The sequence below is a fragment of the Paenarthrobacter sp. NPDC092416 genome, assembly GCF_044755025.1.
GTDB lineage: Bacteria > Actinomycetota > Actinomycetes > Actinomycetales > Micrococcaceae > Arthrobacter.
In genome coordinates, this window is sequence record NZ_JBIVQG010000007.1 from 1 (window position 1) to 230,686 (window position 230,686).

Genomic DNA, 230,686 nt, shown 5'->3' on the forward strand with positions numbered 1-230,686 from the left:
CACTCCGCGGTCTCTTCCGGATCACGATCAGGCAGCTGGGCAGTCAACCCGCTGAGGATGTGTGAGGTCTCTTCTCCTGCAGCCACGTCCAACCTTCCTTTAGGCGCATTCATCGGCGCCTCAGGTCCGGCAGGGTAACTGCCCGTCATGAACGCGTCGTGTGCGACATCTCGGTTTCAACAGCCCGGTCGGATGCGCCGGGCAGGTCTTGTGAGCGCATGGCTGCCCAGTAAAATTCTTCGGGGCGATCGCCCTGCAGCCAAAGCGCTCATGGCCACTCTAGCTTTGACGACGCTGCGATGCGTAGCCGCGAGGCCCATGGGGCGTTGTATGTCACACCCAAGCGCTGTACGTGACGGATGCCACGGGATTGTCACACGTTCGAAATGCCGTGGGTAGTGCGGAATATGGCCGATCGCAGGGACAATGGCTTGAAGCACACGCCCAAAGGGTGTTGGCTGTTAGTAATGGAAGTCACTTCAAGAGGAGGAAACGTGAGCGAGGCCGACGCCGCCACATCGGTAAATGTGGCGGAAAGATTGGGTTTCAAAGATGGGGATCTGATTCAGGAACGCGGCTACGACGAGGACGTCGATTTCGACTTGCGCGACGACATTGAAGATGTCACGGGCTCCGAGTTGCTGGATGAAGACGATCACGACGTCGTGGATGCAGTAATTTTCTGGTGGCGTGACGGCGATGGAGACCTGGTTGATGCCTTGATGGACTCGCTCACCACGCTGACCGAGGGCGGAGTTGTATGGGTCCTGACTCCGAAGTCGGGCCGCGACAACTACGTGTCGCCTGCCGACATCCAAGAGGCCGCGCCCCCGGCTGGTCTGCACCTCACGACATCCGCAGGTGTCTCAAAGGATTGGAGCGCCACACGTTTGGTGGCGCGAAAGAAGAACAAGTGATCGAAGTCCAGCAGGCTGTTGCGCCTGCCCCCGCCACTGTCCCTGCAGTGGGGCAGGCAGCGCCGGATTTCGAACTGCTGAACCAACATGGCGAGCCCGTCCGGTTGTCTGATTTCAGGGGCCGGAACGTCGTCGTCGTGTTTTATCCCTTCGCTTTCTCTGGCATCTGCACGGGTGAACTGTGTGAGATTCGCGACAATCTCGCAGTCTTCGAAGACGCCAACGCCACGGTGTTGGCAATCTCGGTGGACAGTAAGTTCACCCTGCGCGCCTATGCGGAGCAAGAAGGATATGAATTCGACCTCTTGGCCGATTTCTGGCCGCATGGAGCTGTTGCGCAGGAATATGGCGTGTTCGATGCCCGGAGCGGAATGGCACTGAGGGGAACGTTCATTATTGACGCCGCAGGAACCGTCCGATATGTGGTGGTCAACCCACGCGGACAAGCACGGGAGCTCGCCGAGTACCGCCGGGCACTCGCGGCGTTGGCTGGGTAGCTGCTGGTGAGCCAGGTGCGGCCGGGGGTTGGCACGACGGGCTTCGCCAGCATGGAGCCGGCCGCCCCTGTCGCGCTGGCTCCGGACGAAGTTAATTCCCTCGAGCAAGCCGTGGATATCCTTGGCGGCAAGAAGCTTGCGGTACTCACAGGGGCCGGTCTCAGCACAGACTCAGGAATTCCCGATTACAGGGGGCCGGGCTCGGCACCGAGAAAGCCCATGACGTATCAGGAATTCACTGGAAGCCTGGCAAACCGCAGGCGGTACTGGGCCCGGAACCACATTGGGTGGTCCCACCTGAGGCACGCCGACCCGAATTCCGGCCATGTCGCCGTCGCACGCATGGAGAGCCGGGGCCTCCTGACTGGTCTCATCACCCAAAATGTCGACCGGCTGCACGAGGATGCCGGAAGCCTCAACGTGGTGGATCTGCATGGCAGGTATGACCGTGTTATCTGCCTGGAGCACGGACACGTTTTTTCCAGGCACCTCCTTGCGGCCATTCTCGAGGAGATCAACCCCGGCTTCCTTTCGGCCGCCCTGCAGGCCGCTGAAGTAGAGATGGCTCCTGATGCTGATGCGACGGTCGAAGACCCTGAACTCATCAGGTCATTCGTCATGGCGGTGTGTCCAGTCTGCGGCGGAACGCTGAAGCCGGATTTTGTCTACTTCGGCGAGAACGTGCCCAAGGACCGCGTCGAACGTGCCTACGCCATGGTGGATGATGCGGCTGCGCTTCTTGTGGCAGGGTCCTCGTTGACCGTCATGAGTGGCCTGAGGTTCGTTCGCCATGCCGCCAAGGTGGGTAAACCCGTAGTGATCATCAACAGGGGACTTACGCGTGGCGATGCCTTTGCAGCCCTGAAACTTGAGTTGGGAGTCAGCGGCGCGCTGGACTTTCTTTCCCGGGAATTGCCTGATCTTCCGGCCGCCTGATCGCCGATTGGTGTTTCACCCGAATCATCATGTAGAGTCATTGTTCGTTGGTTGAAGCGCTGAGGCACTGAAACAACGATTTGGGTCTTTAGCTCAGCTGGTAGAGCGCCACGTTTACACCGTGGATGTCATCGGTTCGATCCCGGTAGGACCCACTCGGAAACCCCGTCATTCCAAGCCTGTCCGGCAAGGAACGGCGGGGCTTTTTCGTTTCCAGCTGCCGTGCTCCCCGACGGCCTCTGAATGTCAGAGGTGGTGTCTAGGGTTTCAATCCATGGAGCACGTATATGTTCGGCTGACGCCGGGTGGGATCCCCATCGCCGTGGTGCGCGGCCAAACGGAGTGGCAGATTGCGGTGGATCCCGTCCGCTGGTTTGAGCGGGTGAGCTGGTGGGAGGGATCGAGCCGCATGCCCAGAGGTGGGGGTCGCGTGGACGTTGAGGTGTGGCAGGTCCAAGTGCGCTTGGGTGCCAATCCCCGCTCAGCTTTGGCGACCTGGGAATTGGTGCGGGATGGAACCGGAGGAGGCTGGCGTCTGCGCTCTGCGGAGATCGCTGCGGCGTAGTTCGTCAGCGTAGCTCGCCGGGGAAATGGATGAGCTCTCCACCACGACTATTGGGGGATGCCGCGGTGGAGAGCTCGAAAATGAATATACAGCGAACTCTTGGGTTTTGGAAAGCAAGGACGCCCTGTGCGTCTTGTGTGTCGCTAATGTCGATGGGTTTCCCTCCGGATGTCCGCCCACTGACACTATGATGGTTACTGTTCAGCAGAATGAACAGCCGGTTTGTCTTGACGAAGGAGAATCATGGCCGATTCCCGCACCACCCGCTCTGAGGGGTTGGGCGCCTCATCGCCGGCCCCTGCCGTGACCCGCGCCGCCGCGGTTCTTGAAGCCTTGGCGGAGTCGCCGTCGGGACGATTGACGCTGAGTGACTTGTCCAGGGAGCTTGGAATCCCCAAGTCATCCACGTCCAATCTCCTGCTGGCCCTTGAAGAAGCGCGGCTGATTACGCGGCAGGGTGCGGACTTTGCTTTGGGGCGCAAGCTGGTGGAACTTGGCGCTGCGTATTTGAGCCGCCTGGATGAGGTGCAGGAGTTCTACAAGTACTGCGAGCAAGCGCCAACGCTCTCCGGCGAGACGGTCCGCATTGCAATGCTGGATGGTGACCACGTCATCTACCTGGCGCGTTACGAGGGGCATCCGGCCGTCAGGTTGACGTCCAATATCGGCGACAAGATGCCCGTCTCGCTCTGCAGTGTCGGCAAGGCGCTCTTGGCGCAATTGCATGATCATGACATCGAAGCCATGTTCCCGGACGGAATGGAACTTCCTGTCATGACCCCCAACTCGCTGCGCACCGCGGAGGAACTGAAAGCCCAAATCTCCACCATTCGAAAGCAGGGCTTTGCCTTCGAGGACGAAGAGTCGACCGTCGGCGTCGTCTGCCTCGCCGTCCCCGTGCCAACACACGGCGCGCACGGTCCCAGCCTGGGCCTGTCCGTAACGGCACTGAAGGCCACGTATTCAGAGGAGCAGGGCGCCCTCATGGTCAAGGAACTTAAGGAGCTTGCCAGGTCGCTGGGCAACCCCATGGGTTAGTCGGTCAGTGCCGCGCGTCACAATCTCTCCAAGTTGAATAAATCTGATTACTACCTTGGCAGTGAGTTCAACTAGCTGTACGCTGTTCATCATAGTGATCTTGGCGGTGATGCCATCGCTATCTCGCCAGGCCAACGGGGGCCTTGGGGTGATTTTGAGGGAGTGCTTGTGACAACTCGTACTAATGCAAAGCTCGCAGTTGAGGCTGACGATGCTGTTGTTGAGCCGGAACAGCTTCGACGGGCGACGCTGGCCAGCTCAGTAGGCTCCGCTCTGGAGTACTACGACTTCTACATCTACGGCCTGGCCTCGGCCTTGATCTTCGGGCCGTTGTTTTTCAAGCCGTTGGGCGAGAGTGGCGCGTTGATTGCGTCGTTCGCCACCTATGGTGTCGGCTTCGCTGCGCGGCCGTTCGGTGGCATCTTCTTCGGATTCATTGGAGATCGATTCGGCCGGAAGATGGTCCTTCTCCTGACTATCGGAATGATGGGGTTGGCGAGCTTCGCCATCGGCTTGCTCCCAACGTTCGAGCAGGCGGGAATGTTGGGGGCAGTCCTGTTGGTCGTCCTGCGCATCATTCAAGGCCTTGGTGCCGGTGCCGAGCAGGCCGGAGCAACGACGCTGATCTCCGAAGTAGCTCCGCGCCGTCGACGCGGTTTCTTTGCGTCGTTGCCGTTTGTGGGTATTCAGCTCGGAACATTGCTGGGCGCCGGTACCTTTGCCCTGCTGCAGTTGTCGAATGACGGTGCGTTTGAGGCCTGGCTGTGGCGCGTACCATTCCTCGCCAGCTTCGTGCTCATCATCGTGGCAGTCTTCATCCGTCTCCGACTCAAGGAAACTCCAGTCTTCCAGGAGTTGGAAAAGCACAAGAACGTGGCCAAAAACCCGGTTGGTGAGCTTTGGAGGCACTCCAAGAAGAATGTCCTCGTAGGAATCGGTCTGCGGATGGGTGAGAACGGCAACTCGTCGATCTACTCCGCACTCCTCATCTCCTTCTTGTCCGTCAAGGGTGGTGTGTTCCCCGGTGATAAATTCATTGGGCCGGTTGGGCTGCTGATCGCCGCAGGCTTTGCCGCTGTTATGGTGGTGACCTTCGGAGCTCTGTCTGACCGCTTTGGTCGAGTGCGCGTTTACCGTTACGGGGCTCTGTTCCAGGCGGTGTTCGCAATTCCGGCCTTCTACCTTGTCACGCTGGGCAACGTGACGCTTGTTTGGGCTGTCATGGTGGTTGGTATTGCATTGGGCGTTCAGTCCATGCTGGGCCCGCAGTGTCCGCTCCTGCCCGAGCTGTTTGGCTCGCAGTACAGGTTCACCGGAGTTGCCATGAGCCGGGAGATCTCCGCCGTTCTCGCTGGGGGCCTGGTGCCCCTGCTTGGTGCTGTTCTCTTGGCCGCCACGGCCAACTCGTGGGTGGTTCTGGCGGTCTACTCTCTGGTCCTTGCACTCATTTCCTTTGTGACGACGTTCTTCACGCCGGAAACGGCTGGCCGCGACCTCCGTGCGCTCGAGGACGCAAAGTAGCGACTTCGCTTGTCCCAAGCCTCAACGGCGGCTCCTTCCAGGAAGGAGCCGCCGTTTGGCGTTGGCGGAGAGCCCAAGGCCGACAGGCCAGTGCTCACAGCCCAAAGCCCCCAGGCCAATGCTCAGAGACCAGTACACATGCCCGGTCCCCGGAACGCAGCCAAGCCTGAGCCCGCCATCCCTCATCCGCCGTCACGTGGTCGCTGGCCAATGTCCCCAGGAACACAAAAGGCTCCGACCCGTGAGGATCGGAGCCTTTTGTGGCAAAGCCTGCCGAGGCTTAGTAGAAGTGGATGGGGTCCACCAGGTGCGGGAGCTCGCCGCCATCGATGAACGTCCGCAGGTTGCTGCAGAACCGTTCGGCAATGAGTCGGTTTTCTGCCGAGCTGAGGGCCGAGGTGTGCGGGGAAACCAGTACTTGCGGGTGGTTCCACAGGGGGCTTTCCTGCGGGAGTGGTTCAACGGCGAAGACGTCGAGGCAGGCGTAGGAGACCTGGCCGTTGTCGAGGGCCTCCAGGAGGGCTTCCTCGTCCACCACTGTTCCGCGGCCGACGTTGACGAAAACCGTTCCGGGCTTCATGGCCGAGAAAACGTCCCTGTTGAAGAGCTTCTCTGTGTACGGCGTGCCAGGGAGTGTGTTGACCACGGCGTCGGCATCAGCGAGCAGGCCGGCCAGGCCATTGTTGTCCGTCACTTGGTCGATGCCTTCGATCGCCTCGACGTTTCGTTTGGTGCCGCTGACTTTCATTCCGAGGGCGCGGGCGATGCGTGCCGTTTCCATGCCGATTTCGCCGAGGCCTGTGATCACCAGCTTCGAGCCGTTGACCAGCTTGGTGGGCGTCCTCAGTTCCGGCCAGACCTTCGCTGCCTGGTCGCGTGCCATTTCGGCGCTGCGCTTGAAGCCGTTGAGGATGCCGAAAGCGGAGAACTCTGCCAAAGGGAGGGCGTGGACGCCGGCCGAGGTAGTGACGTGGAACTTCTGGAGCGTCTCAGTGTCCAGCCCGGATGCCTTGACGGCTCCGCCGGCGCCCGCTGCCATGGCGTGGATCCACTGAAGGTGCGGGTTGCTCCGGGCGATCCTTGCAAGTCCGGCCGGGCTTTCATTCGGCAGGCCATAGAGGATCTGCGCGCGGTTGAGCATCGCCCAATAGCGTTCTTCCTGCTCGGGAGTGCGCTTGAAATCCGGATCGCCGGCGTGGTCGGCAGGGAATCGCTCGGGTGGCAACAGCTCGGGTTCGTAGAGAACTGTTACGGAGGGATCTACGGCGCGGATACGCTCCACATGCTCAGCTTCGAGCGGCACAGCGATCGCGATGGTAAGTTCATCAGTCGTCATAGTGTTCATCATACTGAATGGCGGCTAGGATATTGAACAGATTTCTTCCAGATGACCACAACGAAGTGAGGTGTTACCCATCATGACCAACGAACGTGTGGGTTTCGTGGGATTGGGCTTCATGGGAGCCCCCATGGCTGCCAACATCGCCGGAGCAGGGTGGGAGGTGACCGCATGGAATCGATCCGACGCCGCGTTTGCCGGACTTCCGGGAGTCCACCGGGCCGAAAATGTCGCCCAGTTACGGGACGAGTCAGCGATCATCTTCATGCTGCCGGATCTGTCGTTCATCGAAGACGCCGCCGCGGGACTGCTCAAGGCGTGGCGGGCCGAACCGCCCAAGCCGGGTACCGCCGTCGTCGTGATGAGCAGTGTCTCTCCGACTGCAGTCCGGCTTTTCGGCAAAACTGTCCACGAGGCGAGTGGAGGCAATGCCGTGGTGGTTGATGCGCCGGTCAGCGGCGGCACCACCGGCGCGCAGAACGGCACGCTTGCCATCATGGTGGGAGCGACGGAGTCTGACTTTGACAGGCTGCGCCCCCTTTTCGAAACCATGGGAACCACCGTCCGCCGCATGGGATTGCTGGGCTCCGGCTCCCTCGCCAAGGCCTGCAACCAACTCATCGTTGGGACAACGACGGCGGCACTCGCCGAGGCCGCGGAACTGGCCGAACGCTCGGGCATGGATGTGGCGGCCCTCTATGAGGTCCTCGCCGGCGGTTTGGCCGGCAGCCGGGTCCTCGAGTTGGCTGGCCCCCGCCTCGCCGCGAAGGACTACACGCCTACCGGACCCGCAAAGTTCATGCACAAGGACCTTGCGTTCGTTGTCCAAAGCGCCGAAGCCGTTGGCTCCGCGGTGCCCATGGCCCATGCGGCCATTGAGCTCTACGCCGAACTCAAACGCCAAGGACTTGGAGACCAGGACCTCACCGTGGTTCGGCAGGCGATTGCCAACCTGAACCAGACAGCAACCGCCAACTAAGCCCCAGCACCAACCAAGAAGGAAAGACATCACATCATGAGTGGACTATTCGATCTGACCGGGCGCATCGCTCTGGTCACTGGATCCAGCCGGGGGATCGGCAATGCTTTGGCCAGGGGTTTGGCTGATGCGGGTGCCACGGTGGTACTTAACGGCATCAACCCTGAACGGCTGGAATCGGCCCACACGGCCATGGCTGCCGACTACCCCGACGGCCGTGTCCTCAGCCGGGCGTTCGATGTGACGGATGCCGCATCAGCTGCCGAGGGCGTGGCCTGGATCGAGGGCAACGTTGGCCCCCTGGACATCCTGGTCAATAACGCCGGGATCCAGCACCGCGTTCCCATGCTTGACCTGGACGTCAAGGATTGGGACAGGGTGATCACCACGGATCTCACCAGTGCGTTCCTGGTGGGCCGCGAAGCCGCCCGGCACATGATTCCCCGAGGCCGGGGCAAGATCATCAACATCTGCTCCGTACAGACCGACCTCGCCCGCCCCACCATTGCTCCTTACGTTGCCGCCAAGGGCGGACTCCGTAACCTGACGCGGGCCATGACTGCAGAATGGGCAGCTTCCGGGCTGCAGATCAATGGCATCGCCCCGGGCTACATCCACACCGAAATGACGCAGAACCTGGTGGATGACGAGGCGTTCAACTCCTGGATTCTCGGACGGACTCCGGCCAACCGCTGGGGAACGGTTGCCGACCTTGCAGGTCCCACCGTTTGGCTTGCGTCGCAGGCGTCCAACTTCGTCAACGGCCAGACGATCTTCGTCGACGGCGGAATGACGGTGGTGGTCTGATGGGCATCAACCTCCCCGCATCCGGTCCTGCAGTCGTCGCCCATGCAAAAGGTGACCTGCGGATCGAAGACATTCCGCTGACCACACCGGCTGCGGACGAGTCGATCGTCGAAATCGCATACGGCGGTATCTGCGGCTCGGATCTCCATTACTGGTTGCACGGCGCGGCCGGCGAGTCCATCCTGAAGGCGCCCATGGTCCTGGGCCATGAGATTGTGGGCGTGGTTGTCCAGCAAGCAGCCGACGGTTCCGGCCCTGGCGTGGGAACCCCTGTAGCTGTCCACCCGGCAACCCCGGCGCCCGGCGACGTCCGCTACCCGGAGGACCGGCCCAACCTTTCCCCAGGCTGCACGTATCTGGGTAGCGCGGCACGGTATCCGCACACGGATGGCGCCTTTAGCCGCTACGCAAACCTGCCATCAAGGATGCTGCGTGTTCTCCCGGAGGCCCTGGATCTGCGCACCGCTGCCTTGGTTGAGCCCGCCAGCGTTGCATGGCACGCGGTGGCCCGCGCTGGGGATGTCGCCGGAAAGACCGCCCTCGTGATCGGCAGTGGCCCCATCGGTGCACTGACTGTCGCCGTCCTGAAGCGTGCCGGCGCGGCCCGGATTGTCGCCGTCGACATGCATGACAAGCCGTTGGAGATTGCGCGCGCCGTGGGCGCCGATGCTGTCCTGAAGGGCGACGAAGCAGAGGCCATTGCGGCAGTGGATGCCGACGTCGTCATTGAATCCTCGGGGAGCCACTACGGCCTCGCCTCGGCCATCAAGGGCGCCACGCGGGGTGGCAAGGTGGTCATGGTGGGACTTCTTCCGTCCGGACCGCAGCCGGTGTTCATTTCGCTCGCAATCACCCGCGAACTGGAACTGGTGGGATCCTTCCGATTCAACGACGAAATAGACGACGTCATCGCAGCGCTGGCGGACGGCTCGCTGTATGTGGACCCCGTAGTGACGCATGAATTCGACCTCGCCCACGGACTGGAGGCTTTTGAAGTGGCCAAGAACTCTGCCGAATCCGGCAAGGTCCTGCTGAACTTCCAGGCCGACAACGCCGAGGGCAACTAGCTCTTAGCCACCGGCACGAAGACGCGGGGCTGGTCGCTCCAGCTGGGCGCCAGCTCCGCGATCGTCTGACGCATGATCTTGGCTGATGCTTCCCTGGCCTGTTGGCCGTCGCCGGCATCGATGGCGTGGGCTACATCCATGTGCCATTGCAGGGCCTGCGCCTGCGGGTGCTCCGGCATGAGGCCATGCACGGTGCGACCGGTCAAGGTTTCCGTGACCTGGCCGATCAGGTTGGCGAACATCTCGTTGCCCGAGCCGGACAACACCAAAGCATGGAACCGGATGTCGAGGCCGAGGAACCGGGGCATGTCGCCGGCGTCGCCGGCTTCCTTCATCGCCAGTGAAATGTCCACCAGTTCCTGGCGGAGGCTTTCGGGAGCGTTTCCTGCCGCAAGTTCGGCAGCAACGGGCTCGACGGCGGAGCGCAGTTCCGCGAGTGACCGCAACTGGGCGCCGCGACCCTCGCCTGCCAAGCGCCAACGGATAACGAGAGGGTCGAACGGATTCCACCGGTGGGCAGGAAGAACGCGGATGCCCACACGCTTGATGGTCTCAACAAGTCCAAGCGACTGCAGTACACGGACTGCTTCGCGAACCACTGAACGCGAAACATTGAGTTCATCTTCCAGATGCTCTGCCAGCATGACGTGGCCGGTAGGGAGGGATCCGCCCACGATGCGGGTCCCCAGGTGCTCAACGGCGCGGTGGTGGAGGCTGGTCGACATAGTGGTAAGCATAGTGGCGCGCGGAGCTCCTGCGTGCCCGGTGGCGACGATGCACACCGTCGCCGCCAGCCTCTTGAACGCGCGCGTCATCATAGACTGTTTGTGACGTGGCGCCGTTCCAAAACGTGGGCGCCGCTTTCCCGCTCACGGCTTAAATACGTATGGTTTATTACAGCCCCTGGTTTTGAATTCGCGTCCTGCATGTCCGCAGGACTGTTTGCACACGATCGAATTGGAGTTTTGATGTCAGCACACATCGGTGTCACCGGCCTTGCGGTGATGGGCGCCAACCTGGCCCGCAACCTTGCACGCAACGGCTTCACCGTGGCACTCCACAACCGCTCCGTGGAAAAGACTGACGCTCTGCTGGAAAAGCATGGCACGGACGGCGATTTCATCCGCACGGAAACGCTGCAGGAACTCGTCGACTCCCTCGAAAAGCCCCGCCGCGTCCTCATCATGGTCAAGGCAGGCGCTCCCGTTGACAACGTCATCGAGCAGCTCGAACCCCTGCTGGAGGCTGGCGACATCATCATCGACGCCGGCAACTCGCACTACGAGGACACCCGTCGTCGGGAAGCTGCTCTCGCCAAGAAGGACCTCCACTTTGTGGGTGTTGGTGTTTCCGGTGGTGAAGAAGGCGCGCTGAACGGCCCGTCCATCATGCCCGGTGGTTCCAAGGAGTCCTACGACGCCCTCGGCCCGCTGCTGGAGAAGATTTCCGCCAAGGTCGACGGCGAGCCCTGCTGCGCATGGGTTGGCACCGACGGTGCCGGTCACTTCGTCAAGATGGTCCACAACGGCATTGAATACGCCGACATGCAGGTCATCGGTGAAGCATTCGACCTCCTCCGTTCCGGTGCCGGCATCGAGCCCGCAGAGCAGGCCAAGATCTTCACCGAGTGGAACAAGGGCGACCTGTCTTCCTTCCTGATCGAAATCTCCGCAGAGGTCCTGGGCCACGTTGACGCCAAGACCGGCAAGCCGTTCGTTGACGTTGTGGTTGACGCCGCAGGCCAGAAGGGCACCGGACGCTGGACGGTCATTTCCGCACTGGAGCTCGGCTCCCCGGTCTCCGGCATCGCCGAGTCCGTATTCGCCCGTGCACTGTCCTCCCAGGCTGAGCAGCGCAAACTCGGCCAGGAACTGCTCGCCGGCGCGGAAGCTTCCGTGGAAATCCCCGAAACCTTCGTCGAGGACGTCCGCCAGGCCCTGTATGCCTCCAAGCTGGTCTCCTACGCCCAGGGCATGGACATGCTGACCTCCTCTGCCAAGGAATACGGCTGGGACCTCAAGCTGGACGAGATCGCTTCCCTGTGGCGTGCGGGCTGCATCATCCGTGCAGAGCTGCTCAAGGACATCACCAAGGCCTACGCCGCTGAAGAGAAGCCGGCCAACCTCCTGTTCGCACCGGCCTTCACCCAGGCGATCGCCGAGGCCCTTCCGGCGTGGCGCCGCGTGGTGGCCACGGCTGTCCAGCTGGGCATCCCGGTACCGGTGTTCTCCTCCTCGCTGGCCTACTACGACGGCCTTCGCCGCAAGCGCGTTGCCGCTGCCCTGATCCAGGGCCAGCGTGACCTCTTCGGTGCACACACGTACGGTCGCGTTGACGCCGAGGGCACGTTCCACACCCTGTGGGGCGAAGACAAGTCCGAAATCTCGGCAGTCGACACCCACTAATACGGCTACCCCAAAGGCCGGTTCCTCCCCGATACGCTGGGAGGAACCGGCCTTTGCCGTGTCGGAAGCCGGCGCGGTCGCAACCAGCCAAGGACAACACCATGACCCAACGCATCGCCCTTGTCACCGGAGCATCCACGGGTATCGGCTTCGAATCGGCCATCGCCCTCAGCGCTGCAGGGTTCACGGTTTATGCCGGTGCTCGCCGGGTCGGGAAAATGGAGCCCTTGAAAGCCCTGGGGGTCACCGTCCTTGGCCTGGACGTCACGGACGAGGAATCCAGGGCGTCCGCCGTGAGCTTGGTGGAGGCTGCCCACGGGCGTGTTGACGTCTTGGTGAACAACGCAGGGTACGGCTCGTACGGTTCATTGGAAGAGGTTCCGCTGGACGAAGGCAGGCGCCAGTTCGAGGTCAATGTCTTGGGCCTGGCGAGGATGACGCAACTGGTGATACCCGGGATGCGGAGCGCCGGCTCCGGCCGTATCATCAATGTCTCCTCAATTGGCGGCAAGATCTATGAGCCGTTGGGCGCCTGGTATCACGGCACGAAATTCGCCGTCGAGGGAATGAGCGATTCCCTGCGCCTGGAGCTGAAACCGCACGGCATCGACGTCGTCGTTATTGAACCTTCCGGAACCGACACCGAATGGGGAACCATTGCGGGCGAGGGACTGTTGGTCACCTCGGGTGGGGGACCGTATTCGGCGCAGGCCCGCATAGTTGCAGCGGCTCTGGCATCAACGTCGGGGCAAGCGCTGGCTACGCCGCCGCGCGTGGTGGCGAAGGCGATCGTCCGGGCGGCCACAGCACGACGCCCCAGGACCCGCTACCCGGTGGGCAGGGGTGCCTGGAGCGTCTTGGCGATGCGAAGAGTTCTTCCGGACCGCGCCTTTGACGCAGCCTTCTGGAGCCTCTACAAGAGGATCGCCGGCTAGATCCGATATTCGATGTAGTACTCAGCCGGGTCGACTGCCGGTTTGGTTTCCGACCGCGCGTCGCGGTGACGCCACGTGGCGGGAATGCCCGTAATGATGGATTCCGGTGGTGCATCCTTCACGACGACGGCGTTTGCGCCGATAGCGCTGTCCGCGCCGATCGTGATGGGACCCAGAACCTTGGCACCGGCGCCGATGGTCACGCGGTCGCCGATGGTCGGGTGCCGCTTCACCTTGGCCAGTGAGCGTCCGCCCAGGGTAACCCCGTGGTAGATCATCACATCCTCACCGATTTCCGACGTCTCGCCAATAACGACGCCCATGCCGTGGTCGATGAAGAAGCGGCGACCAATCGTCGCTCCCGGATGGATCTCAATGCCGGTCAGGAACCGTGCCAGCTGCGAAATCAGGCGCGCCGGAAAGCGCAGCGCCGGATTCTGCCACAGCTTATGCGTGAGGCGGTGCGCCCAGATGGCGTGCAGCCCGGAGTATGCGAAAAAGTTCTCAAAAGAACCTCGAGCCGCCGGGTCGTGTGACCGGGCGGCGTCGAGGTCTTCCTTAAGTCTTGCGAAGAAGCTCACAAAGACCTTTCTACAGGAAATGAATGCGTGCAGGCGTTGTGTTAGCCGCGGATGTCATCGAACAGCACGGTGGAGATGTAGCGCTCACCGAAGTCAGGAACGATCACCACAATGAGCTTGCCCTTGTTTTCCGGACGCTTTGCGAGTTCCAGGGCACCCCAGACTGCTGCGCCGCCGGAGATACCAGCGAGGACACCCTCCTTGGAACCCAGAGCGCGGGCGGTTGCCACGGAGTCTTCAAGGGTGGCGTCAAGGACTTCGTCGTAGACGTTGGTGTCCAGGACTTCAGGGACGAAGTTGGCGCCCAGACCCTGGATCTTGTGCGGGCCGGGGGTGCCGCCGTTCAGGATCGGGGAGTCCTTGGGTTCGACCGCAACGATCTGAACTTCCGGCTTGCGTTCCTTCAGAACCTGCCCGACGCCGGTGACGGTACCGCCGGTGCCGACGCCGCCAACGAAGATGTCCACTTTGCCGTCGGTGTCCGCCCAGATTTCCTCAGCCGTGGTGCTGCGGTGGATCTCGGGGTTGGCCGGGTTGGCGAACTGCTGCGCCCAGATCGAGTTCTCGGTGTTGGCAACAATTTCCTGGGCCTTCTCAACGGCACCGCGCATGCCCTCGGAACCCGGGGTCAGCACAATTTCTGCACCGTAGGCGCGGAGCATGACACGACGTTCCGTGGACATGGTTTCCGGCATGGTCAGGATGACTTTGTAACCGCGCGCGGCGCCAACCAGGGCGAGGGCGATTCCGGTGTTGCCGGACGTGCCTTCGACGATGGTTCCGCCCGGCTTCAGGGCACCGGACTTTTCTGCGGCGTCAACAATGGCCACGCCAATGCGGTCCTTCACGCTGTTGGCCGGGTTGTAGAACTCGAGCTTGACCGCAACGGTCGCTTCAAGTCCTTCAGTCAGCCGGTTCAAGCGGACCAGCGGAGTGCGGCCGACCAGCTGGGTGACGTCGTCGTAGATCCTTGCCATGAAATTATTGCCTATCTCTCAAGAGGGAATGCTGAGGTCAGCCTAACCAGCAGGATCGAAACCCTGCTAAGCAGTTAGCCATGCAGAGTAATATTTCCGTGCCTTCGCGAGCTTGGGATTAATAATCACCTGGCAATACCCCTGATACGGGAACTTGGCGTAGTAGTCCTGGTGGATTTCCTCGGCCTCGTAGAACTCGGGAAGGCGCACCACTTCAGTCACAATCGGGTGGGACCAGAGGGCCTGTGCCCGTTCGATTGCTTCCTCGAACAGGATCTTTTCTTCGGTGGTCGTATAGAACATGGACGAACGGTATTGGGTACCGACGTCGTAGCCCTGACGATTCAGGGTGGTGGGATCGTGGAGTGCGAAGAACATGTCCAGAATGACTTCTTCAGGGACGACCGATTCGTCGAAGGTCACGGCAACCACTTCCGCGTGGCCTGTGGTCCCCGAACAGACCTCGTAGTAGTCAGGGTTGCGGACATGGCCCCCCGTATAGCCGGAGACGACGGAACTGACGCCGCGGGTCTTCTGGTAAACAGCATCGAGGCACCAGAAGCAGCCACCGCCAAGCACAAAAGTTTTCATGTTCTCTTCAATGGATCGGAGGGTCCGATGATTCCCGCAATACCTTACGGGAACATGACGGCATCGGGGAGGTGCCGGGAAGACCTGTTCGGACCGAGCCGGATGGAATAGGTAAGAATAAGAGTATGGAAGCTGTAGACACCGCAATCCCGGACGCGGATTCCGGCGATGATGCCGGTGGCGTTGAAGCAATCGAAGACCCCACCCTGGGCCAGGTTTTGCTGGCCGTAGAGGAGCTGTGGCCTGAGTCGCTTGCCGAGGACTGGGATGAGGTCGGCCTGGTGGTTGGACGCCCCAATGCACCGGTCACCAAGGTCCTCTTCGCCGTGGATCCCACGTTGGCGGTCATCGATGAGGCCATCGAGTGGGGTGCCGAATTGCTGATCACCCACCACCCCTTACTCCTTAAAGGCGTGAACTCGGTGGCAGCAACCACTGCGAAGGGTCTCGCCGTTCACCGTTTGATCGAGGCGGGAACGGGGTTGCTGACAGTCCACACGAACGGCGATTCAGCGGTCGGAGGCGTTTCTGACGTTCTGGCCGACGCCTTTGGCCTGGAAAACGTCACGCCCCTGACCAGCGCCGCCAACGGGTTGCCGGAGGAGGGGATCGGCAGGGTTGGTGATCTTCCCGAACTTATGACGTTGGGCGATTTTGCCGCCAGGGTCTTTGGGATGCTCCCGGCGGTGGCCGGCGGTGTCCGGGTGGCAGGAGACAAGGACGGGTTGTTGCGGCGGGTAGCCGTCTGCGGTGGCGCCGGAGACAGCCTGTTTGATGCTGTCCGGGCGAGCCAAGCGGACGTCTACGTTACGGCGGACATGCGCCATCATCCGGCGTCGGAGGCGCGTGAAGGTGCCGTCAACGGCCGTCCCTACTTGATTGACGTTTCGCATTTTGCCAGTGAATGGCTGTGGCTGCCCGCAGCCGCCGAAGCCCTTGGCAACGTGCTCGCGGACCAAGGCTACGACGTCGAAATCCGCGTGAGCAGCACCAACAGCGATCCTTGGGACTTCATACTCACTCCCGGCGGGGACTAGAGTCTAGAAAGATACGGACAGTCTCAACACATTCAAGCTGTCCGGCCGGAACTGAATCCCCAGGCCCGGCGGCAACAAGCGGAGGTTAAGCGTGGCGAAAGCAGCACCGGCAGAACAGTTGAAATTGCTTGAACTGCAGGGACTGGACGCCAAGCTCAAATCCTTGGCCGGCCGCCGAAGGGTGCTGGAGACGGATCCGCGGATCACGGACCTGCGCGATGCGCTCAACGTTGCCAATGGTGAACTGGGCACGGCGAAGGTTGCCGTCCACGACGCCGAGGCAGAGCTGCGGCGTTCGGAGGCCGACGTCGAACAAGTGGCCTCACGCATCGAACGTGACGAAGCCAGGCTCAACAGCGGAACAGGTTTGTCGAAGGACCTCGTCGCTTTGCAGAGCGACATTGCATCACTGAACAAGCGCCGTTCGGACTTGGAAGATGTTGAGCTGGAAATCCTGGAGCGCCTGGATACGCTCCGCGAACGCCAAGCGGCGCAGCAGGCAATCGTCGACGATATCCAGGGATCCTTCGGCAGCATCCGCGCCGAACTCGATGCAGCCATCGCTGAGATCGTTGCCGAGGAAACCACGGTTCGCGGCCAACGGGCCGCATTCGCGGAGTCGCTTGACGCCGGAATGTTGGCTGTTTATGAGAAGACGATCGCCAAGCGTGGCGTAGGGGCCGCCCGGCTGTTCCACGGCAAGTCCGAAGGGTCGGGCATGATGCTGAGCCCCGGAGACCTCGCCGAAGTGAAAGCCGCTTCCGAGGATGAGATTGTCTTCTGCCCCGATTCCGGCGTGATCCTGGTCCGTTCGGCGGAGTGGAACTAAAAATTTGTTGGTGGTCTAGCTCGACAGGATGATGTTGAGCGCGTGCGGCTTGCGCGCCGTTCCCGCCACAAGTTCCGCAGTCCACATCTCACTGGCAGCCTTCAGCAGTTGTTCAGGACTCGCCGGCGCCTTGCCGCGCCGGGTGAGAAGGTGGCGGGCAAGTTCACCGCGGGTGTGCTTGGCGAAGTGGCTGACCACGGTGCGTTTGCCGTTTGCCTCGTTGAACACATTGATGGTGACGGTCTGCGCAGCCGGGGGAGCCCACGCCGCCGCGTAAGTACTGGAGCGGCAGTCCACGTGAAGTTCCCCTTCGGAGCGCCTGGCGAGGGCAGCGTTCAACTGAGGCTTCCAATAAGTGGCGAGGCGTCCGACGTCGGGCAAAGCAGTTCCCATGGAAAGCCGGTAGGCCGGGACGTGGTCGCCAAAGCCGATTGCGCCCCACAGAGCGGAAACCACCAGAACAGATTCGGTGGCCTTACGGCGTTGCGCAGGCGTCATTGAGTTATAGCCAAGAGCGTCGTACAGGACACCGGAGTAGACCTGGTGGGCGGGTGCAGCGGGTTCGGCGTGCAGTCGCGTATTACGTTCGACGTCGTCCTTCAGCGATGCGCCAACGCCCAGCAGGGCGAGGGCGTCCTCGTGCGCGCTGACCGTGCCCAACGATTCCAGCACCTTTGCACGGTACGGGTTCAGCTCGGGAAAGCTCAGGGATTCCCAATCAACGGCGGGACCATGGATGGCGGGGGTCTTGCCTTCAGAGGGCGGCAGCAGAATCAGCACCAGTCGATATTACCGGGGACAGGAGCAGGCTTCGACGCCGGTAGACTGGACGGCGGATGGGTTGACCAGGCGGCCGCGCGTCACGCAAGTGGCTCGAGGAACGTCCGGGCTCCGCAGAGCAGGGTGGTGGGTAACGCCCACTCGGGGTAACCCGCAGGACAGTGCCACAGAAAACAGACCGCCTGCGCTGCGTGATGTTTGCATCACGTGGCAGCAGGTAAGGGTGAAACGGTGGTGTAAGAGACCACCAGCTCCCCGGGTGACCGGGGAGGCTAGGTAAACCCCACCCGGAGCAAGGCCAGACAGGGCACGTTTGAGGGCTGCTCGCCCGAGTGTCCGGGTAGGCTGCTTGAGGGCGTCGGCAACGGCGTTCGTAGATGGATGGCCGCTACTCCCTTGCCGGCAACGGCAGGGGATGACAGAACCCGGCGTATCGGTCAACCCATCCACCACAAGGGGTCGGCAGGCAATAGTCAGAACCGTATGTCGATGCGGACGCAATCGGGCTTTGCCAAGCTTGGTGCTGCGCCATCCCACCCGTTTGTGACCGTGTGGATCACTGCTGTGTGAGTGATTTCACGCCTCCGGGCCGCCTGTAGCCCTTTCTTCCGCCCTAGAATGGTTATTGAACGTAGATGTTCTGCCGCCGGGACTGCGTTCGCAGCCGGCGGATTTTCTTTGCTCTCGTTCAAGGCGCTGTGGGTGGACCGAAGCCCGCTGGCGCATGTGCCGCAGGATTACTCCGGGCGGCCGCTGCCATCTGCATACGAGGACGTATGTGGTTGACCCAAGGAAGGTAGTTCTGTGAGCCAGACGTCAGATTCTTGTCTTGATAAGTGGATGGGCCGGGAGGCTCTCGCCGAGGCCATGATTCCGGTAATCGGCCGGTTGTACCGGGAAAACAACGTGGTCACCAGCATCCACGGCCGGAGCCTGATCAACAAGTCGACCATGAACATCCTGAAGGCACACCGCTTTGCGCGCCGGATGAGCAACACCGAGCTCCTGCTCGAAGAGACCGCACCCCTGTTGAACGCCTTGGCGGAACTTGAGCTCGGCGCTGCAGCCATTGACATCGCCCGCCTGACGGAGAAGTTCCGGGCCGAGGCAGCCGGCGCGTCGCTGGATGAGTTCCTTCGCGCCGAACTCGCTGAAATCGTAGGCAAACGCGGCGCTGACGACCGCACCAGCACCGACGTCGTGCTCTATGGCTTCGGGCGCATCGGTCGCCTCCTGGCCCGCATCCTCATCGAAAAGGCCGGCGGTGGCCACGGCCTGCGCCTGCGTGCCATCGTTGTCCGCAAGGGCGCCGAGAACGACCTCGTGAAGCGCGCCAGCTTGCTGCGCCGTGACTCCGTGCATGGTTCCTTCGAGGGCACCATCCGCGTGGATGAAGAAGCCAACACGATCACCGCCAACGGCGTGCAGGTCCAGGTCATCTACTCGGACAACCCCGCAACCGTGGACTACACCGCTTATGGCATCAAGGATGCCCTGGTGGTGGACAACACCGGCCGCTGGCGCGACGCCGAGGGACTTTCCCAGCACCTGCAGAGCAAGGGCGTTGCCCGCGTCCTGCTGACTGCTCCGGGCAAGGGCGACCTCAAGAACATCGTGCACGGCATCAACCAGCGCGATATCTCCGACGACGACAAGATCGTCACCGCTGCATCGTGCACCACGAATGCCATCACCCCGGTGCTGAAGGCGATCAACGACAAGTTCGGCATCATCCATGGCCACGTGGAGACGGTCCACTCGTTTACGAACGACCAAAACCTGATCGACAACTTCCACAAGGGCGATCGCCGCGGCCGTTCCGCAGCGCTGAACATGGTCATTACGGAAACTGGTGCCGCCAAGGCCGTTGCCAAGGCGCTGCCGGAACTCCAGGGCAAGCTGACAGGTAACGCCATCCGCGTTCCCACCCCGGACGTTTCCATGGCGATCCTCAACTTGAACCTTGAGAACGGAACCACCCGCGACGAAGTCAACGACTACCTGCGTGAAATGTCGCTGCACTCTGAACTGCGCAAGCAGATCGACTACATCGACTCGCCGGATGTCGTTTCCACCGACTTCGTCGGTTCCCGCCGTGCAGGCATCGTGGACGGTCTCGCGACCATCTCCAACGACAAGAACCTTGTCCTCTACGTTTGGTACGACAACGAGTTCGGCTACTCGTGCCAGGTGGTCCGGGTCATGGAGGAAATGGCCGGCGTCAACCCGCCGTCGTTCCCGGCCCGCGACGTAGTTGCACCGATTGCTGCCCTTCAGGCAGCCAACGCCTAACTCAGAAGTAATCCCGGGTTTCCCGGCTGAGTTACTGGTATCAGCCGGGAAACCTGACCAAAATGGGTTCATGGAAAATGAATCGACGCTGCAGCACGACACCACCCTTGAGCACGCACTTGACGTAGCACGCGCCAACCACAAAGAAGCCCAACGGCTCTTGGATCAGGCAGTGGCAGGCCATGCCACAGGCGATGTCACACCCGAGCGTGTTGAACAGTTGCGTGGGCTTCTTGCGGTAGCCGCGGAAGACCTGCAACGCGTCATGCGTGAGCAATAAACAGGGTTCTGAACACCTGCACAGTGTGACTTCTCCTACACACTGTGGAAACCGGCTCTGACTGTCGGGGCGTTGTCCTACGCTCGAAGGACAACATCCACCCCGATTGGACGGAGCCCCTTGAGTATCACCTGGACTGCCTACAAACGCGCCCGCCGCCGGGCCAGGCAAGCATGGGCCATTGTTGCCCTGATCGCTGTCTCAGTGGTGGGTGGGCTCTCTTGGTTCTTCACTACCGGCCAGTTCGAAGCGTCGCAGCCGTCCGTGGCCGGCCCAAGCCAGGCACCCGTTTTCGATCCCGTCTGGATGAAGTCCGTTGCCGAACCCGTCCCCGTTCCTGCAGGCAGCGCGGCTGACGCTTTGGAGCACCTTGAAGTCAAAGGGAGGGCGCCGAAGGACAACTACGAACGGACCGCCTTCGGCCAAGCGTGGCAGGACGTTGACCGCAACGGGTGCGATACGCGCAATGACATCCTGCGTCGTGATCTGTCCTCCGTGGAATTCACCGCCGGTTCCAAATGCAAGGTTGCGGCGGGGGAGTTTCACGAGCCGTACACCGGGGTCCGAATGTCATTCCACAGGGGACAGGACACCAGCGCGGCCGTACAAATCGACCATGTGGTAGCCCTTGCAGACGCGTGGCAAAAGGGAGCCCAGCGATTGTCATCAACGCAGCGTCAGAGCTTCGCGAATGATCCCTTGAACCTCATCGCCGCCGACGGTCCCGCCAACGTGAAGAAGGGCGCCGGAGATGCTGCTACCTGGTTGCCGGCGAACAAGAATTTCCGCTGCCACTACGTTGCACGCCAAATCTCCGTCAAAGCGGCCTATAAATTGTGGGTCACGGACGCCGAGAAGGAAGCCATGAAGCGGGTTCTTTCTTCCTGCCCCGGTCAACAAACCATTCGCGCGTCCTGAGCGATCGTTCAAAGGAGTATGGCGGCGCTGACCGGCGTCTACAGGGCGAGGTGACCGTGACCCAGTTGCCAGGTGCCGCCGTCGTCAATTCTTTCCAAGACCACGCGTTGGAGGGACGTCTCCCGGGGGAGGCTGTCCAGGTTCTCGAGTCCGCGGTGGCGGAACGTGAAGTACACGGCGTCTGTGGGCGCATCGGTGCAGCGGTCCACCGTGAAGCGGCGGGCGAAGCCCGCGATGTTGCTCTCGGGCAGCTTGGCGAGAAGGTAGGGATCCAGCATCCACGAATCGCAGGTGGCTGTTGCCACTGGTTTGTCAGGGAAGCAGCGGGCAAAGAAGGACCTCGCTTCCTCGAAGCTGGCATCAACCAAGGCGCGCGAGAGCCCGCCGTCTTCCGGGATGTGCACTCCGAGCACCCACTGCGACTTTGCGCTTGATTGATTTGCCTCGGCACGGACCAAATGGAACTGCAGCCTGCCGAGCCGGAAGAGATTGCCAGCCATGTGCAATGTGAGCCAACCCCAGGTGTCCAGCCCAAACTGCCCGTGGACGCGCCTGTTAATGCGCAGCTGAAGTCCCATGTCTGCCAACGTTGCTGCAGAGGTATCCGCGTCCACCCCTTGGGCGAGATGGTACTCGTGAACGGCGGGCGCGAAGCGCAGCAACGCCTCTACCCACTCGACTTCGCTAATGTCGGAAGAGGTAATGCTCGCCGTTGGAAACGTACCGAGCCGCTCCTCAAGAGCCGCGAGAGCGCGCTGGACCGATGCGTTGGGCGGCGAAGCGAGGATTCGGCGACACTCACCGGCGTCGGCGCCGGTGATGTCAAGGAGCGAGAAGAGCTCAGCACGTCCGGTTCCGGTCATGGCGGGTCAGTGTCCGAAGGGATCAGGATCGACGCCGGGCATCCACGTCAGGCCCGGAACGCCCCAACCGTTTCGTTTGGCCTGCTTAAGCGCCTTTTTCGCGTAGCGGTCAACGAGGCGGTTCACGTAGAGCTTCCCGTCGAGATGGTCGAACTCGTGCTGCATGACGCGTGCGAACCAGCCGGTGGCCTCGAAGTCCACCGGGTTGCCATCGCCGTCAAAACCCTGGACCCGAGCCCATTCAGCGCGCTGCAGTGGATAGTGCTCACCGGGGAATGACAGGCACCCTTCAATGTCCTCCTCCGGATCAGGGAGGGCGCCCGAGACTTTGGACAGGGTCAGCACGGGATTCACCAGGACGCCCTGTTCCGGAACATCGTCATCATTGGCGTACTTGTAGACGAAGATGCGCTTGCCGACGCCAACCTGGGGAGCCGCGAGGCCAACTCCGTTTGCGGCGTCGTTGGTCTCGAACATGTCTGCGATCAGCGTCCTGAGTTCGTCGTCGAACACCTCGACTTCGCTCGCCCGGCGGTGCAGAACGGGTTCGCCCCAAATGGTCACTGGCAGGACGGTCATGTCAGTTCTTCCTTAGTGGATCTCGTTGGTCCGGCGTCGGACTGTTCGGTCCGCATACGGGTCTAAACAAAACAAAGGCCGCACCGGATAACCGGTGCGGCCTTCGTGGAAACCGGCTCTACAGCCAATCTCGGTGGGGTGAGCGACGGGGGTTGAACCCGCGACCTCCTGGACCACAACCAGGCGCTCTGCCAACTGAGCTACGCCCACCATGTGCCTTTATCGGCTAGTCCGTATGACCGGCTTTCCGTGAAGGCAACGACAAATAGCTTACCTGCTGTTTGGAGGTGAAAATGCCACTTTTGCCGGTTTCGGCAAAAAAACCTTCAAAAATGGCGCAGATCACATCCCTTCCGTGGATCCCAGGGTCTCGGCTGTGGCGATGATGTCCTTGGAAATGCGCTGGGCAGTCGCTGTGTCCGGGCCCGGGGCGGGGACGAAAACGGCCTCCCTGTAGTAGCGCAGCTCGTCGATGGAATCCTTGATGTCGCCCAGGGCGCGGTGGCCGCCGTGCTTGGCCGGCGACTGGAAGTACGCCCGAGGGAACCAGCGGCGCGAGAGTTCCTTGATGGTGCTGACATCGATCACGCGGTAGTGGAGGTGTTCGACGATGTTGGGCATGTCCCGTGCAAGGAACATCCGGTCCGTTCCCACCGAGTTGCCTCCGAGGGGAGCCTTACGGGGATCCGGAACCCACTTCTCGATGTACTCAAGCACCTGCGCCTCGGCTTCAGCCATGGTCTTGCCTTGCGGAAGTTCATCCAACAGCTTCGAGCGGGTGTGCATGTCGCGCACGAAGTCGTTCATCTGTTCCAGCGCTGCGTCGTCCGGCTTGATGACGACGTCCACGCCATCACCCAGGATATTGAGCTCGGAGTCGGTCACCAAGGCTGCGACCTCGATCAAGGCGTCGTTCTTGAGGTCCAGACCGGTCATTTCGCAGTCGATCCAGACGATGCGTTCATTAGTAATAGGCACGCGCCTAGCCTATCCTTCAGCCGGTTCCAAGTGCTCCGATGGTACGATTTTTGAGCGTGGCAGTGTCGTTTCTTCCTGCCGCGAAAGCCCTCAGAGATGCAGACTTTTCCGTCCCGAACCACACCCGGGCAAACGATTGGACGAAGACCACATGACGGTGCCTCTACCCACCGCCCACAAGGCAGGGACTGACGCGCCGCCCGCCGAGGCGGCCCTCAGTGAAGTGGATAACGCCCGCTCGCCACTGATTGCCGGTTTTATTGGTTCGGTGTTCCTCGTGGCCGGTTCGCTGGGTGTTGGTTGGCTCGCGCCCATCTCGGAGTTGCGTCGCCTCCCACTGTTCATCTGGATGCGAACCGAAGGCGTCGGCGTCGGATTGTCCATCGTCCTGTTGGCCATTGGCGGCATGCTGCTCGTACGCGCGTGGTTGAGGTTGGGCCAGCGGGTCCGGGTCTGGGGTCTGGAAGCCCGCAAGGCGACACTTCAGGCTGTGGTTGCCTGGGGCTTGCCCATGATGTTCACGGTCCCGCTTTTCAGCAGGGACGTCTATGCCTACATCGGCCAAGGACGTCTCATGGTCGAGGGAATAAACCCCTACGAAAACGGGATCTCAGCTTTGCCCAACTACTTCCAGCTGGGCGCGGACAAGATGTGGACCGAGGCACCAGTACCCTATGGTCAGCTCTTCCTCTGGATTGAGCAGTTTGTGGTCTGGGTGACCAACGTCCAGCCAGAGGCAAGCATCATGCTGTTCCGGCTGGTCGCTGTGGTGGGAGTAATTCTCTGCATTATCTATGTGCCCAAACTCGCCGAACTCCACGGAGTGAATCCCCACCGCGCCCTGTGGCTGACTGCAGCGAATCCGCTCTTCCTGACCAACTTCATTGCCAGCGTCCACAACGACGCCCTCATGATCGGTCTGGCTCTTGCCGGACTCTATTACTGTGCAACCCGTCGGGTCATCCTCGGCATTGTCTTGGTCGCTTTGTCCATTTCCGTCAAGCCCATCACGATTGTCTTCCTTCCCTTTATCGGCCTCCTGTGGGCCGGCAAGGGTGCATCGTGGCCACGCAAGATCCTCTACTGGTTCTTGACTGCTGCCCTGACTTTCGGGCTTCTTTATGCGTTGAGCCTCGTGAACGGTTTTGGTTTTGGCTGGGTAAAGGGCCTGTCCGCACCGGGCAGTGTTTGGATCTGGTACGCGCCCATCGGCTTGATCGGCCTGGTGGTGGCCTCGATCTTCAACGTCTTCGGACTTGATGGTTGGGGCATGGCGAAGTGGGTCTACGACGCCGGCAAGCTGCTCATGGTGGCAGCGGTGGGCTGGCAGGTTTTCCGGGGTGAGCATGACCGGCTGATGCGCAGGCTCACCTTGGCGTTCGCGGCCATCGTGTTGTTGGCTCCGATGATCCAGTCCTGGTACGTCGTCTGGCTGATACCACTGTTCGCTGTCACTGGCATCCGCAATGATTGGCAAGTCAAGGCAGTCTACTTCGTGGTCTCGTTCTTCATGGTCTACGCAATCTCCGATCAGCTGGACGTGTTCCCGTACCTGCAGAGTGAAGATCTCGGACTTGCCCTGACCTTGGCCCGGAACGCCGCAGCGATCATTGCCCTGCTCTTCGCGGTCTATTTGATCTTTGTGGATCCCAAAACCAAGAGCCTGTTCCGCAAGCGTGACGAACCAGGACATCGCCCCATTATCTGAGGCCCACAGGACGTCACGTGCCCGGACATTGGACGTGCAGCGTCGGCGACACTGCGGGGCCAGGCGCCGGGCGGCGTCAGCCACCGCGGAGCGTCAGCGCGGTGGTAGGTTCCGAACGGCTTCCCTTGCAGACAATGGGCTGAGCGCCGGCCCATTCTCCGCGGCGAACGCCCTGACCCATGCCGGGTCTGTCTTGCTGTATTCCCGCAGCGCCCAACCGATGGCTTTGCGGATGAAAAATTCCTTGTCGGCCAGATTGGGTTTAATGACGGCCGCCAGCAGACCCGCATCGGTCACGGACTTGGCGGCCAACTGGGACGTAATTGACGCCCGTCGAATCCACATATCGTCGTCGGTGGACCACTCGAGCAGCAGCGGGGTCAGCGTCGCCCTGTGTGCGAGCAAGAGCGCACAGATCCGGCCGGACACACCGTCCACCAGGTCCCACCAGGCGCCAGTACGGATGATTTCCTCGTAAACGGGAAGCATGTCCAGGTCATGCCGGACCAAACGCAAGCCTGTCAGGTCAATCGCGGCGTAGCGCTCCTCACGGGCTTCAGCTTCGCGCCACATTCGAAGCACAGTTTCGCGCAAGACGGCGGGCGATGTGATGGGAAACTGTTTTACGGCAGCTTTGACGATACGGCGCACCTCGGGAACCCGGACACCCCAGGACGGCATGTCAGATTTCATGTAAGCCTGTGCGCCGCCTGCGCGTTCGGGATCGCCAGCAGCACGAAGCTTGGCACGGATTTCCTGAATGAGCGCCGTGTTATCCATGCCTCCACTGTAGAGCCCGGCCGGCCAATGACTGGAAAGCTCGCGTCCTGGCCTATTGCATCGCGTCCCTGCCCTGGGGAGGGTCTCGCAGGTGGTGTGAGCTGGACGTAGAGTGAAGATGTTCGTGCCCTTGTTTGCGGCTCCGGAGCCCGACGCCGTGCACTCACCATCCAGCACTCGCCGTGCGTCAAGTAGCGGAGGAACCCATGTCCATGCTGAAGTCACCCGATCAGATTGCGACGATGCGTGAGGCAGGGCGGGTGGTGGCCAATGCCCTGGCTGCGGTCAAGAAGCATGCGGCGGTTGGTGTATCACTGAAAGAGCTCGACGACGTAGCTGCCACCGTGATCGCGGATGCCGGGGCCAAGCCTGCCTTCCTTGATTACCATCCCCGGTGGGCTTCCGTACCTTTTCCCGGCGTCATTTGTGCCAGCGTGAATGATGCCGTGGTGCACGGGATTCCCAATGGCTACGTCTTGCAGGACGGTGACCTCCTTAGCGTTGACTGCGGAGCGTTTGTGGAGGGGTGGTGCGGGGACTCGGCCATCAGCTTCATCGTAGGAACCGCCAACCCTGCGGACCAGCAATTGATCGATGCAACAGAGGCCGCACTGGCTCGAGGCATTGAGGCGGCCCGCATCGGAAACAAGATGGGCGATCTTGCCTACGCAATTGGCGGCGAGGCCAAGCGCGCGGGATACGGCCTGCTCGCCGACCACGGCGGACACGGCATCGGCAGGACGATGCACGCCGAGCCGCCGGTTCCCAACATGGGCCGTCCGGGTCGAGGTATCAAGCTTGAAGAAGGTTTGGTTATTGCGATCGAGCCCATGCTGATCCTCGGCGGCAAGGACGACTACTACCACGACGAGGATGAATGGACCCTGCGTTCCGCGAATGGGAGGCGGGCCGCCCACAGCGAACACACAGTGGCTGTGACAGCTGAGGGGCCCGTCATCCTGACGCTGCCGTAGCGGCGTGACCCTCTCGGTTGTACCTGACCAGGGCCCGGCCCGGGATAGCCCTGGAGACAACCGAGAACCCTGCATTGGTGAAGAGCGAAACAGTGCCGTGGAAGAGCTCCGATGCCCCAGCCTTTGGCCTGAGTTCGGTGTCCACAGGGTAGGCCTCGATCATGTCTGCGCCGTTGCCCAATGCATGATCCACGGCAGCGTCAAGGAGCGCTGCTGCCACTCCGGTGCGACGATGTGCTGGAGCAACAACGAAACAGGTCACTGACCACAGCTGTTCGTCGTCCGGTGAGGACATGCCTGCGGAGCCAGCGAGCCGGGACCGTTCCAAACGCGGGTAGTTTGCCTTCGGTTCCACCGCACACCACCCGACGGGTACTCCCTCCCGGAATGCGAGAACTCCAGGTGCCGGCTCGTCGTCGAACGTTGCCTTGAAGAGTTTCTTGCGTTCGTCCTGCGACGTCGACTTCCACTCCTTGGCGGACAGGGCGAACCAGCGGCACCAGCACCGGGAAGGCTCGCCTCTGTCCCCAAAAAGTGATTCAACAGCGGTCCATGTTGCGGCATGAGTGGTCAGGGCGTCGTCGGCGTCAGCTTTGGCCATGGACCCAGAATAGGCACGGCGCCTGGCCCGGGTAGTGATTTCGGGATCCTGAGTTCACGCGAGGGCGTCGACCAACTCGCCGGTGACAGTGTTGACCGTGAGGTTGACGCCGTCGGCTTCTTCGATCTCCGCCGTGGTGCCTTCTTCCTCCTCCGGCGGCGCCTGCCCGTCGTCACCTTCCGCCCAGTCATTGGCAGAGGACGACTCTCCGCTGGCCGTGGTTCCTGCAGGAGCCGACGTTCCGTTCATCCGCGTGAAATTGGCCGAGCCCCACATGAGGTCATGGCCCACCGAGTCGGCATCGATCTCCGCGACGTGGTAGGTCCGACCTTCGTGCTCCCATTCGCGCAAGCGGAGCCGGCCGACCACGATGACACGCTGTCCCTTTTTCACGCTGCAACCGACGTGACCTGCCAGATACCGGAAACTTTGAACCGTGTACCAGTTGGTATTGCCGTCAATCCACGTACTGGTGGTGCGGTCGTATCGCCGCTCAGTGGTGCCCAGCCGGAACGAGGCAGTGGATGTTCCGTGCGTCGTGGTGGAGCTCTTGACCTCCGAGGCGACGAAGCCGCGGACGGTGATGGTGTCGTTCATGGATTGTCCTTTGAATGTGGTGAAGTGCCTGTCCGGCTCCTTCAGCTTCATTCATGAAAAACACTCCCGCGAGAGGCCAACGCGTGTATGTGCATAACCACCGTGATGGACAGCTTGTGGAGGAGGAGTCCTGTTTGACGTGATGCATGCTCAACGCACTGTAAACTCTTTGTGGCGCAACCGGCTTAGGCTGGAGTTGGCGCCAGTGCGCCCCAGTAGCTCAGGGGATAGAGCAGCGGCCTTCTAATCCGCCGGTCGGGGGTTCGATTCCCTCCTGGGGCACAAAAATCCCCTGGAACTCAGCGAAGTTCCAGGGGATTTTCTTTTAGTCTTTCCCCTCGAGGAACTCCTTGAGGTTTTGAAGAATCAGCCGCCATGTAGCTGACGATTCATCTGCTTCGGCGTCACTTTTGTTGTTTCCTTGCGTGATGGTGACCGTGGTTCCTGCTCCAGCCTCTTGCAGGCGGTACTCCACGGTGTGGTAGTTCTCTGGAACATCAGGCAGCCCTGTCAGCGGGCTGTAGTGGCTGATGCGCAGCAGTTCCAGCGGAGTGATGTCCAGAATGATGCCCTTGTCCTTGTAAGACTTGCCGTTCCACTCCCCGGAAAACGTGATCGGTTCACCCTCTTTCCATGATGACGACACATTGGTTCCGAGGAAGTACTGCTTCACGAGTGCAGGATCAGTCAGGGAGTCAGGGCCTTCCACACTTTTTCGCGCGACGCGGCGACAGTGGTTGACTCCTTCGCATCGCGTCCTTGTGCCTTCATTTTGCTCGCCTCCTTCTCCCAGCACGTGCTTCAAAACTGTCCTTTCCGAAACGCTACGCCCGTCCAAGGCTCAAGTGAATGGCACAATGGCTACGTGATGAGCAGGGGAACCACACCAGGACACAGCAGGCCGCACAGCGCTTTCCGATTGAAGGCCGGCGTTTCCGGGATCGCGGTGATCGTGGCGGCTTTGGCCTTGACGGCCTGCAGTGAACCTGCCGCGAAGCCCGCTGCCACGCCGGCTCCGGGCACAACGACAAGTACAACTACAGCCACAGCGCCATCGGACGTTGACCCTGCAGTGGCAGCCACAACGGCCACCATGGAAGCCACCCTGAAACAGTTCATCGCCGCGAACCCCAAGCCGGAGCGTGAGGCGTTGCGCGCGGCACTTGTGACGGCCGGTGTTCCTGCGGCGAACCTGGAAGTGTCGGTCAGCAGGACCCCCACGGGTCTGGACGTCGATGCAATGGAGGCCGCAGCATTGACCGGCGAGACATGCGTGGTCGGACAAATCCGTGATGGTGGCGTGGTTGTCTCTGTGCTTCCGGTCCTCGCCACGGGCAAATGCTTCGTCGGAGACGCCCGTTAGAGGGGTATCGTGGACCGAATGTGAGTTCTGCGCGCCTTGCCACTAGATTTAAGGGCATGGCGGAATTCATTTACACGATGACCAAGGCTCGCAAAGCCGTTGGCGACAAACTTATTCTGGACGATGTCAGCATGTCGTTCTTCCCCGGCGCCAAGATTGGCGTCGTGGGCCCGAACGGTGCTGGTAAGTCCACCATCCTGAAGATCATGGCCGGACTGGACACCCCCTCCAACGGCGAGGCCCGCCTCAGCCCCGGCTACACCGTGGGCATCCTCCTGCAGGAACCGCCGCTGAACGAGGAAAAGACTGTTCTGGGCAACGTCCAGGAAGGCGTTGGCGAGATCTACGGCAAGATCCAGCGTTTCAACGAGATCTCTGAAGAGATGGCCAACCCTGACGCTGATTACGACACTCTCCTGGATGAGATGGGTAAGCTCCAGGAAGCCATCGACGCAGCGGACGCCTGGGATATCGACTCCCAGCTCGAGCAGGCTATGGATGCCCTGCGGTGCCCGCCTGCCGATTCCGACGTCACCGTACTCTCCGGTGGTGAGCGCCGACGCGTAGCGCTCTGCAAGCTCCTCCTGCAGAAGCCGGACCTGCTGCTGCTCGACGAGCCCACCAACCACTTGGACGCCGAAAGCGTGCTCTGGCTTGAGCAGCACCTCTCCCAGTACCCCGGTGCTGTCCTCGCCGTGACCCACGACCGTTACTTCCTGGACCACGTTGCAGAGTGGATCGCTGAAGTCGACCGTGGCCACCTGTACCCCTACGAGGGCAACTACTCCACGTACTTGGAGAAGAAGAAGGCGCGCCTCGAAGTCCAAGGCAAGAAGGACGCAAAGCTGTCCAAGCGGCTCACCGAGGAACTTGAGTGGGTCCGCTCCAACGCCAAGGGCCGCCAGACCAAGTCCAAGGCCCGTCTGGCCCGCTACGAGGAAATGGCAGCTGAGGCTGAGCGCACTCGCAAGCTCGATTTCGAAGAGATCCAGATCCCGCCGGGACCGCGCCTCGGTAGCTTGGTCATTGAGGCCAAGGACCTGAAGAAGGGCTTCGACGATCGCGTTCTGATCGAAGACCTGTCCTTCTCCTTGCCCCGTAACGGCATCGTTGGCGTCATCGGCCCCAACGGTGTTGGTAAGTCCACGCTTTTCAAGACGATCGTTGGCATGGAGCCGCTGGATGCCGGTGAACTGAAGATCGGCGATTCGGTCAAGATTTCCTACGTGGATCAGTCCCGTGGCGGAATCGACCCCAACAAGACGCTGTGGGAGGTCGTTTCCGACGGCCTGGACCACATCCAGGTTGGTCAGGTCGAAATGCCGTCGCGTGCCTACGTATCGGCTTTCGGGTTCAAGGGTCCGGACCAGCAGAAGAAGGCAGGTGTCCTCTCCGGTGGTGAGCGCAACCGCCTGAACCTCGCGTTGACCCTCAAGCAGGGTGGAAACCTTCTGCTCCTCGACGAACCGACCAACGACCTCGACGTCGAAACGCTGAGCAGCCTCGAAAACGCACTCCTCGAATTCCCGGGTTGCGCAGTTGTGGTCTCGCACGATCGCTGGTTCCTGGACCGAGTGGCCACCCACATCCTGGCCTACGAAGGTGACGACGAGAACCCGTCCAAGTGGTACTGGTTCGAGGGCAACTTCGATTCGTATGAACTGAACAAGGTGGAGCGCCTCGGCCCCGATGCCGCGAAGCCGCACCGCGTCACGCACCGCCGCCTTACCCGCGACTGATTCCGGGTAGCCGACGGGCGAAAATGCAGCGATGGCCGGTCCCTATGGGACCGGCCATCGCTGCATTTTAGGGAAAGAACGGACTACGGAACCCTGACCATGCCTTCCTGGGCTACGGTGGCGACGTGCAGGCCTTCGCGGTTGAAAATCCGACCGGTCGCGAGGCCGCGTGCTCCTTGCGCGCTGGGGGACTCCTGAACGTACAGCATCCACTCATCCACCCGGGCCGGACGGTGCCACCACATGGCGTGGTCCAAGCTGGCGACGCTCATGCCGGGCGTCATCCATGCGAGGCCATGCTTGCGGAGGATGGACTCGAGGAGCGTGTAGTCACTGGCGTACGCCAAGGCAGCCCTGTGCAGATTGGGGTCATCGGGTAACGGCCCCATGGTCTTCATCCAAACGGCATTGGTGGCCACGTGCTCGGTGGGAGGGGAGACGTAGAGTGCGGGATCGACGTGGCGGACGTCGAACGGCCTCTCCGAGGACATGTGCCGTGCCAGGGGGTGATCGTATTGCGACAACAGTTCAGCGGTGCTCGGCAATGATTCCGGGTCCGGGATACCTTCCGGCATGGCTGCCTGATGGTCCAGGCCTTCGTCTTCAACTTGGAACGAGGCAATCATCGACAGGATAGGTACGCCGTCCTGGTAGGCATGTACTCGACGGGCCGAGAAGGACCGGCCATCACGCAGACGTTCCACGCCGAAGGTAATGGGCTTATTGGCGTCGCCGGGCCGCAGGAAATACCCGTGCATGGAATGGGCAACGCGATCAGCCTCGACGGTGCGCATTCCAGCCATCATGGATTGTGCCAGCACCTGGCCTCCGAAGACGCGGTGCCGGGGCTGTTTCTGGGATGGCCCCAGGAAGATGTCCTCGTTGGTCCGGGCGCCGTCGAAGTCGCCCAGATCCAGTAAGTCGATCAGCACTTCCATGGGATCCTCGGCGGGCGCCTCCACCTCGAGGTCAGCATTCGTGTCAGTCATGGTTCGACTCTAGACGGCACCCTGACCCCTCTCAACAGCGGACATGCCGGTAGAGTCGATGGTGTGACAGATGTCCTGACCCAGTCCTTCCGTTTCGCCGATCCCCGTGACCTTGTGGACCTGCGGACCTTCGTTACCCGCGCCAAGAGCATTGATGACGGAGCCATCCGATTGCAGGCTGCCGGTCAGGTATTGGCCGCTTATGTCTGCGTACTGCGGCCCCGGATCCTGGGGGAGTCAACCCCCACGATTCTTGGTCTACGGACCATGGCCCTGGCTGAGCCCGCACAGGCGGACGTCACAGTTACGCTGGCCTCGGTCATGGACCGTCTGGCCCGCTCAGGCGCCACGGACGTCGAACTCCCCATCCCGCCGTCGACCGTTTCTGAGTCGTGGGCCGGCGTGGGTGCGCCGCGGAGCGGCTGGGAGGCAGTAGGTACCGTGACCGACGCCGATCTCAAGTCGGCCGCGGAGGCGGGAATTGCAGAAGTGGCAGGCGTAGTGCCGGCACTGGCCGGCGCGGCGGTGGTGAACACCGCACGCGCTGCCGTGTGGGGCCGGGACCTGCCGGACCTGAACAATGTCCCGGCAGGCGCGGCTTTCGCCGCTTTCGCCCTCGGGTTCCTGGGTGATGGTGAGCAGCAGGTGTTCCGCAACGGCCGTTGGTTCCGCCTGAGCGGTCCGCGCGGTCACGTGCTGGTCCGCACGGGCGCCGGCCTGGGCCTCGGTTTCTAAAACCAGCCTTCCCAAGATCCGCGTTTCCAAGACCTCGCCTTCACGACCTGCTTAGACCGCCGACGGGCTGTTGACCATGGTCAAAGCCGCGCGCTCCATGTAGTCCCAGAGCGTGCCCTCGTGCAGGGGCGAAAGTTCCAATGAGTCGACGGCTGCCCGCATGTGGAACAACCAGCGGTCCTTGGCCTCCGGCGTGACCCGGAACGGCATGTGCCGCATGCGCAAGCGGGGGTGGCCACGTTCGTCGCTGTAGGTGGTGGGACCGCCCCAGTACTGCTCCAGGAACATGAGGAAGCGCCGCTTGGCGGGCCCAAGGTCCTCTTCGGGATACATGGGCCGCAACAGTGGGTCCCCGGCGACGCCGTCGTAAAAGACGTCGATGAGCTTCACGAACGTCTCATGCCCGCCAATGGCTGCGTAGAAACTGTCCGTGTAGGCGGGCTGGCTAAAGGGGTCGTTCTGCATCAGCTGGCGACGTGGCCCGGCCTCTGCCACTGGTAGCTGTGCGGGCACACCCTGCTCACCGGTCATGTCACTCACTTGCTTTCTCCTCGTGATCCTTGGTGGGGCGCACGGCGCCCGGCGCCGTGGCTGCGACTGCCGCCGGAGCGGTGCCGCGTCCGTCGTCGTCCGAAGCGGGTGTCTCGAGCGGCACATAGTCGCCCTGCGAGCGGTTGCCCACACGCAGGATTTCGCCATTGCGCAGGTACCAGATGGCGCCGTCCTCAGCGCGGACACGCGTAATGCGAAGCCCCACGGATTCAACCGTACCAATCACTTCGCTGGTGACGATCACGTCGCCAATCCCGTATTGGTCTTCGATGGTGATGAAGATTCCGGCCAGGAAGTCGCGAATGAGTTGCTGTGCCCCGAAACCGATGGCGACACCCAGGATTCCGACGCTGGTCAGCAGCGGGGCGACGTCCACGTTCATGTACTTGAGAACGTAGATGATGACGATTACCACCACCACGACGCTCACGAGGCTGGTCAGCAGCGAACCGATGGTCTCGGCGCGCTGCGAACGACGTTCGTGGTCGAGCGCTCGGATGGCGGGTTGCACCCATTTGAAGTGCGGCTTCTTGAAGAAGGTGCTGCCCGCGGATACACGCCTGGTGATGCGCAGGATGATGAAGCGTGCCACGATCCACACGAGCAAACCAATGCCCACGGTGATGAGGATCGACACGAGATCGATGTTTTCCGGTTCGATGGTGATGGTTTCTGCCAGGGGGATGGAGGTCAAGGTTGGATTTCTCCTTGTCGTCGGCCCGTGTTCGCCGGGCGCGGAACACTCTGTCCACCTCCAACCCTAGCGCCGTAGCGTGTCCCCATGCGCATCCTGATCCTCGGCGGTACGGCCTTCCTATCAGCAGAAACAGCACGACACGCGGTTGCTTTGGGGCACGACGTCACGTGCCTTGCCCGTGGAACGTCCGCAGAAGCGCCCGACGGCGTCACGTGGATCCGCGCGGACCGTTCCTTGGGTGCGGCGGCCTTTGCGGACGCTGCAGGGGACTGGGATGCCGTGGTGGATGTCTCGCGTGATCCTGTGCAGGCGAAGGCAGCACTGGAGTCGCTTGGCAGCAGGGCGAAACACTGGACGTTCGTTTCCAGTTGTTCGGTGTATGCCGATCATTCAGTGCCGGGCGAGGACGAAAGTGCGGAACGGCTTGAGCCGTTGCCGGCTGGCCAAGCGGGCACGCCCGGGACGTACGGAGAATCGAAGTCGGCCATCGAACAGATGACGCTGGCCATGGTGGGGGACCGCGCCCACATCGTGCGGGCCGGGCTCATCGGCGGACCAGGCGACGGAACGGACCGCTACGGTTACTGGCCCGCGCGCTTTGCCGCCAATTCCGGGCCAGTGCTGGTGCCGGATATCCCTGGCGCTGCCACGCAGATCATCGATGTCAGGGATCTTGCGGCCTGGATCCTTTGGGCAGCCGAGACCGGTTTGACCGGCACGTACAACGCGCTGGGCGCCGTCGTCCCGTTCGGTGACTACATCTCCGAGTCCCGCCGGCTGGCTGCTGAAGCCGCGGCCGGCGGTGAGCCGATCTGGGCTGCGGAGGACTGGCTTGTGGAGCAGGGCGTCGACTACTGGGCTGGACCGGACTCGGTCCCGCTGTGGTTGCCGCCAGGACACGAAGGCTTCCAAGCCCGCACCAACCGGGCAGCGCGGGAACAGGGGATGACCCTAAGGCCTTGGCAGGAGACGCTGAGGGACACTTTGGAGGATGAAGTCACCCGTGGACTGGAACGGGATCGAAAGGCCGGCTTGAGCCGGGCCACCGAAAGCCGGCTTGTTGCTGAGCTCTCATCGCAGCGGGCTGAACAGCGCTAGGCTGCTGCCGCCGTCGTGACTGGCTCGTGAAGTACTGGGAAGTTGACGCTGCGGGCGATAAAGCACACCTGGTTGGCTTCGTGGTGCAACTGCGGGACCAATGAAGTGTGTGCCGGATCGGCAATGGTGACGTGCGGTTTGAGAGTGACGTTTTCGAACTGTCCACTGCCGTCCCGGTTCATTTTCATGAGGCCTTCGGCGTCGTCCTGATAGTCCGTCACCACCACGCCGTGCTTCACAGCAACATGGAGGAAGGACAGCATATGGCACTGTGACAACGCCGCGAGCAATAGCTGCTCCGGGTTGTAGCGGGTCCGGTCGCCGTGGAACGTGGGATCGGACGAGCCCTTCAAAGTGGGCAAACCGGCGATCTCGACGTCGTGATCGCGAGAGTATCCACGGTAGCTTGACGTGCCCTCTCCGAGGTTTCCAGTCCAGCGGACAGTCAGTGCGTAGTGGTGTTCGTTGAGGCCCATGCGGACAGTCTAGCCATCCAGGAACTGTCCGCATGGGCGTCTCAACCGTTCCTTTTAGACGTCAGCTGCCCGTGCTCGCAGGGCCCGGGCTACGCCGTCGCGGTTTTCGAGCATCATGCGCCGTAGGGCTGCGCTTTCTTCCGGCAGGCTGGCGAGGAATTCGTCGGTGCGGTCGACAGTTGCCTGGGTGGTCAGCTGGGCCGGGTAGAGCCCCACAACGATCTGCTGGGCGAGGGCGTGGGTGCGCTCCTTGACGATGCCGGGGACTGCTTCGAAGTATTTCCCGGCGTACGGCTCCAGCAGGGAAGTGTCCGCCACGCGCATGAACCCTGCGACCGCCGAACCTTGGAGCGCGTTGGAGAGATCTCCCTTGACCACGATCGAATCCCAGGCTGCGGCCTTTGCCTCGGCCGTGGGGATCGCGGCTGTGGCTTGGGCTGCCGCGTTCTGGCCGTTCGAGGTGTTGTCGCGGACGAGTTCTTCGTCGATGCGCTCCTGGCCGTGGCGCCCACCGGCCACGAGCGCGGTCAGCAGCTCCCAGCGCATGTCCTGGTCGATCGTCAGCCCTTCAAGAGTGGCGCTTCCGTCCAGCAGGGACTCGATGCGGTCCAGTTGGCCTTCGCTGCGCGAGAGCTGGGCGTAGGACTTGGCGAACTGGAGTTGCGCGTCGGATCCTGCCTCGACCGAAGAAGCAAGGTCCCAAAGTTTGTCCGCTGCCGCGATGGTGGTGTCAGCTTTGTGTTCGGCGGCGACATAGTACGTCAGGGTGGTGGCGAGTTGGCGCAACTGGACCAGGATGACCGACGAATCAGTCTCGTGGGCGATGTTGGCCAGGATGAGCTCAACGTACCCACGGGCCGGGGTTTCGCCGTCCCGTGCTGCATCCCATGCCGAACCCCACACGAGCGTCCGTGGCAGGCTGGCGGCGAAGTCTTTCAAGTGTGCCGTGGCAGTGGCCAGGGAGTGCAGGTCGAGGCGGACCTTAGCGTAGGCGAGGTCGTCGTCGTTGAGCAGGATCAGGTCCGGGCGGGCGAGTCCTGCCAGGTCCGGTACGTCGGTTCGTGGGCCGTCGACGTCGAGTTCTTCACGGTGGGTGCGTTCGAGCTTGCCCTCGCCGGAGAGCGTGTAGAAGCCGACGGCCAGGCGGTGCGGACGCAGGGTGGGCTGTTCGTCGATGGCGCTCTGCAGGATGGCGAAGCTCTTGAGCGTGCCATCATCAGCGACCTCCAGCTCGGGGGCCAAGGTGTTCACTCCGGCGGTTTCCAGCCAGAGTTTGCCCCATGCGTCCAGGTCACGGCCGGATGCTGCCTCCAGTTCGACCATCAGGTCTGCGAGCTCGGTGTTCTTCCACGCGTGCTTGGCGAAGTATGTGCGGACACCGGCCATGAACTGTTCCGGACCCACCCAAGCAACCAGCTGGCGAAGAACGGAGGCGCCCTTGGCGTAGGTGATGCCGTCGAAGTTCACCTCGACGTCCTCAAGGTTGTTGATCTCGGCGAAGATCGGGTGGGTGGTGGGCAGCTGGTCCTGCTTGTAGGCCCACGACTTCTCCACGGAAGCGAACGTGGTCCAGGCGCGATCAAACTCAGTGTTTTCGACGGCGGCCAGGTGGGACATGTATTCGGCGAAGGACTCGTTCAGCCAGAGATCATTCCACCACCGCATGGTCACCAGGTCCCCGAACCACATGTGTGCGAGCTCGTGCAGGACCGTGATGGCGCGGCGTTCGATCTGCGCGCCGGTGACCTTGCCACGGAACACATAGCCTTCCAGGATGGTCACCGCGCCGGCGTTCTCCATGGCACCGGCGTTGAACTCGGGCACGAAGAGCTGGTCGTACTTTTCGAACGGGTAGGGGCACCCGAACTGGGCCTCGAAGAACTCAAAGCCCTGCCGGGTCAGTTCGAAGACATTGTCCGCATCCAAGTACTGCATCAGTGACTTGCGCGCGAATACGCCAAGCGGGACCACCCGGCCGTCCGAGCTGGTGACCTCGGAACGAACGGCCTGGTAGGGGCCGGCGATCAGCGCGGTGACGTAGGAGGACAGCCGCGGGGTGGGGGCGAATTCCCAGACGGAACGGGCGCCGCCGTCGCCGCCGGGCGTGGTTTCTACCGGGGCCGGCGTGGGGGAATTGGAGATGACATCCCAGTGTGAGGGAGCCGTCACCTTGAACGTAAAGGATGCTTTCAGGTCAGGCTGCTCGAACACGGCGAACATGCGCCGCGAGTCCGGAACCTCGAACTGTGTGTAGAGGTAGACCTCGCCATCGACCGGATCCACAAACCGGTGCAACCCCTCGCCGGTGTTCATATATGGTGCGTCGGCCACGATGGTCAGTTCGTTCTCGGCAGCAAGGTTCGGAAGCTGGATCCTGACACCGTCGGAAACGTCCGCAGGATCAAGGGCCGTTCCGTTGAGGGTCACGCTGTGCACAGTGTCGGTGATGGCATCGATGAACGTCGAGGAGCCGGGTGTGGCGGAGAACCGCACCACCGTGCTGGAGCCAAAGACCACGGCACCCTTGGTCAGATCGAGGGTGACGTTGTACGACTCGACATTGAGTAGTTCAGCGCGCTCTGCCGCTTCTTCGCGCGTGAGGTTAAGGCCTGGCAAGTGGTGCCTCCAGAAGATTGGGGTGGCTGGCCGGAGAGGGCTCCCGCCGATGGTGTGAAGCCATTCTTTCACTACATCGGTCTTTGGCAAGGAGGAGGCACCACAGTGTCGCCGGTGCGGAGTAGCGTTGGATTATGGGAACGTTCCGTGACTCGCTCGACCTCCGCGCACTCCGCTTTGCGCTGGCCTTTCCTCTGCTCCTTGCCATCGGTTTCGTCGTGTGCGCCCAGATGTTGCGGCGTGACCTTCCGGACCCCGTGGCCGTTATGTGGAACGCCGACGGCGGATCTGCCTTTGCCCCGTTCGGCGCCTATGTGGCGGGCGGTGCTGCCCTGATTACCTTCTTTGGTTGGGTTGCCTTCCTTCAGGCAGTCCCGCTGTCCAGGCCCGTGATCATGCGTCGGGTCATGATGGGAATCGGCCTCATGGTGAGCCTCTTCATCACCTCGGTGCTGGCCGCTGGCTTGGTGGGACAGTCCACAGTGGGGGACGCGCGGTTTTCCCATGTGGATCCGATCGTGCTGGCCATGGGCAGCGGCGCTGCAGTGTCGCTGGGAGTCGTCATGATGTTCGCGTTCAAGCCGGACCCGCGATGGACCAATGAGGACGACGAAGCCCTTCACACGGAGTTGCTCCTTGCCGAAGATCCGGATCTCGCCCGTGATTCCTTGCGCATGTGGGTCCACGCAAGGAGTTCGGTCTTCGTCATGATCATTGTTTCCACCCTTTTCCCCGCGGCCTTGATTGCCGTTGCCCTCCCGTGGCTCGGCGCGTTGGTGGCTGTAGTTGCCCTGATCGGCGCCGGGTTCCTGTTTGCGCGCGTGCGGGCCGACAGGGCGGGGCTGCAGGTCTTCGCCGGTGGAATCGTGAAAGTACTTGCCGTGCCCGCCGTCGAAATCGCAGTTGCGGCCCCTGCGGAAGTGAAAGCTGCCGACTTTGGCGGATGGGGTTGGCGGCACCACGACGACGCCACCGCCATGCTGGTCAGCAGCGGACCCGCCGTCGTCGTCAGAAAACTTAACGGACGCAGGGTGGCTCTCAGCGCCGGAACGAGCGCCAGCGCTGACAAACTCGCGGGAATTCTTAACCGGGCAGCTGAGCGCGCCCACCCCGGCGGGCAGCCCCGGCAACCCGGGTAAAGGTAACCTAGGTAGCGCATCCCTCACCGCGCGCCCCGGCCAGATGCCATCCCGGCGCGCCAGAAAGAAATGGACTTCCCGTGACTACACCCCGCGTCCACATCGCCACGGACCACGCCGGCATGGAGCTGAGCGCCCACTTGGTCGGCCACCTCACTGCCAAGGGCTACGAAGTGGTGGATCACGGCCCCAAGGAATACGATGCGCTGGACGACTACCCGTCGTTCTGCATCAAAGCCGGAATTGCCGTTGTGGCTGACCAGGAAGCAGGCGTCCACGCGCTTGGCATCGTCCTTGGTGGCTCAGGCAATGGCGAGCAGATCGCGGCCAACAAGGTGAAGGGCGTCCGCGCGGCACTGGCATGGAACTTGTCCACGGCCAAGCTCGCCCGTGAGCACAATGACGCCAACGTCATTGCCGTCGGTGGCCGCCAACACACGGTGGAGGAAGCCACCGAGCTCATCGAAGCATTCCTGCAGGAGCCGTTCAGTGAGGACGAGCGCCACGTACGCCGTATCGGCAAGATTGCGGTCTACGAAACCACCGGCGAGATCGTCGAGTAGTGCCTGAAGGACATTCGGTCCACCGGCTGGCCCGGCAGTTCCAGGATGTCTTCGGCGGCCGGCGGTTGGAGGTATCCAGCCCGCAGGGGCGGTTCACCGCCGGCGCCGCGCTGCTGAACGGGCACACCATGGTGGAAGCCATGGCGCACGGCAAACAGATGTTCCTGCGCTTTGACCACGACACCTTCCTGCACGTACACCTCGGCCTGTACGGTGCGTGGAATTTCGGTGGTGACAGCTCTTTCAGCGGAGCTTCCAGCATCGGTGCCCCGCGTCGGATAGGTGAGCGTGAGTCGGCGTCGATTCCTGGCGAAGACGAGTACGCCGGGCCGCCTGCTCCCGTAGGTGCCGTCCGCGTCCGGCTCGTGTCAGAGCACGGGTGGGCAGATCTCCGTGGTGCAACCACGTGCGCGGCCATTACCTCCGCCGAAGCGGCTGCGGTGTTTGGCCGGCTGGGACCGGATCCCTTGCGTAACTTACCGGGGGACAGGGATGAATTTGTGCGGCGTCTGCGCCGTCGTAAGACCGCCGTGGCGCTCTTGTTGATGGACCAATCAGTAATGGCGGGGGTCGGCAACATCTACCGGGCAGAGGTGCTCTTCCGGAAACGCGTCGACCCGTGGACTCCCGGCAACGCAATTGATGCCGGCACTGCCGGGCTCCTGTGGGATGACGCCGTGGCAGCAATGTCGGACGGCGTCCGGGATGGTCGGATTGTTACTACGCCTCCGTCGATGTGGACGGAAGGCGCAACAACCGCGCCCGACGCCGATGCCCACTTTGTCTATAAGCGGGACGGTCTGCCCTGCCGCGCTTGCGGGACGGTGGTGGGACTGACGGAGATCGGGGCACGCAAGCTGTACTGGTGCCCTGGCTGCCAACTCTAGGTCCGTGGCTGGAGTCGGACCGGATCCACCGACAGTCGGGATGCCGCCTGAAAGATGACGCTGGGTAACGAAAGAAGCCCCCAACCGAGGTTGGGGGCTTCTTCGTCTTGGTGGAGGGGACGACGGGAATCGAACCCGCGTAATCAGTTTGGAAGACTGAGGCTTTACCATTAAGCTACGTCCCCGGATGGATCTCCTGCTTGAGGACATCTTCCCGGTGGCTGTTGAAGCCGGGTACAACTAAACCTAATTCCGGCCGCAGTGTCAAATGTGCATTCATGGCTCGCTTACCCGTAGACTGTCCTGTGCATTCGGGGTGTAGCTCAGCTTGGCTAGAGCGCCTGCTTTGGGAGCAGGAAGTCGCAGGTTCAAATCCTGTCACCCCGACTCTGTGTGCGTGTCTGCTTCAGGGACACGGCAGAACCCCATACCCACAAAATCAGGAGTACTTAGACTGTGAAGAGCGCTGTCGAGAACCTCACCGCCACGCGGGTCAAGCTCAACGTTGAGGTTCCCTTTGAGGAACTGAAGCCGAGCATCGATGCCGCGTACAAGACCGTTGCTTCGCAGATCCAGGTTCCCGGATTCCGCAAGGGCAAGGTTCCCACCAAGCTCATCGACCAGCGCGTTGGCCGTGGCTACGTTCTGGAAACTGCCATCAACGATGGCCTCAACGGCTGGTACCAGGCTGCCGTTCAGGAAACGGGCGTTCGCCCCCTGAGCCGTCCCGAGGTTGAGATCACCGAGGTTCCGGACCCGTCCGCAACCGACGGCGAGCTCAAGTTCCAGGTCGAGATTGACATCCGTCCCGAGATCGAGCTGCCCGACTACGCCGGCATCAAGGTTGAGGTTGCTGCGGCAGAGTCCTCCGATGAGGACGTTGACAAGGCACTGGACGAACTCCGTGGCCGCTTCGGCACACTGAAGTCCGTTGAGCGTCCTGCCAAGAACGATGACTTCCTGACCATCGACATCACCGCCACGATCGATGGCGCTGACATCGACTCCGCTTCCGGCCTCTCGTACCAGGTTGGCGCCGGCACCATGCTGGAAGGCCTCGACGAGGCCGTAACCGGTCTGTCTGCCGACGAAGACGCGATCTTCGAAACCACGCTCGTTGGTGGCGACCACGCCGGCGAAGCTGCCCAGGTCAAAGTTGTTGTCAAGGCCGTCAAGGAGCGCGAGCTTCCTGAGGCCAACGACGACTTCGCCCAGCTGGCTTCCGAGTTCGACACCCTGACCGAGCTCCGCGAGGACCTCGCCAAGCAGGCTGCTGACTCCAAGGTTGTTGGCCAGGGCGTCGAGGCACGTGACAAGGTCCTGGACAAGCTCGTTGAGCTCGTCGAGGTTCCTGTTCCGGCTTCCGTTGTTGAAGAGCAGATCGAAGCTCACTTCAACCCGGAGAACGCCCACGGCGAAGGCGACCACGACACCGAGGAACACCGCGCCGAGGTCAAGGCCAACACGGAGCGCGCCTTCCAGAACGAGGTCATCCTTGACGCCATTGCGGACAAGGAAGAGGTCGGTGTAAGCCAGAACGAGCTGATCGACTACATCGTGACCACCGCCAGCCAGTACGGCATGGACCCGAACCAGTTCGCGCAGATCATTGATCAGAGCGGCCAGGTCCCCATGATGGTTTCCGAGGTGCGGCGCCGCAAGGCTCTCGCAGTTGTTCTCGGCCAGGCCGAGGTTGTCGACTCTGAGGGCAACAAGGTTGACCTGACGGACTTCGTCCGCCCCGCCGGCGAAGCTGAAGAGGCTGCCGGTATCGAAGAAGCCGAAGAAGCTGAGGCAGTCGCCAACGACGACCCCGCAGCAGTGAAGTTCTAAGAATTAACTGGCAACCGACCCCGGATCGACTGATCCGGGGTCGGTTTGCTTTTAAGCCCTGAACGGACAGGTGCGGGCGCTGCCCGGCAACGCCTGTCCCAATCGTGCGCCGTCAGCGAACAGCGCGATTCCGGCGAACAAATCGCCTGTGAAAACGGTTAGTGTCCAAGTAGTGAAGTTCAGTGAGGTCACTGGCACCAGCGAGAGGTAAGTACTTATGTCACAGCAATCAGCGGCTCCCCGGATGGCAACTGTCGATCCCGCAGCCCAGGACAACTACATCTACAACCGCCTCCTGAAAGAGCGCATCATTTGGCTCGGATCCGAGGTCCGTGACGAGAACGCCAATGCCATCTGCTCGCAGCTTCTCCTCCTCTCAGCCGAAGACCCCGAGAAGGACATCTACCTCTACATCAACTCACCCGGGGGCTCCGTCACCGCCGGCATGGCCATCTACGACACCATGCAGTTCATCCCGAACGACGTCGTGACCGTAGCCACCGGCCTGGCTGCCTCCATGGGCCAGTTCCTTCTTTCCTCGGGTACGAAGGGCAAGCGCTACGCAACGCCCAACGCCCGCATCCTGATGCACCAGCCCTCGGGCGGCATCGGTGGCACGGCCTCGGACATCAAGATCCAGGCAGAACTGATCCTGCACATGAAGAAAGTCATGGCGGAGCTCACTGCAGAGCAGACGGGCCAGACCGTTGAGACCATCCTCAAGGACAACGACCGCGACAAATGGTTCACGGCCACCGAGGCTTTGGAATACGGCTTCTTCGACAAGATCTCGGCTCACGCCGGTTCCGTGGCCGGTGGCGGCGGAACGGCCAACCAGTCGAACTCCGACAAGTAACCGGCAACAAGAACCACTGAAAACCAGGAGTAAAGAACATGAACTACAACTTCGGATGGTCTGCCGGTAACCTCCCGTCCAGCCGCTACGTCCTGCCCCAGTTCGAAGAGCGTACGCCGTACGGCTTCAAGCGCCAGGACCCGTACACCAAGCTGTTCGAGGACCGCATCATCTTCCTCGGGGTCCAGGTGGACGACGCTTCCGCCGATGACATCATGGCCCAGCTGTTGGTGCTTGAGTCTACGGACCCGGACCGCGACATCACCCTCTACATCAACTCGCCAGGCGGTTCCTTTACGGCCATGACGGCGATCTACGACACCATGCAGTACATCCGTCCCGAGATCCAGACGGTGTGCCTTGGCCAAGCCGCCAGCGCCGCCGCGGTGCTGCTTGCGGCCGGTACGCCGGGCAAGCGTCTGGCACTGCCGAACGCACGCGTTCTGATCCACCAGCCCGCCCTGTCCGGTGGCCAGGGTGGCCAGGCTTCCGACCTTGAGATCCAGGCGGCCGAGGTCATGCGCATGCGTACTTGGCTCGAGGACACGCTCGCGCACCACTCGGGCCGCACCTCGGAGCAGGTCAACAACGACATCGAGCGTGACAAGATCCTGACCGCTGCCGAGGCCATGGATTACGGTCTGATCGACCAGGTTCTGGACTCCAGGAAGATCAAGCCCCAGGCAATCGCCAGGTAGCACGCGGAAAATAACGCCGGTGCGGTTCGCGAAATATGGACCGCACCGGCGTTCTGTTTCCACCCAACCAGCCCATTGTGACCTAGAGTGGAAGTTGTCACGGTGGTGCCAACCGCGGACAGGCCGCACACTGAGTACGGCTGCGGAGCCGCCCCACCCGCATGTAACGAAGGGATTCCCACATGGCTCGGATTGGCGAGAGCACGGATCTGCTGAAGTGTTCTTTCTGCGGAAAGAGCCAGAAGCAGGTGCGGAAGCTGATAGCCGGGCCCGGCGTCTACATTTGCGATGAGTGCATCGAACTCTGCAACGAGATCATCGAAGAGGAACTTGCGGAGGTCTCTGACCTGGGCAGTTTCGAACTGCCCAAGCCGCGGGAGATCTTCGACTTCCTGCAGGAATACGTCATCGGTCAAGAACCGGCCAAGCGCTCCCTGGCCGTTGCCGTCTACAACCATTACAAGCGCATCCAGGCCGGGCATGCTCCCAAGACCGGGAGCCTGGGCGAGGGCACACACCACGAGGATGTGGAGATTGCCAAGTCCAACATCCTGCTGATTGGCCCCACGGGTTGCGGCAAGACGTATCTTGCCCAGACACTGGCCCGGCGGCTCAATGTTCCCTTCGCGGTTGCTGATGCCACCGCCTTGACTGAAGCGGGTTACGTCGGTGAGGACGTCGAGAACATCCTGCTGAAGCTCATCCAGGCTGCCGACTATGACGTCAAAAAGGCCGAGCAGGGCATCATCTACATCGACGAAATCGACAAAATTTCCCGCAAAAGCGAGAACCCGTCCATCACCAGGGACGTCTCCGGTGAGGGCGTGCAGCAAGCTTTGTTGAAGATCCTCGAGGGAACGGTGGCATCTGTGCCTCCACAGGGTGGTCGTAAGCACCCCCACCAGGAATTCATCCAGATCGACACCACCAATGTTCTCTTCATCGTGGCCGGGGCATTTGCCGGCCTGGAGGAAATCATTGGTTCGCGGTCCGGGCGCAAGGGCATCGGTTTCGGGGCTCCCTTGAACGAAGCCCGTGACAACGTTGATACGTACGGCGAGGTCATGCCGGAGGACCTGCTCAAGTTTGGACTGATTCCGGAATTCATTGGCCGGCTCCCTGTAATTACCACCGTCTCCAACTTGGACCGGCCAGCGCTCATCCAGATTCTTTCCACGCCCAAGAACGCCCTGGTCAAGCAGTACCAGAAGATGTTCCAGTTGGATGGCGTGGAATTGCAGTTCGAGGACGACGCCTTGGATTCGATTGCGGATCAGGCGCTTGAGCGTGGCACGGGTGCACGTGGACTCCGGGCCATCATGGAAGAAGTTCTCCTGCCTGTGATGTTCGATCTCCCCAGCAGGGATGACATCGCCACCGTGGTGATCACCGGCGATGTTGTTACCAAGAAGGCCCAGCCCACCATGATCGCCCACGACGTCGTGGCGAAGCGCCGGAATAAGTCGGCCTGACGCTCCGTTGGCATAGGCAGTGGCTGCTCGATTGAGCCCACGCCCCTGCCCCGCTTCCACTCTTCCGAGGAGTTCCCTGTGCCTGAACAGACCGTCAACAAGGCCGATTTCTGGTTCGACCCCGCTTGCCCGTTTGCATGGATCACCTCACGGTGGATCGGCGAAGTCGAGGAAGTCCGCGGAATTGAGACGGAATGGCACGTCATGAGCCTCTCGGTCCTCAACGAGGGTCGGGAGCTTCCGGCCGATTACCGCGCGAAAATGGACGCCAATTGGGGTCCGGTCCGTGTCATCATCGCAGCCCAGGAACTCCACGGCAGCGGCTATGTGAAGCCTCTGTATGACGCCATGGGGGAGCAGATCCACCACGAAGGAAACAAGGACCTTGACTCCGTTATCGAGAAGGCCCTCGCGGAGGCCGGACTTCCTGCGGAGCTTGCACGCTTCGCAGATTCCGACGAATACGATCAGCAGCTACGGGCAAGCCACGAATCCGGCATTTCCCTGGTTGGCCAAGATGTAGGAACGCCCGTGGTGGCAGTTAACGGAACGGCATTCTTTGGACCGGTGCTGACCAGGATCCCTCGTGGCGAACAGGCTGGCGAAATCTGGGATGCTGCTGTGACGCTGGCTGGCTACCCGCATTTCTTCGAACTGAAGCGCAGCCGTACCGAACGCCCTGAATTCAACTAGCTACTTCAGGAATCGGGAGGTTCTCCGGTCGGCGAGAACTTTGCCGCCGGTTTGGCAGGTGGCGCAATACTGGAGTGAGGTGTCCGCGAAGGACACCTCACGGACGGTATCACCACAGACTGGGCACGGCAGTCCCGTGCGTGCGTGAACCCTGAAGTTGCTGCGTTTGGTGTCCTTCAGCTCGCTGGAGGGCTTCCCGGCCGCCGCCGCGACTGCTTCCCTCAGGACCGTTTGAAGAGAGTCATAGAGGTGGGTCACGCTGTCTTGGTCCAGCGACTTCGCAATGGCGAACGGTGAGATCTTTGCTGCGTGCAGGATTTCATCGCTGTAGGCATTGCCGATTCCGGCTATGACGCTTTGGCTACGGAGGAGGCCCTTGATCTGTTGCGAACTCCCTGAAGTAATTGCTGCCAGTGCACTGGCGTCAAACCCGATGCTGAGGGGATCGGGTCCCAGCGTTGCGATACCTGGAACGTCGAGAGGATCACGGACCACATAGATGGCCAAGCTCTTCTTGGTCCCCGCCTCAGTCAGGTCCAATCCGAGATGGGCGTCGTCGGTCGGCCTGTGAAGAAGGAGCCTCGCGGCGATGTTGCTCTTGCCCATCCGGAGTTCAGCCGAGGACGGATGTTCCGTGTACCTGACCCAGCCCGCACGGGCCAGGTGGAAGACGAAGAACAGCCCGTCGGCGTCGAGAGCGACGAATTTTCCATACCGCGTGGCTCCGCGTATCGTCCGGCCTTCCAGCATCGTGTAGGGCGGATCGGCGGTCTTGAGGGCTGAGAAGGAATTGATCCGCACGTTGGTGAGCACGGCTCCCTCAAGTCGGGAATCCAAGTACGTGCACAGGCCGTGCACTTCGGGAAGTTCCGGCATGGTCCCTACTTTGCCACATGGCACCGCGGCTCGACCCGAAAACCAGCGGACAAAAGCCAAACAATAACGGGACGAAGGACGCTGCAAAATTACAGGAATGTAGTTTTGCGAAGGGGCTTGTGCGTTGCTCGCAGCGGGACAACAATAGAACTTACCCACTTCGAAAGAAGAGGGACACGGAAACCAAAGATTCAGTGATATGCAACCGACGCAGCCTTTGGCAAAGTTGGAAGCAAGCTACCTGTGACGAGGTAGGAAGACCTGAAATTCCGAGGATTCCGCCAGACTGTCAAGTCGTCAACAGACAGCCGAAAAGTCGAAGCCCCACCAACGGCAAAACGCTGATGGGGCTTCCCCTTTGCCCGAAAACTTTTCCCGGGATGCAAACCTGCGTAAATCGGCGGGTGCCCGTGAATTCAGGCCCCGCCGATTTAGTGAGAACTGCTAAGACGCTGGCGTTTCCTCCGCAGGCGCCAGGACAACATCGCTGACGGTCAATTCGCCTTCGCCCGATTGGAGGGTGATCTCCTGTGCGTTCGCGGCAGCCTTCAGGTCTCCCAGGCCGGCTTTCAACTGGGATACGAGTACCTCGGTGGCAGTGATCGTTGCAGACACGACTTCAGTGCGCTGCTTGACCTTGGCCTCGGATTTGGCCTTGCGGATGCCACTGAGTGCGACGCCCACAGTGCCCAGCATGGTGGTGTCGCCGTCGGTGATTTCCAAGGCGGCAGGCCACTCGGCACGGTGCACCGAAGCGTTGCGCCACCAGCTCCAGACCTCTTCGGTGGCGAAGGGCAAGAACGGGGCGAACAAGCGAAGCAGGGCATCAAGGGTGGTGGCCAGTGCGGCCAGCACAGAAGCCTGCTCGGTTTCGCCGGCAGCACCATACGCGCGGTCCTTGATCAGCTCAACATAGTCGTCGGTGAACTGCCAGAAGAACGACTCGGTGATCTGCAGCGCCCGTGCGTAGTCGTAGTTCTCGAACGCCTTGGTCGCCTGGGCTACGACGTCCGACAACTGCGCCAGAAGCGCGCGGTCCAACGGGTTTGTCAGCACGGAGAGATCAGCGGAAACCACAGAGTTTTCGGTGGCACCGAGGTTCAGGACGAACTTCGACGCGTTCAGCAGCTTGATGGCCAGGCGGCGGCCGATCTTCATTTGTGCGATCTCGTAGGCTGTGTCCGCGCCGAGCTTGGCCGAGGCGGCCCAGTAGCGGACAGCGTCAGAGCCGAACTCGTTCAGGACATCGGTGGGCACAACGACGTTGCCCTTCGATTTGGACATCTTCTTGCGGTCCGGGTCCAGAATCCAGCCGGAGATGGCAGCGTGCTTCCACGGTGCGCTCTTCTGCAGTGCATCGGCGCGGACTGCAGAGGAGAACAGCCATGTACGAATGATGTCGTGCCCCTGAGGGCGGAGATCGAAGGGGTAGACCTTGCTGAACAGTTCCTCGTCGCGGCTCCAGCCACCTACGATCTGCGGGGTCAGGGATGACGTGGCCCACGTGTCCAGGACGTCGGCGTCGCCCGTGAAGCCGTTGGGCTGATCGCGCTGCGACTCGTCGAATCCGGGCGCTGCGTCCGCGGCCGGATCCACTGGGAGCATTGCATCTGAGGGCAGGACAGGGTTGTCGTAGTCGGGGTTGCCCTGCGCGTCCAAGGGGTACCACACGGGGATGGGCACGCCGAAGAAGCGCTGGCGGGATACAAGCCAGTCACCGTTCAGGCCGGCGATCCAGTTCTCGTAGCGGGACCGCATGAACGCGGGGTGGAAGTTGATTTCCTGGCCGCGGCCGATCAGGCGTTCACGGCGTTCTTCGTCGCGCCCGCCGTTGCGGATGTACCACTGACGGGAGGTCACAACTTCGAGGGGCTTGTCGCCCTTTTCGAAGAAGTTCACCGGGTGGGTGATCTTCTTGGGCTCGCCGTCCAGGAGGTCGGCGGCCACGAGCAGTTCCACCACGGCTTCCTTGGCCGAGAACGCGGTCTTACCGGCGATCGCGGCGTAGGCTTCCTTGCCGGCGTCGGTGGTGATCCAGTCCGGGGTCTCGGCAATGATGCGGCCGTCGCGGCCCATGATGGCGCGTGTGGGCAGCTGCAATTCGCGCCACCAGGTGACGTCGGTCAGGTCGCCGAACGTACAGACCATGGCGATGCCGGAGCCTTTGTCCGCCTTGGCCAGCGGGTGGGCCTTGACCTCAAGTTCAACCTCGAACAGTGGGGAGGTGACGGTCTTGCCGAACAGTGGCTGGTACCGCTCGTCGTCGGGATTGGCCACCAACGCCGCGCAGGCTGCGAGGAGCTCGGGACGCGTAGTCTCGATGAAGATCTTTTCGCCGTCTTCGGTGAAGAACGGGTAGCGGTAGTACGCACCTGCAACCTCGCGGTCCTCAAGCTCAGCCTGCGCAACCGCGGTGCGGAACGTGACGTCCCAGAGAGTGGGGGCTTCGGCCATGTAGGCGTCGCCGGCGGCGAGGTTGGCCAGGAAGGCGCGCTGCGATACGGCACGGGAAGTGTCGTCAATCGTGCGGTACGTCAGGTCCCAGTCGACGGAGAGGCCGAGGGTCTGGAACAGGTTTTCGAAGACTTTCTCGTCCTCAACGGCGAGTTCCTCGCACAGTTCGATGAAGTTCTGCCGGGACACGACGTCGAAGTCGCGCTGGTTCTTGGCCGGCTGCGCGGGCGGGCGGTAGTCAGCGTTGTAAGGGATGGCGGGATCGCAGCGAACACCGTAGTAGTTCTGGACGCGCCGCTCGGTGGGCAGCCCATTGTCGTCCCAGCCCATGGGGTAGAAGACGTTCTTGCCGGTCATGCGCATGTAGCGCGCCTGGACGTCAGTCTGGGTGAACGAGAACATGTGGCCCACGTGGAGGGAACCCGAAGCCGTCGGTGGGGGAGTGTCGATCGAGTAGACCTGCTCCCGGGTGGTGTCAGGATTGAACTTGTAGGTTCCTTCTGACAGCCAGCGCTGCGTCAAAGCAGCTTCAAGGCCCTCAAGGGCCGGCTTGTCGGGAACGTTGATGGGGGCGGTGGCGGGCGTGTCTGTACCCTGCGTTGATTCAGCCATGGACCAATTGTTTCACGGCCTGGCGTTACAGCCCGCCGCACGACGACTCCGCACCCCCGATAGGGTAGTGCCATGACTTTGGCATCGCATCGGAATGTGGCAGCACAGAACAAGACGGCAGTAGTAACCGGCGCAAGCACGGGCATCGGCGAGGCCACAGTGCGGGCGCTTGCCGCCACAGGTTGGAAGGTCTTTGCAGTGGCACGCCGGGAAGACCGGCTCGGGGCCCTGGGTGCCGAGACGGGTGCCATTCCGTTCCCGGCCGACATCACCAGCGACGACGACGTTGCGCGCCTGCTGAGGGCCGTCGCCAAGGCCGGGGGCGCAGATACGCTCATCAACATTGCCGGCGGTGCACGTGGGGCAGACACTATCGCCAACGCCGACACGGACGATTGGGAATGGATGTACCAGGTCAATGTCCTGGGGACCATGAAAATTACCCGGGCGTTCCTGCCCATGTTGCGGGAGAACGGCGAGGGAACCGTCCTCAATCTCACATCGACCGCCGGACTGACGGCCTACGAAGGCGGCGCGGGATACAACGCCGCAAAGTTCGCCCAGCATGCCATGACCAACGCCCTTCGGTTGGAAGAGGTCGGCAACAACGTGCGGGTCATCGAGGTAGCCCCCGGGCTTGTCCACACCGAGGAATTCGCCCTGAACCGCTTGGGCGACAAGGACGCTGCTGCAAAGGTCTACGCCGGAGTGGAGAAGCCACTGACCGCGGAGGATGTGGCCGACGTCGTGAGGTACGCGGTCGCGCTGCCCCACCACGTCAACTTGGACCAGATCGTTGTCCGCCCCGTGGCACAGGCAGCCAACCACAAACTGATCCGCAAAGAAGCCTAGGGACGTTGCCGCGCCGCTAACGCGTTGCTGGCCAGCAACGCGTTAGCGGCCAAGGGACGTACTATCCAGCCGGGATGCTGAGCGTTGCCAGGATGGCTGCATGATCAGTGCCCGGAACCTGGCGGACCATATAGCCGCTGCTGCTGATGCGGGGCGTTGTCACCATGTGGTCGATGACGATCCCCGGCAGCGGCGGCCCCTCCCTGGGCCACGTCGGCGTGAGGCGACTGCCGGAAGCGACGCCAACGTCCACAAGTTTGGATCCATCCGGGCCCGAATCCAGCAAGTCCCGGAACTCGTGATGGTCATAGGTGGCGTTGAAGTCGCCCATCAGGAGTTGATTCCCTGGCCTTGAAGCCTGGCGGGCTACTGCCGCCAGGTCACTGCGCCACTGGGCGATCCGGGAATCCACGGGTGGAAGGGCATGAACGGTGGTGACGGTGAGGACGCTCTTGGCTCCGGCCGAGGCCACCGTGACACGCACCGTGGGCATCTGGAACGGCGTATCAGGCAGCATCCCTGCGGCCTCAAGGGGAAACTTCGAGTACAGGGCGCTCCCGGAAGCATCGTCCGTGGGGTCACTGAGGCGGTTCGGAAGGACCTCGCCCAGGCCCTCAGTCTGCAAACGGTCCTCCAGCCCTTGGGTATGCTCCTGGATGGCCAGAAGTTCGACGCCGTTCTCCCGGACCAAGCGGACGATCGCCGCCGCGTCGGCTTCCCCATATTCGGAGTTGACGCTCATGGCGCTCACAGTGACTGCCGCCGGCTGTCCTGACCCGGACGGCATCACCGGGCGACCGTAATCCAGCGGGAACAGCCAGAAGAGTTGCGCACCCAGCAGCGCCGCCGTCGTAATCATTGCCCAGACCCGGCGACCCAACAACGCCAGTACAAGGGCCAAGGCCGCAGGGAGTACAAGCCACGGTGTGAAGGACAATAGTTGTACCACTTGCAGGGGCCATTCCGTGGGGATGGCCCGGAACAGCGATAACCCGGCCACAGGCAATGCCACCAAGACAGCCAGCACTGACCAGGCCGGGGCTCCCAGGAGCTTGCGCGGGCGGACAGAAGGCGCAGCCAAGGATGGTTTCGTCATGACGTCGAGTCTATGCAGCGGGCCCTCTTCGAGCCTCCTCCCGTGGGATGAGCGCGCAAGTGGAGTGGAAAGCCATGCTGCCGCTAGACTTGAAGGACCAGCTTTGACCCGGCCATCACCGGTGAGCTTCCGGAAGAACAGTCCTGCGCGCCCTCACCAGCAAACAGAACACAGTAGAACCGGACGGGTAAGCCCGTCACAGCAGTAATGAGCGGCCGACACCGGAAGTTGCTTCCTCACCAGGAAGCGCCAGGGTTTCGGTAAGTGAGGTGGTACCGCGGTACCGGTGTTGACGCAGGTCAGCGCCGAAGCCGTCCTCGCATCCTGACAGTCCACCAGCTATCACCAGGATATGAGATGACTACCTACCCCAAGGCCTCAGCGGCGCCTTCCGGCACGCACGGCGTGTCCGCTTCCGTGAAGTTCCCGGAAATCGAAGAGCGCATCCTCAAATACTGGGATGAAGACGGCACCTTCCAGGCAAGCATCGACCAGCGCGAGGCAGGCACAGACGGCAGCAACGAGTTTGTCTTCTACGATGGCCCTCCCTTCGCCAACGGCCTCCCTCACTACGGCCACCTCTTGACGGGTTACGCCAAGGACCTGGTGGGTCGCTACCAAACGCAGCGGGGCAAGCGGGTCGAGCGCCGCTTCGGCTGGGACACCCATGGCCTTCCGGCCGAGCTCGAAGCCATGAAACAACTGGGCATGACCGACAAAACCCAGATTGAAGCCATGGGCATCGACAAGTTCAATGACGCCTGCCGCGCCTCGGTCATGAAGTACGCCAACGAATGGAAGGCCTACGTCACCCGCCAGGCCCGCTGGGTGGACTTCGACAACGACTACAAGACCCTCAACGTCGAGTACATGGAATCGGTCCTGTGGGCTTTCAAGCAGCTGCACGAAAAGGGCCTGACGTACAACGGGTACCGCGTCCTGCCGTACTGCTGGAAGGACGAGACCCCGCTCTCCAACCACGAGCTCCGCATGGACGACGACGTCTACAAGAACCGCCAGGACCAGACCGTCACGGTCACGTTCCCCATCAAGGCAGGGGAGTCGGAGCTTTCCACGGCACTCGAGGGCGTGCAGGCGCTCGCCTGGACCACCACGCCCTGGACGCTGCCCACCAACCTGGCGCTCGCCGTCGGGCCTGGGATCGCGTATGCCGTCCTGCCTGCTGGACCGAACGGCGTGAAGGCTGCCTCCGCAGAGGCCCCGGTTGCCGGCAGCTTCCTGCTGGCAGCTGACCTTGTGGGGTCTTACGCCAAGGACCTGGGGTACGACGACGCCGCTGCCGCGGCTGCCGCTGTGGTGTCCACCCACACGGGCGCCGAGCTGGCCGGGCTCGAGTACCAGCCGCTGTGGAACGACTTTGCCGATGCCGAGAAGTTCGGCACACAAAACGCCTGGCGCATCCTGGTGGCTGACTACGTCACTACCACCGACGGTACGGGCATTGTCCACCAGGCTCCGGCCTTCGGTGAAGATGACCAGAAGGTCTGTGAAGACGCCGGCATCCCGGTTGTTCTCTCCGTGGACGAGGGCGCCAAGTTCCTGCCCCTGTTTGCACACGGCGAACTGGCGTCCATCGTGGGCCTGCAGGTCTTCGATGCCAACAAGCCCATCACCCAGGTGCTCCGTGCAGATGGCCGGCTGGTCCGCCAGGCCAGCTATGAGCACAGCTACCCGCACTGCTGGCGCTGTCGGAACCCCCTGATCTACCGGGCCGTGTCTTCTTGGTATGTGGAAGTCACCAAGTTCAAGGACCGCATGTCCGAGCTGAACCAGGAGATCAACTGGATCCCGGGCAACGTTAAGGATGGCCAATTCGGCAAGTGGCTGGACAACGCCCGTGACTGGTCCATCAGCCGCAACCGCTACTGGGGCTCGCCGATCCCGGTGTGGCAGTCGGACGACCCGGAATACCCGCGTACGGACGTGTATGGCTCGTTGGCAGAGATGGAAGCGGACTTCGGCCGCCTGCCCGTCAACAACGAAGGACAGGTGGATTTGCACCGTCCCTTCATCGACGACCTGACCCGTCCCAACCCGGACGACCCCACAGGCAAATCCACCATGCGCCGCGTCGAGGACGTCCTGGACGTCTGGTTCGATTCCGGTTCCATGCCCTACGGCCAGGTGCACTATCCGTTCCAGAACCAGGACTGGTTCGACACCCACAACCCCGCGGACTTCATCGTGGAGTACATCGGCCAGACCCGTGGCTGGTTCTACATGCTCCACATCCTGTCCACGGCCTTGTTCGACCGCCCTGCGTTCCGCAACGTCATCAGCCACGGCATCGTGCTGGGCTCCGACGGCCAGAAGATGTCCAAGAGCCTGCGGAACTATCCGGACGTGTCCGAGGTCCTGGACCGCGACGGCTCGGACGCCATGCGGTGGTTCCTCATGTCCAGCCCCATCCTGCGCGGTGGCAACCTGATCGTCACCGAGCAGGGCATCCGCGACGGCGTGCGCCAGGTCATCCTGCCGCTCTGGAACGTCTACAGCTTCTTCACGCTGTACACGAACGCTGCCAACGGTGGCGCGGGATACGACGCGAAGCTGCGCTACGACGGCTACACAGACACGCTCGACCAGTACCTCATGGCAAACACCGGAGACCTGGTCCGCAACGTCACCGAAAGCCTGGATACCTACGACATCTCCGGTGCCTGTGATGAGCTGCGCAGTTACCTGGACATGCTCACCAATTGGTACGTCCGCCGTAGCCGGCAGCGGTTCTTTGACGAGAACGTTGATGCCTTCGATGCGCTGTACACGGCCCTCGAAGCCGTGTGCCGGGTGTCGGCGTCGCTGTTGCCGCTCGTCTCCGAGGAGATCTGGCGCGGACTCACCGGTGGCCGTTCGGTGCATTTGGCCGACTGGCCCGAGGCTTCGCTGTTCCCGGCCAACGCCGAACTGGTGGAGGCCATGGACCGCGTCCAGCAGATCTGCTCCACCGGTTCCAGCCTGCGCAAGGCTGCCAACCTTCGTGTGCGCCTGCCGCTGCAGGAACTGACCGTGGTGGCACCCGGGGCAGATGCGCTGGAAGGCTTTGCCGGCGTCGTCGCCGATGAATTGAACTTGCGCTCCGTCCGCTTGCTGGACGCTGCGACTGCCTCGCCGGAAGAATTCGGCATCGAGCAGAAGCTCGTGGTCAACGCCCGCGCCGCTGGCCCGCGCCTTGGCAAGAACGTCCAGCAGGCCATCAAGGGCTCCAAATCCGGTGACTGGTCTGTCAACGATTCAGGCGTCGTGGTGGCTGGTGGCCTTGAGCTTGAACCCCAGGAATACACGCTGGAGACTGTGGTGGCCGAAACGGCCGACGGCGGCTCTTCCGCCGTTGCTGTTCTGCCGGGTGGCGGCTTCGTGGTTTTGAACACCGAAGTCACGCCCGAGCTGGCTGCGGAAGGCCTGGCCCGTGACATGGTCCGGGCCATCCAGCAGGCCCGCAAGGACGCCGGGCTCAATGTGAGTGACCGCATCCGTACGTCCGTTGAGGCGGAGCAGGACGTTGTTGACGCCCTGAGCACCAACGCTGAACTCGTCAAGACCGAGACCCTGAGCCTTGAGCTGGAAGTCCTGCTGGCAAGCGTCAGCGAACCCCAGGTCACCGTCGAAAAAGTAGAGGCCTGATTCATGACTGACGAATTCTCTGTAGAAAGCGTCTACGCCGAGCTCTTGGGCCGTGCGCCCGAGAACAAGATGGAGCCGCGGCTTGCTCCGTTGTTCCGTGCCATGGATGTGCTGGGTGAGCCGAACAAGGCTTTCCCGATTATCCACATCACGGGCACCAACGGAAAGACGTCCACAGCGCGGATGATCGAGGCCGGGCTCCGTGCCCACGGACTCAGCACCGGCCGCTACACCAGCCCGCACCTGTCCAAGGTCACGGAGCGCATCAGTATTGATGGCGAGCCCGTGGCGGACGATACGTTCGTGCGTATCTGGGATGAGATCCGCCCGTACCTGGAAATCGTGGATAGCGAGCTCGTTGCCGATAACCAGCCGCGCCTCACGTACTTCGAATGCCTCACCATCCTTGGCTTCGCAGTCTTCGCCGACCAGCCAGTGGACGTCGCAGTATTCGAAGTCGGCCTCGGCGGCATCACCGATGCCACCAACGTCGGTGATGGCCAGGTGTCGGTCGTGACCCCGATTTCGCTGGACCACACGGATCTGCTGGGCGATACCACCGAGGATATTGCCTACGAGAAGGCCGGCATCATCAAGCCGGGTGGCTTCCTCGTCAGCGCTGCCCAGCCGGTGGATGCCGCGCAGGTGCTCTTGGAAAAGGCCCGCGAAGTGGACGTGCCCTTCCGCTTTGAAGGTGTCGAGTTCGGTGTGGAATCCCGTAGCGTCGCTGTCGGCGGCCAGGTCCTGACCATTCAAGGACTCGCCGGACGCTACGAAGACCTGCTGCTCCCTCTGCACGGCGCACACCAGGCAGAGAATGCTGCCGTTGCCGTGGCTGCCCTGGAAGCCTTCTTCGGCGGAGGAGAGAAGGAACTGGATGCGGACGTCCTCAAAGAAGCATTTGGCAATGTGACCTCGCCGGGCCGCTTGGAAGTACTGCGAACAGCCCCAACGGTCATCGTGGATGCCGCCCATAACCCGGAAGGAATCCGCGTATCGGCGGAGGCGATCCATGAGGCGTTCAACTTCAGCAAGCTTGTGGTGGTGGTGGGGGTCCTGCGGGAGAAGGACGCCGAGGAAATCCTGAAGACGCTCAAAGCGCAGTTGGGGGATCTCGTGGATGAATACTGCTTCACGCAATCCAATTCGCTCCGTGCTGTCCCCGCAGCGGAACTGGCCGAACTCGCCGTCGACCTCGGTTTTGGTGAGGACAACGTGCACATTGCGGAGAAGCTGGACGATGCCCTGGAATGGGCGATTGAGCGATCCGAGTCCAACGAAGACTTCGCTGGCGGCGTCCTGGTGACAGGGTCCATCACCTTGGTGGCTGAGGCACGCATCCTGCTCGGCAAGGCGGGTGCCTGACGGTGGCGAAACTGACCAAGGCGCAGCGTGAGTGGCGGCCGGGCATGCCCAAGAAGCGGCGTTCCACCAAGGTGATGTTCGCCTCCACGGTGCTGCTGCTTGAAGCGTTCGTGGCCTTCTTCGGCACACTGGTGGTCTTCGGCTTGAGGCGCGGCGAGGTGGCCCCCGGAATCATCCTTGGCGTGGGTATCACCTTGAGCGTTGTGCTGGTGCTGGCCTGCGCAGTCCTCAGCAAGCCCTGGGGCATGTACGTGGGCTGGGGCCTGCAGCTTCTCCTGATTCTGACGGGCTTCGCCGAGCCCACAATGTTCATTGTTGGTGTCCTCTTCGCGATCTGTTGGTGGTACGGCGTCCGCACCGGTATGAGGATTGACCGCGAGGTTGCCCAACGCGACCGCGAGCAAGCTGAATGGGACGCCTCGCACCGTGACGAGGCTGGCCCCGAAACCCCGTAAACTGGCTGGGAAACCCACCAACCACATTGGAGCAACTGTGAGCATTGAACGGACCCTTGTCCTGATCAAGCCCGACGGCGTGGCCCGCAACCTTAGCGGAAGCATCCTCGCCCGGATCGAAGCCAAGGGCTACACCCTGGCTGAGCTGAAGAAGGTCAACGCCACCCGCGAGCTGCTGGAGCAGCACTACGAGGAACACGTGGGCAAGCCGTTCTACGAGCCCCTGGTTGAGTTCATGCTCAGCGGTCCGGTTATTGCAGCCGTCTTCGAGGGCCACCGGGTGATCGAGGGCTTCCGCTCCTTGGCAGGCACCACGGACCCCACCACTGCTGCGCCGGGAACCATCCGTGGTGACTTCGGCCGCGACTGGGGCCTGGCCGTCCAGCAGAACCTCGTCCACGGCTCCGACTCCGTCGAGTCGGCAGAGCGCGAGATGAAGATCTGGTTCGCCAGCTAGGTACGCTTCACCGAGATGACAGTTAAGGCCAATGTTCGTGATGAACATTGGCCTTAACTGTCTTCTCGCGGCTTTGCGGACTGCTTAGTAGCCGGACGTGCCTGCGAAGACGTGGATGAATGCGAAGAAGATGGTGGCGATCACGGCCACGTACAGCAGCACAACGATGATCCAGCCGGAGTCGCCGAGCAGCTTGGCCAGTGCAGGCGGGGCCTTAATGACTCCATGGGAGACATTGCGGATGGTCACCCACACGAACATCGGGATCATAACGGCCCACACCACCATGCAGAACGGGCACAACACGTTGATGACATACAGGGCCTGCGACCACAGCCAAACAACGAAAGCGAAGCCAAGGGTCACGCCTGCCTGCAGGCCCAGCCAATAGCCGCGGGAGTACTTTGCCCCAGCCAACATCCCCATCGCGGTGGTAATGATCACGGCGAAGGCCACGATCCCGATAAACATGTTGGGGAAGCCGAACACGGAGCTCTGCGGGGTCTGCATCACGGCGCCGCAGGAAACCCAGGGATTCACGTCGCAAAGCGTGATGTGGTTGGGGTCCTTGAGAACTTCCAGTTTTTCAAGGACCAATGCGCCGGACGCCAACCAGCCCACGACCCCTGTGATCAGCAACAGCCAAGCAAACGGCTTGTCGCGGACTGATCCGGGAAGCCGCCATGTCTGGGTGTTCGTGTCTTCCACGGGGGTGGGCGCTTGGTTGGCCAGGTTCTCGCTGGCAGTGCTCGGCATCGCGGATGTGATCCTTTACAAAAGTGGCCCGGTCTTCCCGGGAACGGCTCTTGGGAGGATTCTAACGCCGCGGGCTGGGCGCAGCTCCCAGCTTCCGGAGCAGGTCACGGAGGGGGGTGCGACACAGCGCCCTACGCTCCGAATGCGTGGGGGTGTGAGAGAATGAACATGGCCGGAAGCCGATCCACATTCGGAATCCGGTCCGGTGACTTGTTCCCAAGACCGCCACCATGAGCAGGGGCATGCCCGGATCACGTGATCCTCGGTAGGCCCGCCATGGATATGGACGGCACCTGGTTGTGGCAGCAGAACAACGGGTTCCAGAACAGCGTCGCTGGCTTTCCAGGGCTGCCGCACCCCAATGATGGTGCGAACCGGAAGGAATACTACCGACTTCTGTCAATGCCTGAGGGTTTTGACAATATTTGCCCCTCTGGGCACCGGATGTGGCGGTGTCGCTGGGGCAGGAGTGTTGCCACATATGGATAATGATCAGGTTGTAGCCGTTAACGAAGAAGCAGCTCCCGCGGAGGCTGCGGAAGCGCCCAAGAAAGCTACCAGAACGAGAGCCCCTCGGACAACGCGCAAAGCTGCGCCAAAGGCGGCCGAAGCCGCTACGGCGGAGGTTGAGGCTACGTCGGCTGAAGCGGCAAGTACTACCGACGCCGTTGAGCCGCCTAAGGCGCCCGCTCGCCGCAGCCGCGCCACCAAGAAGACAGTAGCCGCGGAGCCCCTGCCCGGTTTCGACGAACAGCCCGCGACCACCGAAGCGGCAGCAGTGGAAACCCAGACCGAAGCAGTTGCCGAGCCAGCCCCGGAAAAGCCGGTTCGTCGTCGTCGGACCACCAAGCCCAAGGTTGAAGCTGCGGAATCCGCCACCATTGTGGAGACGGTCGAAGAAACCACGACGCCGGATGCCGGCACCCAGCCTCAGGCGGCCAGCGCGGACGCTCCTCAATCGGCCGCTGAGGCTCCTGCCGCTCCGGTGGCTACAGAGGAAGCGGCACCGGTCAACGGCGAAGCCGCGGACGAAGAAGCGACTTCCGAGGAATCCGCACCCGGTTCTTCCTCGTTGTTCCTGGAACCCGTCTCCATCACCTCCATGATCTTCCAGGCGCCGGACCTGAGCACCGTGGTGCGTCCCGCCGCCGAGGAGAAGGAAGAAGAAGAGGCGGAGGAAACAGCCGAAGCCGGCACCGAAACCGAGCTTGAGGATGCCGGCAGCCGCCGCCGTCGTCGTAGCCGGGGTCGCCGCGGACGCCGTGGAACCGACCGCGAAGAGAACGAAGCCGAAGACGGCAGTGAAGCAGAGGACGACGAGGCTCCAGTAGCCGAAACCCTGGAAGACGGAGTTACTTCCCGTCGTCGTCGGCGTCGCCGCCGTGGCGACCAAGACCTTGAATTGACCGGCGGTTCGGACGACGACCCGCCCAACACGGTCACCCGGGTCCGTGCCCCGCGCCCGATCACGGAAACTGCACCCTCCAACAGGGTGACCAGCGTCAAGGGATCCACGCGTCTGGAAGCCAAGAAGCAGCGCCGCCGCGAGTCCCGTGAGACCGGACGTCGCCGCCAGGTGATTACCGAGGCCGAGTTCCTTGCGCGTCGCGAGTCTGTTGACCGCCAGATGATTGTCCGCCAGCGCGACGACAGAATTCAGATCGGTGTCCTGGAAGACGGTGTGCTTGCGGAGCACTTCGTGTCCAAGACCCAGCAGGACTCTTTGATTGGCAACGTTTACCTGGGCAAGGTCCAGAACGTGCTCCCGTCCATGGAGGCGGCATTCGTTGACATCGGACGCGGCCGCAACGCTGTGCTCTACGCCGGTGAAGTGAACTGGGACGCCGTCAACCTGGAAGGTCAGCCGCGCCGGATCGAGAACGCGCTGAAGTCGGGGGATTCCGTTCTGGTGCAGGTGACCAAGGACCCCGTGGGCCACAAGGGTGCCCGCCTGACCAGCCAGATCTCGCTGCCGGGCCGCTACCTCGTGTACGTACCGGGCGGTTCCATGACCGGCATCTCGCGCAAGCTTCCCGACGTCGAGCGCAACCGTCTCAAGCGCATCCTGAAGGACCGTTTGCCGGAGAACGCGGGCGTTATTGTCCGCACGGCTGCCGAAGGTGCTTCCGAGGAAGAGCTGACGCACGACATCAACCGTCTTCGCGCCCAGTGGGAAGGCATCGAAGGGCAGGCGTCCTCCACCAAGGTCCTGGCACCGGAACTTCTCTACGGCGAACCGGACCTGACTATCAAGGTGGTCCGTGACGTCTTCAACGAGGACTTCTCCAAACTGATCGTCTCCGGCGATGACGCATGGGACACTATCGAGGCCTACGTCACGTATGTTGCCCCGGACCTGGTGGGTCGCCTGGAAAAGTGGACCAAGGACCAGGACATCTTCTCGGCTTGGCGGATCGACGAGCAGATCCACAAGGCACTGGACCGCAAGGTCTTCCTGCCCTCAGGTGGTTCGCTGGTCATAGACCGCACCGAAGCCATGACTGTGGTGGACGTCAACACGGGCAAGTTCACCGGCAGTGGTGGAAACCTTGAAGAAACCGTTACCAAGAACAACCTTGAAGCGGCCGAAGAGGTGGTTCGGCAGCTGCGCCTCCGCGACATCGGCGGCATCATTGTCATCGACTTCATCGACATGGTCCTTGAATCCAACCGGGACCTGGTCCTCCGGCGCCTGGTGGAATGCCTGGGCCGCGACCGCACCAAGCACCAGGTAGCCGAAGTGACGTCGCTGGGTCTCGTCCAGATGACGCGCAAGCGCATGGGTACCGGCCTTTTGGAAGTCTTCGGCGAGCAGTGCGAGCACTGTGCCGGCCGCGGCGTGGTCACCCACGACGAACCCGTCGAGCACCGCCGGGCCAACGTCGTAGCGGCGGAGCACCACCGCCCGCACACCGAAACCCAGCAGCCGCCCGCCCGCACCGAGCGCAAGCGCCGCCGTGGCAAGGGCGGGGGACAGGCTACTGCCGACGCTCCCGTGGCCGTTCACACCTCGGCGTCCGCTCCTGCCGCGCACGCACCGGCGCCGGAAACCACCGATCCGGTCCGCCAAGCAAAGGCAGAAGCCACCCGGGCGGCATTGGCCACCATTGCGGCGGCCGCACACGCAGCACACTTGCACGACGACGAACTGCATCGGGCGGCCGAGGAGCAGGCACATCTTGCGAGCCATGAAGAGCACTCCGGCGGCGCCGCTGCCGGTTCTCCTGCCGGTGGCGGCCAGGATGCGGCCTCACGTGAATCACGATCGACGCCGGTTCTGCGCTTCGGGGGCGAGGAAGTTGCCCTTCCGTTCGTAGAACATGCCGAGGAAGTGTCCTCCGGTAAACCGGCCATGAGCTTGGACCTCCTCGCCGAGGCCTTCTCGCATCTTGGGGCTGCGCCGGTTGCTGAAACCGAAAGTCCCGTTGCGTCCCAGCCGGCGCAACGGGAACCGAAGGCATCGTCCGAAGAACTGGATGGATACGCTGAGGAAGCCCACGAGGCCTCTTCCCGTTCACGCGGTCGCCGTGGTCGCCGCAACCGCAGTGCCAGCCGGGCGCAGGGCGCAGCCAACGAGACCAGCGTGGAGCACCACGAGGTAGCTGCCTCCAGTGGGGGCGGCACGGCGCATGAGGCCAAGGCGCCCACCGTAGCGCCGGCCAAGCCCGTGGCAGCCAACGAGCCCATCATTCTCGGAGTCGGCGTGCCCGCTTCCGAGCTGTAGGTTCCCGCCACTGCGCAGCTGTACATCGCCGGGCCCCGGCAGAATCCGTGACCAACGGACTCTGCCGGGGCCCGGCGTCGTTGTCGGCCCTTTTAGGCGAGCATCAGTCGCATCCCGTCGGCAACAGTCACATCCCGCCGATCAAGACGGCACGGTTCCGTTACCAGAGTCCATCCCCGCTAGGCTAGGAAGCTGACACGGGGTGCCGGGCGCAGGGCCAGGCTGAGATCCAGACCCGTTGAACCTGTCCGGTTAGCACCGGCGAAGGGATGTCTTCATGACTTCAGCGTCGTATTCTCCTGTCTACCCGGTAGCCGTTGCTGCGGGTCGGCCAACACCAAGGGTGCTCAGCATCGCCGGCTCGGACCCCTCCGGAGGTGCCGGAATCCAAGCAGACTTGAAGAGCATCGCTGCCCTCGGTGGATACGGAATGGCTGCCATCACGGCTCTCACTGCCCAGAACACCCAAGGTGTCACCGGTGTCCATGTACCCCCGGTGGAATTCCTGCGGCAGCAACTCGATGCCATCAGCAACGACATTTCCCTTGACGCCGTGAAGATTGGCATGCTCGGAGACACAGCGGTTATCGAAGAAGTCCGCAGCTGGCTCGAGAAGGTGCGTCCCGCCGTCGTGGTCCTTGATCCGGTGATGATCGCCACCAGCGGTGACCGCCTCCTGCGGGAGTCGGCCGAAACTGCGCTCCGTGGCCTGTTGCCTCTTGCCGACCTGATAACTCCGAATCTTCCTGAACTTGCCATGCTCCTTGGCGAGCCCGAGGCCCCGGACTGGGCTACTGCCCTGGAGCAGGGGAAGCGCCTCGCGGCCGAATGCGGCAATACCGTCCTGGTAAAGGGCGGCCACCTGGCCGGTACTGAATGTCCTGACGCGCTGGTCAATACCAGTGGATTGTTGCGGCAGGACGTACTGGAAGTCGCCGGACCCCGCGTGGTTACCAAGAACAGCCACGGGACTGGATGCTCCCTATCGTCCGCCCTTGCCACCGTGCAGGCCCGCACGGGGGATTGGGAAGCATCCTTGCGTGAGGTCAAACCTTGGCTGCTCACGGCCCTCACAGCGGCGGACACCCTCGAAGTGGGGCAGGGCAGCGGCCCCGTCCATCATTTCCACCACTTGGCCCAAGCCGCCCGGCCCGGCGACTTCGCAGCCAGGTTGTGGGCAGCTGCCACTGAAGAGCTTGATGCCATCTATGGCCTCAACTTCATTCAGGAACTGCAGTCCGGCGCGTTGTCCGAGTCCCAGTTCAGCTACTACCTGGCCCAGGACGCGATCTACCTTAACGGCTATTCGCGGGTCCTGGCGCGCGCCGGGGCATTGGCACCGAGTGAGGAAGAGCAACTGTTCTGGGCGCGCGGATCACAAATGTGCCTTGAAGTGGAATCGGAGCTGCACAGAAACTGGCTCAGCACTCGTCAGGCATCGACCGAAACAGGCCCGGTCACCAAGTCATACGTGGACCACCTGCTGGCCTCGTCTGCATCGGGAAGCTATGCGGTCCTGTTGGCGGCAATACTCCCGTGCTACTGGCTGTATGCCGAAGTGGGCCAGCAGTTGCACGGGGCATATGTGGAAGCCGGCGCGCCGGCAGGCCACCCCTACGCTGAATGGCTGCGGACGTACGCCGATGAAGAGTTTGCTGCGGCAACCCGGAAGGCGATTGATTACACAGCCACCGCGGCGGCGTCAGCATCCGCTCAGGAATGGGAGGCCATGCTTGAGGCCTTCGCCCACTCGTGCCGTTATGAAACAGCGTTCTTCGATGCTCCGAGGCTGTTCGCTTAGCAGGGGGTTTTGAGCGGTTTTCTGCCGAGACGGCGCGCGCCGTGGCGAAATCCCCGAAACAGGGCCTGCAGGCTGTATGCTCTTTAGGCACGGTGCCGGGCGAGTCCGTTCCAGCTGGTGATGATCATCACGTGGAGACCTCCGGACCCGGCCTCATTTGCAGCCGAAGGCCAAACTAGCGTAATCTTGATCTTCGGTGCTTACGCCAACACTTGGGTTATGCCCCTTGGAATTGTTCATGGGATGACTCGCGGACTTCGATCTGAAGTCCACGGCGTTGAGGCACAGCGCGAACCAGGCCTGATTCCGGCTCAAGGTTCCGCACGCAAATTTAGTAAGAAACGTCGAGAGAAGTGAGTACCCAAGTGGTGTACGCGATTGTCCGCGCAGGCGGCCGCCAAGAAAAAGTTTCCGTTGGAGACTACGTAACGCTGAACCGCGTCCCCGGTGGAGCCGGCAGCACGCTTGAGCTGCCCGCCTTGCTCCTGGTTGACGGTGACAAGGTCACGTCTGCAGCTGCTGACCTGGCCAAGGTCAAGGTTACGGCTGAGATCCTCGAGGACCTCCGTGGTCCGAAGATCGTCATCCAGAAGTTCAAGAACAAGACCGGCTACAAGAAGCGCCAGGGTCACCGTCAGGAACTGACCAAGATCAAGATCACGAGCATCAAGTAACCTCTGGTTACTCTGTTCAGGTTTTTCAGTTTCCCCAGAAATTTAGAGGCAGGCATTTCACATGGCACACAAAAAAGGCGCGAGTTCCACTCGCAACGGTCGTGACTCCAACGCTCAGCGTCTCGGCGTCAAGCGTTTCGGTGGTCAGGTAGTTTCCGCTGGCGAGATCATCGTCCGCCAGCGCGGCACCCACTTCCACCCGGGCGCCGGTGTCGGCCGCGGTGGCGACGACACCCTGTTCGCTCTCGAGGCAGGTGCGGTTGAGTTTGGTACTCGTCGCGGCCGTCGCGTAGTGAACATCGTTGCTGCTGCAGCTGCAGAGTAACAACAAGTTCTGAACCGGTGGAGCGGGCCAAACGGCCCGCTCCACCGTTCTTTTAACCGCATTACAATCAACTAGGGCGCTTCCGGGTGCGCTGGATATAGCAATTTCGCTGGCAACAGCAACAGAGGAGATTCACGTGGCGAGCTTTGTAGACCGGGTAGTCCTGCACGTATCCGGTGGAACCGGCGGCCACGGCTGTGTCTCTGTCAAGCGGGAGAAGTTCAAGCCGCTTGGTGGTCCGGACGGCGGCAACGGCGGAAATGGCGGCGACGTCATCCTGCGCGTTGATTCCCAGACCACCACCCTCCTTGACTACCACCACGCTCCCCACCGCCACGCCACCAATGGTGGCCCCGGCATGGGTGACTGGCGCGGTGGCAAGAACGGAGAAACCCTCATCCTTCCGGTGCCGGACGGCACAGTGGTCAAGACCAAGGACGGCGAAGTCCTTGCCGACCTCGTGGGTGAAGGCACGGAGTTCATTGCTGCTGCCGGCGGCCAGGGTGGCCTCGGCAACTCGTCGCTATCCTCGCAGAAACGCCGTGCCCCGGGCTTTGCGCTGCTCGGCATCGAAGGCGAGTCCAGCGACATCGTCCTGGAACTGAAGTCCATTGCAGACATCGCGCTGGTGGGCTTCCCCTCTGCCGGCAAGTCGAGCCTGATCGCTGCCATGTCCGCGGCGCGGCCAAAGATTGCCGACTACCCCTTCACAACCCTTATTCCCAACCTCGGCGTGGTCCAGGCCGGCGAAGTCCGGTTCACCATTGCTGACGTTCCCGGCCTGATCGAGGGTGCCAGCGAGGGCAAGGGCCTTGGCCATAACTTCCTGCGCCACGTTGAGCGCTGCGCCGCCTTGGTTCACGTCCTCGACTGTGGAACCCTCGAAGCAGATCGCGACCCCTTGTCGGACCTCGCCATCATCGAGGCCGAGCTGGACAAGTACGCCGTGGACATGAGCTATGCAGGTGTCGACGGCGAAGTGGTGCCGCTGAACGAGCGACCCCGGCTCGTGGTCCTCAACAAAGTGGACCTGCCCGACGGCAAGGACATGGCAGAGTTCGTTCGCCCGGACCTCGAAGCCCGCGGATACCGTGTCTTCGAAGTCTCGGCCACCAGCCATGAAGGCTTGCGCCAGCTAGGTTTCGCCATGGCAGAAATCGTCAAGGCTGCCCGCGATGCGGTTGAAACTGCGCCGCCAAAGGTTGCTCCACCCATCCTGCGTCCGCGTGCGGTCAATGAGTCCGGCTTCCGGATCCGCCGTGAGGAAAAGAACCTCGAGCCGCTGTTCCGCGTGCTCGGCGAGAAGCCTGTACGTTGGGTCAAGCAGACTGACTTCACCAACGAGGAAGCCATTGGCTACCTGGCTGACCGCCTTGCCAAGCTCGGCGTTGAGACCGAGCTCTTCAAGGTAGGCGCCAAACCTGGCGATACCGTTGTCATCGGTGAAGACGATGGCGTGGTCTTCGACTGGGAGCCCACCATGATGGCCGGCGCCGAGCTTCTGGCCACCCCTCGCGGCACCGACATCCGCGTTGCGGACATCGGCGACCGTCCCACACGTTCGCAGAAGCGTGATGAGCAGATCGAACGCCGCGAGGCCAAGGCAGCTGCACGCGCCGAACTTGAAGCCGAGCGCAAGGCGGGCATCTGGACCGAGTCCGTCAACCGCCGTCGTTCGCAGCCTATTAAGGAAAGCAACCTGGATACCGGTGATGACGACTAAAACAGTCGAAGCTCCCAACGCAGCAGAGGCAAGTGAGCGCCATGCGCTGGCTACCGCCAAGCGGATTGTGGTCAAGGTCGGTTCGTCGTCCCTGACCAGCATCAAGGGCGGCATCTCCGAGAAGTCGCTCACAGCGCTGGTGGATGCCCTTGCGGACAAGCGCAACGCGGGCACCGAGATCATTCTGGTGTCCTCGGGCGCAATCGCTGCCGGTCTTGCTCCGCTGGGTCTTGCCAAGCGGCCCAAGGACCTGGCGACGCAGCAGGCAGCGGCGAGTGTGGGGCAAGGGCTGTTGATGGCCCGGTACACCCAGGCTTTCAGCGCCCATGGCGTGACGGTCAGCCAGGTTTTGCTGACCGCTGATGACCTCATGCGCCGGACGCAGCACACCAACGCTTTCCGGGCCCTGGATCGACTGTTGAACCTTGGCGTCGTGCCTGTGGTGAACGAAAACGACACCGTTGCCACCCACGAAATCCGCTTCGGGGACAACGACCGTTTGGCTGCCTTGGTGGCCCACTTGGTGCGAGCCGACGCGTTGGTGCTCCTGTCCGACGTCGATGCCCTGTACGACGGCCCGCCGTCGCAAGGCGCCCAGCGTATTCCTTTGGTTCGCGGTCCTGAGGACCTCGAAGACGTCACCATCGGCAAGGCCGGCAAAGCGGGCGTTGGAACCGGCGGGATGATGACCAAGGTGGAGGCCGCGTCGATCGCCGCTGGCTCCGGCATCCATGCCCTCGTGACGTCCACGCCCAACGCCGCGGCGGCGTTGGCGGGGGAGGACGTGGGAACGTGGTTTGCCATCAACGGCAACCGCAAGCCCGTCCGCCTCCTGTGGCTGGCGCACTTGGCGACCGTCCAGGGCCGTTTGGTGCTCGACGACGGCGCCGTCAAAGCCGTGCGCGATCGGCACAGGTCACTCCTTCCCGCCGGCATTTCGGATGTCAGCGGTGAATTCGAGGCCGGCGATCCTGTGGAAATGGTGGCCGCTGATGGCACCGTGGTGGCGCGAGGCCTGGTGAACTACTCTTCGGAGGAACTGCCCCGCATGCTGGGACGCTCAACACAGGAACTCGGCAAGGCCATGGGCCGAGGCTATGACCGCGAAGTTGTTCATGTTGATGACTTGGTGCTCCTCTAGGTCCACCCCTCAACTAAACTTGGACCATGACTGAAGCGCTGACGCCCGACGCCCCTGTGATTTCCGACGTTTCCGGTACCACCGGCCGGACGCCGGAAAGCCCTGCGGCTGGTGGAGTCCCGCTGTCGCCGGAAGATGTCCAGGCTGCTGTGCACGCCATCGCGGACCGTTCGCGAAAGGCAGCCCGCCGTATGGGCCAGGCCAACCGTGCCTGGAAGGACCAAGCGCTCCGCGCGATCGGAGCGGCACTGCTGGACGGACAAAAGCATGTCCTGGCCGCCAATGCCAAGGACGTCGCCGCAGGGAAGGCCAACGGAACGTCGGCTGCCCTCCTTGACAGGTTGACACTGACCCCTGCCCGCATCGAAGGCCTGGTTGCTGCCTTGGAGAACCTTGCTGGCTTGCCCGATCCTGTGGGCAATGTGGTGCGTGGACAGACTCTCCCCAATGGGCTGCGCCTGCGCCAAGTCAACGTCCCCATGGGAGTTGTCGCGGCGATTTACGAGGCCCGCCCGAACGTCACGGTCGATATTGCCGGGCTCGCCCTGAAGAGCGGGAACGCCGTCATTCTCCGTGGTGGTTCCGCTGCTGCCCACACCAACGAGGCACTGGTCCGGATTCTCCGGGACGCCTTGGACTCAGTAGGCCTGCCGGCTGATGCTGTCCAGACTGTGGACCAGTACGGACGCGAGGGTGCCAACGTGCTCATGCGTGCCCGTGGCCGCGTGGACGTCCTGATTCCCCGTGGAGGCCGCGATCTCATCCAGACCGTGGTCAACAACTCCTCAGTGCCTGTCATCGAGACCGGCGAGGGCAACGTCCACATCTTTATCGATGAGTCTGCCAGCGAAGAAATGGCCGTAGAGATCCTCCTCAACGCCAAGACACAGCGGCCCAGCGTGTGCAACACCGTGGAAACGCTGCTGGTGCACTCGGGGTCCACTGTGCTCCCGGCAGTCGCTGCTGCCCTTCGCTCCGCCGGAGTGACGCTCCATGTGGATGAGCGGATTGCTGCTGCGCTGGGCAAGGACGTGGAAACCGTGCCTGCCGACGACGTCGATTGGGCCACGGAGTACATGGACCTGGACCTGGCTGTTGCCATGGTGGACAGCCTGGATGACGCGGTCCGGCACATTCGCCAATGGACTACCGGACACACCGAGGCAATTCTGACCAACAACCTTGCCAACGCTGAGAAGTTCATTGCGGACATCGACTCTGCCGCAGTGATCGTCAACGCGTCTACGCGATTTACCGACGGCGGCGAGCTGGGTCTCGGGGCCGAGGTGGGTATTTCGACGCAGAAGCTCCATGCGCGTGGTCCCATGGGCTTGACCGAGCTGACCACCACCAAGTGGATCGTGCAGGGCGAAGGCCAGATCCGCGGCTGACAACGCGGTAACATAGAACAGAAGTCCGGAACGGTGGGGAGCCCCGCCGTCAAAAATCCTTTGAGAGCCACTAGGGGAGAAAATGCTGTTTCAGCAGATCGCCACGTCCATTGCCGCCCAGACAGAGGGTGGCCACGAGGAACTCGCCCCGCTGTGGGCTGAGCCGTGGGTGTTCGGCATTGTGATGTTTGCTTTCCTGTTGGTTCTGATGTTCGTAACCCTCTCCTACACCAACCTTGGCAACCGCCACGAGGCAGTGGAAGAGCACTCCGATCCGCACCGCCAGCACCCGAACAAGCACACTCACGGCCAAGGCCACTAACATTATCGCCGCAACACCTCGCGGGGAGTCGGGGCGCAGGCTTCGGCTGGGCGTGATGGGTGGAACATTCGATCCTATCCATCACGGCCACCTTGTGGCTGCAAGTGAGGTTGCCGCCAAGTTCGATCTCGACGAAGTCGTATTCGTTCCTACCGGGCAACCTTGGCAGAAGTCCAGCAAGCAGGTCAGCAAGCCCGAGCACCGCTATCTGATGACGGTCATTGCCACGGCTTCCAACCCGAGATTCACTGTCAGCCGGGTGGACGTTGACCGTCCTGGACCCACGTACACCATTGACACTCTGCGCGATCTCCGGACTCAGCGCCCCGACGCTGACCTCTTCTTCATCACCGGTGCTGATGCCTTGGCCCAGATCCTGTCTTGGAAAGACGTGGATGAGCTCTGGTCGCTGGCCCACTTTGTCGGTGTGACCCGCCCTGGCCATGTCCTTGACGATATGGGCAGGGAAGACGTGAGCCTCCTCGAGGTGCCAGCCATGGCCATTTCGTCCACGGATTGCCGCATCCGTGTGGGTGCGGGAAATCCGGTGTGGTACCTCGTACCAGACGGTGTGGTGCAGTACATCGCCAAGTATGGACTGTACGCAGGGCAGCCCGGGGCAGGGGAGCTGGCACCTGCATTGTCCGGATCAGACGACCAAGCACGTACTGAATGAGTTTTGAATGAGCCAGGAACAGCGACCCATCCGCAGCAGGCGTGAGCTTCGTCGCGCCCGGGAACAGCAGGCTGACACGGCCGGGCAGGTAGCGGTTGCTACTGCCCCTCCCGAGCATGAAGCCAACGCCGAACCCGACGTCGAAGCTCACCGCGGGATGGGCCGGAATCGCCGGGCCGCCGACGTTCCAGTGGATGCCGTGGGGGCAACTGGACCGGAACGCTCATCGCAGATCCGCGCCCGCGACAGGGCAGCCCTGCGCACCATCAAGGAACTCGCTGACAAGGAAGAGCAACTCTCCGGCGGTGGCCCGCCCACTCGCCGTCAGCTTCGTTTGCAGCAGTTGCAGGCCGAGGTAGCGACGTCGGCCAATCCGATTGTCCCTCTTCCCGAAGCCAAGCCCGGCGATCCCGCCGAAGCCCGTCCGACGGAGGAAAAGCCGGCAGGACCTCTTAAAGGCCATGTCGGCGGCCCCTCCGAAGCGGACATGTCCGTGGAGCAGGCGTTGGCTGTTCGCGAGCTCATTGCCGCGCAGGTTCAGAACCAGACAGCCAAACTCGAGCACATAGCGGACCAGGATCCGCTGGCGGTTGATCCCGAGGTACTTGCCCAGCAGATTGCCCTTGCAGAGCGGGCAGCGGTCCTCAACAAGCGTGCCGCCGCCAAGCAGAAACTCGCGGAGCAAGCGGGAGGCCAGGCGGCTGCGCAATCCGTGGGTCAAGCGGCACCGGCACAGTCGGCAGGGCCCTCGACGGCGAACAACCTTGCGATGGTGACACCGCTCGAATTCGTGAAGGTCCCGGGTATAGAGCGTCCGGTCATGAAGCGTCCTTCCACGACCTTTGTGCCGCTCGTGACATCACCTGGCCCGTCGCTGGATAACTCAACTGCCAGCAAAGGCCGCCCATCGCGTGGGCGTTCGGGTGTCCTTGCCCGGGCCGAAGCTGTGGCCAAGTCTGCTCGGAAGGCTCCGGTGGCAACTCAGCTGCCGGACGAGGAATCCCAGCGGCCGCCCATTGCGGCCAGCACGGCATATGGGCTTGACCCTCTCGATGCCAATACAGCCGGCCTTGCCCGGGCTCAGCGCAACCGGCTCCTTCAGCTCGGAGTCCTGGCCCTCGGCATCGTTGCGCTGATTGCCGGCATCATCATGATCACCAGCGGTTAGTCCGCTATTAACGGCTTTCGCCATTTACAGGCCATTGGCCACAACAAGGAGTCCCGTGACTGCACATGAACAATCCATCGCCCTCGCTCGCCATGCCGCGTTTGCCGCATCAGAGAAGCTTGCCGAGGACATTGTCGCCCTGGACGTCAGCGAACGCCTGGCGCTGACTGACATCTTCCTGATCGCGTCTGCACCGACGGAACGCCAGGTCAACGCCATTGTTGACGGTATTGAGGAGGAGCTGTTGAAGCAGGACCTCCGCCCGGTACGCCGCGAAGGCCGTTCCGAGGGCCGTTGGGTCCTGCTTGATTACGCGGACATCGTAATCCATGTCCAGCACGCTGAGGACCGCGTCTTCTATGCACTGGAGCGGCTGTGGAAGGACTGCCCGGTGGTCGATCTCGAACTTGGGGACGACGCTTCTGCAAAGGTCGCCTCCGGGGAAGACTCGGAGTAACGCCAGCAGTCCGGCAGCCGAATATGCCCGATTTGGAATTTTCGGAAATGCTGGTCTAAGATATTTGAGTTGCTTCGGCGAGGATAGCTGAAAAAGTATTCGTGAAGCAGCAAGAATATGGGGCTGTGGCGCAGCTGGTAGCGCACCTGCATGGCATGCAGGGGGTCAGGGGTTCGAGTCCCCTCAGCTCCACCATCAACAAGAAAGCCACCCGGTCGGGTGGCTTTCTTGTTTTCTGCGGCCGGAGAAGCAAGGGACAACACAAAGCTCTAGTTCGCGAGCGGCGACAGAGCAGGCATCATGAACTCCCACATCTGATCGATGCGGCTGAGGACATCTTCGCGTCCGGTCAGAACGTTGGAGACCATCTGGACCCCGGTGAACGATGCGATGAGATATCGCGCGAACGCGGCCGGGTCCACGCCTGAACCAACGGACCCTTCCTCCTGCGCCGTTCTGAGGAGTGCCTCCGCGGTGGCGATCCAGTCCTTGTAGGGACCGGAAACGTCAGCGTCAAAAGCAGAGGCTTCGAAGGTCAGCCGGATGCCACCTTGAACGATCGGTTCATCCAACAACTGTTGGCCGAACATTTTGCAGAGGCCAATGAGCTTGTCCAGTGCGGGTATGTCGGCAGCTACAATCCCCGCGCCGGCGGCGAGGACCAGAGCATGCTGTTCAGCTATGACTGCCAGGGCCAGTTCTTCTTTGGATTTGAAATGGAAATAGAGGGCGCCCTTGGTGACACCTGCCCGCTGTGTGATGTCGCTGAGGCTGGAATTGCCGTAGCCGATTTCCGCAAAGACCCGGGCGGCGCCCTGGATTACTGACAGGCGTGTGTCTTTCGCACGTTGCTGCATGGTCGGCGGAGAACCCCTCGGGTAGTTCACGGTGCGGCGGAAGTCGGGACCGCCGTCGAGTCCCCAACAACGCTATCACCGGCGGCCGGGCGACCAACAGGCCGGAAACCGACTGAACGGTTTTGTTTAAGGCGCGGTCTGACTCTAGACTTCCTGTGGGGACGTATCGGGCTTCCGCCCGGTCCCCACGGCGGCCATTGGGGGGAGGTGCGGTGGACAATCCAGCGCACCCCGGCCGTTGCAAGGGCAGCATTCAAGGGGCAATGTAGCGGGTGATGCAGCTCACGCGTTTGCGATTTCGCTTCTCGAAAGAATGTGGTTAGTATTGACGAGTTGCTTCGGCGGGAAGGGAAATCTTCCTGAAGAATTCAACACATCCGGGGCTGTGGCGCAGCTGGTAGCGCACCTGCATGGCATGCAGGGGGTCAGGGGTTCGAGTCCCCTCAGCTCCACTTCGGATGAAGACCCCGCTCTGTTGAGCGGGGTCTTTCTGTTTGTCGGTCAGGTTCCCGAGTGGAACTGCCTACTCCGCCGGGCGCGCGAATTCTGCGGCGCTCAGGAATTCGATGCCTTGGAAGGGCTGGTCGCCAACAACGTGGGCGTTGTGGCCCGGAGGAATGGTGTACGAATCACCGGCGGAGATACTGATCTTGCCGCCATCGTTCGTTTCGACTTCCAAGGCTCCGGAGACGCAGAAGCCAACGTGGCTCAACTGGCAGGAGTCGGTGCCGACCACCGGCTTGATGCAGTCGGCCCAGGTCCAGCCGGGCTCGAAGGTCGAGCGGCCGATTGTGTAGTCTCCTACGGTGACAATGTCCACCACGGTTTTGTCCGGGCGGCGCGTTTCATCGGGAGAGTTGTGGGACTTTACTTCAAGGTTCGTGACAACATTGACGGTCATGGCCTACTCGCAGGTGAGAGGAGCCGGTTCGTTTGCAGTCCCGGCGCCTGGCTCAGCGGCCTCCGGGACCAGCGGTCGCCATCGTCAGGGTCGAAGGGCCGGCCAAGGCGATGACGAGTAATCATGCATCATGCAGAAACCACAATGCTCCGAACGCCCCGTGATGTCGAGACGCTGCAGCGAACGAAATTCTTACGAGGCCGGGGTGCCAACGGGTGTATAAGACGGAAAGCGGGAAACAGCAATCGTGAGCGCACTGGATCTTGAGGCGCTGTTCGGGTCACTGAGCAGGCTTCCTGACGTTGAGGCCGATAACCTGCAGGCGTACGACGCCACGGATCGGCTTCTGCTGGAGACGGCAGCCGGCATGGTGGAGCCCGGCGCCAGGATCGCCGTTGTTGGGGACCGGTACGGGGCCTTGACCCTGGGCGCGGCTGCCGGGCTCGGCGTTGAGCATGTGCGCGTCACCCAGGATCTGTTCACCGGCAGGCTCGCGTTGCAGCGTAATGCTGAAGCCGCCGGACTGTCGAATCGCTACAGCCACCATGAATTGGGTCCCGATCTTCTGGGAGCCGCCGAGTTGGTGCTGATGCAGTTGCCAAAGTCCCTTGCCGAGTTGGAGGAATACGCCGACGCCGTAGCCCGCTATGCAGCGCCGGATGCAGTCCTGCTGGCCGGTGGACGCGTGAAGCATATGTCTCTGGGCATGAACGCGGTGTTGGAACGCCTCTTCGAATCTGTCCAACCGCAACTGGCTCGGCAGAAGTCCCGGGTCCTCGTTGCTGCCCGCCCCAAGGCCGTGCCTGCAGAGCCGCCCTTCCCGCTGGCAGAAGTCATCTCTGAACTTGGAATCACAGTCTGCGCTCACGGAGCAGCGTTCTCGGGCGCACGCCTGGATATCGGTACGCGCTACTTGTTGAGCTTCCTGGACAGGATCCCGGCAGCACGCCAGATGGTCGATCTTGGATGTGGGACAGGCATACTGGCCACGATGTACGCGCGCCAACATTCGGATGCCCGGGTGATCGCCACAGACCAGTCTGCGGGTGCTGTGGCCTCGGCACGACTCACGGCATCGGCGAACGGCCTGCAGGACCGAATCGACGTCATCCACGACGACGCCATGTCAACGCTGGAGCCAGGAAGTGCCGATCTCATCCTGCTGAACCCACCCTTCCACCTGGGCGCGAGCGTCCATGCAGGTGCGGCCCTCAAGATGTTTGAGGCTGCGGCCCGGGTCCTCGCTCCTGGAGGCGAGCTGTGGACGGTTTACAACAGTCACCTGCAGTATCGTTCGGCCCTTGAGCGACTCATTGGCCCGACGTCGGCGGAGGGCAGGAATCCGAAGTTCACCGTAACGCGAAGTCGCCGGGCCGGATGAGGCGTCATCGCGCACGGCTTTCACATAGAATTCAGTGTCATCGTTACCAAGCCCTGACTCCGTCGCCAGCGTGTGCGCGTATGCGCGTGGACGGGGGTATCGTACGATTCAGACACACATGAAGTTCGACGAGTGTTTTGTGAACGAGGGGAATCAGTGACTGAGATCCGGCAGCCGACACCGAGGCGCGGAACGAATCTGCCTCGCATGGGGGACTTCAACCTGACCGTCATCCTGGAGGCCATCCGGCGGTCTACCGGGGGACTAAGCCGCGTCGAGCTTGCGCAGATCGTCGGTCTATCCCCGCAAACCATCTCCAACATCTCGCGCCGTCTCCTTGACCAGAAACTCATTGTTGAGGCTGGCAAGGAAGGCTCGGGTCCGGGCAAACCGCGGACCATCCTGCGTCTGAACCCATCAGGAATGTACGCCGTTGGCGTTCACTTGGATCCCGCGGTGATCACTTTCGTGGTCCTGGACCTCGTGGGCGATGTGGTGCGGCATTCGCGGATGGCAACCCCGGGAGGCGATCCCGCTGCGGTCATCACGAGCATCGCTGAACAGATCCACATCCTGATCGAGGAATCCGGCGTTGACGCGTCCAAGATCGCAGGACTTGGCGTCGCGGTTCCGGGTCCCATCGACCTCGACGAAGGCGCTGTGGTGGAGCCGCCACTGTTGACCCGGTGGAACCGGGTGCGCATTCGCGAAGCATTGTCCGAGGCCACGGGGCTGGAAACGCTCGTGGACAAGGACGTGACCAGCGCAGCTGTCGCCGAAACATGGGCTGGGGGAGCCAGCGGCGCAGGCAGCTTCGTCTTCATGTACATGGGAACCTGCATCGGCTGCGGCCTGGTGATGAACGACGAAGTGGTCCGTGGCACGTCTGGAAACGCCGGTGAAATCGGCCACATCATTGTTGACCCCAACGGTCCCCAGTGCGATTGCGGCCTGCGCGGTTGTGTGAAGTCGTCCTGTATCCCACAGGTTCTGGTGGCCGAGGCTGAAGCCGCTGGAGTGCTGGATGGGCACGGTGAGGGCGCGGATGGGCCGGAGGTCCAGGAACGGTACGCGCTGCTGTGCGACAAAGCGGACGCCGGGGACGAGAAGGCCATTGCCATCCTGGACAAGTCGGCAACGCTCGTGGCCCGGGCGGTTTCCGTCGTGACCAACACCTTGGACGTTGAAAGGGTCGTTTTCGGCGGTCCTTTCTGGGGCCGGATGTCCTCATACTTCCTGGAGCGCGTTCCGGGGCTGCTTGCTGAGAACAGCGCGGCCCGCATGATCCACGGCATAGAGGTTGTGGGCACCGGGGTAGGCGAGGATGTTGGCGCGATTGGAGCAGCCTGCCTGGTGCTCGAACACATGCTGGCGCCCCGGGCGCAACGGCTATTGCTCGAAGGCTAGGACGACGACGGCCTGCCCCGGCTACCGCGGGCAGGGACAACCGAATATCCGCCAGGCTCGGCCAAAGCATGTGTGGGGGCTGCAGCCACTTTGACCGAATGGAGAACCATGAACCGCCCAACGAGGTTCACCGCGATCTTTGCCGTCGTTGCAAGCCTCTTGGCATCAACGGCCTGCTCTTCGACGCCACCGCAGGCGGGGAATAAGACGCTCACGATCGCGTATCAAAAGACGGATTCATTTACGGCGCTGGATGCAGTGATGCAGGACGCCAAGAAGGAATTCGAAAGTGCCAACTCGTCCGTCACCGTCGATCTTCAGCCCATCCAGGCCAACGACGACGACTACGGGACCAAGCTGGCGTTGGCGCAGCGCTCCCCGGACACGGCCCCTGACGTTTTCTACGAGGACACCTTCAAGGTGCGTTCCGACGTTGACGCCGGCTACTTGCTGAAATTGGATCCCTACCTTGAGAAGTGGGCTGACTGGTCAAGCTTCGACGAAGCAGCGAAGGCTGCCGGTCGGGCGGACGATGGCAGCATCTATGCCGTTCCGCTGGGTACGGACACCCGTGCGATTTGGTACAACAAGACGGTGCTCCAAAAGGCCGGCATCGCTGTGCCGTGGCAGCCAAAGACCTGGGAAGACATTCTGACTGCGGCTCGTGCCATGAAGGCGGCCGATCCCACACTGATCCCGTTCAGCATGTATGCGGGCAAGGGGACCGGCGAAGGTACCGTCATGCAGAGCTTCTATGAGCTGCTCTACGGCACAGGCAGCACGCTCTACGACGAAAAGGAAAAGAAGTGGGTGGTGGGCTCCTTGGGCTTCACCGACTCCTTGGCGTTCCTGAAGACGCTCTACGACGAAAAGCTTGCTGTGACCCCGGCTGAAGCATTGGACGCCAATGTTTGGAAGAAAGTCTTCGGCGAGTGGTTCCCGCAAGGCAAACTGGGCGCAACCGTGGAAGGCTCCTACTCGCCGTCGTTCTGGCAAAAGGGCGGACCGTACGAGTGGGCCGGGTACGAGCAGGAGATGGCCGTGGCCATGTTCCCCACCCAGAAAGGACAGGAACCCGGCGGTGTGAGCATGTCAGGTGGCTGGACGTTGGCCGTTGGGGCCAAAAGCCAGGAACCCGAGCTCTCCTTCCAATTCCTCACCACGGTGCTGAACAAGAAGAACGCTCTGGCGTATGACATTAAGAACTCCCAAATAGCGGTCCGGACGGATGTGGCCTCCGAGTCCTCTTATCTTGCGGCGAATCCGTTCGTGAAAGACGTTTCCGACTTGGTGAAGGTCACGCACTACCGGCCCGCCACTGCCGACTACCCCAGGATTTCCACTGCCGTGCAGGTGGCGACGGAAGCTGTCATTACCGGCAAACAGAGTCCGGAAGACGCTGCCGCCGAGTACGACCAGACGGTCCGCAAGCTCGTGGGTGAGGACAAGGTCCTCGAGAAATGACGATCCGCCGCTACGTGCGGCTGCTGCCGGTAGTCCCTTCGGTGCTTCTGCTGTTGCTGTTCCTGCTTGCCCCTATCCTGTGGTCGTTCTATGCGTCCTTCACCGACGCAGCCCTTTCGGGCCGCGGAGCCCGGGATCCGCAATGGGTGGGCGTGGACAACTATGTGCGGATGCTGGGGGATACCTCTTTTCCGTTTTCCGCCTGGCTGACGGTGGTGTTCGTTGTCGCCTCCGCGGTCATTGGCCAGAACGTCCTGGGCTTGCTCATCGCTTTGCTGATGGTCCGCTCCCGCAGGATCGTTTCGGCGTGGGTGGGTACTGCGGTGGTGGCTGCATGGGTGCTGCCGGAAATCGTGGCTGCGTTCGCCGCTTACGCCTATTTCAACCGTGATGGAACGCTGAACCAGATCCTCGAATTCTTTGGCGGCCATGGTGCTGACTGGCTCTACTCCTTCCCCATGGTGGCGATTATTCTCGCTAATACGTGGCGCGGAACGGCTTTCTCAATGCTGGTCTACAGGGCCGCGCTGGCTGAAGTTCCGCGCGATATTTCCGAAGCCGCGCTGATGGATGGGGCGCGGGGCTGGCAGCGGCTCGCGTTCATCACCCTGCCGCTGATTCGGGGCAGCATCGCCACGAACCTGATGCTGATCACGCTTCAGACCTTGGCGGTCTTCACCCTTATTTGGGTCATGACCGCAGGCGGGCCAGCCAACGCCACCACCACGCTGCCCGTGCTGGCCTACCAGGAGGCCTTCAAATTCGGCGACATTGGGTACGGTACGGCTGTGGCGTGTGTCCTGATCGTCCTGGGCATGGTCTTTGGGACGATCTATGTGCGGCTGCTGCGGGTGCGGCGCCCATGATGTCCGATCGTTTGCGAACCCGGGAACGGCCTGAACTTTCGACGGCGGGTGGAGCCGAACGCCGCAAGGCCCGCTTCGCAGCCGACATCGCACTGGCCCTGATTGGTGTTTGCTTTGTCCTGCCCCTGTTGTGGCTGCTGTTCGCGGCTGTCGACCCGCAGGCCGGGCATCAAACCACCTGGCCGGCGGCGCCGTCGTTGGAGAACTTCCGGGCCGTTCTCACGCTTGACTTGTTGTTCCGGCCGTTGGCCAACAGCTTTGTCCTCTCTGCCGGCACGGCAGCGGTGAACGTCGTGGCCGCCGTGCTGGCCGCCTACCCGTTGTCCCGTTATCAATCGCGGTTCAACAAACCGTTCATGTATTCCGTCTTGTTCGGAACGTCGTTGCCGGTCACCGCCATCATGGTTCCGGTGTACGGCTTGTTCGTCCAACTGCACCTGCTGGACTCAATGGCAGCCACGATCTTCTTCATGGCCACCACTACTTTGCCCATGGCAATTTGGATGACCAAGAACTTCATGGATTCGGTGCCCTTGGAACTCGAGGAAGCCGCGTGGGTGGACGGGGCGTCCACCATGGCGGCCTTGCGAACCATCGTGATGCCACTCATGCGCCAAGGCCTGGGCGTGGTGTTCATCTTCGTGTTCATCCAGGCATGGGGGAACTTCTTTGTCCCCTTCATCCTGCTGCTGTCTACGGCCAAGCAACCGGCAGCAGTGTCAATATTCAGCTTCTTCGGCCAACACGGCGCCATCGCCTACGGTCAGCTGGCGGCGTTCTCCATCCTGTACTCCGTGCCGGTCCTGCTGCTTTACGCAGTGGTGTCCCGAAGCATGGGAAGCTCCTTCGCATTGTCCGGAGCCATGAAGGGTTAGTCGATGTCCTCGACTATTTCTCCGTAGGGTATGGATTCATCCACATGTGCCTGGTGGCCCGTTGGTCCGGGGTTGTAGGTAATCCGGACGCCGTGCCGTTGGTCCGCTGCGGACTGGAGCAGGACGGGCCGGATGGCCTGGCCAACGTGATCGGTCTGGGAGGCGAGGTATTCCTTGTAAGCGGCTGGGAGCTCGTTCATGGCAAAAGGATAGACCTGTGGAGCTCCCATGGGGAGGGCTCCCCATTGCGGGAATTCCGGGACGAGGCTTGGATGGAAAAGCCCAAGAGTCACCAGCGAGGGGAACCACGAGTGCTTCAGAACACCGCCACGGCCGGAATCGATGCACCGGACATGGCCCGCGCCCAACAGCTCGTAGGCCGTATCTCCCGCAGCTTCGAGCACAAAGTTGTAGGCCAAAGCCGCCTGGAGGAGACCTTGCTGATCGGGCTCCTGACCGGTGGGCACATCCTGCTGGAAAGCGTCCCCGGCCTGGCCAAGACCACGGCTGCCCAGACAATCGCTGAAACGGTGAGCGCTGAGTTCCGCCGCATTCAATGCACCCCCGACCTTCTCCCCAGCGACATCGCCGGCACCCAGATCTTCGACGCCGCCAAAGGAACTTTCGTCACGCAGTTAGGACCCGTCCACGCCAACATTGTGCTGCTCGACGAGATCAACCGGTCCAGTGCCAAGACGCAGAGCGCCATGTTGGAGGCCATGCAGGAACGGCAAACCTCCATCGGCGGCGAGTCCTACCCGCTGCCCGACCCCTTCCTGGTCCTGGCCACACAGAACCCGATCGAACAGGAAGGTACGTACCGCCTTCCTGAAGCGCAGATGGACCGCTTCATGATCAAGGACGTCCTGGACTATCCCACTCCGGCCGAGGAAGCAGAGATCATCCGGCGGATCGACGCGGGCGTGTTCAGCGCAGCTCAAAGGCCGCCTGCAGCGGCCTCCCTGGACGCCGTCCTCCAGATTCAGGAGCTCGTCCGCAGGGTCTACATTGATCCTGCCATTGTTCGCTACATCGTCGGCGTCGCCTACGTGACGCGTAACGCCGCCCAATACCTCGAACCACACCTCGCGGCCCTGGTTGAGTTCGGTGCCAGTCCCCGCGCGAGCATCGCGTTCAGCCAAGCAGCAAGGGCACTGGCCTTGATGAACGGACGGGACCACGTGATCCCCGAGGACGTCAAGAACCTGGCTCACCGCATCCTGCGCCACCGAATAGTCCTTGGCTTTGACGCCGTTGTGGAGGGCATCGGCGTGGAAACGATCATTGACGCTGTTCTGGCGTCGGTCCAGACCCCATAGCGGAGCAGTCCTGTGCCCAGCCTCCTACGACGCATCAAGTCGAAGATGTTCATCGCCGCCCACCGCAGGACCCTTGCACTCCTCGACGGCGAGTACGGTTCCGTCTTCAAAGGCCGCAGCCTGGACTTCGACGAACTCCGGGCTTATGTTCCCGGTGACGAAGTCCGGGACATCGACTGGAAAGCCACTGCACGGCACGGGTCCCCGCTGGTCAAGCGATACGTTGCTGTCCGCCGGCATGCTGTCCTGCTCTTGGTGGATACCGGGCGAAACATGGCTGCGCAGGGAGCGTCCGGAGAATCCAAGAAGGATATTGCCGTGCAGGCGGCGGGTGTCCTGGGATACCTCGCCTGCCGCCACGGCGACGACGTAGGCCTTCGCCATGGCACGGCCACAGCTTCCCGGTTCGTCCCGCCACGCAGTGGAGAGGAACACCTCGAACGGCTGCTGCGGGACATCGATTCAAGCACCGCCCTGGACGCGCCACCCAGCGGAATCGCCCACCAGATTGACTATGTCCTGAGATATCTCAAAGGGCGGTTGCTGATCGTTGCCGTCGCCGACGAGTTCATGCCGGATCCTACCGTGGAGGCACTCCTGCGCCGGCTCCGCGCCCGGCACGAAGTACTGTGGCTGACCATCCGTGACGCGGACCTCGCGCCGGCAGCCGGTTCCCGGTCCGGAGGCCAAAGGGACAGCGACCAGACGGACAGCACCGACGTCGTGAATGGTTCCCGCATCGCCGGAAAGCTGGCGGCGCAAGCGGCGGTGCAGGCGGCCTACGCTGCCGCCATGCGCGAGCGCGGGAGACGGCGCAGTGACGTCTTCCGGCGGCTCAGGATTGCCGAACAGCAAATCGGCGGCACGGCAGATGTGGTTGGGAAAGTATTCGCTCTTCTTGAGCAGCACCGTTCGCGCGCCCTCGGCGGACTTTACCTGGCGAAGGGTGGACGCCGTGCAGGATGAGGCAGGCTTCTACGCACCGCTTCAATACCAACCACTGTGGATGTGGCTGGGTTTGGCATTGCTGGTCCTCGTAGCTGGCTGGTACGCCTGGATCCTCCGGCCATCTCCCCGCCCCAGGCCACAAGCCTCATCTTTGCAGCAGCCGGACCTTTCGCGCTTGCGCTCGCAATGCCTCGCCGCGATCGACGCTGTGGTTTCGGATGCCGACGCCGGACGCTTGCCCGAGCGGGCCGCGCACCAGGAACTCAGCCGCCTGGTGCGGGAATTCGCTGGAACCGCCACGGGACTTCGGGTCACGTCCATGACCCTGGAAGAATTGCGGCACAACGGTCTGGAACCGGTTGCTGCGGGCATCGCCGGGATCTACCCCAACGAATTTGCGCCGGCACCCGTCCACAGTGTGCCGGACTCGGCCGACGCAGCAAGGCAGGCCGTCCGCACATGGAACTGATGTTCTGGTGGATCCTTCCCCTTGCCGCGCTGACTGCGGCACTCGCTGCCTGGCTGCATCGCCGCAGTCGTCCATCACCGGCAAGGGCCATTGCCCACGGTGAACGGCTGACAGGGCTGCCGGAGTACCAGCGGGCCGCCCGCCGGTACCGCACCAGTTTGATCGCCACCATTGCAGTGGGGTCCGTGTTCCTCATGGCGACTGCAACGGCCGCCGCCCGCCCCGTCCAGCGCACCACGTTGGAGCCCGAAAAGCGCAACCGGGACATCGTCCTGTGTTTGGACGTCTCCGGCTCAATGACCAGCACCGATGCCGCCCTTGCCGGGGTGTTCCACCAACTGGCCCGGGAATTCGACGGGGAACGCATCGGCATGGTCATCTTCGACAGCAGCAGCGTCCAGCTGTTCCCCCTGACGGACGACTACAACTACGTGGTGGAACAGCTCGCTTCTGCGAAGGAGTCACTCGACGACGGAGGGGGATCGTTCTTCGATGGCACATGGAACGGAGGCGGGTCCTCGCTCATCGGCGACGGCCTGGCGTCCTGCGTGCAAAGCTTCACCACTGAGGACGACACCAAGCGCTCGCGGTCCGTGGTGCTGGCGACGGACAACTTTGTTTCCGGTGAATCCATCTTCACGCTGGAACAGGCTGGAACCCTTGCGCAGGCCAAAGGAGTCAAGGTGCACGCGCTCAACCCCAGCGACTTCGATGACGGCACCCAATCGGACCAGCCAGGCACACGGCTCAGAGCGGTCGCCGAAGGCACCGGCGGCACGTACCACTCCTCCGGTGCGCCGGACGCCGTCCCGGGCATCGTCCAAAAAGTCCAGGAAAGCGAAGCCACAAGCTACCAGGCAGCTCCCAGCGCAATAGTCGCGGATGCGCCGGCTTGGCCGTTGTTCATCGCGCTGCTCGCGGGCGCCGGAATGCTGGTCCTGGGATGGCGGGTGGACCGATGACGTTCAGCCCCATCATCGCCTGGCCATTTCTCGTAACCGTGGCGGTAGCCGCTGTGGCCTTCACTGCGTGGATGGTCCTGCGGCCGGGTCAATCGACGCTGAGGCGGAAGGCCGCCGTGGTGAGGGCCGTCGTCGTTGCGCTTCTGCTCCTCGCCGCACTGCGACCCGGCGTGCCCGCCGGCGAAGAGCAGCTCGCGACGGCGGATGTGGACGTTTTCTTCGTCGTGGACACCAGCTCCAGCATGGCGGCCGAGGACCACCACGGAACCGACACGCGCTTGGCAGGGGTCAAGAAGGACGTGCTGGCCATCGCCAAAGAACTTGCAGGGGCGAAATTCGCCCTGATCACTTTCGACAGCAAGACCACTGTCCGCATGCCGTTGAGCCAGGACGCCACCGCGCTCCAGACGGCCATGACCACTCTCCAACCGCAAACCCCCCGCTTTGCCCACGGAACCAGCGTGACCGCGGCGGGCCAGCTCCTCAAGGAGAGGCTCGCGGCCGCCAAGGAGCAACATCCGGGCAGGCCAGCTCTCGTGTTCTACGCGGGGGATGGGGAGAACACGAGTGTTGAAGCGCCCCAGCGGGTGCCGGTTGATGCCTCGAGCGTGGCCGGCGGAGCAGTCCTGGGTTACGGCAGCACCGGGGGAGGACGCATGAAGGACCCATCAGACCCGGACGCCGGATACGTCCAGGACCGAAGCACAGGCGATTCCCGGGACGCAATCTCCAGGATCGACGAAGACCAGTTGGCAGCCATCGCCTTGCAGCTGAACATTCCCTACGTACACCGAACGGGCGCAGAGTCAACGTCGGACATGCTCGCCAAGTCCCGGCCCGGGGCGCTGACAACAACCGCGGGCGATGGACCGGGCCGCTTGGAGCTCTATTGGACCTTAGCTTTGGCGGCGTTTTTGCTTGCACTGCGTGAACCCCTGCGGCACGTCGCTGCTCTCCGGGAACTGGGGAAAGTGGCATGACCGGCGCTGGAGGAAGCGACGTTCGACGCCGACGCCGGCGGCTTGCGCTGTGGTCCGCGGTGCCGGCTGTGCTGGCGCTCGCCGTGGCAGTGAAACTCCTGAGTGTCGGTCCACTGAGTGCCACCGCCACGGACGGTTTCGCGGCGGGGCGGTCCTCAGAGGTACTCCAAGCCGCGTCCAGCCTTGGCGTGGCAAACGTGGTAGAGCCACACAAAGCGCTTTTCGCCTCGGGCGACGCGCATGTCCTGGCAAGCGACTTCGAAGCCGCACGGCGTGATTTCGAGGCGTCCTTGCAGCTAGGGGCGGGCGCCGACGAGTGCAAAGTGCGCGTCAACCTGGTCCTGAGCATTGAAAAGTTGGGCGACGCTGCGAAGACGGAGGAGGACGCGGCCTTGCTGTATACGGAAGGACTTGGCGTGCTCGCGGAGTCACCGGCTGGGTGCCGACGGCCCGGTGCGGCGAACACAGCCGGCGAAGGCCAAAGCCTTTCCGCGGCACAGGATCGACTCAATGCCAAGCTGGGCAGCAGCCGAGCCGCGGACGGCCGTCCACATGATGCCCAGGATCAGGCGGCGCGGGCCCCGGCGGAACAGGAACAACTGCACCAATTGGGGGAGAAGGCGCAACAGGCCCAGCGGGAGCGGGCCCAAGGCCAGGAAAGGGAGCAATACCTTCGGTCCCCGGACGGTCAGGGCGTGGATCGCCCATGGTAGGCAATTGGACGAACAATATTCACCAATGAGGCGTCGTGGAGCAGTGTCGCTCGGCTCTTCTTTGCGCCGGCAAGATTGCCGTCGGAGTTGCTGCCTACCCCACAAGGCAGCCCGCGTCGCCCAGTGTGGGCCACGACGTCGTTGCCTCAGTCTTTCGTCTTTGCGTGCCCTCAGGACTCCCAGAGGATTTCGTCATCCACCACGCCGTCTTCATCAGCGGCGACCACCAGGAGTTCGTCCGTGAAGTGGGACCCGAGTGTGAAGTCCAGCACGAAGTAGCGCTCGGGTTGCCCGGGGTAGATGCCTACATGACCCAGCTTGAGTGCGTTGAGGAAGACTTCATTGGTGAGCTGGGTTTTCTCGCGCACTCCGAAGACGGCCTCGAGTTGCTCTTCCTTGAGCTGCGTCGAATGGAAGTGCAGGAACTGTTGGGAGTTGGTGCCGTCCTGGTCCAGCTCCTCGGCGATCATGTCCCTGACTTGCTCCACCAGCTCGGGTAGGTAACGCAATCGGTAGTCCACCTTGTGCATGGCCGCCTCATCGAAGTGGTCGTGCGCCGTGACGTTGAGGTCAAGCTCCAGCTGATTTCCACCCAGCTCGTGCGAGGCAACATAACAATGTTCCCGCCCGTGGTTGAGCTCGATCTCCCCAAAGTGTTTGCTCGCTACCTTGCCCATGTGATCAATCTAACCCCAAGCACCGGAGTGTTCCAGCACTTGGGACTAATTCACACGCGGCGGCCAAGACCCTTGACAGGCGCGGATTTCAGGGGTTGTTGACTGCCCTTTCCGGAGATGCTGCGAAGCGTGTCTGCTAGGAGTTGCGTGAACAACTGCACTTGCGCAGTGCGCTTCTCGTTGATGAGCAGGGCAAAGACGTTGCGGGCCAGCCGGATGTCAGGAACGTCAAGGACCACGACGCCGGGCGGCCGGTGCCGCAGTGCAAGTTCCGGTACCAGCGAGGCGCCCAGGCCTGCAGCAGTCATCTCGAGGCTCGCGTGAAAGTCGTCGCTGTAGGCCACCACGCGGGGATGGAGGTTGCAACTGGCGAACAGGCGTTCGATGACCAGGGCATCGCTCGTGCCGGGATGGTGGACGATCCACGGCATGTCCGAAAGGTGGGCTGCCTCGATTTCGGCATCCTCGCGGAACTTCCAGGACGCAGGGAGCACAACCCGGAAATCGTCGTCGCCAATCCATTGCCTTTCCAACGAGTGCGGCCATGCCAATCCCGATTGGCCCACTTGGTAGACGAGCGCCACATCAAGTTCGCCTCCACTGCGCAGCCCCTGGATGGTTTGGGCGGGCTCGGCCACTGACACTCGCAGCTCGATCCCGAGCCCGTTCCAGCGCTCATTTCGCAGGATGTCCGGCAGCACGTACGTTGCGAGGCTCGGGAAGATGCCCAGCCGCAGTTCCTGGGCCGGTGAGTCATTGGTCCTTGATGCTGCCGCCAGCAGCGCTTCGACGTCGGTCAGCACCTTGGACGCGTGGCGGGTCATGGTTACCGCGGCGTCGGTGGGGACAACGCTCCGGGCGGAGCGGTGGAAGAGCTCGACGCCGGTATCGCGTTCCAGCGCGGCCATCTGTTGGGAGACTGCCGAGGCTGTGTAGCCCAGCTGGGTGGCTGCGGCGGCAAATGAGCCGAGCCGGGTCACTTCCATGAGGGTCCGGAGGTGGAGAAGGTTGACCATCAGCTGTCCTTTTGCTCAGTTCTTCCCGCGAACGCGGGGGAGTGGGGCCCTTTGAGGCGCCAGTGACACCGTACTCCGGGAATTTGCAACAGGAAAGCTTGCGGGTCGGCGTGACTGTGAGCCTGGTCTCCGCGTCCCTCTGGCGCTGTGGTCCAGGCCTCCTTTTGGTGCCGTTTGGCGTCGTTTTCAAAGTGTCACGACACGCCGTAGCTGAGCGACACGCGGGAGATTAAATGTGGCTAAGTAGTCCACAGGGTGTGGATTTCATCTCTCACTTTGGCGGAATTACGGACATTTTGAGCCACCTGACCTGTGGACGACCGGTGCATTAAATGACATACTTGTAATACATCATCTTGGGGTCCCGGCGAGGCGCTTGCACTACATGTAGTATCGGTTTACGGATTGAGCGGGAAACCAGCACAAGACCAAACAGAGCGTGTTGGCTGTCACGGCAGCCCGCGGGCCGGTATCGGATTCAGTAATAAGTTCCGGTTGAGCCCGCCAGATACGAAGAGCGACAGACTTCAACTAAGGGGACAGGGATCATGACCGTAACGGTTTACACGAAGCCGGCCTGTGTTCAGTGCAACGCAACCTACCGGGCACTCGACAAGAAGGGCATTGCCTACCAGAGTGTCGACATCTCCCAGGATGCCGAGGCCCTTGAGCGCCTCAAGGCGCTGGGCTACATGCAGGCTCCCGTTGTCGTGACCGAGCAGGACCACTGGTCCGGTTTCCGCCCCGACAAGATCGAGGAACTGGCCCAGGCCGTTTCCTCCGTGGCCTAAGTTCCGATTCGGACTTCGCCACCACAGCACGAGAAGAATTCCTATGTAGGCGAGGTGACTCCCATGACAGCGCTGGCAGCGGCAACCGTACGCAATGAGACGGAAGCTGTCACCACGAGGAGTCACCTCATCTACTTTTCCTCGACATCTGAGAACACCAAGCGCTTTGTCCAGAAACTGGGCAGGGATGCAGCGCGCATTCCTCTCCACGCGAAGGATGCGCCGCTTGAAGCACAGGAACCCTACGTCCTTGTACTGCCGACTTATGGCGGTACAAACGGTGAAGGCTCAGTGCCAAAGCAGGTCATCAGGTTTCTGAACAACCCGCGGAACAGGGAACTGATCCGCGGAGTGATCGGTGCGGGAAACACCAACTTCGCGGACAACTATTGCGCAGCGGGAGACATCATCTCCGTCAAATGCAAAGTGCCGCATCTCTACAGGTTTGAACTCATGGGGACGCCGGAAGACGTCGATCGGGTCGATCAAGGATTGGAAAAGTTTTGGACACAACTGTCGCAGAAACAGAAGTAACCGGGGGCGCTGTGGACACGGCCAAGAAGCCACTGCCGGAGGCCTATAAGGGTCTTGGCTACCACGAGCTCAATGCCATGCTGAACCTGTATGGCCCGAATGGCGAGATCCAGTTCGAAGCCGACCGTGAGGCCGCGCACCAGTACTTCCTGCAGCACGTGAACAACAACACCGTGTTCTTCCACGACCTGGAAGAGAAGCTGGATTACCTGGTGAAGAACCAGTACTACGAGCGCGAGACGCTCGACCAGTACACCATGAACTTCATCCGCGATCTCTTCAACCGCGCGTACAAGAAGAAGTTCCGCTTCGAGACCTTCCTGGGCGCCTTCAAGTTCTACACGTCCTACACGCTGAAGACTTTTGACGGCAAGCGGTTTCTTGAGCGCTACGAAGACCGCGTCTGCATGGTTGCCCTGCACCTTGCCCGTGGCAACGAAGAGCTGGCCAACCGCCTCGTTGACGAGATCATCGACGGCCGTTTCCAGCCGGCCACTCCGACCTTCCTCAACGCCGGCAAGGCACAGCGTGGCGAACTCGTCTCCTGCTTCCTGCTCCGTATTGAAGACAACATGGAGTCGATCGCACGCGCCATCAACTCGGCGCTGCAGCTCTCCAAGCGTGGCGGCGGTGTTGCGCTCTCGCTCACCAACATCCGCGAGCACGGCGCCCCGATCAAGCAGATCGAGAACCAGTCCTCAGGTGTCATCCCCGTGATGAAGCTCCTCGAAGACAGCTTCTCCTACGCCAACCAGCTCGGTGCCCGTCAGGGTGCAGGTGCCGTTTACCTGCACGCCCACCACCCGGACATCCACCGCTTCCTGGACACCAAGCGCGAGAACGCCGACGAGAAGATCCGCATCAAGACGCTCTCCTTGGGTGTCGTCGTCCCGGACATCACGTTCGAGCTCGCCAAGAAGAACGAGGACATGTACCTCTTCTCCCCGTACGACGTCGAGCGCGTCTACGGAGTCCCCTTCTCCGACATTTCCGTCACGGAGAAGTACTACGAGATGGTTGACGATTCCCGGATCAAGAAGACCAAGATCAGTGCCCGCGAGTTCTTCCAGACCCTCGCGGAGATCCAGTTCGAGTCCGGCTACCCGTACATCATGTTCGAGGACACCGTGAACCGGGCCAACCCGATCGATGGCAAGATCACCATGAGCAACCTGTGCTCCGAGATCCTGCAGGTTTCCTCGCCGTCCATCTACGCCGAGGACCTGAGCTACGAGACCGTGGGCAAGGACATTTCCTGCAACCTCGGTTCCATGAACATCGCCAAGACCATGGATTCGCCGGACTTTGGTCTGTCGATCGAAACCTCCATCCGGGCCCTCAGCGCTGTGTCTGACATGTCCTACATCAACTCCGTGCCGTCCATCGCGCAGGGCAACGCCCAGAGCCACGCGATTGGCCTGGGTCAGATGAACCTGCATGGCTACCTGGCCCGCGAGCACGTCCACTATGGTTCCGAAGAGGGCCTGGACTTCACCAACATCTACTTCTACACGGTGCTGTTCCACGCTCTGCGCGCCTCCAACAGGCTCGCCATTGAAACCGGCCAGCAGTTCGGCGGCTTCGAGAAGTCCACGTACGCAAGCGGCGAGTTCTTCGACAAGTACACCGAGCAGGAATGGGTTCCGGCAACGGAGCGCGTCCAGGAGCTCTTCGCCGGCCACCACATCCCCACGCAGGATGACTGGCGCGAGCTCAAGGCTTCCGTCATGGAGCACGGCATCTACAACCAGAACCTGCAGGCCGTGCCGCCTACCGGTTCCATCAGCTACATCAACAACTCGACGTCGTCGATCCACCCGGTGGCCGCCAAGATCGAAATCCGCAAGGAAGGCAAGATCGGCCGCGTCTACTACCCGGCTCCGTACCTGACCAACGACAACCTGGAGTACTACCAGGATGCCTACGAAATCGGCTACGAGAAGATCATCGACACCTACGCTGCTGCCACGCAGCACGTGGACCAGGGCCTGTCCCTGACGCTGTTCTTCAAGGACACCGCCACCACGCGTGACATCAACAAGGCGCAGATCTACGCATGGCGCAAGGGCATCAAGACGCTTTACTACATCCGTCTCCGCCAGCTCGCTCTGGAGGGCACGGAGGTGGAAGGCTGCGTTAGCTGCATGTTGTGATCAGCCGATTTCGGTTGATAAATTGCGGCAGCTGCCGCACTGAAAACTAAAGTTTACGACGGCGGGGACTCCCCGCCGTCGTACGCTTACCTTAAAGAACCCAAACGCTAAAAGGGGATGACATGACCGAAAAGGTCAAGCTGCTGAGCCACGTCGAGGCCATCAACTGGAACAAGATCCAGGACGACAAAGACGTGGAAGTCTGGAACCGACTGGTCAACAACTTCTGGCTCCCGGAAAAGGTTCCGCTGTCCAACGACGTCCAGTCGTGGCACACACTGACGCCGGAAGAGCAGCAGCTCACCATGCGCGTTTTCACTGGCCTCACTCTTTTGGACACCATCCAGGGCACCGTCGGCGCTGTTTCGCTGATTCCGGATGCGATCACCCCGCATGAAGAGGCCGTGTACACCAACATTGCCTTCATGGAATCGGTGCACGCCAAGTCTTACTCGTCCATCTTCTCCACCTTGTGCTCCACCAAGGAGATTGACGACGCTTTCCGCTGGTCGCTCGAAAACGAGAACCTGCAGAAGAAGGCGCAGATCGTCATGGACTACTACCAGGGCGACGACCCCCTGAAGCGCAAGGTAGCCTCCACGCTGCTGGAGAGCTTCCTGTTTTACTCGGGCTTCTACCTGCCCATGTACTGGTCCTCGCGAGCCAAGCTCACGAACACGGCCGACCTCATTCGCCTCATCATCCGCGACGAAGCTGTGCACGGTTACTACATCGGCTACAAGTTCCAGAAGGGCTTGGAGAAGGCTTCCGAGGCCCGCAAGCAGGAAATCAAGGACTACACTTTCGAACTGCTCTTCGAGCTGTACGAGAACGAAGTCCAGTACACGCACGACCTCTACGACGGTGTCGGCCTGGCCGAGGACGTCAAGAAGTTCCTGCACTACAACGCAAACAAGGCCCTCATGAACCTCGGCTACGAGGCCATGTTCCCGGCTTCCGTTACCGACGTGAACCCGGCCATTCTGTCGGCCCTGTCCCCGAACGCCGACGAGAACCACGACTTCTTCTCCGGCTCGGGCTCCTCCTACGTGATTGGCAAGGCTGTCAACACGGAAGATGAGGACTGGGAGTTCTAAGTCCCTTCTTCCCTGGTAATTAATGAACGACGGCCGGTTGGCGTCGCAGTGAGGCTCGGCACCTGAAGGGTGCTGGGCTTCACTTGTTTGGACTGATGGAATCGGGAGGGTTGCATTGCATGTCAGTGGAACCTGCGACTCGGTGCCTTTTTTGTGGCAGTACCGACGGCAAGCGCTCCAAGGAACACATACTTCGCCGATCGTTCGAGAAGGTATTCCCGAAGGCTGACGAGCTATGGTTTTCAGAACAATTCAACGAAAAAGTCACGCTGCGCAAGCGCCCGATAGGCCAGTTTGACCTGGTGCTGAAGGCAGTTTGCCGCGATTGCAACCATGGCTGGCTCGAATCTCTAGAAGATGAAGCGTCCGACATGATTAGCCAGTTGGTTTTTGCGTCTGGAGATGCTGCGTTTAGACCTCACTGCTTGGAGCGTCTTGGTCTATGGTTCTACGTGCGCGCACTCTTGCGGACTCATCTGAGTCCTGAGGGACGAGCACCTATTCGTTTGTTCGAAGAGGTTTTTGCGTCAAAGACAGTCCCCACTGCGTGTGATATGAAGGTCGGGCTCTGTGAATCGAGCATATTCGAAGCAGGCGCTCATCAATCCGTCCTCCTGGGACGCAGCAGGAGTTACGTTGCCCATGTTGGTATAGGGCTGGGGCCCTTGCTTTTTCTGGCAACCATTCACGACGGCCAGCCCGAAGGGGCGGAACTGGCACGTTGCGTAGCGGAGGCAGCAAGGACGTGGTTTCCGGGCAGGTTCTTAGGGCTGAACCCGGTCAACTATCCAGGCAGAGTAGAGGTCCTTACCGAATTGGAGGGAAAAACTGCGGCTGTTAGCCAAGCGATTCTTATGGGGATGCGGCCGCCACTGGATCAATTGGGAAATGCCATTGATTTTAAGAGGGCAATTCCCTCGAATTTTCATAGCTCGCTTCGTCGGTGAACTAAAGGATTACGTATTCTCGCTCGACTGAATTGACCCTGCAACTGAACGCCCTGCGATGGCACCTCACTTCAACACTGCAAGTGGAGATTGATTTCCCCTGCATCCAAAGGTGAGAACGCCGTGAGGAATGCATAAGGATCAGCGTGGAATGGACTGGGCTCGAAATACGGGTCTCGAATGGCGACCAGGGGCGCGAGCAAAGCGAAGGTACGTATCTGCGGCATGCCCTCTGCAAATTCCGCCATGCCCCAACCCAAAGAGGCCACCTGTTTACTCCGAAGGCGCGGCTTTGAGCGCATCAATAGCGGCGGGAATCACCGTCGCGGTCGGCGACTTGGCTTGTAATGCGTCGGCCCGCCTACCTTGTCCACGTTGTGCCTGATCGATGCGGAAGAGCATGACCGCGGAATCGGCGTGGGCCAACTCCGTGGGGACTTTCCCCCTCTGATGCCGTTCGGGGTGGCGGTGACTTGGTGCGTGGCCGCGGGCGACTACGTTCTGGAGGGTCGATGCCCTGGCAGGGGTGGGGCTTTGGAGTGGTAGGTGTGACCGGTGGGGGTACGGACTTCCAGGGTGTGCCGGTTCGCGGGCGTGGTTGTGGTGCTCCAGCCGGGGTTTTCTTTGGTGTGGTTGCAGGCTTCGCAGAGTCCGGAGCCGTTGGCCAGGGTGGTTGTTCCGCCGGAGCGCCAGGGGACGATGTGGTCGATGTGCCGGATGGGCGCGTCGCAGTAGGGGGTGCGGCAGGTGTCGTCGCGGGCTTCGATGAAGCGCCGCATCCGCGGAGGGAAGATCCGGGCCTTGGAGTCCATGGCCAGCAGCTCGCCGCTGTCCGGGGCGGTGTAGAGCCGTCTGACCCAGACCCCGAAGTCAGGCTGGGGCGGCGACGGTTCGTGGGTTGGCGAGGACCCCTGGTCTGGTGCGGACTTGTGGGTTGCCGCGGACCCCTGGCCTGGTGCGGACTTGTGGGTTGCCGCGGGTTCATACCCTGCTGCTGTTGCTGTGTCTTGGGCGCCGATGAGGGTTCTGGCCCATTGGGCCGGGACGGTGCCGTAGCCCTTGAGGCGGGCTGGTTCGCTGTCGCCTTGGAAGAGGGTCCGGTCGGTCATCACGAGTTGGACTTCGACCCCGGAGATCCCTGCGGCCGTGCCGGTGACGCGTTGGACCAGGGTATCGGCCATGACCTGTCCCCGGGCGCGGGGGTCCCCGGTGGAGCGGGCGGTATCGGCGGCACGGGTGAGCGCGGCGTACGCGGCGACGCCTTGGGCGACCGGGAGCAGGGCGGTCAGGAGGGTCATGGTGTCCGGTGCCGGACGGAGGCTCACCCGCCGCTCGCTCGCGGCGCGGCTGGCGCGCTGGGTGACCGAGCGTGGATCACGCCGGTACGCGGCGGCTTTGGCTGCGGCGATGATGGCCCGGTCCCCGGAGCCGGTGAAGGTCCCGGTGTCCGGGGCCAGTTCTTCATCCACCGCGGCCCGGTCCTCGGCGGAGAGGCAGGCTGTTTCCTTCACGAGCAAGGTGGCCCGCCATTCGTTGAGCTGGCCGGTGTCCAGGGCGGCCATGGTGCGCGGCATCTCGGTGACCAGGGCCTTGGCCAGCCCCAGGAGCCGGGAGCCCTTGGTGGGCGATTCCCGCCGGGCCAACGCCACTTCCGCGGCGGCCCCGTTGCCTCGTTCCGCGGCCGGGACACCCCGTTCGGCCTGTTCCTGGCGGCGGGCAAGATCGAACGCGACAGCGATTTTGGCTTGCAGCCCGGAAATGGCCGACTTCATGTCCTCCAACACCCGCAACTGATCGATCAGATCAGCACACACCGTGCCGGTGGAGACACTGGCCCCAGCTTCAGCGCCAAGCAAGACAGAATCCGCCCCGGCTTCAGCGCCAAGCAGGACAGAACCCGCGCTGGCTTCAGCGCCAAGCAAGGCAGAATCCGCCCCGGCAGGATCGTGCAAAGAGAGACCACGCCCAGGAGCCCCGGGAGTCTCAGGAGTCCTGGGAGCGTCGGGAGCAGCGACTTGCGCGCGGGAAGCCACAGACGCTGCCGCACCACCCGCTTGACTTTCCTGTTTCTGCTCCATTCCCACACTCTCCCAGCAGGCACCGACAAAATAACGTCGGGCCGCCTTGTGGTGACTCCTCAGGACATGGCCCTGAACCTTCCTGTCCTTGCCCACGTCTTCCCGGTAGGGGAGGATATTCGGCAGCTTCTGGAGGGCGGAACCATGACACAGCTGGGTAAGTTCGAAAAGTACCTGATCGAGGAGTTCTACGATGACTACAGGTCAGGTGATATGACGCACCGGACGTTCACCAGACGGGTGGCGTTCATCATGGGAAGCATGACTGCGGCCGCCGCGGCCATGACACTGGTGGGTTGCACGCCGGACGAGGTGCCCAAGGGCACGGACCCGATGCCAACCCAGACACCCGGTTCGTCCACAGCCGCACCTGGAAACATGACGGCCGTGCCCAATGCCAAGAGTCCGCTGTCCGTCCCTGAGGGCTCAGCCGGCCTGACCACGGCCATGGTGAGGTTCGATTCTGGCGGCACCGAGATCAGTGGCTACCTTGCCCGGCCGGAGGGCAGCCAGAGCCGACCCGCAGTCCTGATCTGCCACGAGAACCGTGGGCTCACACCGCATATCCAGGATGTCGCCCGCCGCTTCGGCAAAGAGGGCTACGCAGCATTGGCCCTCGACCTGCTGAGCAGGGAAGGCGGTACGGCTTCCATGGATGCGGACGCTGTCCCCGGTGCACTGACTCAGGCCGGCGCGCAACGGCACGTATCTGACTTCGCCGCAGCCTTCGAGTATCTGAATGGCCAGGACTACGTCGAGCAAGGACGCATCGCCATGATTGGTTTCTGCTTCGGTGGCGGCATCACGTGGCAAGCAGCTACTGAGATCTCCGGACTCAAGGCAACGAGCGCGTTCTACGGACCTGCCCCGGACCTTGCCAAGGTTCCCACCATCAAGCCGGCGGTCTTTGGCGTCTACGCCGAAAAGGATGCTCGGATTACCGGCGCCATGCCCCAGCTCCGGGATGCCCTGGCCGCCACAACAGTCAAACACCAGATCAAGGTGTACCCGGGAGTGGACCACGCCTTCCACAACGACACCGGCGAGCGGTACATCGAAGCCCAGGCCACGGTCGCCTGGAACGACACGCTGACGTGGTTCAAGGACAACGTCTGACGATGGACAAGCACTGACTCACGCCTGCAAGCGCGAAGTTTCGCTGGCCAACTCCGCCTCCAAGGTCTCAACGCTCGGCAGGCTGGAGAGGAATTCGTCGGGCAGGGATTCAGCGATGGATGTCCGCCATTCGGCAATGCCCACCGGTGCGTTGAACCCGCGCAACGCGTACTCGGCCACCACGCTGTTCTTCTCCTTGCACAGCAACAGCCCGATGGTCGGTTTGTCATCCGGATGTGCCATGAGATCGTCCACCGCTGCCATGTACATGCCAAGCTGGCCCAAGAATCCGGGCTCGAATTTCACGGCCTTCAACTCGATCACCATGTAGCAGCGCAGCTTGAGGTGGTAGAAGAGCAAGTCGGCGAAGAACTCGTCGCCGGCAATCTCCAGCCGCACTTGCTCACCAACAAAGGCGAATCCTTGGCCCAACTCCAACAAGAATTTCTCCACGTGCTGCACCAACTGAAGCTCCAATTCCCGTTCGCTGCGGCGGTCGGTCATAGCCAGGAAATCGAAGACGTAGGGATCCTTGGTGGCCTGCTGCGCCAGATCCGAGTCACCAGGAATCATGGTGGTCTTGAAGTTGGTGATCGCCTGCCCTGAGCGTTCGTGCAAGCGGGTTTCGATCTGGTGCGCCAGGACGTTCCGCGACCATCCGTGTTCGGCAGCCGCCGCTGCGTACCAAAGCCGCGTGGCGGCGTCGTCGAGCTTCTCAAGCAACGCGATCTGGTGGTACCAGGGCAATGTTGCAAGCGGCGCTTGCAACATTGGAAACTCCGGCCATGCCTGGGCGAAGCTCTTCATGTACCGAAGGTTCCGCGGGGAGAATCCCTTGGCCTCCGGGAATCGCGTCCGGATGTCCGCGGAGAGCCGGGTGACCACTTTGGAACCCCAGCCCTGTTCCGATTCGCGCTGTGCCAGTTCCCGGCCAATGCTCCAGTACGAGTTCAACAGCCCGCTGTTGGCTGCTGCGAGCGCCCTGGCCCGGCCGGTGCGGACTTCCTTGGCGATCGTGGTGAGCAGGGTGGGATACCAGTCGGGCATGGATGAGGCAGCCGGGACTCCGGGGAATGATGCAGCAGTGCTGGGGGCGAGCTCTTGGGGCGTCATGTGTCTCCTGTTGATTGCTGTTGGCCCCAAGCTAACGGCAGGCACTGACAGAATGGATCCGTGAGCGAAGCGTGCGAATTTGTGGATGACACACTCCAGCGCGAGTCCACTTGGGAACGGGCCATGGAGTTTCGGGAGCGCCTGGGCGACGGGTTCAAGGTCTACGGCGCCTCCGTAGGTGCGGTTCGCGGGACGATCCGCGACGCGCTCAAAAAGTACAAGGACCTCGGGCACGACGACATCACAGCGTTGAGTTCGGAGTTATGGGCGGATCCGGTTTTCGAGCGGCGGCTTGCCGCCATTGTCCTGTTGCAAACAAAGGTCGGCATCCTCATTCCAACTGACCTCACGCGTCTGGAGGGCTTCCTCAGGCAAGCGGGCTCGCACGAGCTGGCGGATCCGTTGGCCGTTGATGTGGTCAAACCTCTGGTGGCTGCCTTTGAAGGCCAGGCCCGGGAGCGCGCGTTGCGGGTTCTGGATCGTTGGGCGGCGGACCCGGATCCGTGGTTGCGTCGTGCAGCCGAGACGGCGGCCCCACCCCTTGATTAGCCCCACCCACCGGCCTACCGTTTGCCTCAAGACATGCCACATGCCAATTCCGTCAATTAAGAGGCAGGTTGTTGGATGAAATCGCTGTGGTTGGACCGGGAACCCCGCTTCACGTCCGACGCAATCCCGGACGAGAAGCACTTCGAGACCGTAGTGGTCGGTGCAGGAATCACTGGACTGGTTGCGGCCTTGATGCTGGCACGGGCCGGCCAGCGCGTGGTGGTGTTCGAGGCCAGGACCATCGGTGCGGCCACCACTGGCAACACCACCGGGAAACTGAGTCTGTTGCAGGGCGGTATGCTCTCGGCACTGCGCAGCCAGTACTCCCTGAAGCTGGTTCAAGCCTATGTGGAGGCAAACCGTACCGGGCAAGCCTGGTTGATGCAGTACATGGAGCAGCAAGGCGTCGCCTTTCAGCGCCGTACGGCTGTCACCTTCGCGACCACCGACGATGGCGGCCAACGCCTCCGCAGAGAGGCCGCAGTTTCGCGGGACGCCGGTTTGGATGTGCATTTCAGCCGTGACCATGGGCTGCCGCTCCCGGTGATCGAGGCGCTGGAACTTGAAGACCAGGCACAGATCCATCCCATGGAGGTACTGGAGACGCTCGCCGCAGACATCCGTGCGCACGGAGGGCTGGTAGTGGAAGGCGTCCAGGTTCAGAATGTCGGTTCGGAGCAGCCGATGGAAATCTCCACCCGCAAAGGCACCTTCACCGCAGACACCGTAGTGCTGGCCACCGGAACGCCGATTCTGAACCGCGGACTTTACTTCGCCAAACTGGTACCCAACCGTTCGTACGCGGCCGCCCTGCGTTTGCCCGGCGAAACCCCAGTGCCACAGAACATGTACCTTTCCATCGATCCTCCGACGCGTTCGCAACGGACGTATCCAACACCAGGGGGTGACCTGCTATTGGTGGGCGGCTACGGACACCAGGGAGGCCGCGCAACGTCCCCGCAAGCCCACTTGGATGACCTGCTTGGCTGGGCCAAGCAGCTTTACCCCGGCGGTGAAGTGACCCACACGTGGTCCGCCCAGGACTATCAGGCAACAAATCTCGTCCCCTTCTTTGGGAAGCTGCCTCGAGGCCGGGGACGGATTTTCTTCGCGACCGGGTACAACAAGTGGGGGATGAGTAACGGCGTCGCGGCCGCGTTGTCGGTGACGTCGGATATTCTGGGCGGCCAGTCGGACTGGGCCACCACCATCCACCACAGGGTCACCTCGCCCAAGGGCGTAGCGGGATCGGTCACCTTCAATGCAGGCCTCGCGCGCCGCATGATTGAGGACAGGGCGCGGGTCCGGAACAACCCCGAGATCACGGACCAAACCCGCCCGCCGGAAGGTACCGGCGTCGTAGGCCTCTACAAGGGTGACCCGGCAGCGGTCTCAACGGTGGACGGCACGGTCTGCATGGTGTCGGCAAGCTGCGCGCACTTGGGCGGCCTGCTGACGTGGAACGACGCCGAGAAGTCCTGGGATTGTCCGTTGCACGGTTCCCGGTTCACGCCTGAGGGTAAGTACCTGGAAGGTCCGGCAACCCACAACCTTCAGAAGTCGCCGGCCAAGAAGAAGCGCTAGCTCAGCCGTTCAACCCGTCGCCGTGCTTGGTCTGCGGCGCGTCGTTGCTGGGCGGCGGCCCGAACAGCCTGTTTCTTGTGCGATTCCGCGGACTCTGCGTCCCGGGTCAGCCCGATCATTTCCGCTTCCAGGGACGCCAACTGCTTTTTCGCATCCGCGATCTCAGCGTCGACGGCGGCGCGCCGCTCGGCCAGTTCCCTGACCGCGTCCCAGGCTTTGGAAGCGGCGGCGTCAGCCTCGCGTTCTTCCTTCTCTGCAGTTTCACGTTCGCTGAGCGCCTCGGCCAGCGCAGCGCGTCGCTTCCCGGCCCGGCGATCGGCCAGGGATATGGCGGTCTCCTCGGGATGCTTTTCCCTTGGCACCGGGGGCGTCGGCTCTTTCCTTGCAGGGGGAGCACTGCGCTCTGCAGCCGCCTGCCGGCCCGAGCCAGTACCTACGCCGACGCCAGAGTCGCCAACATCGCCGGCCGCAACGGCGCCGGTCAGGTCGACCGATTCAAACCCACTCCCAGTCAGCCCTCGCACCAGCCGGCCGGTGGCAACCGCGGAGGCAGCGCCAGAGTCCGCCATGGCCGCACGAAGTGTCTGCTCGACGTCGGTAGCCGCCGCCGCGCTCAGCGGCGCTCCCAGCTTTGTTGCCATTGCTTTGGCTGCTTGTACGGCTGCCGACAGCTGACCTTGCCTTTGCTGCCCAAGCTCACGAAAGGATTCAGCATCTGAATCCTCTTGCGCGGTGCGCAGGGAAGCGCCAAAGCGTACGACGCCGTCAATCACCTCGGGTTTGTGCAGCTCGAGCATGTTGATGGCCCAGGCAGCGGCGGCCGGCTTTGGCAGGCTGCCGATCTGTTGCGCCAACTCCTTGTCCCCGGCCTCTTTGGCCTGGCGTACCAAGGCTGTTCTCTGGGCCGTGAATTCGCGCGGCATCGCGGCGTACAGCTCCTGGGCAGCATCGCGGAGATCCATGCACTCATCCTAGGGTCAGGCAAGTGGCTGCGCGGGAGGCGGCTGCAGGAACTGAAAGGAACGACACCTGGTCGGCGGGCCTCCGGGGCTTAGGGTAGCCTAAGTCAGTGGACCAGATCATGAGCTTGCCCTTCGGCGTCGCGCTCGCGACGCTTTTTGCGATTGTCATGATCCGTGTCAACGTCACCTACTGGTTGGGCCGCGGAGCAGTTACCGGCCTCGCCCACACGCGCTTCGGCAGTTCCCTCGAAGGGCCCAAAGCAGCCCGTGCCCAAGCCCTGATCCGGCGCTGGGGACCGTACGCCGTGGTGCTTTCCTTTCTCACTATCGGATTGCAGACGGCCGTAAACCTGGCCGCCGGCGCTGCGCGCATGCCCCAGCGGCGCTACCTACCGGCCGCAATCGTTGGTTCCGTCATCTGGGCGCTGCTGTACGCGACCATTGGCCTCGCTGCCCTTGAGGCGTGGCTGGCGGTAGCGGCGGCGTCGCCCGTGGGAGCAGGGGTGGCGGTTGCAGCGGCAGTCGCAATCCTGGCGTGGGTGTTGGTGATCCGGCGTCGTCGGGCAGCAGCCAAATCAGCAGATACAGTGGTCTGAGTTCAACTGCTGCATCGGCGAAAGGCTCGGGTTGACCACTGCACTACCGGAATTGGCGGACGGCAACTACTACTACGAATCGTTGGGCGAAGGCCGCTACCGCTCCACGATCCATGCCCAAGGCGCCTGGAATCCGCACGAACAACACATGGCTCCCGCCTCGGGCATCATGGCCGATGCCCTCCTGCGGCATGAGCCCCGCGATGATGTCCGCATGGCGCGCATCAGCTACGAAATCCTTGGACTGATCCCCGGCGGAGAGTTCCAGGTCACCACCTCAACGTTGAGGCCTGGCAGGACCATCGAGTTGATCCAGGCTGAGCTTTCCTCGGGTGGCCGGGTGGCGATCCGCGCCACGGCATGGCGCATGATCACCAGCGACACCAGCGCGGTGGCTGCCGTGGAGGACCATGCCATGCCTGCCCCCGATGAATGCAAACCCTGGGACGGCGCCAGCGTCTGGCCAGGCGGCTACATCCGTTCCTTGGAAATGCGCATCGCAGAAGGCCACCGACCGGGATCGGGCAGGGTCTGGATCCGGACCATGCATCCGCTGACGGACAAACAAGACAGCAGCGACCTCGCACGGTTGATGGGCTTGGTGGACACGGCCAACGGCATCGCGGCCCGGGTGCCGCCAGGGGAGAACAGCTACATCTTCCCCAATGTGGACCTGCAGATTCACATGTACCGGGCGCCTTCCGGAGAATGGCTCGGCCTGGATAATGCAGTGTCATTCGGTGCTGATGGCATCGGACTGACATCCACGGTCCTGCATGATCTCAACGGGCCGTTTGGGCGCGCCGAGCAAATCCTGACCCTGAGGAAGAGCTGATGCACGCCGCCGATAAGGTCCTGACGGCGTACCGTCAGCGCGAATCGTTGGGCGCTGCTGAGGATCTCGATTTTGCTTTGGAACTCCTGAAACGGGTACGGAGCGGTGATTTGGGTCCCACGCTGCGGCTGTACCGCCCGCGCCCCACTGTCGCCTTCGGCCAGCGCGACGCGAACCTGCCGGGCTTCCCAGCGGCCGAGGACGCGTGCCGATCGCTCGGGTTCGAGCCGTTGGTCCGCAAAGCCGGTGGCCGGGCAGCGGCGTACCACGAAGGTACATTGGTGATCGATCATGTGGAACCACATCCAGATGCGATTGTTCGTGCCAAGGCCCGGTTCTCCGAGTTCGGTGAGCTCTTGGCCGGCGCGCTCCGCAGCGTCGGGGTCCATGCCTCGGTGGGGGAAATTCCGGGGGAGTACTGCCCGGGTGAGTTCAGTGTCCACGGCGAAGACCCCGAGTTCCCTGCCCATCGCGTTAAGTTGATAGGCACCGCCCAGCGTGTTGTGTCCGGTGGCTGGCTGTTCAGTTCCGTCATCGTGGTGGAGAACTCCGCCCCCATTCGTGAGGTCCTCACGGCGAGCTATGCTGCGCTTGGCTTGGACTGGGATCCCGCCACAGCCGGTGCCGCAAATGACCTCCTGCCGTACCTGGATGTGCAGACTGTCGAGGACGCCGTCATTGATGCCTACAGGGGCTACGGAGACATCATCGACGGCGACTTCCGCACACTGTTGCCTCACGCAACCGAGGTCTAGGCTAAAGAAAAGCGGGCTTGGTCTGCGACTCGGCCTGGGGTACATGCGAATCGTGGTGGAGCGATGGACCGGAAACAACACCCCGTTCAGGATTCAGACGCCGAGCTGACCGTCAGCGAGCCGAAACGCTCCGCGGCGGGGCTGCCCAGCCTCAGTGAGACACTGCCCCACGCCATGGCCTTCATGGGGCCAAGCAGGGCTTGGAAAACACTCACCGCCGTCAATCAAAAGGACGGCTTCGACTGCATGAGCTGCGCCTGGCCGGACCCGCCGGAACGCAAAGCCGCCGAGTTCTGCGAGAACGGCGCCAAGGCGATTGGATGGGAAGCGGAGCCGCTGAGAATTCCCACCGAATTCTGGTTCGACAACCCGCTCAGCTCGCTTGAATCGCGCTCCGAGTACTGGCTGGGCCAGCAAGGCCGGTTGGTGGAGCCTGTGTACAAAGCGGGCGGCGCAGACCATTACACACCCATCACTTGGGACGCCGCATTCGACATCATCGCCCGGGAGCTCAACGCACTGGCGGACCCCAATGAGGCGACGTTCTACACCAGTGGGCGCACCAGCAACGAGGCAGCCTTTGTCTACCAGCTCTTCGTGCGGGCGTTCGGCACCAACAACCTCCCGGACTGTTCCAACATGTGCCACGAGTCCACCGGGCTTGCCATGGGCGAAACCATCGGCGTCGGCAAATCGGCCATCACCTACACGGACTTCGCCAAGTCGGACCTGATCATCATCATGGGCCAGAATCCAGGCACCTGCCATCCGCGGATGCTCACGGCTCTGGAAGAAGCAAAACGCGCCGGGGCGTCGATCGTAGCCGTGAACCCGTTGCCCGAGGCCGGCTTGATCAACTTCCGAAATCCGCAGCGCGTGCGGGGACTGGTAGGCAAGGGCACGGATTTGGCTGATCAGTTCCTGCAGATCAGGCTCGCGGGCGACATGGCGTTGTTGCAGGCCCTTTCCAAGCGTGTCCTCGACGCCGAAAGCAAGGCCCCAGGCACAGTGCTGGACCGGTCTTTCATCGATGAGCACTGCCATGGCTTTGTAGGGTTTGCCGCTCACTTGGCTGCCCTGAAGGAACGCGATGTCCTGGCGGCCACCGGGCTGACGAGCGCACACATCGATGAACTGGCTGAACGGTACGTGAACGCGGACAAGGTCATTATTACCTGGGCCATGGGATTGACCCAACACAAGAAGGCAGTTCCGACCATCAAGGAGATCATCAATCTGCTCCTCTTGCGCGGGAATATCGGCAAACCCGGGGCGGGGCCCTCTCCGATTCGCGGGCACAGCAACGTGCAGGGCGACCGGACCATGGGAATTTGGGAAAAGATGCCGCCGTGGTTCCTTGACGCCTTGCGGGGTGAATTTGGGTTCGACCCTCCGCGGCAACCGGGCGTTGACTCCGTGGACAGTATCCGCGGCATGCGTGACGGGCGGATCAAAGTGCTGGTCGCGCTGGGCGGAAACCTGGTCCATGCGATGTCTGACACGGCTGTGGCGGAGGCCGCGGTCCGCCGGACCCGGCTCTCCGTGCAGATCTCCACCAAACTCAACCGCTCCCACGCAGTGGTGGGTGAACAGGCGCTGATCCTGCCAACCCTCGGTCGCACGGAAATCGACAGGCAGGGCGGAGTAGCGCAGTTTGTGACGGTGGAGGACACGGTGTGCGCCGTCCACCGCTCCGCCGGTCCGCTGGAACCGATTGCCGCTGATGTCCTGTCAGAGGTTGCCATCGTCAGCCGCATGGCCCAGGAGGTGTTGGGTGACAATGTGCCTGTTGATTGGGCTGGAATGCGGCGCAGCTATGACACCATCCGCGACCACATCTCCCATGTAGTGCCCGGGTTCGAGGATTTCAACGTCCGGATCCGGGAGCGGGATGGATTCGTCCTGCCGCACGGGCCACGTGACTCCCGGACGTTCCCCACGGCGACTGGCAAGGCCATGTTCACCGTCAATGAGTTGGAGACCATCGAGGTGCCGCAGGGTCGGCTGCTCCTGCAGACAGTGCGCTCCCACGACCAGTTCAACACCACCACGTACACCATGAATGACCGATACCGGGGCATCAAGAAGGGCCGGATGGTGCTGCTGGTCCACCCGGACGACATTGGTGCGCTGGGTTTCACCGATGGTAGCTATGTTGACGTGCACAGCGAGGCGGAGGACGGCGTGGACCGTGTGCTGCGCCAGTTGCGTTTGGTGGCGTACCCCAGCGCCCGTGGCTGCGCGACAGCCTATTACCCGGAGGCAAACGTCCTGGTTCCCTTGGATTCGACGGCGGAAGGCAGCAACACTCCCGCATCCAAGTCAGTGATTATTCGACTGGAGCCGGCCGCGGCCCCGATTTTCGAGGCTGCAGCCGGTCGCCGGCCGTAAGCGCGAACGGGTTTAGTGCCCGCGCGCGATCCATTCGTCGAGGTGGGGTGCCTCTGCGCCGATCGTCGTGGAGTCACCATGCCCCGTCAGCACCACTGTTTCTTCCGGAAGGGACAGGAGCCTGGTCCTGATGGAATCGATGATGGTGGGGAAGTCGCTGTAGGAGCGGCCCGTAGCTCCGGGGCCACCTTGGAAAAGGGTGTCGCCGCTGAAGAGCGTTCCGGCATCGGGCAGGTAGAACGAGACTGACCCGGGCGAGTGACCTGGCGTGTGGATGGCCTTGAGCTTTGAACCGGCAACAGTGAACTCGTCACCGTCCACGATCGACGCGTCCGGGTCAACCTCGGGGAACACCGTCCGCCACAGCATCCAGTCGTCCTGATGCAGGTGGATGGGTGCTTTGACCAGGTCCCAGAAGGCCCCGGCGGAGCTGATGTGGTCGTCGTGGCCGTGCGTGAGCAAGATGGCTTTGACGGTGCGTCCGTTCACGGCGTTCAGCACCGCGGCCGGGTTGTGGGCAGGATCGACGACGATGCATTCGGTGTCATCGCCAATGATCCATACGTTGTTATCGACATCCCAGGTTCCGCCATCGAGGGAGAACGTGCCGGACGTAATGACGCGGTCAATCCGGAGGTTGGAGGTTTCGGTCACAGTTCCACCACCGAACGAAGGACGGCGCCGTGGTGCATCTTGTCGAACGCTTCTTCGATCTGGTCGATGCTGATGCGTTCGGTGACAAAGGCGTCCAGGTCCAGCTTGCCCTGCTTGTAGAGGTCCACCAGCATGGGGAAGTCCCGGGAGGGAAGGCAGTCGCCGTACCAGGAGGACTTCAGGGAGCCGCCACGGCCGAAGACGTCCAGCAGCGGGAGTTCGAGGGTCATGTCCGGCGTCGGGACGCCGACAAGGACAACCGCTCCTGCGAGGTCGCGGGCGTAGAACGCCTGCTTGTAGGTTTCGGGCCGACCTACAGCGTCAATGACGACGTCGGCGCCGAAGCCGCCGGTGAGCGCGCGGATCTGTTCCACGGGGTCACCGGATGAGGAGTCCACGGTGTGGGTGGCGCCAAGTTCTTTGGCGCGCTCGAGCTTCTTGGCATCGATGTCCACCGCGATGATGGTGGTGGCGCCTGCGAGCGCAGCGCCTGCGATGGCGGCCACTCCAACACCGCCGCAGCCGATCACGGCAACCGAATCGCCGCGCTTGACCCCACCGGTGTTAATGGCCGCGCCAAGGCCGGCCATGACACCGCAGCCGAGCAGCCCGACGGCGGCAGCGTCGGCGTCGGGGTCTACTTTGGTGCATTGCCCGGCAGCCACGAGGGTCTTTTCGATGAACGCCCCGATACCGAGCGCGGGGGACAGCACCGTGCCGTCTTCGAGCGTCATTTTCTGGGTGGCGTTGTGCGTGTTGAAGCAGTACTGGGCTTCGCCACGGTTGCAGGCGCGGCAGTTGCCGCAGACCGCGCGCCAGTTGAGGACCACACGGTCACCGGGTTCGACGTCGGTGACGTCCGGTCCTACCGCGCTGACGACGCCGGTGGCTTCGTGGCCCAGGAGGAAGGGGAAGTCGTCGCTGATGCCGCCGAGCTTGTAGTGAAGGTCGGTGTGGCAGACGCCGCTGGTGAGGATATCGACGAGTGCTTCGCCGGGTCCCGGTTCGGGAACGAGGATTGTTTCGAGTGTGGCGGGAGCGCCTTTGGAGCGCACCACAACACCTTTGACTGCGTGAACCATGGAAATGCTTCCCTTCGAGGTCGCGGATAGTGCGGCCTGGGGTCCGCATAGGGTCCATTCTGTCTATCACACGTGGCAGGCGCTTTGCCGGGGTGGACCGAAGAATGGGCTATGCGGACGCCAAACCGGCGAACCAGGAAGCCGTATGACTAGGCGGCGAGGCGGTTTTCGACCTCGGAGGCTGACGGGTTGGTGGCTGCGGTGCCGTCCGGGAACAGGACGGTGGGGACGGTACGGTTGCCACCGTTGAGCTTCTCGACGAGTTCGGCGGTGCCATCGACTTCTTCGATGTTGATCTCCTGGTAGCCGATGCCCTTGGCGTCCAGCTGCTTCTTCAGGCGGGTGCAGTAGCCGCACCAGGTGGTGGAGAACATGGTGATGGTGCCGGATTCGGGGGTGAAGTTCACAGAGCTCTCCTGTGTAGTTGGACGGTGATTCGTTGGTATCAACGGTAACCCGGCGTTGAATAATTCCCGTGCCACCGCGAAGCAGGGTTACGGCCGGTGGTGGTGCTGGTGCCTCTTGCCCGGACAGGGCAGACTGTTCGCATGTGTGGACGTTATGTGATGGCCCGTGCGGTGGGGGACTTGCTCGCCGACTTTGACGCCGAACTCGAACACGAGCTTGAGCTCGAAAAATCGTGGAATGTGGCCCCGACTGATGCCGTTCCGATTGTCTTGGAACGGTTGGTTGATGACGGGCTGAAGCGGCAGTTGCATGTGGCCCGGTGGGGCCTGGTGCCGTCGTGGGCGAAGGATCCGTCAGGGGGCGCGCGCCTGATCAATGCCCGCAGTGAAACGCTGTTGGAGAAGCCGTCCTTCCGCAAAGCGGCGGTCGCCAGGCGTTGTGCTGTTCCGGCGGACGGCTATTACGAGTGGAAAAAGGGTGAAGGCAAGAGCAAGCAGCCCTATTACGTCCACCCAGACGACGGCGGTGGCTTGGTTTTTGCCGGGTTGTACGAGTGGTGGCGGGACCAGTCAAAGGGCAATGACGATCCTGGCCGGTGGTTGCTGTCGATGTCGATCCTCACTGCTGACACGCCCACAGCGCAGAGCAGCGACTCGGTGTTTGATGAATTGACGGCCCTTCATGACCGGGTTCCATTGCCCATGAGCACGGAGACGATGGAAGCCTGGTTGGATCCGCGTGAAGATGATGCGGCCGGGTTGGTGGACTTGGTGCGCGCGGGCGCACACGACGCTGCAGCAGGCTGGACGCTTGACGCGGTAGGTGCCGCGGTGGGTAACGTCCGCAACAATTCCCCGGAACTCATCCAGCCGGTCGAAGGCCTCTTCTAGCGGAGGCAGCCTGGCGGCTGGCGCAGCCGGCCTGGCGGCGCAAACCGCCAGGCCGTGGTGCTTGCGCTACAGAGCTTCGGCCACCGGCACGCCGGACTGGAACTCGCGGCCGTCTGCTTCGCTGAAGGCGGTCATGAGGTGTCCCTTGCCGAGGCCGTGGATGGCTGCCATGGGGAAATTGCCCGTAATGACGTTGCCGGAATGCTCAACGCCCTTGATGTCGTAGTTTTCTTCAGCGCTTTGGGAGTGGTTGAAGGAGTAGAACGAGATTGCTTCGCCGTTCATGAATTCAATGCCAAGCCTTCGCTGGGAGGAATGGTCTTCGCTCGCGGCCACAAGGCCCACAACATAGGCGCCGGAGCCCGGTATGTTGCCTTCGATCTCGAACCGTGCCACGAGGTTGTCGTCCGTGGCGGTGATGCTTACTTGCTTCAGGAGTGCGTCATGGGTGCTCATGCCACAATCCTGCTCTGTGGACCCGCTGCCGTCCACCCCCGAAATTCATCGTTCCAGGAGTCGCCGGACGCTGGCCGCCACCGTTGATCGGTCCACTGCCTGTCCGCGGCGGGCTGTCAGGAGATGCATTGCGAGCCCGTCGCCGTAGTCTGACACGGCTTCGGCCCGGGACCTGGCGTCGGGGATTCCCAGTGATTCGAGGATCTGTTCGAAAGCGGACAGCATTCTCTCGTGGCCGGCAGCTACAACTTCGGGTTGGTCCAGGGCGAAGGCAAAACGTGCCCGGGTCAGGTCTGCGTGGTCGCCTGCGAGCGCGAGCAGCGCCCCGGCGAGTTGCTCCGATAACTCTGCCACCGACGTCGGGATCCCCGCGCCTCCTTGCTGCTGAAGCAGGAGGGTGTCCCGTTCTTCAACGCGGTCGACGGCGGCCGCTACCAGGGCGGCACGGTTCCGGAAGTAGTTCGATGTAGTACCGATGGCGACGCCGGCCTGGGCGTCCACGGCCCGGTGGGTGAGGCCTTTGAGGCCCTTGGCGGCGACGACGGCGAGCGCGGCGTCGGCGAGTTCGGTTCGTCTGTCAGACATGGCGAAAGTCTAACTTCCATCTCGCAAACCACTACAAATGTAGTAGAATCGAAGCTATGAAAAATGTGGAGATCATCGGAGGCGGAATTGCGGGACTGGCGCTTGCCCTCCAACTCGATCCCGCGCGGTTCGACGTCACGGTGCATGAACAGCGTCCAGAGCTTCCAGCCGTGGGTACCACCCTGGCCATGTGGCCTGAGGCGCAAAAAGCGCTGGCCGGATTGGGGATCCTCGACGCCGTCCGTAACTCCAGTCCCGTCATCAAAGGCGGTGCGCTGCGCAACGCTGCCGGAAAACCATGGATGACTGTTGACGGGAAAAACCTGATCGGCGTTTCCCGGCACACCCTTCTTAGCCTCCTGGATGCCGCCGTCCCGGCCACAGTGCGGCGCGAGACCGGACGCGTGCCTGGCCTGCCAAGCGATGCCTTCCTGGTTGTAGGCGCCGATGGTGTGCACAGCATGGTCCGCCGCTCCGCGTGGGGCGAAAAGTCCGCTTCCCGGATCACGCCCTACCTGGCCGTGCGCGGTGTTCTTCCCGAACAGCCAGCGAAGGATGCGGTTGGCGAGTACTGGGGTCGGGGAGATCTCTTCGGCATCGGCCCGTCCAGCGGAGGCACCAATTGGTATGCATCCTTCCGCACTGGACTGGGGGTGGACGGGGTGGACGTTGATGAGGCACTCCACATCGCCCGGGGGCGTTTCGCCGACCACTCTGCCGCGATCCGCCATGTCCTGTCGCAGGCAACACCAGAGACTTCCCTGGCGCAACGCATCTGGACGGCTCCACCCTTGCGCAACTATGCCCGGGACAATGCGGTGCTCATAGGCGACGCAGCCCATGCCATGGCTCCCAACCTTGGCCGCGGCGCCTGTGAGTCGTTGGTGGACGCCGTCACCCTGGGAACCTTGCTCAACACCCTGCCCCTTGAAGATGCCCTGAACGCCTACGACCGCCAGCGGGTAAGGAGAACCCAGCGACTCCGCATCGGTTCGTCCCTCATGATGCGCGTCGCGCTCGCAGAAGGTGGGCGGCCGTTACGGGATGCCCTGCTTGACCTCTCGGCAAAGCTGCAGGCGAAGGGTAAGCGAAAGCCTCGAACCGCCGTCGACGTCTGATGGCCCATGACGCGCAGAACCCGCGGCAGAAATTCCGGGAATTGTCGGCGCCGCTGCAGGTAGCCTAGGACTGAAACCGGGAGGCCAGGACGGAGGCATGCGCATGACTGCACCGCTGCTGCGCCTTGTAGCCTTCTCCGCTTGCCGGCTGGGTGCGCTCGCAGTGGTGATGGCCCTGATCGCTGGGATCATGGGCATGCACACGATGACCGCGGGCCATTCCGGACACACAACGGCGGCAACTGCGGACGTCTCTGACCATTGTGCATCTGCCACCTGCTCAGGCGATTGCGCCGAGATGCCGGGCATGGGTGCTTCCTGCACGCCGCTGGCAAAGACCACATCACTGGTGGTCGCCGCGCCCCGAACATCGCCATTCGGCGTTGAGCGGGGACGCAACGAGGTGCTTGCATCCCCGCTCCCACTCATCTACGTACCCGACGGTCCATCCCCGGGTGAAATGTCAATCAGCCGCACGTAGGAAGAATCGCCGAACACCTGCGGGCATTCGGCCACTTATTAGCTGGCTCGCACTTCTGCGGGTCCGCCCTCTTCCCGAGGGGCAACCCTCTTTGCGGCGCACTGCCGTGCCCTGACTTTCGAAGGACCTTGCTGACATGAACAAGAACTTTTCAACCCTGCCTGCCGTCTTTGTTGCAACCGCAATCGCGCTCGCAGGATGTTCCGCCGGAGATGGATCCGGTTCCTCAACCAGCGCGCCGGGAATGGACAATGGCGGCCACGGCACCATGGCATCCAATGCCCCAACTGCAGGTGCGGAACACAACTCCGCCGACGTGATGTTTGCGCAAATGATGATCCCGCATCACGCCCAAGCCGTAGAGATGAGCGACATGATGCTGGCCAAAACCGGCCTGCCCGCCGCAATCACGGAGCTGGCCACCAAGATCAAAGACGCCCAGGCGCCCGAGATCCAGATGATGACGGTGTGGCTTCAAAGCTGGAACGAAACGGTCCCCACAACAACCGGGGGATCCATGACCGGCCATGCCATGGAAGGCATGATGAGCGCTGAAGACATGGACAAACTTGGCGCTGCACAAGGAAGCGACGCGGCCAAACTGTTCCTCACCCGGATGATCGCCCACCATGAAGGCGCCATCGTGATGGCAAAGACGGAAATGGACAACGGCAAGAACACTGAGGCGCTCGCGCTGAGCAAGGCAATCGTGGAGGCGCAGGAGGCTGAGATCAAAGAAATGCAGGCGCTGCTTGCAGGCCTGTAGCTCCTGAGTCCCACGGGATGGCAGTAGTGGTTTGCTTGGCCCATCAGGGCGGCCACTACTGCCGGCCATCCCGGCAAGGAGCCATGGCAGACCTGGAGGTAGGTTTTGTCTGGGCAGCGGCGTAAACTGGATTCATTCGAACATACATTCGAATGAATAGTGATCGCCTCCGCCGGGAAAATCCCTGACCGGACAGGCGCCTCGGCGAAGGAGTGTGGATATGGGGCTGTTCAGCGAGTCCGTGGAAGTCATCTGCACAGAAACAGGCCAGCCGCAGCGCGTCAAGTGGCAGGAGCGTGAATTCCTTGTCCTCAACGAGCCCGTTCGATGGTACGAACGGCGCCAATGGTGGGTCGAAGAGAATCGGGCTCCCTTGGGAACCGGGGCTGGATTAGTGGATCACGAGATCTGGCGTGTCCAACTCCAACAGGCAGATGGCGTCAACGGCGGGGAAACGATCACTTTGGACCTCGTTCGGCACGTAGGCAGCGGACGCTGGCGGCTCCTTCGCATCCACGACGCCGCGCCCGCCCGCACCGTCGAACCCGACGAAGCCGCCTGAACCTTGAGCTTCACACACCTGCACGTCTCCACAGCCTTCAGCGCCCACTACGGTGTCTCCTGGCCCGACGAACTGGCCCAAACCGCAGCAGCCGATGGCGCCACCGCGCTCGCCTGCACAGACCGTGACGGACTCTACGGCACAGTAAAGCACCTCAAAGCCTGCATGGACGCCGGTATCGACCCCATCGTCGGCGTCGACCTCGCAGTATTCGACGACGACGGCGACCACCGCACCCAAGTAGCGGGCCGCGTCGTCGTACTCGCCCACGGCAACAACAACGGCGCCGGGTACCGTGCGCTCTGCCGGCTCGTCTCCGACGCCCACGCCCGCACCTCAGGCAAAGCCGGGGGAGCAATCCCCGTCGCAGTCACCAGGAGCCAACTCGCATCACGCACCCTGGACCCCAAAACACTCAAACCCGTCCTGACCGTCTTGATCGGCCCGGACTCAGATGTTGGCCGTGCCATGGGAGGCCGCAAATACCTCAGGCCCAGGACACTCTTCAAACAATGGATCGACGCCATGCCGCAGGGAACCATCGTGGCCGAAACCGTGACCCACCTCAGCGCCCCAGGGGAACCCCTCAGCACCGCCCATGCCGTACGCATGATCAAACTCGCCCTCGAATACAACGTCCCCGCAATCCTCAGCAACGCTGTCCGCTACTGCGCCCAAGACGGCGCCGCCACTGCAGATGTCCTCGACTCAGCGAGAACCCTGAAGTCCCTCCCCGAACTCTCCGAAACCCCGCTCCTGCAAAGCGCTGGACTCCAGCCAACAGGGCAGAGCTGGCTGAAAAACGGCAACCACATGCTCCAACTCGCCAAAGAGATCATGGGCGCCGCAGGACAGGGAACAGCAGACCTCAAAAAGCTGCTGGCAAATACAGAGGCGCTCGCCGATAAATGCAGGATGGACCCCGTCCTGGACATGGGATGGAAGCAACCCGTCGTACCGGAAGCCTCCATTATTGGCATCGAACGTGATCCCTTGGTGGAACTCACCCAGCGATGCGAAGCAGGAATCACCCGACGATTCCCGGGCATCACCGGCGAGGCGGAAAACAGCATGCGCTCGCGGCTTGAACATGAGCTCAGGATCATCGGCAAGCTTGGTTTTGCTTCCTATTTCCTGACGGTGGCCGAAGTCTCGCGCATGATCATTGACATGGGTGTCAGGGCTGCAGCCAGGGGATCCGGGGCATCCAGCCTGGTCAACTACCTGATCGACATCAGCCAGGTCGACCCCATCCGGCATGACCTCATTTTTGAGCGGTTCCTCTCCGGCCGCCGCTCCACGCTGCCGGACATCGATATCGATGTCGAGAGTGCGGAGCGGCACAACGTGTACAGAAAGATCTTTGACCGTTTCGGCTCCGAACGGGTCACCCTCATGAGTATGCAGAACGGGTACAGGGCCCGCGGTGCAGTGCGTGATGCCGGTATGGCGTTGGGCATGGATGACGGTGAAATCGGTGAAATCGCCAAGCAACTGTGGCGGTTCTCTGCCCGCAAGTTCCGTGAGGCGTTAGTGGAGAAACCCGAGCTGCGCGAGTTTGCCGGCCGGGTAGAGCAGGGCGGCCATGAGGAGAACCAGCAGCTCGACCTCTTGGTAGACCTCACGGAACGTCTGGACCGATTGCCGCGGCACATCTCCATGCATCCGTGCGGAGTGATTCTGGGAGATGCAACACTGCTGGATCGAACCCCGGTCCAGCCCAGCGGCTTGGGGTTGCCCATGAGCCAGTTCGATAAACACGACATGGATCCCATGGGCATGCTCAAGCTCGATGTTCTGGGCGTGCGGATGCAAAGTGCCATGGCTTTCGCCGTGCGCGAAGTAATCCGTCTGCACCCGTCAAAGGCAGAAGTCGTAGCGGCAGGCAACCATCCAGTGGAGCCTGGCGGCACCGGTCCCGACTACATCGCAGCAGACGGCAGGATCGACCTCAACGCCGTTCCGTTCGACGACGAGCCCACCTATGAGCTGATCCGCAGCACGCACACTTTGGGTTGCTTTCAGATCGAATCGCCGGGTCAGCGGGAGCTCGTAGGCAAGATGGCCCCTCGCGAATTCAACGACCTCATCATCGACATCTCGTTGTTCAGGCCTGGCCCCATGAAATCGGACATGGTGCGCCCCTTCCTCGAACACCGCCACGGATTTGCCCCTGAGATCTACCCGCACCCGGACCTGAAACCCGTGTTGCAGGAAACGCACGGCGTCACAGTCTTCCATGAGCAGATCCTGAAGACCTTCGACGTCATGACTGGTTGCGGCCTGGACCGTGCCGATGAGTTCCGCCGGGCCTTGGGCGATGAGGTGCACGAGCCGGGTGTTGAACAGTACTTCCGCCGTGAGGCCATCAAGAACTACTCCCCGGACGTTGTGGACAAGGTCTGGGGAACGCTGAAGGCCTTTGGCAGCTTCGGCTTCTGCAAAGCGCACGGTGCTGCGTTTGCTGTCCCCACCTACCAATCGGCCTGGCTCAAAGCCCACCACCCGGAAGCGTTTCTTGCCGGCTTGTGGGAACACGACCCCGGGATGTATCCCAAGCGCCTTTTGGTAGCTGAAGCGAGACGCCTTGGCATCCCCATCCTCCCGCTGGACATCAACCGCAGCCACGCTGAATACAGGGTGGAAAGAATCCAGGAGGGACCTGAACAAGGCAAACTGGGCATCCGGTTGAGCCTGACAGGGATCTATGGGCTTTCCGGAGCTGAACTGAAGCGCATCGTTGCCGGGCAGCCCTACGATTCCTTGGCGGATCTCCGTACCCGGGCGCGGGTCAGCAAACCAAACATCAAACGGCTTGCCCAATTGGGCGCTTTCGACGCCCTGCACAGGGACTCCGGCGGAACCGCCAACCGTGCCGACCTCGTCCAGCACCTGCAGGCGCTCCAGAACAGTGCCTCGAAAAAACCTGCCGATGTTATCGACGGACAGCTTGCCTTCCCGCTGGGGGATGTAGAGCTGCGGAACCTTGTTCCTGAGCTTCCCGCACCCACCATGGTGGAAAATGTCCGGGCTGAGTTGGATCTCATGGCCGTGGATGTAAGCGAACATCTCATGGAGAGCCACAGGCCACTGCTGGACAAGTTGGGTGTCACAACGGCGGATAAGCTGCTGGGGCTGCGCAATGGAACTGAAGTGTTGGTGGCGGGTGTCCGGATCGCCACCCAAACTCCGCCGATGCGTGGCGGGCGGCGGGTGGTTTTCATCAGTATCGACGACGGCACGGGATGCGTTGACACCGTCTTCTTCCACGAGGCGCAGGAGCAGTCAGGTCCGCTGTTGTTTGGCACGCGCCTGCTGCTGATCCGGGGAACCACGCGCAGGACAGGCCCCAAAGGCATCAGCCTGAGCGCGAGCATGGCCTGGGACCTTGGCCGTCCTGAATCGTTGCCTTACCCCGAAATCCTTCCTGCCGGCGTCGGGCTCCCTGAGGAATACACCCACTCAGGACCGCTGGACGGCATCTCAAGGAACCTCGCAATCACTGGCCTTGGCAGCTGAATCGGGCGTCGGCGCGCTGCTTTGGCCGCCTTCACCGAAACAGATACGATTGACGGTGGCTGGCTGTGGTCCCCGTACGCCACAAGCTATGAAGCCTTCACTATGAATAGGAGACACCCGTGTCAGATGCCCAACAGATCACCCTCATCGTCGATGGCGAAGAGACCAAGGTGACGGAAGGGACTACCGGCGCGGAACTCTTCTTCGAGCGCCGCGACGTTGTTGTAGCCCGTGTGGACGGTGTCCTGAAAGACCTCGATCAGGTTCTGACCGAAGGCGCCGAGGTTGAGGGCGTCACCATCGAATCGCCCGATGGACTCAACGTACTCCGTCACTCCACTGCCCACGTCATGGCCCAGGCTGTGCAGCAGCTTCGCCCGGACGCCAAGCTCGGCATCGGCCCATACATTACCGACGGCTTCTACTTCGACTTTGACGTCGCCGAGCCGTTCACTCCGGAAGACCTGCGCCAGCTCGAAAAGATGATGCAGAAAATCATCAACCAGAACCAGAAGTTCGTTCGCCGCGTGGTCACCGAAGAAGAAGCCCGCGAAGCAATGGCCAATGAGCCGTACAAGCTGGAACTGCTGGGCAAGAAAAACGACGCCGCTGATGCCGCTGAAGGTGTCAACGTTGAGGTCGGCGCAGGCGATATCACCATCTACGACAATGTAGACCGCAAGAGCGGAGACAGTGTTTGGTGCGATCTTTGCCGTGGCCCCCACCTGCCGAACACCAAGATCATCTCCAACGCTTTCGCCCTGACGCGTTCATCCGCCGCGTACTGGCTGGGCAACCAGAACAACCAGCAGCTGCAGCGCATCTACGGTACTGCGTGGCCCACCAAGGAGGCCCTCAAGGCTTACCAGGAGCGCATCGCCGAGGCTGAGCGCCGCGACCACCGCAAGCTCGGTGTCGAGCTGGACCTGTTCTCGTTCCCGGACGAGCTGGGTTCCGGCCTTCCTGTGTTCCACCCCAAGGGCGGCATCATCCGCAAGGCGATGGAAGACTACTCCCGGCAGCGCCACGTCGACGCCGGCTACGAGTTTGTCTACACCCCGCACATCACCAAGGGTCACCTCTATGAGGTGTCGGGCCACCTTGACTGGTACAAAGACGGCATGTTCCCTGCGATGCATGTGGATGCTGAACTCAACGAGGACGGCACCGTTCGCAAGCCTGGCCAGGACTACTACCTGAAGCCGATGAACTGCCCCATGCACAACCTGATCTTCCGCTCACGCGGCCGGTCCTACCGTGAACTGCCGTTGCGTCTGTTCGAATTCGGTTCGGTCTACCGCTACGAGAAGTCCGGCGTTGTGCACGGCCTGACCCGTGTTCGTGGCATGACACAGGACGACGCCCACATCTACTGCACCCGCGAGCAGATGAAGGACGAGCTCACCACCACGCTGAACTTCGTTCTTGGCCTGCTCAAGGACTACGGCCTGGATGACTTCTACCTGGAGCTCTCCACCAAGAACGAGGAAAAGTTCGTCGGTGACGACGCCGCGTGGGACGAAGCAACACGTACCCTCTCCGAGGTAGCCGCTGCGTCCGGTTTGGAACTGGTGCCGGATCCGGGTGGAGCCGCTTTCTATGGCCCCAAGATCTCCGTCCAGGCAAAGGATGCCCTGGGCCGCACCTGGCAGATGTCCACCATCCAGCTGGACTTCAACCTCCCTGAGCGATTCGAGCTTGAATACCAGGCAGCGGATGGCTCGCGCCAGCGCCCCGTGATGATCCACCGTGCGCTGTTCGGCTCCGTGGAGCGCTTCATGGGCGTCCTGACCGAGCACTATGCCGGCGCTTTCCCGGCCTGGCTGGCTCCTGTGCAGGTAGTGGGCATTCCGGTGGCCGAGACGTTCAACGACTACATGTTCGATGTCGTGGACCAGCTCAAGGCTGCCGGTATCCGTGCCGAGGTGGACATTTCCTCTGACCGTTTCCCGAAGAAGATCCGCACTGCCAGCAAGGACAAGATTCCGTTCGTCCTCATTGCCGGCGGGGAAGATGCCGAGGCCGGTGCTGTGTCGTTCCGCTTCCGTGACGGCAGCCAGGACAACGGAGTACCGGTGGCCGAGGCTGTCCGCAGGATCGTGGACGCCGTCAAGAACCGCGAGAGCTGACGGAACGGACACAAGACGGTGCAGGAGAACACAGGCGCGGCGGCTGAATTTCCGGGCGATGCCGAAGTAACCGATGATTTCGGTCTGGCAGGCGTTCCGGACGCATTTCAGCGCCTGTGGACTCCGCACCGCATGGCCTACATCAAGGGCGGGCAGGACCAGTTCAAGAACAAGGACGACTGCCCGTTCTGTGTGGGACCAACCCGCAGCGACGAAGAAGCACTCATCGTCTACCGTGGCCGGACCTGTTATGTGGTGCTCAACCTTTTCCCCTACAACCCGGGCCATTTGTTGATCTGCCCGTACCGTCACGTACCCGACTACACGGACATCACCGTGGAGGAGACTGCTGAGTTTGCCGAGCTCACGCAGACGGCCATGCGCGTGCTGCGGAAGGTCTCCAACCCGAGCGGCTTCAACCTCGGCATGAACCAAGGGGTTACCGGGGGAGCTGGAATCGCTGCGCACCTGCACCAGCACGTGGTGCCCCGTTGGGGTGGGGACGGCAACTTCTTCCCCATCATCGCCCAGACCAAGGCCATCACGCAGACCCTCGACGAGGTCCGCAAATTGGTAGCCGAAGCCTGGCCGGGGGAGTCGAATGCTCAATAGGCATGCGCGCGGCTTCTTCACCTCTTTGTTCACCCCTCTTGCGCGTTGGCTCCTTAAGATCGGCATGTCACCGGACGCTGTGACCCTCGTGGGAACGGCCGGGGTAATCCTGGGCGGACTGGTGCTGTATCCGCTCGGTCAGCTGTGGTGGGGCTCCGTGGTGGTGGCGTTCTTCGCGTTCTCGGACGTCGTTGACGGCATTATGGCCAGATTGCAGGGACGCAGCGGTGGCTGGGGCAACTTCCTGGACTCCACTCTGGACCGCCTCGCTGATGGCGCGATCTTTGCAGGACTCACCATCTGGTTCTTCACGCAAGGCGACGACCCCGCGATCGGTACTGCCGCCGTCGTCTGCCTTGTTCTGGGCATGGTGGTTTCCTACGCCCGGGCCAAGGCCGAATCGCTCGGTTATCACGCCAGCGTAGGGATCGCTGAGCGGGCCGAGAGGCTTGCATCGGTCCTGCTGATTACGGGTCTGACAGGGCTGGGGCTTCCCCCCGTTGTGCTGCTGGCAACCCTGGTGTTGCTGGCGCTGGCCAGCGTCATCACGATTATCCAGAGGATGGCCACTGTGCGTAAGCAGGCCATGGCCGAGGCGGACGGAAAAGCCACGGCCTGACCGACAGGGACACTTGTGGCCCCCAAGGAAACGGTCATCTGACCAGACTCGGCCCTAGGCGGCTGTGCAGGTGTCCTACCACAGCCCGGTTCCAGAGCCATCTGGGCAGTAATGAATGTACTTCCACCCCGCAACGTGGGACTACTATTACTAGTACTTGGTCACCTTGACCTGAAAATCCGGTGTGCGCTGATTGTGGTCGTGTGGCTGCGCGTGCCGCCGGCAAGAAGGTCGTTTATCTACCCATAGGGGTTTTTGTGTCTACACCAGATGTAAGCAACGAAGCCGGTTCGTCCGCGAACAGCGTCACGGGCAGCAGCCGCGTTAAGCGGGGCATGGCGGAGATGCTCAAGGGCGGCGTCATCATGGACGTCGTTAACGTCGAGCAGGCCCGCATCGCCGAAGACGCCGGTGCCGTCGCCGTCATGGCGCTCGAGCGCGTCCCGGCCGATATCCGCGCCCAGGGCGGCGTGTCCCGGATGTCCGATCCCGACATGATCGATGCAATCATCGCCGCCGTGTCCATCCCGGTGATGGCCAAGGCCCGCATCGGCCACTTCGTTGAAGCCCAGGTCCTGCAGTCCCTCGGTGTTGACTACATCGACGAGTCCGAGGTCCTGACCCCGGCCGACTACATCAACCACATCGACAAGTGGAACTTCACCGTTCCCTTCGTCTGTGGCGCCACGAACCTGGGTGAGGCGCTGCGCCGTATCAATGAGGGCGCGGCGATGATCCGTTCCAAGGGCGAGGCCGGTACCGGTGATGTTTCCAACGCCACCGGGCACATGCGCCAGATCCGTGCCGAGATCGCCAAGCTCTCCGCCCTCCCGGAGGACGAGTTGTATGTTGCGGCCAAGGAACTGCAGGCCCCGTACGAGCTGGTCAAGGAAGTTGCCGCCACCGGCAAGCTCCCCGTGGTCCTGTTCACCGCCGGTGGCATCGCGACCCCGGCTGATGCTGCCATGATGATGCAGCTCGGCGCCGACGGCGTGTTCGTCGGTTCCGGGATCTTCAAGTCCGGCAACCCGGCAGAGCGCGCCGCCGCCGTCGTGAAGGCCACCACGTTCTACGACGACCCCGACGTCATCGCCAAGGTCTCCCGCGGCCTGGGCGAAGCCATGGTCGGCATCAACGTCGACGACATCCCCCAGCCCCACCGCCTCGCAGAGCGCGGCTGGTAACAGCACAAGCAGTACGACGCCGGACGGTCACCTTCTGAGGTGAGCGTCCGGCGTCGTTGTGTTTAACCAAGGCCTCGGCGCTTCAGGAGGGGTTCCAGTTCGGCGTCGCGGCCGCGGAAGGCGCGGAACGATTCCAGGGGGTCACGGCTGTTGCCCCGTGCGAGCAACTCAGAGCGGAAGTGATCGCCGTTGGTGCGTGTCAGGCCGCCATTCTCCTTGAACCATTCCACGGTGTCGGCATCGAGTACTTCGCTCCAAATGTACGAGTAGTAGCCGGCCGCGTACCCTGCCCCGGCGAAGATGTGCTGGAAGTAGCCTGTCCTGTAACGAGGTGGGATCAGTGCGTGGGCAACTCCGGCCTCAGCGAGTGCCTTTGCTTCGAAGGCCAGGACGTCAGTAGGCACGTTATCGGTTGAGAGCACGTGCCATGCCAGGTCCAGGAGTGCGGCGCCCAGGTACTCCGTGGTGGCGAATCCTTCGCCCCACAATTGCGATTCGTTGAGCTTGTCCACCACATCCTGCGGCAAAGCTTCGCCGGATGCGTAGTGGCGCGCGTAGTTGGCGAGCACCTCGGGCCACATGATCCACATTTCATTAACCTGCGATGGGTACTCCACGAAGTCGCGGGGAACCGCGGTGCCCGAGAATCGTGGGTACGTCACGTTGGAGAAGAGCCCGTGCAGGGCATGGCCGAACTCGTGGAAGACAGTCCGGACCTCGTCCATGGTCAGGAGCGTCGGTTCGTCCGGCGCGGGCTTGGAAATGTTGAGGTTGTTGATGACCACGGCCTGGGTGCCCAGAAGCACGGATTGGTCCACCAGGGAGTTCATCCACGCTCCGCCGCGTTTGGATTCGCGGGCGTAGTAGTCGCCAAGGAAGAGTCCCAGACCGCTCCCGTCTCCGTTTCGGACCTCCCACACGCGAACGTCGTGGTGGTACCCGTGAAGGTCTGGTCGCTCGTGGAAAGTAATGCCATACAATTCCGTGGCGGCATGGAAGACGCCATCGACCAGAACCTGCTCCAGGCTGAAGAACGGGCGAAGCGACTGTTCATCCACTTGGTACTTATCCCGGCGGACCCGCGCTGAGTAGTAGGCCCAATCCCAGGGCGCCAATGCATGGCCCGCAGATTCGGAAAGGGCCTTGGCCTCTGCTTCGGCGTTGCGGACAGCAGCGGGCGCCAACCGGCGGAGCATCTTCTGGACCGACTCGAAATCCGGCGCAGTCTGCTGGTCCACCACCAGTTCGGCAAAGTTGGTGAAGCCCAGCAAGGCTGACTTTTCGGCACGCAAGCGGGCCATGGCGGTGACCAATTCCCGGACATCGAGGTCTCCTCCATCCGTGCCTCGGGCAATCGAAGCCTCGTGGAGCCGACGCCGGACCTCCCGTTTTTCCAGCGAAGCGAGGGCTGGTTGGTTGCTGGGTTGGATCAACGCGAGGATGTATTTGCCATCATGGCCTGCTGCAGTGGCCGCTTCCGCGGCGCTGGTGACGTCCTCGGCTGACATACCTGCGAGATCCGCCGCGTCGTCGATGACCAAGGCCGTGGCCTTCATGGCTTCCTTGACGCGCTGCCCGAATTCCGTGCCGAGCCGCGATAGCTCGGAATTGACATCACGGAGGCGAGCCTGGCCGGCGTCGTCCAATTGGATACCGGACTGCCGGAACTCTTTCAAATATTCCTCCACCAAGCGAGCGGATTCGGAATCGAGGCCTGCGGTTTCGATGGCTGAGAATCTCTCAAAGAGGGCTCGATTCATGTACACAGCATCTTGGTGGGCCGAGAATTTCGGCGAGAGCTCCGTTTCCAGCGCCCTGATGGCATCAGTTGCATCGGCTGACACCAGAGTGTAAAAGGCCGAGCCGGCACGATGGAGCAAGCGCCCGGATTCCTCCATGGCCACCGCCGTGTTCTCGAAGGTCGCGGCATCCGGGTTGTCCGTGATGGCCTGAATCTCCTGGAGCTGTCCGGCCAGGCCGGCTTCGACAGCCTCTGCATAGTGTTCAGCTGTGATGTCGGCGAACGGGGGGAGTCCATACGGCAGGGCACTGGGGCGTAACAGAGGGTTGGTCATGAAGTGACTCTTTCATGTAAGAATCGCGTCCTCAACAGCGGCGCGCCTGCTTCCTGGGAAGCGTCCCCGTAGGATGGCGAATATGGGGATGATCACACCACCGGCCCGCTTCGTCCGACCCAAGCTCGCGGCCCTTTGGCTTTCGATTTCGTTGGCCATACCATTGGCGGCTTGCGGAGTTATTGCGGAAAACGACGCGGAGAACCGCAGTAACGCCGCCTCAGCGCCAGCCAGCGCGACGCCGACCCCCACACCGACCCCCACTCCAACGCCGGGGAAGGGGCCCGCCTGCCCCCAACTTCGCTGCACGTCGATCACTGTCACAGGTGACATGTTGGTCCATACGCAGTTGTGGCAGCAGGCCAGGGCGGATGCCGCGGCCGCAGGCCAACCCGGCTACACATTCGTCCCGCTTCTTGAGGGCCAGCGCCGCTATATCCGTAACAGCGACCTCGCCATCTGCCACCAGGAGACTCCTGTGGCGACGCCGGAAGGGCCGTTCTCCGCTTACCCGTCGTTCAATGTGCCACCGCAGATCGTCACTGCGTCCAAGGATGTCGGATACCAAGCGTGCACTACAGCGAGCAACCACACGATCGATCGCGGAACCGAGGGATTGCTCCGGACATTGGACGCACTGGACGCGGCGGGCCTGAAGCACACCGGCTCGTATCGCACGGAGGCCGCATCCAAAGAGATCCTGATGCTCAAAACCGAGGCGGCAACCGTAGCTGTCATCGTCGGGACCTATGGACACAACGGCCAGATTCCCGAGTACCCGTGGCTTGTCGACGAGCTGGATCCCGCGGCAATGATCGCAAAGGCTACCCAGGCGCGGAACCTGGGGGCAGACATCGTGCTGGGTGTGATGCACGCCGGTGATGAGTACGCCAGCGAGGCAAACGCCCAGCAGCAAGAAGTTGCCCACGCATTGGTGGACAGTGGCCAGTTCACCATGGTTTATGGCCACCACACGCACTCTGTGCTCCCGATCGAAAACTACAAGGGAACCTGGATCGTGTACGGGCTCGGAAACGGCATCACTGAACTGTCCCCGTGGTACGTGGTCAACAACGAGGGCCTGCTGGTCCGCGCCCAGTTCAGCCAGAACGCCGCCGGAGTCTGGACGGCCTCGGACCTTGCTTGGGCGCCCTCAGTGATTGTGCGCGACCCCTACCGCTGGTGCTCAGTGGCCAGTGACGCTCCGCAAGGAGTCTGCGCGTCCCCGGCCGCTGATGCCGGGACGTATCAGCGCACCAAGGCAGTGGTCGAGTCGATGGGCGCCGCGACAGCAGGCGCGCATGAACTGCTGATCACCAAAGAAAAATAGCTCGACGCAGTTCAGTTCCCTAGCGCGGGCGGCGGGCCGCGTGTTCGCGCGCGAGTCGGGCGAAATCGTCGTCGGGCGTTCCCGGAACGAAGGTGCCGTACTTGCGTTCGACTGCCGTGCGGATCAGGAAGTCAGCGATCGCCGGATTCTTGGGCAACAAGGACCCATGGAGGTAGCTCGCTACGACATTCTTGTAGCGGGCGCCCTCGTGGCCGTCTTTGCTGTTGTTTCCAGCACCCTTGGTGACGGTGCCCAGAGGCTCGACGCCGGGGCCCAAGGTGGTCTGTCCGCTGTGGTTCTCGTACCCCAGCACATCCCCGAACTCGGCGGACTTGAGGGTCACATTGCCAATCAACCGCTCGTTGGTGCCGTGGGTTTCGACGTCGAGGATCCCGATGCCCGGAATGACCGGTCCGGCGCTGGTTTTGAAGAACTTTCCGAAGAGCTGGTAGAGGCCACAGATGACCAGCATGGGGGCGCCGTCGTCCGCGAGCTCCCGCAAGTGGTCCGCACGCGCCTGGAGGTCGTCCTGGATCACCACCTGGCCGCTGTCCTGCCCGCCGCCGCCAACAATGATGTCGATGTCCTGGGGGAATTCATCGCCCACGTTGTACTCAAGGAGCTCAGGGGTGTACCCATGCCAGCGAAGACGCTGCTGCAGGACCAAGGCATTGCCCCAGTCGCCGTAGATGTTCATCTCGCGCGGATAGAGCTGGAGAACGCGGATGGTTCCCTTGGCAGGTTGTGCTTCCGAGGTCATGAGACCACCTCAACTATGGTGATTTTGGCCAGTTCGCGGCGGATGGCGAGCATGGATGTGTAGGTGCAGAAGATCCGTTTGGGCTTGCCCCGCGAACCGTCGATGAACGCATGAAGAGCCGCGGTGATGTCAGTCTCGACAGCGCCAAACCGCACGTCGTCATACTGTAGCCGTAGGGCCATGTCGTAGGCGCGAACGCCTGTCAGGACCTCGACTCCGTCTTCGCGCAGCGACTCGAATTCAACGTCCCACAGCCACGACATGTCCCTGCCGTCGGCATAGTTGTCGTTGATGGCGATCATCGTGGCGTAGCCGCCGGCCGGGAACGACTTGAGCCCCAGCCTGAAGCCGCTGGGGTTCTTGACGAGGACCAACTCAAGCGGCTGGCCATCGACCGTCAGGCTTTCGCCACGACCGAAAGCGGGGGCGACGTCGCCGAGGGCCTTCACCAGCTTGGGAGTGTCAACAGGACCGGCACCCAGCACGGCCCGGGCCAGTGAAAGCGCTGCCGCGGCGTTGAAGATGTTGTAGACGCCCCGAAGCTTCATCCCGGTGGTGACAGTCTCGCCGTCGAACTCAAAGTCCGCGTCCTGCGCGCCAACGCGGCGGAGTACGACGTCGGCAGCCGGGGCCGTGTCACCGTCGCCAGCGTTGCTGGTTGCTTTGGCGGACGGGGTCCCTGTGCGCATGTCGTCGTCGTTCGGGAACGTGCTGCGAAGCGATTCGTCAAGCCCGAAGTAGCGGATAGCCGGTCCGTCCACGGTGTTCGCGATGCGTGCCACGCGGGGATCTTCACGGTTCAGGACCACGGTGCCTGTGGTTTTGGCCGCAATGTGCTCAAGCAGGCTGGCCGTCTTGTCGATCTCACCGAAACGGTCCAACTGGTCGCGCAGCACATTGAGCAGGAGGCTGAAACGGGGTGGAACTTTGTTGACGAAGTGGACGGCGTGGGCCTCGTCGAGTTCCAGGATGGCGACGTCGGCGTCGAGGCGTCCGCGCCAGTCCACCTCGCCCAAGAGAGACGCTGCAACCCCGCGGGTGAAGTTGCTGCCGGTGCGGTTGGTGAATACCTTCAGGCCCTGGCTTTCGAGCAGCTCAACCACCATTTTGGTGGTGGTCGTCTTGCCATTCGTGCCGCTCACCACTGCCACGCCATGGGGGAGCGAAGCCAAGGTCCGCTGCATGAAGCCGGGGTCGATTTTTTCGACCACCAAGCCCGGAAAAGCCGACCCGCCACCTCGGAGCCTGGACAGTGTGCGGACCAGCTTGCCGAGGGGGACGGTGAAGGAAAACATGTTCTGTAATATATCCCAGTTGAGGCATGAAACCGGGGTCGGAGGTTGTTGCGGGCAACCCTCAGGAACGGGTTTTCCCATCAGGGCCACTATGATGGTCGAATGACCAACCCCCTTTCCGACGCTTCATCGCGCGTGGGTTCAGGACTCCGGATCGGCGTACTGGCTCTCCAAGGCGACTTCCGCGAGCACCTTCGTGCTGTGGAGGCAGCCGGCGCCACGGGTGTAGGTATCCGTCGTCCAGCAGAGCTGGACGACGTCGATGGCCTCATCATCCCCGGCGGCGAATCCACCACCATTGACAAGCTGGCCAGGATCTTTGAGCTGACGGACCCGCTGCGCAAACGGATCGCTGACGGGCTCCCCGTGTATGGATCATGTGCCGGCATGATCCTCCTCGCTGATGAAATCGCTGATCCCTCCACGGACCTCGACGGAAATCCCCAGCAAACTTTTGGCGGGCTCGACATCACCGTCAGGCGCAACGCTTTTGGCCGCCAGCGCGAATCCTTCGAAACGGACCTTGATTTCAAGGGACTCGAGTTCAGCGCCGGGGAGTCAGGCGTGGATCCGGTCCACGCCGTCTTCATTCGTGGTCCATGGGTGGAGCGGGTTGGTCCCGGCGTTGAAGTACTGGCACAGGTAGACCCTGACCATGCCAGCCACACGGCCACTTTGCACGGGTTGGCTAGAATTGTTGCAGTGCGTTCCGGCCACCTGCTGGCCACCTCCTTCCATCCGGAAGTGACGGGCGAGAAGCGCGTGCATGAACTCTTTATTCGAATGATCAGAGGAGAAGCGTAAAGCATGTCAGGCCACTCCAAATGGGCGACCACCAAGCACAAGAAAGCCGTCATTGACGCCAGGCGTGCAAAGTCGTTCGCAAAGCTGATCAAGAACATCGAAGTCGCTGCCCGCATGGGTGGCCCGGACCTCGCAGGCAACCCCGGCCTGGAACTCGCCGTCACCAAGGCCAAGAAGACTTCGGTGCCCAACGACAACATCGACCGCGCCATCAAGCGTGGGGCTGGCCTCACCGGTGAAGTGGTCGACTACACCGAGATCATGTATGAAGCCCGGGGTCCCCAGGGCTCGGCCCTGCTGATCGAATGTCTGACCGACAACAAGAACCGTGCGGCATCCGAGGTTCGCCTCGCAATCTCCCGCAACGGCGGCACCATCGCCGATCCGGGCTCGGTCAGCTACCTCTTTACGCGCAAGGGCGTCGTGGTGCTTCCGAAGAATGGCCTCAGCGAGGACGACATCCTGATGGCAGTTCTTGAAGCCGGAGCCGAAGAAGTCAAGGACAGCGGCGAGAACTGGGAAATCCACTCCGAGCCCACCGACCTTCAGGCCATCCGCGACGCTTTGAAGGAAGCGGGCATCGAATACGAAACGGATGAAGCCGAATTCGTTCCGTCCATGCAGGTTGACCTGGATGTGGACGGCGCCAAGAAGTTCATGAAGCTGGTGGACGCTTTGGAAGATCTGGACGATGTCCAGAACGTCTACAGCAACGCGGACCTCAGCGACGAAGTGCAGGCGGCGCTCGAAGCCGAGTAGTACCTCGATTGACGACCAACAGGGAGGCCCGGACTTGACTCTTCGCGTACTAGGAGTCGACCCGGGCCTCACCCGTTGCGGCATCGGCGTGGTTGACATTGAGCGTAACCGTCGCGCCACCATGGTGGCCGTCGGCGTGGTGGGAACCTCTGCAGAGTTGACCTTGGATAAGCGCCTGCTGGTCATTGCAGAGGCCATTGACGAGTGGCTCGATCGGCACAAGCCGGACGTCGTGGCAGTCGAGCGGGTTTTCTCCCAGATGAACGTGAGCACGGTGATGGGTGTCGCCCAGGCCTCCGGCGTGGTCATCGCCGCTGCGGCGCGGCGTGGAATTCCCGTCGCGTTGCACACCCCATCCGAAGTCAAAGCCGCAGTGACCGGCAGTGGATCCGCCAACAAAGACGCAGTTACCAAGCTTGTCACCAAGATTCTGCGCCTGGATGCGCCGCCCAAACCGGCGGACGCGGCGGATGCACTGGCACTGGCGCTGACGCATGCGTGGCGGGCGGGCAGCGGCATGGGTGCAGCGGCGGGCTCTTCAGGCAAGGATTCGCTGACGCCGGCGCAACGGGCGTGGGCCGAAGCCGAAGCAAAAGCGCGCCGCGCACGCTGAATGTCCGAAGCCCTTGCTAGGGTATTCGTAGATATGTTCGGATAGTCCCGTTTGGTCGCCGGTTTCATCGGCATCCAGCGGACAGTAATTCAGGAGCCGGGTCTTGATCAGTTTTCTCCGCGGAACCGTAGCCCATGTTGGCCTGTCGACGGCCGTCATTGACCTCAACGGTGCGGGAATGAGCGTCTACGCCACCCCGCAGACCTTGAGCCACCTCAAAATCGGAACTGAAGCCAAGCTCTTCACCTCCATGATCGTCCGCGAGGATTCCCTGACGCTGTTCGGTTTCGCCGACGCCGACGAACGCGAGGTCTTCGATGTTCTGCTGAGCGTCAGCGGGGTAGGGCCCCGCTTGGCGTTGGCAGTTCTCGCTGTTCACGAGCCCGAAGCGATCCGCGTCGCCGCACACACTGGCGATGGCAAGGCGTTCACAAAGGTACCTGGTATTGGCCCCAAAGTGGCCGGACGCATCGTTCTGGAACTGGCTGGCAAGCTCGTGCCGCACGGCACCGGGACGGGCACGGCACCCGTCGCCGCCGCGAACACCGAATGGAAGCCCCAAGTGGTGGCCGCCATGACCAGCCTTGGTTGGTCGGAGAAAGATGCAGCCGGCAGCATCGACAAAGCCATGGCCGATTCCCCTGAACTCGTGGACGCCGGAAACGTCGCCCAGATTCTCCGGGCAACGCTGCGCTGGCTCGGCCAGGATGGCGCACGAGCCGGAAACCGCGTAGGCAGCCGTGGCTGAGCAATCCCTGGTTGCCGGGGGAGAAGAACCGGAAGAGCGGGTCATTGAAGCCGCCCTCCGGCCAAAGAATCTGCACGATTTTGTGGGTCAGCACCGGGTGCGCAAGCAACTCGCCCTGGTTCTTGAAGCGTCCCGTATGCGTGGTCGCAGCGCGGACCACGTGCTCATGTCCGGTCCGCCAGGTCTCGGCAAAACCACCCTGGCCATGATCATCGCGGCAGAGATGAACGCTCCGCTGCGCATCAGTAGCGGTCCGGCCATCCAGCATGCCGGTGATCTTGCGGCGATCCTTTCCTCCCTCTCTGAAGGGGAAGTGCTCTTCCTCGACGAAATCCACCGCATGTCCCGGCCTGCTGAGGAAATGCTCTACATGGCCATGGAAGACTTTCGCGTCGACATCGTGGTGGGGAAAGGCGCCGGAGCTACCGCTATTCCCTTGGAGCTTCCGCCATTCACGTTGGTTGGCGCCACCACCAGGGCGGGGCTGCTGCCGGGACCGTTGCGCGACCGCTTTGGCTTCACCGGACACCTTGAGTTTTACTCCGTTGCCGAGCTGGAGCTCGTCCTGAGGCGCTCGGCAGGATTGCTGGACCTCAAGGTCAATTCGGCTGGTTTCACCGAGATCGCAGGACGGTCCCGTGGTACGCCCCGTATCGCCAACCGCCTGCTTCGCCGTGTCCGCGACTGGGCCCTCGTGCATGGAATCGACCAGATCGATGCGCGTTCGGCGTCGGCAGCCCTTGATATGTATGAAGTGGACCAGCGTGGATTGGACCGCCTCGACCGTTCAGTCCTGGAAGCCCTGATTACCAAGTTCAATGGCGGGCCTGTGGGCCTTTCCACCCTGGCGATCGCCGTCGGTGAAGAGCCCGAGACCGTAGAGACCGTCGCCGAGCCGTTCTTGGTCCGTGAAGGCCTGCTTGGGCGTACACCCCGCGGCCGGATTGCCATGGCCTCCGCATGGACCCACTTGGGCTACGCAGTCCCCGCCAGCGCATTTGGCCAGGAAACGCTGGCCCTCTTTGACGAGGATGAAAACCACGCCGAAAGCGTAGATACCATCGGTTAACACCCCGTGTTCAGCTTTTCCCACTAGACTGGTATGACGCTCGGCACGTTCGAGTCCTTGATCCATGCGCCCGCTTAGCGGTGACGTGCATTTGCTGTGTGGGGTTTACTTCCGCGGCTGCAGGATCTCCGGGGGACGTTGCCGTGAACCAAAACGTAAGTACAGAACGGAACTTCCCTGTGGATCCAATGACCATATTGCTGTTCGTCATGCTTGGACTCTTTGTCTTCATGATGTTCCGCCGCAACAAGAAGACCCAGCAGCAACAGGCGCAGATGCAGTCCAAGTTTGCCCCGGGCGTCGACGTCATGACCAGCTTTGGTCTCTTCGGACGTATCGTGTCCATCGACGAAGCTGAGAACAAGGTTGTTATTGAGCTGTCCCCAGGCAACCAGGCAACGGTTCACCGCCAGGCGGTCACGAAGGTCATTGAGCCGGCCGAAGAGGAAGCCCCGGTTGTCCCGGACGACGCTTCTTCCCTGACGCCTGCTGAAGCTGAAACGCCCGGTGCGGCTGAGACGCCGGAAGAAACCATCGCGCGCCTCAACAAAGAGGACAAGAAGGACAACTAGCATCGTCAGTCGCGGCAACACCGCGCATTAACTTCTACGGCAGCGGAGAGCCGCCGGCAATCGCTTACCTGCGACGGCCGGCGGCTGTCCGGCGATAACAGGAAGATTGAAAATGGCACGGACCGGCCCCAAAAACTCAGCCCGCAGGGTGCTGACTTGGCTTGGAGCAATATTCGTTGTACTGACAGCAGTCCTGGGTGGCGGAGTGATCTCCGGACATGCCAGCTGGGCCCCCAAGCTCGCCTTGGACCTCGAAGGCGGTACCCAGATGATCCTGGCGCCCAAGGTAGAGGGCGCCTCGGACATCAATGAGGAACAGCTGAACCAGGCAGTGGCAATCATCCGCCAGCGCGTGGATGGTTCGGGCGTGGCCGAAGCAGAAATCAGCACGCAGTCCGGCCGCAACGTCGTGGTGAGCCTGCCGGGTACTCCCTCCAAGGAAACCCGCGCGCTGATCCAGGCATCGGCAGACATGAACTTCCGCCCTGTCATCGCCGCAGGAGACCCCGCTGCCGTGCCGGAAGAGTCCCGAACTCCGGAAGATCAGTTGCCCAAGCCCACGGAGGCTCCGGCCAACGCGAGCGACGACAACTGGGTGACTGCTGACATCGTCAAGGCATTTGAGGCCCTGGATTGCGTCAACCCTTCCGACGAGAAGCAGGAACGCTCAGATCCCACCAAGCCCTTGGTGACCTGCGAGCCCGCCACTGCCACGACTCCTGCGATCAAGTACATCCTTGGTCCGGTTGAAGTCAAGGGCCAGGACATTAGCTCGTCCACTTTCGAGCAGGTCCAGGGCGCACAGGGTTCGGTCACCAACTCCTGGGGCGTGACCATCACCTTCAACTCCGATGCCACGGCCAAGTTCAAGGAAGTCACGGAGCGGCTGAACCAGTTCTACACAGCTTCGCTGGCCCAGGGCGGCAACGACCCCAAGGCGCAGTTCGCCATTGTCCTTGACGACAAAGTGATTTCCGCACCGCGGTCCCTTGCAGTCATCACCGACGGTAAGCCGCAGATCACAGGAAACTTCACCCAGGCATCGGCGAAGGCTCTTTCCGATCAGTTGCGCTACGGCGCCCTGCCCATCAGCTTCGAGATCCAGTCCCAGGAGCAGATTTCCGCGACCCTCGGTGGCGACCAGCTCCGCCTTGGCCTGTTGGCCGGTGTTATTGGCCTGTTGCTGGTAGTTGTCTATTCACTCTTCCAATACCGTGCACTTGGCCTTGTCACCATTGCGTCCCTTGTGGTGGCCGGCGTCCTGACCTATCTGGCGATTGCCATTCTTGGCTGGACCGAAAACTATCGCCTGTCACTCGCTGGTGTTGCTGGCTTGATCGTTGCCATCGGCCAGACAGCGGACTCGTTCATCGTTTACTTCGAACGTATTCGTGACGAGCTGCGTGAGGGGCGTGGCCTGGTCTCAGCCGTGGAGAACGGCTGGAAGCGCGCCAAGCGTACCGTGTTGGCCTCCAAGGCAGTCAACCTCTTGGCGGCCTTGGTCCTGTACTTCGTGGCTGTTGGTAACGTCCGAGGGTTTGCGTTCACGCTGGGCTTGACGGCCATTGCCGACCTCATTGTGGTGTTCATGTTCACGCACCCCACTTTGCAGGTGCTGGCCCGTACCAAGTTCTTTGGCGAAGGACACCGCTTCTCCGGATTGTCGCCCGACCGCCTCGGCGCCATACCGCTCTATCGCGGCGCCGGCCGCCTCCGGACACCGGACGATAAGCCGGCTACTGTCCGTGCCCGCAACTCGGGTGCTGTGGCCGAGGCAGAACGACGCATGACCATCGCCGAACGGCGCCTCGCCGAGAAGGGCCAGTTGACCGGCACTTCCAACGGCACCAAGGAGGAGAAGTAATGACAACGAGCTTCGCAACCTTCGGCCACGAGCTCTACACGGGCAAGCGTTCGTACAACTTTGTCGGCTCCAAGAAGATCTGGTTCACGATTGCTGCCGTAGCCGTGGCGCTCTCCATCTTGATCCCCGTCTTCAAGGGTGGGTTCAACCTTGGCATTGAATTCAGGGGTGGCTCTGAGTTCACTGTTTCCAACGTGGGCAGCACTGAGGCAAGCCTCGGCGAGAAGGCGGTCCACGATGTTGTGCCAGGCGCCATTCCGCGCGTCGCCAACGTCGCAGGCAATACCATGCGGATCCAGACCGACCAATTGACGGACGACGAGACGAACCGCATCAAGGACGGCCTCACCAGCGCTTATGGCGTTACCGAGAACGAAGTCACGTCAAACTTCGTTGGTCCCACCTGGGGTCAGGACGTCACACGTCAGGCCCTCATCGGCCTTGCGGTGTTCGTTGGCCTCGCAGCTGTCCTGATGGCTTTGTACTTCAGGACGTGGAAGATGTCCTTGTCCGCCCTGGTGGGCATGGCCGTCACGATGTTTACCACGGCGGGTGTCTACGCCCTCAGCGACTTCGAAGTCACGCCGTCGGCAATCATCGGCTTCCTCACCGTCCTCAGCTATTCGCTGTACGACACAGTGGTGGTGTTCGACAAGATCCGTGAGAACACTGCAGACATTTCGACGTCCAGTCGCCGCACCTTCGCAGAGGAGGTCAACCTGGCCGTCAACCAAACCCTGGTCCGTTCCATCAACACCATGATGGTGGCTGTCCTTCCGGTTGCGGCCATCCTCTTCATCGGAGCAGGGTTGCTTGGAGCAGGTACGCTACGCGACCTCTCGCTGGCTCTTTTTGTCGGCATCCTGATTGGTACGGCGGCCACGATCTTCATCGCCGCCCCGCTCTACGCCTGGCTCCGCCAAAGCGAGCCGGAGCTTGTTAAGCAGGCGAAGAAGGTGGCACACCGGCGCGCAGAGGCCACCGTTTAGGCGGTTTCCGCACACAGTATTTGCCCGAGAGCCGGTCCCCGCACTACAGCGGGGGCCGGCTCTTTGACTTGCTCGCAGCGCCGTCATGTGCAGCCCGGTTGCAGAAGCATTCGCTTGCGGGAATAGACTGGGAGAATTAAATCGGTCGTGAGGGGTACTTCTGTGGAAGAACGTGCGACGTCGGCACCACCGACGGGCGGGGAGGACGGTCACAACGGTGTGACGGTTCCGGCATCAAGCGTGGCTGGGCGTACTGTTGGCGGCGTTCCCGTCGACACTCCTGGCGTGCGTCCGACGTTCCCCGGACGACGAGAACGTACGCGTTCGCGCCTTGCACGCCTGACCGGGCGCGGGATTGCTCCGTACTCGCCGATCCTTGAACCTCTGTTGCGTACTGTTCGTGCGAACAACCCCAAGGAAGACTTCGACCTGATCCAGCGGGCTTTCGCCGTTGCGGAACGAAGCCACCAAGGACAGAAGCGCAAGAGTGGTGATCCGTACATCACCCACCCAGTGGCGGTGGCGACGATCCTTGCCGAGCTCGGCCTGACCGGTACTACGTTGGCGGCGGCGCTTCTGCACGACACCGTGGAAGATACTCCGTACACCTTGGCAGATCTGACCCGTGACTTCGGCCCCGAAGTAGCCATGCTCGTGGACGGCGTGACCAAGCTCGACAAAGTCAGCTTCGGTGAAGCAGCCCAATCGGAAACCGTCCGCAAGATGGTCGTGGCCATGGCCAAGGACATCCGGGTCCTCATGATCAAGTTGGCGGACCGCCTCCACAATGCCCGCACATGGCGATTCGTCTCGGCGGAATCGTCCTCGCGCAAGGCCCGGGAAACCCTGGAGATCTTCGCCCCGCTTGCGCACCGCCTTGGGATGAACACCATCAAGTGGGAGCTTGAGGACCTTTCCTTTGCGGCCCTGTATCCCAAGGTCTATGAGGAAATCGTCCGCATGGTGGGCGACCGCACGCCCGAGCGCGAGAAGAGCCTCAGTGTGATCCGCAACCAGATAGCGGACGATCTTCGAACAGCCCGGATCAAGGCCACCATTACGGGGCGGCCCAAGCATTACTACTCGATCTACCAAAAAATGATCGTCCGCGATAAGGACTTTGACGACATCAACGACCTCATGGGCGTCCGCGTCCTGGTTGATTCCGTGCGCGACTGTTACGCGGCGCTCGGTACCCTGCATTCGCGCTGGAACCCCTTGCCCGGGCGGTTCAAGGACTACATCGCGATGCCGAAGTTCAACATGTACCAGTCCCTGCACACCACGGTGATCGGTCCGGGCGGAAAGCCCGTGGAAATCCAGATCCGCACGCATGAGATGCACCGCCGGGCCGAATACGGCGTGGCCGCCCACTGGAAGTACAAGGACCAGCCCAACCGCACTGCGGTGGGTCCTGGCAGCCCGCGCGACGGCGACATGGGCTGGTTGAGGTCTCTGGTCGACTGGCAGCAGGAAACCTCGGATCCTGGCGAGTTCCTTGATTCGCTGCGCTACGAGATCAACGCCCGGGAAGTGTTCGTCTTCACTCCCAAGGGCGAGGTCATGGCCTTGCCGGCCGGCTCCACGCCGGTGGACTTTGCCTATGCTGTTCACACCGAAGTGGGCCACCGGACCATCGGTGCACGGGTCAATGGCAAGCTGGTTCCGCTCAACAGCGAGTTGAACCACGGCGATTGGGTGGAGATCTTCACCTCCAAGGCCGAGGGCGCAGGTCCCAGCCAGGACTGGCAGCACTTCGTCAAATCCGCCCGGGCGCGCAACAAGATCCGTCAGTGGTTCACGAAGGAACGTCGCGAAGAAGCCATTGACCGCGGCAAGGACATGCTGACGCGGGCCATGCGAAAGCAGAACCTGCCGCTGCAGCGCTTGATGACCCATGACGCTTTGTCCACGGTGGCGGAGGACTTCCACTACGTTGACATTTCGGGTCTCTACGCCGGAGTCGGCGACGGACACACGTCTGCCCAGTCGGTGATGGAGAAGCTCGTTGAGCACCTCGGTGGCCAGGAAACGCCCGATGAGGACCTCGACGAAGTCAGCATTCCCACGCAGGTGGCCAAGTCCAAGTTCTCCGACTCCGGCGTCATTGTGCGCGGCGTGGGGGATGTCTGGGTCAAGCTGGCCCGGTGTTGCACTCCCGTGCCCCCTGACCCGATCCTGGGGTTCGTCACGCGAGGTTCAGGAGTTTCCGTACACCGGACTGATTGCACCAACGTGTCTGGTTTGCGGGATCAGCCAGACAGGATAGTTGAAGTCGAGTGGGCTCCCACGCAGTCCAGTGTCTTCCTTGTGGAGATCCAGGTTGAGGCCCTGGACCGGAAATCCCTGCTGTCCGACGTCACGCGTGTCCTGTCTGAAAACCACGTGAACATTCTCGCTGCCTCCGTCCACACGTCCAGCGACCGGGTTGCGATTTCAAAGTTCGCTTTCGAGATGGGCGATCCAAAGTACCTGCACCACGTTCTCAGTGCCGTTCGTCGCATTGATGGGGTCTTTGACGTCTACCGCACCACGGGTAACCGGCGCCGCAGCTAGCCTGCTCAAGGGTTGGCCGGCCAAGGGGAGAGCTGGGCAAGTGTGGCCAAGGCTCTTCTCTTGTGGGGCACCCGCGGCGTGGCCTCTACGGCCAGTGTCAGCAGACGGAGTCGAACGCCGAGCTCTTCATCGTCCAGCAGTTGCCTCAGGGCCGGGAGCGCTTGCTCGGATTCGATATGAAGGGCGATATCAGCGGCTGTTCGCAGGGGGCTGCTGACGAGCATGCCACCCAGGCTCACTACATCCAGCTGGCCGAGGCTGACTTCGTGCAGGCTGCACCCTCTCGCCGGGCGCAGGCTGGAGATGCGGTGCTTGGCGTCCACCAGAAGTGACAATCGCTCCGGGGGTTGGGCGCAACCATAGATCCAGGCGGCAGTGAGGCGTCCTGCGACCACCTTGGTGCGGACTCTCGCGGGAATCGTGAGAGCTGCTGCCCGAGCACGCAACCGGGGTGTGACGGCCACGCCTGGTGCTGCGAAGCTCCTTCCATAAATGGGTAGCAGGATGCCATCGACAGCCATGCCTTGCAATTCCACCCACGTGAAAAGATGGCTGGGTGCGTAAAGCTCGGAGAGAACGGGCTCGAGCAATTGTGGAGACTTTGGAGCAGGGACCATTCACTGATCATTCCTTGCCGCGACGGAAACAGTACAGGCTCCGTCCCGGTTATGTGGATAACCGGGACGGAGCCTGTAAGAGTTCAGTCAATCGTGGACTGAAACAGCCTAGGCGAGGTCGCTCGCCGAGCGCTGGATCTGATCAAGCCACGCCTGGCGGGCTTCGAGGGCCTCACGGGCTACCTTGATGCGGCGCTGGTCACCGGCCTTCTCTGCCTTCGCCAAGTCGTCCTTCAGTCCCGCTATGGCAGCCTCAAGCTGCGACAATGCACTGTTGGTACGCGCCTTGGTCTCCGGGTTGCTCCGACGCCACTTTTCTTCTTCGGCGTCGCGGACCGCATCTTCGACCTTGCGAAGACCGGCTTCGATGCGCCCCATATCGGCGCGGGGAACCTTGCCGGCATCTTCCCAACGATCGCGGATGGACTGCAGGGCCTTCTTGGCAGCGTTAAGGTCGTTGATCGGCAGCAGGGCCTGGGCCTCAGCCACGAGCTGTTCCTTCACGGCAAGGTTTGCCGTGTACTCCTGGTCGATCTGGTCGTTGGCGGCCTGACGGTTGCTGAAGAAGACGTCCTGTGCTGCTCGGAAACGACCCCACAGGGCGTCGTCGTCCTTGCGGCTGGCACGCGGGGTCGCTTTCCACTGGTCCATGAGACGCCGGTATTCGCCCGCTGCATATCCCCAGTCAGTGGAGGCCGAGAGCGCCTCGGCCTCGGCGATCAGAGCCTCCTTGGCAGTCTTGGCGGCGGAGTTGTTGCTGTCCAGCTGTGAGAAGTAGGCGCGGCGGTGACGATCGAAGACAGTCCGAGCCGAGCGGAATCGCTTCCACAGTGCATCCTCGTTGCTGCGGCCAAGGCGAACACCGCTCTTCTGCGCGGCCTTCCACGTTTCGAACAGTTCGTTCATGCGGGCGCTGGAGGTCTTCCACTGAATCTGCGCAGGATCCTGTCCGGCGATGGTTTCAGCTTCAGCCACGATCGCTTCCCGGGCGGCGAGTTCACTGGCCCGAACGGCGTCGTGCGCTGCCTTCTCTGTCTTCTCCAACTCCACAATCTGGGTGGAGAGGGCATCCAAGCGGGCTTCGGCGGAGCGGATATCGCCCACCATGTTGCGCTCAGCAAGCTGTTCGCGCAGGTGGGTGACGGTTTTCTGCATGTCCGTGGCGGGAGCCTTGGACTCGACCCGGTGCTCGAGGAGCACAACCTGCGCAATGATGTCGTCGAACTTCCGCGCAAAGTAGCCCAGTGCTTCGTCAGGGCTGACGCCCGGGTACTGGCCAACCGGGATCTCTTCGCCGTCCAAGGTGAGGAAGACGTGTCCGTCACCTTCAGCCCGACCCCATTTGGCTGCTTCCGCGAGTGATGCGGCGGACACTGCCGGGGCAGCAGGAACCACGCTGGCGGGAGCCTTCGGACGGGCCGCAAAGGCCGCGGGGGAGGGCGCCGGAGACGGTGCTGGGCGAGGTGCGGCAGCATCGGCGTCGGGGGATGCCTCGACGGCGGCCGCAGGCTCAACTGCTTCGGCTGGAACCTCTGTGGGTTCCGCCTCTGCGGCTGGAACCTCAACTGCGGGCTCTGCCTCTGCGGCTTGTTCGGCCTGTGCTGCAGGGACCGTGTCCACGGAAACTGCGCCCTCAACCGCTTCGACCTCAACCGCAGGCTGTTCCGCCGCGTTCTCGGACTCGGCTGCCTCGACCGTTTCTTCGTTGGCCACTACTGCTGTTTCGTCGGATTTCTGACTGTCTGTCACCGCTAAAAGTCTTTCGCTTGGAGGGACTACTCAGGTAATGCACCCCGGGCCGGGGCCTGGGGCTGGTTACTTCAGAGAAAACGAGTCTATCGTGACAGGTGCCACAGGGGCGCCGTCAGTGGTGCTTTCGCCTGCCTTAAGGCCCGCGGCGGCGATCTTCGTGACTACATCCAAGCCACTGGTCACCTTGCCGACCACTGTGTAGCCGCCGGCACTGTCGGCGGGAATCGTGGTGTCCTTGTACACGATGAAGAACTGGCGACCATTCCCGTACGCGTCGTTTCCGGTGCGCGCCACAGCAATGGTTCCCGCGGGATAGACGTTGTCCGCGGGAGTGTTCTCCAGGGGACCCCAGCGGTAACTGGCGTCGTCAGCGCCGTCTTCCGACGTGGCTCCGCATTGCAGCAGGCCAAATGTCTCCGACGTTGTCAGGCGGTGGCAGAACGCGCCGTTGTAATAGCCGGCGTCGGTCAGTGACTTGTAGACGGCCGCGGCCTGCGGGGCTGCGGTGCCGTTGAGTTCAACACCGATCGCTCCGCTGTTGAGCTTCAGTTCGCCCGTGAACGTCTTTCCGGCTGCCGTTTCCGGTTTGGGAATATCGGCACTGTTGGATGCTGCAGGGGAAGCGGAGGGGGAACTGAGCCCAGCTTGGGCAGCGGCGAACTCCGCTTCGGTGGGGTTGGAACTGAAGACGGTCAATTGCAACACCACGGCGAGCACCAGCGTTCCAGCGGCGGCACTGACAGCTATGACGTTGTCGCGCTTGCGCCGTTTACCCTGAACCTGCCGCAGTGCACGCTTGGCTTCCATCTGCCGGATGCGGCGTCTTGCTTCGCGGTCATCCCGCGACCTTGTTGCCAAGAGTCCTCCTGATTGTGTCCACGTTCCATGACTGCCTGAAGGATCCGGGCACGGCGCATTAGATGTGCACGCTCGGAAAGCATAAACTGGCTGCCGCACATAGTTTATGCATGACCGGCTGGACGCCCGCCCCACAAACGCCGAAGACGCGTTTAAAGCTGCGGAGCTCATTCCGGCGACTGCTTTCTTCAAGGAGACATTTCCACCATGGCACGTACCGCCTCCCTGTCCGGATTCCCCGAGTGGCTTCCCCAGGAGCGGTTGGTGGAGTTGCATGTGCTGGACACTCTTCGCAAGACCTTTGAACTGCACGGCTTCTCGTCCATCGAGACCCGCGCCGTGGAGACGGTCGGGCAGTTGTTGCGCAAAGGCGAGATCGACAAAGAGGTCTACGGCCTGAGCAGGCTGCAGGATGACGAAGGCGAGGCCGCCGGTAAGTCCGACAAAGCCGATCCCCACGCTTTGGCGCTTCACTTCGACCTCACAGTGCCCTTTGCACGCTACGTGGTGGAAAACGCCGGCTATCTTGCGTTCCCGTTCCGCCGCTACCAGATCCAGAAAGTCTGGCGCGGGGAGCGTCCGCAGGAAGGCCGCGCCCGCGAGTTTACCCAGGCCGACATCGACGTGGTGGGCGACGGCGAATTGCCGTTCCGCTACGACGTCGAAATTGCCCTGGTTATTGCCGAGGCGCTGAGCGCCCTGCCCATCCCCGACTTCCGCCTCCGCATCAACAACCGCAAACTGGCTGAAGGCTTCTACCGCGGTATTGGCTTGACGGACACCGCCGGCGTTCTGCGCAGCATCGACAAGCTCGAAAAGATTGGCGCCGAAAAGGTTGCGGAACTCTTGAAGAGCGAACTGGGTGCCACTGACGAGCAGGCCGGGCTTGCATTGAAGCTCGCCACCATCCGTACCGAGGACACCTCCTTCGTTGAGCAGGTCCGTGCCCTTGGCGTGACGGGTGAACTCCTGGAGGAAGGCCTGAGCGAGCTGGAGCAGGTCATTGAAGCGGCTGTCCAGCGCGCTCCGGGCAAGGTTATTGCAGACCTCAGCATTGCCCGCGGCCTGGACTACTACACCGGAACAGTGGTCGAAACGGTCCTGGTGGGCCACGAACAGCTCGGTTCGATTTGCTCCGGGGGCCGCTATGACGCCCTGGCCAGCAAGGGCAACCGCAAATTCCCCGGCGTCGGGCTTTCCATTGGCGTGACACGCCTCGTGTCGCGGATCCTCAGCCAGGAGTTCGCCACGGCGTCGCGTTCCGTTCCGACCGCGGTGCTGGTTGCCTTGAACGACGACGCCAGCTGGTCGGCAGCCCAGGACGTCGCAGCCCAGCTGCGTGGCCGCGGGATCGCCACCGAGGTTGCCGCCAAGGCAGAGAAGTTCGGCAAGCAAATCAAGTTTGCGGATCGCCGCGGCATCCCCTTCGTGTGGTTCACCGACGACGACGGCAAGCACCAGGTCAAGGACATCCGTTCGGGCGATCAGGTGGACGCCGATCCGGCGAGCTGGTCGCCGTCGGAAGAAGACCTGCATGTTCGGGTCGTCACCTCCTGATCCACCTCCGTGGCAGGAGCCGCGGCCGGGGCGGGTAAACTCGGACGGGATCGTCTTTGCATTGATCCCTTGAAAATTCATGCTGAAAGGAATGCTGTGCTGCGCACACATGACCTCGGATCACTTCGTTCCGAGCACATTGGACAAACCGTTACCCTGGCCGGCTGGGTAGGCCGCCGCCGCGATCACGGTGGAGTGGCATTCGTTGACCTGCGTGACGCTTCCGGTGTCGCCCAGGTGGTTGTCCGTGAGGAAGAGGTCTTCCATGGCCTGCGGAACGAGTACGTCCTGCAGGTGACGGGTACCGTCAACAAGCGTCCTGAAGGCAACGAGAATCCTGCCCTCGCCACCGGCGAGATCGAGGTCATGGCCGAGAAGGTCGTCATCCTCAACACGTCGGAACCGCTGCCGTTCCAGATCGACGAACACGTCGAGGTCGGTGAGGAAGCCCGCCTCAAGCACCGGTACCTCGACTTGCGCCGCCCCGGCCCGGCCCGCAACCTTCGTTTGCGCTCCGAGGCGAACCGCGTCGCCCGCGAGCTGCTGCACCAGCGTGGTTACGTGGAAATTGAAACTCCGACGCTGACACGTTCGACGCCGGAAGGCGCCCGCGACTTCGTCGTCCCCGCACGCCTGGCGCCCGGTTCGTGGTACGCACTCCCGCAGTCGCCGCAGCTTTTCAAACAGCTGCTGCAGGTTGGTGGCTTCGAGAAGTACTACCAGATTGCACGCTGCTACCGTGACGAGGACTTCCGTGCGGATCGCCAGCCCGAGTTCACGCAGTTGGACATCGAAGCCAGCTTCGTAGACCAGGACGACGTCATTGAGCTCGGCGAGGCAATCGTCAAGGCACTCTGGCAGCTGATCGACGTCGAAATCCCGACGCCGATCCGCCGCATGACGTACCTCGACGCCATGGCCAAGTATGGCTCCGACAAACCGGATCTGCGGTTCGGCCTGGAGCTCACCGAGCTCACCGAGTTCTTCAAGGACACCAACTTCGGCGTCTTCAAGGCTCCCTACGTGGGTGCCGTAGTCATGCCCGGCGGCGCATCGCAGGCACGGCGTGCCTTGGATGCCTGGCAGGAATGGGCCAAGCAGCGCGGTGCGAAGGGCCTGGCCTATGTGCTCTTCAAGGAAGACGGCGAACTCGCCGGCCCTGTTGCCAAGAACCTCACCGACCAAGAGCGGGCAGGCCTTGCCGACGCCGTTGGCGCAAAGCCGGGCGACTGCATCTTCTTCGCTGCAGGTGAGAAGTCCGCGTCGCGTGCCCTCCTCGGCGCTGCACGTGTGGAAATCGGCCACCGCACCGGATTGATCGATCCCACGGACTGGGCTTTCGTCTGGATTGTTGATGCCCCGATGTTCGAACCTGCTGCTGCCGCTGTTGCTTCCGGTGACGTCGCGGTAGGTGGCGGTCAGTGGACTGCCGTGCACCACGCCTTCACCTCGCCCAAGCCGGAGTTCCTTGACACTTTCGATCAGGATCCGGAGTCGGCCTTGTCGTACGCGTACGACATCGTCTGCAACGGCAACGAGATCGGCGGCGGTTCCATCCGTATCCACGAGCGCGAAGTGCAGGAACGCGTCTTCCAACTCATGGGACTGGACAAGGAAGACGCTGAAACCAAGTTCGGATTCCTGCTGGAGGGCTTCAAGTATGGCGCCCCTCCGCATGGCGGCATGGCCCTCGGTTGGGACCGTGTGGTTGCCCTCTTGGCCGGCGTGGATTCCATCCGAGACGTCATCGCCTTCCCGAAGTCAGGCGGCGGATACGATCCCCTGACTGCGGCGCCAGCTCCCATTACGGCGCAGCAACGGAAGGAAGCCGGCGTCGACTTCAAGCCGGAAGCAAAGCCGGCAACCAAGCCGGAGAGCAAGTCCGAGTAACACGCTTTCAGAGGCTCCCCACCACGGTGGGGAGCCTCTGGCGTTCCCTGCCAACAGTCTCACTGCCCCCGTTTACCTCGTCATGAAAGGTGCCACAAGCCGTGCTGGATCAAGCTCTGATCGAAACCCTGATGGACCGTGCCTGGCCTGCCTCTGAGCGGGAAGACACGGGTGGGTGGGTTCTCCGCGCTTCCCACGGCGTGACGCAGCGGGCCAATTCGGTCTGGCCGAGGGTTCCCTCTTCCAGTGACGCTGACGGCGCGGCGATTGCGGGATCGATCCGTTCCGCGACGCAGTGGTATCAGCGACGGCGGCTGCCGTTGATTTTCCAGGTGTTCGACGATTCCAGAAGCTCAAACCTCAACGCGGCCCTGGACGAGCGCCGTTTCACGCGCCAGTCAGAAACGAAGATCATGGTCCGCGGCGCGGACGGCCTTGCTCTCACGGAGCCGGCAGGGGTGGAGCTTTCCGAAGAAGTCTCTGAAGAATGGCTTCAGCTCTGGTGGTCCGTGGATGGCCGCGGCGGTGAGCGGGAGCTCAACGTCGCGCGCGGGATACTGACGGCCTGCCCGTCGCTGTACGCGATGGTGAGGGACGACGACGGCGTCCCTGCCGCCGTCGGGCGTCTTGCCTTGGTGGACGGCTGGGGCGGTCTGTACAGCATGGCGACGTCGGCCACGCACCGTCGGCGCGGTTACGCAACTCAGGTGCTGGACGCCTTGATGGCCGCGGGTGCGGCGCGTGGTCTCCACGGCTTTTGGCTTTTGGTGACTGCAGCCAACCAGGGTGCGCAGTCCTTGTATTCGCGGTCGGGCTTTGAGGAACGCGGCAGTTATCTGTACCGGCAAGCTCCCCTGACGAGGGCGCCCGGAGGTTGTTAGCGCACAGCTATTTGGATGAGTCAGTGACGAGGATCCGGATGGAGCAGGCGTCGCCGGCGGCCTTGGCCAAGACCGCGGTTTTGGGATCCTGAACGTCCAGGAAGGCCAATTGTGTCCGGCCCGCCATTCCGCGCATGGACGGCCGGCCGAGGACTTGTTCCACCAAGGCTTTGTCGCCGCCCGGCACGATGTACTCGACGCGGTGGCCGCTGAAGATACGGGCCGCGTGTTCGGCGGCGGAATCCACCAATGAGTCTGCCTGGCTGGATCGTCGACGCGCGAACCGTTGCTGGGACTGGCCACCGGCTGACGTCCTGGACTGGACGTAACGGTTGCCGCTCTTGGACTCAAGGACCTTGGTTCCGCTGGCCACGGCTATGGCGAATCCTCCTCTGCGCACCAGGAGCAGGCCAAGCCCACGTTCCTGCGTGGCGAGTGAGGCGAGCCGCTCGATGTCTGTTGCACCGCGGCCGGGCCTGCCATCGACGGGCCACGGCGCCCTCAGCAGGGCAGTCGCGCCGTCGGCCGCGCGGAGGAGCATTGCGCCGTCGGCCGCGCGGAGGAGCATTGCGCCGTCGTCATCGTCTTCTTCAACAAGGGCGCCGTGGCTTGCGGTGAAGCGGTCCACCCAGCCGGACAGCCGCGCAGCGGGCACCAAAGCGGCGCGGCTGGGGGTACGTTGCTGTGGCGTTGATGACGGGCGGTCCACGTCGATGTCTCCTTTGCTGGATCTATGAGTAGCCTATCCATGTGGAAGATCTCTTTGGTGTGGGTGCGGGCAGCGACGACGAGTCGGAGGATACGCCCGCCGTCGGGGGAGTATCCGATGCAGCACGTATGGCTTCCCAACGCAGCCCGCTGGCAGTTCGGATGCGCCCCCGTACCCTGGACGACGTCGTGGGTCAGCAACACCTACTTGGCCACGGCTCACCGCTTCGGCAACTGGCCGCCGGTGCCGATGCAGCTGGACCGGCTGGCCCGAGCTCGGTGATCCTGTGGGGGCCTCCGGGAACGGGCAAGACCACCCTTGCCCACGTGATCGCGCGGGGCCCGGGCCGGAAGTTTGTGGAGCTCTCGGCCATCACTGCCGGCGTGAAGGACGTCAGGCGCGTCATGGACGAGGCCTTGACGGCTCGGGACTTGTACAAGAAAACTACTGTGTTGTTCCTGGACGAGATCCACCGCTTCAACAAGGCCCAGCAGGATGCCTTGCTTCCGGGAGTGGAGAACCGTTGGGTCGTCCTGGTGGCCGCTACTACGGAGAACCCCTCATTTTCGGTCGTTTCGCCGTTGTTGTCCCGGTCGCTTCTGCTGACGCTCAAGCCGCTGACGGACGACGACATCGCCGGGTTGTTGCAACGCGCGGTGCTGGATGGCCGTGGCCTGGCTGGCCGTGTGGAGCTGAGTCCGGAAGCACTGGAACATTTGGTCAGGCTTTCCGGTGGCGACGCCCGCCGGGCCCTGACGGCCTTGGAGGCCGCCTCCGGTGTGGCATTCGGTGACAGCACCGCCGGTGAGGGAACGGACAACGACGGCGAGCCTGGACTTGCGGGCGACGGTGCGCCTGACGCTCCGGTGCTGGTGGAACTGCGGCACACCGAACGCGCACTTGATTCGGCGGCGGTCCGCTACGATCGCGCCGGTGACCAGCACTATGACGTCGCGAGTGCCTTCATCAAGTCCATCCGGGGATCAGACGTGGACGCAGCATTGCACTATCTGGCGCGGATGTTGGAGGCGGGGGAGGACCCTCGCTTCGTGGCGCGGCGGATCGTGATCTCCGCAGCGGAGGACATTGGCATGGCAGATCCTACAGCGCTGCAAACGGCTGTCGCCGCGGCGCAGGCAGTACAACTGATTGGAATGCCTGAAGGCCGGATTGTCCTTGCTGAAGCGGTAGTGCATCTGGCGACCGCGCCCAAATCGAATGCGGCCTATATGGGGCTGAACAAGGCCGTGGCGGACGTTCGCGCGGGTTTCGGTGGCGGAATCCCCATGCATTTGCGCGACGCCCACTATCCCGGTGCCAAGCAGTTGGGCCACGGCAAGAGCTACAAGTACGCCCACGATGAACCCCATGGTGTGGCGACCCAGCAATACCCGCCTGACGACCTCGTGGGCAAGGACTACTACGAACCCACGTCCAACGGCGCCGAACGGGACATCTCGGCAAGGCTGGAGAGGCTTCGGAAAATCATCAGGGGCCAGTAGCTCTGCCAGAAGGGGTGCCCGCTGCCGCAGCGTGCAGGGCCGGTAACCGGCTAACTCCCGTGGTAGGATAGTTGCTTGTCTGGCATGTCCCCGACGCACAATCCCTTGAAGATTCTGTTCAATGGTGCTGCGCCGTGGGCCAGTAGCAAAAGGCAGCGGTTGGCCGATGCTCTCCCTGATGGAGGCCAGTAACACTGACACACCGCAGTAATTGGAAGGACACAAGTGGCTAACAACACTCGTGCTCGCCGTACCGCACGCCTTTCGCGTGCACTCGGCATTGCTCTGACCCCCAAGGCCGCCAAGTACATGGAGCGCCGCCCGTACGGCCCCGGTGAGCACGGCCGTGCCCGCAAGAAGCAGGACTCCGACTACGCCGTACGTCTGCGCGAAAAGCAGCGTCTGCGCGCACAGTACGGCATCCGCGAAGCCCAGATGACCCGTGCCTTCGAAGAAGCACGCCGCACCAAGGGCCTCACCGGTGAAAACCTGGTTGAGCTGCTCGAAATGCGTCTGGACGCCCTCGTGCTGCGTGCCGGCTTCGCCCGCACCATCGCACAGGCTCGCCAGCTGGTTGTGCACCGCCACATCCTGGTTGACGGCATCCGCGTGGACCGCCCGTCCTTCCGCGTTGGCGAAGGCCAGCTCATCCACGTTCACAGCCGCTCCGAGACCATGGCTCCGTTCCAGGTCGCAGCAGCTGGTGCCCACGTTCTGAACACGGTTCCGGCATACTTGGACGTCAAGATCGACGCCCTGCAGGCGCGTCTGGTTCGTCGCCCGAAGCGCTCCGAGGTCCCCGTGACCTGCGAAGAGCAGCTCGTCGTCGAATTCTACGCTCGCTAATCCAAGCAGCGCTTACAAAGAAGCCCGTGGCCAACGCCGCGGGCTTCTTTGTATGTAAGGTCCTGCTTCTTTCTATGTAAGGTACTTGGGGAGGCCTTGCACGATGCTGCCAACCAGCGGGTGCGGGCGGCGCAACGATCCTAGGAGATGAGATATATGTCTGGTGGCGATATTGCCGGCCTGATCGCGGCGGGAGTGTTCGCCCTGCTGGTGTTGCTGTTGGCTGTGCCCATCCTGAAACTTGGTGGGGTCTTCGACGAAGTACGTTCCACTATCCGTTCCATCAGCGATGGCGCGACGCCACTGATGGATGAAGTGACGGCCACCGTCTCCACCACCAACCAGCAGCTGAAGAAGGTTGATGGCATCGCGTCGAACGTCTCTGATGCGTCGGCCAACATCTCGGCACTGTCGTCCCTGGTTGCCGCTACAGTCGGCTCGCCCTTGATCAAGGTCGCCGCCTTCAGTTACGGCGTGCGTTCCGCTTTCGCCGCCCGGAAGGCCCCGTCGTCGGGCCGTCGCAGCCGCTGATCGGGTTGTACGTCTGAAAACATGCTGAACGTCAGGAAATCATGAAACGAATAGTCTGGATGGGCATCGGCGTTGCCATCGGAGTCATCGCCTTCCGCAAGATCACCGAGGCCCAGGCCAATATTGGCCCCGACGGTCTCAACCGTGCTGTGGGTCGACTTGCCGACGGCCTGTTCGATTTCGCCGACGCCGTGCGCGCCGGCATGCACGAACGCGAAGAGGATTTGCGGGCGGCATTGGGGATTGGCGACGCCGGAACAGGTCAACGCTAGCGGGCGCGGTTCGCCCCAGCGCCCACAACAGGGCAGAATGAGAAGCTGCGGAACGGCAACAGCCGGTACCGCGCACACCACGTGCAGTGAATTGAGAAGGGTAAGTAAACAGCTAATGAAGTCGCAGGAGATCACCAAACGCTGGGTGGACTTTTTTGTCAGTAAGGGCCACACCGCCGTTCCCTCCGCGTCGCTCGTTTCCAGCGACCCGTCACTTCTCTTCACTGTGGCCGGCATGGTGCCGTTCATTCCTTATTTGACTGCTCGCGAAGAGCCGCCGTACAAGCGTGCTACCAGTGTCCAGAAGTGCATCCGCACCGGCGACATCGAGGAAGTCGGCAAGACGGCCCGTCACGGTACGTTCTTTCAGATGTGCGGCAACTTCTCCTTCGGGGATTACTTCAAGGAAGATGCGATCAAGTTCGCTTTCGAGCTGCTCACCAAGAGCGTTGACGACGGCGGCTACGGCCTTCCCGCCGAGCGCATCTGGGTGACCGTTTACGAAGAGGACGACGAAGCCAAGGAACTGTGGCTCAAGAACACGGAAATCCCGGCTGAGCGCATCCAGCGCATGGGTAAGTCCGACAACTACTGGCACACCGGCCAGCCGGGCCCTGCCGGCCCCTGCTCGGAGATCTACTACGACCGCGGCCCGCAGTACGGAATCGAAGGCGGGCCCCTCGCCGACGAAACCCGCTACATCGAAATCTGGAACCTCGTGTTCATGCAGTACCAGATCGAGAACGTCCGTTCCAAGGTGGACTTCGACATCGTCGGTGAACTGCCGAACAAGAACATTGACACCGGCCTGGGCATGGAGCGTCTCGCGATGATCCTCCAGGGCGTTGAGAACATGTACGAGACCGACCAAGTCCGGCCGGTTATCGACAAGGCAGCGGAACTGTCGGGCAAGGAATACACATCCGCGGAGACTGACGAAGATCCGCACCACACCGATGACGTCCGCATGCGCGTCGTCGCGGACCACATCCGTTCCTCCCTCATGCTCATCGCTGATGGTGTGGCTCCGTCCAACGAAGGCCGGGGCTACGTCCTGCGTCGTCTCATCCGCCGCGCCGTGCGTGCGATGCGCCTGCTGGGCGTCGAGAAGGCTTGCTTGCCTGACCTCCTGCCGGTCTCGCGGGACGCCATGAAGGGTGTTTACCCCGTGGTCGACACGGACTTCGCACGCATCAGCCGAATCGCCTACGCCGAGGAGAAGGCGTTCCTGCGTACCATCGCATCCGGAACCGCACGGCTCGAAGACGCCGTGGCTGAATCCAAGGCTGCAGGGGTTCCGTTGTCGGGCGCTGACGCTTTCGCGCTCCACGACACCTACGGCTTCCCGATCGACCTTACGTTGGAGATGGCGGAGGAAGCCGGACTCAAGGTGGATGAAGCTGGCTTCCGTTCACTCATGCTGGAACAGCGTCAGCGCGCCCAGGCAGATGCAAAGGGCAAGAAGGGCGGCCATGCCGACCTCAGCGCGTACCAGGAGATGCTGGGCGAGGGCGAGACGGTCTTCATCGGCTATGACGAACTCGACGGCGAATCCAAGGTCCGCGGCATTGTCAGTGGCGGTCAGCGTGTTGCCCACGCATCCACCGGCGATGAAATCGAACTGGTCCTGAACGAAACCCCGTTCTACGCCGAGGCAGGCGGCCAGTCCGCCGATACCGGCCTCATCACCGGTGACGGCTTCGTCGTCGAGGTGCTGGACGTTCAGCGTCCGGTCAAGGGCCTCAGCGTGCACAAGGCGATCGTCCGCGAAGGCGAAATTGCCTCGGACGCGCTGGTGCGCGCCGCCGTCGACCGTGAACGTCGCCATGCCGCCGAGCAGGCACACACCGGCACGCACATTGTGCATGCCGCTTTGCACCAGATCCTGGGGCCGGAAGCCACTCAGCGCGGTTCGTTCAACAAGGCCGGCTACCTGCGCTTCGACTTTGCCTGGGGCGAGGGCCTGAGCACCGCCACGCGTTCGGAAATCGAAGAGGTTTCCAACATCGCCATCCGGAACAACTTCCGCGTTGACACCAAGGTCATGGGCCTGGCCGAGGCGAAGGCGCTGGGCGCCATGGCACTGTTTGGCGAGAACTACGGCAGCGAAGTCCGGGTTGTGGAGATCGACGGCGCCTGGTCCCGTGAACTTTGTGGTGGCACCCATGTGGCAAACACCTCACTGATTGGCAGCTTGTCCCTTTTGGGAGAGCAGTCCGTCGGTTCAGGTAACCGCCGCGTTGAGGCGTTCGTGGGCCTGGATGCGTTCCGCCACCTCGCCGCGGAGCGTGCTCTCGTGGCAGAGCTGACCGAAATGCTCAAGGTTCCGTCCGGCCAGCTGGCTGACCGCATCTCCACCACGTTGAACAAGCTCAAGGTTGCGGAGAAGGAACTCGACCGCCTGCGCAAGGAGCAGCTTGCAGCTGCGGCCGCGAATCTTGTGGGCACTGCCCGCGATGCTGCGGGTGTCCGTCTCATTGCGCACGATGCCGGTCAGGTGGGCGGTGCGGATGATATCCGCAACCTTGCCCTTGACCTCCGCAACCGCCTGGGTTCCGAGGCTTCAACCGTAGCCGTTGCCGGTGTCAGCAATGACCGGCCCATCATCCTGGTGGCTACCAACGAGGCCGCACGTGATGCCGGCGTTAAGGCTGGCGCCTTGGTGCGCCTCGCAGCCGGCATCCTCGGCGGTGGCGGAGGCGGCAAGGACGACGTCGCCCAAGGCGGCGGCACCGACGCTGCGAAGGTCTCCGAGGCCCTCGCCGCGGTAGCGGATGCGATAGCCAAGCGCTGACGGTGGATTCCACGACGAACAGCGACGTCTACCCCCGCGGCATCAAGCTGGGGGTAGACGTCGGTACCGTCCGGGTTGGGCTTGCCATTTGCGACCCCGACGGCATTTTGGCGACGCCCTTCAAGACCGTGGGTCGTGACGCCAAGAAAAACTCCGACATCCGTGTGGTGGTAAAGCAGGCCGTTGAGTTGTCAGCCGTGCAGATATTTGTCGGCCTGCCGCGCACCATGAAGGGCGAAGAGCGAGGCTCCGCGCAGATGGCAACGGAGTACGCCGAACTCCTGGCGGCCGAGCTGTCCAGAAGCGGTGCAGCCGTTCCAGTCAACCTCGTGGACGAGCGGCTCAGCACCGTTACGGCACACCGTAACCTGCACGAAGCTGGCATGAGCAGTAGAAACCACCGTAAAGTGGTTGATCAGGTTGCCGCTGCTGGAATACTTCAGCACGCGATCGACATGCAAAAAGCCAGAGGAACGGACGTTGGACGCCGCGTGCAGGCACCGGCGCAGTCCGATCAGCCCACCAGTGCCCCAACGCTGGGGGCTGCCTCCGGCCGAGATCCAGATTCTTCTACGAGGGGACTGCAACTGTGAGCCCGGTCAACAACGACCCCTCCAGCGGTGCCGCTGGCGGTGGGATGCCGCTGACCCGCAAGGAACTGCGGGCCCGCGAACGATTCCTCGCCACGCAAAACCAGAACGTCGTACCTGTACCCGAAGCGACACCGGAGGCGGCAACACCTCCGGTTGATGCTGAGCCAGCGTTGCCCAAGCCGGTTCCGGCCGTCCCAGCAGCTCCTGCGGTGCCGCCCGTCACTGCTGTACCACCGGTTCCTGTTGCCCCACCGGTTCCTGTCGCACCGCCGGTTCCCACGGAACCTCCCGCTGCGGCGGAGCCGGCCAAAGAAGCAGAGCCTGTCCAGGAACAGGAGTCGGCTCACGTACCGGAACCGAACCATGAACCGGAACCGGTACACGAAGCCCACCCAGTGAGCGTGGAGCTCCACCAGGACCACGTCGACGACGCTGTGCGGCCCCCGCACTATGCGGAGGTCCATGCCGGGGAAGTGCACCTTGATGAAACGCACATCCCGGCTGAAGAGCACGTTTACGCTGGCCACGAAGGCGACGAACACCCCTCGCACTATTTCCACCATGAAGGTGGAGAGCATCATGACGTCCACGGATTTGTTGAGCACGACGCCCACTACGGGTATGAGGACCACGAAGTCCACCCTGACGAGCACCATGCACTGATTCCTGCCATCGAGCCTGCTGCCAGCAAAGCCGCGACCAAGAAGGCGAGGCGTCGCCGTCGTGTCCTTGCCCTCCTGATCACGCTCGGCGTCTTCGTCGCTGCGATCGCCATCGGCGCGCAGTTCCTGAAGCCGTTGCTCGGTATGGACAAGGTCACTGACTACCCGGGGCCCGGTACCGGATCCGTGACCATTACGGTTCCTGAAGGCGCCGGTCCCAAGGCTGTTGCTACGGCCCTCGTGGACAACAAAGTGGTGGCAGATGCCGATTCGTTCGTGAAGGCGTTCCTGAGCGATGGCGGCGAACTGTCGCCGGGCGAATTTACGTTCCGCACCGAGATGAAGAACTCCGATGCCGTGGCAGTCCTGCTGAACAAGGACGCCTCGAAGGTCATCTATTTTGCCTTGAGCGCGGGCCTGCGCATCAACGAATCCCTTGACGCAATCTCCAAGGGCTCTGGAATACCGCTCCAGCAATTGACAGCGTTCAACCAGGCGCCAGCCCAGTTCGGCGTACCTTCCCAGGCCAAGAACCTCGAAGGATTCCTGGCTCCCGGCGAGTACCGTTTCCCGCTGGGAACCTCAGGCAAGGACATCGTCCAGAAGCTCGTGTCCACCACCTTGGATGAACTCAAGGCCCAAGGAATTACCGATCCCGCGAAGCAATACGACACCGTGACCATCGCCAGCATCGTCCAAGCCGAAGGCGGACAGGCTGATTACGGCAACGTGGCAGGGGCAATCTACAACCGGCTCAAACCCAACAACACGGAGACCAACGGGCTGATCCAGTCCGATGCAACAGTGACCTACGGTTTGGGCAAGAAGTCCTTCCACCTCACAGAGGAAGAGAAGGCTGACAAGTCCAATACGTACAACACGTACGCCAATGTTGGTCTCCCGGCTGGTCCCATTGGTTCCCCGGGCAAGACCGCAATCGACGCCGCAGCGAAGCCGACCCAGAATGACTACCTTTACTGGGTCACCATCAACCTGGATACCAAGGAGACAAAGTTCTCCAAGACGCTGGCTGAACACAGCACCTACGTGGAGCAATACAACGCGTGGTGCCAGGCCAACGCCGGGCGGTGTGTGTGAGTCGTCGCGCCGCGGTCCTCGGGCACCCGATTTCACATTCAAAGTCTCCCGCCATGCATACGGCTGCCTATGCCACCTTGGGCGTCGACATCGATTACTCGGCCATTGATGTCACGGTTGAACAGCTTCCGGATTTCATGGAGTCGGTTCGCGGCGACGAATCGTGGTGCGGGCTCTCCGTTACCATGCCGCTGAAGTCCGCCATGGTTCGCGAGATGGATGACGTCCGCGGAGCGGGGGCAGCTCTGGGTGTCATCAATACTGTCGCCTTCGAGCACGTTGGCGGCTCCATCCGACGCGTCGGATACAACACCGACGTCGCCGGCATTGTGGACGCCGTGCGTTACGCCGGCCTTACCTCCACGACGCGCGCTGCTGTCCTTGGTGGCGGTGGAACATCGGCTGCCGCTGTTGCCGCCCTGCGCGAACTCGGAGTGCGTCACGTTGACGTTTTCGTGCGTGACGCCGGACGTGCCGGTGACGCCCAAGCTGCGGCGGCCGCCGTCGGGATTTCGCTGACGATCCGCCCGCTGTCCGAGGCTGCCACGGCAGTTGCCGGGACAGAACTCGTGATCTCCACGTTCCCCCCGCGGGCCGCAGATGGCCTCGCGGACGAGTTGGCAGCTTTGCCGGCGACTGGCGCAGGCGTTCTGCTTGACGTTGCGTATGACCCGTGGCCGAGCCGCCTGGCCGAGGTCTGGCATGGACACGGGGGAGCAGTGGTTCCCGGACTGGAGATGCTGATGTACCAGGCGGCGGAGCAGATCCGGCTGTTCAGCGGCTGTGATGTCAATGCCGCCGTCATAGATGTGATGTGCGACTCAGTCGGGCTTCCCCGGCGAGTGTTCTAGAGGCCTTACATGGCAGGATTGGTTATATGTTGCGTTGGTTGACTGCCGGTGAATCCCACGGTCCGGCTCTGATCGGAATTATTGAAGGCGTGCCTGCCGGTGTTGAACTCACCAGCGGGCAAATCCGTGACGCCTTGGCGCGTCGCCGCCTGGGCTATGGGCGTGGCGCCCGCATGAAGTTTGAGCAGGACGAGGTGACGATCGTTGGCGGTGTCCGCCACGGCATCACCCAGGGTGGCCCCGTGGCCATTCAGGTCGGCAACACCGAATGGCCCAAATGGGAACAGATCATGTCTGCTGACCCTGTGGCCCCCGAACTGCTGGCGGACCAGGCACGCAACGCGCCTTTGACGCGTCCCCGTCCGGGTCACGCGGACTTCACCGGAATGCAGAAGTACGGCTTCGATGAAGCACGGCCCGTTCTTGAACGCGCCAGCGCCCGCGAAACAGCCACGCGCGTTGCCTTGGGTACCGTGGCCTCGCAGTTCTTGAAGCACCTTGGCGTTGAACTCGTCAGCCATACTGTATCGATTGCCAGCGTGACCGTGCCCGAGGGCAGGCCTCTGCCCGCGCCCGCAGATGTTCTGGCCCTCGACGCCGATCCTCTCCGTTGCTTCGACCGCGAGACCTCCGACGCGATGGTTGCCGAAGTTGATGCCGCACACAAGGAGGGCGAAACGCTCGGTGGCGTAGTTGAAGTCCTCGCCTACGGGCTCCCGCCGGGACTGGGCAGCTACGTGCACTGGGATCGTCGACTCGATTCACGCCTTGCCGCTGCCCTCATGGGTATCCAGGCCATCAAGGGCGTGGAAGTCGGTGATGGCTTCATGACGGCTGCGCGCCGCGGTTCTGCAGCGCACGATGAAATCGTCAAGGATGACAACGGCAAGATCGTCCGTCAGACCAACCGTGCCGGGGGCATTGAGGGTGGCATGAGCATTGGCGATGTCCTGCGCGTGCGTGCGGCCATGAAGCCGATTGCTACCGTGCCGCGCGCACTGCGCACCATCGATGTCAGCACCGGCGAGCCCGCAAAGGCCCACCACCAGCGTTCAGACGTTTGTGCTGTTCCGGCAGCTGGCGTGGTTGCCGAAGCCATGGTTGCCCTGGTCCTGGCAGAAGCCGTGGCCGAGAAGTTCGGCGGCGACTCAGTTGCCGAGACCGCGCGGAACCTGCAGAGCTACCTCGACAGCATTCCGGCAACCCTGGACTCGGTCGGCCGGTAGTGGTCCGCGCACTGCAGGACGGCTGTCCCGGCCGTCCCATTGTTCTCGTGGGTCCCATGGCGGTCGGAAAGTCGGCGATCGGCCAGCAGTTGGCCCTGCAGCTGGACGTTCCCTACGTGGACACGGACGCAATGGTTGTGGCTGCCCACGGCAGCATCGCAGACATTTTCGCCGGCCGCGGGGAACATGCTTTCCGTGAGCTGGAAGCCCGCGCCGTGGCCAAGGCGATCGACTCCGCCAAGGAACAGCTGAGCGTGATCTCCCTGGGCGGGGGCGCGGTACTGGACTCCGGAACCCAGCAACTGCTGAGCGAGTGCACGGTGGTCTACTTGGAGTGCGACGCAGCGACCGTTGCGGACCGCATCGCCCGTAATACCGGACGCCCTTTGCTGCAGGGCGACGCCATGACGCGGTGGGAAGCCTTGTTTGCCACCAGACGTCCCGTCTATGAACGCCTGGCTGACATTGTCCTTGATGTCCGATCGGGTTCCGTGGCGGAAATCGGCCTCCTGCTGGAGGAACGGCTGCGCCAGCATGCAGCCTTGAAAGAGGAAGTTGAAAAGTGAGCAACGAAGCAACTGTCATCAAGGTGACCGGCCAGTCAGCCAACGAGAACTACGACGTCGTAGTTGGCCGCGGCCTTCTGGGGTCCCTCCCTGCGAAGTTGGGCGAGCGCGTCCGCCGGGTCTTGGTGATCCACCCGCGGGCCTTGAGGCTGACCGGCGACACCGTCCGTGATGAACTCGAGGCTGCCGGTTTCACCGCCCTCACGGCAGAAATTCCCGACGCCGAGGAAGGCAAGCACATCCAGGTCGCTGCCTTCTGCTGGCAGGTGCTGGGACAGAACGATTTCACGCGCTCCGATGCGATCGTGGCGGTCGGTGGCGGCGCAGTGACAGACCTCGCCGGGTTTGTTGCGGCAACCTGGCTCCGGGGCGTCAAGGTCATCCACATGCCCACCAGCCTGCTCGGAATGGTGGACGCTTCCGTTGGCGGCAAAACCGGCATCAACACGGCCGAGGGCAAGAACCTGGTGGGCTCCTTCCACCCTCCCGCCGCGGTACTGGCAGATCTGGACACGCTTCAGACTCTGCCCAAGAACGAGCTGATTTCCGGTATGGCCGAGGTCATCAAGTGCGGCTTCATTGCTGACCCCGTGATTCTGGACCTCGTCGAGAAGAACACGGACGCCGTTACTGATCCGGGTTCCAGCGTTGTCCGGGAGCTGATCGAGCGGGCCATCACCGTGAAGGCCAATGTTGTTTCCCAGGACCTGAAGGAATCGGGCCTGCGTGAAATCCTCAACTATGGCCACACTTTGGGTCATGCGATCGAACTTGTGGAGCGCTACTCCTGGCGCCACGGCGCCGCCGTGTCAGTAGGAATGATGTTCGCGGCGGAACTTGCCCGCAGCGTCGGCCGGCTGTCGGATTCCGACGCCGATCGTCACCGAACCATTCTGGAAAGCCTCGGGCTGCCCATCACCTACCGGAAAGACCGGTGGCAGGGTTTGCTTGACGGCATGCGCCGTGACAAGAAGTCCCGTGGCGATCTGCTCCGCTTCGTGGTCCTGGACGGTGTGGCGAAGCCTGGCATCCTTGATGTCCCGGACACTTCGCTGCTGTTTGCCGCTTACCAGGAGATCGCATCGTGACGGCCACCCTGAGCGAAGGCATCAGCGACTGGCCAACTGCGGGCTTCCCGGGTGTCCGGATGAATCCCGACACGCTGCTTCCAGTGATCGTCAACGAAGACGTGATGGAAACGGCCTTGGCGGCGTCCGAGGATCCGGCCGACCGTATCATGGCGCTTCTGCTTGACGGCCAGCCGAAGGAAGCGGCCGAAGTCCTTGCTGAAGCGCGGTACAAGGATCCGGAGTCGTTTCGCCTGCGGATTTTCGAGGCGGAAGTCCACCGGGCAACCAACCGGTTTGACCGCGCTATCCAGTTGTTCCGCCAGCTGCTGACGGAAGTACAGGGAACCCCCCGCGAGCCGATTGTTCACCAGTATCTGGGCCGGGCGTACTTTGTAGGCGGCAACGCTTTGGCAGCTTCGGAATCCTTTGCGAAGGCCCTGGACCTCCGGGTTGCGCTGGCCGCGGATGCGGCACTGATTTACTCGTCCGCGGTAGCACTGCAGCGTGCCAGAAACGTCCTCGAACTCGCGTCCTGAAGCCATCCTTCTACCCCGGGCGCGGGGCATCTCGCATTTGCCGGTAGAATGGTTCTTGGATTTTTGATAAATACGCGCTGGTGGGCCGTTTGGCATGCCGGCTTGGCATACCCGGCTGGAAGCTAGAAACCGTAGCTGAACCAGTGAGAGAAACCAGAGGATACGAGTGGCAACCACAAACGACATCAAGAACGGGACCGTACTGAAGCTCGAGGGCCAGCTCTGGAACATCATTGAGTTCCAGCACGTCAAGCCGGGCAAGGGTGGCGCTTTTGTTCGCACCAAGATGCGCAACGTCATGTCGGGCAAGGTGGTTGACAAGACGTTCAACGCCGGCCTGAAGATCGAGACCGCGACGGTCGACCGCCGGGACTACCAGTACCTGTACCAGGACGGCGAAGACTTCGTCTTCATGGACACCCAGGACTACGACCAGATCCACGTATCCGGCGCAACCGTTGGCGATGCCACCAACTTCATGCTTGAGAACCAGATGGTCAACATTGCCATCCACGAGGGCACTCCGCTGTACATCGAACTGCCTCCGAGTGTTGTCCTTGAAATCACCTACACCGAGCCCGGACTTCAGGGCGACCGCTCCTCGGCAGGAACCAAGCCGGCCACTGTGGAAACGGGCTACGAAATCCAGGTTCCGCTGTTCGTTGAACAGGGCACCAAGGTCAAGGTTGACACCCGCGACGGCAGCTACCTGGGCCGGGTCAACGACTAGTGAGTGCACGCGGTAAGGCCCGTGGCAGGGCACTTGAAGTACTTTTCGAGGCGGAGCAGCGCTCTGTTTCGGCTTTCGACGCGCTGAAGGCCCGCCGGGAGATGACAGACCTGGTCATTAACCCGTACACGGTGGAAATCGTGGAGGGTGTTGTTTCCATGCAGCCCACCATCGATGAATTCCTCCAGACGTACGCCCAGGGCTGGACGCTGGAGCGGATGCCGTCTGTTGACCGCATCATCCTGCGTATCGGCGCTTGGGAACTTCTGTACAACGACGAAGTTCCGGACGGCGTTGCTGTCAGCGAAGCCGTGGCACTCGCCAAGACGATGTCCACGGACGAGTCACCGGCGTTCATCAACGGTTTGCTTGGCAGGCTCCAGAAGCTGAAGCCTTCCCTGCTCGCCTAGTCGCAAAGAGGACCCGCATCCAGAGGACCCGCATCCAGTGGATGCGGGTCCTCTTTGCGTTGAACGGGGTTTCGAACAGCTGATGACCTTTGGGCGCCTTCTTCTGTGCGCGTGCCGTACACAAACTCCTACGGGAGGACCGCGGCCCTCAGCACCGGGATCCCGCGAAGGTGCTCAAGCTCGTCCTGCTGATGTACGTGGACGTCCCGGCCGCTGAGAATTCGTTGGCGCGTGAAAGCCAGAGCGGTTGCACCCTTGATGAAGGATCGCATCTGGTGGGCGCGGCCACGGGAAGTGGCCCACCGAATGGCCTGCCGCCTGCCCTGCGACGTGGCGAGCATGTCTACCTCGGCCGGCGTGAACCAGCCGGCTCGGGCGTATTCCAACAGCCGTTGCCGGGTGAGCTTGCCCTCGGCAACCCGCAGGAAGATGATGCCCAGCGCCGCGGCCAGGAAGATGGGCACCTGGACCACGAAGTAGTCCACCAGGAAGTCCTGCCCCATGCTGTTCCAGCGGTTGTGGAGGAACATCGCTGGAAGCAGGCCAACGAAGAATGCGAGCACCGCATATCCCGTATGCCACCTCCTGGCGGCGAAACCCATGATGAGGCCGGTGGTGCCGGTGAAGAGCGCATGGGCAAACGGGGACATGACCCCACGCAAGATGAAGATCCGCACCAGGTCCGTCCCCGGATCAGTGGACGAGGCTATCTCTCGGCCAAAGTAGAGGATGTTCTCCGTGAAGGCGAAGCCCGCTGCGATCGTAAAGGCGAACACCACCCCGTCCACGGGCCCGTCGAAGTACTTCCGGGCAGCAACGATCAGTACCAGCAGGCCGAGGGACTTGGTGAATTCCTCCACGATCGGGGCTTGAACCGTCGCCATGAAGTAGGTGAAGGCTTCCTCACTGGTGGTGGGGGCCGCCAAAGCGAAGACCGGTTGGATCAGGAGCGTGCCGGCAATGGAGACCGCGGCGCCCCAGGTGAAGGCGAACCACAGCAGCCGTTTGGGTTCGGGTTCCCAGCGGTCGATGAGCCGGACCGTGAGCAGCACCACGGACAATGGGATGAGGGACGCAATAAAGCCAATCACAAAGCCCGTGACGCCGGTGTTGCCCAGCAGGAAGGGAACCACCAGAAGCAAACTTCCCAATGCCAGCACGCCGCCTGCGATCAGCAGGGGAAGAGTTCCCGGTGTCCGGCGTCCCCGCGGAACCTGGGAACCGGCCCACGTTTGTTGCGGGAGCTGGGAAGGATTCCCCGGGGCGGGCTGGTAGTTCCCGGGCTGGATCCGGCCGATCCACGTGGGGTTGGCTGAAGGCTCCAAGTACGGACGCGGATACGGTTGGTGGCCGCTGCCCGGTCCGGGGTGGTTCGACGTCATGGCAATGAGCCTATTCCACCGCGCCCGGGTGTGAGTTTAACCTCACGGGCCAACGCCACTGCACGTGAGGTGCGAAGTGTCCGCTGTGGTAGTTTTGAAAGGCAAATATTCCTTTTTTAATTCCGTCCCGTGAGGCGGGGAAAGGGGAGACGAGCGAATGACTGAAGTCACTTCAGCGCAGGTGCCGTCGCGGGTTGTCCTCAACCAGGCGGACATTGACCGTGCGCTCACTCGTATCGCCCACGAGATCCTTGAAGCCAACAAGGGATCCCAGGACTTGGTCTTGTTGGGCATTCCCAGCCGCGGCTACCCTTTGGCCGTGCGGCTCGCCAACAAGATCGCTGCGGCCGATCCCGCCGTCAATGCAGAAGCGATCGTTGGCCAACTCGATGTCACGATGTTCCGTGACGACCTCTCGCACCAACCCACGCGCCCGCCGCACCACACGCGGTTGCCGCTGTCAGGCATCGACAACAAGGTTGTTGTGCTGATCGATGATGTCCTGTACTCCGGCCGCACCATCCGTGCCGCCTTGGACGCTTTGGTGGATCTTGGTCGCCCCAGGATCGTCCGCCTCGCCGTGCTGGTGGACCGCGGCCACCGTGAGCTGCCCATCCGCGCGGACCACGTCGGCAAGAACCTGCCGACGTCGTCCTCCGAAAAAGTCCGTGTGCACCTTGAGGAGATTGACTCCGTTGACGGCCTGCCCGTCAACGAGGTAGTTATCGAGGCCGGCAAATGAAGCACCTGCTTTCCACCGAGAACCTCAGTGCGTTCGACGCCATCCGAGTGCTCGACACGGCGGAGGAAATGTCCGCAGTCGGTGACCGGGAAGTCAAGAAGCTCCCGGCCCTGCGCGGGCGTACCGTGGTGAACCTCTTCTTTGAGGATTCCACACGTACCCGGATCTCCTTTGAGGCTGCGGCCAAGCGCTTGTCCGCTGACGTCATCAACTTCGCAGCCAAGGGCTCCTCGGTCTCCAAGGGCGAGTCCCTGAAGGACACGGCCCAGACCCTTGCGGCCATGGGCGCGGACGCCGTCGTCATTCGCCACTGGGCTTCCGGTGCTCCGCACAGGCTCGCTGCCACGGACTGGATCGACGCCGCGGTGATCAACGCCGGTGACGGCACGCACGAGCACCCCACACAGGCCCTGTTGGACGCGTTCACCATGCGCCGTCACTGGGCACAACTCAACGGCACGGCATCCACAGGAGCTGACCTCAAGGGCATGCGCGTGGCAATCGCCGGCGACGTGCTGCACTCCCGTGTAGCCCGGTCCAACGTCTGGCTGCTGCGCACGCTCGGTGCGGAAGTCACCTTGGTGGCGCCGCCCACACTGCTGCCGATCGGCGTCGAACACTGGCCGTGCAAGGTGAGCTACAACCTTGACCGGACCCTGGAAGCAGGCGTCGACGCGATGATGATGCTGCGCGTCCAGGGTGAACGCATGAACGCCTCGTTCTTCCCCTCCACCCGTGAATACTCGCGCCGGTGGGGCTTCGATGATGCCCGGCTCCGGGCACTGGATGACCTCGGCATGAAGGACACCATCATCATGCACCCGGGTCCCATGAACCGGGGCTTGGAAATTTCCTCGGCCGCTGCGGATTCGCCGCGCTCCACAGTGCTTGCACAGGTGCGCAACGGCGTTTCCGTCCGCATGGCCGCCCTGTACCTGCTGCTCTCCGGGGATACCCGCGAAGCAGCTGCCGCAACGGCAGCGACCACCCACGCTGCAAACCAGCCCACCAAGGAGAGCAACTGATGGCCGAGAACACGTATCTGATCCGTGGGGCCGCCATTCTTGGCGGCGAAGCCGAAGACCTGTTGATCCGGGACGGCGTCATCGCCGCGCGCGGCAAGGGACTCTCCGACGAGGACACCACCGTCATTGACGGCCAAGGCCTCGTAGCACTTCCCGGCATGGTTGACGTCCACACGCACTTGCGCGAACCGGGCCGCGAAGACGCCGAAACGGTCGAAACCGGCACCCGCGCGGCAGCATTGGGCGGTTTCACCGCTGTCCACGCCATGGCCAACAGCAACCCTGTGGCAGACACCGCAGGCGTCGTCGAGCAGGTCCACAGCCTCGGCCGCGCGTCGGGCTGGGTGGATGTGCGCCCCGTCGGCGCAGTGACGGTGGGCCTGGCCGGCGGGCAGCTCGCCGAGCTGGGCGCCATGGCGGACTCGCGCGCCCAGGTGCGGATGTTCTCCGACGACGGCATCTGCGTGCACGATCCCGTCCTGATGCGCCGCGCACTTGAGTATGTCAAGGCGTTCGACGGCGTGGTGGCCCAGCACGCGCAGGAACCGCGCCTTACCGCCGGGGCACAGATGAACGAAGGCACCGTCTCCGCTGTCCTCGGACTTACAGGCTGGCCCGCAGTCGCCGAAGAAAGCATCATTGCCCGCGATGTCCTGCTGACCCAGCACGTCGGATCCCGTCTGCACGTATGCCATGTCTCGACGGCAGGTTCGGTGGAAATCGTTCGCTGGGCCAAGGCCCGCGGCATCAACGTGACCGCCGAGGTCACCCCGCACCACCTGCTCCTCACTGATGAGCTGGTCCGCAGCTACGACCCCGTGTACAAAGTCAACCCGCCGCTGCGCACTGACTCAGACGTCCAGGCACTCCGCGAAGGCCTCGCTGACGGCACCATCGATGTGGTGGGCACGGACCACGCGCCGCACCCCAGCGAGCACAAGGAATGCGAATGGGCGCAGGCGGCCATGGGCATGACGGGACTGGAGACGGCGTTGTCCGTGGTCCAGGAGACCATGATCGAAACCGGACTCATGACCTGGGCCGACTTCGCCAGGGTCACGTCGTTCACGCCCGCCGTCATCGGCCGGGTCGCGGACCAGGGCAGGCCGTTGGAAGTCGGCGAGCCGGCCAACGTCATCCTGGTGGACCCGGCTGCGCGTTGGACGGTCGATCCCCATAAAATGGCCACCATGGGCCGCAATTCACCATTCAAGGGCAAAGAGCTGCCCGGATCCGTGGTGGCCACCTTCTTCAAGGGCCACCCCACGGTGCTCAACGGCAAGCTCAACACCCCCTACCGCTACACGGACACCCCGGCCACCGGGGCAGTCAGCGGCAAATAATGGACAACCAGACACTCACCGTGCTCATCACGGTGCCCCTGATCGTCGTCGTCCTGGCGATGATCTGGCTGGGGTGGCGGAACCGACTCAGGCGACAGTCCGACGTCGAACGCCTCCCGCAGGTGCCGGAGCCGCTGACGCCGGCCACCGTCGTCGCGGAGGGCCAGTACGTTGCCACCACCACCGCAGGCGACTGGCTGGACCGGATCGCGGTGCAGGGACTGGGAATCCGGACCAACGCCGAACTGAGCATCCACGCTGAAGGCGTGCTGTTCGATCGTGCGGGTGCCGCTCCGGTGTTTATTCCGCGGCCGGCGCTGACAGGCAGCCGCCAGGACACGGGTATGGCAGGGAAGTTCGTTGAGAAGGACGGACTCCTGGTCATCAGCTGGAAGCTCGGCACCCGCGAACTGGACACCGGATTCCGCACCAGGCATGCAGCCGACAAGCACAGCCTCCTCGAAGCCCTTCAAGAATTGATCTCCGCAGCCCCTCAGGCAGATGCCGATAGTGGAAAGTAATAAAGTGACGGACAGTAAAGCAGCCACCACACCCACCCCCGCAGCAGCAGTACTGGTGCTCGAAGACGGCCGGATGTTCCGCGGCCGCAGCTACGGCGCCCAGGGAACCGCACTCGGCGAGGCAGTCTTCGCCACCGGAATGACCGGCTACCAGGAGACCATCACCGATCCCTCCTACGCGCGCCAACTCGTCGTGCAGACCGCACCTCACATTGGCAACACCGGCGTCAACAGTGAAGACGCTGAGTCACGCCGCATCTGGGTTGCCGGGTACGTCGTCCGCGATGCCGCCCGACGTCCCTCCAACTGGCGCTCTGAGCGTTCCCTCGACGACGAACTGGTGGAACAGGGAATCGTCGGCATCCAAGGCGTCGACACCCGGGCCATCACCCGCCACTTGCGCGAACACAAGACCATGCGTGCGGGCATCTTCTCCGGTGAAGCAGCCACCGCTTCGGACAAGGAACTGCTCGACGCAGTCCTCGCCAGTGCACCGATGGAAGGCGCCAGCCTCGCCGAAGAGGTCAGCGTCGACGAAGCCTACGTCGTTGAGCCCAAGGACCACGGTTGGGACGGCGAGCCGAAGTTCAGCATCGCCGCCATCGACCTCGGCATCAAGGCAATGACCCCCGTCCGCTTCGCCGAGCGCGGCGTGCGCGTGCATGTCCTGCCCGCCACGGCCACGCTGGAAGACGTCAACGCAGTCAACCCGGATGGCTTCTTCATGTCCAACGGACCCGGCGACCCCGCCACCGCAGACCGCCAGGTATCCCTGCTGCGCTCCGTGCTTGACGAGAAACTGCCCTACTTTGGCATTTGCTTCGGCAACCAGATCCTCGGCCGCGCCCTGGGCTTTGGAACGTACAAGCTCCGCTACGGCCACCGCGGCATCAACCAGCCGGTCATGGATCGCCGCACCGGCAAGGTCGAAATCACCTCGCAGAACCACGGTTTCGCCGTCGACGCTCCGATGAACGGCGCCACGGTTGCTCCGGAGGAGCGCTACGGCCGCGTGGAAGTCAGCCACGTCAGCCTGAACGACGACGTCGTTGAAGGACTCGCCTGCCTGGACATCCCTGCCTTCTCGGTCCAGTACCACCCCGAAGCCGCAGCCGGCCCGCACGATGCCGCCTACCTGTTCGACCGCTTCATCGACCTCATGGCTGAGACCAAATCGAACACAGCCGGCGCCGCCAACACCACCGACTCCAAGACTGAGGACAAGAAGTAATGCCCAAGCGTACAGATCTCAAGAGCGTCCTTGTCATCGGTTCCGGCCCCATCGTCATTGGCCAGGCAGCCGAATTCGACTACTCCGGCACGCAGGCCCTCCGGGTCCTCAAGGAGGAGGGCCTGCGGGTCATCCTCGTGAACTCCAACCCGGCCACCATCATGACGGACCCCGAGTTCGCCGATGCCACCTACGTGGAGCCCATAACCCCTGAGGTGGTCGAAAAGATCATCGCCAAGGAGCGCCCGGACGCCATCCTGCCCACGCTGGGTGGCCAGACCGCGTTGAACACGGCCATCGCCCTGGATAAGAACGGTGTGCTCGAGAAGTACAACGTGGAGCTCATCGGCGCGAACATTGCCGCGATTGAACTCGGCGAGGACCGCGAGAAGTTCAAGGGCGTCGTGGAGCGTTGTGGTGCAGAATCTGCCCGCAGCCACATCATCCACACCATGGAAGAGGCCTTCACCGCTGCGGAGGACCTCGGCTACCCGATGGTAGTCCGTCCGTCCTTCACCATGGGCGGCCTGGGCTCCGGGTTGGCCTACAACGAGGACGACCTTCGCCGCATCGTCGGCCAGGGCCTCCAGTACAGCCCCACCACCGAGGTCCTGCTCGAAGAGAGCATCCTCGGCTGGAAGGAATACGAGCTCGAGATGATGCGCGACAAGAACGACAACGTCGTTGTTGTCTGTTCCATCGAGAACTTCGATCCTGTGGGTGTCCACACCGGTGACTCCATCACGGTTGCTCCGGCGCTGACCCTCACCGACCGCGAGTACCAGAAGCTGCGCGACGTCTCCATTGCCGTCATCCGCGAGGTTGGCGTGGACACCGGTGGCTGCAACATCCAGTTCGCCATTGACCCCGCCACGGGCCGTGTAGTGGTCATCGAGATGAACCCGCGCGTGTCCCGGTCCTCGGCACTTGCGTCCAAGGCAACCGGCTTCGCCATCGCCAAGATCGCTACCAAGCTGTCCCTGGGTTACACCTTGGACGAGATCCCGAACGACATCACGCAGAAGACCCCGGCGTCCTTCGAGCCGACCCTCGACTACGTGGTGGTCAAGGTTCCACGTTTCGCGTTCGAGAAGTTCCCGGCAGCGGACAACACACTGACCACCACCATGAAGTCCGTTGGCGAAGCCATGGCCATGGGTCGCAACTTCACCGAAGCCTTGCAGAAGGCCCTGCGCTCCCTGGAGCAGAAGGGCTCGCAGCTGGATTTCAGCTCGGTTCCGGAATACGAAGTTGCCGAGCTCATCGAGAAGGCCAAGCGACCCACGACGGACCGCCTGTACCAGGTGCAGCGCGCGCTCCTGGGTGGCGCCACCGTGGAGGACCTCTATGAGGCCACCAAGATCGACCCTTGGTTCCTTGACCAGCTGCAGCTCCTCAACGAGACCGCGCAGGAGATCCGCAAGGCCGGCGTGCTCACCGAGGAAATGCTGCGCAACGCCAAGCGCCACGGCTTCTCCGACGAGCAGATCGGGGCCTTGACGCACAACAACGAGGCAGTGGTCCGCGGTGTCCGCCAGGCCCTGGGTATCCGTCCGGTCTACAAGACGGTGGACACCTGCGCCGCAGAGTTCGCCGCCTACACTCCGTACCACTACTCTGCCTACGACGAAGAAGATGAAGTAGGCCTGCACGCCAAGCCCTCGATCATCATCCTCGGCTCGGGTCCGAACCGCATCGGTCAGGGCATCGAGTTCGACTACTCCTGCGTCCACGCCTCCATGGCGCTGCGCAAGGCCGGCTACGAGACCGTCATGGTCAACTGCAACCCGGAGACGGTTTCCACGGACTACGACGTTTCCACCCGCCTGTACTTCGAACCGCTGACCCTTGAGGATGTCCTCGAGGTCATCGCCGCGGAAGAGCGCACCGGCGGCGTCATGGGGGTCTTCGTGCAGCTCGGTGGCCAGACCCCGCTGAAGCTCGCACAGCAGCTGGCTGACGCCGGTGTGCCGATCCTGGGAACGTCGCCGGAAGCGATCGACCTCGCCGAGCACCGCGGCGCCTTCGCACGCGTGCTCGATGAGGCCGGTCTGACGTCTCCGAAGAACGGCACCGCCGTTTCCTTCGAGGATGCCAAGAAGATCGCTGACGAGATCGGCTACCCGGTCCTGGTGCGTCCGTCCTATGTCCTCGGTGGTCGTGGCATGGAGATCGTCTACGACGAAGCCAACCTGTCCCGCTACATCGCGAACGCCACGGAAATCACGTCGGACCACCCTGTGCTGATTGACCGCTTCCTGGAAGACGCCGTCGAAATCGACGTCGATGCGCTGTTCGACGGCACGGACATGTACCTCGGCGGCATCATGGAGCACATTGAAGAGGCCGGTATTCACTCCGGTGACTCCGCCTGTGTCCTGCCTCCGATCACCCTGGGCAACAACGTGATCGAGCGCGTGCGCACGGCCACCCGCGCCATTGCCGAAGGCGTCGGCGTGCGCGGCCTCATCAACATCCAGTTCGCCCTGGCTTCGGACGTCCTGTATGTCCTTGAAGCAAACCCGCGTGCTTCGCGCACCGTGCCGTTCGTTTCCAAGGCAACGGGCGTCCAGATGGCGAAGGCTGCCGCGCTGATCGGCACTGGCGTCACCATCAACCAGCTGCGCACGGCTTACAAGATGCTGCCGGAGACCGGAGACGGCTCCACGCTGCCCTTGGACGCCCCGGTTGCCGTCAAGGAAGCCGTCCTGCCGTTCAGCCGCTTCCGGACCCCTGAGGGCAAGGTTGTGGATTCCCTGCTCGGCCCGGAAATGCGTTCCACCGGTGAAGTCATGGGTATCGACAAGCACTTCGACACCGCCTTCGCCAAGAGCCAGGCCGCTGCGAACAATGCACTGCCCACGGAAGGCAAGATCTTCGTTTCCGTTGCCAACCGCGACAAGCGTTCAGTGATCATGGGCGTCAAGCGGCTCTCCGACCTCGGCTTCGAGATTGTCTCGACTGGTGGCACGGCAGATGTCCTGCGCCGCAACGGCATCCAGGCCACACCGGTCCGCAAGGTTGCTGAAGGCAGCAGCGCCGAAGGCGAAGGCACCATCGCAGACCTCGTCATCGCCGGCGAGATCGACATGGTCTTCAACACGCCTTCAGGCGGCGAAGCCCGCAGCGATGGTTACGAGTTGCGTGCCGCGGCGACGTCCATCGGCATCCCCTGCATCACCACTGTGGCGGAGTTCAATGCCGCTGTGCAGGCCATCGAGGCGCTGCGCACCTACGAGTGGTCGGTGACCAGCTTGCAGGAGCACGCAGCCAACCTGAGCGCCGCCCAGGAAGCTGCCAATGCCTGATTCTGTTGACGCAACGGATGCACAGCGGCCGGCCCGGGAGACTTTCGGCTCCCGGCTGGCTGCGGCCATGGCCTCCCGGGGTCCGCTGTGCGTGGGGATCGACCCCCACCCCCAGCTGCTGGCTGATTGGGGATTGAACGACGACGTCGCGGGCCTGGAGCGCTTCTCGCTGACAGTCGTGGAGGCCGTGGGTTCCCTCGCTGCCGCGGTAAAGCCACAGGTGGCCCTCTACGAGCGCCACGGCTCGGCGGGCATGGCGGTTCTTGAGCGGACCCTCGCCGCGTCTACGGATGCGGGGGTGCTGAGCATTGCCGACGCCAAACGTGGAGACATCGGCTCCACGATGGCTGCTTATGCGGATGCCTGGCTGCGTGATGGTTCGTCACTGGCCGCAGACTCTGTGACCCTGAGCCCGTACCTGGGCTTTGAGTCCCTTCGGCCTGCATTGGACCTCGCGGCCCAGTACGGCAGGGGAGTGTTTGTCCTTGCGCTGACGTCAAATCCGGAAGGTAAGTCGGTCCAGCACGTCGGCGGAAGTGATTCCGTTGCCCGCAGGATCGTGGCAGCCGCCAGCGCTGAGAACCAGCGCTATGACGGCGCCATGGGCTCCGTGGGATTGGTGGTCGGTGCCACGATCGGTTCTGCGCTGCAGGACCTCGACGTCGATCTCAGTACAGTCCGGGGAGCAATCCTTGCGCCAGGCCTCGGTGCCCAAGGCGCAACTCCCGCGGATCTGCGTGCAACGTTCGGAGCGGCCTATCCGACCGTTCTGGCGACGTCCAGCCGGGGAATCCTTGCTGCCGGTCCGTCCGTTGCCGGGCTCCGTGCCGCCACGCAGGAGACTCTGGATGGCCTCTTGGCCTAGAAATTCCACAGCGGTGTCATTTGCGGTCCATGGGGGAGCACCTGATGGTCCGCAAGTGACACCGCTTTGTTGTTCGGTCGTTCTTTTCATTGCGCTACCCGGCCGCCTGCCGGTAGGTTCGGGAACAGTTCACGTGACCAGGGTCACAGTGCCGATCTGACGGGGGTTTTGTTGTGGGTCTGAAAGAGCTGACACCGCAGGAACGTTCGGATGCTTTGGAGAAGGCCGCCAAGGCCCGGTCCGCCAGGGCTGCGGCCAAGGAGAAGCTCAAGCGCGGCGAAGTCACCATCGCCGAACTTATCAACTCAGGATCCACTGATGAGGCGATTGCGCGCATGCGGGTAGTCGAGCTGCTTGAGGCCCTGCCGGGCATTGGTCCCGTCCGCGCGGCTGGCATCATGGCAGAGATTGGCATCGCCGGATCACGCCGCATCAGGGGGTTGGGCATTCATCAGGCGCGGGCGCTGGTAGATTTTATGGACACCCAGCAAAGCGTTTGACGCATCTCCCCGAAGGAATCCGTGAGCAAGAAACCTGGACTGACAGTCCTTGCAGGCCCCACTGCTGTTGGCAAGGGAACCGTATCCACGTACATCAGGGACAACTATCCAGAGGTCTGGCTGTCCGTTTCGGCCACCACACGCGCTGCGCGTCCCGGCGAGAAGGACGGCGTCCACTACTTCTTCAAATCGGCCGAGGAGTTCGACTCCCTGGTGGCCGGAGGAGAGCTTCTGGAGTGGGCCGTTGTGCACGGCCAGAACCGCTACGGGACCCTCCGCAGCACCGTCAACGCAGCTATCGCCGACGGCAAGTCGGTACTCCTGGAGATCGACCTCCAAGGCGCGCGCCAGGTCAAGGCCGCAGTTCCTGAGGCAAACTTTGTGTTCCTGGCCCCGCCCAGCTGGGACGAAATGGTCCGTCGCCTCGTGGGCCGCGGCACCGAAACGCCCGAGGAACAGCAGCGAAGGCTGGAAACCGCTAAACTGGAACTTGCTGCTGAACCGGAGTTTGACCACACCGTCATCAATGACGACGTTCGCCGGGCAGCAGACGAGCTTGTTTCACTCATGGGGCTTACCCCGCACGAGCGCTAAGCACCACAGCGCTTGCACTTGTCGGCCCGCTAGAATTTGGAGAATTCGTGTCCACGAACCTTGAAGGCATCATCAACCCGCCGATCGATTCGCTGCTTGAGGCTGCCGATTCCAAGTACGGCCTGGTCATCTTCGGCGCAAAGCGCGCCCGCCAGATCAACGCCTACTACGCCCAACTGCACGAGGGCCTCTTCGAGTATGTTGGTCCGCTGGTAGACACCAAGCTGAACGAGAAGTCCCTCTCGATCGCCCTTCGCGAGATCAACGAGGGCCTGCTGGTTTCCACGCCGATCGAGCCCGCAGAATAAAGCAGACTGCCTGTTGACGGAGGTCACGTGCGCATAGTCCTCGGAGTCGGGGGAGGGATCGCAGCCTACAAGGTTGCATCGCTCCTCCGGCTTTTTACTGAAGCCGGCCACAAGGTCACGGTCATCCCCACGGAGGCCGCCACCCGCTTTGTGGGGGTTGCCACGTGGGAAGCCCTTTCGGGCAACCCCGTCAGCAACAGCGTCTTTGACGACGTCGAGAAGGTCAACCATGTCCGTTTGGGACATGAGGCAGACCTGATCGTTGTTGCACCGGCGACTGCGGACCTCCTCGCCAAAGCCGCCACCGGCCAAGCCGGAGACTTACTCACCAACACCCTTCTCATGGCGCACGGGCCGGTCCTTTTTGCCCCGGCAATGCACACCGAAATGTGGCAGCATCCTGCCACCCAGGCCAACGTGGAAACGCTTCGGAGCCGTGGAGTGGCTGTCCTTGAACCGGCAATCGGGCGCCTGACCGGTGCCGATTCCGGTCCGGGACGCCTGCCTGAACCCGAAGCCATCTTCGCTGCCGCCATCGCCTTGGCCACCCTTGAAGGTAAAGTTCCGGAATCGGTTCCTTCCGTACCGCACGCATCGTTGGCCGGCCGGACAGTGACCATCTCCGCCGGTGGCACGCGTGAGGCCTTGGATCCGGTCCGCTTCCTGGGCAACCGCTCGTCCGGAAAACAAGGGGCTGCGCTGGCCGCGGCCGCCCTGGCCGCTGGAGCAACGGTTCGATTCCTGGCCGCGCACATGGACGTCGAGCCGCCCGCCGGCGTCGAGCTTGTTCGCGTTGAGTCAGCTTTGGAACTGCGCGAGGCTGCGCTGAAAGCAGCCGTTGACTCCGACGTCGTGATCATGGCGGCTGCCGTCGCGGATTTCCGTCCGGCAGAAGTCTCGGACACCAAGATCAAAAAGGTCGACGGCGAGGACGCGCCTCTGGTTCGCCTCGTACGGAATCCGGACATCCTGCACGAGCTGGTGGAGCGTCGCAACGCGGCCGCCGTGCAACAGCTGATCGTCGGCTTCGCTGCCGAAACCGGCGACGACCAAGGTGACGTCCTGGACCATGCCACGGCGAAGCTGAAACGCAAGGGATGCGACCTGTTGGTGGTCAACCACGTGGGAGTTGGCCGTGTCTTTGGACAGGACGACAATTCCGTGGTCATCCTGTCCGGCCATGGAGCGGAACCACAGTCCGCATCGGGCTCCAAATCCGACGTTGCGGCGGCAGTCATGGACCGGGTGGGCAATGAACTCGCCCGCGTTTTCCCCGCTCCGTAAACCTCGTGCGCCCCACGATTTCTTAGTACAGGGACACACGGCAAAGGCCGCCGTCCCGCAACCCAGTAAGGTAGTCGAGTGACTTTACCGCTGCACCATGAACACCATGGCACCCCATCCAAGCTCCGGCTCTTCACCTCCGAGTCGGTTACTGAAGGGCACCCGGACAAGATCTGCGACCAAATCAGCGACGCCATTCTTGACGCGCTGCTGGCTGCGGATCCTGAATCGCGCGTAGCCGTTGAGACCATGGCCACCACCGGGCTGGTCCACGTAGCCGGCGAAGTCACCACTGACGCTTACGTCGAGATCCCGCAGATTGTGCGTGAGACCATCCTTGGCATCGGCTATGACTCCTCCGCCAACGGCTTCGACGGCGCACGGTGTGGAGTGTCGGTCTCCATCGGCCAGCAGTCCAACGACATCGCCGGTGGCGTTTTCAATTCACTCGAGGCGCGCGAAGGCCGCCAAGAGGACGACTACGATCTCCAGGGCGCCGGCGACCAAGGCATCATGTTTGGCTACGCCAGCGATGAGACTGCCTCGTACATGCCCACGCCCATCTGGCTGGCGCACCGTCTGTCGGAGCGACTCACCGAAGTCCGCAAGAACGGCGAGCTCGCGTACTTGCGTCCCGATGGCAAGACCCAGGTCACGGTTGGGTACGACGGCGATCGCCCGGTTTCGGTCGAAACGGTGGTCATTTCGAGCCAGCACGCAGAAGGTACCAGCCTGGACCAGCTCCGCGCCGACCTCGCCAGCTACGTCATTGATCCCGTCCTTGCGGCCTCGAACCTGGATATCTCCCGTTCGGCCAACATCCTGAATCCGGCCGGCGCGTTTGTTATCGGCGGACCTGTGGGCGACGCCGGACTGACCGGGCGCAAGATCATCGTTGACACCTACGGCGGCTTCTCCCGCCACGGTGGTGGCGCGTTCTCCGGCAAGGATCCGTCCAAGGTTGACCGTTCGGCTGCCTACGCCATGCGGTGGGTCGCGAAGAACGTTGTAGCCGCTGGTTTGGCCAAGCGGGCCGAAATCCAGATCGCCTACGCGATCGGCCAGGCACGGCCCGTCGGCACCTACGTCGAGACGTTCGGTACTGAAACCGTGGACCCTGCCCGCATCAGCGAGGCCATCGAGGAGCTCTTCGACCTTCGTCCCCGCGCCATTATCGACGCCCTCGACCTGAAGCGACCCATTTACACCAAGACGGCTGCCCACGGTCACTTCGGCCGCGACGAGCCCGATTTCACCTGGGAGCGGCTTGACCGCGTGGCTGACCTCAAGGAATTCTTCAACGCCTGATTCTTTGTGCCACCTCAGCCACCTGGTTTCAGGTGGTACCGGTTGCTGATTTGTCGGTGGTCCGTGATTGGCTGGACCCAGAGAGATGCCCACAGCGGGTCAATCCCGCTGTGGGCATCCGGCGTTAGTGCATGAATATCGGGAGGTGCAGAGCATGGCAGGTTTGGAGTCCAGGCAGTCCACGCTGCAGCCGTCCCTGCTCCAAGGGTTCCCGGATCGCGCACCTGTCGACGGCCCGCCCCTGGCTGCCGTTGATCCTGTGGCCCGTGTGGTGCTGGAATCGTCCCTGCCCCATCTGGACAGGCCGTTCGACTACAGCGTTCCGGCTGATCTGGACGCAACAGCCGTTCCCGGCGTACGGGTCAAGGTGAAGTTCAACGGCCAAGACCTCAACGGGTACCTCGTGGAACGGCGGCAGGACTCCGACGCCGGTCATCCCCTGACTCCCTTGCATAAAGTGGTCTCGCCAGTACGGGTGCTGGCGCCCGCCGTCTTGGAACTGGCGGGGACCGTGGCAGCGCGCTACGCCGGCACCCTGAGCGACGTTCTGCGTACAGCAATTCCGCCTCGTATGGCGAAGGTGGAGAAGGAAATGTTGTCCGGTGACATCGCGGAAGCGTCGTCGCCCACACCAGCACCGGCGGGCTCTGCCCAGGCATGGAGCGCATACTCCAACGGAGCGTCCTACCTTCAGCACTTGGCCGGTGGGCGCTCTCCACGAGCAGTCCTAACAGCCATTCAAGGATTCGGCTCCGAAGGCTGGCATGCCCTCGTGGCTTCGGCCGTGGCCGCTGTTCGATCCTCGGGTCGCGGCGCAGTGGTGGTGGTGCCCGATTACCGCGACCTGGAGCAACTGGAAGCCGCCCTGACCCAAGTCCTGCCCGCGCAGGACATTGCCCGTCTGACCGCCGACGACGGCCAGACACCCCGGTACCGAAATTTCCTGAGGATCCTGAACGGTGAAGCCGGGGTGGCCATCGGAACCCGTTCCGCGGCGTACGCTCCCGTCAAGGATCTCGGCCTGGTGGTGTGCTGGGACGACGGCGACGACCTCCACATCGATCAGCGGGCACCCTATGCGCACACACGCGAAGTCCTTCTCCTGCGTGCCGAGCAGGAGAACGCGGCCTGTCTTATGGCCTCCCACAGCCGCAGCACGGAGCTGCAACGTCTGGTTGAAATGTCGTGGGCCGTCGCCATCGAAGCACCACGGACTGTGGTCCGCTCCATCGCGCCGCGGGTCCTCAACACAGCAGACAGTTTCGAACAGGAACGTGATCCGCTGGCGCGGGTCGCACGTTTGCCCGGCGCTGCATGGCGGGCCGCCAAGGAGGGTTTGGAACGTGGACCCGTCCTGGTGCAAGTGGCGCGGGCGGGCTATGCGCCGTCGCTCGTTTGCGAGACATGCCGGGAACCCGCCCGCTGCAACGCCTGCCAAGGACCGTTGGCAATCACGAGCACTTCCGCCATGCCCAGTTGCCGGTGGTGCTCCACTCCAGCGCCGCAGTGGCGCTGCAGCCATTGCAACGGCACCCGGCTGCGCAGGGGAGCCGCGGGGGTCATGCGTACTGCCGAGGAGCTCGGGAGAGCCTTCCCCGGCAAAGCAGTCATCACCTCGTCGGGTGAGCACGTCAAAGCAACCGTGCCGGATTCTCCTGCGTTGGTGGTCGCCACGGTGGGTGCCGAACCCGTGGCTCCCAACGGTTACGCTGCGGCGTTGCTGCTGGACGGCAATTCGCTGCTGCGCCGGGAAAACCTGCGTGCCGGTGAAGACACAGTTCGGCGCTGGTTCAACGCCGCCGCCCTCGTTCGGCCTGCGTCCCAAGGCGGCCTGGTGGTCATCACGGCGGACGACACCACAGCCACTGGAGCTGTGTTGCGCTGGGATGCGGCTGGCTATGCCTCCCGTGAGCTGGCGCTCCGAAGGGAACTCCAGCTGCCTCCCGTGGTTCGGGTGGCGTCCGTGACCGGCTCACGGGCCGACGTCGGGCATTTTTCCGAGGCGCTGTCAGCGGGTGCCGTTTCCGGGGCTGCTTCAAAGCTCCGAACTGCAGGGCCGGCACCAGTGCAGCTGTCCTCCCGGTTATCGGCGGGATCCTCGCCAGAGGATGAGGCCGACGTCCGGATCCTGTACTTCATTCCGTATACGGAAGCCACCGAAACCACCCGGCTGATGCGGGCCGTCAAGGCAGCGAACGCGGCCAAGCGAACCGCGGGACCCGTTCAGTTGCGGCTTGACGGCGTCGACGTCCTCTAGTGGCCTCCACGCTTCCGGAGAGCGACTGCTTCCTCAGCGGCGGCCAGCAATTGGCGGGCTGATTCGTCCCACTGGAAGTCGGCCGCCCGCTCCACTGATCTGCGTGAGCGCTGTTGCCATAGGTCCTCGTCGGCCAGTGTCATGACTGCCGCAGCAAATTCAGCGGGCGACTCGGGATCAACGTAGCTGACGGCGTCGGCCCCAACCTCGCGGAAGATCGGAATGTCGCTGGCGATCACGGGTGTCCCCAAAGACATGGCTTCCACCAGCGGCAGGCCATACCCCTCCGCCCGGGAGAGGCTGATCAGGGCAGTCGCCCGGGCCAGCAGCCCTTCGTACTCAGCATCGGTGACACCGTTATGGAACTGGACCTTGGCTCCGCTGGGCACTAACGCTTCCAACTCAGCCTTGCGCTCGGGCGTGATCCGGCTGAGGAGGTGAAGGGTGTAGTCGTTCAGCCCAGCCATGCCCCTAATCATGGTTTCCACGTTCTTATATGGCATGAACGAGCCCATGTAGAGCAATGACTTTTCGGCACCGCCGGACGGATCACGCGGCGTCTGGCCAGGCTGAGGGGCATTGCCCACAATCCTGACAGGCCGTCGGGTCAGCTTGTACTTGGCCATCAGGGCCTCGGTGGTTCGGCTGATGGTGGCAACCACGTCAGCTCGGTTAAGGAGCAGCCGTTGTGGCCAATATGCCTTGTGGTACAGCCTCCATAGCACGCGCACGGGCGCAGGCAGGAAGCCCGGGGGAGTCGGGTGTTCGTAGTAGATGAGGTCATGGAGGGTCAGGATCAGGCCATAGCGGCGCCCCACGGTGCCCATGGTCTGCATGGGGCATACCACCACGTCGGCTCCGAGCGGGTTCACCTTGCGGGCTACGAACAGCTCAAGCGGCGACAGCGGACTGTTGATGACCACGTACGGCACGTCCGGCAGCAGAGCCAGCTGGCGTTTGTCGTTGATGAGCATGGTGACATCGGCGATCTTGGATGTCGCGGCGATGAGGCTTGAACCGTAGCGACTGATGCCATCGTGGTGGTCCGTCCTGGTAAAGCGGGCGTCGATGACAATTTTCACGCGGGATGTTCCTCCAGGAAGGTGCGGATGGCTGCGGCCGCCGGCGTCGGCGTCTCGTAGTGGATCAAATGCCCGACGCCGGGAATGACTACCAGCGTTGCATCGGGTAGGCGTCCCATGAGTTTGTGCTGGTTCGGCAGTGTGGCGATCTCGTCCTTTTCGCCGGCGATGAGCAGGACCGGCAGGCGCAGTTTGTCGGCAACATCGGCAACATTGCCCGATACGGAGGCCCTGAACGATTCGAGCAGGCTCTTGCGGTCGGCGAAGGCGCTGAAGTAGGCGTCGTGTTGTCCATGGATGAAGCGCCTGAGGTGCTTGTCCTTCGTTTTGGCCATGGTGATGCTCATGACCCGGACTATCGCGCGGTTGCGCAGCACTGCGAGGCCCAAGCGCTTTGGGAGTTTGGCTGAGACCTGGTAATACAGCACTGCGAGCTTGGTCATGAGCCCTTTGGGACCTTCCAGTGCCGGGGCAGCAATCGGGTTGATCAGGATCAAAGGGTGGATGGCACCCGGATGCGCGGCGGCAAAGTGGCTGGCGATGATGGAACCGAAGGAATGGCCGAGGAGCACGGTGTTCGGCCCGAGCCCCAGCGCATCCATGAAGCCGGTAATGAACCGGCCGTAGCGCTCGACTGTGTGTTCGTCGTCGACGAAGGGCTCGGAGCTGCCGAAGGCGGGCAGGTCCGGCATGATGATCCGCATTTCCGGGAGCTGGTCAACGACGCGCAGCAGGCCGTGATGGTCGCCGCGGAAGCCATGGATCACCAGGATGGTGCGGGTTTTCGGCGTGACGTTCACTGGCTCGTACGTCCAGTACGCTACGTTGCTGCCGTGCACGTCCACATCGGAAGCAGACGTTCGTCCCGGGAGGGACTTGCTGAAGAATTCGACGGCTTGGGCCTGTGCACCTTGGGAGGAGTGCGCGGTGTCCACATTTTCCATTCGGTAGTTCCTAGTTCACGTTGTCCGGGTGGGACCCGGTGCGGTGGTGGCGTTCGAGTCCGGCGATGCCGTCCATGTCCGTGTCTTCCAGTTCGAAGTCGAAAACCTCGAAATTCTCTTTGATCCGCCCCGCGGAGCTGGCTTTCGGGATGACGAGGTTGCCGAGTTGGAGGTGCCACCGGAGCACAACCTGGGCGGGCGTCCGGCTGTACTTCTCTGCCAGGGCCACGATGGCCGGGTCCTCGAGTACTTGTCCGCGTCCCAGGGGACTCCAGGCCTCGGTGCGGATATTGAGTTGTTCGTGCAGGGTGCGCAGCCTGGTCTGCTGGAGCCAGGGGTGCAGTTCGATCTGGTTGACCGCAGGCACCACTTCTGCCTTCTGCATGAGTTCTTCGAGGTGTCCCGGCTGGAAGTTGGAGACGCCAATAGCGCGCACTTTGCCCTCGCGGTACAGCGTCTCCATGGCTTTGTAGGTCTCGACGAACAGGCCGCGGCCGGCGCAGGGCCAGTGGATGAGGTAGAGGTCCACATAGTCGAGGCCCAAGTTGGCCATGGAGGTATCGAAGGCGCGCAGGGTGGCGTCGTAGCCGTGGTCGTCGTTCCACACTTTGGTGGTCACGAAGATGTCCTCGCGAGCCAGGGAATGCACGGATTCCCCGGACCCGCCGGTGCTGAGGTTCGCCTCCATGGCGTCGCTGATGGCACCTCCCACCCCACGACCCACGCCGAGTTCGTTGCCGTACATCGCAGCGGTGTCAAAACGTCGGTAACCCTCGCCCAGTGCCGTTGTCACCAGGACCTCGGCGTCTTTGGGAGGAACCTTATAGAGTCCGAATCCCAGGCGTTCAATGTGTACGCCATTGTTTAGTGTCAGCCGGGGCATGGATCTCATACCAACGACTCTACCCAGTTCGTGCACGAATGCTTCAGGACTGGCCATTGAAACTTACCAAGCGGCGTGCCGAAGCTTCGTCCAGGATCAGGTCAGTGGCCAATCCTGCGGCCAGCGCACCTTGGAGGCCGTTGATCTTTGACGCCCCGGAAACAACGCAAATGCGGCGCCTGACCTGCCTCAGTTGCTCGTGGCTTGGGCCAGTGGACCTCGCATTCAAGGTGATGCCATCGGAAGATCCGTCGCTTCGGAAGAACACTGTTGCTACGTCGCCCACAACGTCGTCAGCAGCCAGCAGGCTGAGGTCTTGTTCATCGAGGTAGCCGCCGGCATACACATGGCTGGGGTAGTCCGAATCAACAGAGCCCACGCCAAAGATTGCGATGCTCATGCGGGCCTGCAGATCCAGGATGCGTTGAACGCTGCGCTCATTCCACATGGCCGTCTTGGTCGCTGCGTGGTCGAAAAACGCGGGCACGGGAAACTGCTCCACCCTGGCTCCGTAGGCGCTGCCAAAGCGCCGCATGATGTCGCTTGCGTACGTAATGCCCGTGGTTTGCATGTTCCCGGCGCCGTTGAGTTGCACCACAATGCTGTCGTGGGTGACCTTCCGGGTGAGGTGTCGGCTGACAGCGCTCAGGGTGGCGCCCCAGGCAACTCCGATGATGGCGTTTGAATCCACCAGCGGTCCGATGGTGCGCGCCGCCTGCATGGCAACACGGTCCAGTGTTTCTGCCTCGTTGAGTGTGTCCAGTACCGGAACAACGTGGACATCCACGCCGTATTGGTCCCGAATGAGGCCCTCAAGTTCGGGCGCAGTGTCAAACGGGCTGCGAATTTGCACCTGGACCAAGCCGGTTTCCCTGGCGGAGGACAACAGGCGTGAAACCGTTGAACGCGACGTTCGCAATTCGCGGGCAATGGCATCCATGGTCAGGTCCTGCAGGTAGTACATCTGTGCTGCCCGGAGCGCATCCGAGTGACGTGATCGTCCCATCTCATTTCCTTTCTGCACGTTTGTGCAAATAGCTTGACTCCATTTTCCACCTTTCGAAAGATTAGTTGTGAACGGTGCAGCGCGAGTGGCGCGGCGCACAAACCAAGCCCAAGGGAGCAGTGTTGGGACACAACAGGATTTCCGGTACTTCGTCTGACGCGCATCGGCGTGAATCGGCCGCCGCACTGCGCGAACGGCCGTCAGCGAAGGTACTGATCATCGGTGGCGGCATCAACGGCGTGGGAACTTTCCGCGATCTTGCCCTCCAAGGCGTCGACGTTGCACTCGTGGAACGCGGCGACTACTGCCAAGGAGCCAGTGGCGCATCATCCCACATGATCCACGGCGGCATCCGCTACCTGGAAAATGGTGAGTTCCGGCTGGTGCAGGAATCTGTGGTGGAGCGCAACAGGCTCCTGCGTATCGCACCGCACTACGTCAAGCCCCTGCAGACCACCATCCCCATCTTCAGCACGTTCTCCGGTATCCTGTCGGCGCCCATGCGCTTCCTCACCCACAAGCAGGGCAAGCCCAATGAACGTGGTGCATTCCTCATCAAGCTTGGCCTGAGCATGTACGACTTCTTCTCCCGAGATGGCGGCAGCGTCCCGCGGCACCAGTTCCGCGGCCGCGAGAAAGCCTTGGCTGAACTTCCCCAACTGCACCCCGGCATCAAGTACGCGGCAACCTACTTCGATGCATCGGTCCACAACCCCGAGCGCCTCACCCTCGATGTCCTGCAAGATGGAGAAAAGGCTGGCCGCGGGGGCGGACTGCCAGGCGGCACAGCCCGCGCCAGCAATTACGTGTCGCTGGTTTCCATGGGCACTGACGGCGTGCGGCTTCGCGACGAATTGACGGGCAAGGAATTCGACTTCCAGGCCGACGTCATCGTCAACACCACCGGCGCATGGGTTGATCTCACCAATCAGGCCATGGGCGCAGCGAGCACCTTCATGGGAGGGACCAAGGGTTCGCACATTGTGCTTGACCACCCGGAGCTGCTCGCCGCCTGCAACGGTCGAGAGATTTTCTTTGAGCACACCGACGGCCGCATCGTCCTGATTTACCCCATGGGCGACCGCGTCCTGGTGGGTACCACCGATGTTGACGCGGACATGTCCGAGGACGCCGTGTGCACTGAAGCGGAGGTGGACTACTTCTTTGACCTCGTCGGCCACGTCTTCCCGAGCATCACTGTTGACCGAAGCCAGATTGTCTACACCTTCTCCGGCGTCAGGCCGTTGCCCCGCCACGACGCCACCCAGCCCGGGTTCGTCTCCAGGGATTACCGGATCGAACGCAGCGTCCAGTCTGGCGAAGGTGCCGCGTCCACGCCCGGCGGCAAGGCCGCCGTCGTTCTCAGCCTGGTAGGCGGCAAGTGGACCACGTTCCGCGCTCTGGCCGAACACATGACGAACGATGTCCTGCGGGAACTCGGCATGGAGCGTAAGGTCTCGACGGCGAAACTGGCTATCGGAGGCGGCGCCGGGTTCCCTGCCACGCCGGAAGGCGAACAGGACTGGATCAAGAGGCACATGGGTCCAGGGTTGGACGCAGATCGCGTTGCAGGTTTGTTGACCCGATACGGCACCCGGGCTGAAGCGGTCATCGAATACCTGAAGGCCGGTCACGATACCCCTCTGCGCTCCACCCGCGAGTTGAGTGTTCGAGAGCTTGGCTTCATGGCTGAGCACGAACAAATCGGCCACCTCGTGGATGTGCTGATCCGCAGGACGTCGCTCGCCTTCCGGGGTTTGGTCACGGGCGAGTTGCTCAACGAAATTGCGGCGGCACTGTCCGGGCCACTGGGCTGGGATGCAGCGGCCAGGGAAGCGGAAATCAGCCATGCACAGGAAGTGCTTCGGCGATTCCACAAGGTGGATGTGCACAGTCTCGTAGCCTGACGCATATCGCATAAAAAGCTTGACCGTCCCGGCATGGCGGGGACGGAAAGGGGACGGTGGGCCCAGTTGGACCGACCGGACCGGGTTGGCATCGGAAACCGGTGCCAACCCAACAGCCTCTTCAACCCGCGAGGGGGCTGACAACAGAAAAATGAGGAGTCAAAGATGTCTCTTGGAATAGTTTTCCTTTCCGAAGTTTTCGGAACTGCGATGCTGACCCTGCTGGGTTGTGGCGTCGTGGCCAACGTTGCGCTCAAAGGCACGAAGGGCAACAACGGTGGATTCCTGATGGTGACGTGGGGCTGGGGAATTGCGGTCTTCGCGGGCGTTTTCGTGGCCGCAAAGTCCGGTGCACACCTGAACCCCGCCGTCACGCTGGGCCTCCTTGCAAAGGGCAGCAAGGAATACGCTCCCGATGTGGCGGTTGATTTCGCCTCGACGCTGACGTACTTCGGTGGTGAACTTCTCGGTGCCTTCCTTGGCGCGGTGATCTGCTGGGCCGCGTACAAGCAGCACTTCGACGCGGAGCCCGTTGCCGCCAACAAACTGGGTACGTTCTCCACCGGCCCCGCCATTCGCTCCACGCCGTGGAACCTGGTCACCGAAATCATCGGCACGTTCGTCCTGGTCTTCGTCATCCTGACCTTTGGCGGCACCCCCTCGGGACTTGGCCCGCTGGCCGTTGCGCTGCTCGTTGTCGGTATCGGTGCTTCGCTCGGTGGTCCTACGGGTTACGCCATCAACCCGGCGCGTGACCTCGGGCCGCGCATCGCACACGCCATCCTTCCCATCAAGGGCAAGGGCACCAGCGACTGGGCCTACTCGTGGATCCCCGTTGTGGGACCCCTGGTTGGCGGTACGTTGGCAGGCATCATGGCCAACCTGGTTCCCGGAATCATGCCGGCCGTTGCCGGCTAGCTCCGAATTCACCCTGAAGTGGTCCCATCGCTTCGCATAGCTCCACCAAAGATCCGACTCAACGATCCGCATCAACTCCAGACAAGGACGTCACCATGAATCAATACGTCATCGCCATCGACCAGGGCACCACCAGCTCCCGTGCCATCGTTTTCGACCACACCGGAAACATCGTTTCCACCGGTCAGATGGAGCACGAGCAGATCTTCCCCCAAGCAGGATGGGTGGAGCACAACCCGGCCGAGATTTGGAACAACACCCGCGAGGTCATTGCCTCTGCGTTGTCCAAGGCGAACCTGACCCGCCACGACATTGCTGCCGTCGGAATCACCAACCAGCGCGAGACCGCAGTGGTTTGGGACAAGAACACGGGCGAAGCTGTCTACAACGCCATCGTGTGGCAGGACACCCGTACGCAACCGATCGTCGATGAACTGGCCAAGGACGGTGGGGTGGAGCGGTTCAAGCAGAAAGTCGGCCTGCCGTTGGCCACCTATTTCTCGGGCACCAAGATCAAGTGGATCCTGGACAACGTGGAAGGCGCCCGTGAGCGTGCGGAAGCGGGCGACCTCCTGTTCGGCAACACAGATGCCTGGGTTCTTTGGAACCTGACCGGAGGTGTGGACGGCGGCGTGCACGTCACCGATGTCACCAACGCTTCACGCACCCTGTTCATGGACCTTGAGACGCTCCAGTGGGACCAGGAAATCCTTGACGTTTTCGGTGTACCGGCCTCCATGATGCCCAGCATCAAGTCCTCCTCCGAGGTCTACGGCCACGTCCACACGTCGCAGTTGCTGCGCGAGGTTCCTGTGGCCGGCATCCTGGGTGACCAGCAGGCCGCGACCTTCGGACAGGCGGCATTCCAAGCCGGTGAAGCGAAGAACACGTATGGAACGGGTTGCTTCCTGATCTTCAACACGGGTGAAGAGATTGTCCACTCCAAGAATGGGCTGCTCACCACCTTGGGCTACAAGCTGGGCGACAACCCCCCGCACTATGCCTTGGAAGGTTCCATCGCCGTTACGGGTTCGCTGATCCAGTGGCTCCGTGACAACCTCGGCATGATCAGCTCGGCTCCCGAGGTCGAGGAACTTGCCGCCGCGGTTGAGGATAACGGTGGCGTGTACATCGTCCCCGCCTTCTCCGGCCTGTTTGCGCCATACTGGCGTGCCGACGCTCGCGGCGCCATTGTGGGCCTGACGCGTTACGCCAACAAGGGCCACATTGCACGTGCCGCGCTGGAAGCCACGGCGTTCCAGACCCGCGAGGTACTCGACGCTGTCAACGCGGACTCGGGTGTTCCTCTCACCGAGTTGAAGGTCGACGGCGGCATGGTCGCCAACGAGGCACTCATGCAGTTCCAGGCAGACATCCTTGGTGTTCCTGTGGTGCGTCCGAAGGTTGTGGAAACCACTGCCCTCGGCGCTGCGTACGCCGCCGGTCTCGCCGTCGGATTCTGGAAGGACCTCGGTGAGTTGAGCGCCAACTGGGGCGAGGACAAGCGCTGGGAGCCGCAGCTGCCGGCAGAGGAGCAGGAGCGTCAGCTGCGTCTCTGGAAGAAGGCAGTGACCAAGTCCATGGATTGGGTCGACGAGGACGTTAAGTAAGCATCTCTCGACAGAGGTTCCGGGGACTCCCGCCCGCCCGCTTCGCGGTGCCCACCACACCATGGCGGGGAGTCCCCGGAACCTCTTTCGGCGTTTGGACGTCTTGCGCCCAGCCCATGGGTTTGGTGCGGTAAGGTGTTTGTATGCGTGCGATCCTTCTGCTTAGCTAGCCGCCCGGCAAACCAACAGCCGAGCGGCCGCCCCTCCATTGTCGAGGGGCTTTTGTGTGTCCGGGGTATCCCCGGATCACAGCAGGAGGCAAAACCGCCATCGAAGAACAGAAGAGGGCAGCAGTGAGCGTTCAGCCGGAGACCGAGACCGGAACAGCACAGACAGCCGCAGCCGAAGCGCCCGAAGAGGGCGTCTACAGCTTCGCTGCGATGGAAGCCAAGTGGCCGCAGGTCTGGGAAGACCTTAAAGTCTTCACGCCTGCCGACGACGGCTCGCGGGAACGCCGCTATGTCCTGGACATGTTCCCTTACCCGTCCGGTGACCTTCACATGGGCCATGCCGAGGCTTTCGCCATGGGCGATGTCGTGGCGCGGTACCTCCGCCAGAAGGGCTTCGACGTCCTGCATCCCATCGGCTGGGACTCTTTCGGCCTTCCTGCAGAGAACGCCGCCATCAAGCGCAACGCCCACCCGAGCGAGTGGACGTACGCCAACATCGACACACAGGCTGCATCCTTCAAGCGGTACGCGATCTCCGCTGACTGGTCCCGCCGCCTGCACACGTCGGACCCTGAGTACTACCGCTGGACGCAATGGCTCTTCAAGCGCTTCTACGAGCGTGGGCTGGCCTACCGCAAGGACTCGCCCGTCAACTGGTGCCCCAAGGACCTCACTGTGCTCGCCAACGAGCAAGTGGTCAATGGTGCCTGTGAACGCTGTGGAACGGCCGTCACCAAGAAGTCCCTGAACCAGTGGTACTTCAAGATCACGGACTACGCTGACCGCCTGCTGGAGGACATGTCGCAGCTGCAGGGTCACTGGCCCGAGCGCGTCCTGGCCATGCAGCGGAACTGGATCGGCCGCTCTGAGGGTGCCCACGTGCGCTTCGTCATCGAGGCCACGGAGGACCGCGCCGAGCGCGAAGTCACCGTGTTCACTACGCGTCCCGATACCTTGTACGGTGCTACGTTCTTCGTCGTCGCGGCAGATGCCCACTTGGCTTTGGACCTGGTGACTCCGGGCCAGCACGATGAGCTGATGGCGTACCGTGAAAAGGTCAAGGCGCTTTCCGAGATCGAGCGCCAGTCCACCGAGCGCGAGAAGACCGGTGTCTTCACCGGCCGCTACGCCATCAACCCGCTTAACGGGGAGAAGCTCCCTGTCTGGGCTGCCGATTATGTGCTGGCTGACTACGGCACGGGTGCCATCATGGCAGTGCCTGCCCACGACCAGCGCGACCTCGACTTTGCCAAGGCGTTCAACCTCCCGGTGCGGGCAGTGTTGGAGACCGGCGAGGAAGACCCTGCTGAAACAGGCGTTGCCACCGCTGGCGAAGGAACGCTGAAGAACTCCGGAGACCTGGACGGACTGTCCAAGTCCGAGGCCATCCCCGCGGCCATCGACATCCTCGAGAAGTTGGGCACGGGCGAGAAGTTCGTGAACTTCCGCCTCCGGGACTGGCTGCTGAGCCGCCAGCGCTTCTGGGGTACGCCGATTCCCATCATCCACTGCGCCGAATGTGGCGAAGTGCCGGTGCCGGATGACCAGCTGCCCGTGAGGTTGCCCGAGGACCTGCGAGGCGAGGCGTTGGCCCCGAAGGGAACTTCCCCGCTGGCCGCCGCCGTCGAATGGGTCAACGTCGAATGCCCCAACTGTGGACGTGCTGCTCAGCGCGATACGGACACCATGGACACGTTCGTGGACTCTTCCTGGTACTTCCTGCGGTTCGTCTCGCCGGACTACACGGAGGGGCCGTTCGATCCCGCAAAGATCAACGACTGGATGCCGGTGGGGCAGTACGTGGGTGGCGTGGAACACGCCATCCTGCACCTGCTCTACGCACGTTTCTTCACCAAGGTCATCAAGGACATTGGACTGATCGAGGCCAATGAGCCGTTCAGTGCGTTGCTCAACCAGGGCCAGGTCCTCAACGGTGGCAAGGCCATGAGCAAGTCCCTGGGCAACGGCGTTGACCTCGGCGAGCAGCTGGATAAATTCGGCGTCGACGCCGTGCGCCTGACCATGGTGTTTGCCTCCCCGCCGGAGGACGACGTCGACTGGGCCGACGTCTCGCCGTCGGGTTCGGCCAAGTTCCTTGCCCGGGCTTGGCGCCTGGGCCAGGACGTCACCAGCGAACCGGGTGTCGATCCCAGCACGGGGGACCGCGCACTGCGGACGGTAACCCACAAGACGATTGCTGACGCGGCCGAACTGCTCGACAACAACAAGTTCAACGTGGTGGTCGCGCGCCTCATGGAGCTGGTCAACGCAACGCGCAAGACCATCGACGCGGGCGCGGGTGGCGCAGATCCCGCTGTCCGAGAGGCCGTAGAGGCAGTAGCTGTCATCCTCAGCCTCTTCGCGCCCTACACGGCGGAGGACCTCTGGAACACCCTGGGGCACCCGGCTTCCGTAGCCAACGCAGGGTGGCCTGCGCACGATGAATCGCTGCTGGTCCAGGACACGGTGACAGCCGTGGTCCAGGTCCAAGGCAAAGTCCGTGACCGCCTGGAGGTTTCGCCGGAGATCGGCGAAGAAGAATTGCGTGAGTTGGCTCTGGCTTCGGAAAATGTTCAGCGTGCCCTCGACGGCCGTGGCATCCGCACCGTGATCGTGCGTGCACCTAAACTGGTCAACATCGTCCCTGCCTAGCAGGTACTTTCCGGCCGCCGGCGTACTGCTGGCGGCCGGTCACCGACAGTTTGGACGGTTGGGAGAGTTGAGTGCCTGAGCGAGAACCACCCGCATGGATGTGGCTTAAGGAAAGACTCTCCCGCCTCCGCCAGGCCTCGACGCCGGTTCCGGTCGCCGATGAGCCGCTCGCCGCCGTCGTCAGGACCGCGATCGTTACTGACTCGGCGGCGGCACTTCCCGCTGATTGGGTCACTGCTTTCGCCGCTGACGGCCGCTTGGCGGTTGTTCCCATGCCAGTCATGGTGGGTGACGAAATTTATGGCGAGGGCGAAGACGACATCATGGAAACCCTTGCTGTCGCCCTGGCCTCGGGTTCGTCGGTGAAAACGTCCCGGCCGTCACCCGGCCAATTCGAACAGGCTTATCTCGCTGCGCAACGCCGTGGCTTTGAGTCCGTTGTTTCCATCCATATCTCGGCCGAGCTCTCGGGAACCGCCGACGCCGCGCGGCTGGCCGCCAGCCGAGTCAGTATTCCCGTGGAAGTCATCGATTCCCGTACCGTCGGCATGGCGCAGGGGATGGGTGTCCAGAGTGCGCTGGTGGCGGCCGCCGATGGCCAGTCGGCTGCCGAGGTCCGTGGCTTTGCCGAGAGCCGCATGGAGCGGACAAAGGTCTACTTCTACGTGCCCAGCCTGGAGCAGCTACGCCGCGGGGGACGTATTGGCGCAGCGGCCTCCCTGCTCGGCACCGTTTTGGCCATCAAACCGATCCTGGCGGTCGACGGCGGCAAGATCGTACCGCTCGAAAAGGTCCGCTCGGCAGCGCGCGCCATAGCCCGGCTTGAGGAAATTGTGGCCGCGGATGTTGCGTCCCGGCCGGAAGGCCAGCAGCGTCTTGCAGTGCACCACTTCGGCAACGAAGCGGAAGCTGAAATGCTCGCCGCACGGCTTGCAGAGAAGTGCCCGGGCTGTCCGCCAGCGCAGATCAGTTCACTCCCTGCCGTCTTGGCTGCCCATGCGGGGTTGGGCGTCCTTGCAGTCATCGTGGGCGAAAGCAGCACACCCAACGGCTGATATCGCCGACTCATCCTCAACACCTGCGTGCAGTGCCTGCTTATCCACATATGGGATTTTGCCCCGGAGGTTCCAACGCTATCCGCCGTAGGCTCAAGCCATGCCACGCTGGAACAGGGACGCACCAGCTCACGCAGCGGCACAGGCAGCCCGGCAACGGTTTGCCTCGCGTATGGCACCCGACTCCGGCGTATCAGGACTTTTGCCGCTTCCAGCACCGCCGGAGGACGAGGATGAAGCTTTCGCCTCGCCGCTGGAACTGCCCGTGGACGCGCCATCGATCCCACGGCTTAGATGGCGCTCTCCCAGGCGGGTGGTTTTGGTCATCGCAGCGGCGGCGTGCCTCATGGTCGGCTGGCAGGTCTGGTCGTTTGCCGCAGGGACACCGACCATTGAACCGCTGTCGCCGTCAACCAGCGCCAGCAGTAGTAGCCCCGCAGAGCCGCCGGCTGGAACTCCCGGCAGAGGAGACCCGGAAACCTCGGAAGGACCCCGCGGCGAAGGCAAGCTGCTGGTCCACGTTGCCGGCGCTGTGCAGAAACCAGGCGTCGTGGAATTGCCTGCGGGCAGCCGGGTTTTCCAAGCCGTTGAAGCCGCTGGAGGTGCCACACCTGCAGCTGACCTGAACGGACTCAATCTGGCGGAGGTGGTTCAGGACGGAGCGAAGATCCATGTCCCTGTGCTCGGCGAACCGGTTGCGGGCGGCGCGGTTTCCGAGGGGCCTGTGGGATCCGGCAGTTCGGGGGCGACAGCTGGTACGGGCGTTGGCACTCCCAAGGTCAACATCAACACTGCGTCCCTTGAGGAGTTGGGCACGCTGCCCCGGGTGGGGCCGGTTACGGCTCAGCGAATCGTCGACTGGCGCAAGGAGCATGGACCCTTCGCGTCGATCGACGAGTTGGACGCCATCGATGGTATCGGTCCGAAGCTCATGGAATCCCTTCGCAACCTGGTGACGGTTTAGCAGCTTTAGGGAAGTTTCACAAACCCGTCGAGGCTCTCCCAGGCTTGGGTCTCATTGTTGAGAACTGTCGATTCGGCACCAGTTCCTTTCACTTCTCTCAGTCCATACTGGTACCCCCTGATGGAGTACTCGTAGAGGTGTCCGCTTTTGTCCGCTTGTGGTAACAGTGCCCTGTGGCGGTTAATCGTGGGTGGGTTCGCCGGAGATCTGGTGATCGGCGTGGTTAAGGGTCTCCTGGATCACGCGCAGCAGGTGGCCGTCGTGCAAGGAGTAGATCACGTGCCTTCCGTCTTTGCGGGTATCGACCAGTCCGCTGAGCCGGAGTTTGGCCAGATGCTGGCTGACCACCGTCCGGGGAACGAGTGCTTCGTCGACGAGTTCGGTGACGGACTTCGGGCCTTGGGCGAGTTGCCACAGCAGTTGCAGGCGGGTTGGTTCGGCCAGCATCCGCAAGGTACCGGCAGCGCTCTCCAGCAGTTCCGGGCCGGGGGTGACCGGGTGGAACAGCGAGGGCGTCTCGGGAGCGTCAGGGAACGCGCTGCTCGGCTGGCTGCTCAACGCTTGGCTCCTTCGTTACGGGTTCCCCGGCTCGTGTGAGATCTTGCCGAGGCCAGGACAAGAATGCACCTGCACTGCCTAGTATCGCAAGAATTGTCAGCGCGGCCGCTGCCCAGCCCAAACCTGCTGCGGCTCCAAGCCAGCCGGCCAAGGGGTAGGCGATGATGTAGCAGGCGTGGGAGAGGGAGAACTGGGCAGTGAACACATGCGGCCTGGTTGCCTCTGTAGAAGCATCCCGCAACAACCGCGAGGACGGGGTGAGGATCGTGGAATTGCTGGCGCCGAGCAGGAACCACAGCCCTAGCAGCCACCACCAGGCGGCTTCCGGTGATGCCAGGGCAGTTGTTGTCGTGGCCCCGGCCAGCGCCACCGGGATCAGGGCCGCGCCGGTGAGCATCACGGCCCGGTCCCCGAACCGCTCCAGAGCCCGCGGGGCAGCGACGGCCACGATCATGGACCCGACCCCGAAACACGCAAGGGCAAGTGCCAGATCGGTCTCAGGCCGGTGGAGAACGTCGCGGACGTAAACCACCGAGTTGACCAGCACCAGGGCCGTCGGCGCCGCAACCACCAGGTTCAAGGCGAGCAGTGACCGCAGCCTACGGTTCTTCCAGAAGATCCGGGCGCCGAGGGTGGTCCGGTGCCAGAGCGAACCCGCCGTGCCTGTCTCCGCGGCGATCTTCGGAAGTCCGCTGGCGGCGATCATCCCGGCCGAGAACAGGAACCCGAACATAGTGCCCAGGAACAGGTTGTTGTAGCTGACCACGCTCAGCAACAACGCAGCAGCCGCAGGGCTGACCAGGGCCTCCATGTCATACGCCAACCGGGACAAAGACAGGGCGTGGGTGTAGTCACGCTCCTTCTTGAGCACCATGGGGATCAAGGACTGGAACGCAGGAGTGAACGTCGCGGAGGCTGACTGCAGCAGGAAGATCACCACGTAAATCTGCCACGCCTCCGTGATGAACGGCAGGCACAAAGCCGTGGCAGCCCTGACCAGGTCCGCAACAATCAGGACCGGTTTCTTCGGCAACCGCGCCACCAAAGCGTTGATCACGGGGGAGGCCCCCACGTAAGCCAGCATTTTGATCGTCAGCGCTGTCCCCATCACCGCACCGGCATTGCTGCCAGCCAGATCAAACGCCAACAGCCCTAACGCCACCGTCAACAGTCCCGTCCCGATCAGGGCCATGACCTGTGCCGAAAACAGTCGCCGGTAGGTTCGGTCCCGCAACACTGACAACATCGAAACTCCACCTCACGCATCCAGTGCATATGTGCACGTATGTGCACCTAAAAGCCTACCGACTGGAGTGCATTCATAACAGGAGCCAAAGAGGCAGCTCTCAGAGCTTCAGGTGTAAGGGCGCGCTCAAAGGCCGGTGGATCGGAGCGCATACTGCGTGTTCGAGAGCAGACGGCTCACCAATTTCGCTGGATGGGCGTTCGCGTTCGTGCTCGCGCTCCTGTTCACTGGATTCCGCTCCCCACCTGAATTTCAATCCTTTTAAGGTGTTCAAAAGACCTACACGTTCAAAGGCGGCCTGGAAAGACTTGGAAAAATGACAAGGATCCCAGGCCCCTGGGTGCTGCTGACCCTGGATGATTCTCGTAGTGAGTTCCGGATGAGATTTCGTTGGCTTGCACGCTTTGCCGGGCAGTGGCGGGTCGAGCGCTCAGCCATCCGTGCGGTGTATGTGAGCCGCTTGAACGTCCCTGTCCCCGCCCAGGTGGAATTCCTCGCGGAGGAGAACATGCCCTGGACATTTCCTTCCCGATCGCCACAGCCCGTTCTTGAAGGCCGCCGAAAAGCTCGGTTGCCCGGTTCGATATGACGGCCGAATCCACTAAACAGGATCTCGCTGAACCACAGAGAGGTACCGACGCCAAGTTGCGGTGTGGCCTGTCCTTGAGGCCTCAAGGCCTTCGTTTCTCGCTTGACCCAAGTTCGGTAATCTTCGGAGAACATGCTCGAAGGCCTGCCGCCTGCCGCCTGCCGCCTGCCCGACGGTGCGACAACCAGCGTGGCACTTGCCTCGACGACGTGACATACAATCGACGCCGCCAAGCCAATCATCGTGGACCGTAGTTGTTCCTGTCTCTGTCTCCGTCTCGGTATTTCGGCATCCTCATTTGTCCTGCAGCTGCGGAGGGGGCTCTAAACCGTCCGGTTTTGCTTGCCAAAGCGAATCTCTCCTTCTGACATGACTGGGATTGGGGGAAACCAGGCGGGCATCCCGGCCGTACCAACCCAGCCTGATAGCTTTCAGATAGCCTTGGCGTCCGCTCGGAGTGCCGGGGCAAGGCGTTCCGCAATACGGAAAGGAGCTTCTGTGAGAACTCGATCCAGCAAAGCGACATGGAACGCTGTCTTCTCGATGTTCGGTCCCTACTTCGTCGCCAACGTCATCATGCTCATCGCGATAATCTTCTTCTGATTCACAAAGCCAAAAATCAATGACCCCTCCACATATTGGTCCATCGCATTAGTGAGCCTTCTGTTGCTTGCGGCGGCCCTGTTTGTGGTCAAGGGCGCTCGGGGATTACGGCGAGTGAACGCGGAGGCCAAGGAGGATCTTAGGCGACACGCAGCAGGTCTTCCCTTGGAACGCGAAGAGCCTGAACCCCCGGAAACGAGATCAGCAGACGGCGCCCGTTATTAGCTAGGTCCACGAGCCAACTTCTTCTTCGCACCACGCTCGCTCTTCCCTTTTCTTACAGCACTGATTTCGCTCATCGCTTCGCTCGGTGGAGATGCTTCCCTCATCCCATCCCTGATCAGGGGAACAACCCTGTCTGTTTTCCGTCGTCCGTCATCCGCCCGGAGGCGATTCCCCGTGTATTCTTCCCGGGAGTAATGATTATGTATTCTCCGTCCCTAGACCGTGTGTTCTGGTGCATGTCAGCAATTGATCCTCCACACTTATCCACATAGCCCAAGATTCAGGCACACTGGGCGCGACGCCCGCCATAGGCTCGCTTCATGCCACGCTGGAACCGGGAAGCACCCCCTGATGCAACTGCACTGAATGCAGGTCAGCTCTCAATCTCCGAGCTGGACGTCATGGATGGTGCTGGTGCGAAGCTCGTGGAATCCAAGAGCGATCTTGTGACGGTCTAGCGTGGCTGGGAACGTGGCAGGTGCGCGCAAACGTACGGATCTGAGGCTTGTGCCGGCTGTGGTGTGCACCTGGGTCACGGGGTTCCTGGGTGGCTTGGTGGAGTCACGCTGGTCGGTTGGACTTTGCATCGTTCTGGCGCTTGCAGCCGGGGCGCTGTCGCTGCACGCCGCTGGGGCGGGTAGGCCACGATTCCAGAGAGAGCAGGGCCCGTTTCGACGGAATCGTGTGCGCGGCGGGTTGAGGCGACCGGCCAGGACCGTTTCGGCGACCTTGGCCGTGGCGTGCCTTCTGGGTGCAGCAGTTGCTGCCCATTGCGCACTGGCAGCTGCCAGTCGCGAGGACGGTCCTCTTGCCCGCTCGGTGGAAGCGCGTGACGGTGTGGTCATCCAGCTTGTCATCACTGACGCTCCGCGGGAGGCGCCGACGCCGGGCCACTCCGGCTCTGGCCGGTGGCAGGTGGCCGCGCACCTTGTCGAGTTCGTAGCCAACGGGGCTGTTGTGCAAACCTCTGCGGACGTCATGGTCTTGGGCGGCGAAGGCTGGCGGGACGTTCGCCCGGGGCAGCGAGTGAGGACTACAGGTACCCTGAACCAGGTGCAGCCCGGTCAGGCAGAGGCCGCCGTGGTCTCCGCATCGTCTCCGCCTACGGTGTTGGAGAATACATTTGATGCCCGGCAGGTCGCAGGCCAGTTGCGGGAAGAATTTCGTGAGGCCGCAGATTGGTTGCCTCCGGATGCTGCTGGTCTGTTGCCGGGAATGGTCACCGGAGACACCAGTGCACTGCCGGAGAGTCTTGACGTCGCCATGAAGGCTACCGGAATGAGTCATCTCACAGCTGTCAGCGGTGCCAATTGCAGCTTAATTCTGGGTGGGCTCATCCTGCTTGCAAGGTGTCTGCGCCTGCCTCGGCCCGCTGCAGCAGCATTTGCGCTTTGTGGCCTCTTTGCGTTCGTTGTGATGGTGGGACCGGATGCGAGCGTACTGCGTGCTGCGGTCATGGGCGCTGTGGGACTTGCTGCACTATCCGGTGGCTTGGCGGGCCGCTCACTGAGCTTCCTGTGCCTGGCTGCAGTCGCTCTCTTGGTTCTGGACCCGAGCATGGCTAACGACGTTGGGTTCCTGTTGTCTGTCCTTGCCACACTGGGCATCGTGCTCTTGGGCGCGCGCATTGCGTCTTGGGTCCCTGCGCAGATACCCCGGTGGTTGGCTGCCGGTGTGGCCGTGCCTTTGGCGGCGCAAGTCTTGTGCGGCCCAGTCATCGTTGCTCTTCAACCACAGTTCTCGTCGTATTCGTTGATCGCCAATGTCGTCGTGGGTCCTTTCGTAGCTCCCGTGACCGTCCTGGGCACCGTTGCCGTGCCGGTGACGGCTTTGGCGCCGTGGCTCGGCGCGGTACCGCTTGCTGTTGCCGGGCTGTGCGCCGGCGTCGTTGCAGCGGTGGCTCGCTTCTTCGCCGGACTGCCGGGGGCGTCGTTGCCCTGGGCCGAGGGCACCTGGGGAACGGCCTCCATGGCGGTTCTGTCCGTGGTCACAATTGTCGTGGCATGGATGGTCTTTCATCTCGAAGGAGTCTTCAGTCACACGATTTCCTTGCATGGCAGGATCTCTGGACTTTTGGAAAGGCTGGAAGCCTCTTCCACACTGCCACCGACCCGCAGGCATGGCAGACTTGGAGTCTGCAAAAAACCCTCCGGAAGGAACCACCAGTGGCTGCTGCCCAAACCACCCGGGCCAAGAGTGCTGCGTCGAACAACGTCAGTTGGCGCGATGCTGCGCCGGCCGCCGTAGTCCTGATCATGGGACCCGAGGACTATTTGGGCATCCGGGCGATGGATCGCATTCGGGGTCAGGTGCGTGAGGCCGCTCCGGATGTCGAGCTCAGCAGGCTCAATGCGGGCAGCTACGAGGCTGGCTCTCTGGCCATGACCGTGACCCCGTCCCTTTTCGGCGAGGCCAAGCTCATAGAGGTGGAGGGTTTGGAAGCCATGAACGATGCTTTCCTGGCCGATACCCTCGGTTACCTTGGCCACCCGGAGAACGACGTCGTCCTGGTTCTGCGGCACTCTGGTGGAGTCCGAGGTAAGAAGCTGCTGGATGCCGTCAAAGCGGCGGGCTGGCCTGTGATTGACTGCCAACCACTGAAGAAGGATTCGGACAAGACTGCGTTTGTGGTGTCCGAATTCAAGGCGGGCGGGCGACGCATCGAAGGCGAAGCGGTCCAGGCCCTTGTGAACGCAGTGGGAGCAAACTTGTCCGAGCTTGCAGCTGCTTGCAGTCAGCTGATCGCGGATTCCACAACAGCAGTCGATGCAGCAACAGTGGAGAAGTACTACGGCGGCCGGGTTGAAGCCACGGCCTTCAAGGTGGCGGATGCCGCTATGGCCGGAAACGGGCCACTGGCTCTTTCCACGCTGCGCCATGCATTGGCCACCGGTGTGGATCCTGTTCCGCTGGTCGCAGCACTGGCTGCCAAGCTGCGCACGCTGGCCAAGGTCGCCGGAGCCCACGGGTCCTCTGCGCAGGTTGCCAAGAATTTGGGAATGCAGCCGTGGCTGGTGGAGCAGGCTCAACGGGATGTCCGCCGATGGACTCCGGATGGCCTTATTCGTTCTATCCAGGTCGTGGCCGAAGCCGACGCCCAGGTCAAAGGCCTGTCCCGGGACCCGGTCTACGCCGTGGAGCACGCAGTAACCGTGATCGCCATGTCCGCCCGTCGGAACTGATCTGCTCGTCGCAACGGATTGGCCCGCGGCAGCTGATCCCCCGGATCTGGGCAGCTCCAAAGGCACTTAAATCCAAGAGGCCGGCACCCGTGGGTGCCGGCCTCTTGATCAGCTCAGTCGAACTGGAAAAACCTTAGAGTGCGTTGACCTTCTTGGAGATCGCCGACTTGCGGTTTGCAGCGTTGTTCTTGTGAATAACGCCCTTGCTGACAGCCTTGTCCAGCTTGCGGCTGGCAGCAACAAGTGCAGTTCCAGCGGCATCCTTGTCAGCAGACTCAACGGCGGTGGTGACGGCGCGGATGGCCGTCTTCAGCTCGGACTTGACGGCGTTGTTACGCAGGCGAGCCTTCTCGTTGGTGAGGATGCGCTTCTTCTGGGACTTGATATTAGCCACGTATGAACTCTCTTTTTAATGCGGAAATGGTCTAGAGGGTTTTCAGGTTGGCCATCGACTGAGCGGCGTGGGGATGCCTATGGCAGCCAACCATGAGTGGCCGTCGACCTGCACGGACACACAGCTATATAGAATAGCAGACCGGTGCAGATTCTGCCGGTTCGGCTTAGTTCCAGCCGTGTCGTGCCCGCAACTCCCGCGCAACGCCCTGGAACCTCCCGTTGTCGAGGACCGCACCTTCGCGCCTCACTGCCCCCGGATTCACACGGATAATCCGGTCGAGCTTCACTTCGCTGGGGCGCCGCTGGCGGTCCCAGGAACCTGTTCCGATGTCCACATAGTCCGGGGTGTCATTGTCGTGGTCCTTGGAGGTCAACATGAGGCCGAGCAACCAAGCGCCGTCACGGGCAACAATCAGCACGGGTCTGTCTTTGCCCTGCGAATGGTCTTCTTCGTATGGAACCCAGCTCCAGACAATCTCTCCCGGGTCTGGTTGACCGTCAGGCTTGGGGGAGTAGAAGACCTTGGCTGTCCCTTGGAAATCGCCAGGGTAAGACGCGGTGGACGGGTCGACGGCGGTACGCGCGGTCCGCTGCCGTTGCGACGCAGCGCTTGGGGTGCTTTTGCCGCCCAAGACTTTGAGGGATCGCATGATCAATTTGCCGAGTGGGCGCAAGTCCAAAGCCATGGCACAACGCTACCTCGCCGCGCCGCAACGCAACGGCACCGGAACGGTGTCCGCGGCATGTCCTCCGGGTGAGCAGCCAATGTACGGCGAAGCGCAGGTTCATGGGAGACTAGAGGATCAGTGCGCGGCATGATCCGGTTGGCTATAGCCAGTCGGCAGGATTGCCGTGTGAGTGTCGACAGTTAGGATCCTGCGTGTCTCCCATGGCCCGCACCGCACCGGTGCCCGCCGCAACAGATCCGGCCATCATCCGGAACTTCTGCATCATTGCCCACATCGACCACGGTAAGTCCACCCTGGCCGACCGCATGCTGCAGTACACCGGCGTCGTTCAATCACGCGACATGAAGGCCCAGTATCTGGACCGTATGGATATCGAACGTGAGCGCGGCATCACCATCAAGTCCCAGGCAGTGCGCATGCCGTGGGAACTCGACGGCACCAGCTACGCCCTTAACATGATCGATACTCCGGGTCACGTTGACTTCACTTACGAAGTCTCGCGGTCCCTCGCTGCCTGCGAAGGCGCGATCCTCCTTGTCGACGCTGCGCAGGGTATTGAGGCCCAGACCCTTGCCAACCTCTACTTGGCGATGGAAAACAACCTCACGATCATCCCCGTGCTGAACAAGATCGACCTCCCTGCTGCGCAGCCTGAAAAGTATGCCGCAGAGCTGGCCAACCTCATTGGAGGCGATCCCGAGGACGTCTTGCGCGTCTCGGGTAAGACCGGTGCTGGCGTCGAAGCGCTGCTGGACAAGATCGTCCGCGACCTGCCGGCTCCAGTGGGCGATGCCAATGCACCGGCACGCGCCATGATCTTCGACTCCGTCTATGACACGTACCGCGGCGTGGTCACGTACGTTCGCGTCGTGGACGGCATGCTGCACCCGCGCGAGCGGATCCAGATGATGTCCACCCGCGCAACTCACGAACTCCTGGAAATCGGCGTCAGCTCTCCGGAGCCCACACCTTCCAAGGGCTTGGGAGTGGGCGAGGTCGGCTACCTGATCACCGGTGTGAAGGACGTCCGCCAGTCCAAGGTTGGCGACACGGTCACCAACCTGGCCAAGCCGGCGTCGGAATCGTTGAGCGGCTACGCAGACGCCAAGCCGATGGTCTTCTCCGGTCTGTATCCGCTGGACGGCACGGACTATCCCGTGCTCCGCGATGCACTGGAGAAGCTGATGCTTAACGATGCCGCTTTGGTCTACGAGCCCGAGACGTCCGCAGCGCTGGGATTCGGGTTCCGCGTTGGCTTCCTGGGTTTGCTGCACCTCGAAATCACCCGTGAGCGCCTGGAACGCGAATACAACCTGGACCTCATCTCCACAGCCCCCAACGTGGAGTACGAGGTAACGCTGGAAGACAAGCGCGTGGTCCACGTGACCAACCCGAGCGAGTACCCCACTGGCAAGATCTCCGAGGTTCGCGAGCCTATGGTGTCCGCCACCATCCTGGCACCGAACGAGTTCGTAGGCGCCATCATGGAGCTTTGCCAGAGCCGCCGCGGTGTCATGGGTGGCATGGACTACCTCTCCGAGGACCGGGTGGAAATCAGGTACCGCCTGCCCCTGGCCGAGATTGTGTTCGACTTCTTCGACATCCTCAAATCCAAGACGCGCGGTTATGGCTCACTGGACTGGAAGGCGGACGGCGAACAGGTTGCCGATCTGGTCAAGGTGGACATCATGCTCCAGGGCGAGCAAGTGGATGCCTTCAGTGCCATCACCCACCGCGACAAGGCCTACGCCTACGGTGTCATGATGACCGGAAAGCTCCGCGAATTGATCCCGCGCCAGCAGTTCGAAGTGCCGATCCAGGCTGCGATCGGTTCCCGCATCATCGCCCGTGAAAGCATCCGGGCTATCCGCAAGGACGTCCTGGCCAAGTGCTACGGCGGTGACATCACCCGTAAGCGCAAGCTGCTCGAAAAGCAGAAGGAAGGTAAGAAGCGCATGAAGATGGTGGGCCGCGTCGAGGTTCCCCAGGAAGCGTTTATTGCCGCACTGACCACTGACGAGTCCAAGGACAAGGCCAAGAAGTAGTGGTATCTCTTTCGGAACGGACGCTGGGCGGTATGAATGCCTAGCGTCCTTCCTCTTGGTGACCCGGCACCGGCCGACGGCGTGCTGCCCCCGCAGGCGCTTGCCGGCGTCGAACAGCGCAAGTTCGGGCTCTACGTGCACATCCCCTTCTGCGCCGTGCGCTGCGGGTACTGCGACTTCAACACCTATACCGCCAAAGAGCTCGGCGGCGGTGCGTCCCAGGATGCCTACGCCGCTACCGCTGTGGCGGAAGTGGACTTTGCGGCTGCGGCACTGGACGCTTCCAACGTGCCTCGGAGGCCACTGAGTACAGTCTTCTTTGGCGGTGGCACGCCTACGTTGCTGCCTGCCGAAGATCTTGTCCGGATACTGCATGCCGCAGTGGGGCATTGGGGATTGGAACCAGGCGCTGAGGTCACCACCGAGGCAAACCCTGACTCCGTCACGCGTGAATCCTTGCAGCTGCTGGCCGACGCCGGATTTACGCGGGTGTCCTTCGGAATGCAGTCGGCCGTGCCGCATGTTCTCAAAGTGTTGGATCGCACCCACACCCCCAGCCGTGTGCCCCAAGTAGTGAAGTGGGCGCGGGAGGCGGGACTCGCCGTCAGCCTGGACCTCATCTACGGTACGCCGGGGGAGTCCATGGACGATTGGCAAGTATCCCTCGAGACCGCTTTGTCGTATGAGCCCGACCACATCAGCGCGTACGCCCTGATCGTGGAAGAGGGCACCAAACTGGCCGCGCAGATCAGGCGGGGAGAAGTCCCCGGAATTGACGACGACGACCACGCGGCCAAGTACGAGCTCGCCGACCAGCTGATTTCAGCCGCCGGTCTGGAATGGTACGAGGTCAGCAACTGGTCCAGGACCCCCCAGCAAGCGTGCAGGCACAACCTGGCTTATTGGCGGGGAGACGACTGGTGGGGTATCGGTCCTGGCGCCCATTCGCACGTTGGCGGTGTCCGATGGTGGAACGTCAAGCACCCCACAGCCTACGCATCACGGTTGGCTTCAGGGACATCGCCGGCCGCTGGCCGGGAAACGCTCGACGCCGATACCCGGGAAGTGGAGCGCATCATGCTTGAGGCGCGGCTTGGGACGGGACTGTCAGTGGATGCCTTGGATAAGGTTGGCCGGCACGCCATGGCTGGACTCATCGCGGACCAGCTGGTGGACCCGGCAGCCGCCTTCAAGGGACGCTTGGTTCTCACCTTGAAGGGCCGGCTGCTCGCGGACGCTGTGGTCAGAAGGATCCTGCCGGACTGAGGCTATGGCCGGTGGGGGCTACTTGATCCAGCGAAGGTTGACCCGGTACCTGTGCGGCTGGCCATGGTTTACCCGAATTCCCGCGGAGACCGAGAAGCACGTCAGTGCAACCCAGATAGCCGTAGCGATTACCGCGAAGATGTTGCCGACAACTGGAACCATCACCAAAAGGTTGGCCACTACGGCGGCGATGGTGGGCGGCAAGGTGAAGTTGAGTGCTTCCTTGGATTCCTGAGCTGTGAACGGCCCGCGGTCGCGGAAGATCAAATAGATCAGGAGCGATGGAAGGCAGCCCAAAATGCCGCCGAAATGGGCGAGTGTGGCCCATTGGCGGTCCTCGCTGGCGGTGAGTGGGAGTGCGTTGGCAGGCGCGCCATGGTACTGGGGCTGGCCTGCGGCGCTGCCCGGTTCTTCAGGAGCGTTCTCTGCCACGGTGTCTTCCCTTTGCTGTAAAGATGCTGCGGTGTTGCTGTCCCAGAATACTGGGTCAAGGCCGCTTCCGGAGACCAACGCCCCGCTGTGGCGCGAAGGATCCGCGTAGGGGGTTTCAGGGGACGGTGAGAAAGTCGATGACTTCTTCCACTCTGCCAAGCAGCGATGCTTCCAGATCTGAGTAGCTGCGAACTGCACCGAGCAGTTTTTGCCAGCCAAGGCCTACGTCCTCGGCAGTTTGGTGCGGCCATCCGAAGGCCTTGAGGATTCCGGTTTTCCAATCCATCCCGCGCGGTATCTCGGGCCACTCTTCGATGCCCAGGACCTTGGGCCTGATGGCTTGCCAGACGTCAATGTAAGGGTGTCCCACGATCAGGACGTTTCCGGAAGCTCCCGGCACGGTCATGGCGTCAGCTGCAATCCGGGATTCCTTGGACCCTTGAACCAAGTGATCCACCAGAATTCCCAGACGACGGTCCGGTCCGGGCGAGAACTCGGTGATCGCGGCCTTGAGGTCATCCACGCCGTGCAGTGGTTCGACGACAATGCCCTCCACCCGGAGGTCATCACCCCAAACTTTCTCGACGAGTTCGGCGTCGTGCTTGCCTTCTACCCAGATCCGACTCGCCTTGGCCACCTGGGCGCGCTGGCCCTGAAGGCGGACAGAGCCTGAAGCGGTGCGACCGGCTTGAACCGGGGAAGTTGCGGGTCTGGGCGCCGGGGGCATCAGCCGGATGGCCTGCCCCTCCAGAAGGAAGCCAAAGCCGAGCTGGAATGACTTGATCTTTCCCCGCCGGTCCTCCAAGGCAACGATGTGCATGCCGCCGGACTTCTCGACACGGACCACTTCGCCCACCCAACCGGACTGGACGTCCTCCAGGACCATGCCTCGTTGGACAGGAACCTCCGGGAGTTGGCGTTTGGCAGGAGCCGTCAGATCCTGGGGTCCCCAATTGTCGAAAGCCAAGGACTTCACACCATTTCGCACTAGGAATTCCCGCCGGAACGCAGACGCGTCCGGCCCCGCCGGAGAACTCTCCCGCGGGCGGTTTCAATGCTAACAACGGTCTGGCTCATACTAGACTTGTTAGCACTTGGGCATGTTGAGTGCTAAGTGAAGTCTTTGGAAGCAGGTCCATCAGTGCACAGCCATTGGGATCGGGCAGTCGTCAGGAGGTGTTGCCATGAGTGAGCCACGCAAGCTCGAAGTGCTGCGCGCCATCGTTGAGGACTACGTCCACTCACGTGAGCCAGTAGGCTCCAAAGCCCTTGTGGAGCGTCACCATCTGGGCGTGTCGAGCGCCACCATCAGGAACGACATGGCTGTCCTCGAGGAAGAGGGCCTGATTGCCGCTCCGCATACCAGTGCCGGCCGGATTCCCACGGACAAGGGCTACCGACTGTTCGTGGACCGTATTTCGCAGGTCAAGCCATTGTCGGCCGCGGAACGCCGGGCCATCCACTCCCTCCTCGAAGGACCTGATGATGTTGACGACATCCTGGAGCGAACCGTCAGGCTCTTGTCGCAGCTGACCAACCAGGTCGCCGTCGTGCAGTACCCACACTCCAACCGCGCCCTGGTACGGCACGTTGAATTCGTCCTGCTGGCCCCCAAGCAGGTGCTGGTTGTACTGATCGCTGACACGGGCAACGTTGAGCAGAAAGTCCTCGACGCCGGCACTGACGTCAGCAACGAGGCCCTCATGCTGTTGCGGGCCCGGTTCCTGGGCAGCATCGCGGGGACACAGTTGGCTCTGCTGCCCCAGGTGTTGCCATCGGTGGTAGCACTCTGCCCGCCGGAGCTCCGCGGCTTGGCGCAGACCCTGGCGCATGGTCTGCAGGCCCTCTGTGACAGCAGCCGCGAGGAACGGATCCTCATGGCCGGAACAGCCAACCTGGCTCGCTCCAATGTGGACTTCCCACTGAGCATCGGTCCGGTACTCGAGGCACTTGAGGAACAAGTTGTCATGCTTCGTTTGTTGTCCGATATGGGTGACGATCCGCGCGGCGTGACGGTCAGTATTGGCCGCGAGAATCCCTACGACGGATTAGCCGAAGCGTCCGTGGTGGCAACCGGCTACGGCTCGGGAGCCAAAGTAGGCATTCTTGGCCCTACCCGCATGGATTACCCCACCACCATGGCCGCCGTGCGCGCCGTGGCCCGCTACCTTTCACGAATTCTCGGCGGCTGAACAGTCACCCCGAGGAAACAACCGCAGTACAACCAGGAAGAGATACCGACTTTGAGCAGCCACTATGACGTTTTGGGAGTCTCACCGGAAGCCACCGGCGAAGAGATCAAAAAGGCGTACCGCAAGCTGGCGCGGAAACTTCACCCGGATGTTAACCCCGGCGAAGACGTCGCGGAGCAGTTCAAGGCCGTGACGCACGCCTACGAAGTGCTGTCCGACCCCCAGAAGCGTCGCGTGTACGACGCCACGGGTAACGAGAACGGCACGGACAACGGCTTCGGTGGCGGCTACTCGGGCCAGGGCTTTGCCTTCCAGGACATCTTCGATACCTTCTTCGGCGGAGGCGGCGGCCATGCAGGTCCGGCATCCCGGGTGCGCCGAGGCCAGGACGCCCTTATCAGCGTACGGATCGACCTCAAGGATGCCGTGTTCGGCGTCAACAAGAAGCTTGAAGTGGACACGGCGGTCATCTGCCCCAGCTGTGACGGCAGCTGCTGCCGCCCGGGCACGCACCCGGAACGCTGTGATATTTGTGGCGGCAGCGGACAGGTCCAGAGGGCGGTCCGCTCCATTCTTGGCCAGGTCATGACCACGGCACCCTGTGGCTCCTGCGAAGGCTTCGGTACCGTCATCAAGGACCCTTGCAACGAATGCAGCGGCCAGGGCCGTATCCGTAGCCGCCGCTCCCTGACTATCAAGGTCCCTGCCGGCGTTGCAACCGGGACGCGCATCCAGCTGTCAGGTCAAGGCGAAGCAGGTCCTGCCGGCGGTCCTGCCGGTGACCTCTACGTTGAGATTCGGGTCAACAACGATTCGATGTACATGCGCGAGGGCGACGACCTCCACGCCACACTGAGTGTTCCCATGACTGCCGCAGCGCTTGGTACCGAGCTGAAGCTTGAGACGTTCGACGGGCCACAGGAGATCGACGTGAAGGCCGGCACGCAGTCAGGTGAAATTATTACCCTGCGCGGGCTGGGCGTGAACCATCTCCGTGGCTACGGTCGAGGCGATCTCAAGGTCCACCTCCATGTTGAAACGCCCAGCAAGCTGGATCCGGCCCAGGAAGAGTTGTTGCAGCAACTCGCCAAGCTGCGCGGGGAGCAGTTCACGGAAGGCAAGCTCGTGGCCAGTGGCGGAATGTTCGCCAAGCTCCGGGACAAGCTCGGTAACCTGTAGCGGTGAGCAACCCAGTATTCTTTACGCCGGCCGGGAGCCTGGACGGCGTTGTGGCCGGCTCGGTCTTCGTCCTCGACGGCCCTGAAGCCAGGCACGCTGTTACGGTGAAACGGCTTTCGGTCGGTGAGTCCGTTGACATCGCCGACGGTGCGGGCACCCGGCTGACGGGCACTGTGTCCGAGGCAGGCGCAGGAGCCCTGTCGGTAACTGCATCCGAGGTGGTCTTCGAAGATCAGCCGGCTGTCCGCTTGGTGTTGGTCCAGGCGCTGGCCAAAGGCGACAGGGACGAACTCGCCATCGAAACAGCCACGGAACTGGGAATTGATGCCGTCGTTCCATGGCAGTCCGAGCGCTCGATTGTTCGCTGGAAGGCTGACCGCGCGGCCAAGGCGCACGCCAAGTGGCAGTCCGTGGTAGCAGCGGCAGCCAAGCAGGCGCGCAGGGCTTGGGTTCCGGAGGTTCGGCCGATGGTGGATTCCGCCGGGTTGGCCAAGGCTGTAGAAGGCGCGGATCTGGCGATCATCCTTCATGAGGATGCCAAGAATCCTTTGCGCGCCGTACTGCAGCAACAGATCCTGGACGCCAGCGGCAGCGCCCGTGAGGTCCTTCTGATCGTCGGACCCGAGGGTGGAATCTCGCCACGCGAGGTGACCCGTTTCAGCGATGCTGGGGCCGTGACAGCACTGTTGGGGCACCATGTGTTGCGGTCGTCGACGGCGGGACCAGCCGCCGTCGTTCTCGCCAGCGATGTACTGGGCCGCTGGTAGGGGCGTCGAACCTCAGCACGGCAGCCGCAGCTTAGCGGACGCTGAACAGCCTGGTGTCAATGTTGGTTTGGTTGGTGTCGCCTGATTCGTCCAGCTGGGTGACGCGCAATTCATACTTGCCGGCCTTCAGTGTCGCGCTGAAGGTGAAGACACCCAACTGGCCAGGTTCGCCGGTCGCTTTGGTCTGCCCGTTGAGGAGGCTTGTCTTTTCGCCGCTGCCGTTGTCGCGAAGGATTTGCCAGCTGACCGCCTTGGAACTGTCAGTGCTGCGCCCATTGAACTTGACCGCACCAGCGGGAAGGGAGACGTCTTCTTGTGGATCGATGATCCACAACGGGGCAACCAGCGAGGCATCCCTGGCCATGGGCTGGCCTAAACGGACTTGGCCGAACGCCATGTAGTCGGTATGGCCGTCAACCAGGATGACCACCTGGATCTGCTGGCCGGAGTTGATCAATCCTGAGGATGAAGCGGCCGCAGTGGCTGTGTACACGAGCTGCTGGACCGCACGCTGAGCCATGCCGGCATCCAGGTTGGAGTTGAAAGCGTCGCGGGAAATGTCCACCGTGATCACGTTCTTGCCGGAGATTGATGTTGCCAGGTTTCCGGGCTCTTGCCACGGAGTAAAGAAATCGTGATCCAGCGGCTTCTCGGCCATCATGATCCGGAGAGCAGTGGTGACAGGGTTCCCATCACCCGAGATATCACGGAATTCGCGGTAGAGGTAGACGTCTTCCTTGCTCCGTCCGATCCAGTAGACCGGGATCTTGGTCGACGCTTGGGTGGTCTCCAGCGGCGCATTACTGGCGGGGGCCTCCTGGACGGTGACGGCCGGCGTGCTTACGGCCGTCTGATTGGGGGCGCCATTGGCGATGCAACCTGTCAGCAAGAGGACAGCAAGCATCGCAGGCGCTGCGACGACGGATTTAGTCCGCGTCCGCACGCCCTTCTGCTTACCTGCTGACTGCGCGATCCTGTTTCCTTGCCTCGGGGACGGCCGTGGCCGCCAGCCCTGTTACACGGGGTCGTTTTTCACCCGTTAAGCCAGCTTGGCACACCCTCGACGGCGGGCGGTTGCCTTTCGGGAAACTGGCCCCAACTGCAACAGGATTGATATCGGCCTGATGCCGAGTTGAGACAAAATGCCAAGGACGATGACGCCTCCCCGAAGGACGACAGCAGATGCAGGGCCGGGCGCGTCGGGCTGGCGTAGGATTGAAGGCAATCCGGCACGCGTCCCGGCGAGATTGTCCAGGACGTATGTCGAAACGATGGACTAAAGGTCACGAACCGGAGGAGAACAGGCCACACGGCCAGCACTATGACTGAATCCCTGAACGGGCGGCTGAGGACCGGAAACGGTAACCCGGCCCCCACAGAGTTCCCGCACACCTTACCGGGCACGCGCACGGAAATCGTTACGTTCGACAATTCCGATCAGATGGTTCACTCATTGGGCAGCCATGATGAGGCGCTGCGCTACATCGAGGAACAGTTCCCGGAGGTCAACTTCCACGCGCGCGGCAATGAACTGTCCATGACCGGTCCGTCCATAGTCATCCCACGCATCATGCGGCTGCTTGAGGAAGTCCGCGGTCTGGTGGCCAAGGGAACTGTGGTGACTCCCGAGGTCCTCCAACAGCTGGTCTCCCTGTTGAGGACGCAGTCCGCCCAAAACCCGGTAGATGTACTGACGCACAACATTCTTTCCAGCCGGGGTCGGACCATTCGCCCCAAGACGTTGAACCAGAAGAATTACGTCGACGCAATCGACGCAAACACTGTGATCTTCGGAATTGGACCCGCAGGAACAGGAAAGACCTACCTGGCCATGGCCAAGGCCGTCCAGGCGCTTCAATTGAAGGAAGTCAGCCGGATCATCCTGACCCGCCCGGCCGTCGAAGCAGGGGAGCGGCTTGGTTTCCTCCCGGGCACCCTGAGCGACAAGATCGACCCGTACCTGCGGCCGCTCTACGACGCCTTGCACGACATGATGGACCCAGAGTCCATCCCGAGGCTGATGGCAGCTGGAACCATTGAAGTAGCACCCTTGGCCTACATGCGTGGGCGTACGCTGAACGACGCTTTCATCATCCTGGACGAGGCACAAAACACTACGCCGGAGCAGATGAAGATGTTCCTGACCCGCTTGGGTTTTGGCTCCAAGATGGTGGTCACCGGCGACGTGACCCAGATCGACCTGCCTTTTGGTGCAACCTCGGGCCTGAGGATCGTGCGCGAGATCCTCAGCGGAATTGACGACGTCAACTTCTCGATTCTCGACGCCGCGGACGTCGTCCGCCATCGCTTGGTCGCCGACATCGTCTCTGCTTACAGCAAGTGGGACGACGCCCACCGGACGGATGTTGCCGGTTCAAATCACAAACGCGGAGAACGTAAATGAGCATTGAAGTCAACAACGAGTCCGGCGTCGTGGTGGATGAAGCGCAACTGGTGACCCTGTCCCGCTTCATCTTCGAACGCCTGTACATCCATCCCCAGGCAGAGTTGTCCATTCTCCTGGTGGATGAACCCGCCATGGAAAAGCTCCACATCGAACTGATGGATGAGCCCGGAGCGACTGACGTTCTGTCGGTTCCCATGGACGAGCTCACACCGGGCACACCGGACAAGCCCACACCGCAAGGAATGCTGGGCGATATCGCGATTTGCCCGCAGGTTGCCGAGGTGCAGGCCCGGAACGCCGGTCACGCCACACAGGATGAAATGTTGCTGCTGACCACGCACGGCATTCTCCACCTGCTCGGTTTCGACCATGCCGAACCTGAGGAAAAAGAAGAGATGTTCGGTTTGCAGCGGGAACTGCTGTCTGAATTCCTGGGCAAAGACGCCCCCATGGAGACCATGCAGTGACCTCGATCATTTTGGTCGGCATGGCGTTTGTCTTTCTGAGCTTCGTCGCCCTGCTGACCGCAGCCGAGGCTGCTTTCAATTTCCTGCCCCGGCACGAAGCCGAGCAATCGGTAGTCCGGAGCAAGGGAAAGGCCTTGGGTAGTATCCTTCGAAACCCCGTGGCCCACATGCGTGCCTTGCGCTTTTGGAGGGTTTGGTTCGAGATGGCTGCGGCAGTCGCCGTCGCAGTTTTTCTTCATAACCTGCTGGACAACGTCTGGCTCGCGGGCCTTGCGGCGACTGGCATTATGGCCGTCATTGGCTTCGTGCTTGTTGGCGTCTCGCCCCGGCAGTTGGGACGCGCCCACTCGGGTCCGGTGGTGCGGTTCACGGCTCCGTTGATCAGGTTTCTTTGCTGGATTCTGGGGCCGATCCCTGCGTGGCTGGTCTCGCTCGGCACTCTTGTGGCGCCCGGTGCCCCGGGCGGCGATGATGCCTTCGTCAGCGAGGAAGAGTTCCGCGAGTTCGTAGACCGCGCCGCGGAATCGGACATGATCGAGGACAACGAGGCCGAGCTCATCCATTCCGTGTTCGACTTCGGAGATACGTTGGTGCGGTCCGTGATGGTTCCCCGCACGGACATCGTCAGCATCGGAACGGGCTCGGATTTGGAAGCTGCCATGGGGCTCTTCCTGCGTTCCGGGTACTCGCGGATTCCGGTGATCGGTGAGAACACAGACCAGATCCGCGGAATCCTCTACCTGAAGGACGTCGCTGCCGCCATGCATCGCGGCGAGGCAGGTCTTCAGCCACACGACGTCGATTCCCTCGCCCGTGAAGTCCGCTACGTTCCGGAATCCAAGCCGGTCAGCGATCTCCTGAAGGAATTGCAGCAGGAATCCACTCACGTTGCGATTGTCATCGACGAGTATGGCGGCACGGCAGGGCTGGTGACCCTTGAGGACCTCATAGAGGAAATCGTGGGTGAGATTGTCGATGAGTACGACGCCGCTGCGGAAGAAGCCGTGGATCTTGGCGATGGCACTTTCCGCGTGAGCGCCCGCATGAGCATTGATGACTTGGGCGAATTGTTCGATGTTGACTTGGAAGACGACGAGGTGGACACCGTTGGTGGGCTGCTTGCCAAGGCACTCGGACAGGTCCCCATCGTGGGAAGCTCCGTGGAAGTGAACGGCGTGTCCCTGAAGGCCGATAGGCTGGAGGGTCGCCGAAACCGGGTCAGCCACATCATTGCGGCAGCCATGCCAAAGGAAGACACTGACCTTGAAGACCTTCTCGACGAGGCCGACACAACGCAACAGGGAGTTCCACGTGAGCAAGCAAAATAAGAAGTTCGACGCCGATGACGCTTACGGTGGCTTCCACGCCGGATTCTCGGTCCTCGTTGGCCGGCCGAACGCCGGAAAGTCCACGCTGACCAACGCCTTGGTGGGCCAAAAGGTGGCCATCACGTCGGCGAAACCGCAGACCACGCGTCACACCATCCGTGGCATCGTGCACCGCGAGGACGCCCAGTTGATCCTGGTGGACACGCCGGGCCTGCACCGTCCGCGAACGCTGCTGGGCAAGCGGCTCAACGATCTCGTCGCGGACACCTTGTCCGAAGTCGACGCGATCGGGTTCTGCCTTCCGGCCAACGAAAAAATCGGTCCGGGCGACAAATACATTGCAGCGCAGTTGGCAGCCGTGGGACGCAAGCCCATTGTGGCGATCGTGACCAAGACGGACCTGGTTGACCGCCAGGCCCTCACCGAGCAGTTGCTCGCAGTCGCGGCTTTGGGCAGGGAAGTCCTGGGGGAGCAGGGATGGGCAGATATCGTTCCCGTTTCGGCCGCTGACGGGTTCCAGGTCAGTACTGTTGCCGATGTCCTCATCGGGCACATGCCGTCGTCGCCGCCTCTGTACCCGGACGGCGAGTTGACTGACGAGCCAGAGGCCGTCATGATCGCCGAGCTCATCCGCGAAGCCGCTTTGGAAGGCGTCCGCGATGAACTTCCGCACTCACTGGCAGTCGTGGTGGAGGAAATTGTTCCCCGTGAAGGCCGCACCGAGGACAACCCTTTGTTGGACGTCCGGGTTAACCTCTACGTTGAGCGGCCGTCGCAGAAGGCCATCATCATCGGCAAGGGTGGCAGCCGCTTGCGTGAAGTTGGCACCAATGCACGCAAGGGCATCGAGACGTTGCTGGGCACCAGGATCTACCTTGACCTGCACGTCAAGGTTGCCAAGGACTGGCAGCGGGACCCCAAGCAGCTGGTCAAGCTGGGCTTCTGACCGGCGTCATGGGGGCCGGCATGGATGGAGTCGATAAGGAACTTCCCAGAATCGGCCACTATGATTGCCGGAATCCACGTGTTTGACGAAAGGTAAACCGAATAGTGCGACGTCGTGACGCCCGCCCAGAGGGCACCGGCACCGCTGGCATCAGCGTGGCACGCCATGGTGAGGACGCCGAAGGCACCCCGCGCCACATGAACGTGCCCAAGGGACTTCCGCTCTGGCTCAAGATTGTTACCGGCGTTGTCTCGGTGGCGTTGGTTGCCGGCGTGGCTTTTGCGGCTTTCTGGTTCATCAGGCTCCAGTCCAACATCACCAAGGCGCCACTCACAGCCGGCGAAAGCCGCGACACGAGCGCCACGGTGGTCAACGACAAGTCCGACCGGCTGCAGATCCTGATTTTGGGTTCGGATACCCGGGATGGAAAGAACTCGCAGTATGGCAGCGCCGAGGACTCCACTGGATACGGCCACTCGGATGTCATGATGCTTCTGGATATTTCCGCGGACAACAAGCGTGTCAGTGTCATGAGCTTCCCACGCGACCTCTTGGTGGATGTTCCCCAGTGCACGGATCACACCACCAACCAGACGTACCCTGCGCGCAGGGGCGTCATGATCAACGAGGCAATGGCTGAGGCCGGCATCGGCTGTGCCGTTGACACGGTCAACAAGTTGACCGGCCTTGAGATTGACCACTTCATGATGGCGGACTTCAATGCGGTCAAGGAGCTTTCCAAAGCAGTGGGTGGCGTGGACGTCTGCGTTAGTGACCCCGTCTTCGACCCTGACTCCGGCCTGCGCCTGGCAAAGGGCAACTCGCTGGTCGAGGGCGAACAGGCTCTGGCCTTCCTTCGTACCAGGCATGCGTTCGGCGACGGCGGAGACCTTGGACGCATCAAGGGCCAGCAGGCATTCCTCTCGTCCTTGACCAGGAAGCTCAAGGCAGACGGAACGCTCGGTAATCCGCAACGGTTGCTCCAGATCGCCGACGTCGTGACCCAGAACCTGACGGTCGATGAAGGCTTGGCGGATGTTCCGTCGCTCCTGACCATTGGTGGCAGGTTGAAGGACATCGACGTCTCCAAGGTTGCGTTCGTTGCGGTTCCCACGCAGCCCGCCGCTGTTGACATCAACCGGCTGGAACTCGTGGAGCCGCAAGCGTCCCAGTTGTTCGCCGCACTCCAAGCGGACCTTGATCTCACAACACCGGGCGCCACATCCAGCCCCACGGCCACTCCGACGGGTTCGGCCACTGAGTCGCCGTCTGGAACGCCCACAACGGCTCCCCCTGCCGCGCCGGCATACAACAAGGCCATCCAGCCGGTGGCTGTTGCCAACGGCACTGGTGTGAGTTCGCGCGCACAGGAAATCATGGCCGTTCTCACAGGTGATGGGTTCACCCAGTCTGTGTCCTACCTGGCGAATCCGGTGGAGCAGACGGTGGTCTACTACGGCAGCGGGTTTGCGGACGTCGCTACGGATGTGGCCACGCTCTTGGGCATTCCTGCAGCCCAGGTCCAAGAGGCTCCGGGAGTCTCCGGCGTCCAGCTCTACATGGGAACCGACTTTGGTACCGGGACGAAGTACGGCTCGGCATCAGTGCCTTCGGATGTGGTCAACCAGACGGCGAATGATGCCGTCTGCCAGCAGGTCAACCCGCTGTACATTACTCAATAGCGACAAGCTGAACCCAACAGCGCCAACTTGGTTTAGGTCAAACAGTGGCCGGGCACCCCTCGCGGGATGCCCGGCCACAGTTTTACCAGATGCTGACGCGCTCCCCGGGCGCCATCCACATGCCATCTCCGTCGCTGATGGTGAAAGCCTCATGGAAAGCATCGAGATTGCGGGCTATGGCGTTGGTACGGAACTCATTGGGGGAGTGGGGGTCGGTGGCAAGCCTGCGGATTGCTTCCTCGCTGCGGATGACCTGGCGCCAACCGGCAGCCCACGACATGAAGAACCTCTGCTGTCCGGTGAAGCCGTCGAGGACTTCGGGCTCCGAACCGTTCAGGCTCAACAAGTAAGCCTTGTACGCGATCGTCAGACCGCCGAGGTCTCCAATGTTCTCGCCCAGCGTCAGCTTTCCGTTGACCTTGTGGTCCGGGGCCGCATAGGGGGACAAGGCATCGTACTGCGCAACGAGCTTGGCGGTGAGGGCTTCAAAGGCAGCCCGGTCTTGCTCGGACCACCAGTTCCGCAAGGCACCGCTGCCGTCAAACTGCGAACCCTGGTCATCGAAGCCATGGCCGATCTCGTGGCCGATCACTGCACCGATTCCGCCGTAGTTCACGGCGTCATCGGCATCTGCCGTAAAGAAGGGTGGCTGCAGTATTGCCGCCGGGAAAACGATCTCGTTCAGCATTGGGTGGTAATACGCATTTACCGTTTGCGGAGTCATGAGCCACTTGTTCAGATCAACCGGCTTGCCGACCTCGTCCAAGTGGCGGTCGACGTCGGCGTCATGCGCACGCTCCACGTTCCCCAGAAGGTCATTGGGGTCGATCACCACAGCCGAGTAGTCAATCCATTGGTCCGGGAATCCGATCTTCGGGCGGAAGGCGGCCAGCTTCTTGAGGGCTTCGGTTTTGGTTTCCTCGCCCATCCAGGTGAGTTCGGAGATGCTCTGCCGGTAGGCCTCAATCAGGTTGTCCACGAGGGACTGCATCCTGGCCTTGTGTCCGGCCGGGAAGTGCCGGTCGACATAGATCTGGCCGACAGCCTCGCCGAGTGCGGCCTCGACGACGGCGACTCCGCGCTTCCAACGCTCCTTGTTCTGTGGTGTGCCGCTGAGCGTTGTGCCATAGAAATCGAAGTTCGTGTCCACGAATTCCGAGGATAGGTAGGGCGCTGCGGAACTGAGGACCCGCAGTGCAAGCCATTCCTTCCACGTTCCCAGCTGCTCGGATTCGAGGAGTGCTGCTGCACCGGTGAAGAAGTCGGGCGTGCTGACGACGATTTCGCTCCGCTTGTCGGCGTCGATTCGGGCCGCCTCGAACCAGGTGTCCAGCAAGGGGAACAACTGGCGTCCTTCGTCCGCGGTCTTCAGGTTGTAGGTCTTCTGCGGATCACGCAAAGTGACGTTATCCCAGTGGTGGGATGCCAGCGCAGTCTCCAGCGCAACCACACGCCCGGCTGCACCTTCGGGGTCCGGGACGCTGGCGAGGCCCAGGAGTTTGGCGATGTACGCCTCGTAGGCGGTCACAATCGGTGCGAACTTTTCTTCCCGATAATACGACTCGTCCGGAAGCCCGAGGCCGCCCTGTCCGATGTAGAGCAGCACCCGTTCCGGGTTGCCCGCATCCGGTGCCGGGTAGATGGAGAACAGTCCTGATACATCCGAGCGGAAAAGCCGGCCAATCAATGCGGCCAACTGCTCCGTGGAGCCGACGGACGCGACCTCGTCCAGCCTTGCACGGACTGGTTCCCAGCCCTTGGCTTCCGCGGCAGCTTCGTCCATGAAGCTCGCGTAAAGGCCGCCGACTTTACTTTCGACGCCGGTCGCGGCCTCGCCCTTGCTGGCAGCTTCTTCAATGATCGCCTTGACGGCGAGTTCAGCCTCGTCGCGCAGAGCCGTGAACGTGCCCTCCAGCGGCCTGTCATCGGGAATGGTCGTGCTCTTGAGCCAAGCGCCGTTGACGTGCTGGTAGAGGTCGTCCTGGGGCCGGACGCTGTGATCGATATTGGAAAGAGTGATCCCCGACTGTGGCAATGTGGCTCCTTGGATGGGCGCTGCAGCCGGCGATGCCACCGACGCGGCGTCTGCATAGTGGACGTTGCATGAGGTGTTGCACTGTCATCATACGCACCGTGTTAGTGTGAACTTGTGCGCGCAGGAATGCTTCTTCTTAGCTGCCGCGGCGAGGCCTGATAAGCGATCTGACGCTGGGCCACCCTCGCCGCGGAGTTTCGTTGTGCCCGGCTAATCTTTCACTTAGATCTTAGAGAAAAGGCCACAACGTCATGCGTAATGCACAAAAGCCCTCCGGTATGCCGATCCACCGCTACGTTCCTTTCCAGGACCAGATCACCGTCGAGGTCCCGGACCGCACTTGGCCGGACAAGGTCATCACCAAGGCCCCGCGCTGGTGCGCCGTTGACCTGCGTGATGGTAACCAAGCCCTGATCGACCCCATGAGCCCTGCCCGAAAGCTGAAGATGTTCCAGCTGCTCGTCACCATGGGCTTCAAGGAAATCGAAGTTGGATTCCCCTCGGCCTCGCAGACTGACTTTGACTTCGTTCGTCAGCTGATTGAAGGCGGGCATATCCCGGACGACGTCACCATCCAGGTGTTGACGCAGGCGCGTGAGCACCTGATCGAAAGGACGTACGAGTCTTTGGTGGGCGCCAAGCAGGCCATCGTCCACTTGTACAATTCCACGTCCGTGCTTCAGCGCCGGGTTGTGTTCAACCAGGACGAAGACGGCATCCTGGACATCGCCTTGCAAGGTGCCAGGTTGTGCAAGAAGTACGAAGAAACCCTGACAGACACTCACATCACGTACGAGTACTCCCCGGAATCCTTCACGGGAACCGAGCTCGAGTATGCAGCCCGTGTCTGCAACGCGATTGCTGATGTCTTCGAAGCTTCCGCGGACAAGCAGGTCATCATCAACCTGCCGGCTACCGTCGAGATGGCAACACCCAACGTCTACGCCGACTCGATCGAGTGGATGCACCGTAACCTGCACCCGCGCGACGGCATCATCATTTCCTTGCACCCCCACAACGACCGCGGCACTGGCGTGGCAGCGGCTGAATTGGGCTACCTTGCCGGAGCTGACCGCATTGAAGGCTGCTTGTTCGGAAACGGTGAGCGCACAGGCAACGTTGACCTGGTCACACTCGGGCTGAACATGTTCGTGCAGGGCGTGGACCCCATGATCGACTTCTCCAATATTGACGAGATCCGTCGAACTGTTGAGTACTGCAACCAGTTGCCCGTGCCTGAGCGCTCTCCTTACGGTGGCGACCTCGTCTTCACTGCTTTCTCGGGCTCCCATCAGGACGCCATCAAGAAGGGTTTCGAAGCCCTCGAGAAGGATGCAGCCGCGGCCGGCAAGGAAGTCGATGACTTTACGTGGCAGGTTCCCTACCTGCCGATCGACCCCAAGGACCTCGGCCGCAGCTACGAAGCCGTTATTCGCGTGAACTCGCAGTCTGGCAAGGGCGGTGTCGCGTACCTGCTGAAGAATGAGCACAACCTGGACCTGCCGCGTCGTGCGCAGATTGAATTCTCTGGTGTCATCCAGCGCAGGACCGACGCCGTTGGCGGAGAAGTGAGCGGTGCGCAGCTGTGGCAGATCTTCCAGGATGAGTACCTGCCGTCGGACGAGGAACAGGCACAGTGGGGCCGTTACTCACTGGGAAGCGTCAGCACGGAGACCGACGAGTCCGGCGCAATGACCATGAACGCCAATCTGCGGATTGACGGTACGGAAGTTCGCCGCACCGGCCACGGAAATGGCCCCATTGCCGCGCTCCTGGACATCCTCCACCACGATGGCGTGGACGTGCGTGTTCTGGACTACAGTGAACACGCCCTGTCCGAGGGCGGCAGCGCGAGTGCAGCCGCCTACGTGGAATGTGCTGTGGGTGAACGCGTGCTGTGGGGCGTGGGCATTGACCCGAGCACCACCACGTCCTCGCTCAAGGCCTTGGTATCGGCCGTGAACCGCGCAGTTCGGGACGCCAAGGCCTAACAACCCCTGCCGTGTGGTGACGGGAAATACCGTCACCACACGGACCGGCGGTCCCTCCCGACTGCCGGCATGATGCGAAGATTAGTTGTGGCCAATCCATCTTTTGCTGCGCGGTCCTACCGCGACGATGCCGTGGTGCTTCGCACCCACAAGCTGGGTGAAGCTGACCGCATCATTACGCTGCTGACCAAGCATCACGGACAAGTCCGTGCGGTGGCCAAAGGGGTTCGCCGGACCAGCAGCCGCTTTGGGGCGCGCCTGGAACCTTTTATGGTGGCCGATCTGCAACTCATCTCCGGCCGCACCTTGGACATCGTGACCCAGGCCGTGGCCAAGGGGGCGTACGGGAGCAGCATTGCTGCGGACTACGGCCGGTTCACCGTTGCCGCCGCGATGACCGAAGCTGCTGAGAAGCTCACGGACGCCGACGCCGAATCAGGGACGGCGCAATACAACCTGCTGGTTGGTGCGTTGGCCGCCCTTAGCCGTTCGGACCATCCGCCTGAGCTTATTCTTGACTCATATTTGCTGCGCGCCCTGGCCACAGGTGGCTGGGCACCAAGTTTCACCGACTGTGCCCGTTGCGGAAGGCCCGGCCCGCACACAGCTTTTGCGGCTCCGATTGGCGGCATGGTGTGCGGCGATTGCAGGCCGCCTGGATCGCCGGCGCCCGCACCCGAAACGGTGGTGCTCCTCGGGGCACTTCTGGCGGGCGACTGGAATACAGCCGACGCTTCAGTTTCCCAGCACCGAAGGGAAGCGGCGGGCTTGGTGGCGAGCTATCTGCAATGGCATCTTGAACGAGCCTTGAAATCACTCAAACACGTGGAGCGAAGCTGACTGTGGCACTTGGAAAGAAGAACAGGACAACAATGGCCAGGACTACGCCGGTCATTGCACCTTATGGGCACCCTTCCGGGGCTGTGCCACCCAGCATTCCGAGTGAGCTCATCCCACAGCACGTTGCCATCGTCATGGATGGCAATGGACGCTGGGCCAACCAGCGGGGACTGCCGCGAATTGAGGGGCATAAGGCTGGAGAGCCTGCCCTGCTGGACGTCATGGCCGGGGCCATTGAACTCGGCATCAAGTACGTCAGTGTGTACGCCTTTTCCACCGAAAACTGGCGTCGGTCGCCCGAGGAAGTCCGTTTCCTCATGGGATTTAACAAGGATGTGCTACGTCGTCAGCGCAATCAGTTGGACCAGTGGGGAGTACGGATTCGCTGGGCAGGCCGGCGTCCACGGCTCTGGGGTTCTGTCATCAAGGAACTCGAAGAGGCAGAGGAGTACACCCGTGCCAATGACACCTGCACACTAACCATGTGTGTTAACTACGGTGGCCGAGCAGAGATTGCCGACGCCGTGTCCGCGATCGCGCACGACGTCGCGGCGGGCCGCCTCAAGCCCGGTTCCGTCACGGAGAAGACCATCCAGAAGTACCTGGATGAACCGGATCTCCCGGATGTGGACCTGTTCCTGCGCAGTTCCGGGGAGCAGCGGCTTTCAAACTTCCTTCTCTGGCAGTCGGCATATGCCGAGTTCGTCTTCATGGACACGCTGTGGCCGGACGTCGATCGGCGCACACTCTGGGACGCCGTCGAGATTTATGCCAAACGCGACAGGCGTTACGGTGGAGCCGTTGACGCGGCGCCTGCCGCAAAGTAGCACGAAGCTGCTAAATCAGTAGGGGTACGAGCCAAGCCACACGGCGACGTCGCGATAGGCCTGCTGACGAACAGTTCGCCTCGAGAGGAAGACGTCGTGCAGTGCCCCTGGGTAACGGAAAACGGCCGTGCGGCGTCCAAGTCCCAGTGCCCGCCTTGACGTCTCCTCGACGTCGATGACGGCATCGGCGCGCATCAACTCAGCTGTCCATTCGCCCTGGATCCTGGTCCGTCCGGACAAGAGGACCAACACCGGGGCATCGATATTGAGTTTCCGTTCCACGGCTGTATGTCCGGAGAGGACGGCTTTGGTCCAGCCGGCCCGGATGGGGAATGAAGCCCGAGGACGCCAGTCCGGGTCAAGGATCCATTCGCCGTGCGCCTCGTTGCTGACGCTTTCCCAATAGGCCGGCATTTCGGGGAAGCGGAACGGCCGTTTGGGGTCCGTGCGGGCAAAGGGCTCCACCAAGTGCATGGCAATGCTGCGGATCAGGCTGCTGCCTTGGAGTTCCAACCAGGGGGAGTTGAGGACGAGCGTGCCAATCCGGCCCGGGTTGCGGTCCGCCCACAGCGAGGCAATCAGGCCACCCAGCGAATGGGCGATGATGTGGATGGTCGGTGACACAGCGTTATTGGTCCGGCCGGCGATGTCCTTCTCGATCTCCAGCAGGGCCGCAGCGATGTCCTCGTCGTAGACAGCGAGGTCCGTGGTATATCCCGGGGTCTGGCCTGGCAGCAGGCTGCGGCCAAACTTCCGCAGGTCCAACGCGTAAAAGTGAAACCCGGAGGCCGTCAGGTATTCGGCCAGTTCTGTCTGGAGGAAGTAATCCGCCCAGCCGTGCAGATAAAGCACAACCCTTGGAGCGCCGGCAGGATCACTGGGAATTGCACGGCGACGACGTTTGGTGAACGCGGCAATGACGTCCAGAATGCCGTGTGGAGGCGCCGCGACCGGTGGCTTGTGCCTGATCAGTGTTGCCTTTACAGGGCCTTCGTCGTCTGCTTCCAGTGGCAGGTCCATGCATTCGAACCCATGGCCCATGATGTCCGGCTGCCACAGTGACAGTGACTCGTCGGTGGTTGTCATGCGTCTCCTTCCCGCCGGCTCTCCGCCGCGTCAACTTCCATGTATCCGCGAATCCAACGCGAAAGCCTCTTATACGCGTCCGCCCTCACGGAAGGTGCGGACAGGAACACGTCATGGAGTCCGCCCTCGATCCGCTCCAGTGTGACCGAACATCCCAGGGCCATGGCCCGCAAGGCGATGATGTCCACATCAAGAACAGCATCTGAGCGGCGCATGGACTCCTGCCACACCATTCCGTTGGCGCTGGCTGCAGATGTCAGGACCAGAACTGGCATGGGGAGTTGCAGTCCACGTGCCACCTGTGAATGGCCTGCGAGGACTGCGCTGAGCCAGCCTGCCCTGACCGGGAAGGCGAGGGGCGGGCGATACTTTTCGTCCAAGGGCCATTCGCCCTCGGCAGTGCTGCTGATACTGCGGAAGTAGAATCCACGCTCCGGTAGCCGCAGAACCGTCTTGGGCCGGAACCTGGCGATGGGGCCCACCATCGTCTGTGCAGCCCGCCGAACCAGGGAGTTTCCATGCATTTCCAGCCAGGGGCTGTTGAGGACCAGATACTGGACTTCTCCGGGGTGCCGGCTGGCCCAGAGGGCCGCCACGAGCCCGCCCGTCGAATGCCCCATGAGCGCCAGGCTTGAACCGGAGGATTCTGCCCTGTCCGAATGAATGACCGCAATTGCTTTGCTGATTTCGGCATCATAGTCACCGAGGTTCGCCACGTAACCGCCGGGAGTGTCCGTTTGCAGGCTGCGGCCATGGTTGTGCATGTCCAGTGCGTAAAAGTCATATCCGCGTGAGGCCCAAAATCTCGCGAGTTCAACATTGAAGAAGTAGTCACTCCAACCGTGCAGGAACAGTACTGAACCCACAGAATCAGCGGATCGTTTCTCAGCGCCTCCCGGCTCGCTCATCTCAGAGGGCCTGTGGCGGACCAACGTGGCGCGGCGCACCACGCCGTCACGTCCCGTGGCTTCGAAACCGCAAGACTGGAAGTCCTCCCCAAGGATGTCCGTTGACCACTCCATGGCTTCAGCTTAGACACTAGCCCCGGCATCTCGGCCGGCAGCCCTGCCAGTGAACAGGCACCCGCCCAGGAAGGTACCCTCCAAAGCGCGGTACCCATGTATGCCACCGCCGCCAAAACCTGCGGCTTCTCCGGCTGCGTAGAGGCCTGGGATTGCCTGGCCTTGCGCATCCAGCACGCGGGACCGCAGGTCTGTTTGGAGGCCGCCAAGGCTTTTTCGCGTCAGCACGGACAGCCGAATGGCCACCATGGGGCCGTGGGCCGGGTCCGCCAGCCGGTGTGGGGCGGCTACCCTCATCAACTTGTCGGTCGCGAAGCGCCTGGCGGCACGAATCGCCGCAAGTTGGGGATCCTTGCCAAGGCCGCTGGAAACCTGGAGGTCGCGGGCAACGACGAGTTCTTCAAGGCGGTTTGCGTCCAGCAAGGAGTTTCCGCTGAGTGCATTCATCTTTGCGGCAAGTTCCCTCGGTGTTGGTGCCTGAAGAAAATCGACGCCACGTTCCAGGAAGCGCTGGATGGGGGAGTCGCTGCCGGGTTTCAGCCGAGAAGCCAAGAGCGCGACATCCTTCCCGGTGAGATCGGGGTTCTGCTCGGAGCCGGAGAGCGCCAGCTCCTTGAGGGCAATGGTGCGATTGAGGACGAACCAGGAATAGCCATGGCCGGTACCTACGATGTGTCGCAACGCTCCGAGGGAATCGAAGCCGGGAAACAGCGGCGCCGGCAGTTGTCGGCCTTCGGCGTCGAGCCACAAGGAGGAGGGGCCCGCCAGGATGCGGATGCCGTGGCCAGGCCAGACGGGGGCGTAATTCTCAATTCCCTCCGGGTAATGCCACATGCGGTCACCGTTGACCAGAGCTGCACCAGCGGCCTCGGCCGCGGGAAGGAATCCTCCATCGACAGATGCCGGGACGCCGCTGAGCATGTGCTCCGGGGCGGTTCCAGCGGGCCACTGCCGGCGCACGGTCTCATGGTTTCCGCCAATGCCGCCGGTGGTCACCACTACAGACCCCGCCTTCGCCTCGAAACCGCCGACGGCGACCCTCGAGGAAGCTTCGCCCCGCACCGCCGTCGACGCCTCCAGAATCTCGCCCGCGACGCCGCTGATGCGGCCCGCCGTCGTTATCAACGACGTTGCCCTGCAGCGGAAATGCAAGGAAACCAAACCCGCTTCGACGCCCTCCTGGACCTTTGCGAGAAATGGTTCCACCACAGCGGGGCCCGTTCCCCACGTGACATGGAAACGCGGCACGGTGTTTCCGTGACCTTGAGGGCCGTACCCGCCGCGTTCGGCCCACTGCACCAGGGGAAAGATTCCGACGTCGAGGCTTTTCAGCCATGATCGCTTCTCGCCAGCCGCAAAGTGGACGTACGCCTCAGCCCATTCGCGGGCGTGTGCATCCTCGGTCCGATCAAAAGCGGCGGAGGCAAACCAATCCGACAGGGCAAGTTCCGCGCTGTCCCTGACCCCGAGCCTGCGCTGTTCCGGCGTGTCCACCATGAACAATCCCCCGAACGACCAGTGGGCCTGACCGCCTATTGAAGCTGCCGGCTCCTGGTCGAGGATCGCAACACGTTTGCCGGCGGCGTATGCCGTCGCCGCCGCGACGAGCCCGGCCAATCCAGCTCCAACCACGATCACATCGGCGGCAATCCTCTTGGTCCCATGATCTGCGTCACGATCTTGTAGCGGCATGCGTACATGCTAGCCGTCCGGGCAGTCATGGGTTTGGCGAGTTGTCCGTAAACCGGAAAACTAGGAGCATGCGCGTTTACCCCACCTTCTTCAAGCTGGCCTTTTCCTGGATGGATGCCGAGAAAGCCCACAAAATTGGCTTTCAGGCGATCCGGGCTGCCCACCGTACGGGGGTGGGCCGGATTCTTGCGAGGATGACAGCTCCCCATTCCTCGCTGCGCACGCAAGCGCTCGGCCTCACTTTCCCCTCGCCCTTCGGGCTGGCTGCGGGTTTCGATAAAGAGGGCCACGGGATCGAGGCTTTGGCCGAACTGGGCTTTGGACACGTGGAGGTTGGAACCATCACAGGCCAGGCTCAGCCGGGCAACGAGAAGCCGCGACTTTTCCGCCTGATTGAAGACCGGGCCGTGATCAACCGCATGGGCTTCAACAACGACGGCGCTGCGGCTGTGGCACCGCGGCTAAAGTCGGCGCGGGCCTCCTTGCAGCGCCAGCACGCCAATGTAAGGCCCATTATTGGTGTGAACATTGGCAAGACCAAAGCGGTTGAGCTCGAGGACGCCATTGAGGACTACCTGGTGAGCGCCCGGAGCCTGGCGCCCGCGGCTGACTACTTGGTGGTCAACGTCAGTTCCCCCAACACTCCGGGGTTGCGACTCCTCCAGAACGTGGAAACGCTGCGACCGTTGCTGCAGGCAGTGGGGGATGCGGCTGATGAGGCGGCGGGCCGCCACGTGCCGCTGCTGGTTAAGATCGCGCCGGACTTGAGCGACGAGGATATCGACGACGTTGCCCGGCTGGCGCTCGACCTCAAGCTTGATGGAATCATCGCTACGAACACCACCATTGCCCGCGACGGCCTCGTTGCCGATGCAGCGAAAGTGGAGTCACTCGGCGCCGGAGGATTGTCCGGCGCTCCGCTCAAGCAGCGTTCGCTGGATGTACTCCGCCGGCTCAAAGATGCCGTGGGAGACAACCTGGTGCTCATAGCCGTTGGCGGCGTGGAAACTGCCCAGGACGTCCAGAACCGACTCGATGCCGGCGCCTCCTTGGTTCAGGGCTACACGGCATTCCTGTACGAGGGGCCGTTCTGGGCAGCAGGGATCAACAAAGGACTCGTGAAGCTTCGGAAGGCCGGAACCCGTTAGAGGTCCCACAGCCTAAAAGACGAAGACCCCGGACCAGCGGTCCGGGGTCTTCGTGCTGATGGGAGGAAGGGGCGGTGCAGACCTACGAGGGGAACTGGCCGCGCTTGACGAGGGGCTTGGGCAAGCGGAGCTTGCGGAACTGCAGGGCACGCATGCAGCCATACCAGACGGTGCCGCGTTCAACTTCGCCAAACTTCTCGGTCAGGCGCTTGCGCAGCTTCCGCGAAAGAATGAAGACGTCCACGAAAACGGCCAGGAACATGATCCAGAAGCCAACCAGTACGTAACTGATTTGTTCGCTGTTGGACGGGATGATCAGCGATACAACAACAAAGAGCAGCGCACCGAACATGAGGTACTCGCCCAGGCTGAACCGGGCGTCAACGTAGTCACGCGTGTAGCGCTTCTGCGGTCCCTTGTCGCGCAGGGGAAGGTACTTTTCGTCCCCGGTGTCCAGTGCCTGGCGCATCTTCTGCCGCTGGTCCTGGATTGCCACACGCTCCGCTTCCTTGGAAGCCTTACGGTCGTTGGGCACCAACGGCCGCTTGCGGGCGGCCTCCTGGTCCTTTCGCTTGGGCGTAGGGGTACCCTTTCCGGCACCCGGGTCCTGGGCTGCGGCGTGGGCCTGGTCAACTACTGCTTGAGCGCTGGGCTCTTCCTTTTTGCGTCCGAACACCCATACAGAATACCCCGCACGAAGGTGGCGCAGGTTACGTGACCCGTCCGCTGCCGGAGTCTGCGAGGGGGTGCCGCGCCTCCCGATCCACTGAGACGGTCGGCGGTAAAGTGTGGGCCATGACTTCAGCACATGCGGAGATCCCGCAGAACCAGCAACGGAACTCCGGCACCATCCCGGTCGAGGCACTGTCCAAGGCAGTCAGCGATTCGTTCGCCACCACCCTGGCCTCGTTGAAAGAGCTCGTCAGCATCCCCGGCATCGCTTGGGCCAGTTTCGATCCAGCAGAACTCGACCGTAGCGCAGAGGTCGTTTCTTCCATGGTCCGGGCAACAGGGATGGAGGACGTCCGTATCCTTCGGTGTGACAAACCGGACGGCACCCCCGGCGGCCCTGCCGTCGTCGCACGCCGCGCTGCCGCAGACGGCAAGGCGACCATCCTGCTGTACGCCCACCACGACGTCCAGCCGCCGGGAGACCGCGCCCTATGGAACTCAGAGCCATTCGTCGCCGAAGAGCGGGACGGTCGTCTGTACGGCCGCGGTGCCGCTGACGACAAAGCTGGCATCATGGCCCACCTTGCGGCCTACAGCGCTGTGACGAAGGTCCTTGGCGACGAATTCGGCCTGGGCGTGACGTTGTTTTTCGAAGGAGAAGAGGAGGCAGGGTCGCCTACTTTCCGTGCATTCCTTGAAGAGCACAAGGAATTGCTGCGTGCCGACGTCATTGTGGTGGCAGACTCCAGTAACTGGAAGGTCGGGATTCCCGCGTTGACCACCAGCCTCAGGGGCCTCGTGGACGGCACGTTTGAGGTGCGCGTCCTTGGACACGCTGTCCACTCCGGCATGTTTGGCGGTCCGGTTTTGGATGCGCCAACGCTTTTGTCGCGCCTCATCGCCACTCTTCATGACGACGACGGAAATGTTGCAGTCGCCGGGCTGGTTGCCCGTGATGAGGTGGCTGTTGATCTCACGGAGGCCGAATATCGCGCCGACGCTTCAGTGCTCGACGGCGTGCAGCTCGCCGGAAGCGGGACCATCGGCTCGCGGCTGTGGACCAAGCCCGCGTTGTCCATCATCGGCATGGATGTGCCCGCAGTTGATGTGGCATCGAACACCTTGATTCCCGCGGCCCGCGCCAAATTCAGCATGCGCCTGGCCCCGGGACAGGATCCTGACGCCGCAATGGAAGCCTTGAAGCAGCACGTTGAAGACCACGCCCCCTTTGGGGCCAAGGTGACGTTCACTCCGGGGGAGCGCGGCAACCCCTTCTCCACCGATACCTCTTCCGCGGCGGCCCGGACGGCGCTCTGGGCCTTGGAAGAGTCATGGGGTGTCGAGCCCGTGGAGATGGGCATTGGCGGCTCGATCCCGTTCATCGCCGACCTCACGGAAATGTACCCGGACGTCCAGATCCTGGTGACGGGGGTCGAGGATCCGGATTCGCGGGCACACAGCGCCAACGAATCCCTGCACATTGGTGACTTCCGGCACGCGGTCTTGGCTGAGGCGCTCCTCCTGGCGCGGCTCAACGCCGACGGACTGGGGAGCTGACGCATCCACGTCTGTGGGAGTGGACTTTCGGTAACTGCCGGTCGGCGTCGGGAACAAGCAAATGCTCGCCGTGGTTACGTCAGGAGTTATAGCAATGCGTCTGTGCGACGTAGCATGTAGCTATAGCCCGTACGTAATTGGGTAAGGGCAGGCAGGCGTTCCGGCGCCGCCGCCAGGAGCGTTATAAGAAGGTAGGCCAATGAGCACTGCAACCAACGAAAACAGCACCGGAGCACAGGTCGTCACTGACGAGGAGCTCGCCACGCACGAGGTCAACCTGACCGATGTCGCTGCAGGCAAGGTCCGCAGCCTCCTCGAGCAGGAAGGGCGCACCGATCTGCGACTTCGCGTTGCAGTGCAGCCGGGCGGCTGCTCGGGCTTGATCTACCAGCTCTACTTCGACGAGCGACTGCTGGACGGAGACGCAGTTCGCGACTACGACGGCGTTGAGGTCGTTGTGGACAAGATGAGCGTTCCCTATCTCAGTGGCGCCAGCATCGACTTCGAAGACACGATCTCGAAGCAGGGCTTCACCATTGACAACCCGAACGCCGGCGGGTCTTGCGCCTGCGGCGATTCGTTCCACTGATCTGAGCTATCGCCGCACGTCGGCGTCGTCCGGATTGGTTCCAAACCGATCCGAGCCACGGCGCTGACATGTGCGCGAAAACCGCTTCGTAGCGGTAAGCTCTACATCGGGTAGTAAAACTTTTAGTGTGCCCGGTGGGCCTTTGGCCTGCCGGGAGACAGCAACAAGAGGAAGGGCCGTCTGTGAGTTCGCAGAACCGAACCGGCAGCCGACGCATAAAGATCACCTCGATCACTGGCTTGGCACTCGCCGGCGCGTTGGTTTTGACCGGATGTTCACCAGAGGTAGAGAAGGGTTGGTTGCCGACAGAGCGCGGTACCACCAACCACACTGACCGGATCATGGACCTCTGGGTCAACTCATGGATCGCCGCCTTGGCAGTCGGCATCATCACGTGGGGCCTGTTGGTCTGGTGCATCATTGCCTACCGTCGTCGCAAGGGAACCACCGGTTTCCCGAAGCAGCTGAGCTACAACCTGCCGCTCGAGGTCTTCTACTTGACCATCCCGCTGTTCATGGTTTTGGTGTTCTTCTACTTCACCGACCAGGACCAGCGTGCGATCGATGACCGCTCGCAGCCGGCAGACGTCGTCGTTGACGTCCGCGGCAAGCAGTGGGCATGGGACTTCAACTACAAGCAGGGCGAAGTCATCTCCGAGGACCTCCACGAGGCCGGTGTGCAGGCGCACCTGACCGGTAACGAAGTCAACAAGGAACTGCTTCCCACCCTGTACCTGCCCGTTGGCAAGTCGGTGGACCTGGAGCTGAACTCCCGCGACGTCATCCACTCATTCTGGGTTCCCGCCTTCCTCCAGAAGCGCGACATGATCCCCGGCAAGACGAACTACATCAGGTTCACCCCCACCAAGGAGGGTACCTACGACGGCAAGTGCGCCGAACTCTGCGGTGAATACCACTCCGAAATGCTTTTCCGCGTCAAGGTTGTCTCCGAGTCTGAATTCCAGGCCCACATGGACAAGCTGCGCCAGGAAGGCAACACGGGCCTGCTCGGCGAAGAGTACGACCGCAACCCGAACCTGAACGAAACCAAGTAAGGGGAGCGACGTGGCTACTTACACTCAATCCGCCGGGACCCTTGAGGCTCCCGTAGTTCCTAAGTCCAAGGGACGCATCGTCGTCAACTGGATCACTTCCACGGACCACAAGACCATCGGGTACATGTACCTGATTGCGTCCTTCGTGTTCTTCTGCCTTGGCGGCGTCATGGCGCTGCTGATCCGTGCTGAATTGTTCGAACCCGGTATGCAGATCCTGCAGACCAAGGAACAGTACAACCAGATGTTCACGATGCACGGCACCGTGATGCTCCTGATGTTCGCTACACCGCTGTTTGCTGGCTTTGCCAACGTCATCATGCCGCTGCAGATCGGTGCTCCCGACGTCGCATTCCCGCGACTGAACGCTCTTGCCTTCTGGTTCTTCCTGTTTGGTTCCACCATCGCGGTGTCCGGCTTCATCACGCCCCAGGGTGCTGCTTCGTTTGGCTGGTTTGCGTACGCGCCGTTGTCCAACACGACGTTCAGCCCGGGCGTCGGTGGTGACCTATGGGTCTTCGGCCTTGCGCTCTCCGGTTTCGGAACCATCCTTGGTGCCGTCAACTTCATTACCACCATCATCTGCATGCGTGCTCCCGGCATGACCATGTGGCGTATGCCGATCTTCACGTGGAACACCCTCGTGACGGCGATCCTGGTTCTGATGGCATTCCCGCCGCTGGCCGCCGCGTTGTTCGCGCTCGGTGCAGACCGTCGGTTCGGTGCACACATCTTCGACCCGGAGAACGGCGGTGCCGTCCTTTGGCAGCACCTGTTCTGGTTCTTCGGCCACCCCGAGGTGTACATCATCGCCCTGCCGTTCTTCGGCATCGTCTCTGAGATTTTCCCTGTGTTCAGCCGCAAGCCGATCTTTGGTTACAAGGGCCTGGTTTACGCAACGATTGCCATTGCCGCACTGTCCGTTACCGTGTGGGCCCACCACATGTACGTGACCGGCTCGGTACTGCTTCCGTTCTTCGCCTTCATGACCATGCTGATCGCAGTACCAACAGGCGTGAAGTTCTTCAACTGGATCGGCACACTCTGGCAGGGCTCCATCACCTTTGAAACCCCCATGCTGTGGAGCATCGGCTTCCTGGTGACGTTCCTCTTCGGTGGCCTGACCGGTATTATCCTGGCTTCCCCGCCGCTCGACTTCCACGTCTCCGACTCCTACTTCGTTGTGGCTCACTTCCACTACGTGGTCTTCGGTACGGTGGTGTTCGCGATGTTCGCAGGGTTCTACTTCTGGTGGCCGAAGTGGACGGGCAAGATGCTCAACGAGCGCCTTGGCAAGATCCACTTCTGGCTCCTGTTCCTGGGCTTCCACGGCACGTTCCTGATCCAGCACTGGCTGGGTGTCGAGGGTATGCCGCGTCGTTACGCTGACTACATGCCGCAGGACAACTTCACATGGATGAACCAGTTCTCCACCATCTCGTCCTTCGTGCTCGGTGCTTCACTGCTGCCGTTCTTCTGGAACGTCTACATCACTTGGCGCAGCAACAAGAAGGTGGAGGTCGATGACCCTTGGGGCTTCGGCGCATCGCTTGAATGGGCAACATCCTGCCCGCCGCCGCGTCACAACTTCACCTCCCTGCCCCGCATCCGTTCGGAGCGCCCGGCACTGGACCTGCACCACCCGGAGCTGGCCCAGGTCCACACCGCCCAGTCCCCGGAGCCCGCAGCAGCTGTATTGGGCAACGCTGACCAGAAGGACGTCCGCAAGTGAAAATCGAATCGTGGCTCTTTGGAGCAGGAGTATTCTTCTTCGTCCCCGTCGCTCTCGCCTACGGATTCCTGACCAACTGGTCTGAGTGGGTCGGTGTCCTGGGTATCCTCTTGGTGGGTGGCCTGGCCGGCATGATCGGCGCTTACCTTGGATTCACCGGTAAGCGGATCGGCATGCGTCCCGAGGACCGTCCGGACGCCGAAATCCACGAAGGCGCTGGCGAACAGGGTCACTTCAGCCCTTGGAGCTGGTGGCCGCTGGTTCTCGGCCTGTCATGTGCGGGTGGGTTCCTCGGTTTGGCCATTGGCTTCTGGGTGACGTATGTCGCTGGTGGCCTGGCCCTGGTGGCCCTTGTTGGCTGGGTATTTGAATACAGCCGCGGTGACCACGCGCACTAGCAGTACTTGATGTAAAACGACGGCGGGCCCCACCTTTTGGTGGGGCCCGCCGTCGTTGTTGATCGTGACCGCAAGCGGCCGTGGCCTGTAGTGTCCTCAGCGGGCCTCAGGGGCCTCCAGGACAGCCGAAAGTCTACCCAAGGCATTTGCGGCCTCCTGGGCGCTGAAACCGTCAGGAAGGTCGTTTGGGGCAACCTCCAGGAACACCTCACACCCATGGTTGAAGTCCTCGGTCATGACCTCAAGAAGTGAGCGTGCGTCCACGGCAGGGCCACCTGGCTTTCGGATGGTGACTCGTAGGCCCGTCTCCGTTACTGCACGGACAAATACCGCTGCTGCCCGGGCGTGCAGGCCGATTTCGGCGGCGACGAAGGCTTTCTGCTCCGGCAAGCGGGCTCCTTTGCTACGACGGGATGGCCGTCCATGAAAATTGATCCATATAAGCGTAGCCGCGTGAACGCATTACCCGCACCACAGGCGACCAAGTGGTCTAGACCTGAACCAGCGTTGATCTACCCTTGATGTATGACTCAAATGAAGCTGGCTGCCTGCGATGGCTGATGCAGCGGACATCGCAGGTGAGATTGATCGGACGAGCGCGACGCCCATCTACATACAGCTCCGTGAAATCCTCCGCGCCTTTATCGGACAGTCGTGCCCGCCCGGTTCGTCACTCCCTTCCGAACGCGATCTATCGTTGCGTTTCGGGCTTGCGAGAATGACGGTGCGGCAGGCAATCGATGCGCTGGTTGGCGAGGAAGTCATTGAACGCGTCGTCGGGCTCGGGACGTTTGTTAAGAAACCCAAGCTGGACCTCCAAGTGAAACTGACGTCCTACAGTGAGGAAATGCAGCGCCGAGGCATGGTGCCTGCTGCCAAGGTGCTCAGCTTTGAGCAGATTGCGGCCAGTGCTTTCCTCGCAAGGGAGTTGCAACTGGACGAGGGTACCCCGTTGGTCAGGTTCAGGCGCCTCCTGTTGGCCGACAACGAGCCCATGAGTGTGGACGAAAACTTCATACCTGCCCACCGTGTTCCTGGGCTTTTGGACGAAGCGCCGCCGACGTCGCTCTACAACGTACTCAGCGAGCGATTCGGTCTGGTGATGGAGTGGGGCGAGGACATGATCGAGGCAACCGCGGCGTCGCCATCGACTGCCCGGTTGCTCAACGTGGACGTGGGAGCGCCCCTTCTCAAGATTCAGCGCCATGCCTTCGTGGCCCGCGCAATGGTGGACTACTCCGTTTCGTATTACAGGGCTGATCGCTACAAGTTGTGGATCCCGCTTCAGAGGCCAGGTGTGCGTCCAACCCGGAACTACTCGTCCGGGTATCGGACACAGTAGCTCGCGGAGTTTACTGAGTGCCCCATGGGGGGCACGGTTGTTCAACAGGTTGAGAAAGACAAAGAGGAAGGGCCGGTCCATGTGGACCGGCCCTTCCTCTTTGCCTTTGAAGCTGTCAGCTAGTGGCTGAGGCTCTTCTGGTCTTCGCCTGCTTCGATGGCCTCGTGGTGGCCATGCGAGTGGGCGGCTTCAAGTTCCGCGGGAGTTGCCGGAGCAACGCGGTCCTCGAAGAACCACCGGGAAAGAGCAGCGCGGCGCTTCTCCTTGCGGGTTACGACACCGTGTTCGTTCGGCTCAGCCGGCAACGGAAGCGGAGATTCGAAACCAACGAGCTTGTAGCGCTTGTACTCGTCCAGCGGTGCGTGGACTTCGATGAACTCGCCGTGCGGGAGTCGGACGATGCGTCCAGTCTCGCGGCCGTGGAGAGCAATCTCCCGGTCCTTGCGCTGCAAGGCGAGGGCAATGCGCTTCGTCACGATGAACGCGATGACCGGGCCAATGAAGAACAGGGTCCGCAACCAGTAAGTGACGTCGTTCAGTGAGACATGGAAGTGCGTGGCTATGAGGTCGGAACCTGCAGCTGCCCACATAACGCAGTACCACGTGAAGCCTGCAACACCGATCGCCGTGCGGGTCGGGACGTTGCGGGGACGGTCAAGGACGTGGTGTTCGCGGTTGTCCTTGGTGACCCAGCGTTCGATCCACGGGTACATGAACAGCACCGTGAAAATGATTCCTGCAGGCACAAGCGCCGGGAGGAGGACATTCAACGTAAGCGTGTGCCCAAAGACGACGTACTCGAAGTGGAAGTCGTTGATGACACCCGGCATCAGGCGCAGGGCACCATCAACAAATCCGATGTACCAGTCAGGCTGGGTACCGGCAGAAACAGGGGAGGGGTCATACGGACCGTAGTTCCAGATCGGGTTGATCGTGAAAGCAGCCGCCATGAGAGCCAGCACGCCGAAGACGATGAAGAAGAATCCACCTGCCTTGGCAGCATAGACCGGGCCGAGGGGGTAGCCGACGACGTTGCCGTCGTTGCGGCCCGGGCCAGGGTACTGCGTGTGCTTGTGCACAACAACCATGAACAGGTGGACGACGATCATCAGCAGGATGAGGGCCGGAACCAACAGGATGTGGAGCACATAGAGGCGGCCAATGATGGCCGTGCCGGGGAATTCCCCACCGAAGAGGAAGAACGAGGTGTACGTTCCGATAACCGGGATGGACTTGATCACGCCGTCGATGATGCGGAGACCGTTGCCGGACAGCAGGTCATCGGGGAGGGAGTAACCGGTGAAGCCTGCAGCCATCGCAAGGATGAGCAGGACGCCACCTACAACCCAGTTCATTTCACGGGGCTTGCGGAATGCGCCGGTGAAGAACACGCGGAGCATGTGAACACCAAGGGACGCCACGAACAGCAGTGCTGCCCAGTGGTGTACCTGACGCATGAACAGGCCACCGCGAACATCGAAGGAGATGTTCAGCGACGAGCTGTAAGCCACGGACATCTCGACGTTGTACAACGGCGTGTAGGAACCCTGGTAATGGGTCTCCGCCATGGACGGGTCAAAGAAGAAGGTCAGGAAGGTACCCGACATCAGCAGGATGACGAAGGAGTACAGCGCCACCTCACCGAACATGAATGACCAGTGGTCCGGGAAGACCTTCCGGCCGAACTCGCGGAGGATGCCGGAGCCGCCTACACGTTCGTCGACGAAGTCAGTGAAACGGCCAACTTTGGTCTTCGCTACGAAGGGGGCTTCAGCTGTTGATGAGGCGCTCATGCTCGTCACGCTCCCAGTAACTCGGTCCTACAGGTTCTTTGAAGTCGCTGGTCGCGACGAGGTAGCCCTCCGCGTCAACTGCGATGGGCAGCTGGGGAAGAGGACGGCTTGCCGGTCCAAAGATGACCTTGCATTCACGCGTGAGGTCGAAGGTGGACTGGTGGCACGGGCACAGGAGGTGGTGCGTCTGCTGCTCGTAGAGAGCAACCGGGCAACCAACGTGCGTGCAGATCTTGGAGTAAGCAACGATGCCGTTGTAGCTCCAGCTTTCGCGCCCCTCTGAGGGGTTCAAGGAGTTCGGGTCCAGACGCATCAGCAGAACGACGGCCTTGGCCTTTTCATTCAGCTTGCCCTCGTGGAGCTCGTTGAGGCCCTCGGGAATGACGTGGAACGCCGAACCGATGGTGACATCCGAGGCCTTGATGGGGGTGCCATCGGGGTCACGGGTGAGCCGCTTGAGCTTGCCGCCTTCCGGTGCCCACATGGTGTGTGCAAGGGCATCGTCCGGACGGGGGCCCAGATCGCCGAAGATGGCGAGTGCGGGGAGCGGAGCGAGTGCAACAGCACCAAGGAGGGTGTTGCGGATCAGCGGGCGACGCTTGATGCCGGTTTCCTCAACGATGTCGTCGACGATGCGGACTGCAGCCTGGCGATCTTCTTCGGTGCGGATGGCATGGCGCTCTTCCGACACTTCGTGATCGGGCATCAGGGCCTTGGCCCAGTGCACGATACCGGTGCCGATTCCAAGCATCGCAAACGCCGTACCCAGACCCAGCAAGAGGTTCTGCGTACGAATGGTTGCAATGGTGGAATCTTCACCAAGGTCGATGGCGAAGTACGCCACCAGGAAGATCAGCGTGCCGATGACTGAGGTGCCAAACAGAATGGCTACCTGACGCTCGGCGCGTTTTGCGGCTACCGGGTCCGTGTCAGCCAGGCGCAAACGATGCGGAGGCAGTCCAGGATCCTGGAACTTCTCCACCTCATTCTGACCAGCCGTAGCTACGGTGCCCGAGTGGTTCGGACTGCCGTCACTATGGTTGCCCATAATTCGCCTCATCCTTCTCTCGTTGTCTCGGCGTGAGCCGAGTTAATTATCAGTTCAAAACTGCTGACTGAGCAGCAGAAGTTTTTGTCGCTGCCCGACTACGAAGTACGGGACGTCAGCCAGATGGTGAAGGCGATGATGACGCCCAAGCCGGCGACCCAGACAAACAGGCCTTCGGATACGGGTCCAAGCGAGCCGAGGTCGGCGCCACCAGGCGAACCGTTGGCTTCAATCGTCTTCAGGAAGGTGATGATGTCGCGCTTGCCTT

The 230,686-nt window shown here is 62.2% G+C and carries 212 protein-coding genes, 7 tRNA genes, 1 other RNA gene, 1 pseudogene and 1 riboswitch (1 of these 222 cut by a window edge); of the genes and pseudogenes, 155 read left to right on the forward strand and 66 right to left on the reverse strand.

Translation table 11 applies throughout. The features are described 5' to 3' along the window. Nucleotides 1-494 precede the first annotated feature (494 nt). The 7 genes from ACIQC5_RS13925 to ACIQC5_RS13955 all read left to right on the forward strand — a co-directional run bounded on the left by ACIQC5_RS13925 (nt 495) and on the right by ACIQC5_RS13955 (nt 5,474). Complete coding sequence (locus tag ACIQC5_RS13925) at nt 495-917, forward strand: DUF3052 domain-containing protein (protein WP_400283229.1); 423 nt, start codon at nt 495-497, stop codon at nt 915-917. Beyond that, complete coding sequence (locus tag ACIQC5_RS13930) at nt 914-1,414, forward strand: peroxiredoxin (protein WP_400283231.1); 501 nt, start codon at nt 914-916, stop codon at nt 1,412-1,414. The genes ACIQC5_RS13925 and ACIQC5_RS13930 overlap by 4 nt, the downstream gene beginning before the upstream one ends. 6 nt (nt 1,415-1,420) lie before the next feature. Then, complete coding sequence (locus tag ACIQC5_RS13935; RefSeq protein WP_400283234.1) at nt 1,421-2,350, forward strand: NAD-dependent protein deacetylase; 930 nt, start codon at nt 1,421-1,423, stop codon at nt 2,348-2,350. Nucleotides 2,351-2,432: 82 nt separating this feature from the next. Next, a tRNA-Val gene (locus ACIQC5_RS13940) sits at nt 2,433-2,505 on the forward strand. Nucleotides 2,506-2,624: 119 nt separating this feature from the next. Next, complete coding sequence (locus tag ACIQC5_RS13945; protein ID WP_400283237.1) at nt 2,625-2,915, forward strand: hypothetical protein; 291 nt, start codon at nt 2,625-2,627, stop codon at nt 2,913-2,915. 243 nt (nt 2,916-3,158) lie between these two features. After that, nucleotides 3,159-3,953: an IclR family transcriptional regulator gene (locus ACIQC5_RS13950; protein ID WP_400283239.1), complete on the forward strand. Its 795-nt coding sequence runs from the start codon at nt 3,159-3,161 to the stop codon at nt 3,951-3,953. Between the two features lie 162 nt (nt 3,954-4,115). Beyond that, complete coding sequence (locus ACIQC5_RS13955; protein WP_400283242.1) at nt 4,116-5,474, forward strand: MFS transporter; 1,359 nt, start codon at nt 4,116-4,118, stop codon at nt 5,472-5,474. A 280-nt stretch (nt 5,475-5,754) separates the two neighbouring features. On the opposite strand, the gene ACIQC5_RS13960 is transcribed toward ACIQC5_RS13955, so the two are convergent. Next, the gene (locus tag ACIQC5_RS13960; protein WP_400283245.1) at nt 5,755-6,822 is read right to left on the reverse strand and encodes a D-2-hydroxyacid dehydrogenase; all 1,068 of its coding nucleotides are present in this window, start codon (nt 6,820-6,822) and stop codon (nt 5,755-5,757) included. 70 nt (nt 6,823-6,892) lie between these two features. Here ACIQC5_RS13960 and ACIQC5_RS13965 point away from each other — a divergent pair, with 70 nt between their 5' ends. Genes ACIQC5_RS13965 through ACIQC5_RS13975 form a run of 3 tightly spaced genes read left to right on the forward strand, consistent with a single transcriptional unit; the run spans nt 6,893 to nt 9,666 of the window. Then, a complete protein-coding gene (locus ACIQC5_RS13965; RefSeq protein ID WP_400283247.1) occupies nt 6,893-7,792 on the forward strand; it encodes an NAD(P)-dependent oxidoreductase in 900 nt (299 codons plus the stop codon). A 36-nt stretch (nt 7,793-7,828) separates the two neighbouring features. Next, nucleotides 7,829-8,599 (forward strand): SDR family oxidoreductase, encoded by a 771-nt coding sequence (locus ACIQC5_RS13970; protein WP_400283250.1) that lies wholly within the window; start codon nt 7,829-7,831, stop codon nt 8,597-8,599. Then, the gene (locus ACIQC5_RS13975) at nt 8,599-9,666 is read left to right on the forward strand and encodes an L-idonate 5-dehydrogenase (protein WP_400283253.1); all 1,068 of its coding nucleotides are present in this window, start codon (nt 8,599-8,601) and stop codon (nt 9,664-9,666) included. Before ACIQC5_RS13970 ends, ACIQC5_RS13975 begins: the two co-directional genes overlap by 1 nt. Here the strand turns inward: ACIQC5_RS13975 and ACIQC5_RS13980 are convergent. Then, entirely contained in the window at nt 9,663-10,391 is a 729-nt protein-coding gene (locus ACIQC5_RS13980; protein WP_400283255.1) for a FadR/GntR family transcriptional regulator, read from the reverse strand. The two genes, ACIQC5_RS13975 and ACIQC5_RS13980, sit on opposite strands and share 4 nt — an antisense overlap. 243 nt (nt 10,392-10,634) lie before the next feature. On the opposite strand from ACIQC5_RS13980, the gene gndA reads away from it, so the two are divergent. Then, on the forward strand, nt 10,635-12,071 hold the full coding sequence (gndA, locus tag ACIQC5_RS13985) for an NADP-dependent phosphogluconate dehydrogenase (protein WP_400283258.1): 1,437 nt from the start codon (nt 10,635-10,637) through the stop codon (nt 12,069-12,071). Between the two features lie 101 nt (nt 12,072-12,172). Continuing rightward, nucleotides 12,173-13,006: an oxidoreductase gene (locus ACIQC5_RS13990; RefSeq protein WP_400283260.1), complete on the forward strand. Its 834-nt coding sequence runs from the start codon at nt 12,173-12,175 to the stop codon at nt 13,004-13,006. Here ACIQC5_RS13990 and epsC read toward each other — a convergent pair. From epsC to msrA, 3 genes are all read right to left on the reverse strand, one after another. After that, nucleotides 13,003-13,587, reverse strand: a complete 585-nt coding sequence (gene epsC / locus ACIQC5_RS13995) for a serine O-acetyltransferase EpsC (protein ID WP_400283263.1) — start codon at nt 13,585-13,587, stop codon at nt 13,003-13,005. The two genes, ACIQC5_RS13990 and epsC, sit on opposite strands and share 4 nt — an antisense overlap. A 41-nt stretch (nt 13,588-13,628) precedes the next feature. After that, nucleotides 13,629-14,564 carry a cysteine synthase A gene (gene cysK / locus ACIQC5_RS14000; RefSeq protein WP_400283265.1) on the reverse strand — a complete coding sequence of 312 codons (936 nt, stop codon included), beginning with the start codon at nt 14,562-14,564 and terminating at the stop codon, nt 13,629-13,631. Nucleotides 14,565-14,630: 66 nt separating this feature from the next. Then, nucleotides 14,631-15,155 carry a peptide-methionine (S)-S-oxide reductase MsrA gene (gene msrA / locus ACIQC5_RS14005; protein ID WP_400283267.1) on the reverse strand — a complete coding sequence of 175 codons (525 nt, stop codon included), beginning with the start codon at nt 15,153-15,155 and terminating at the stop codon, nt 14,631-14,633. Nucleotides 15,156-15,280: 125 nt separating this feature from the next. Here msrA and ACIQC5_RS14010 point away from each other — a divergent pair, with 125 nt between their 5' ends. Next, nucleotides 15,281-16,192, forward strand: coding sequence for a Nif3-like dinuclear metal center hexameric protein (locus tag ACIQC5_RS14010; protein WP_400283269.1), 912 nt, complete (start codon nt 15,281-15,283; stop codon nt 16,190-16,192). Between the two features lie 91 nt (nt 16,193-16,283). Next, nucleotides 16,284-17,021 (forward strand): zinc ribbon domain-containing protein, encoded by a 738-nt coding sequence (locus ACIQC5_RS14015; RefSeq protein WP_400283272.1) that lies wholly within the window; start codon nt 16,284-16,286, stop codon nt 17,019-17,021. 15 nt (nt 17,022-17,036) lie between these two features. Here ACIQC5_RS14015 and ACIQC5_RS14020 read toward each other — a convergent pair whose 3' ends face one another. After that, the gene (locus ACIQC5_RS14020; RefSeq protein ID WP_400283274.1) at nt 17,037-17,801 is read right to left on the reverse strand and encodes a YaaA family protein; all 765 of its coding nucleotides are present in this window, start codon (nt 17,799-17,801) and stop codon (nt 17,037-17,039) included. Nucleotides 17,802-17,858: 57 nt separating this feature from the next. Here ACIQC5_RS14020 and rnpB point away from each other — a divergent pair. The 4 genes from rnpB (at nt 17,859) to ACIQC5_RS14040 (ending at nt 21,291) form a co-directional block, all read left to right on the forward strand. After that, an RNA gene (rnpB, locus tag ACIQC5_RS14025) (RNase P RNA component class A) lies at nt 17,859-18,250 on the forward strand. 355 nt (nt 18,251-18,605) lie between these two features. Further along, entirely contained in the window at nt 18,606-20,093 is a 1,488-nt protein-coding gene (locus tag ACIQC5_RS14030; RefSeq protein WP_400283277.1) for a glyceraldehyde-3-phosphate dehydrogenase, read from the forward strand. Nucleotides 20,094-20,163: 70 nt separating this feature from the next. Beyond that, the gene (locus ACIQC5_RS14035; RefSeq protein WP_400283281.1) at nt 20,164-20,373 is read left to right on the forward strand and encodes a hypothetical protein; all 210 of its coding nucleotides are present in this window, start codon (nt 20,164-20,166) and stop codon (nt 20,371-20,373) included. 120 nt (nt 20,374-20,493) lie between these two features. After that, the gene (locus tag ACIQC5_RS14040) at nt 20,494-21,291 is read left to right on the forward strand and encodes an HNH endonuclease family protein (protein WP_400283284.1); all 798 of its coding nucleotides are present in this window, start codon (nt 20,494-20,496) and stop codon (nt 21,289-21,291) included. Between the two features lie 38 nt (nt 21,292-21,329). On the opposite strand, the gene ACIQC5_RS14045 is transcribed toward ACIQC5_RS14040, so the two are convergent. From ACIQC5_RS14045 to orn, 4 genes are all read right to left on the reverse strand, one after another. After that, complete coding sequence (locus tag ACIQC5_RS14045; protein WP_400283287.1) at nt 21,330-22,154, reverse strand: acyltransferase domain-containing protein; 825 nt, start codon at nt 22,152-22,154, stop codon at nt 21,330-21,332. Between the two features lie 6 nt (nt 22,155-22,160). Then, nucleotides 22,161-22,733 carry a peptide deformylase gene (gene def / locus ACIQC5_RS14050; RefSeq protein WP_400283289.1) on the reverse strand — a complete coding sequence of 191 codons (573 nt, stop codon included), beginning with the start codon at nt 22,731-22,733 and terminating at the stop codon, nt 22,161-22,163. Between the two features lie 134 nt (nt 22,734-22,867). After that, a tRNA-His gene (locus ACIQC5_RS14055) sits at nt 22,868-22,943 on the reverse strand. A 132-nt stretch (nt 22,944-23,075) separates the two neighbouring features. Beyond that, nucleotides 23,076-23,711, reverse strand: a complete 636-nt coding sequence (gene orn, locus ACIQC5_RS14060) for an oligoribonuclease (protein ID WP_400283291.1) — start codon at nt 23,709-23,711, stop codon at nt 23,076-23,078. A 151-nt stretch (nt 23,712-23,862) separates the two neighbouring features. Between orn and mptB the strand changes: the two genes are divergently transcribed. Further along, nucleotides 23,863-25,419, forward strand: coding sequence for a polyprenol phosphomannose-dependent alpha 1,6 mannosyltransferase MptB (mptB, locus tag ACIQC5_RS14065; RefSeq protein ID WP_400283293.1), 1,557 nt, complete (start codon nt 23,863-23,865; stop codon nt 25,417-25,419). A 93-nt stretch (nt 25,420-25,512) separates the two neighbouring features. Here the strand turns inward: mptB and ACIQC5_RS14070 are convergent, their stop codons facing one another. Continuing rightward, nucleotides 25,513-26,199, reverse strand: coding sequence for a DNA alkylation repair protein (locus ACIQC5_RS14070; protein WP_400283296.1), 687 nt, complete (start codon nt 26,197-26,199; stop codon nt 25,513-25,515). 206 nt (nt 26,200-26,405) lie between these two features. On the opposite strand from ACIQC5_RS14070, the gene map reads away from it, so the two are divergent. Further along, nucleotides 26,406-27,173, forward strand: coding sequence for a type I methionyl aminopeptidase (gene map, locus ACIQC5_RS14075; RefSeq protein WP_400283299.1), 768 nt, complete (start codon nt 26,406-26,408; stop codon nt 27,171-27,173). Here map and ACIQC5_RS14080 read toward each other — a convergent pair. Together ACIQC5_RS14080 and ACIQC5_RS14085 are read right to left on the reverse strand one after the other, a co-directional pair. After that, nucleotides 27,154-27,774, reverse strand: coding sequence for a GNAT family N-acetyltransferase (locus ACIQC5_RS14080; protein WP_400283302.1), 621 nt, complete (start codon nt 27,772-27,774; stop codon nt 27,154-27,156). The genes map and ACIQC5_RS14080 overlap by 20 nt on opposite strands. 54 nt (nt 27,775-27,828) lie before the next feature. Continuing rightward, entirely contained in the window at nt 27,829-28,371 is a 543-nt protein-coding gene (locus tag ACIQC5_RS14085) for a single-stranded DNA-binding protein (RefSeq protein WP_400283305.1), read from the reverse strand. Nucleotides 28,372-28,580: 209 nt separating this feature from the next. On the opposite strand from ACIQC5_RS14085, the gene ACIQC5_RS14090 reads away from it, so the two are divergent. Beyond that, nucleotides 28,581-28,653, forward strand: a tRNA-Arg gene (locus tag ACIQC5_RS14090). 43 nt (nt 28,654-28,696) lie between these two features. Here ACIQC5_RS14090 and ACIQC5_RS14095 read toward each other — a convergent pair. Then, the gene (locus ACIQC5_RS14095; protein ID WP_400283308.1) at nt 28,697-29,044 is read right to left on the reverse strand and encodes an SRPBCC domain-containing protein; all 348 of its coding nucleotides are present in this window, start codon (nt 29,042-29,044) and stop codon (nt 28,697-28,699) included. Between the two features lie 188 nt (nt 29,045-29,232). Continuing rightward, nucleotides 29,233-29,466, reverse strand: coding sequence for a hypothetical protein (locus ACIQC5_RS14100; protein ID WP_400283311.1), 234 nt, complete (start codon nt 29,464-29,466; stop codon nt 29,233-29,235). On the opposite strand from ACIQC5_RS14100, the gene ACIQC5_RS14105 reads away from it, so the two are divergent. Further along, complete coding sequence (locus ACIQC5_RS14105; protein ID WP_400283314.1) at nt 29,465-29,734, forward strand: DUF6993 domain-containing protein; 270 nt, start codon at nt 29,465-29,467, stop codon at nt 29,732-29,734. The two genes, ACIQC5_RS14100 and ACIQC5_RS14105, sit on opposite strands and share 2 nt — an antisense overlap. Nucleotides 29,735-29,790: 56 nt before the next feature. After that, entirely contained in the window at nt 29,791-31,473 is a 1,683-nt protein-coding gene (ettA, locus tag ACIQC5_RS14110; RefSeq protein ID WP_400283317.1) for an energy-dependent translational throttle protein EttA, read from the forward strand. An 83-nt stretch (nt 31,474-31,556) separates the two neighbouring features. Here the strand turns inward: ettA and ACIQC5_RS14115 are convergent, their stop codons facing one another. Then, the gene (locus ACIQC5_RS14115) at nt 31,557-32,462 is read right to left on the reverse strand and encodes an acyl-CoA thioesterase (RefSeq protein ID WP_400283319.1); all 906 of its coding nucleotides are present in this window, start codon (nt 32,460-32,462) and stop codon (nt 31,557-31,559) included. Between the two features lie 63 nt (nt 32,463-32,525). Here ACIQC5_RS14115 and ACIQC5_RS14120 point away from each other — a divergent pair, with 63 nt between their 5' ends. After that, entirely contained in the window at nt 32,526-33,197 is a 672-nt protein-coding gene (locus ACIQC5_RS14120) for a hypothetical protein (protein WP_400283322.1), read from the forward strand. A gap of 51 nt (nt 33,198-33,248) precedes the next feature. Here ACIQC5_RS14120 and ACIQC5_RS14125 read toward each other — a convergent pair whose 3' ends face one another. Then, complete coding sequence (locus ACIQC5_RS14125) at nt 33,249-33,728, reverse strand: globin (protein WP_400283872.1); 480 nt, start codon at nt 33,726-33,728, stop codon at nt 33,249-33,251. A 1-nt stretch (nt 33,729) separates the two neighbouring features. Continuing rightward, on the reverse strand, nt 33,730-34,443 hold the full coding sequence (locus tag ACIQC5_RS14130; protein WP_400283325.1) for a mechanosensitive ion channel family protein: 714 nt from the start codon (nt 34,441-34,443) through the stop codon (nt 33,730-33,732). A gap of 87 nt (nt 34,444-34,530) precedes the next feature. On the opposite strand from ACIQC5_RS14130, the gene ACIQC5_RS14135 reads away from it, so the two are divergent. Then, nucleotides 34,531-35,544, forward strand: coding sequence for an NAD-dependent epimerase/dehydratase family protein (locus ACIQC5_RS14135; RefSeq protein ID WP_400283328.1), 1,014 nt, complete (start codon nt 34,531-34,533; stop codon nt 35,542-35,544). Here the strand turns inward: ACIQC5_RS14135 and ACIQC5_RS14140 are convergent. Next, nucleotides 35,541-36,020: an OsmC family protein gene (locus ACIQC5_RS14140; protein ID WP_400283331.1), complete on the reverse strand. Its 480-nt coding sequence runs from the start codon at nt 36,018-36,020 to the stop codon at nt 35,541-35,543. The genes ACIQC5_RS14135 and ACIQC5_RS14140 overlap by 4 nt on opposite strands. Before the next feature lie 54 nt (nt 36,021-36,074). Continuing rightward, nucleotides 36,075-38,636 carry an aminopeptidase N gene (gene pepN, locus ACIQC5_RS14145; RefSeq protein WP_400283334.1) on the reverse strand — a complete coding sequence of 854 codons (2,562 nt, stop codon included), beginning with the start codon at nt 38,634-38,636 and terminating at the stop codon, nt 36,075-36,077. 134 nt (nt 38,637-38,770) lie between these two features. Between pepN and ACIQC5_RS14150 the strand changes: the two genes are divergently transcribed. From ACIQC5_RS14150 to ACIQC5_RS14160, 3 genes are all read left to right on the forward strand, one after another. After that, nucleotides 38,771-39,775 carry a hypothetical protein gene (locus ACIQC5_RS14150; RefSeq protein WP_400283337.1) on the forward strand — a complete coding sequence of 335 codons (1,005 nt, stop codon included), beginning with the start codon at nt 38,771-38,773 and terminating at the stop codon, nt 39,773-39,775. 80 nt (nt 39,776-39,855) lie between these two features. Beyond that, nucleotides 39,856-40,338 carry a ribose-5-phosphate isomerase gene (locus ACIQC5_RS14155; protein ID WP_400283340.1) on the forward strand — a complete coding sequence of 161 codons (483 nt, stop codon included), beginning with the start codon at nt 39,856-39,858 and terminating at the stop codon, nt 40,336-40,338. Beyond that, complete coding sequence (locus ACIQC5_RS14160) at nt 40,338-41,225, forward strand: Fpg/Nei family DNA glycosylase (protein ID WP_400283343.1); 888 nt, start codon at nt 40,338-40,340, stop codon at nt 41,223-41,225. The genes ACIQC5_RS14155 and ACIQC5_RS14160 overlap by 1 nt, the downstream gene beginning before the upstream one ends. Nucleotides 41,226-41,336: 111 nt before the next feature. Here ACIQC5_RS14160 and ACIQC5_RS14165 read toward each other — a convergent pair. After that, nucleotides 41,337-41,410 (reverse strand) — tRNA-Gly (locus ACIQC5_RS14165). Between the two features lie 127 nt (nt 41,411-41,537). Here ACIQC5_RS14165 and ACIQC5_RS14170 point away from each other — a divergent pair. The 6 genes from ACIQC5_RS14170 (at nt 41,538) to ACIQC5_RS14195 (ending at nt 46,777) form a co-directional block, all read left to right on the forward strand. Next, a tRNA-Pro gene (locus ACIQC5_RS14170) sits at nt 41,538-41,612 on the forward strand. Nucleotides 41,613-41,681: 69 nt separating this feature from the next. Next, complete coding sequence (tig, locus tag ACIQC5_RS14175) at nt 41,682-43,058, forward strand: trigger factor (protein WP_400283346.1); 1,377 nt, start codon at nt 41,682-41,684, stop codon at nt 43,056-43,058. A gap of 244 nt (nt 43,059-43,302) precedes the next feature. After that, entirely contained in the window at nt 43,303-43,914 is a 612-nt protein-coding gene (locus ACIQC5_RS14180) for an ATP-dependent Clp protease proteolytic subunit (protein WP_400283875.1), read from the forward strand. A gap of 38 nt (nt 43,915-43,952) precedes the next feature. After that, a complete protein-coding gene (locus tag ACIQC5_RS14185) occupies nt 43,953-44,612 on the forward strand; it encodes an ATP-dependent Clp protease proteolytic subunit (RefSeq protein ID WP_078108671.1) in 660 nt (219 codons plus the stop codon). A 182-nt stretch (nt 44,613-44,794) separates the two neighbouring features. Next, complete coding sequence (gene clpX / locus ACIQC5_RS14190; protein WP_400283350.1) at nt 44,795-46,084, forward strand: ATP-dependent Clp protease ATP-binding subunit ClpX; 1,290 nt, start codon at nt 44,795-44,797, stop codon at nt 46,082-46,084. A 78-nt stretch (nt 46,085-46,162) separates the two neighbouring features. Beyond that, nucleotides 46,163-46,777, forward strand: a complete 615-nt coding sequence (locus tag ACIQC5_RS14195) for a DsbA family protein (protein ID WP_400283352.1) — start codon at nt 46,163-46,165, stop codon at nt 46,775-46,777. Here ACIQC5_RS14195 and ACIQC5_RS14200 read toward each other — a convergent pair whose 3' ends face one another. Continuing rightward, entirely contained in the window at nt 46,778-47,653 is an 876-nt protein-coding gene (locus tag ACIQC5_RS14200) for an Fpg/Nei family DNA glycosylase (RefSeq protein WP_400283355.1), read from the reverse strand. It abuts the gene before it with no gap. Between the two features lie 444 nt (nt 47,654-48,097). After that, nucleotides 48,098-50,719, reverse strand: a complete 2,622-nt coding sequence (gene valS / locus ACIQC5_RS14205; RefSeq protein WP_400283358.1) for a valine--tRNA ligase — start codon at nt 50,717-50,719, stop codon at nt 48,098-48,100. Between the two features lie 72 nt (nt 50,720-50,791). Between valS and ACIQC5_RS14210 the strand changes: the two genes are divergently transcribed. After that, entirely contained in the window at nt 50,792-51,571 is a 780-nt protein-coding gene (locus tag ACIQC5_RS14210) for an SDR family oxidoreductase (protein WP_400283361.1), read from the forward strand. A 61-nt stretch (nt 51,572-51,632) separates the two neighbouring features. On the opposite strand, the gene ACIQC5_RS14215 is transcribed toward ACIQC5_RS14210, so the two are convergent. Further along, on the reverse strand, nt 51,633-52,667 hold the full coding sequence (locus ACIQC5_RS14215; RefSeq protein WP_400283363.1) for an endonuclease/exonuclease/phosphatase family protein: 1,035 nt from the start codon (nt 52,665-52,667) through the stop codon (nt 51,633-51,635). Between the two features lie 357 nt (nt 52,668-53,024). Here ACIQC5_RS14215 and ileS point away from each other — a divergent pair, with 357 nt between their 5' ends. Genes ileS through ndk form a run of 4 tightly spaced genes read left to right on the forward strand, consistent with a single transcriptional unit; the run spans nt 53,025 to nt 58,589 of the window. Further along, nucleotides 53,025-56,312 carry an isoleucine--tRNA ligase gene (gene ileS, locus ACIQC5_RS14220; RefSeq protein WP_400283366.1) on the forward strand — a complete coding sequence of 1,096 codons (3,288 nt, stop codon included), beginning with the start codon at nt 53,025-53,027 and terminating at the stop codon, nt 56,310-56,312. 3 nt (nt 56,313-56,315) lie between these two features. Continuing rightward, nucleotides 56,316-57,677, forward strand: coding sequence for a bifunctional folylpolyglutamate synthase/dihydrofolate synthase (locus ACIQC5_RS14225; protein WP_400283367.1), 1,362 nt, complete (start codon nt 56,316-56,318; stop codon nt 57,675-57,677). A 2-nt stretch (nt 57,678-57,679) separates the two neighbouring features. Further along, nucleotides 57,680-58,132, forward strand: a complete 453-nt coding sequence (locus tag ACIQC5_RS14230) for a DUF4233 domain-containing protein (RefSeq protein ID WP_400283370.1) — start codon at nt 57,680-57,682, stop codon at nt 58,130-58,132. Nucleotides 58,133-58,169: 37 nt separating this feature from the next. After that, nucleotides 58,170-58,589 carry a nucleoside-diphosphate kinase gene (gene ndk / locus ACIQC5_RS14235; protein ID WP_400283373.1) on the forward strand — a complete coding sequence of 140 codons (420 nt, stop codon included), beginning with the start codon at nt 58,170-58,172 and terminating at the stop codon, nt 58,587-58,589. Between the two features lie 84 nt (nt 58,590-58,673). Here ndk and ACIQC5_RS14240 read toward each other — a convergent pair whose 3' ends face one another. Next, nucleotides 58,674-59,345: a vitamin K epoxide reductase family protein gene (locus ACIQC5_RS14240; RefSeq protein WP_400283375.1), complete on the reverse strand. Its 672-nt coding sequence runs from the start codon at nt 59,343-59,345 to the stop codon at nt 58,674-58,676. A gap of 481 nt (nt 59,346-59,826) precedes the next feature. Here ACIQC5_RS14240 and ACIQC5_RS14245 point away from each other — a divergent pair, with 481 nt between their 5' ends. From ACIQC5_RS14245 to ACIQC5_RS14300, 12 genes are all read left to right on the forward strand, one after another. Continuing rightward, nucleotides 59,827-63,069: an Rne/Rng family ribonuclease gene (locus ACIQC5_RS14245; protein ID WP_400283378.1), complete on the forward strand. Its 3,243-nt coding sequence runs from the start codon at nt 59,827-59,829 to the stop codon at nt 63,067-63,069. A 188-nt stretch (nt 63,070-63,257) separates the two neighbouring features. After that, nucleotides 63,258-63,356: riboswitch (TPP riboswitch) on the forward strand. After that, nucleotides 63,347-64,870, forward strand: coding sequence for a bifunctional hydroxymethylpyrimidine kinase/phosphomethylpyrimidine kinase (locus ACIQC5_RS14250; protein WP_400283381.1), 1,524 nt, complete (start codon nt 63,347-63,349; stop codon nt 64,868-64,870). Its footprint overlaps the riboswitch before it by 10 nt. 365 nt (nt 64,871-65,235) lie before the next feature. Next, nucleotides 65,236-65,544, forward strand: a complete 309-nt coding sequence (rplU, locus tag ACIQC5_RS14255; RefSeq protein ID WP_207616561.1) for a 50S ribosomal protein L21 — start codon at nt 65,236-65,238, stop codon at nt 65,542-65,544. Between the two features lie 61 nt (nt 65,545-65,605). Continuing rightward, nucleotides 65,606-65,869, forward strand: a complete 264-nt coding sequence (gene rpmA / locus ACIQC5_RS14260; protein ID WP_021470683.1) for a 50S ribosomal protein L27 — start codon at nt 65,606-65,608, stop codon at nt 65,867-65,869. A 136-nt stretch (nt 65,870-66,005) separates the two neighbouring features. Continuing rightward, nucleotides 66,006-67,592, forward strand: coding sequence for a GTPase ObgE (gene obgE, locus ACIQC5_RS14265; RefSeq protein WP_400283385.1), 1,587 nt, complete (start codon nt 66,006-66,008; stop codon nt 67,590-67,592). Further along, complete coding sequence (gene proB / locus ACIQC5_RS14270) at nt 67,582-68,733, forward strand: glutamate 5-kinase (RefSeq protein WP_400283388.1); 1,152 nt, start codon at nt 67,582-67,584, stop codon at nt 68,731-68,733. The genes obgE and proB overlap by 11 nt, the downstream gene beginning before the upstream one ends. 26 nt (nt 68,734-68,759) lie before the next feature. Beyond that, nucleotides 68,760-70,124: a glutamate-5-semialdehyde dehydrogenase gene (locus ACIQC5_RS14275; protein WP_400283391.1), complete on the forward strand. Its 1,365-nt coding sequence runs from the start codon at nt 68,760-68,762 to the stop codon at nt 70,122-70,124. A gap of 82 nt (nt 70,125-70,206) precedes the next feature. Then, entirely contained in the window at nt 70,207-70,446 is a 240-nt protein-coding gene (locus ACIQC5_RS14280) for a hypothetical protein (RefSeq protein WP_144651516.1), read from the forward strand. A 4-nt stretch (nt 70,447-70,450) separates the two neighbouring features. Beyond that, nucleotides 70,451-71,122, forward strand: coding sequence for a nicotinate-nucleotide adenylyltransferase (gene nadD, locus ACIQC5_RS14285; protein WP_400283879.1), 672 nt, complete (start codon nt 70,451-70,453; stop codon nt 71,120-71,122). Nucleotides 71,123-71,129: 7 nt separating this feature from the next. Continuing rightward, nucleotides 71,130-72,290 (forward strand): hypothetical protein, encoded by a 1,161-nt coding sequence (locus ACIQC5_RS14290; protein WP_400283395.1) that lies wholly within the window; start codon nt 71,130-71,132, stop codon nt 72,288-72,290. A gap of 55 nt (nt 72,291-72,345) precedes the next feature. Then, nucleotides 72,346-72,747 carry a ribosome silencing factor gene (rsfS, locus tag ACIQC5_RS14295; protein WP_400283398.1) on the forward strand — a complete coding sequence of 134 codons (402 nt, stop codon included), beginning with the start codon at nt 72,346-72,348 and terminating at the stop codon, nt 72,745-72,747. Between the two features lie 119 nt (nt 72,748-72,866). Then, nucleotides 72,867-72,942: transfer RNA gene (locus ACIQC5_RS14300), tRNA-Ala, on the forward strand. 74 nt (nt 72,943-73,016) lie between these two features. Here the strand turns inward: ACIQC5_RS14300 and ACIQC5_RS14305 are convergent. Then, nucleotides 73,017-73,604, reverse strand: a complete 588-nt coding sequence (locus ACIQC5_RS14305; protein WP_400283401.1) for a ScbR family autoregulator-binding transcription factor — start codon at nt 73,602-73,604, stop codon at nt 73,017-73,019. A gap of 379 nt (nt 73,605-73,983) precedes the next feature. On the opposite strand from ACIQC5_RS14305, the gene ACIQC5_RS14310 reads away from it, so the two are divergent. Beyond that, nucleotides 73,984-74,056, forward strand: a tRNA-Ala gene (locus ACIQC5_RS14310). Between the two features lie 71 nt (nt 74,057-74,127). On the opposite strand, the gene ACIQC5_RS14315 is transcribed toward ACIQC5_RS14310, so the two are convergent. Further along, nucleotides 74,128-74,505 carry a cupin domain-containing protein gene (locus ACIQC5_RS14315; protein WP_400283404.1) on the reverse strand — a complete coding sequence of 126 codons (378 nt, stop codon included), beginning with the start codon at nt 74,503-74,505 and terminating at the stop codon, nt 74,128-74,130. Between the two features lie 247 nt (nt 74,506-74,752). On the opposite strand from ACIQC5_RS14315, the gene ACIQC5_RS14320 reads away from it, so the two are divergent. The 5 genes from ACIQC5_RS14320 to ACIQC5_RS14340 all read left to right on the forward strand — a co-directional run bounded on the left by ACIQC5_RS14320 (nt 74,753) and on the right by ACIQC5_RS14340 (nt 80,498). Then, nucleotides 74,753-75,886, forward strand: coding sequence for a class I SAM-dependent methyltransferase (locus tag ACIQC5_RS14320; RefSeq protein WP_400283406.1), 1,134 nt, complete (start codon nt 74,753-74,755; stop codon nt 75,884-75,886). A 207-nt stretch (nt 75,887-76,093) separates the two neighbouring features. Beyond that, nucleotides 76,094-77,293 carry an ROK family transcriptional regulator gene (locus ACIQC5_RS14325; protein ID WP_400283409.1) on the forward strand — a complete coding sequence of 400 codons (1,200 nt, stop codon included), beginning with the start codon at nt 76,094-76,096 and terminating at the stop codon, nt 77,291-77,293. Between the two features lie 108 nt (nt 77,294-77,401). Next, nucleotides 77,402-78,757, forward strand: coding sequence for an extracellular solute-binding protein (locus tag ACIQC5_RS14330; RefSeq protein WP_400283412.1), 1,356 nt, complete (start codon nt 77,402-77,404; stop codon nt 78,755-78,757). Continuing rightward, nucleotides 78,754-79,623, forward strand: coding sequence for a carbohydrate ABC transporter permease (locus ACIQC5_RS14335; RefSeq protein ID WP_400283415.1), 870 nt, complete (start codon nt 78,754-78,756; stop codon nt 79,621-79,623). Before ACIQC5_RS14330 ends, ACIQC5_RS14335 begins: the two co-directional genes overlap by 4 nt. Then, on the forward strand, nt 79,620-80,498 hold the full coding sequence (locus tag ACIQC5_RS14340) for a carbohydrate ABC transporter permease (protein ID WP_400283418.1): 879 nt from the start codon (nt 79,620-79,622) through the stop codon (nt 80,496-80,498). The genes ACIQC5_RS14335 and ACIQC5_RS14340 overlap by 4 nt, the downstream gene beginning before the upstream one ends. On the opposite strand, the gene ACIQC5_RS14345 is transcribed toward ACIQC5_RS14340, so the two are convergent. Further along, a complete protein-coding gene (locus ACIQC5_RS14345) occupies nt 80,495-80,698 on the reverse strand; it encodes a hypothetical protein (protein ID WP_400283420.1) in 204 nt (67 codons plus the stop codon). The genes ACIQC5_RS14340 and ACIQC5_RS14345 overlap by 4 nt on opposite strands. 111 nt (nt 80,699-80,809) lie before the next feature. Between ACIQC5_RS14345 and ACIQC5_RS14350 the strand changes: the two genes are divergently transcribed. From ACIQC5_RS14350 to ACIQC5_RS14380, 7 genes and pseudogenes are all read left to right on the forward strand, one after another. Next, nucleotides 80,810-81,817 (forward strand): AAA family ATPase, encoded by a 1,008-nt coding sequence (locus ACIQC5_RS14350; RefSeq protein WP_400283423.1) that lies wholly within the window; start codon nt 80,810-80,812, stop codon nt 81,815-81,817. A 12-nt stretch (nt 81,818-81,829) separates the two neighbouring features. Continuing rightward, on the forward strand, nt 81,830-82,783 hold the full coding sequence (locus tag ACIQC5_RS14355; protein WP_400283426.1) for a DUF58 domain-containing protein: 954 nt from the start codon (nt 81,830-81,832) through the stop codon (nt 82,781-82,783). Then, nucleotides 82,773-83,234 carry a hypothetical protein gene (locus tag ACIQC5_RS14360; protein WP_400283428.1) on the forward strand — a complete coding sequence of 154 codons (462 nt, stop codon included), beginning with the start codon at nt 82,773-82,775 and terminating at the stop codon, nt 83,232-83,234. Before ACIQC5_RS14355 ends, ACIQC5_RS14360 begins: the two co-directional genes overlap by 11 nt. Beyond that, complete coding sequence (locus tag ACIQC5_RS14365) at nt 83,225-84,196, forward strand: VWA domain-containing protein (RefSeq protein ID WP_400283431.1); 972 nt, start codon at nt 83,225-83,227, stop codon at nt 84,194-84,196. The genes ACIQC5_RS14360 and ACIQC5_RS14365 overlap by 10 nt, the downstream gene beginning before the upstream one ends. Then, nucleotides 84,193-85,176 carry a VWA domain-containing protein gene (locus ACIQC5_RS14370; RefSeq protein WP_400283433.1) on the forward strand — a complete coding sequence of 328 codons (984 nt, stop codon included), beginning with the start codon at nt 84,193-84,195 and terminating at the stop codon, nt 85,174-85,176. The genes ACIQC5_RS14365 and ACIQC5_RS14370 overlap by 4 nt, the downstream gene beginning before the upstream one ends. Further along, entirely contained in the window at nt 85,173-85,889 is a 717-nt protein-coding gene (locus tag ACIQC5_RS14375; RefSeq protein WP_400283435.1) for a hypothetical protein, read from the forward strand. Before ACIQC5_RS14370 ends, ACIQC5_RS14375 begins: the two co-directional genes overlap by 4 nt. Before the next feature lie 35 nt (nt 85,890-85,924). Then, nucleotides 85,925-86,029 (forward strand): annotated as a pseudogene (locus ACIQC5_RS14380) (5,10-methylenetetrahydrofolate reductase); the annotation flags it as partial. 30 nt (nt 86,030-86,059) lie between these two features. Here the strand turns inward: ACIQC5_RS14380 and ACIQC5_RS14385 are convergent. Next, nucleotides 86,060-86,566 (reverse strand): DUF2004 domain-containing protein, encoded by a 507-nt coding sequence (locus tag ACIQC5_RS14385; protein WP_400283438.1) that lies wholly within the window; start codon nt 86,564-86,566, stop codon nt 86,060-86,062. 50 nt (nt 86,567-86,616) lie between these two features. Beyond that, nucleotides 86,617-87,582, reverse strand: a complete 966-nt coding sequence (locus tag ACIQC5_RS14390) for a LysR family transcriptional regulator (RefSeq protein ID WP_400283441.1) — start codon at nt 87,580-87,582, stop codon at nt 86,617-86,619. A 548-nt stretch (nt 87,583-88,130) separates the two neighbouring features. Between ACIQC5_RS14390 and nrdH the strand changes: the two genes are divergently transcribed. The 5 genes from nrdH (at nt 88,131) to ACIQC5_RS14415 (ending at nt 93,104) form a co-directional block, all read left to right on the forward strand. Next, on the forward strand, nt 88,131-88,373 hold the full coding sequence (gene nrdH / locus ACIQC5_RS14395; RefSeq protein ID WP_011775022.1) for a glutaredoxin-like protein NrdH: 243 nt from the start codon (nt 88,131-88,133) through the stop codon (nt 88,371-88,373). 63 nt (nt 88,374-88,436) lie between these two features. After that, on the forward strand, nt 88,437-88,907 hold the full coding sequence (gene nrdI, locus ACIQC5_RS14400) for a class Ib ribonucleoside-diphosphate reductase assembly flavoprotein NrdI (RefSeq protein WP_400283444.1): 471 nt from the start codon (nt 88,437-88,439) through the stop codon (nt 88,905-88,907). Between the two features lie 11 nt (nt 88,908-88,918). Then, nucleotides 88,919-91,060 (forward strand): class 1b ribonucleoside-diphosphate reductase subunit alpha, encoded by a 2,142-nt coding sequence (nrdE, locus tag ACIQC5_RS14405; protein ID WP_400283882.1) that lies wholly within the window; start codon nt 88,919-88,921, stop codon nt 91,058-91,060. 122 nt (nt 91,061-91,182) lie between these two features. After that, on the forward strand, nt 91,183-92,157 hold the full coding sequence (gene nrdF, locus ACIQC5_RS14410) for a class 1b ribonucleoside-diphosphate reductase subunit beta (RefSeq protein ID WP_400283446.1): 975 nt from the start codon (nt 91,183-91,185) through the stop codon (nt 92,155-92,157). A gap of 119 nt (nt 92,158-92,276) precedes the next feature. Continuing rightward, entirely contained in the window at nt 92,277-93,104 is an 828-nt protein-coding gene (locus tag ACIQC5_RS14415; RefSeq protein WP_400283449.1) for a hypothetical protein, read from the forward strand. 494 nt (nt 93,105-93,598) lie between these two features. Here the strand turns inward: ACIQC5_RS14415 and ACIQC5_RS14420 are convergent, their stop codons facing one another. Next, entirely contained in the window at nt 93,599-95,182 is a 1,584-nt protein-coding gene (locus tag ACIQC5_RS14420; protein ID WP_400283452.1) for a DUF222 domain-containing protein, read from the reverse strand. Between the two features lie 66 nt (nt 95,183-95,248). Between ACIQC5_RS14420 and ACIQC5_RS14425 the strand changes: the two genes are divergently transcribed. After that, entirely contained in the window at nt 95,249-96,298 is a 1,050-nt protein-coding gene (locus ACIQC5_RS14425; RefSeq protein ID WP_400283454.1) for a dienelactone hydrolase family protein, read from the forward strand. An 18-nt stretch (nt 96,299-96,316) separates the two neighbouring features. Here the strand turns inward: ACIQC5_RS14425 and ACIQC5_RS14430 are convergent, their stop codons facing one another. Then, entirely contained in the window at nt 96,317-97,411 is a 1,095-nt protein-coding gene (locus tag ACIQC5_RS14430; RefSeq protein WP_400283457.1) for a YhcG family protein, read from the reverse strand. A 60-nt stretch (nt 97,412-97,471) separates the two neighbouring features. On the opposite strand from ACIQC5_RS14430, the gene ACIQC5_RS14435 reads away from it, so the two are divergent. Further along, on the forward strand, nt 97,472-97,960 hold the full coding sequence (locus tag ACIQC5_RS14435) for a DNA alkylation repair protein (protein WP_400283460.1): 489 nt from the start codon (nt 97,472-97,474) through the stop codon (nt 97,958-97,960). 75 nt (nt 97,961-98,035) lie between these two features. Continuing rightward, complete coding sequence (locus ACIQC5_RS14440) at nt 98,036-99,544, forward strand: FAD-dependent oxidoreductase (protein ID WP_400283463.1); 1,509 nt, start codon at nt 98,036-98,038, stop codon at nt 99,542-99,544. On the opposite strand, the gene ACIQC5_RS14445 is transcribed toward ACIQC5_RS14440, so the two are convergent. Then, entirely contained in the window at nt 99,541-100,506 is a 966-nt protein-coding gene (locus ACIQC5_RS14445; protein WP_400283466.1) for a hypothetical protein, read from the reverse strand. The two genes, ACIQC5_RS14440 and ACIQC5_RS14445, sit on opposite strands and share 4 nt — an antisense overlap. 107 nt (nt 100,507-100,613) lie before the next feature. On the opposite strand from ACIQC5_RS14445, the gene ACIQC5_RS14450 reads away from it, so the two are divergent. The 4 genes from ACIQC5_RS14450 to ACIQC5_RS14465 all read left to right on the forward strand — a co-directional run bounded on the left by ACIQC5_RS14450 (nt 100,614) and on the right by ACIQC5_RS14465 (nt 105,083). Beyond that, on the forward strand, nt 100,614-101,102 hold the full coding sequence (locus tag ACIQC5_RS14450; protein WP_400283469.1) for a DedA family protein: 489 nt from the start codon (nt 100,614-100,616) through the stop codon (nt 101,100-101,102). A gap of 31 nt (nt 101,103-101,133) precedes the next feature. Next, complete coding sequence (locus tag ACIQC5_RS14455) at nt 101,134-101,937, forward strand: thioesterase family protein (protein ID WP_400283472.1); 804 nt, start codon at nt 101,134-101,136, stop codon at nt 101,935-101,937. Continuing rightward, nucleotides 101,937-102,692 (forward strand): biotin/lipoate A/B protein ligase family protein, encoded by a 756-nt coding sequence (locus tag ACIQC5_RS14460; RefSeq protein WP_400283475.1) that lies wholly within the window; start codon nt 101,937-101,939, stop codon nt 102,690-102,692. The genes ACIQC5_RS14455 and ACIQC5_RS14460 overlap by 1 nt, the downstream gene beginning before the upstream one ends. A gap of 63 nt (nt 102,693-102,755) precedes the next feature. Beyond that, nucleotides 102,756-105,083, forward strand: a complete 2,328-nt coding sequence (locus ACIQC5_RS14465) for an FdhF/YdeP family oxidoreductase (RefSeq protein WP_400283478.1) — start codon at nt 102,756-102,758, stop codon at nt 105,081-105,083. Nucleotides 105,084-105,095: 12 nt separating this feature from the next. Here the strand turns inward: ACIQC5_RS14465 and ACIQC5_RS14470 are convergent, their stop codons facing one another. The 3 genes from ACIQC5_RS14470 to ACIQC5_RS14480 all read right to left on the reverse strand — a co-directional run bounded on the left by ACIQC5_RS14470 (nt 105,096) and on the right by ACIQC5_RS14480 (nt 107,226). Next, nucleotides 105,096-105,737 carry an MBL fold metallo-hydrolase gene (locus ACIQC5_RS14470; protein WP_400283480.1) on the reverse strand — a complete coding sequence of 214 codons (642 nt, stop codon included), beginning with the start codon at nt 105,735-105,737 and terminating at the stop codon, nt 105,096-105,098. After that, the gene (locus ACIQC5_RS14475; RefSeq protein WP_400283483.1) at nt 105,734-106,819 is read right to left on the reverse strand and encodes an S-(hydroxymethyl)mycothiol dehydrogenase; all 1,086 of its coding nucleotides are present in this window, start codon (nt 106,817-106,819) and stop codon (nt 105,734-105,736) included. The genes ACIQC5_RS14470 and ACIQC5_RS14475 overlap by 4 nt, the downstream gene beginning before the upstream one ends. 149 nt (nt 106,820-106,968) lie before the next feature. Continuing rightward, nucleotides 106,969-107,226 carry a mycoredoxin gene (locus tag ACIQC5_RS14480; protein ID WP_400283486.1) on the reverse strand — a complete coding sequence of 86 codons (258 nt, stop codon included), beginning with the start codon at nt 107,224-107,226 and terminating at the stop codon, nt 106,969-106,971. Between the two features lie 159 nt (nt 107,227-107,385). Between ACIQC5_RS14480 and ACIQC5_RS14485 the strand changes: the two genes are divergently transcribed. After that, a complete protein-coding gene (locus tag ACIQC5_RS14485) occupies nt 107,386-108,117 on the forward strand; it encodes an SOS response-associated peptidase (RefSeq protein ID WP_400283885.1) in 732 nt (243 codons plus the stop codon). Between the two features lie 66 nt (nt 108,118-108,183). On the opposite strand, the gene ACIQC5_RS14490 is transcribed toward ACIQC5_RS14485, so the two are convergent. Then, nucleotides 108,184-108,573, reverse strand: coding sequence for a hypothetical protein (locus tag ACIQC5_RS14490; RefSeq protein WP_400283489.1), 390 nt, complete (start codon nt 108,571-108,573; stop codon nt 108,184-108,186). 45 nt (nt 108,574-108,618) lie between these two features. Continuing rightward, a complete protein-coding gene (locus ACIQC5_RS14495; protein ID WP_400283492.1) occupies nt 108,619-109,158 on the reverse strand; it encodes a TetR/AcrR family transcriptional regulator in 540 nt (179 codons plus the stop codon). A gap of 56 nt (nt 109,159-109,214) precedes the next feature. Here ACIQC5_RS14495 and ACIQC5_RS14500 point away from each other — a divergent pair, with 56 nt between their 5' ends. From ACIQC5_RS14500 to pdxS, 9 genes are all read left to right on the forward strand, one after another. Beyond that, nucleotides 109,215-110,276 (forward strand): FAD-dependent monooxygenase, encoded by a 1,062-nt coding sequence (locus tag ACIQC5_RS14500; RefSeq protein WP_400283495.1) that lies wholly within the window; start codon nt 109,215-109,217, stop codon nt 110,274-110,276. Nucleotides 110,277-110,373: 97 nt separating this feature from the next. Then, a complete protein-coding gene (locus ACIQC5_RS14505) occupies nt 110,374-110,757 on the forward strand; it encodes a hypothetical protein (protein WP_400283498.1) in 384 nt (127 codons plus the stop codon). A gap of 136 nt (nt 110,758-110,893) precedes the next feature. Further along, entirely contained in the window at nt 110,894-111,523 is a 630-nt protein-coding gene (locus tag ACIQC5_RS14510; protein WP_400283501.1) for a DUF305 domain-containing protein, read from the forward strand. A 220-nt stretch (nt 111,524-111,743) separates the two neighbouring features. Next, nucleotides 111,744-112,085: a DUF6504 family protein gene (locus ACIQC5_RS14515; protein ID WP_400283504.1), complete on the forward strand. Its 342-nt coding sequence runs from the start codon at nt 111,744-111,746 to the stop codon at nt 112,083-112,085. 3 nt (nt 112,086-112,088) lie between these two features. Then, complete coding sequence (locus tag ACIQC5_RS14520; protein WP_400283507.1) at nt 112,089-115,604, forward strand: DNA polymerase III subunit alpha; 3,516 nt, start codon at nt 112,089-112,091, stop codon at nt 115,602-115,604. A 119-nt stretch (nt 115,605-115,723) separates the two neighbouring features. Then, on the forward strand, nt 115,724-117,733 hold the full coding sequence (gene thrS / locus ACIQC5_RS14525) for a threonine--tRNA ligase (RefSeq protein WP_400283510.1): 2,010 nt from the start codon (nt 115,724-115,726) through the stop codon (nt 117,731-117,733). Between the two features lie 18 nt (nt 117,734-117,751). After that, a complete protein-coding gene (locus ACIQC5_RS14530) occupies nt 117,752-118,345 on the forward strand; it encodes an HIT family protein (RefSeq protein WP_400283513.1) in 594 nt (197 codons plus the stop codon). Continuing rightward, nucleotides 118,335-118,964 carry a phosphatidylinositol phosphate synthase gene (pgsA, locus tag ACIQC5_RS14535; protein ID WP_400283516.1) on the forward strand — a complete coding sequence of 210 codons (630 nt, stop codon included), beginning with the start codon at nt 118,335-118,337 and terminating at the stop codon, nt 118,962-118,964. The genes ACIQC5_RS14530 and pgsA overlap by 11 nt, the downstream gene beginning before the upstream one ends. 257 nt (nt 118,965-119,221) lie before the next feature. Continuing rightward, nucleotides 119,222-120,148 carry a pyridoxal 5'-phosphate synthase lyase subunit PdxS gene (pdxS, locus tag ACIQC5_RS14540; RefSeq protein ID WP_400283518.1) on the forward strand — a complete coding sequence of 309 codons (927 nt, stop codon included), beginning with the start codon at nt 119,222-119,224 and terminating at the stop codon, nt 120,146-120,148. 62 nt (nt 120,149-120,210) lie between these two features. Here pdxS and ACIQC5_RS14545 read toward each other — a convergent pair whose 3' ends face one another. Continuing rightward, nucleotides 120,211-122,223, reverse strand: a complete 2,013-nt coding sequence (locus ACIQC5_RS14545) for a M3 family metallopeptidase (RefSeq protein WP_400283521.1) — start codon at nt 122,221-122,223, stop codon at nt 120,211-120,213. Nucleotides 122,224-122,296: 73 nt separating this feature from the next. On the opposite strand from ACIQC5_RS14545, the gene ACIQC5_RS14550 reads away from it, so the two are divergent. Further along, on the forward strand, nt 122,297-123,553 hold the full coding sequence (locus tag ACIQC5_RS14550) for a CapA family protein (RefSeq protein ID WP_400283524.1): 1,257 nt from the start codon (nt 122,297-122,299) through the stop codon (nt 123,551-123,553). 19 nt (nt 123,554-123,572) lie between these two features. Here the strand turns inward: ACIQC5_RS14550 and ACIQC5_RS14555 are convergent, their stop codons facing one another. Together ACIQC5_RS14555 and ACIQC5_RS14560 are read right to left on the reverse strand one after the other, a co-directional pair. Continuing rightward, on the reverse strand, nt 123,573-124,313 hold the full coding sequence (locus ACIQC5_RS14555) for a type 1 glutamine amidotransferase (RefSeq protein ID WP_400283527.1): 741 nt from the start codon (nt 124,311-124,313) through the stop codon (nt 123,573-123,575). Continuing rightward, a complete protein-coding gene (locus ACIQC5_RS14560) occupies nt 124,310-125,608 on the reverse strand; it encodes a MurT ligase domain-containing protein (protein WP_400283530.1) in 1,299 nt (432 codons plus the stop codon). The genes ACIQC5_RS14555 and ACIQC5_RS14560 overlap by 4 nt, the downstream gene beginning before the upstream one ends. 102 nt (nt 125,609-125,710) lie before the next feature. On the opposite strand from ACIQC5_RS14560, the gene pdxT reads away from it, so the two are divergent. The 9 genes from pdxT to ACIQC5_RS14605 all read left to right on the forward strand — a co-directional run bounded on the left by pdxT (nt 125,711) and on the right by ACIQC5_RS14605 (nt 135,582). Beyond that, a complete protein-coding gene (pdxT, locus tag ACIQC5_RS14565) occupies nt 125,711-126,412 on the forward strand; it encodes a pyridoxal 5'-phosphate synthase glutaminase subunit PdxT (protein WP_400283533.1) in 702 nt (233 codons plus the stop codon). A gap of 3 nt (nt 126,413-126,415) precedes the next feature. Beyond that, entirely contained in the window at nt 126,416-127,171 is a 756-nt protein-coding gene (locus ACIQC5_RS14570; RefSeq protein WP_400283535.1) for a YebC/PmpR family DNA-binding transcriptional regulator, read from the forward strand. 34 nt (nt 127,172-127,205) lie between these two features. Then, nucleotides 127,206-127,784 (forward strand): crossover junction endodeoxyribonuclease RuvC, encoded by a 579-nt coding sequence (gene ruvC / locus ACIQC5_RS14575; RefSeq protein WP_400283538.1) that lies wholly within the window; start codon nt 127,206-127,208, stop codon nt 127,782-127,784. Between the two features lie 103 nt (nt 127,785-127,887). Then, entirely contained in the window at nt 127,888-128,532 is a 645-nt protein-coding gene (ruvA, locus tag ACIQC5_RS14580; RefSeq protein WP_400283541.1) for a Holliday junction branch migration protein RuvA, read from the forward strand. Next, nucleotides 128,525-129,601, forward strand: coding sequence for a Holliday junction branch migration DNA helicase RuvB (gene ruvB, locus ACIQC5_RS14585; RefSeq protein WP_400283544.1), 1,077 nt, complete (start codon nt 128,525-128,527; stop codon nt 129,599-129,601). Before ruvA ends, ruvB begins: the two co-directional genes overlap by 8 nt. Before the next feature lie 188 nt (nt 129,602-129,789). Further along, complete coding sequence (gene yajC / locus ACIQC5_RS14590; protein WP_400283547.1) at nt 129,790-130,173, forward strand: preprotein translocase subunit YajC; 384 nt, start codon at nt 129,790-129,792, stop codon at nt 130,171-130,173. Between the two features lie 112 nt (nt 130,174-130,285). Next, entirely contained in the window at nt 130,286-132,037 is a 1,752-nt protein-coding gene (gene secD, locus ACIQC5_RS14595; protein ID WP_400283549.1) for a protein translocase subunit SecD, read from the forward strand. Beyond that, the gene (secF, locus tag ACIQC5_RS14600) at nt 132,037-133,026 is read left to right on the forward strand and encodes a protein translocase subunit SecF (RefSeq protein ID WP_400283552.1); all 990 of its coding nucleotides are present in this window, start codon (nt 132,037-132,039) and stop codon (nt 133,024-133,026) included. The genes secD and secF overlap by 1 nt, the downstream gene beginning before the upstream one ends. A gap of 162 nt (nt 133,027-133,188) precedes the next feature. After that, nucleotides 133,189-135,582 carry a RelA/SpoT family protein gene (locus ACIQC5_RS14605; protein ID WP_400283888.1) on the forward strand — a complete coding sequence of 798 codons (2,394 nt, stop codon included), beginning with the start codon at nt 133,189-133,191 and terminating at the stop codon, nt 135,580-135,582. A gap of 5 nt (nt 135,583-135,587) precedes the next feature. Here ACIQC5_RS14605 and ACIQC5_RS14610 read toward each other — a convergent pair whose 3' ends face one another. The 3 genes from ACIQC5_RS14610 to ACIQC5_RS14620 form a co-directional block, all read right to left on the reverse strand. After that, nucleotides 135,588-136,199: a hypothetical protein gene (locus tag ACIQC5_RS14610; protein WP_400283555.1), complete on the reverse strand. Its 612-nt coding sequence runs from the start codon at nt 136,197-136,199 to the stop codon at nt 135,588-135,590. 108 nt (nt 136,200-136,307) lie between these two features. After that, nucleotides 136,308-137,948, reverse strand: coding sequence for a DUF349 domain-containing protein (locus ACIQC5_RS14615; RefSeq protein ID WP_400283558.1), 1,641 nt, complete (start codon nt 137,946-137,948; stop codon nt 136,308-136,310). Between the two features lie 66 nt (nt 137,949-138,014). Then, the gene (locus tag ACIQC5_RS14620; RefSeq protein ID WP_400283560.1) at nt 138,015-138,809 is read right to left on the reverse strand and encodes a peptidylprolyl isomerase; all 795 of its coding nucleotides are present in this window, start codon (nt 138,807-138,809) and stop codon (nt 138,015-138,017) included. A gap of 207 nt (nt 138,810-139,016) precedes the next feature. Between ACIQC5_RS14620 and hisS the strand changes: the two genes are divergently transcribed. The 3 genes from hisS (at nt 139,017) to ACIQC5_RS14635 (ending at nt 143,137) form a co-directional block, all read left to right on the forward strand. Beyond that, nucleotides 139,017-140,366 (forward strand): histidine--tRNA ligase, encoded by a 1,350-nt coding sequence (gene hisS / locus ACIQC5_RS14625; RefSeq protein ID WP_400283562.1) that lies wholly within the window; start codon nt 139,017-139,019, stop codon nt 140,364-140,366. Nucleotides 140,367-140,462: 96 nt separating this feature from the next. After that, nucleotides 140,463-142,256, forward strand: coding sequence for an aspartate--tRNA ligase (aspS, locus tag ACIQC5_RS14630; RefSeq protein ID WP_400283565.1), 1,794 nt, complete (start codon nt 140,463-140,465; stop codon nt 142,254-142,256). Between the two features lie 101 nt (nt 142,257-142,357). After that, nucleotides 142,358-143,137: a GNAT family N-acetyltransferase gene (locus ACIQC5_RS14635; protein WP_400283568.1), complete on the forward strand. Its 780-nt coding sequence runs from the start codon at nt 142,358-142,360 to the stop codon at nt 143,135-143,137. A gap of 7 nt (nt 143,138-143,144) precedes the next feature. Here ACIQC5_RS14635 and ACIQC5_RS14640 read toward each other — a convergent pair whose 3' ends face one another. Next, nucleotides 143,145-143,846, reverse strand: a complete 702-nt coding sequence (locus tag ACIQC5_RS14640; protein ID WP_400283571.1) for an acVLRF1 family peptidyl-tRNA hydrolase — start codon at nt 143,844-143,846, stop codon at nt 143,145-143,147. A gap of 41 nt (nt 143,847-143,887) precedes the next feature. Here ACIQC5_RS14640 and ACIQC5_RS14645 point away from each other — a divergent pair, with 41 nt between their 5' ends. From ACIQC5_RS14645 to nusB, 14 genes are all read left to right on the forward strand, one after another. Continuing rightward, complete coding sequence (locus tag ACIQC5_RS14645) at nt 143,888-145,348, forward strand: replication-associated recombination protein A (RefSeq protein ID WP_400283575.1); 1,461 nt, start codon at nt 143,888-143,890, stop codon at nt 145,346-145,348. Between the two features lie 225 nt (nt 145,349-145,573). Further along, nucleotides 145,574-146,194 carry a 30S ribosomal protein S4 gene (gene rpsD, locus ACIQC5_RS14650; protein WP_400283578.1) on the forward strand — a complete coding sequence of 207 codons (621 nt, stop codon included), beginning with the start codon at nt 145,574-145,576 and terminating at the stop codon, nt 146,192-146,194. Between the two features lie 156 nt (nt 146,195-146,350). Beyond that, complete coding sequence (locus ACIQC5_RS14655) at nt 146,351-146,725, forward strand: DUF948 domain-containing protein (protein WP_400283581.1); 375 nt, start codon at nt 146,351-146,353, stop codon at nt 146,723-146,725. A 41-nt stretch (nt 146,726-146,766) separates the two neighbouring features. Further along, nucleotides 146,767-146,997, forward strand: coding sequence for a DUF6167 family protein (locus tag ACIQC5_RS14660; RefSeq protein WP_400283583.1), 231 nt, complete (start codon nt 146,767-146,769; stop codon nt 146,995-146,997). Between the two features lie 115 nt (nt 146,998-147,112). After that, entirely contained in the window at nt 147,113-149,791 is a 2,679-nt protein-coding gene (gene alaS / locus ACIQC5_RS14665; protein WP_400283586.1) for an alanine--tRNA ligase, read from the forward strand. Between the two features lie 2 nt (nt 149,792-149,793). Then, nucleotides 149,794-150,384 (forward strand): Holliday junction resolvase RuvX, encoded by a 591-nt coding sequence (ruvX, locus tag ACIQC5_RS14670; RefSeq protein ID WP_400283589.1) that lies wholly within the window; start codon nt 149,794-149,796, stop codon nt 150,382-150,384. Beyond that, nucleotides 150,381-152,144 (forward strand): endolytic transglycosylase MltG, encoded by a 1,764-nt coding sequence (gene mltG, locus ACIQC5_RS14675; RefSeq protein WP_400283592.1) that lies wholly within the window; start codon nt 150,381-150,383, stop codon nt 152,142-152,144. The genes ruvX and mltG overlap by 4 nt, the downstream gene beginning before the upstream one ends. Continuing rightward, nucleotides 152,141-152,995, forward strand: a complete 855-nt coding sequence (locus ACIQC5_RS14680) for a shikimate dehydrogenase (RefSeq protein WP_400283595.1) — start codon at nt 152,141-152,143, stop codon at nt 152,993-152,995. Before mltG ends, ACIQC5_RS14680 begins: the two co-directional genes overlap by 4 nt. A 26-nt stretch (nt 152,996-153,021) precedes the next feature. Then, complete coding sequence (gene aroC, locus ACIQC5_RS14685) at nt 153,022-154,221, forward strand: chorismate synthase (protein ID WP_400283598.1); 1,200 nt, start codon at nt 153,022-153,024, stop codon at nt 154,219-154,221. Continuing rightward, complete coding sequence (locus ACIQC5_RS14690; RefSeq protein ID WP_400283600.1) at nt 154,221-154,787, forward strand: shikimate kinase; 567 nt, start codon at nt 154,221-154,223, stop codon at nt 154,785-154,787. Before aroC ends, ACIQC5_RS14690 begins: the two co-directional genes overlap by 1 nt. Then, nucleotides 154,784-155,875, forward strand: a complete 1,092-nt coding sequence (aroB, locus tag ACIQC5_RS14695; RefSeq protein WP_400283603.1) for a 3-dehydroquinate synthase — start codon at nt 154,784-154,786, stop codon at nt 155,873-155,875. Before ACIQC5_RS14690 ends, aroB begins: the two co-directional genes overlap by 4 nt. Further along, nucleotides 155,872-156,393 (forward strand): tetratricopeptide repeat protein, encoded by a 522-nt coding sequence (locus ACIQC5_RS14700; protein WP_400283606.1) that lies wholly within the window; start codon nt 155,872-155,874, stop codon nt 156,391-156,393. Before aroB ends, ACIQC5_RS14700 begins: the two co-directional genes overlap by 4 nt. A gap of 166 nt (nt 156,394-156,559) precedes the next feature. Continuing rightward, nucleotides 156,560-157,123: an elongation factor P gene (efp, locus tag ACIQC5_RS14705; protein WP_400283609.1), complete on the forward strand. Its 564-nt coding sequence runs from the start codon at nt 156,560-156,562 to the stop codon at nt 157,121-157,123. Continuing rightward, nucleotides 157,123-157,533, forward strand: coding sequence for a transcription antitermination factor NusB (gene nusB, locus ACIQC5_RS14710; protein ID WP_400283611.1), 411 nt, complete (start codon nt 157,123-157,125; stop codon nt 157,531-157,533). Before efp ends, nusB begins: the two co-directional genes overlap by 1 nt. Nucleotides 157,534-157,661: 128 nt before the next feature. Here nusB and ACIQC5_RS14715 read toward each other — a convergent pair whose 3' ends face one another. Next, nucleotides 157,662-158,915 carry a PrsW family intramembrane metalloprotease gene (locus ACIQC5_RS14715; RefSeq protein ID WP_400283614.1) on the reverse strand — a complete coding sequence of 418 codons (1,254 nt, stop codon included), beginning with the start codon at nt 158,913-158,915 and terminating at the stop codon, nt 157,662-157,664. 157 nt (nt 158,916-159,072) lie between these two features. Between ACIQC5_RS14715 and pyrR the strand changes: the two genes are divergently transcribed. From pyrR to ACIQC5_RS14780, 13 genes are all read left to right on the forward strand, one after another. Then, on the forward strand, nt 159,073-159,657 hold the full coding sequence (gene pyrR / locus ACIQC5_RS14720) for a bifunctional pyr operon transcriptional regulator/uracil phosphoribosyltransferase PyrR (RefSeq protein ID WP_400283617.1): 585 nt from the start codon (nt 159,073-159,075) through the stop codon (nt 159,655-159,657). Next, a complete protein-coding gene (locus ACIQC5_RS14725) occupies nt 159,654-160,682 on the forward strand; it encodes an aspartate carbamoyltransferase catalytic subunit (RefSeq protein WP_400283620.1) in 1,029 nt (342 codons plus the stop codon). The genes pyrR and ACIQC5_RS14725 overlap by 4 nt, the downstream gene beginning before the upstream one ends. Beyond that, complete coding sequence (locus ACIQC5_RS14730; RefSeq protein ID WP_400283623.1) at nt 160,682-162,025, forward strand: dihydroorotase; 1,344 nt, start codon at nt 160,682-160,684, stop codon at nt 162,023-162,025. Before ACIQC5_RS14725 ends, ACIQC5_RS14730 begins: the two co-directional genes overlap by 1 nt. Then, on the forward strand, nt 162,025-162,546 hold the full coding sequence (locus tag ACIQC5_RS14735) for a hypothetical protein (RefSeq protein WP_400283626.1): 522 nt from the start codon (nt 162,025-162,027) through the stop codon (nt 162,544-162,546). Before ACIQC5_RS14730 ends, ACIQC5_RS14735 begins: the two co-directional genes overlap by 1 nt. After that, nucleotides 162,527-163,777: a glutamine-hydrolyzing carbamoyl-phosphate synthase small subunit gene (gene carA, locus ACIQC5_RS14740; RefSeq protein WP_400283629.1), complete on the forward strand. Its 1,251-nt coding sequence runs from the start codon at nt 162,527-162,529 to the stop codon at nt 163,775-163,777. The genes ACIQC5_RS14735 and carA overlap by 20 nt, the downstream gene beginning before the upstream one ends. Beyond that, the gene (gene carB, locus ACIQC5_RS14745) at nt 163,777-167,085 is read left to right on the forward strand and encodes a carbamoyl-phosphate synthase large subunit (RefSeq protein WP_400283632.1); all 3,309 of its coding nucleotides are present in this window, start codon (nt 163,777-163,779) and stop codon (nt 167,083-167,085) included. Before carA ends, carB begins: the two co-directional genes overlap by 1 nt. Continuing rightward, entirely contained in the window at nt 167,078-167,950 is an 873-nt protein-coding gene (gene pyrF / locus ACIQC5_RS14750) for an orotidine-5'-phosphate decarboxylase (RefSeq protein ID WP_400283635.1), read from the forward strand. Before carB ends, pyrF begins: the two co-directional genes overlap by 8 nt. A gap of 173 nt (nt 167,951-168,123) precedes the next feature. After that, complete coding sequence (mihF, locus tag ACIQC5_RS14755) at nt 168,124-168,450, forward strand: integration host factor, actinobacterial type (protein WP_400283637.1); 327 nt, start codon at nt 168,124-168,126, stop codon at nt 168,448-168,450. A 21-nt stretch (nt 168,451-168,471) separates the two neighbouring features. After that, nucleotides 168,472-169,044 (forward strand): guanylate kinase, encoded by a 573-nt coding sequence (gmk, locus tag ACIQC5_RS14760; RefSeq protein ID WP_400283639.1) that lies wholly within the window; start codon nt 168,472-168,474, stop codon nt 169,042-169,044. Nucleotides 169,045-169,091: 47 nt separating this feature from the next. Then, a complete protein-coding gene (gene rpoZ / locus ACIQC5_RS14765; protein ID WP_017197559.1) occupies nt 169,092-169,352 on the forward strand; it encodes a DNA-directed RNA polymerase subunit omega in 261 nt (86 codons plus the stop codon). 27 nt (nt 169,353-169,379) lie between these two features. After that, nucleotides 169,380-170,636, forward strand: a complete 1,257-nt coding sequence (coaBC, locus tag ACIQC5_RS14770) for a bifunctional phosphopantothenoylcysteine decarboxylase/phosphopantothenate--cysteine ligase CoaBC (RefSeq protein ID WP_400283642.1) — start codon at nt 169,380-169,382, stop codon at nt 170,634-170,636. A gap of 78 nt (nt 170,637-170,714) precedes the next feature. Then, nucleotides 170,715-171,944, forward strand: a complete 1,230-nt coding sequence (gene metK, locus ACIQC5_RS14775; RefSeq protein ID WP_400283645.1) for a methionine adenosyltransferase — start codon at nt 170,715-170,717, stop codon at nt 171,942-171,944. 154 nt (nt 171,945-172,098) lie between these two features. Further along, on the forward strand, nt 172,099-174,201 hold the full coding sequence (locus ACIQC5_RS14780) for a primosomal protein N' (protein ID WP_400283647.1): 2,103 nt from the start codon (nt 172,099-172,101) through the stop codon (nt 174,199-174,201). On the opposite strand, the gene ACIQC5_RS14785 is transcribed toward ACIQC5_RS14780, so the two are convergent. The 4 genes from ACIQC5_RS14785 to ACIQC5_RS14800 are packed head-to-tail and all read right to left on the reverse strand — an operon-like array spanning nt 174,198 to nt 178,116. After that, nucleotides 174,198-175,283, reverse strand: a complete 1,086-nt coding sequence (locus ACIQC5_RS14785) for a glycosyltransferase family 4 protein (protein WP_400283650.1) — start codon at nt 175,281-175,283, stop codon at nt 174,198-174,200. The two genes, ACIQC5_RS14780 and ACIQC5_RS14785, sit on opposite strands and share 4 nt — an antisense overlap. Next, nucleotides 175,280-176,227, reverse strand: coding sequence for an alpha/beta fold hydrolase (locus tag ACIQC5_RS14790; RefSeq protein ID WP_400283653.1), 948 nt, complete (start codon nt 176,225-176,227; stop codon nt 175,280-175,282). Before ACIQC5_RS14790 ends, ACIQC5_RS14785 begins: the two co-directional genes overlap by 4 nt. A gap of 10 nt (nt 176,228-176,237) precedes the next feature. Continuing rightward, complete coding sequence (locus ACIQC5_RS14795; RefSeq protein ID WP_400283656.1) at nt 176,238-177,119, reverse strand: aldo/keto reductase; 882 nt, start codon at nt 177,117-177,119, stop codon at nt 176,238-176,240. Between the two features lie 34 nt (nt 177,120-177,153). Then, nucleotides 177,154-178,116, reverse strand: a complete 963-nt coding sequence (locus ACIQC5_RS14800; protein ID WP_400283659.1) for a sugar-binding transcriptional regulator — start codon at nt 178,114-178,116, stop codon at nt 177,154-177,156. Between the two features lie 122 nt (nt 178,117-178,238). Here ACIQC5_RS14800 and ACIQC5_RS14805 point away from each other — a divergent pair, with 122 nt between their 5' ends. The 6 genes from ACIQC5_RS14805 (at nt 178,239) to ACIQC5_RS14830 (ending at nt 187,392) form a co-directional block, all read left to right on the forward strand. Further along, entirely contained in the window at nt 178,239-180,023 is a 1,785-nt protein-coding gene (locus ACIQC5_RS14805; protein WP_400283890.1) for a glycerol-3-phosphate dehydrogenase/oxidase, read from the forward strand. A gap of 165 nt (nt 180,024-180,188) precedes the next feature. Next, nucleotides 180,189-180,941 carry an MIP/aquaporin family protein gene (locus ACIQC5_RS14810; RefSeq protein WP_400283662.1) on the forward strand — a complete coding sequence of 251 codons (753 nt, stop codon included), beginning with the start codon at nt 180,189-180,191 and terminating at the stop codon, nt 180,939-180,941. Nucleotides 180,942-181,036: 95 nt separating this feature from the next. Further along, nucleotides 181,037-182,551, forward strand: coding sequence for a glycerol kinase GlpK (gene glpK / locus ACIQC5_RS14815; protein ID WP_400283665.1), 1,515 nt, complete (start codon nt 181,037-181,039; stop codon nt 182,549-182,551). Between the two features lie 293 nt (nt 182,552-182,844). Continuing rightward, nucleotides 182,845-185,373, forward strand: a complete 2,529-nt coding sequence (gene leuS, locus ACIQC5_RS14820) for a leucine--tRNA ligase (protein WP_400283668.1) — start codon at nt 182,845-182,847, stop codon at nt 185,371-185,373. Nucleotides 185,374-185,444: 71 nt separating this feature from the next. Further along, entirely contained in the window at nt 185,445-186,428 is a 984-nt protein-coding gene (locus tag ACIQC5_RS14825) for a DegV family protein (protein ID WP_400283671.1), read from the forward strand. A 100-nt stretch (nt 186,429-186,528) separates the two neighbouring features. Beyond that, the gene (locus ACIQC5_RS14830; RefSeq protein ID WP_400283674.1) at nt 186,529-187,392 is read left to right on the forward strand and encodes a helix-hairpin-helix domain-containing protein; all 864 of its coding nucleotides are present in this window, start codon (nt 186,529-186,531) and stop codon (nt 187,390-187,392) included. Nucleotides 187,393-187,572: 180 nt separating this feature from the next. On the opposite strand, the gene ACIQC5_RS14835 is transcribed toward ACIQC5_RS14830, so the two are convergent. Together ACIQC5_RS14835 and ACIQC5_RS14840 are read right to left on the reverse strand one after the other, a co-directional pair. Then, nucleotides 187,573-187,950 (reverse strand): ArsR/SmtB family transcription factor, encoded by a 378-nt coding sequence (locus ACIQC5_RS14835; protein WP_400283676.1) that lies wholly within the window; start codon nt 187,948-187,950, stop codon nt 187,573-187,575. Further along, the gene (locus tag ACIQC5_RS14840) at nt 187,919-189,196 is read right to left on the reverse strand and encodes an MFS transporter (RefSeq protein ID WP_400283679.1); all 1,278 of its coding nucleotides are present in this window, start codon (nt 189,194-189,196) and stop codon (nt 187,919-187,921) included. Before ACIQC5_RS14840 ends, ACIQC5_RS14835 begins: the two co-directional genes overlap by 32 nt. Before the next feature lie 1,737 nt (nt 189,197-190,933). Here ACIQC5_RS14840 and ACIQC5_RS14845 point away from each other — a divergent pair. The 3 genes from ACIQC5_RS14845 to holA all read left to right on the forward strand — a co-directional run bounded on the left by ACIQC5_RS14845 (nt 190,934) and on the right by holA (nt 193,795). Continuing rightward, nucleotides 190,934-191,071: a hypothetical protein gene (locus ACIQC5_RS14845; protein WP_400283682.1), complete on the forward strand. Its 138-nt coding sequence runs from the start codon at nt 190,934-190,936 to the stop codon at nt 191,069-191,071. 226 nt (nt 191,072-191,297) lie between these two features. After that, nucleotides 191,298-192,860, forward strand: coding sequence for a ComEC/Rec2 family competence protein (locus ACIQC5_RS14850; RefSeq protein ID WP_400283685.1), 1,563 nt, complete (start codon nt 191,298-191,300; stop codon nt 192,858-192,860). Next, nucleotides 192,779-193,795 carry a DNA polymerase III subunit delta gene (holA, locus tag ACIQC5_RS14855; RefSeq protein ID WP_400283688.1) on the forward strand — a complete coding sequence of 339 codons (1,017 nt, stop codon included), beginning with the start codon at nt 192,779-192,781 and terminating at the stop codon, nt 193,793-193,795. Before ACIQC5_RS14850 ends, holA begins: the two co-directional genes overlap by 82 nt. A gap of 133 nt (nt 193,796-193,928) precedes the next feature. Here holA and rpsT read toward each other — a convergent pair whose 3' ends face one another. Beyond that, nucleotides 193,929-194,189 carry a 30S ribosomal protein S20 gene (rpsT, locus tag ACIQC5_RS14860; protein ID WP_054808077.1) on the reverse strand — a complete coding sequence of 87 codons (261 nt, stop codon included), beginning with the start codon at nt 194,187-194,189 and terminating at the stop codon, nt 193,929-193,931. A gap of 166 nt (nt 194,190-194,355) precedes the next feature. After that, nucleotides 194,356-194,877, reverse strand: a complete 522-nt coding sequence (locus ACIQC5_RS14865) for a type II toxin-antitoxin system PemK/MazF family toxin (RefSeq protein WP_400283691.1) — start codon at nt 194,875-194,877, stop codon at nt 194,356-194,358. 194 nt (nt 194,878-195,071) lie between these two features. Between ACIQC5_RS14865 and lepA the strand changes: the two genes are divergently transcribed. Both lepA and hemW read left to right on the forward strand, forming a co-directional pair. Then, nucleotides 195,072-196,925 (forward strand): translation elongation factor 4, encoded by a 1,854-nt coding sequence (lepA, locus tag ACIQC5_RS14870; RefSeq protein ID WP_400283694.1) that lies wholly within the window; start codon nt 195,072-195,074, stop codon nt 196,923-196,925. 36 nt (nt 196,926-196,961) lie between these two features. Further along, entirely contained in the window at nt 196,962-198,191 is a 1,230-nt protein-coding gene (gene hemW, locus ACIQC5_RS14875; RefSeq protein WP_400283697.1) for a radical SAM family heme chaperone HemW, read from the forward strand. 18 nt (nt 198,192-198,209) lie between these two features. On the opposite strand, the gene ACIQC5_RS14880 is transcribed toward hemW, so the two are convergent. Together ACIQC5_RS14880 and ACIQC5_RS14885 are read right to left on the reverse strand one after the other, a co-directional pair. Continuing rightward, nucleotides 198,210-198,623 carry a DUF4870 domain-containing protein gene (locus tag ACIQC5_RS14880; protein WP_400283700.1) on the reverse strand — a complete coding sequence of 138 codons (414 nt, stop codon included), beginning with the start codon at nt 198,621-198,623 and terminating at the stop codon, nt 198,210-198,212. A gap of 115 nt (nt 198,624-198,738) precedes the next feature. After that, nucleotides 198,739-199,590 (reverse strand): DUF3097 domain-containing protein, encoded by an 852-nt coding sequence (locus ACIQC5_RS14885; protein WP_400283702.1) that lies wholly within the window; start codon nt 199,588-199,590, stop codon nt 198,739-198,741. A 217-nt stretch (nt 199,591-199,807) separates the two neighbouring features. Here ACIQC5_RS14885 and hrcA point away from each other — a divergent pair, with 217 nt between their 5' ends. The 3 genes from hrcA to ACIQC5_RS14900 are packed head-to-tail and all read left to right on the forward strand — an operon-like array spanning nt 199,808 to nt 202,761. Next, the gene (gene hrcA, locus ACIQC5_RS14890; RefSeq protein ID WP_400283705.1) at nt 199,808-200,815 is read left to right on the forward strand and encodes a heat-inducible transcriptional repressor HrcA; all 1,008 of its coding nucleotides are present in this window, start codon (nt 199,808-199,810) and stop codon (nt 200,813-200,815) included. Between the two features lie 51 nt (nt 200,816-200,866). Further along, the gene (gene dnaJ / locus ACIQC5_RS14895; protein WP_400283708.1) at nt 200,867-201,994 is read left to right on the forward strand and encodes a molecular chaperone DnaJ; all 1,128 of its coding nucleotides are present in this window, start codon (nt 200,867-200,869) and stop codon (nt 201,992-201,994) included. A 2-nt stretch (nt 201,995-201,996) separates the two neighbouring features. Then, nucleotides 201,997-202,761: a 16S rRNA (uracil(1498)-N(3))-methyltransferase gene (locus ACIQC5_RS14900; RefSeq protein ID WP_400283711.1), complete on the forward strand. Its 765-nt coding sequence runs from the start codon at nt 201,997-201,999 to the stop codon at nt 202,759-202,761. Nucleotides 202,762-202,792: 31 nt separating this feature from the next. On the opposite strand, the gene ACIQC5_RS14905 is transcribed toward ACIQC5_RS14900, so the two are convergent. After that, nucleotides 202,793-203,665, reverse strand: coding sequence for a GerMN domain-containing protein (locus ACIQC5_RS14905; protein ID WP_400283893.1), 873 nt, complete (start codon nt 203,663-203,665; stop codon nt 202,793-202,795). A 417-nt stretch (nt 203,666-204,082) separates the two neighbouring features. Here ACIQC5_RS14905 and ACIQC5_RS14910 point away from each other — a divergent pair, with 417 nt between their 5' ends. The 5 genes from ACIQC5_RS14910 (at nt 204,083) to ACIQC5_RS14930 (ending at nt 209,591) form a co-directional block, all read left to right on the forward strand. Further along, nucleotides 204,083-205,165, forward strand: coding sequence for a PhoH family protein (locus ACIQC5_RS14910; RefSeq protein WP_400283713.1), 1,083 nt, complete (start codon nt 204,083-204,085; stop codon nt 205,163-205,165). Beyond that, nucleotides 205,162-205,635: an rRNA maturation RNase YbeY gene (ybeY, locus tag ACIQC5_RS14915; RefSeq protein WP_400283716.1), complete on the forward strand. Its 474-nt coding sequence runs from the start codon at nt 205,162-205,164 to the stop codon at nt 205,633-205,635. The genes ACIQC5_RS14910 and ybeY overlap by 4 nt, the downstream gene beginning before the upstream one ends. Then, nucleotides 205,632-206,963: a hemolysin family protein gene (locus tag ACIQC5_RS14920; RefSeq protein ID WP_400283719.1), complete on the forward strand. Its 1,332-nt coding sequence runs from the start codon at nt 205,632-205,634 to the stop codon at nt 206,961-206,963. Before ybeY ends, ACIQC5_RS14920 begins: the two co-directional genes overlap by 4 nt. Beyond that, the gene (era, locus tag ACIQC5_RS14925; RefSeq protein ID WP_400283722.1) at nt 206,947-207,909 is read left to right on the forward strand and encodes a GTPase Era; all 963 of its coding nucleotides are present in this window, start codon (nt 206,947-206,949) and stop codon (nt 207,907-207,909) included. Before ACIQC5_RS14920 ends, era begins: the two co-directional genes overlap by 17 nt. A gap of 104 nt (nt 207,910-208,013) precedes the next feature. Continuing rightward, nucleotides 208,014-209,591 carry an LCP family protein gene (locus ACIQC5_RS14930; protein WP_400283725.1) on the forward strand — a complete coding sequence of 526 codons (1,578 nt, stop codon included), beginning with the start codon at nt 208,014-208,016 and terminating at the stop codon, nt 209,589-209,591. Between the two features lie 82 nt (nt 209,592-209,673). On the opposite strand, the gene ACIQC5_RS14935 is transcribed toward ACIQC5_RS14930, so the two are convergent. After that, nucleotides 209,674-211,626, reverse strand: coding sequence for a M13 family metallopeptidase (locus ACIQC5_RS14935; RefSeq protein ID WP_400283728.1), 1,953 nt, complete (start codon nt 211,624-211,626; stop codon nt 209,674-209,676). A gap of 251 nt (nt 211,627-211,877) precedes the next feature. Here ACIQC5_RS14935 and leuA point away from each other — a divergent pair, with 251 nt between their 5' ends. The 3 genes from leuA to ACIQC5_RS14950 all read left to right on the forward strand — a co-directional run bounded on the left by leuA (nt 211,878) and on the right by ACIQC5_RS14950 (nt 215,284). Continuing rightward, nucleotides 211,878-213,617, forward strand: coding sequence for a 2-isopropylmalate synthase (leuA, locus tag ACIQC5_RS14940; RefSeq protein WP_400283731.1), 1,740 nt, complete (start codon nt 211,878-211,880; stop codon nt 213,615-213,617). 87 nt (nt 213,618-213,704) lie between these two features. Continuing rightward, on the forward strand, nt 213,705-214,457 hold the full coding sequence (recO, locus tag ACIQC5_RS14945; RefSeq protein WP_400283734.1) for a DNA repair protein RecO: 753 nt from the start codon (nt 213,705-213,707) through the stop codon (nt 214,455-214,457). A gap of 2 nt (nt 214,458-214,459) precedes the next feature. After that, a complete protein-coding gene (locus ACIQC5_RS14950) occupies nt 214,460-215,284 on the forward strand; it encodes an isoprenyl transferase (RefSeq protein WP_400283736.1) in 825 nt (274 codons plus the stop codon). 15 nt (nt 215,285-215,299) lie between these two features. Here the strand turns inward: ACIQC5_RS14950 and ACIQC5_RS14955 are convergent, their stop codons facing one another. The 3 genes from ACIQC5_RS14955 to ACIQC5_RS14965 are packed head-to-tail and all read right to left on the reverse strand — an operon-like array spanning nt 215,300 to nt 219,084. Beyond that, nucleotides 215,300-216,370: an alpha/beta hydrolase gene (locus ACIQC5_RS14955; RefSeq protein WP_400283739.1), complete on the reverse strand. Its 1,071-nt coding sequence runs from the start codon at nt 216,368-216,370 to the stop codon at nt 215,300-215,302. Continuing rightward, complete coding sequence (locus ACIQC5_RS14960) at nt 216,367-217,392, reverse strand: alpha/beta hydrolase (RefSeq protein WP_400283742.1); 1,026 nt, start codon at nt 217,390-217,392, stop codon at nt 216,367-216,369. The genes ACIQC5_RS14955 and ACIQC5_RS14960 overlap by 4 nt, the downstream gene beginning before the upstream one ends. A gap of 9 nt (nt 217,393-217,401) precedes the next feature. Next, a complete protein-coding gene (locus ACIQC5_RS14965) occupies nt 217,402-219,084 on the reverse strand; it encodes an FAD-binding dehydrogenase (protein ID WP_400283745.1) in 1,683 nt (560 codons plus the stop codon). Between the two features lie 68 nt (nt 219,085-219,152). On the opposite strand from ACIQC5_RS14965, the gene ACIQC5_RS14970 reads away from it, so the two are divergent. After that, entirely contained in the window at nt 219,153-220,232 is a 1,080-nt protein-coding gene (locus ACIQC5_RS14970) for a quinone-dependent dihydroorotate dehydrogenase (protein WP_400283747.1), read from the forward strand. A gap of 82 nt (nt 220,233-220,314) precedes the next feature. On the opposite strand, the gene ACIQC5_RS14975 is transcribed toward ACIQC5_RS14970, so the two are convergent. Continuing rightward, on the reverse strand, nt 220,315-220,908 hold the full coding sequence (locus ACIQC5_RS14975; RefSeq protein WP_400283750.1) for a DUF3043 domain-containing protein: 594 nt from the start codon (nt 220,906-220,908) through the stop codon (nt 220,315-220,317). Between the two features lie 119 nt (nt 220,909-221,027). On the opposite strand from ACIQC5_RS14975, the gene ACIQC5_RS14980 reads away from it, so the two are divergent. From ACIQC5_RS14980 to ACIQC5_RS15000, 5 genes are all read left to right on the forward strand, one after another. Beyond that, complete coding sequence (locus ACIQC5_RS14980) at nt 221,028-222,461, forward strand: dipeptidase (RefSeq protein WP_400283753.1); 1,434 nt, start codon at nt 221,028-221,030, stop codon at nt 222,459-222,461. 199 nt (nt 222,462-222,660) lie between these two features. Then, the gene (locus ACIQC5_RS14985) at nt 222,661-223,050 is read left to right on the forward strand and encodes a HesB/IscA family protein (RefSeq protein ID WP_400283756.1); all 390 of its coding nucleotides are present in this window, start codon (nt 222,661-222,663) and stop codon (nt 223,048-223,050) included. Between the two features lie 182 nt (nt 223,051-223,232). After that, complete coding sequence (coxB, locus tag ACIQC5_RS14990) at nt 223,233-224,105, forward strand: cytochrome c oxidase subunit II (RefSeq protein WP_400283759.1); 873 nt, start codon at nt 223,233-223,235, stop codon at nt 224,103-224,105. A gap of 10 nt (nt 224,106-224,115) precedes the next feature. Then, nucleotides 224,116-225,837 (forward strand): cytochrome c oxidase subunit I, encoded by a 1,722-nt coding sequence (ctaD, locus tag ACIQC5_RS14995; RefSeq protein WP_400283762.1) that lies wholly within the window; start codon nt 224,116-224,118, stop codon nt 225,835-225,837. Next, nucleotides 225,834-226,235, forward strand: a complete 402-nt coding sequence (locus ACIQC5_RS15000) for a cytochrome c oxidase subunit 4 (protein WP_400283764.1) — start codon at nt 225,834-225,836, stop codon at nt 226,233-226,235. The genes ctaD and ACIQC5_RS15000 overlap by 4 nt, the downstream gene beginning before the upstream one ends. Before the next feature lie 96 nt (nt 226,236-226,331). Here ACIQC5_RS15000 and ACIQC5_RS15005 read toward each other — a convergent pair whose 3' ends face one another. Continuing rightward, nucleotides 226,332-226,625: an HPr family phosphocarrier protein gene (locus ACIQC5_RS15005; protein ID WP_400283767.1), complete on the reverse strand. Its 294-nt coding sequence runs from the start codon at nt 226,623-226,625 to the stop codon at nt 226,332-226,334. A 163-nt stretch (nt 226,626-226,788) separates the two neighbouring features. Here ACIQC5_RS15005 and ACIQC5_RS15010 point away from each other — a divergent pair, with 163 nt between their 5' ends. Beyond that, nucleotides 226,789-227,577 (forward strand): GntR family transcriptional regulator, encoded by a 789-nt coding sequence (locus tag ACIQC5_RS15010; protein WP_400283770.1) that lies wholly within the window; start codon nt 226,789-226,791, stop codon nt 227,575-227,577. Between the two features lie 119 nt (nt 227,578-227,696). On the opposite strand, the gene ACIQC5_RS15015 is transcribed toward ACIQC5_RS15010, so the two are convergent. From ACIQC5_RS15015 to ACIQC5_RS15025, 3 genes are all read right to left on the reverse strand, one after another. Next, nucleotides 227,697-229,370 carry a cytochrome bc complex cytochrome b subunit gene (locus ACIQC5_RS15015; RefSeq protein WP_400283773.1) on the reverse strand — a complete coding sequence of 558 codons (1,674 nt, stop codon included), beginning with the start codon at nt 229,368-229,370 and terminating at the stop codon, nt 227,697-227,699. Continuing rightward, nucleotides 229,348-230,418, reverse strand: a complete 1,071-nt coding sequence (locus tag ACIQC5_RS15020; protein ID WP_400283776.1) for a Rieske 2Fe-2S domain-containing protein — start codon at nt 230,416-230,418, stop codon at nt 229,348-229,350. Before ACIQC5_RS15020 ends, ACIQC5_RS15015 begins: the two co-directional genes overlap by 23 nt. Before the next feature lie 98 nt (nt 230,419-230,516). Further along, nucleotides 230,517-230,686: the final stretch of a c-type cytochrome gene (locus ACIQC5_RS15025; RefSeq protein WP_400283779.1), read on the reverse strand. 619 nt of this gene lie beyond the right edge of the window; only the last 170 of its 789 coding nucleotides appear in the window; its start codon lies off the right edge, out of view; the stop codon is at nt 230,517-230,519.

What these genes read in the sequence shown, in the direction of transcription:
- ACIQC5_RS13945 (WP_400283237.1), top strand. Translation starts at nt 2,625, where the DNA reads ATGGAGCACGTATATGTTCGGCTGACGCCGGGTGGGATCCCCATCGCC.
- ACIQC5_RS13950 (WP_400283239.1), top strand. Translation starts at nt 3,159, where the DNA reads ATGGCCGATTCCCGCACCACCCGCTCTGAGGGGTTGGGCGCCTCATCG.
- ACIQC5_RS13960 (WP_400283245.1), bottom strand. Translation starts at nt 6,822, where the DNA reads ATGATGAACACTATGACGACTGATGAACTTACCATCGCGATCGCTGTG.
- ACIQC5_RS13965 (WP_400283247.1), top strand. Translation starts at nt 6,893, where the DNA reads ATGACCAACGAACGTGTGGGTTTCGTGGGATTGGGCTTCATGGGAGCC.
- ACIQC5_RS13970 (WP_400283250.1), top strand. Translation starts at nt 7,829, where the DNA reads ATGAGTGGACTATTCGATCTGACCGGGCGCATCGCTCTGGTCACTGGA.
- ACIQC5_RS13975 (WP_400283253.1), top strand. Translation starts at nt 8,599, where the DNA reads ATGGGCATCAACCTCCCCGCATCCGGTCCTGCAGTCGTCGCCCATGCA.
- ACIQC5_RS13980 (WP_400283255.1), bottom strand. Translation starts at nt 10,391, where the DNA reads ATGTCGACCAGCCTCCACCACCGCGCCGTTGAGCACCTGGGGACCCGC.
- gndA (WP_400283258.1), top strand. Translation starts at nt 10,635, where the DNA reads ATGTCAGCACACATCGGTGTCACCGGCCTTGCGGTGATGGGCGCCAAC.
- ACIQC5_RS13990 (WP_400283260.1), top strand. Translation starts at nt 12,173, where the DNA reads ATGACCCAACGCATCGCCCTTGTCACCGGAGCATCCACGGGTATCGGC.
- cysK (WP_400283265.1), bottom strand. Translation starts at nt 14,564, where the DNA reads ATGGCAAGGATCTACGACGACGTCACCCAGCTGGTCGGCCGCACTCCG.
- msrA (WP_400283267.1), bottom strand. Translation starts at nt 15,155, where the DNA reads ATGAAAACTTTTGTGCTTGGCGGTGGCTGCTTCTGGTGCCTCGATGCT.
- ACIQC5_RS14010 (WP_400283269.1), top strand. Translation starts at nt 15,281, where the DNA reads ATGGAAGCTGTAGACACCGCAATCCCGGACGCGGATTCCGGCGATGAT.
- ACIQC5_RS14035 (WP_400283281.1), top strand. Translation starts at nt 20,164, where the DNA reads ATGGAAAATGAATCGACGCTGCAGCACGACACCACCCTTGAGCACGCA.
- ACIQC5_RS14045 (WP_400283287.1), bottom strand. Translation starts at nt 22,154, where the DNA reads ATGACCGGAACCGGACGTGCTGAGCTCTTCTCGCTCCTTGACATCACC.
- def (WP_400283289.1), bottom strand. Translation starts at nt 22,733, where the DNA reads ATGACCGTCCTGCCAGTGACCATTTGGGGCGAACCCGTTCTGCACCGC.
- mptB (WP_400283293.1), top strand. Translation starts at nt 23,863, where the DNA reads ATGACGGTGCCTCTACCCACCGCCCACAAGGCAGGGACTGACGCGCCG.
- ACIQC5_RS14070 (WP_400283296.1), bottom strand. Translation starts at nt 26,199, where the DNA reads ATGGATAACACGGCGCTCATTCAGGAAATCCGTGCCAAGCTTCGTGCT.
- map (WP_400283299.1), top strand. Translation starts at nt 26,406, where the DNA reads ATGTCCATGCTGAAGTCACCCGATCAGATTGCGACGATGCGTGAGGCA.
- ACIQC5_RS14080 (WP_400283302.1), bottom strand. Translation starts at nt 27,774, where the DNA reads ATGGCCAAAGCTGACGCCGACGACGCCCTGACCACTCATGCCGCAACA.
- ACIQC5_RS14085 (WP_400283305.1), bottom strand. Translation starts at nt 28,371, where the DNA reads ATGAACGACACCATCACCGTCCGCGGCTTCGTCGCCTCGGAGGTCAAG.
- ACIQC5_RS14105 (WP_400283314.1), top strand. Translation starts at nt 29,465, where the DNA reads ATGGAAGCCACCCTGAAACAGTTCATCGCCGCGAACCCCAAGCCGGAG.
- ACIQC5_RS14100 (WP_400283311.1), bottom strand. Translation starts at nt 29,466, where the DNA reads ATGGTGGCCGTTGTGGCTGCCACTGCAGGGTCAACGTCCGATGGCGCT.
- ettA (WP_400283317.1), top strand. Translation starts at nt 29,791, where the DNA reads ATGGCGGAATTCATTTACACGATGACCAAGGCTCGCAAAGCCGTTGGC.
- ACIQC5_RS14115 (WP_400283319.1), bottom strand. Translation starts at nt 32,462, where the DNA reads ATGACTGACACGAATGCTGACCTCGAGGTGGAGGCGCCCGCCGAGGAT.
- ACIQC5_RS14125 (WP_400283872.1), bottom strand. Translation starts at nt 33,728, where the DNA reads ATGACCGGTGAGCAGGGTGTGCCCGCACAGCTACCAGTGGCAGAGGCC.
- ACIQC5_RS14135 (WP_400283328.1), top strand. Translation starts at nt 34,531, where the DNA reads ATGCGCATCCTGATCCTCGGCGGTACGGCCTTCCTATCAGCAGAAACA.
- ACIQC5_RS14140 (WP_400283331.1), bottom strand. Translation starts at nt 36,020, where the DNA reads ATGGGCCTCAACGAACACCACTACGCACTGACTGTCCGCTGGACTGGA.
- ACIQC5_RS14150 (WP_400283337.1), top strand. Translation starts at nt 38,771, where the DNA reads ATGGGAACGTTCCGTGACTCGCTCGACCTCCGCGCACTCCGCTTTGCG.
- ACIQC5_RS14180 (WP_400283875.1), top strand. Translation starts at nt 43,303, where the DNA reads ATGGCAACTGTCGATCCCGCAGCCCAGGACAACTACATCTACAACCGC.
- ACIQC5_RS14185 (WP_078108671.1), top strand. Translation starts at nt 43,953, where the DNA reads ATGAACTACAACTTCGGATGGTCTGCCGGTAACCTCCCGTCCAGCCGC.
- clpX (WP_400283350.1), top strand. Translation starts at nt 44,795, where the DNA reads ATGGCTCGGATTGGCGAGAGCACGGATCTGCTGAAGTGTTCTTTCTGC.
- ACIQC5_RS14200 (WP_400283355.1), bottom strand. Translation starts at nt 47,653, where the DNA reads ATGCCGGAACTTCCCGAAGTGCACGGCCTGTGCACGTACTTGGATTCC.
- valS (WP_400283358.1), bottom strand. Translation starts at nt 50,719, where the DNA reads ATGGCTGAATCAACGCAGGGTACAGACACGCCCGCCACCGCCCCCATC.
- ACIQC5_RS14210 (WP_400283361.1), top strand. Translation starts at nt 50,792, where the DNA reads ATGACTTTGGCATCGCATCGGAATGTGGCAGCACAGAACAAGACGGCA.
- ACIQC5_RS14215 (WP_400283363.1), bottom strand. Translation starts at nt 52,667, where the DNA reads ATGACGAAACCATCCTTGGCTGCGCCTTCTGTCCGCCCGCGCAAGCTC.
- ileS (WP_400283366.1), top strand. Translation starts at nt 53,025, where the DNA reads ATGACTACCTACCCCAAGGCCTCAGCGGCGCCTTCCGGCACGCACGGC.
- ACIQC5_RS14225 (WP_400283367.1), top strand. Translation starts at nt 56,316, where the DNA reads ATGACTGACGAATTCTCTGTAGAAAGCGTCTACGCCGAGCTCTTGGGC.
- ACIQC5_RS14240 (WP_400283375.1), bottom strand. Translation starts at nt 59,345, where the DNA reads ATGCCGAGCACTGCCAGCGAGAACCTGGCCAACCAAGCGCCCACCCCC.
- ACIQC5_RS14245 (WP_400283378.1), top strand. Translation starts at nt 59,827, where the DNA reads ATGGATAATGATCAGGTTGTAGCCGTTAACGAAGAAGCAGCTCCCGCG.
- ACIQC5_RS14250 (WP_400283381.1), top strand. Translation starts at nt 63,347, where the DNA reads ATGACTTCAGCGTCGTATTCTCCTGTCTACCCGGTAGCCGTTGCTGCG.
- rpmA (WP_021470683.1), top strand. Translation starts at nt 65,606, where the DNA reads ATGGCACACAAAAAAGGCGCGAGTTCCACTCGCAACGGTCGTGACTCC.
- proB (WP_400283388.1), top strand. Translation starts at nt 67,582, where the DNA reads ATGACGACTAAAACAGTCGAAGCTCCCAACGCAGCAGAGGCAAGTGAG.
- ACIQC5_RS14275 (WP_400283391.1), top strand. Translation starts at nt 68,760, where the DNA reads ATGACTGAAGCGCTGACGCCCGACGCCCCTGTGATTTCCGACGTTTCC.
- ACIQC5_RS14280 (WP_144651516.1), top strand. Translation starts at nt 70,207, where the DNA reads ATGCTGTTTCAGCAGATCGCCACGTCCATTGCCGCCCAGACAGAGGGT.
- ACIQC5_RS14290 (WP_400283395.1), top strand. Translation starts at nt 71,130, where the DNA reads ATGAGCCAGGAACAGCGACCCATCCGCAGCAGGCGTGAGCTTCGTCGC.
- ACIQC5_RS14305 (WP_400283401.1), bottom strand. Translation starts at nt 73,604, where the DNA reads ATGCAGCAACGTGCGAAAGACACACGCCTGTCAGTAATCCAGGGCGCC.
- ACIQC5_RS14315 (WP_400283404.1), bottom strand. Translation starts at nt 74,505, where the DNA reads ATGACCGTCAATGTTGTCACGAACCTTGAAGTAAAGTCCCACAACTCT.
- ACIQC5_RS14325 (WP_400283409.1), top strand. Translation starts at nt 76,094, where the DNA reads ATGGGGGACTTCAACCTGACCGTCATCCTGGAGGCCATCCGGCGGTCT.
- ACIQC5_RS14330 (WP_400283412.1), top strand. Translation starts at nt 77,402, where the DNA reads ATGAACCGCCCAACGAGGTTCACCGCGATCTTTGCCGTCGTTGCAAGC.
- ACIQC5_RS14335 (WP_400283415.1), top strand. Translation starts at nt 78,754, where the DNA reads ATGACGATCCGCCGCTACGTGCGGCTGCTGCCGGTAGTCCCTTCGGTG.
- ACIQC5_RS14340 (WP_400283418.1), top strand. Translation starts at nt 79,620, where the DNA reads ATGATGTCCGATCGTTTGCGAACCCGGGAACGGCCTGAACTTTCGACG.
- ACIQC5_RS14345 (WP_400283420.1), bottom strand. Translation starts at nt 80,698, where the DNA reads ATGAACGAGCTCCCAGCCGCTTACAAGGAATACCTCGCCTCCCAGACC.
- ACIQC5_RS14365 (WP_400283431.1), top strand. Translation starts at nt 83,225, where the DNA reads ATGGAACTGATGTTCTGGTGGATCCTTCCCCTTGCCGCGCTGACTGCG.
- ACIQC5_RS14370 (WP_400283433.1), top strand. Translation starts at nt 84,193, where the DNA reads ATGACGTTCAGCCCCATCATCGCCTGGCCATTTCTCGTAACCGTGGCG.
- ACIQC5_RS14375 (WP_400283435.1), top strand. Translation starts at nt 85,173, where the DNA reads ATGACCGGCGCTGGAGGAAGCGACGTTCGACGCCGACGCCGGCGGCTT.
- ACIQC5_RS14385 (WP_400283438.1), bottom strand. Translation starts at nt 86,566, where the DNA reads ATGGGCAAGGTAGCGAGCAAACACTTTGGGGAGATCGAGCTCAACCAC.
- ACIQC5_RS14390 (WP_400283441.1), bottom strand. Translation starts at nt 87,582, where the DNA reads ATGGTCAACCTTCTCCACCTCCGGACCCTCATGGAAGTGACCCGGCTC.
- nrdH (WP_011775022.1), top strand. Translation starts at nt 88,131, where the DNA reads ATGACCGTAACGGTTTACACGAAGCCGGCCTGTGTTCAGTGCAACGCA.
- nrdI (WP_400283444.1), top strand. Translation starts at nt 88,437, where the DNA reads ATGACAGCGCTGGCAGCGGCAACCGTACGCAATGAGACGGAAGCTGTC.
- nrdF (WP_400283446.1), top strand. Translation starts at nt 91,183, where the DNA reads ATGACCGAAAAGGTCAAGCTGCTGAGCCACGTCGAGGCCATCAACTGG.
- ACIQC5_RS14415 (WP_400283449.1), top strand. Translation starts at nt 92,277, where the DNA reads ATGTCAGTGGAACCTGCGACTCGGTGCCTTTTTTGTGGCAGTACCGAC.
- ACIQC5_RS14420 (WP_400283452.1), bottom strand. Translation starts at nt 95,182, where the DNA reads ATGGAGCAGAAACAGGAAAGTCAAGCGGGTGGTGCGGCAGCGTCTGTG.
- ACIQC5_RS14425 (WP_400283454.1), top strand. Translation starts at nt 95,249, where the DNA reads ATGGCCCTGAACCTTCCTGTCCTTGCCCACGTCTTCCCGGTAGGGGAG.
- ACIQC5_RS14430 (WP_400283457.1), bottom strand. Translation starts at nt 97,411, where the DNA reads ATGACGCCCCAAGAGCTCGCCCCCAGCACTGCTGCATCATTCCCCGGA.
- ACIQC5_RS14440 (WP_400283463.1), top strand. Translation starts at nt 98,036, where the DNA reads ATGAAATCGCTGTGGTTGGACCGGGAACCCCGCTTCACGTCCGACGCA.
- ACIQC5_RS14445 (WP_400283466.1), bottom strand. Translation starts at nt 100,506, where the DNA reads ATGGATCTCCGCGATGCTGCCCAGGAGCTGTACGCCGCGATGCCGCGC.
- ACIQC5_RS14460 (WP_400283475.1), top strand. Translation starts at nt 101,937, where the DNA reads ATGCACGCCGCCGATAAGGTCCTGACGGCGTACCGTCAGCGCGAATCG.
- ACIQC5_RS14465 (WP_400283478.1), top strand. Translation starts at nt 102,756, where the DNA reads ATGGACCGGAAACAACACCCCGTTCAGGATTCAGACGCCGAGCTGACC.
- ACIQC5_RS14475 (WP_400283483.1), bottom strand. Translation starts at nt 106,819, where the DNA reads ATGGTTCACGCAGTCAAAGGTGTTGTGGTGCGCTCCAAAGGCGCTCCC.
- ACIQC5_RS14485 (WP_400283885.1), top strand. Translation starts at nt 107,386, where the DNA reads ATGGCCCGTGCGGTGGGGGACTTGCTCGCCGACTTTGACGCCGAACTC.
- ACIQC5_RS14490 (WP_400283489.1), bottom strand. Translation starts at nt 108,573, where the DNA reads ATGAGCACCCATGACGCACTCCTGAAGCAAGTAAGCATCACCGCCACG.
- ACIQC5_RS14495 (WP_400283492.1), bottom strand. Translation starts at nt 109,158, where the DNA reads ATGTCTGACAGACGAACCGAACTCGCCGACGCCGCGCTCGCCGTCGTC.
- ACIQC5_RS14500 (WP_400283495.1), top strand. Translation starts at nt 109,215, where the DNA reads ATGAAAAATGTGGAGATCATCGGAGGCGGAATTGCGGGACTGGCGCTT.
- ACIQC5_RS14505 (WP_400283498.1), top strand. Translation starts at nt 110,374, where the DNA reads ATGCGCATGACTGCACCGCTGCTGCGCCTTGTAGCCTTCTCCGCTTGC.
- ACIQC5_RS14510 (WP_400283501.1), top strand. Translation starts at nt 110,894, where the DNA reads ATGAACAAGAACTTTTCAACCCTGCCTGCCGTCTTTGTTGCAACCGCA.
- ACIQC5_RS14515 (WP_400283504.1), top strand. Translation starts at nt 111,744, where the DNA reads ATGGGGCTGTTCAGCGAGTCCGTGGAAGTCATCTGCACAGAAACAGGC.
- pgsA (WP_400283516.1), top strand. Translation starts at nt 118,335, where the DNA reads ATGCTCAATAGGCATGCGCGCGGCTTCTTCACCTCTTTGTTCACCCCT.
- ACIQC5_RS14545 (WP_400283521.1), bottom strand. Translation starts at nt 122,223, where the DNA reads ATGACCAACCCTCTGTTACGCCCCAGTGCCCTGCCGTATGGACTCCCC.
- ACIQC5_RS14550 (WP_400283524.1), top strand. Translation starts at nt 122,297, where the DNA reads ATGGCGAATATGGGGATGATCACACCACCGGCCCGCTTCGTCCGACCC.
- ACIQC5_RS14555 (WP_400283527.1), bottom strand. Translation starts at nt 124,313, where the DNA reads ATGACCTCGGAAGCACAACCTGCCAAGGGAACCATCCGCGTTCTCCAG.
- ACIQC5_RS14560 (WP_400283530.1), bottom strand. Translation starts at nt 125,608, where the DNA reads ATGTTTTCCTTCACCGTCCCCCTCGGCAAGCTGGTCCGCACACTGTCC.
- pdxT (WP_400283533.1), top strand. Translation starts at nt 125,711, where the DNA reads ATGACCAACCCCCTTTCCGACGCTTCATCGCGCGTGGGTTCAGGACTC.
- ACIQC5_RS14570 (WP_400283535.1), top strand. Translation starts at nt 126,416, where the DNA reads ATGTCAGGCCACTCCAAATGGGCGACCACCAAGCACAAGAAAGCCGTC.
- yajC (WP_400283547.1), top strand. Translation starts at nt 129,790, where the DNA reads ATGACCATATTGCTGTTCGTCATGCTTGGACTCTTTGTCTTCATGATG.
- secD (WP_400283549.1), top strand. Translation starts at nt 130,286, where the DNA reads ATGGCACGGACCGGCCCCAAAAACTCAGCCCGCAGGGTGCTGACTTGG.
- secF (WP_400283552.1), top strand. Translation starts at nt 132,037, where the DNA reads ATGACAACGAGCTTCGCAACCTTCGGCCACGAGCTCTACACGGGCAAG.
- ACIQC5_RS14610 (WP_400283555.1), bottom strand. Translation starts at nt 136,199, where the DNA reads ATGGTCCCTGCTCCAAAGTCTCCACAATTGCTCGAGCCCGTTCTCTCC.
- hisS (WP_400283562.1), top strand. Translation starts at nt 139,017, where the DNA reads ATGGCACGTACCGCCTCCCTGTCCGGATTCCCCGAGTGGCTTCCCCAG.
- ACIQC5_RS14655 (WP_400283581.1), top strand. Translation starts at nt 146,351, where the DNA reads ATGTCTGGTGGCGATATTGCCGGCCTGATCGCGGCGGGAGTGTTCGCC.
- ACIQC5_RS14660 (WP_400283583.1), top strand. Translation starts at nt 146,767, where the DNA reads ATGAAACGAATAGTCTGGATGGGCATCGGCGTTGCCATCGGAGTCATC.
- alaS (WP_400283586.1), top strand. Translation starts at nt 147,113, where the DNA reads ATGAAGTCGCAGGAGATCACCAAACGCTGGGTGGACTTTTTTGTCAGT.
- aroC (WP_400283598.1), top strand. Translation starts at nt 153,022, where the DNA reads ATGTTGCGTTGGTTGACTGCCGGTGAATCCCACGGTCCGGCTCTGATC.
- ACIQC5_RS14715 (WP_400283614.1), bottom strand. Translation starts at nt 158,915, where the DNA reads ATGACGTCGAACCACCCCGGACCGGGCAGCGGCCACCAACCGTATCCG.
- pyrR (WP_400283617.1), top strand. Translation starts at nt 159,073, where the DNA reads ATGACTGAAGTCACTTCAGCGCAGGTGCCGTCGCGGGTTGTCCTCAAC.
- ACIQC5_RS14725 (WP_400283620.1), top strand. Translation starts at nt 159,654, where the DNA reads ATGAAGCACCTGCTTTCCACCGAGAACCTCAGTGCGTTCGACGCCATC.
- ACIQC5_RS14730 (WP_400283623.1), top strand. Translation starts at nt 160,682, where the DNA reads ATGGCCGAGAACACGTATCTGATCCGTGGGGCCGCCATTCTTGGCGGC.
- ACIQC5_RS14735 (WP_400283626.1), top strand. Translation starts at nt 162,025, where the DNA reads ATGGACAACCAGACACTCACCGTGCTCATCACGGTGCCCCTGATCGTC.
- carA (WP_400283629.1), top strand. Translation starts at nt 162,527, where the DNA reads ATGCCGATAGTGGAAAGTAATAAAGTGACGGACAGTAAAGCAGCCACC.
- carB (WP_400283632.1), top strand. Translation starts at nt 163,777, where the DNA reads ATGCCCAAGCGTACAGATCTCAAGAGCGTCCTTGTCATCGGTTCCGGC.
- pyrF (WP_400283635.1), top strand. Translation starts at nt 167,078, where the DNA reads ATGCCTGATTCTGTTGACGCAACGGATGCACAGCGGCCGGCCCGGGAG.
- ACIQC5_RS14780 (WP_400283647.1), top strand. Translation starts at nt 172,099, where the DNA reads ATGGCAGGTTTGGAGTCCAGGCAGTCCACGCTGCAGCCGTCCCTGCTC.
- ACIQC5_RS14790 (WP_400283653.1), bottom strand. Translation starts at nt 176,227, where the DNA reads ATGGAAAATGTGGACACCGCGCACTCCTCCCAAGGTGCACAGGCCCAA.
- ACIQC5_RS14795 (WP_400283656.1), bottom strand. Translation starts at nt 177,119, where the DNA reads ATGAGATCCATGCCCCGGCTGACACTAAACAATGGCGTACACATTGAA.
- ACIQC5_RS14800 (WP_400283659.1), bottom strand. Translation starts at nt 178,116, where the DNA reads ATGGGACGATCACGTCACTCGGATGCGCTCCGGGCAGCACAGATGTAC.
- ACIQC5_RS14810 (WP_400283662.1), top strand. Translation starts at nt 180,189, where the DNA reads ATGTCTCTTGGAATAGTTTTCCTTTCCGAAGTTTTCGGAACTGCGATG.
- glpK (WP_400283665.1), top strand. Translation starts at nt 181,037, where the DNA reads ATGAATCAATACGTCATCGCCATCGACCAGGGCACCACCAGCTCCCGT.
- ACIQC5_RS14830 (WP_400283674.1), top strand. Translation starts at nt 186,529, where the DNA reads ATGCCACGCTGGAACAGGGACGCACCAGCTCACGCAGCGGCACAGGCA.
- ACIQC5_RS14840 (WP_400283679.1), bottom strand. Translation starts at nt 189,196, where the DNA reads ATGTTGTCAGTGTTGCGGGACCGAACCTACCGGCGACTGTTTTCGGCA.
- ACIQC5_RS14845 (WP_400283682.1), top strand. Translation starts at nt 190,934, where the DNA reads ATGCCACGCTGGAACCGGGAAGCACCCCCTGATGCAACTGCACTGAAT.
- ACIQC5_RS14865 (WP_400283691.1), bottom strand. Translation starts at nt 194,877, where the DNA reads ATGGCTTTGGACTTGCGCCCACTCGGCAAATTGATCATGCGATCCCTC.
- hemW (WP_400283697.1), top strand. Translation starts at nt 196,962, where the DNA reads ATGCCTAGCGTCCTTCCTCTTGGTGACCCGGCACCGGCCGACGGCGTG.
- hrcA (WP_400283705.1), top strand. Translation starts at nt 199,808, where the DNA reads ATGAGTGAGCCACGCAAGCTCGAAGTGCTGCGCGCCATCGTTGAGGAC.
- ACIQC5_RS14905 (WP_400283893.1), bottom strand. Translation starts at nt 203,665, where the DNA reads ATGCTTGCTGTCCTCTTGCTGACAGGTTGCATCGCCAATGGCGCCCCC.
- ACIQC5_RS14910 (WP_400283713.1), top strand. Translation starts at nt 204,083, where the DNA reads ATGACTGAATCCCTGAACGGGCGGCTGAGGACCGGAAACGGTAACCCG.
- ybeY (WP_400283716.1), top strand. Translation starts at nt 205,162, where the DNA reads ATGAGCATTGAAGTCAACAACGAGTCCGGCGTCGTGGTGGATGAAGCG.
- leuA (WP_400283731.1), top strand. Translation starts at nt 211,878, where the DNA reads ATGCGTAATGCACAAAAGCCCTCCGGTATGCCGATCCACCGCTACGTT.
- ACIQC5_RS14955 (WP_400283739.1), bottom strand. Translation starts at nt 216,370, where the DNA reads ATGACAACCACCGACGAGTCACTGTCACTGTGGCAGCCGGACATCATG.
- ACIQC5_RS14960 (WP_400283742.1), bottom strand. Translation starts at nt 217,392, where the DNA reads ATGGAGTGGTCAACGGACATCCTTGGGGAGGACTTCCAGTCTTGCGGT.
- ACIQC5_RS14965 (WP_400283745.1), bottom strand. Translation starts at nt 219,084, where the DNA reads ATGCCGCTACAAGATCGTGACGCAGATCATGGGACCAAGAGGATTGCC.
- ACIQC5_RS14970 (WP_400283747.1), top strand. Translation starts at nt 219,153, where the DNA reads ATGCGCGTTTACCCCACCTTCTTCAAGCTGGCCTTTTCCTGGATGGAT.
- ACIQC5_RS14980 (WP_400283753.1), top strand. Translation starts at nt 221,028, where the DNA reads ATGACTTCAGCACATGCGGAGATCCCGCAGAACCAGCAACGGAACTCC.
- ACIQC5_RS14985 (WP_400283756.1), top strand. Translation starts at nt 222,661, where the DNA reads ATGAGCACTGCAACCAACGAAAACAGCACCGGAGCACAGGTCGTCACT.
- ACIQC5_RS15010 (WP_400283770.1), top strand. Translation starts at nt 226,789, where the DNA reads ATGGCTGATGCAGCGGACATCGCAGGTGAGATTGATCGGACGAGCGCG.
- ACIQC5_RS15015 (WP_400283773.1), bottom strand. Translation starts at nt 229,370, where the DNA reads ATGAGCGCCTCATCAACAGCTGAAGCCCCCTTCGTAGCGAAGACCAAA.
- ACIQC5_RS15020 (WP_400283776.1), bottom strand. Translation starts at nt 230,418, where the DNA reads ATGGGCAACCATAGTGACGGCAGTCCGAACCACTCGGGCACCGTAGCT.